Annotated in this window: 208 protein-coding genes, 2 tRNA genes and 2 pseudogenes (2 of these 212 only partly in view); 61 read left to right on the top strand and 151 right to left on the bottom strand. The window is 42.2% G+C overall.

The annotated features are described in order from the left end of the window. From NST85_RS10210 to NST85_RS10085, 26 genes are all read right to left on the bottom strand, one after another. Positions 1-1160 carry the beginning of a hypothetical protein gene (locus NST85_RS10210; protein WP_341189219.1) on the bottom strand. 2074 nt of this gene lie to the left of the window's left edge, so 1160 of the gene's 3234 nt are visible here — the first part of the coding sequence; the start codon lies at positions 1158-1160; its stop codon lies off the left edge, out of view. A gap of 72 nt (positions 1161-1232) precedes the next feature. Beyond that, positions 1233-2567: a UDP-glucose dehydrogenase family protein gene (locus NST85_RS10205; RefSeq protein WP_341189218.1), complete on the bottom strand. Its 1335-nt coding sequence runs from the start codon at positions 2565-2567 to the stop codon at positions 1233-1235. A 31-nt stretch (positions 2568-2598) separates the two neighbouring features. Next, a complete protein-coding gene (locus NST85_RS10200; protein ID WP_341189217.1) occupies positions 2599-3969 on the bottom strand; it encodes a sugar phosphate nucleotidyltransferase in 1371 nt (456 codons plus the stop codon). A gap of 82 nt (positions 3970-4051) precedes the next feature. Next, entirely contained in the window at positions 4052-4996 is a 945-nt protein-coding gene (locus tag NST85_RS10195) for a polysaccharide pyruvyl transferase family protein (protein WP_341189216.1), read from the bottom strand. 7 nt (positions 4997-5003) lie between these two features. Continuing rightward, a complete protein-coding gene (locus NST85_RS10190) occupies positions 5004-6356 on the bottom strand; it encodes an oligosaccharide flippase family protein (protein ID WP_341189215.1) in 1353 nt (450 codons plus the stop codon). Positions 6357-6365: 9 nt separating this feature from the next. Further along, positions 6366-7271 (bottom strand): glycosyltransferase, encoded by a 906-nt coding sequence (locus NST85_RS10185; protein WP_341189214.1) that lies wholly within the window; start codon positions 7269-7271, stop codon positions 6366-6368. A gap of 3 nt (positions 7272-7274) precedes the next feature. Continuing rightward, positions 7275-8306, bottom strand: coding sequence for a glycosyltransferase family 4 protein (locus tag NST85_RS10180; RefSeq protein ID WP_341189213.1), 1032 nt, complete (start codon positions 8304-8306; stop codon positions 7275-7277). A 30-nt stretch (positions 8307-8336) separates the two neighbouring features. After that, positions 8337-8717: an acyltransferase gene (locus NST85_RS10175; RefSeq protein WP_127194757.1), complete on the bottom strand. Its 381-nt coding sequence runs from the start codon at positions 8715-8717 to the stop codon at positions 8337-8339. Positions 8718-8913: 196 nt separating this feature from the next. Further along, a complete protein-coding gene (locus NST85_RS10170) occupies positions 8914-9486 on the bottom strand; it encodes a DapH/DapD/GlmU-related protein (protein WP_127194727.1) in 573 nt (190 codons plus the stop codon). Further along, a complete protein-coding gene (locus NST85_RS10165; protein WP_341189212.1) occupies positions 9483-10613 on the bottom strand; it encodes a glycosyltransferase in 1131 nt (376 codons plus the stop codon). Before NST85_RS10165 ends, NST85_RS10170 begins: the two co-directional genes overlap by 4 nt. Beyond that, positions 10613-11782, bottom strand: a complete 1170-nt coding sequence (locus NST85_RS10160) for a glycosyltransferase family 4 protein (protein WP_127194729.1) — start codon at positions 11780-11782, stop codon at positions 10613-10615. Before NST85_RS10160 ends, NST85_RS10165 begins: the two co-directional genes overlap by 1 nt. Next, complete coding sequence (locus NST85_RS10155; protein WP_341189211.1) at positions 11779-13170, bottom strand: hypothetical protein; 1392 nt, start codon at positions 13168-13170, stop codon at positions 11779-11781. The genes NST85_RS10160 and NST85_RS10155 overlap by 4 nt, the downstream gene beginning before the upstream one ends. Positions 13171-13187: 17 nt before the next feature. After that, on the bottom strand, positions 13188-14303 hold the full coding sequence (locus tag NST85_RS10150) for a glycosyltransferase family 4 protein (protein WP_341189210.1): 1116 nt from the start codon (positions 14301-14303) through the stop codon (positions 13188-13190). Positions 14304-14324: 21 nt separating this feature from the next. Further along, positions 14325-15014: a sugar transferase gene (locus tag NST85_RS10145; RefSeq protein WP_127194732.1), complete on the bottom strand. Its 690-nt coding sequence runs from the start codon at positions 15012-15014 to the stop codon at positions 14325-14327. Between the two features lie 6 nt (positions 15015-15020). Next, the gene (gene galU / locus NST85_RS10140) at positions 15021-15920 is read right to left on the bottom strand and encodes a UTP--glucose-1-phosphate uridylyltransferase GalU (RefSeq protein ID WP_341189209.1); all 900 of its coding nucleotides are present in this window, start codon (positions 15918-15920) and stop codon (positions 15021-15023) included. Between the two features lie 224 nt (positions 15921-16144). Further along, a complete protein-coding gene (locus NST85_RS10135) occupies positions 16145-16837 on the bottom strand; it encodes a CpsD/CapB family tyrosine-protein kinase (RefSeq protein ID WP_341189208.1) in 693 nt (230 codons plus the stop codon). After that, positions 16818-17573 (bottom strand): YveK family protein, encoded by a 756-nt coding sequence (locus NST85_RS10130; RefSeq protein ID WP_127194735.1) that lies wholly within the window; start codon positions 17571-17573, stop codon positions 16818-16820. The genes NST85_RS10135 and NST85_RS10130 overlap by 20 nt, the downstream gene beginning before the upstream one ends. A gap of 225 nt (positions 17574-17798) precedes the next feature. After that, positions 17799-18116 carry a hypothetical protein gene (locus tag NST85_RS10125; protein WP_341189207.1) on the bottom strand — a complete coding sequence of 106 codons (318 nt, stop codon included), beginning with the start codon at positions 18114-18116 and terminating at the stop codon, positions 17799-17801. Positions 18117-18823: 707 nt separating this feature from the next. Continuing rightward, entirely contained in the window at positions 18824-19600 is a 777-nt protein-coding gene (locus NST85_RS10120; protein WP_341189206.1) for a tyrosine-protein phosphatase, read from the bottom strand. 196 nt (positions 19601-19796) lie between these two features. Beyond that, positions 19797-20345, bottom strand: a complete 549-nt coding sequence (locus NST85_RS10115) for an NAD(P)/FAD-dependent oxidoreductase (protein WP_341191095.1) — start codon at positions 20343-20345, stop codon at positions 19797-19799. 15 nt (positions 20346-20360) lie between these two features. Continuing rightward, a complete protein-coding gene (locus NST85_RS10110) occupies positions 20361-22130 on the bottom strand; it encodes a methyl-accepting chemotaxis protein (protein WP_341189205.1) in 1770 nt (589 codons plus the stop codon). A 181-nt stretch (positions 22131-22311) separates the two neighbouring features. Then, on the bottom strand, positions 22312-22752 hold the full coding sequence (locus tag NST85_RS10105; protein WP_341189204.1) for a hypothetical protein: 441 nt from the start codon (positions 22750-22752) through the stop codon (positions 22312-22314). 1 nt (position 22753) lies between these two features. Next, complete coding sequence (locus NST85_RS10100) at positions 22754-22960, bottom strand: helix-turn-helix transcriptional regulator (RefSeq protein WP_341189203.1); 207 nt, start codon at positions 22958-22960, stop codon at positions 22754-22756. Positions 22961-23126: 166 nt separating this feature from the next. Continuing rightward, complete coding sequence (locus NST85_RS10095; RefSeq protein ID WP_341189202.1) at positions 23127-23687, bottom strand: DUF1697 domain-containing protein; 561 nt, start codon at positions 23685-23687, stop codon at positions 23127-23129. Between the two features lie 557 nt (positions 23688-24244). Beyond that, positions 24245-25171, bottom strand: a complete 927-nt coding sequence (locus NST85_RS10090) for an IS3 family transposase (protein WP_127195315.1) — start codon at positions 25169-25171, stop codon at positions 24245-24247. Further along, entirely contained in the window at positions 25162-25485 is a 324-nt protein-coding gene (locus tag NST85_RS10085) for a transposase (protein WP_127195314.1), read from the bottom strand. The genes NST85_RS10090 and NST85_RS10085 overlap by 10 nt, the downstream gene beginning before the upstream one ends. Before the next feature lie 314 nt (positions 25486-25799). Between NST85_RS10085 and NST85_RS10080 the strand changes: the two genes are divergently transcribed. After that, entirely contained in the window at positions 25800-26705 is a 906-nt protein-coding gene (locus NST85_RS10080) for a diacylglycerol/lipid kinase family protein (protein WP_341189201.1), read from the top strand. A gap of 87 nt (positions 26706-26792) precedes the next feature. Here the strand turns inward: NST85_RS10080 and NST85_RS10075 are convergent, their stop codons facing one another. From NST85_RS10075 to thpR, 7 genes and pseudogenes are all read right to left on the bottom strand, one after another. After that, positions 26793-27386, bottom strand: coding sequence for a DUF421 domain-containing protein (locus NST85_RS10075; protein ID WP_341189200.1), 594 nt, complete (start codon positions 27384-27386; stop codon positions 26793-26795). Positions 27387-27410: 24 nt separating this feature from the next. Beyond that, positions 27411-29036, bottom strand: a pseudogene (locus NST85_RS29285) (Ger(x)C family spore germination protein). Then, the gene (locus NST85_RS10060) at positions 29003-29161 is read right to left on the bottom strand and encodes a hypothetical protein (protein WP_246054423.1); all 159 of its coding nucleotides are present in this window, start codon (positions 29159-29161) and stop codon (positions 29003-29005) included. The pseudogene NST85_RS29285 and the gene NST85_RS10060 overlap by 34 nt, the downstream one beginning before the upstream one ends. Positions 29162-29312: 151 nt before the next feature. Further along, entirely contained in the window at positions 29313-30446 is a 1134-nt protein-coding gene (locus NST85_RS10055) for a Ger(x)C family spore germination protein (protein WP_127194747.1), read from the bottom strand. Continuing rightward, positions 30443-31570, bottom strand: a complete 1128-nt coding sequence (locus NST85_RS10050) for a GerAB/ArcD/ProY family transporter (protein ID WP_341189199.1) — start codon at positions 31568-31570, stop codon at positions 30443-30445. Before NST85_RS10050 ends, NST85_RS10055 begins: the two co-directional genes overlap by 4 nt. A 15-nt stretch (positions 31571-31585) precedes the next feature. Continuing rightward, complete coding sequence (locus NST85_RS10045) at positions 31586-33043, bottom strand: spore germination protein (protein WP_341189198.1); 1458 nt, start codon at positions 33041-33043, stop codon at positions 31586-31588. A 149-nt stretch (positions 33044-33192) separates the two neighbouring features. Continuing rightward, positions 33193-33762, bottom strand: a complete 570-nt coding sequence (thpR, locus tag NST85_RS10040; RefSeq protein ID WP_341189197.1) for an RNA 2',3'-cyclic phosphodiesterase — start codon at positions 33760-33762, stop codon at positions 33193-33195. A gap of 162 nt (positions 33763-33924) precedes the next feature. Here thpR and NST85_RS10035 point away from each other — a divergent pair, with 162 nt between their 5' ends. Next, positions 33925-35097 carry an S-layer homology domain-containing protein gene (locus NST85_RS10035; protein ID WP_341189196.1) on the top strand — a complete coding sequence of 391 codons (1173 nt, stop codon included), beginning with the start codon at positions 33925-33927 and terminating at the stop codon, positions 35095-35097. Positions 35098-35165: 68 nt separating this feature from the next. On the opposite strand, the gene NST85_RS10030 is transcribed toward NST85_RS10035, so the two are convergent. From NST85_RS10030 to NST85_RS10000, 7 genes are all read right to left on the bottom strand, one after another. After that, positions 35166-35651, bottom strand: a complete 486-nt coding sequence (locus NST85_RS10030; protein WP_341189195.1) for a hypothetical protein — start codon at positions 35649-35651, stop codon at positions 35166-35168. 104 nt (positions 35652-35755) lie between these two features. Then, entirely contained in the window at positions 35756-36952 is a 1197-nt protein-coding gene (locus NST85_RS10025; protein ID WP_341189194.1) for a hypothetical protein, read from the bottom strand. A gap of 154 nt (positions 36953-37106) precedes the next feature. Next, positions 37107-37637, bottom strand: coding sequence for a GNAT family N-acetyltransferase (locus NST85_RS10020; RefSeq protein ID WP_341189193.1), 531 nt, complete (start codon positions 37635-37637; stop codon positions 37107-37109). Positions 37638-37787: 150 nt separating this feature from the next. Next, positions 37788-38690 (bottom strand): LysR family transcriptional regulator, encoded by a 903-nt coding sequence (locus NST85_RS10015; RefSeq protein WP_341189192.1) that lies wholly within the window; start codon positions 38688-38690, stop codon positions 37788-37790. A 273-nt stretch (positions 38691-38963) separates the two neighbouring features. Then, positions 38964-39776, bottom strand: a complete 813-nt coding sequence (locus tag NST85_RS10010) for a carbohydrate ABC transporter permease (RefSeq protein ID WP_341189191.1) — start codon at positions 39774-39776, stop codon at positions 38964-38966. A 21-nt stretch (positions 39777-39797) separates the two neighbouring features. Then, positions 39798-40643, bottom strand: a complete 846-nt coding sequence (locus NST85_RS10005; RefSeq protein ID WP_341191094.1) for a carbohydrate ABC transporter permease — start codon at positions 40641-40643, stop codon at positions 39798-39800. A 246-nt stretch (positions 40644-40889) separates the two neighbouring features. After that, complete coding sequence (locus tag NST85_RS10000; RefSeq protein ID WP_341189190.1) at positions 40890-42218, bottom strand: ABC transporter substrate-binding protein; 1329 nt, start codon at positions 42216-42218, stop codon at positions 40890-40892. Positions 42219-42427: 209 nt separating this feature from the next. On the opposite strand from NST85_RS10000, the gene NST85_RS09995 reads away from it, so the two are divergent. Next, positions 42428-42874, top strand: a complete 447-nt coding sequence (locus tag NST85_RS09995) for a MarR family winged helix-turn-helix transcriptional regulator (protein ID WP_341189189.1) — start codon at positions 42428-42430, stop codon at positions 42872-42874. A 58-nt stretch (positions 42875-42932) separates the two neighbouring features. Then, on the top strand, positions 42933-43748 hold the full coding sequence (locus NST85_RS09990) for an NAD(P)H-binding protein (RefSeq protein WP_341189188.1): 816 nt from the start codon (positions 42933-42935) through the stop codon (positions 43746-43748). Between the two features lie 3 nt (positions 43749-43751). On the opposite strand, the gene NST85_RS09985 is transcribed toward NST85_RS09990, so the two are convergent. From NST85_RS09985 to NST85_RS09970, 4 genes are read right to left on the bottom strand one after another with little or no spacing between them, the layout of a single operon-like run. Continuing rightward, on the bottom strand, positions 43752-44705 hold the full coding sequence (locus NST85_RS09985; protein ID WP_341189187.1) for a DUF1861 family protein: 954 nt from the start codon (positions 44703-44705) through the stop codon (positions 43752-43754). 20 nt (positions 44706-44725) lie between these two features. Then, positions 44726-45808 (bottom strand): mannose-1-phosphate guanylyltransferase, encoded by a 1083-nt coding sequence (locus NST85_RS09980; RefSeq protein ID WP_341189186.1) that lies wholly within the window; start codon positions 45806-45808, stop codon positions 44726-44728. Then, positions 45798-46898: a glycosyltransferase gene (locus NST85_RS09975; protein ID WP_341189185.1), complete on the bottom strand. Its 1101-nt coding sequence runs from the start codon at positions 46896-46898 to the stop codon at positions 45798-45800. The genes NST85_RS09980 and NST85_RS09975 overlap by 11 nt, the downstream gene beginning before the upstream one ends. Then, positions 46898-48067, bottom strand: a complete 1170-nt coding sequence (locus NST85_RS09970) for a glycosyltransferase family 4 protein (RefSeq protein ID WP_341189184.1) — start codon at positions 48065-48067, stop codon at positions 46898-46900. Before NST85_RS09970 ends, NST85_RS09975 begins: the two co-directional genes overlap by 1 nt. 401 nt (positions 48068-48468) lie before the next feature. Between NST85_RS09970 and NST85_RS09965 the strand changes: the two genes are divergently transcribed. Further along, the gene (locus NST85_RS09965) at positions 48469-49044 is read left to right on the top strand and encodes a 50S ribosomal protein L25 (RefSeq protein WP_127195203.1); all 576 of its coding nucleotides are present in this window, start codon (positions 48469-48471) and stop codon (positions 49042-49044) included. Positions 49045-49171: 127 nt separating this feature from the next. Here the strand turns inward: NST85_RS09965 and NST85_RS09960 are convergent, their stop codons facing one another. Beyond that, positions 49172-50218, bottom strand: a complete 1047-nt coding sequence (locus NST85_RS09960; RefSeq protein WP_341189183.1) for a YeiH family protein — start codon at positions 50216-50218, stop codon at positions 49172-49174. Positions 50219-50408: 190 nt separating this feature from the next. On the opposite strand from NST85_RS09960, the gene NST85_RS09955 reads away from it, so the two are divergent. Next, a complete protein-coding gene (locus tag NST85_RS09955; RefSeq protein WP_127195201.1) occupies positions 50409-51302 on the top strand; it encodes a LysR family transcriptional regulator in 894 nt (297 codons plus the stop codon). 150 nt (positions 51303-51452) lie between these two features. On the opposite strand, the gene NST85_RS09950 is transcribed toward NST85_RS09955, so the two are convergent. Next, positions 51453-52813 (bottom strand): IS1182 family transposase gene (locus NST85_RS09950; protein ID WP_341189182.1). Its coding sequence is split into 2 segments (ribosomal slippage): positions 51453-52243 and positions 52243-52813, totalling 1362 coding nucleotides; the frame shifts between segments, so codons are not numbered across the junction. Between the two features lie 260 nt (positions 52814-53073). On the opposite strand from NST85_RS09950, the gene NST85_RS09945 reads away from it, so the two are divergent. Further along, positions 53074-53643 (top strand): superoxide dismutase family protein, encoded by a 570-nt coding sequence (locus NST85_RS09945; protein WP_341189181.1) that lies wholly within the window; start codon positions 53074-53076, stop codon positions 53641-53643. 87 nt (positions 53644-53730) lie between these two features. Here the strand turns inward: NST85_RS09945 and NST85_RS09940 are convergent, their stop codons facing one another. Both NST85_RS09940 and NST85_RS09935 read right to left on the bottom strand, forming a co-directional pair. Further along, positions 53731-54810, bottom strand: a complete 1080-nt coding sequence (locus NST85_RS09940) for an AI-2E family transporter (RefSeq protein ID WP_341189180.1) — start codon at positions 54808-54810, stop codon at positions 53731-53733. 78 nt (positions 54811-54888) lie between these two features. After that, positions 54889-55542, bottom strand: coding sequence for a pentapeptide repeat-containing protein (locus NST85_RS09935; RefSeq protein WP_127195198.1), 654 nt, complete (start codon positions 55540-55542; stop codon positions 54889-54891). A 144-nt stretch (positions 55543-55686) separates the two neighbouring features. Between NST85_RS09935 and NST85_RS09930 the strand changes: the two genes are divergently transcribed. From NST85_RS09930 to NST85_RS09920, 3 genes are read left to right on the top strand one after another with little or no spacing between them, the layout of a single operon-like run. Further along, on the top strand, positions 55687-56178 hold the full coding sequence (locus tag NST85_RS09930) for a DUF4358 domain-containing protein (protein ID WP_341189179.1): 492 nt from the start codon (positions 55687-55689) through the stop codon (positions 56176-56178). Positions 56179-56183: 5 nt separating this feature from the next. Continuing rightward, a complete protein-coding gene (locus NST85_RS09925) occupies positions 56184-57566 on the top strand; it encodes an MBOAT family O-acyltransferase (RefSeq protein WP_127195196.1) in 1383 nt (460 codons plus the stop codon). Positions 57567-57589: 23 nt separating this feature from the next. After that, positions 57590-58753, top strand: a complete 1164-nt coding sequence (locus NST85_RS09920) for a DHHW family protein (protein WP_341189178.1) — start codon at positions 57590-57592, stop codon at positions 58751-58753. Between the two features lie 14 nt (positions 58754-58767). Here NST85_RS09920 and NST85_RS09915 read toward each other — a convergent pair whose 3' ends face one another. From NST85_RS09915 to NST85_RS09900, 4 genes are all read right to left on the bottom strand, one after another. Next, positions 58768-60084, bottom strand: a complete 1317-nt coding sequence (locus tag NST85_RS09915) for a DEAD/DEAH box helicase (RefSeq protein ID WP_127195258.1) — start codon at positions 60082-60084, stop codon at positions 58768-58770. A gap of 225 nt (positions 60085-60309) precedes the next feature. Further along, positions 60310-60876 (bottom strand): hypothetical protein, encoded by a 567-nt coding sequence (locus NST85_RS09910; protein WP_341189177.1) that lies wholly within the window; start codon positions 60874-60876, stop codon positions 60310-60312. A 139-nt stretch (positions 60877-61015) separates the two neighbouring features. After that, on the bottom strand, positions 61016-61405 hold the full coding sequence (locus tag NST85_RS09905; protein ID WP_127195260.1) for a VOC family protein: 390 nt from the start codon (positions 61403-61405) through the stop codon (positions 61016-61018). A gap of 193 nt (positions 61406-61598) precedes the next feature. Further along, positions 61599-63065: an MFS transporter gene (locus NST85_RS09900; protein ID WP_341189176.1), complete on the bottom strand. Its 1467-nt coding sequence runs from the start codon at positions 63063-63065 to the stop codon at positions 61599-61601. Between the two features lie 137 nt (positions 63066-63202). Here NST85_RS09900 and NST85_RS09895 point away from each other — a divergent pair, with 137 nt between their 5' ends. After that, entirely contained in the window at positions 63203-63628 is a 426-nt protein-coding gene (locus NST85_RS09895; RefSeq protein ID WP_341189175.1) for a MarR family winged helix-turn-helix transcriptional regulator, read from the top strand. A 75-nt stretch (positions 63629-63703) separates the two neighbouring features. Here the strand turns inward: NST85_RS09895 and NST85_RS09890 are convergent, their stop codons facing one another. Together NST85_RS09890 and NST85_RS09885 are read right to left on the bottom strand one after the other, a co-directional pair. After that, entirely contained in the window at positions 63704-64513 is an 810-nt protein-coding gene (locus NST85_RS09890; protein WP_341189174.1) for an ABC transporter permease subunit, read from the bottom strand. Next, on the bottom strand, positions 64510-65397 hold the full coding sequence (locus NST85_RS09885; protein WP_341189173.1) for an ABC transporter ATP-binding protein: 888 nt from the start codon (positions 65395-65397) through the stop codon (positions 64510-64512). Before NST85_RS09885 ends, NST85_RS09890 begins: the two co-directional genes overlap by 4 nt. Before the next feature lie 155 nt (positions 65398-65552). On the opposite strand from NST85_RS09885, the gene NST85_RS09880 reads away from it, so the two are divergent. From NST85_RS09880 to NST85_RS09855, 6 genes are all read left to right on the top strand, one after another. Beyond that, positions 65553-66149 (top strand): TetR/AcrR family transcriptional regulator, encoded by a 597-nt coding sequence (locus NST85_RS09880; RefSeq protein ID WP_246054459.1) that lies wholly within the window; start codon positions 65553-65555, stop codon positions 66147-66149. 220 nt (positions 66150-66369) lie between these two features. Next, a complete protein-coding gene (locus NST85_RS09875; RefSeq protein WP_341189172.1) occupies positions 66370-67017 on the top strand; it encodes a transcriptional regulator in 648 nt (215 codons plus the stop codon). Positions 67018-67196: 179 nt separating this feature from the next. Further along, a complete protein-coding gene (locus tag NST85_RS09870; RefSeq protein WP_341188904.1) occupies positions 67197-67514 on the top strand; it encodes a transposase in 318 nt (105 codons plus the stop codon). Continuing rightward, positions 67511-68383: an IS3 family transposase gene (locus tag NST85_RS09865; RefSeq protein ID WP_341191093.1), complete on the top strand. Its 873-nt coding sequence runs from the start codon at positions 67511-67513 to the stop codon at positions 68381-68383. The genes NST85_RS09870 and NST85_RS09865 overlap by 4 nt, the downstream gene beginning before the upstream one ends. A gap of 564 nt (positions 68384-68947) precedes the next feature. Further along, positions 68948-69271: a transposase gene (locus tag NST85_RS09860; RefSeq protein WP_127195314.1), complete on the top strand. Its 324-nt coding sequence runs from the start codon at positions 68948-68950 to the stop codon at positions 69269-69271. Continuing rightward, positions 69262-70188 carry an IS3 family transposase gene (locus NST85_RS09855; protein WP_127195315.1) on the top strand — a complete coding sequence of 309 codons (927 nt, stop codon included), beginning with the start codon at positions 69262-69264 and terminating at the stop codon, positions 70186-70188. Before NST85_RS09860 ends, NST85_RS09855 begins: the two co-directional genes overlap by 10 nt. A gap of 614 nt (positions 70189-70802) precedes the next feature. Here the strand turns inward: NST85_RS09855 and NST85_RS09850 are convergent. The 7 genes from NST85_RS09850 to NST85_RS09820 form a co-directional block, all read right to left on the bottom strand. After that, positions 70803-71924: a glycoside hydrolase family 88 protein gene (locus NST85_RS09850; RefSeq protein WP_341189171.1), complete on the bottom strand. Its 1122-nt coding sequence runs from the start codon at positions 71922-71924 to the stop codon at positions 70803-70805. Then, positions 71905-73830 (bottom strand): DUF2264 domain-containing protein, encoded by a 1926-nt coding sequence (locus NST85_RS09845; protein WP_341189170.1) that lies wholly within the window; start codon positions 73828-73830, stop codon positions 71905-71907. The genes NST85_RS09850 and NST85_RS09845 overlap by 20 nt, the downstream gene beginning before the upstream one ends. A 6-nt stretch (positions 73831-73836) precedes the next feature. Then, positions 73837-75438 carry a response regulator transcription factor gene (locus tag NST85_RS09840; RefSeq protein WP_341189169.1) on the bottom strand — a complete coding sequence of 534 codons (1602 nt, stop codon included), beginning with the start codon at positions 75436-75438 and terminating at the stop codon, positions 73837-73839. 9 nt (positions 75439-75447) lie between these two features. Next, entirely contained in the window at positions 75448-77232 is a 1785-nt protein-coding gene (locus NST85_RS09835; protein WP_341189168.1) for a sensor histidine kinase, read from the bottom strand. Positions 77233-77348: 116 nt separating this feature from the next. Continuing rightward, positions 77349-78707, bottom strand: coding sequence for an ABC transporter substrate-binding protein (locus NST85_RS09830; protein WP_307393665.1), 1359 nt, complete (start codon positions 78705-78707; stop codon positions 77349-77351). Positions 78708-78839: 132 nt separating this feature from the next. Next, complete coding sequence (locus NST85_RS09825; protein WP_307393670.1) at positions 78840-79664, bottom strand: carbohydrate ABC transporter permease; 825 nt, start codon at positions 79662-79664, stop codon at positions 78840-78842. A gap of 28 nt (positions 79665-79692) precedes the next feature. Further along, a complete protein-coding gene (locus NST85_RS09820) occupies positions 79693-80601 on the bottom strand; it encodes a carbohydrate ABC transporter permease (protein WP_307393673.1) in 909 nt (302 codons plus the stop codon). A gap of 330 nt (positions 80602-80931) precedes the next feature. Here NST85_RS09820 and NST85_RS09815 point away from each other — a divergent pair, with 330 nt between their 5' ends. Further along, positions 80932-82602 (top strand): histidine kinase N-terminal 7TM domain-containing diguanylate cyclase, encoded by a 1671-nt coding sequence (locus NST85_RS09815; protein WP_341189167.1) that lies wholly within the window; start codon positions 80932-80934, stop codon positions 82600-82602. Positions 82603-82609: 7 nt separating this feature from the next. On the opposite strand, the gene NST85_RS09810 is transcribed toward NST85_RS09815, so the two are convergent. After that, positions 82610-82936, bottom strand: coding sequence for a FlxA-like family protein (locus NST85_RS09810; protein ID WP_127192674.1), 327 nt, complete (start codon positions 82934-82936; stop codon positions 82610-82612). A 188-nt stretch (positions 82937-83124) separates the two neighbouring features. Between NST85_RS09810 and NST85_RS09805 the strand changes: the two genes are divergently transcribed. Both NST85_RS09805 and shc read left to right on the top strand, forming a co-directional pair. Further along, positions 83125-83325 (top strand): hypothetical protein, encoded by a 201-nt coding sequence (locus NST85_RS09805; protein ID WP_341189166.1) that lies wholly within the window; start codon positions 83125-83127, stop codon positions 83323-83325. Positions 83326-83502: 177 nt separating this feature from the next. After that, a complete protein-coding gene (gene shc / locus NST85_RS09800) occupies positions 83503-85392 on the top strand; it encodes a squalene--hopene cyclase (RefSeq protein ID WP_341189165.1) in 1890 nt (629 codons plus the stop codon). 66 nt (positions 85393-85458) lie between these two features. On the opposite strand, the gene NST85_RS09795 is transcribed toward shc, so the two are convergent. The 22 genes from NST85_RS09795 to NST85_RS09690 all read right to left on the bottom strand — a co-directional run bounded on the left by NST85_RS09795 (position 85459) and on the right by NST85_RS09690 (position 108170). Further along, complete coding sequence (locus tag NST85_RS09795; RefSeq protein WP_341189164.1) at positions 85459-85893, bottom strand: MarR family winged helix-turn-helix transcriptional regulator; 435 nt, start codon at positions 85891-85893, stop codon at positions 85459-85461. Between the two features lie 194 nt (positions 85894-86087). Continuing rightward, positions 86088-87125, bottom strand: a complete 1038-nt coding sequence (locus NST85_RS09790) for an NADH:flavin oxidoreductase/NADH oxidase (protein WP_341189163.1) — start codon at positions 87123-87125, stop codon at positions 86088-86090. Between the two features lie 247 nt (positions 87126-87372). Continuing rightward, positions 87373-88167: an alpha/beta hydrolase gene (locus tag NST85_RS09785; protein WP_341189162.1), complete on the bottom strand. Its 795-nt coding sequence runs from the start codon at positions 88165-88167 to the stop codon at positions 87373-87375. Continuing rightward, positions 88133-88972, bottom strand: coding sequence for an ABC transporter ATP-binding protein (locus NST85_RS09780; protein ID WP_127192668.1), 840 nt, complete (start codon positions 88970-88972; stop codon positions 88133-88135). The genes NST85_RS09785 and NST85_RS09780 overlap by 35 nt, the downstream gene beginning before the upstream one ends. Before the next feature lie 16 nt (positions 88973-88988). Continuing rightward, positions 88989-90014, bottom strand: a complete 1026-nt coding sequence (locus NST85_RS09775) for a FecCD family ABC transporter permease (protein ID WP_127192667.1) — start codon at positions 90012-90014, stop codon at positions 88989-88991. Then, positions 90007-91020, bottom strand: a complete 1014-nt coding sequence (locus NST85_RS09770) for a FecCD family ABC transporter permease (protein WP_127192666.1) — start codon at positions 91018-91020, stop codon at positions 90007-90009. The genes NST85_RS09775 and NST85_RS09770 overlap by 8 nt, the downstream gene beginning before the upstream one ends. Before the next feature lie 10 nt (positions 91021-91030). Further along, positions 91031-92017, bottom strand: coding sequence for an ABC transporter substrate-binding protein (locus tag NST85_RS09765; protein WP_127192665.1), 987 nt, complete (start codon positions 92015-92017; stop codon positions 91031-91033). Positions 92018-92103: 86 nt separating this feature from the next. Further along, positions 92104-92871, bottom strand: a complete 768-nt coding sequence (locus NST85_RS09760; protein ID WP_341189161.1) for an alpha/beta hydrolase — start codon at positions 92869-92871, stop codon at positions 92104-92106. A 37-nt stretch (positions 92872-92908) separates the two neighbouring features. Then, complete coding sequence (locus NST85_RS09755; protein WP_341189160.1) at positions 92909-93562, bottom strand: suppressor of fused domain protein; 654 nt, start codon at positions 93560-93562, stop codon at positions 92909-92911. A gap of 89 nt (positions 93563-93651) precedes the next feature. Next, positions 93652-94296: an ABC transporter permease gene (locus NST85_RS09750; protein ID WP_127192662.1), complete on the bottom strand. Its 645-nt coding sequence runs from the start codon at positions 94294-94296 to the stop codon at positions 93652-93654. Continuing rightward, positions 94238-95527 carry a hypothetical protein gene (locus NST85_RS09745; RefSeq protein ID WP_341189159.1) on the bottom strand — a complete coding sequence of 430 codons (1290 nt, stop codon included), beginning with the start codon at positions 95525-95527 and terminating at the stop codon, positions 94238-94240. Before NST85_RS09745 ends, NST85_RS09750 begins: the two co-directional genes overlap by 59 nt. Further along, a complete protein-coding gene (locus NST85_RS09740) occupies positions 95524-96426 on the bottom strand; it encodes an ABC transporter ATP-binding protein (protein WP_341189158.1) in 903 nt (300 codons plus the stop codon). The genes NST85_RS09745 and NST85_RS09740 overlap by 4 nt, the downstream gene beginning before the upstream one ends. 51 nt (positions 96427-96477) lie before the next feature. Further along, positions 96478-97683 (bottom strand): HAMP domain-containing sensor histidine kinase, encoded by a 1206-nt coding sequence (locus NST85_RS09735; RefSeq protein WP_341189157.1) that lies wholly within the window; start codon positions 97681-97683, stop codon positions 96478-96480. Continuing rightward, the gene (locus tag NST85_RS09730; RefSeq protein WP_127192658.1) at positions 97671-98345 is read right to left on the bottom strand and encodes a response regulator transcription factor; all 675 of its coding nucleotides are present in this window, start codon (positions 98343-98345) and stop codon (positions 97671-97673) included. Before NST85_RS09730 ends, NST85_RS09735 begins: the two co-directional genes overlap by 13 nt. 181 nt (positions 98346-98526) lie before the next feature. Further along, positions 98527-99888 carry a glycoside hydrolase family 28 protein gene (locus tag NST85_RS09725; protein ID WP_127192657.1) on the bottom strand — a complete coding sequence of 454 codons (1362 nt, stop codon included), beginning with the start codon at positions 99886-99888 and terminating at the stop codon, positions 98527-98529. Positions 99889-99922: 34 nt separating this feature from the next. Further along, positions 99923-101038 (bottom strand): glycoside hydrolase family 88/105 protein, encoded by a 1116-nt coding sequence (locus tag NST85_RS09720; RefSeq protein WP_341189156.1) that lies wholly within the window; start codon positions 101036-101038, stop codon positions 99923-99925. 107 nt (positions 101039-101145) lie between these two features. After that, positions 101146-102243 carry a glycoside hydrolase family 88/105 protein gene (locus NST85_RS09715; protein ID WP_341189155.1) on the bottom strand — a complete coding sequence of 366 codons (1098 nt, stop codon included), beginning with the start codon at positions 102241-102243 and terminating at the stop codon, positions 101146-101148. 46 nt (positions 102244-102289) lie between these two features. Then, positions 102290-103165 carry a carbohydrate ABC transporter permease gene (locus NST85_RS09710; RefSeq protein WP_127192654.1) on the bottom strand — a complete coding sequence of 292 codons (876 nt, stop codon included), beginning with the start codon at positions 103163-103165 and terminating at the stop codon, positions 102290-102292. Positions 103166-103186: 21 nt separating this feature from the next. After that, positions 103187-104155, bottom strand: a complete 969-nt coding sequence (locus NST85_RS09705) for an ABC transporter permease (protein ID WP_341189154.1) — start codon at positions 104153-104155, stop codon at positions 103187-103189. A 132-nt stretch (positions 104156-104287) separates the two neighbouring features. Beyond that, on the bottom strand, positions 104288-105835 hold the full coding sequence (locus tag NST85_RS09700) for an extracellular solute-binding protein (RefSeq protein WP_341189153.1): 1548 nt from the start codon (positions 105833-105835) through the stop codon (positions 104288-104290). A 552-nt stretch (positions 105836-106387) separates the two neighbouring features. Further along, positions 106388-107905: an extracellular solute-binding protein gene (locus NST85_RS09695; protein ID WP_341189152.1), complete on the bottom strand. Its 1518-nt coding sequence runs from the start codon at positions 107903-107905 to the stop codon at positions 106388-106390. A gap of 121 nt (positions 107906-108026) precedes the next feature. Then, positions 108027-108170 (bottom strand): hypothetical protein, encoded by a 144-nt coding sequence (locus tag NST85_RS09690; protein WP_341191189.1) that lies wholly within the window; start codon positions 108168-108170, stop codon positions 108027-108029. Here NST85_RS09690 and NST85_RS09685 point away from each other — a divergent pair. After that, positions 108109-110466 (top strand): AraC family transcriptional regulator, encoded by a 2358-nt coding sequence (locus tag NST85_RS09685; RefSeq protein ID WP_341189151.1) that lies wholly within the window; start codon positions 108109-108111, stop codon positions 110464-110466. The two genes, NST85_RS09690 and NST85_RS09685, sit on opposite strands and share 62 nt — an antisense overlap. Positions 110467-110593: 127 nt before the next feature. After that, positions 110594-111771, top strand: a protein-coding gene (locus tag NST85_RS09680) for an IS3 family transposase (RefSeq protein ID WP_445671152.1) whose coding sequence is annotated in 2 segments (ribosomal slippage) — positions 110594-110882 and positions 110882-111771 — 1179 coding nt in all. Because the reading frame shifts where the segments join, the coding sequence is not laid out codon by codon here. A gap of 67 nt (positions 111772-111838) precedes the next feature. Here NST85_RS09680 and NST85_RS09675 read toward each other — a convergent pair. The 8 genes from NST85_RS09675 to NST85_RS09640 all read right to left on the bottom strand — a co-directional run bounded on the left by NST85_RS09675 (position 111839) and on the right by NST85_RS09640 (position 121320). Continuing rightward, entirely contained in the window at positions 111839-113407 is a 1569-nt protein-coding gene (locus tag NST85_RS09675) for a glycoside hydrolase family 43 protein (protein ID WP_341189150.1), read from the bottom strand. Further along, positions 113407-114372, bottom strand: coding sequence for a pectinesterase family protein (locus NST85_RS09670; protein ID WP_341189149.1), 966 nt, complete (start codon positions 114370-114372; stop codon positions 113407-113409). The genes NST85_RS09675 and NST85_RS09670 overlap by 1 nt, the downstream gene beginning before the upstream one ends. Before the next feature lie 75 nt (positions 114373-114447). Continuing rightward, on the bottom strand, positions 114448-115341 hold the full coding sequence (locus tag NST85_RS09665; RefSeq protein WP_341189148.1) for a dienelactone hydrolase family protein: 894 nt from the start codon (positions 115339-115341) through the stop codon (positions 114448-114450). Positions 115342-115353: 12 nt separating this feature from the next. Next, on the bottom strand, positions 115354-116715 hold the full coding sequence (locus NST85_RS09660; protein WP_341189147.1) for a glycoside hydrolase family 28 protein: 1362 nt from the start codon (positions 116713-116715) through the stop codon (positions 115354-115356). 23 nt (positions 116716-116738) lie between these two features. Continuing rightward, positions 116739-117851: a glycoside hydrolase family 88/105 protein gene (locus NST85_RS09655; protein WP_341189146.1), complete on the bottom strand. Its 1113-nt coding sequence runs from the start codon at positions 117849-117851 to the stop codon at positions 116739-116741. Positions 117852-117869: 18 nt separating this feature from the next. Beyond that, entirely contained in the window at positions 117870-118808 is a 939-nt protein-coding gene (locus tag NST85_RS09650) for a pectinesterase family protein (protein ID WP_211350108.1), read from the bottom strand. Positions 118809-118891: 83 nt separating this feature from the next. Continuing rightward, positions 118892-120424, bottom strand: coding sequence for an extracellular solute-binding protein (locus NST85_RS09645; RefSeq protein WP_127192644.1), 1533 nt, complete (start codon positions 120422-120424; stop codon positions 118892-118894). Positions 120425-120462: 38 nt separating this feature from the next. Beyond that, on the bottom strand, positions 120463-121320 hold the full coding sequence (locus NST85_RS09640; protein WP_425464344.1) for an ABC transporter permease: 858 nt from the start codon (positions 121318-121320) through the stop codon (positions 120463-120465). Positions 121321-121697: 377 nt separating this feature from the next. Here NST85_RS09640 and NST85_RS09635 point away from each other — a divergent pair, with 377 nt between their 5' ends. Next, positions 121698-122594 carry a carbohydrate ABC transporter permease gene (locus NST85_RS09635; protein ID WP_127192642.1) on the top strand — a complete coding sequence of 299 codons (897 nt, stop codon included), beginning with the start codon at positions 121698-121700 and terminating at the stop codon, positions 122592-122594. Between the two features lie 114 nt (positions 122595-122708). Here NST85_RS09635 and NST85_RS09630 read toward each other — a convergent pair whose 3' ends face one another. Further along, the gene (locus NST85_RS09630) at positions 122709-124949 is read right to left on the bottom strand and encodes a helix-turn-helix domain-containing protein (protein ID WP_341189145.1); all 2241 of its coding nucleotides are present in this window, start codon (positions 124947-124949) and stop codon (positions 122709-122711) included. Between the two features lie 160 nt (positions 124950-125109). Here NST85_RS09630 and NST85_RS09625 point away from each other — a divergent pair, with 160 nt between their 5' ends. From NST85_RS09625 to NST85_RS09585, 9 genes and pseudogenes are all read left to right on the top strand, one after another. Next, positions 125110-126117, top strand: a complete 1008-nt coding sequence (locus NST85_RS09625) for a LacI family DNA-binding transcriptional regulator (protein ID WP_341189144.1) — start codon at positions 125110-125112, stop codon at positions 126115-126117. Positions 126118-126251: 134 nt separating this feature from the next. Then, the gene (locus NST85_RS09620) at positions 126252-127661 is read left to right on the top strand and encodes a tagaturonate reductase (RefSeq protein ID WP_341189143.1); all 1410 of its coding nucleotides are present in this window, start codon (positions 126252-126254) and stop codon (positions 127659-127661) included. Positions 127662-127674: 13 nt separating this feature from the next. Continuing rightward, complete coding sequence (locus tag NST85_RS09615) at positions 127675-129162, top strand: UxaA family hydrolase (protein ID WP_127192638.1); 1488 nt, start codon at positions 127675-127677, stop codon at positions 129160-129162. A gap of 44 nt (positions 129163-129206) precedes the next feature. Continuing rightward, positions 129207-130604, top strand: coding sequence for a glucuronate isomerase (uxaC, locus tag NST85_RS09610; RefSeq protein WP_341189142.1), 1398 nt, complete (start codon positions 129207-129209; stop codon positions 130602-130604). Next, positions 130598-132076 (top strand): prolyl oligopeptidase family serine peptidase, encoded by a 1479-nt coding sequence (locus NST85_RS09605; RefSeq protein ID WP_341189141.1) that lies wholly within the window; start codon positions 130598-130600, stop codon positions 132074-132076. The genes uxaC and NST85_RS09605 overlap by 7 nt, the downstream gene beginning before the upstream one ends. Next, complete coding sequence (locus NST85_RS09600; protein ID WP_127192635.1) at positions 132063-133163, top strand: mandelate racemase/muconate lactonizing enzyme family protein; 1101 nt, start codon at positions 132063-132065, stop codon at positions 133161-133163. The genes NST85_RS09605 and NST85_RS09600 overlap by 14 nt, the downstream gene beginning before the upstream one ends. Positions 133164-133179: 16 nt before the next feature. Further along, positions 133180-134022, top strand: coding sequence for a sugar phosphate isomerase/epimerase family protein (locus NST85_RS09595; protein WP_127192634.1), 843 nt, complete (start codon positions 133180-133182; stop codon positions 134020-134022). Positions 134023-134547: 525 nt separating this feature from the next. Continuing rightward, positions 134548-135750 (top strand): annotated as a pseudogene (locus NST85_RS09590) (glycosyl hydrolase family 8); the annotation flags it as partial. Positions 135751-135807: 57 nt separating this feature from the next. Then, entirely contained in the window at positions 135808-136455 is a 648-nt protein-coding gene (locus NST85_RS09585) for a galactose-binding domain-containing protein (protein WP_425464343.1), read from the top strand. A 105-nt stretch (positions 136456-136560) separates the two neighbouring features. On the opposite strand, the gene NST85_RS09580 is transcribed toward NST85_RS09585, so the two are convergent. Next, a complete protein-coding gene (locus NST85_RS09580) occupies positions 136561-137376 on the bottom strand; it encodes an ABC transporter permease (protein WP_127192632.1) in 816 nt (271 codons plus the stop codon). Then, positions 137373-138404, bottom strand: a complete 1032-nt coding sequence (locus tag NST85_RS09575; RefSeq protein ID WP_127192631.1) for an ATP-binding cassette domain-containing protein — start codon at positions 138402-138404, stop codon at positions 137373-137375. Before NST85_RS09575 ends, NST85_RS09580 begins: the two co-directional genes overlap by 4 nt. A 225-nt stretch (positions 138405-138629) precedes the next feature. Between NST85_RS09575 and NST85_RS09570 the strand changes: the two genes are divergently transcribed. The 3 genes from NST85_RS09570 to NST85_RS09560 all read left to right on the top strand — a co-directional run bounded on the left by NST85_RS09570 (position 138630) and on the right by NST85_RS09560 (position 141589). After that, positions 138630-139274 (top strand): transcriptional regulator, encoded by a 645-nt coding sequence (locus NST85_RS09570; protein ID WP_127192630.1) that lies wholly within the window; start codon positions 138630-138632, stop codon positions 139272-139274. A gap of 506 nt (positions 139275-139780) precedes the next feature. Further along, on the top strand, positions 139781-140362 hold the full coding sequence (locus NST85_RS09565) for a TetR/AcrR family transcriptional regulator (protein ID WP_341189140.1): 582 nt from the start codon (positions 139781-139783) through the stop codon (positions 140360-140362). A gap of 24 nt (positions 140363-140386) precedes the next feature. Further along, positions 140387-141589: an MFS transporter gene (locus NST85_RS09560; RefSeq protein WP_341189139.1), complete on the top strand. Its 1203-nt coding sequence runs from the start codon at positions 140387-140389 to the stop codon at positions 141587-141589. Positions 141590-141697: 108 nt separating this feature from the next. Here the strand turns inward: NST85_RS09560 and NST85_RS09555 are convergent. Together NST85_RS09555 and NST85_RS09550 are read right to left on the bottom strand one after the other, a co-directional pair. After that, positions 141698-141770: transfer RNA gene (locus NST85_RS09555), tRNA-Lys, on the bottom strand. Between the two features lie 15 nt (positions 141771-141785). Beyond that, positions 141786-141861, bottom strand: a tRNA-Ala gene (locus NST85_RS09550). A gap of 167 nt (positions 141862-142028) precedes the next feature. Between NST85_RS09550 and NST85_RS09545 the strand changes: the two genes are divergently transcribed. Together NST85_RS09545 and NST85_RS09540 are read left to right on the top strand one after the other, a co-directional pair. Then, the gene (locus NST85_RS09545) at positions 142029-142985 is read left to right on the top strand and encodes a radical SAM protein (RefSeq protein WP_341189138.1); all 957 of its coding nucleotides are present in this window, start codon (positions 142029-142031) and stop codon (positions 142983-142985) included. 96 nt (positions 142986-143081) lie between these two features. Next, positions 143082-143237 (top strand): DUF1540 domain-containing protein, encoded by a 156-nt coding sequence (locus NST85_RS09540; RefSeq protein WP_127192626.1) that lies wholly within the window; start codon positions 143082-143084, stop codon positions 143235-143237. A gap of 305 nt (positions 143238-143542) precedes the next feature. On the opposite strand, the gene NST85_RS09535 is transcribed toward NST85_RS09540, so the two are convergent. Then, on the bottom strand, positions 143543-143659 hold the full coding sequence (locus NST85_RS09535) for a YjcZ family sporulation protein (RefSeq protein ID WP_211350107.1): 117 nt from the start codon (positions 143657-143659) through the stop codon (positions 143543-143545). A gap of 193 nt (positions 143660-143852) precedes the next feature. Here NST85_RS09535 and NST85_RS09530 point away from each other — a divergent pair, with 193 nt between their 5' ends. Next, complete coding sequence (locus NST85_RS09530; RefSeq protein WP_170220182.1) at positions 143853-144029, top strand: hypothetical protein; 177 nt, start codon at positions 143853-143855, stop codon at positions 144027-144029. Between the two features lie 170 nt (positions 144030-144199). Further along, entirely contained in the window at positions 144200-144736 is a 537-nt protein-coding gene (locus tag NST85_RS09525; RefSeq protein WP_341189137.1) for a hypothetical protein, read from the top strand. A gap of 67 nt (positions 144737-144803) precedes the next feature. Here the strand turns inward: NST85_RS09525 and pstB (NST85_RS09520) are convergent, their stop codons facing one another. The 5 genes from pstB (NST85_RS09520) to nrdR all read right to left on the bottom strand — a co-directional run bounded on the left by pstB (NST85_RS09520) (position 144804) and on the right by nrdR (position 148974). Beyond that, the gene (gene pstB, locus NST85_RS09520; protein WP_127192624.1) at positions 144804-145562 is read right to left on the bottom strand and encodes a phosphate ABC transporter ATP-binding protein PstB; all 759 of its coding nucleotides are present in this window, start codon (positions 145560-145562) and stop codon (positions 144804-144806) included. Between the two features lie 12 nt (positions 145563-145574). Then, complete coding sequence (pstA, locus tag NST85_RS09515) at positions 145575-146462, bottom strand: phosphate ABC transporter permease PstA (protein ID WP_127192623.1); 888 nt, start codon at positions 146460-146462, stop codon at positions 145575-145577. Continuing rightward, positions 146459-147361, bottom strand: a complete 903-nt coding sequence (pstC, locus tag NST85_RS09510) for a phosphate ABC transporter permease subunit PstC (protein ID WP_127192622.1) — start codon at positions 147359-147361, stop codon at positions 146459-146461. Before pstC ends, pstA begins: the two co-directional genes overlap by 4 nt. Positions 147362-147440: 79 nt before the next feature. Beyond that, positions 147441-148364 (bottom strand): phosphate ABC transporter substrate-binding protein, encoded by a 924-nt coding sequence (locus tag NST85_RS09505; protein ID WP_341189136.1) that lies wholly within the window; start codon positions 148362-148364, stop codon positions 147441-147443. 139 nt (positions 148365-148503) lie between these two features. Then, positions 148504-148974: a transcriptional regulator NrdR gene (gene nrdR / locus NST85_RS09500; protein WP_127192620.1), complete on the bottom strand. Its 471-nt coding sequence runs from the start codon at positions 148972-148974 to the stop codon at positions 148504-148506. A 129-nt stretch (positions 148975-149103) separates the two neighbouring features. Here nrdR and NST85_RS09495 point away from each other — a divergent pair, with 129 nt between their 5' ends. Then, entirely contained in the window at positions 149104-149322 is a 219-nt protein-coding gene (locus NST85_RS09495; protein ID WP_127192619.1) for an alpha/beta-type small acid-soluble spore protein, read from the top strand. 96 nt (positions 149323-149418) lie between these two features. On the opposite strand, the gene NST85_RS09490 is transcribed toward NST85_RS09495, so the two are convergent. The 14 genes from NST85_RS09490 to NST85_RS09425 form a co-directional block, all read right to left on the bottom strand. Then, positions 149419-149982, bottom strand: coding sequence for a lytic transglycosylase domain-containing protein (locus NST85_RS09490; protein WP_341189135.1), 564 nt, complete (start codon positions 149980-149982; stop codon positions 149419-149421). Beyond that, positions 149979-150575 carry a dephospho-CoA kinase gene (gene coaE, locus NST85_RS09485; RefSeq protein ID WP_127192617.1) on the bottom strand — a complete coding sequence of 199 codons (597 nt, stop codon included), beginning with the start codon at positions 150573-150575 and terminating at the stop codon, positions 149979-149981. The genes NST85_RS09490 and coaE overlap by 4 nt, the downstream gene beginning before the upstream one ends. Continuing rightward, on the bottom strand, positions 150572-151474 hold the full coding sequence (gene mutM, locus NST85_RS09480; RefSeq protein WP_127192616.1) for a DNA-formamidopyrimidine glycosylase: 903 nt from the start codon (positions 151472-151474) through the stop codon (positions 150572-150574). Before mutM ends, coaE begins: the two co-directional genes overlap by 4 nt. A gap of 33 nt (positions 151475-151507) precedes the next feature. Then, a complete protein-coding gene (gene polA, locus NST85_RS09475; RefSeq protein WP_341189134.1) occupies positions 151508-154168 on the bottom strand; it encodes a DNA polymerase I in 2661 nt (886 codons plus the stop codon). Positions 154169-154303: 135 nt separating this feature from the next. Then, positions 154304-154963 (bottom strand): phosphate signaling complex protein PhoU, encoded by a 660-nt coding sequence (gene phoU, locus NST85_RS09470; RefSeq protein WP_127192614.1) that lies wholly within the window; start codon positions 154961-154963, stop codon positions 154304-154306. A gap of 20 nt (positions 154964-154983) precedes the next feature. Beyond that, complete coding sequence (pstB, locus tag NST85_RS09465) at positions 154984-155739, bottom strand: phosphate ABC transporter ATP-binding protein PstB (RefSeq protein ID WP_127192613.1); 756 nt, start codon at positions 155737-155739, stop codon at positions 154984-154986. Positions 155740-156033: 294 nt separating this feature from the next. After that, positions 156034-156759: a GntR family transcriptional regulator gene (locus tag NST85_RS09460; protein ID WP_341189133.1), complete on the bottom strand. Its 726-nt coding sequence runs from the start codon at positions 156757-156759 to the stop codon at positions 156034-156036. Further along, positions 156759-157775: a sugar kinase gene (locus tag NST85_RS09455; RefSeq protein ID WP_127192612.1), complete on the bottom strand. Its 1017-nt coding sequence runs from the start codon at positions 157773-157775 to the stop codon at positions 156759-156761. Before NST85_RS09455 ends, NST85_RS09460 begins: the two co-directional genes overlap by 1 nt. After that, positions 157768-158523, bottom strand: coding sequence for a 2-dehydro-3-deoxy-phosphogluconate aldolase (gene dagF / locus NST85_RS09450; protein ID WP_341189132.1), 756 nt, complete (start codon positions 158521-158523; stop codon positions 157768-157770). Before dagF ends, NST85_RS09455 begins: the two co-directional genes overlap by 8 nt. Position 158524: 1 nt before the next feature. Next, positions 158525-159628 (bottom strand): DgaE family pyridoxal phosphate-dependent ammonia lyase, encoded by a 1104-nt coding sequence (locus NST85_RS09445; protein WP_341189131.1) that lies wholly within the window; start codon positions 159626-159628, stop codon positions 158525-158527. Continuing rightward, positions 159606-160706 (bottom strand): amidohydrolase/deacetylase family metallohydrolase, encoded by a 1101-nt coding sequence (locus NST85_RS09440; protein WP_341189130.1) that lies wholly within the window; start codon positions 160704-160706, stop codon positions 159606-159608. Before NST85_RS09440 ends, NST85_RS09445 begins: the two co-directional genes overlap by 23 nt. Before the next feature lie 108 nt (positions 160707-160814). Then, positions 160815-161543, bottom strand: coding sequence for a response regulator transcription factor (locus NST85_RS09435; protein WP_127192608.1), 729 nt, complete (start codon positions 161541-161543; stop codon positions 160815-160817). A gap of 130 nt (positions 161544-161673) precedes the next feature. Further along, the gene (gene pnpS / locus NST85_RS09430; RefSeq protein WP_127192607.1) at positions 161674-163470 is read right to left on the bottom strand and encodes a two-component system histidine kinase PnpS; all 1797 of its coding nucleotides are present in this window, start codon (positions 163468-163470) and stop codon (positions 161674-161676) included. Positions 163471-163473: 3 nt separating this feature from the next. Further along, positions 163474-165027 (bottom strand): fumarate hydratase, encoded by a 1554-nt coding sequence (locus NST85_RS09425; RefSeq protein ID WP_425464342.1) that lies wholly within the window; start codon positions 165025-165027, stop codon positions 163474-163476. Positions 165028-165144: 117 nt separating this feature from the next. On the opposite strand from NST85_RS09425, the gene yfbR reads away from it, so the two are divergent. Further along, the gene (gene yfbR, locus NST85_RS09420) at positions 165145-165741 is read left to right on the top strand and encodes a 5'-deoxynucleotidase (RefSeq protein WP_127192606.1); all 597 of its coding nucleotides are present in this window, start codon (positions 165145-165147) and stop codon (positions 165739-165741) included. A 108-nt stretch (positions 165742-165849) separates the two neighbouring features. Here the strand turns inward: yfbR and NST85_RS09415 are convergent, their stop codons facing one another. The 5 genes from NST85_RS09415 to NST85_RS09395 form a co-directional block, all read right to left on the bottom strand. Then, a complete protein-coding gene (locus tag NST85_RS09415) occupies positions 165850-166722 on the bottom strand; it encodes an SDR family oxidoreductase (RefSeq protein ID WP_127192605.1) in 873 nt (290 codons plus the stop codon). Positions 166723-166966: 244 nt separating this feature from the next. After that, positions 166967-167392 (bottom strand): hypothetical protein, encoded by a 426-nt coding sequence (locus tag NST85_RS09410; RefSeq protein WP_127192604.1) that lies wholly within the window; start codon positions 167390-167392, stop codon positions 166967-166969. A 147-nt stretch (positions 167393-167539) separates the two neighbouring features. Then, complete coding sequence (mdh, locus tag NST85_RS09405; protein WP_127192603.1) at positions 167540-168481, bottom strand: malate dehydrogenase; 942 nt, start codon at positions 168479-168481, stop codon at positions 167540-167542. A gap of 15 nt (positions 168482-168496) precedes the next feature. Further along, on the bottom strand, positions 168497-169792 hold the full coding sequence (icd, locus tag NST85_RS09400; RefSeq protein ID WP_127192602.1) for an NADP-dependent isocitrate dehydrogenase: 1296 nt from the start codon (positions 169790-169792) through the stop codon (positions 168497-168499). Between the two features lie 88 nt (positions 169793-169880). Continuing rightward, positions 169881-170993, bottom strand: coding sequence for a citrate/2-methylcitrate synthase (locus NST85_RS09395; protein WP_341189129.1), 1113 nt, complete (start codon positions 170991-170993; stop codon positions 169881-169883). A gap of 405 nt (positions 170994-171398) precedes the next feature. Between NST85_RS09395 and ytvI the strand changes: the two genes are divergently transcribed. Further along, positions 171399-172517: a sporulation integral membrane protein YtvI gene (gene ytvI, locus NST85_RS09390; protein WP_127192600.1), complete on the top strand. Its 1119-nt coding sequence runs from the start codon at positions 171399-171401 to the stop codon at positions 172515-172517. 10 nt (positions 172518-172527) lie between these two features. Here ytvI and NST85_RS09385 read toward each other — a convergent pair whose 3' ends face one another. From NST85_RS09385 to NST85_RS09350, 8 genes are all read right to left on the bottom strand, one after another. After that, positions 172528-172920: an FxsA family protein gene (locus tag NST85_RS09385; RefSeq protein WP_127192599.1), complete on the bottom strand. Its 393-nt coding sequence runs from the start codon at positions 172918-172920 to the stop codon at positions 172528-172530. A gap of 67 nt (positions 172921-172987) precedes the next feature. Continuing rightward, positions 172988-173407 carry an acyl-CoA thioesterase gene (locus NST85_RS09380; RefSeq protein WP_127192598.1) on the bottom strand — a complete coding sequence of 140 codons (420 nt, stop codon included), beginning with the start codon at positions 173405-173407 and terminating at the stop codon, positions 172988-172990. A gap of 144 nt (positions 173408-173551) precedes the next feature. Beyond that, positions 173552-174973: a pyruvate kinase gene (pyk, locus tag NST85_RS09375; RefSeq protein WP_127192597.1), complete on the bottom strand. Its 1422-nt coding sequence runs from the start codon at positions 174971-174973 to the stop codon at positions 173552-173554. Between the two features lie 121 nt (positions 174974-175094). Continuing rightward, a complete protein-coding gene (locus NST85_RS09370) occupies positions 175095-176126 on the bottom strand; it encodes an acetyl-CoA carboxylase carboxyltransferase subunit alpha (RefSeq protein ID WP_307393868.1) in 1032 nt (343 codons plus the stop codon). Beyond that, positions 176127-177020 (bottom strand): acetyl-CoA carboxylase, carboxyltransferase subunit beta, encoded by an 894-nt coding sequence (gene accD, locus NST85_RS09365; RefSeq protein WP_127192595.1) that lies wholly within the window; start codon positions 177018-177020, stop codon positions 176127-176129. 81 nt (positions 177021-177101) lie between these two features. Continuing rightward, the gene (locus NST85_RS09360; protein ID WP_127192594.1) at positions 177102-177290 is read right to left on the bottom strand and encodes a glutamate decarboxylase; all 189 of its coding nucleotides are present in this window, start codon (positions 177288-177290) and stop codon (positions 177102-177104) included. 141 nt (positions 177291-177431) lie between these two features. Then, entirely contained in the window at positions 177432-177929 is a 498-nt protein-coding gene (locus tag NST85_RS09355; RefSeq protein ID WP_127192593.1) for a phosphatidylglycerophosphatase A family protein, read from the bottom strand. A 177-nt stretch (positions 177930-178106) separates the two neighbouring features. Beyond that, the gene (locus NST85_RS09350) at positions 178107-181883 is read right to left on the bottom strand and encodes a DNA polymerase III subunit alpha (protein ID WP_341189128.1); all 3777 of its coding nucleotides are present in this window, start codon (positions 181881-181883) and stop codon (positions 178107-178109) included. Positions 181884-182034: 151 nt separating this feature from the next. Here NST85_RS09350 and NST85_RS09345 point away from each other — a divergent pair, with 151 nt between their 5' ends. The 3 genes from NST85_RS09345 (at position 182035) to NST85_RS09335 (ending at position 183309) form a co-directional block, all read left to right on the top strand. Then, positions 182035-182364, top strand: coding sequence for a YtrH family sporulation protein (locus tag NST85_RS09345; RefSeq protein ID WP_127192591.1), 330 nt, complete (start codon positions 182035-182037; stop codon positions 182362-182364). Then, on the top strand, positions 182361-182858 hold the full coding sequence (locus NST85_RS09340) for a hypothetical protein (protein WP_127192590.1): 498 nt from the start codon (positions 182361-182363) through the stop codon (positions 182856-182858). The genes NST85_RS09345 and NST85_RS09340 overlap by 4 nt, the downstream gene beginning before the upstream one ends. 151 nt (positions 182859-183009) lie before the next feature. Then, the gene (locus NST85_RS09335; protein ID WP_127192589.1) at positions 183010-183309 is read left to right on the top strand and encodes a YtpI family protein; all 300 of its coding nucleotides are present in this window, start codon (positions 183010-183012) and stop codon (positions 183307-183309) included. 35 nt (positions 183310-183344) lie between these two features. Here the strand turns inward: NST85_RS09335 and NST85_RS09330 are convergent, their stop codons facing one another. Further along, complete coding sequence (locus NST85_RS09330) at positions 183345-184679, bottom strand: DRTGG domain-containing protein (RefSeq protein WP_127192588.1); 1335 nt, start codon at positions 184677-184679, stop codon at positions 183345-183347. Positions 184680-184837: 158 nt separating this feature from the next. Next, positions 184838-185554, bottom strand: coding sequence for a YwiC-like family protein (locus tag NST85_RS09325; RefSeq protein ID WP_246054122.1), 717 nt, complete (start codon positions 185552-185554; stop codon positions 184838-184840). A 226-nt stretch (positions 185555-185780) separates the two neighbouring features. Here NST85_RS09325 and NST85_RS09320 point away from each other — a divergent pair, with 226 nt between their 5' ends. Together NST85_RS09320 and ilvB are read left to right on the top strand one after the other, a co-directional pair. Beyond that, on the top strand, positions 185781-186014 hold the full coding sequence (locus tag NST85_RS09320) for a DUF2249 domain-containing protein (protein ID WP_127192587.1): 234 nt from the start codon (positions 185781-185783) through the stop codon (positions 186012-186014). A 126-nt stretch (positions 186015-186140) separates the two neighbouring features. Then, complete coding sequence (ilvB, locus tag NST85_RS09315) at positions 186141-187889, top strand: biosynthetic-type acetolactate synthase large subunit (protein WP_127192586.1); 1749 nt, start codon at positions 186141-186143, stop codon at positions 187887-187889. 237 nt (positions 187890-188126) lie between these two features. Here ilvB and NST85_RS09310 read toward each other — a convergent pair whose 3' ends face one another. Further along, on the bottom strand, positions 188127-188420 hold the full coding sequence (locus NST85_RS09310; RefSeq protein ID WP_127192585.1) for a hypothetical protein: 294 nt from the start codon (positions 188418-188420) through the stop codon (positions 188127-188129). Positions 188421-188523: 103 nt separating this feature from the next. Next, complete coding sequence (locus tag NST85_RS09305) at positions 188524-188880, bottom strand: YlbF family regulator (RefSeq protein WP_127192584.1); 357 nt, start codon at positions 188878-188880, stop codon at positions 188524-188526. 146 nt (positions 188881-189026) lie between these two features. Here NST85_RS09305 and NST85_RS09300 point away from each other — a divergent pair, with 146 nt between their 5' ends. Genes NST85_RS09300 through NST85_RS09270 form a run of 7 tightly spaced genes read left to right on the top strand, consistent with a single transcriptional unit; the run spans position 189027 to position 196459 of the window. Further along, positions 189027-190412 carry a YheC/YheD family endospore coat-associated protein gene (locus NST85_RS09300; RefSeq protein ID WP_127192583.1) on the top strand — a complete coding sequence of 462 codons (1386 nt, stop codon included), beginning with the start codon at positions 189027-189029 and terminating at the stop codon, positions 190410-190412. Then, positions 190409-191524: a YheC/YheD family endospore coat-associated protein gene (locus tag NST85_RS09295; RefSeq protein WP_127192582.1), complete on the top strand. Its 1116-nt coding sequence runs from the start codon at positions 190409-190411 to the stop codon at positions 191522-191524. Before NST85_RS09300 ends, NST85_RS09295 begins: the two co-directional genes overlap by 4 nt. Positions 191525-191547: 23 nt before the next feature. After that, complete coding sequence (locus NST85_RS09290; protein WP_127192581.1) at positions 191548-192921, top strand: YheC/YheD family endospore coat-associated protein; 1374 nt, start codon at positions 191548-191550, stop codon at positions 192919-192921. Continuing rightward, positions 192918-194033 (top strand): YheC/YheD family endospore coat-associated protein, encoded by a 1116-nt coding sequence (locus NST85_RS09285; RefSeq protein ID WP_127192580.1) that lies wholly within the window; start codon positions 192918-192920, stop codon positions 194031-194033. Before NST85_RS09290 ends, NST85_RS09285 begins: the two co-directional genes overlap by 4 nt. 23 nt (positions 194034-194056) lie before the next feature. Next, positions 194057-194614, top strand: coding sequence for a GNAT family N-acetyltransferase (locus tag NST85_RS09280; protein WP_127192579.1), 558 nt, complete (start codon positions 194057-194059; stop codon positions 194612-194614). Continuing rightward, positions 194571-195671: a YheC/YheD family endospore coat-associated protein gene (locus NST85_RS09275; protein ID WP_127192578.1), complete on the top strand. Its 1101-nt coding sequence runs from the start codon at positions 194571-194573 to the stop codon at positions 195669-195671. Before NST85_RS09280 ends, NST85_RS09275 begins: the two co-directional genes overlap by 44 nt. A gap of 44 nt (positions 195672-195715) precedes the next feature. Beyond that, positions 195716-196459, top strand: a complete 744-nt coding sequence (locus tag NST85_RS09270) for a sugar phosphate nucleotidyltransferase (protein ID WP_127192577.1) — start codon at positions 195716-195718, stop codon at positions 196457-196459. 24 nt (positions 196460-196483) lie between these two features. Here NST85_RS09270 and NST85_RS09265 read toward each other — a convergent pair whose 3' ends face one another. The 4 genes from NST85_RS09265 to NST85_RS09250 all read right to left on the bottom strand — a co-directional run bounded on the left by NST85_RS09265 (position 196484) and on the right by NST85_RS09250 (position 199853). Then, positions 196484-196894 (bottom strand): hypothetical protein, encoded by a 411-nt coding sequence (locus tag NST85_RS09265; protein WP_127192576.1) that lies wholly within the window; start codon positions 196892-196894, stop codon positions 196484-196486. After that, positions 196881-197363 carry a hypothetical protein gene (locus tag NST85_RS09260; protein WP_127192575.1) on the bottom strand — a complete coding sequence of 161 codons (483 nt, stop codon included), beginning with the start codon at positions 197361-197363 and terminating at the stop codon, positions 196881-196883. The genes NST85_RS09265 and NST85_RS09260 overlap by 14 nt, the downstream gene beginning before the upstream one ends. Positions 197364-197379: 16 nt before the next feature. Then, entirely contained in the window at positions 197380-198624 is a 1245-nt protein-coding gene (locus NST85_RS09255) for a glycosyltransferase (RefSeq protein WP_341189127.1), read from the bottom strand. A 236-nt stretch (positions 198625-198860) separates the two neighbouring features. Beyond that, positions 198861-199853: a collagen-like protein gene (locus NST85_RS09250; RefSeq protein WP_281278195.1), complete on the bottom strand. Its 993-nt coding sequence runs from the start codon at positions 199851-199853 to the stop codon at positions 198861-198863. A 351-nt stretch (positions 199854-200204) separates the two neighbouring features. On the opposite strand from NST85_RS09250, the gene NST85_RS09245 reads away from it, so the two are divergent. Together NST85_RS09245 and NST85_RS09240 are read left to right on the top strand one after the other, a co-directional pair. After that, a complete protein-coding gene (locus NST85_RS09245) occupies positions 200205-200471 on the top strand; it encodes a hypothetical protein (protein WP_211350105.1) in 267 nt (88 codons plus the stop codon). 148 nt (positions 200472-200619) lie between these two features. Continuing rightward, the gene (locus NST85_RS09240) at positions 200620-200982 is read left to right on the top strand and encodes a hypothetical protein (protein WP_211350104.1); all 363 of its coding nucleotides are present in this window, start codon (positions 200620-200622) and stop codon (positions 200980-200982) included. 154 nt (positions 200983-201136) lie between these two features. Here the strand turns inward: NST85_RS09240 and NST85_RS09235 are convergent, their stop codons facing one another. From NST85_RS09235 to rfbH, 6 genes are all read right to left on the bottom strand, one after another. Next, complete coding sequence (locus tag NST85_RS09235; protein ID WP_127192573.1) at positions 201137-202279, bottom strand: glycosyltransferase family 2 protein; 1143 nt, start codon at positions 202277-202279, stop codon at positions 201137-201139. 195 nt (positions 202280-202474) lie between these two features. Next, positions 202475-203599 (bottom strand): glycosyltransferase, encoded by a 1125-nt coding sequence (locus NST85_RS09230; protein WP_127192572.1) that lies wholly within the window; start codon positions 203597-203599, stop codon positions 202475-202477. 11 nt (positions 203600-203610) lie between these two features. Next, complete coding sequence (locus tag NST85_RS09225; RefSeq protein ID WP_281278197.1) at positions 203611-204780, bottom strand: glycosyltransferase family 2 protein; 1170 nt, start codon at positions 204778-204780, stop codon at positions 203611-203613. 54 nt (positions 204781-204834) lie between these two features. Continuing rightward, on the bottom strand, positions 204835-205917 hold the full coding sequence (rfbG, locus tag NST85_RS09220; protein WP_211350110.1) for a CDP-glucose 4,6-dehydratase: 1083 nt from the start codon (positions 205915-205917) through the stop codon (positions 204835-204837). Further along, the gene (gene rfbF, locus NST85_RS09215; RefSeq protein ID WP_127192570.1) at positions 205917-206702 is read right to left on the bottom strand and encodes a glucose-1-phosphate cytidylyltransferase; all 786 of its coding nucleotides are present in this window, start codon (positions 206700-206702) and stop codon (positions 205917-205919) included. Before rfbF ends, rfbG begins: the two co-directional genes overlap by 1 nt. Then, positions 206699-208024: a lipopolysaccharide biosynthesis protein RfbH gene (rfbH, locus tag NST85_RS09210; RefSeq protein ID WP_127192569.1), complete on the bottom strand. Its 1326-nt coding sequence runs from the start codon at positions 208022-208024 to the stop codon at positions 206699-206701. The genes rfbF and rfbH overlap by 4 nt, the downstream gene beginning before the upstream one ends. A gap of 190 nt (positions 208025-208214) precedes the next feature. Here rfbH and NST85_RS09205 point away from each other — a divergent pair, with 190 nt between their 5' ends. Both NST85_RS09205 and NST85_RS09200 read left to right on the top strand, forming a co-directional pair. Continuing rightward, complete coding sequence (locus tag NST85_RS09205) at positions 208215-209702, top strand: glycosyltransferase (protein WP_341189126.1); 1488 nt, start codon at positions 208215-208217, stop codon at positions 209700-209702. Positions 209703-209727: 25 nt separating this feature from the next. Then, positions 209728-210249 carry an acyltransferase gene (locus NST85_RS09200; protein WP_127192567.1) on the top strand — a complete coding sequence of 174 codons (522 nt, stop codon included), beginning with the start codon at positions 209728-209730 and terminating at the stop codon, positions 210247-210249. Between the two features lie 94 nt (positions 210250-210343). Here NST85_RS09200 and NST85_RS09195 read toward each other — a convergent pair whose 3' ends face one another. Beyond that, a complete protein-coding gene (locus NST85_RS09195) occupies positions 210344-212482 on the bottom strand; it encodes a glycosyltransferase (protein WP_127192566.1) in 2139 nt (712 codons plus the stop codon). 115 nt (positions 212483-212597) lie between these two features. Here NST85_RS09195 and NST85_RS09190 point away from each other — a divergent pair, with 115 nt between their 5' ends. Beyond that, entirely contained in the window at positions 212598-218453 is a 5856-nt protein-coding gene (locus NST85_RS09190) for a beta strand repeat-containing protein (RefSeq protein WP_341189125.1), read from the top strand. Between the two features lie 337 nt (positions 218454-218790). Continuing rightward, positions 218791-219093, top strand: a complete 303-nt coding sequence (locus NST85_RS09185) for a hypothetical protein (protein ID WP_127192565.1) — start codon at positions 218791-218793, stop codon at positions 219091-219093. A gap of 97 nt (positions 219094-219190) precedes the next feature. Here the strand turns inward: NST85_RS09185 and NST85_RS09180 are convergent, their stop codons facing one another. Then, the gene (locus NST85_RS09180; RefSeq protein ID WP_127192564.1) at positions 219191-219877 is read right to left on the bottom strand and encodes an HAD family hydrolase; all 687 of its coding nucleotides are present in this window, start codon (positions 219875-219877) and stop codon (positions 219191-219193) included. Between the two features lie 202 nt (positions 219878-220079). Between NST85_RS09180 and NST85_RS09175 the strand changes: the two genes are divergently transcribed. Further along, a complete protein-coding gene (locus NST85_RS09175; RefSeq protein ID WP_341189124.1) occupies positions 220080-223430 on the top strand; it encodes an exosporium glycoprotein BclB-related protein in 3351 nt (1116 codons plus the stop codon). Between the two features lie 78 nt (positions 223431-223508). On the opposite strand, the gene pdxK is transcribed toward NST85_RS09175, so the two are convergent. The 5 genes from pdxK to NST85_RS09150 all read right to left on the bottom strand — a co-directional run. Beyond that, positions 223509-224330 carry a pyridoxine/pyridoxal/pyridoxamine kinase gene (gene pdxK / locus NST85_RS09170; RefSeq protein ID WP_211350103.1) on the bottom strand — a complete coding sequence of 274 codons (822 nt, stop codon included), beginning with the start codon at positions 224328-224330 and terminating at the stop codon, positions 223509-223511. Positions 224331-224577: 247 nt separating this feature from the next. Next, positions 224578-226128, bottom strand: coding sequence for a response regulator (locus NST85_RS09165; RefSeq protein WP_341189123.1), 1551 nt, complete (start codon positions 226126-226128; stop codon positions 224578-224580). Then, positions 226125-228023, bottom strand: a complete 1899-nt coding sequence (locus tag NST85_RS09160; RefSeq protein ID WP_341189122.1) for a cache domain-containing sensor histidine kinase — start codon at positions 228021-228023, stop codon at positions 226125-226127. Before NST85_RS09160 ends, NST85_RS09165 begins: the two co-directional genes overlap by 4 nt. A gap of 79 nt (positions 228024-228102) precedes the next feature. After that, positions 228103-229788 carry an extracellular solute-binding protein gene (locus NST85_RS09155; protein ID WP_127192559.1) on the bottom strand — a complete coding sequence of 562 codons (1686 nt, stop codon included), beginning with the start codon at positions 229786-229788 and terminating at the stop codon, positions 228103-228105. Positions 229789-229898: 110 nt separating this feature from the next. Next, on the bottom strand, positions 229899-230686 hold the 3' portion of the coding sequence (locus tag NST85_RS09150) for a carbohydrate ABC transporter permease (protein ID WP_341189121.1). 103 nt of this gene lie beyond the right edge of the window; the window shows 788 of its 891 coding nt (coding positions 104-891); its start codon lies off the right edge, out of view — the gene reads right to left on this strand; the stop codon is at positions 229899-229901.

Here is a 230686-nt window from a genome sequence, read left to right as displayed (position 1 = left end):
TCCGCCTGATCTCCTGCTGCAAGCGCTGCATGCAGCTTATTCATCCGCTCTAGGAATTGCTCCGCCGGAAACACGGTTTCTTCCCCAGGAGTAGTGGCATCACCCAATGTCACTGCCTTCTCAAAAATGACGATGCCCTTTCCTCCATACGGATTTATTAGCTGCGCTTGAACAACAGCCGTACCACTTTCTATACCCTCGGGAATAGTAATAACTCCGTTTGATGCCACTGTAACACTTTCGTCTCCAGATATTTTGCTCCATTTCAGCACGAAGGAGGGTATATCTACTCCAAGTGCCTGCAAACTATAGATGTGTTTACGACCATCCTCACTTATCAGTACTGAGTCCTTAACCGATGCGCGAACATAAGCCATGGTCAACGCATTAATAGCTCGATCACTATTCTGGAGCCGACCTTGAAAATAATTCACTAGCATCCTGACATCAGCAGGAGAAATATCCAACTCATTCATAATCAAACTGAACTTATATGCATCTGGATCACTAAGAACCTTATCTGTTGCTTGTAACAATACCTCCGTAGTAGCTTGGCTATTCCCAATTAAACCAATTAATTGGACTAACTGCATGTTCTCCAATAAGCTACTTACCGTTCCTTCCAATCCCTTGAGGCTTCCCCCGTCACCCAACAGAAACACGAGAAAATCATCTACACCAATATCTTCATGCCCACTGGCTGATGCGACAGCCTTCAGCGCACTGATAAATTCAGGATCTGTTCGTAAATTTTCCAAATCCGATACGGTTTGAAGTGAACTCGCCGTCTTGATGAGACGTATTAAATTCTCCTTTAGCTCCGCCCGATCAACAGATTCAGGAAGACGTGCGCTGACTTTAGCCCAGAGCGGAGAAATCACGTTATAATCTTCGGGGGTCAAACTGTACGCACTTATTTCATCACGTAGATTAAAAACATCCTGTAACCCTCCCGGATCACTTGCAAGAGCCGCGTATAATTCGTTTAATCGATCAAAGAAAGGAGTACGCGATTGTTCGAATTCAGCAGCGTTCGCCGTTTGTGTCAAATTGAGCTTCGAAATCAAGCCTTGTTGGCTTAGTGGTAATGATCCAACTGAAGCTGCAAACAAGGAGAGTACAAGTGTGGATACGATTACCTTTTTTCTAAAAACCTTCATCTCGTTCACCTCAGGTCATAAATTTGAAATACATTTAGTTCGTGTTCAAAAGAAAACTTATTAGGCTACCGCTTATAGGACAGGTACTTTTTGTTTGACTCCTTGATTTAGGTTAGGACGACCAACCGAATAATAAATAAAATCAGTGTCAATTAAATCCTCTTCTTTAAACACATTACGTCCATCAATTAGAATGGGTTGTTTCAATACCTTTTGCAGTTCTAAGAGATCAACTGATGCAAACTCTTCCCATTCCGTCAATAAACAAAGGGCGTCAGCATCTTGCGCCGTTTCCAGTGCTTCATTGCACCAAATAACATCACCTTTTCCGAATAGGGATTGAAAACTATGCAGGGCAACCGGATCATACGCTTTTACAATGACCCCGTGATCAACCAAATACTGAATGATTTCTAAGGCTGGCGAATCGCGAACGTCATCTGTATTCGGTTTGAATGCCAACCCCCATATTGCAACAACCTTTCCTTGCAGTTCGCCATCAAAAACAGTCTTAAGCTTCCGTATAACATTGAATCGTTGATCCTGATTCACTTCCACAACCGAGCGAAGCAGTTTAAATTCGTAATCTACATTTCCAGCAATTTGAATAAGTGCACTCGTATCCTTTGGAAAACAAGACCCACCATAACCAATTCCAGCTTTCAAAAAGGACGGACCTATTCTTTTGTCATAGCCCATACCATCTGCCACCTGGGTAACGTCCGCTCCAACCTTTTCACAAATGTTAGCTATTTCATTAATGAACGAAATCTTCGTTGCCAAAAACGCATTGGATGCGTATTTAATCATTTCCGCACTACGGATATCTGTTACGACAATATTCTCTGTAAGAGGTTTATGAAGCTCTACCATGATGGCTGCCGCACGTTGGCATTCCGCTCCGATGATAATTCTATCGGGTTTCAGCGTATCCTGAATCGCCGAACCTTCTCGCAAAAATTCAGGTAGTGAAATGCTATCGAAGGGCTTATTGGTGTGTAAACGTATTAATTGTGCTAGTCGCTCGTTTGTTCCAACGGGTACTGTGCTTTTCACGGTAATGATCTTATAGCTATTCATTGCTTCTGCGACTTCAATTGCCGCTTGATTGATATAGTCCAGATTTGCCTCACCGTTGGGCAACGGAGGTGTTCCAACGGCTAGTATAATAATGTCTGAATGGATTACCGCACTGGATAAATCAGCAGTAAACGCAAGTCTACCCTCTTCACGATTAGTCGCAGCCAATTCCTTCAATCCCGGCTCATAAATAGGAATTTCACCGTCATTTAACATGTCAATCTTGCGAGGATCATTATCTACGCAGATCACATGATTGCCTAACTCCGCATAACAAACACCCGATACAAGTCCGACATATCCCGTTCCGATCACCGCAATGTTCACTCTCAATCACTCCTTTTTTGAAATCCGCTCTTTAAACCGTGCACAGTTGCATAATCTCGTTCCAATCAAAAGCAAGCCTCACGATATCCTCTTCTATTAGTTCACTCCCGGTCTGCACTTCGATAATGTCCATTTCCGTCATAGCCCGAAGGCTATGTCTGCTATCTCTCGAAATGACTAAGACATCTCCAGATTTCACTGGAAAATGTCTGCCGTTTAACACCATCTCTCCGTCACCAGCAACGACTGTCCATACTTCATCCCTTAGCAGATGATATTGATAGCTTAAGTTCTGTCCCGGTGTAACACAGATTCGCTTGGTTAGAACCTCGTTACCGTTTGGATATTTTAAATAATCGAGAACCCGGTAACGGCCCCATCGCCGTTCCTCGTACATCGGTCGCTGATCTGAATATTTCATAACCTCTTTGATCATCGGGCTTGATGCCTTGTCCGATACTAGAATGCCATCTGGACTAGCTGCCACGATTACGTTTGGTAAATTAAGCAATGTAATCGGGATATCAAGTTCATTGATTACATGCGTATTGTGACAATCTCCACTCATGATTCCTTTTCCAATCAGCGAGGTTTCGATTTGCTCGGTCAACGTATTCCACGTTCCGAGATCCTTCCAATCACCATCAAAGGGAAGCGCAACAATATGACTCGCCTTCTCCACAACCTCGTAATCAAAACTGTTCTTTGGCAATCTGCCGTATTGCTTCGACATCTCATCGAACTGGATGGGAAAATCATTTGCAATCAAAATATCAATCAAAAAATTCAGCTTAAAAGCAAAAACACCGCAGTTCCAAAGCGCAGCCTGACTTATCATGGCTACCGCTTCTTCCTCGCGGGGTTTCTCTTTAAAACTATGAACGGTTACAAAAGGCTCATTCCCCTTAGTACCGCGACTCGGAACAATATATCCATATTTCTCCGATGGATACGTTGGCTTCACTCCCATGAGTGCCAAATCTGCACCCGATTCGTTAAGAACCAATTCAAGCTCCCTCGTTTTGTGGAAGAATGCTTCATCCACGTATGGATCTACTGGCATGACAACGATGGTCTCATTCAGGCTTACGTCTTGCACCGAATATAAATAGGTAGCTGCCAGTGCTATAGCCGGGAAAGTATCCCTTCTCTCAGGCTCTACGATAACTTCAATCTCGCTTCCCAGTTGGCTATGAATCATTTCAACCTGCGCTTTGCTTGTCCCAATGTAAGCATGTTCGCGAAGGCCTGCGTTATCAATTTGCCTCCAAACCCTCTGCACCATTGATTCCCGCTCACCCTTTTCATTTTCCAGCACCTTCAAAAACTGTTTGGAGCGCGATTCATTTGAGAGCGGCCACAGACGTTTGCCTGATCCTCCCGACAAAAGTACAATTTTCATGATATCCTCTCCTCAAAAGTTTTGTGAAACAAAACTTACTTCGTAAGCATGACCTAGTGTATTTCAAAAGCTCAGCTTAGTTTTATGAGTTCCCCACAACTAACTGAGCGGATTCGATTCCACTGGTCCATGTATAATAGTAGTTGGAATTTTTACCGTATGAATTATCGAGCAAGGTGTTAGGCTTGTCCATCAGGCAGGATAAGATATGTCCATGTAACCTAGAGGTCTGCACATTGTGGTAGCCGCTAAAACGTTTAACAGCTTTGCCTACAAGATAATCCGTATACTTACCCCAAATTGCTTGCATTGGCAGCGGGTTACTACCTTTTCTCATCGCACTTACAATCATATTGATCGACTTTTTCTCGACTCGATTGTACAATGAGGTCCAATCTAAATAGTCACCCCGGCCAGACAACTCAAGCTGCTCTTGCTGTCTTGTCTTTTCAATATCTGTGCGGAAGAAATACAGTAAATCCTTACCTGGACTGCTTTTTGGCAAAATCGGCCATAATTGGTGAGCCATATCTGGTGATAAATAAACACTAATTTCATAAAATTTGTTCGATGCTATTTCATGGGACAAGGTGTCTCGGACATAAAGGTGGAGATCCTTATGCTTATTGAATATGTGAGCCGTTCGATCGAATTCTGATTCTTCTTTATAGAAGATCGTTTGTGGCAGAATAACAATCCGATGGTCAGGATAGTCCGCAACAATCTTCTCACGAAGCTTCTGGTGTGCGGGATACAGATCTCCGAAATTACCTCCACCATGAAGGACAATAATGTGATCCCTCGGTATGACCAGCTTATCGGGAAAATCTAGAACGCTATAACGGGCTTGAACCCTTATATCATAGTCCTTGAAGAATGCCTCCGTGCCTTTCATAATCAACAGATCACCTCCATTGCTATGAACAGGATAATCAATATAATAAATACTTGACCCTGGTGAAATCACGTTCAAAATGATGCGAAGTTGATCTTTCAAAACATCCATTGGATGAATGTTCGATTTCATGTGCATATCAGTGAGCTCCTTTTCTTTTTCTTAAGTCTTTAATACGCTCGAGCAAAAAGTGGAAATCTTCCTTATTAAATAGGATACTGCTCATCTTCATCTGAAAGACGATCCTCATCGATGCCATCGTCACCAACAATCGGATTATCGCGCCAATGAATAAAGCTAGTGCGATCCCGTTCAGTCCATATAGTGGGGTAAACACGAAAAATAACCCAATCGTTACTGCCAGCGCAATAAGCTGCCGAACTAGTACTAAACCGGGTCTTCCCATCGCATTAAAAGAAGAGGCCAAAATCCAAGACCCCCCACCAAGAATACATTCTATGGACAAGAGATAAAAAGCTCCACTCGCTTCTAGGAAAGGTGCGCCAAACAGTATTCCCATCAGATAGCGGCCGATGAACATACTCGGAACAACAATAATCATCATCAAGATCATAGATAGCCTGAACGCTCGACCAACCGTAACCATGATTGTATCCTTATCCATACCGGTTACCTTTGGGAAAATAACGTTTGTAATCGCTGTTTGCACAACATTAAACACACGGGATAGTGCGTAAACAACGGTATAGAGGCCCAAGTCTCGAGCGGTTAGCATCGACAAAATGATGAGTTTATCGAATTGGGCGTACAATGTCCCGAGTAACTCAACTCCAAATACTTTACTCCCATATCCGAATAGTGCCTTTGCCGCTGTTCGATTCCCCGAACCCTTGAACCAATCAATTTTCAACGCCTCTCTCATGCTATACAAGGCCCAAGATATAACAAATACACTGGTCAAAAGAAATACCAGTGAAGCATGGTGAATACTTAAGTTACCAACGGCCCAAAGCACCAACAATCCAATTAGATTGATCAAAGGAAAGTATAAACGTACACCGTTGTAGACGTTAAATTTACCTGTGCTTTGCGCAAGTGCTGAGATTAAATTTACTGCCAGTAATATAGGCAACATCAACACCGTATACCATCTTGCAATTTGAATAATTGCTTCAGGGTAATTTCCTAGCCATACCGGCAGCCAAATCCAAGCGATAACGCCAACGACCACACTAACAGGGAGTTGAAACAGAAAACCTGCCCTTACGAAATCTGCTTCATTACCTCTGTTTTGTTTGATGTTATATATTAATGAAGTAGGAAGACCAAACCCAACCAGACCGGCCAGCAAAGTTGGCCAAAATAGAATAGCTGAGAACTCACCTTTTCCAACGACTCCAAACATACGAGCTGTTACGATCGAGGTTAACGTGCTTACAACCATGACCAAGAAATTGGTTGCACTCGTACGAAGAATCGTTTGAAACAAACCGTTGCCACTCCACACTTTTTGAAAGGTGAGCTGTGTCATAATGTTGCCTCACCCCCTACTGTTATAGCGTAGGATGCCAACAAGAGATCCATTGCGGTAACAAATTTTAATGACCTGGCGGATAAATGTTTTAAAATGAAAGATAGACAGTAGCGCAGACGCAATGGCCTGCATCATACGTATCGAATGCTTCGTAATCGCTATAAGGCTAGTATCTTGACGTTTGACCGCATCACTTACTCCCTGCCAAAATATCCGTTTCAGGAACCATGACTTCGTCGTGCGCTCTTTTGCGATTTTGTGCTCTACCTGTGCGAACGGCGTATAGTACACCTTGTATCTTTCACGCAGTCTTGCAATCAATTCACTTTCTTCGCTCGATAGTAAATTAGTCCCTACCCGACCCAAATCTTCGCGAAAGGGCTTGATATCATTGAATACATCCCGCCTGAAGGCAACGTTAGCACCATAAGGAATGAATGGAGTCGGCATTTCCTGTACTTCATTTGAATAATTGAGAATTGTGAACACAGAACGATGTTCTTCTGGAATCCAATCCGGTTCCTGGGCTTCCCAGATCGGATCGATCCTACCACCGACACACCCGATCTCTGGATTACTTTCAAAAACGTCCACGATTTCATGAACCCAGTCTTGGGAGGCAATTGCATCGTCATCCAGAAATAAAATGTACTTGCCGTTCGCCTCTTTTATCGCCCGATTCCGGGCAACCGATAATCCAAGCTTATGCTCATAAATATAGCGTATCCTTGATCCAAAGCGTCGCCTTAAATCGTTCACCACTTCCGTGGTTTGATCAGTTGATCGATTATCTACAACAACTATTTCGATTGCTTCTTTTGCATAACTCTGTAACATGACACTCTCAATGGCTTCGCCCGTATCCTTCGCCCGATTATGGGTACATATGGCTACCGTTACTACTATATCCATCGTTCATCCCCATCCTTGATAAACGTTTTTAACCTGCTGCGCAATGGCGCTCCACTCCAACTCTTTCAACACTTCTTCATATTTGGGTGTATTTTCTTCTCTCTTTACATTCAAAGCTGCTTTCATCGCATTTTGCAGTCCATTTCCATCCGCTGGTTCGTAGCTCACAACCATATCTTCCTTGAAATATTCATGAATGAAGTCATTGTCTGGCATGACGATCAACTTCTTAAAGGACAGTCCAAGTATAGCTGTACCGGAAGTCGTAATTTCTTTGTAAGGCATCACCATGACATCCACTGCACTAATTAGATCAGCTACTTCTTCATTCGGTATGAAGCGTAGATCCATCACTATATTCTGGTTATCCTTAACGCTCTTCAGGTATTCAAGCATCTCTTGATCTGCCTTACCCGCAATGATCAGATACGTTTGTCTAGTTTTCACTGCATTAAAAGCTTCGATTAAATCTTCAACACCTTTATATGCTTTAATAGCTCCCAGAAATAAATAGACATCGGCATCATCATTAATGTTATATAGTTCTCTGATATTCATGCCCTTCGGCTTGTACACACCTAAATAATGACCATGCTTCACCACGAACAATTTGCTTGCTGGAACACCAAATTCGCTCATAACTTTTGACTTGATAGAATCAGAGGCTACGATCAGTTTGCTGCAAAAGCGACAAATTAGCGACCGCATGAAGCGCTCCATGCCTATAAACTTCATGTGATGTGGGTACAAATTATGAATGGTCCATATCAACTGAACACGTCTCAATTTTAAATACACCATACTGCAAATGAAGAAGAACGATTTCACGATAAACAATAGCAGATTCTCATTTTGATAGGCATGATGCATCCAATGAATGTGGACAACGTCTCCCGTTTTTACTCCGCCTAACTTAAGCATTAGTTTGCCATGTCTCAAATCCACAATATCCATACCTGCTCCACTTAGCGAATCGGATAGTAAATCATTATAGAAGTTCAATTGACTTGATTTCGGCCACATCCATACTTTCATGACATTACTCTCCCTAACTTTTCTCTCGAATCAATTCCACCGGACATCCCTTTTTATCACCTTTGCCGGTGTCCCCCCTACAAGCGTATATGGCTCCACATCTTTCGTCACAACAGAACCCGCAGCAACTATAGCTCCATTACCAATGCGAACTCCTTTTAAAATTATAGATTTACATCCGATCCAGACTTCATCACCAATCACAATAGGTTTAGTAGATGACATTGTTCCTTCCATCTGATGATAATCCGTGTCTGTGATGACTACGTCCCATGAGATCGCACAATCATTGCCGATCTTAACGGATGCCATAGACATGATCTCTGTCCGGCGGTTAATATACGTTCGATCACCAATTACAATCTCAGCTCCAGGTTTATCTAAATAGAAATTTACTTGGTCATAGAGCATCACCCTATCTCCAAAAATTAATTTCGAATGTGGACTCCTTGAAATGACATGTGAACCTGATACTTGTAGTCTCGAACCACTTTGAGTGGCTCTGAGTCTAAACAATCTACCTCGTAGCAAGCGATAGGCTTTTTTTAGAACATGCTTTATACGACTTATGTTCAAGCGAGGCCCCCTCTCTGTCACTTGCGAACCTTCAATTATGTCTACGTATCCAGTTCGGTGGGACTTGAATTTCGCGGATGACCTTGGCAGGAGAACCTCCGGCGAGCACATTGTCAGGAATATCGCGCGTTACAACACTTCCTGCAGCTATGACGGAATTCTGTCCAATAGTCACGCCCGGTAAGATCAGCACTCCACGCCCAATCCAGACATTATCCGAAATAACGATTTCTTTGCTATAGGATAGATCATTTACATCTACAGGGTGAAAGTTCGTATCCATCATATTGACCATGGGACCTATAATCGTATAACTGCCGATCCGAATCGATTTCGTACAGCCGATATCTAATCCATAATTAAAGAACACATGATCACCCACCCAGAGCTTAGCCTCCTTACTGACAGTAATTGAAGAAGGAAAAGGCTTGGCATGAAAGGAAACATTACCTCCAATGACGATTTTCCCTTTATTACTTACCCGCAGCTTCCCTGAAATCCGCCCTAGAAAGCCAACGGAATTGGCTTTGAATGGTAAGATACATGCTCCCTTAAGCACAGCCAATACCTTACCTAGACTAATTTGATTGAATGAAATACTCATGATATCAACCAACCATTTGTTGGATTCATCGGTTCTGCTAGTAACGATTGGTAGGTGTCTTCTACCTTGCGAGCAATCGTGACCATATTAAAGTCCTTCATGACATTCATATAGCCTTGGATAGATAGTTCCTGATAGTCAATGGTCTTGTCATATACACTATCAATTGTCTGATATAGCGCGTCGACATCCCCATCCTTCACGATAAAGCCTCCCTTAGTTTGATGAATGATTTCCGGGGCTCCACCAGAATCAGCAACAATAACAGGGGTTTGTACAAGTAGAGATTCAATAATCACTCTTCCAAACGGCTCATTTAGTGAGAAGTTAATTGTCAGATCGCATTCCTTCATAAGATCAAGGGGCTTCTTGCTGTATCCATAAAAGATAACGTGATGCTCCAGCCCATATTGCTTGACCTTCAGGACCATATCATTATAATAATCCTCCGAACCATCCACCGATGTATCTCCTACGATCAGCAATTTCCAGTTGTTCTTCTTATGATCAGCCAACTTCTTGACTGCTTCAATCACCAGATGATATCTCTTCCACTCTACGATCCGACCAAAGGTACCAATAACAAGAATATCATCCTCCATAAAGCTACGACTCCTCATCGTCAAAGCTAGTTCTGGATCGACTCCGTTATAAATAATTGTTTTATTCTTTCCTTCAATTGAGTTCGCAACAAAGTGCGAAATACAGATGATCTGATCAAAAAACCGAGGCAGTACACGATTGAACATCTTCAAATGCGTATAGTCCCGATGATGCCAAACTATTTTGCAATTCGTTAGAAATTTGAGTGGTGCGGTATACCACGGTGCCCTCCAACCATTGGCATGAATAATATCAATGTGATTTTTCTTCGCGAATCTCCTGATTTGGAATACGGTTTCGAGGTAACCGAGCCCTAATCTCTTCTTAATACTGTTCAAGCGAAGTGGAAAATGAGTATAGTTCGTTCTAATCTCACTTAAGAAGTCAGCATCCCTCGGACTTAATAAGAAAATCCGATGTTTTGACGTATCCAAGTAATTGATTAGATGGATCAGACTTTGTTCGGCGCCACCCTTTTTATCTGCATGGGTAATAAATAGGACGTTAATTTTATCCTTATTCATCACAGCACCTGCTCCAATTGAACATGGGTATTCAATGAATTTATGTAGCTTTTCAGTACCTCTTTATGGTTGTAATGTGTACGAATATAATGTTGTGACGACTCTAGCAAGTCTTTGGCTAATATAGGATTATCAAACATCTGCTTCACTCTGAAATAAAACTCCTCTGGGCTATCCGCAACCATAATGTGTTCATTATGAACAAGTCCAGTGCCCTCATAACCAATAGATGTTGAAATGACGGGCAAGCCGTTTTGAATCGCCTCGATCGTTTTTAATTTTACACCAGCACCATTTTGCATCGGATTCACGAACAGATACCCACTTTTATAAATATCGTCGAGACTCTCGGGCGTATCATGTACAACCACATTCGTCATATCAAAAGACTGTAGCCAATTTAAGCTTTGTTTCCTACTGTTTCCGGCCACAATAAATTTGTAATCCGGCTCCTGTAGCATCAATGGATGAACATGCTCAAGATACCACTCAATCGCTTCCCGGTTATTTGGCATGAACAGGGATCCGATAAATACAACATGCTTAGTTTGGAACGTACTTGCAAGGAAGGTTTCCTTCGTCACCGGTGGTGGTAAGAACAGGCTTTTGGCAGAAGGATGTCGTCTCTGAAATTCTTCAAACTCCTTATTAGAGATAAACAAATATTTATCTACTTTCTGCAGCATTTTTTTCTGCAATGTGCTGAACTTATAACTCTCCATGAGATAATACAGCTTATGAATTATATTCTTAGTGCTTCGAGCAAGCGCCTTGAAGTATATTGCCTCATCATTGTGAACCCGTAAAATGACGTTAGCATGTTTGATCAGTGGATTCTTTAGGATGGGATACACATAATCGCCTTCCAACAGCACATAATCATAATCCTCATCGATGTTCACGTGTTTCAGCTCTTTGCGCGACTGGGCTTGCATTGGGATGGAATGGAGCAGATCCGTAAGCTTGCTCCTCCTGTCACACAGCTTAATCTTCTCAACATAATGATATACTACCTCGATGTCTCCATGAGAGGGCAGTTGTTTACCGCAAACAACAAGATGTATCTTCCAGCCAAGCTCGGCTAACACCTTAATTCTTCCCCACGTATCAACCCGACCCCCATGATCAGCGGGATATGGGAAGTCACTACACACAACAAGTATCTTCATCTCGTAACCCCCCAGGTGTTGTTATAATTTAATTCTTTTTTTCCTAGAAAAAGACTAATAAATGCGAAAAGCAGCCATATCTCATATTTAATTTCAAGTGCCACAAAGAGCAACGAGAATAAGACGAATATAAGCGCTATGAATAAAATAATATTTCCCTTTACTTTAATAATCAGATCTTTAGCTAATAGATAGAAAAATACGACCGAGAAAATTCCGCCGAACATCACCCATTGGAAAAATCCCGATTTAACGCCCAAATTTTTATCCGAACCCGAATACTGCAACAATTCCCCTGTATTGATCTGGCTCATACCGAAAACATTGTAATAAAAACGGGACATCAGGTTGATCGCATCATCCATATATTGATCAAAGTACATTAAATATGCTCCTGTACCAACCCCTAATGGATGGTGAAAAACGGTAGTGATAGCAACAATAATCGTGCCCATCCGTGTATAAGATGACGTGTAATTCTCGATATCATTGCTAAATGAACTGATTAGTCCTGCTGAGAAATAAGTGATAAACAAATACATCGCCAAGATAACCCCAAGTAGAAGAAAAAAGTTTCTTTTCTTCCTGAAATCGAGGAATTTGATCATGGTCACCACTAGAGTTAATAGACTCACAATTAAAAATCCCTTTGATCCCGTAACGAATAAATAAAACAGAAAGAAACTAGCTACATAGAGACAAGACAACGTCTTTGCGAAGCCATTTAAATATCGGGATAAATAAATCATAATCGCAGAGTACACGACGACTATCGAACCCGTTGTACTACTTTCCGAAGTAAGTAGCCTCACCCTCCAATAAGGATTACTCTTGGAGTGCATAAAGGGAAGTGCATTCGGCATACTTACCAATTCAATAATCATAATGCCTAACAAGAGGGTGAATACGGCACAAAAACAACCATAAAGCAGCTTAAAACTGTTTATTTTTGAGAAGACGAGCTGCATATGCCGAATATAGAGCAGGATGACCAGAAAGTAGATTAATACCTTTATTGCCTTACCAAGAAGGTTCTCTGTTCCGAAGCTGTAGCTACCCTGCATGAATTGAACCAGAATATAGATCATGCTGATAAAGCTTAGATAGATAATGAAAGCTAATATATACTTCTGTAGCTTGGACACCGTCATAATCTTCTTATATTTCGAGAGCATCGCAATCTCGCAAAATATAAAGAGCGGAAACAGAACAATAATAGGTGATCGGCCTATTTCACCGATACTATTCACCAGTGGGAAATCCTGATAGAGTGTCAGTATCAGCAAGAAACTGAGATAAAGTCCCAAAAACATCTGCCCTTTGCCCGGTTGCCTCTGAACTACTTCTTCATTTGTCGTAGGATTGTTCTGTAAGCTCATATTCATCATCTTTCATCCCCGTGAATCTAGACATATTTGCCCACGGCCCCAGAGTACTGGTTTCTGCGGTTGCTCAAGGCAGTTTCGTACAATAACTCGATTTGTTGATTCATCTTATCCGCATGGAATTTCTCATTAAAAATTCTTTCTCCCGCTTCACCCATCACTTCTAGCTTGTCTTTGCTTAATTCCTCAATAATTCGAACTAACTCTTCCTTATGATCAAAATCGAAGATATAACCATTGACTCCATGCTGAATGATCTCGGGAAGTGCACCTCGGTTGCTTGCTATAACAGGCTTTTTATTCCGCAGCGCCTCAATTGCAACGATACCGAATCCTTCCCAACGAGACGGAACGATAACGGCGTCGCACGCTCTCATATAGCGGTCAATCTGCGAATTATCTACCCATCCAATCTTCACCGCATTGCTCGGAAATTTATAATCAAATTGTTTCAATACGGTATCACCTACTAAGTAGAGATTGATGTCTCCGAAATCATGCTCGTTAAACACCTCAAGCAGCAGATCAAACCCTTTTTGCCGGTCGAAACGCCCTACATATAGCAGGTTAATTTTGTCCTTCTGAACTTCAAACGGTAAAAAATCCGTAGAAGGAGCATCCGATACCCCGTTATATACGACTACTGATTTTTTGAAAGACAAGCCGTAATTCATCGACATCTGATACTCATGATTGGAGATATTGATGATGACGTCTGTACGGAACGACAACAGCTTCTCCACTGAAGCGAACACCCGCTTCTTCCAGGCCTTCGTGTCCATTAGAAAAGCCCAACCATGCGCACAATAAATCACAACGGGACGTTTCCTCTTAAAAAGAAACAACGTCCGCAGAAAGAAACCTGCGAACGTTCCATGGACATGCACGATATCGGGATTCACTTCGTTAATCATCTTATGAATCGACTTCATGGCTTCGAGAAAATATTTAGGATTTCTCTTATAAGGGTACAGATACAATCGATCTGGACTAATACGAAGGGTCTCCTGACTGGAGTTCTGCTGAGACGCTACGAGATAAATATCATGGTTGCTGGATTGATAGTTCAAGACCTCATTAAGATGAGTTTCAATTCCGCCTTTTGTAAACTCCGAAATATGAAGGATTCTTGCCATTCCCTTCCCTCCATTTCTAAGTTAAAATGCATCCTGAGATCCAAGCATGGCCTTCATCGTTCGAAATATAATTTTGATGTCGAACCAGATGCATCTCTTCGAAATATAAGTAATATCGAGCTCGACCATTTCTTTAAAGCTAAGATTATTTCTACCACTAACTTGCCAAAGTCCTGTGCAACCTGGTGTGACAGACAAACGTTTCTTCTCATAATTGGTATATTCAGCAACCTCTCTTGTTAGAGGGGGTCTCGGTCCTACCAAGGACATTTCGCCTCTTAGTACATTAATTAATTGTGGAAGCTCATCGATACTTGTCTTTCGAATAAGCCTGCCTACTTTCGTCACACGAGGGTCATCTCGCATCTTGAACATGGCCCCACTAATCTCATTTTTATCAAGTAGATCCTTCAGTTTGTCTTCAGCATTGGTATACATCGAACGAAGCTTGTACATTCGAAACAGCCGCTCATTCTTACCAACTCGAGTCTGATAGAAAAAGATAGGTCCTGATGGATCCTCAATTTTAATGAGAATTCCAATAAAAATGAACAATGGACTTAATAGAATGAGTCCTGCTAGTGAACCAATGATATCAATCGCTCGCTTGAGCACGGAATATATAGTGAGACTTTCTTGCTTAAAGCTTGTCATCAAATAATAATCTGAGAATCCTATTACTGCCTCATCCCGGTATGGTGAAGGTGTCATCTTAGATCACTCCTTAACTGCAAATAATTGTTTGCGAAGCTCAAGCTCCATAATTTCCTCAAGTCCTGCCATTAGTAAATGCTTAAGATCGTTATTTCGAAGAGCAAATTGAATATTCGTCATAATAAAGCCGATTTTCTCACCAACATCATAACGAGTACCTTGAAAGTCATAGGCGTAGACACCTTGATGTTCATTAAGCTTTTGAATAGCATCGGTAAGCTGAATCTCCCCACCAGCACCAAGCTCATGTCTTTCCAAATAATCAAAAATATCAGGTGTCAACACATAACGACCCATGATGGCTAGATTGGAAGGAGCTTGTCCTTTAGGCGGTTTCTCCACAAATCGATTCACTTTGTATAGATTATCTATTCGCTCACCTGGATCTACTATTCCGTATCGATCCGTTTGATCTACATCTACCGTTTGGACACCGATTACAGAACGTCCGGTAAGCTCATACTGCTGAATCAACTGCTTCGTACATGGAACTTCGGCTTCCACGATATCGTCTCCAAGGAGAACAGCGAACGGTTCGTTTCCAATAAAATTTCTGGCGCACCAGACGGCATGTCCAAGCCCTTTGGCCTCTTTCTGCCGAATATAATGGAGATTAACATGAGATGATTTCCTAACCTTCTCAAGGATGTCGAACTTACCTTTTTCCTCTAAAATGTGTTCGAGCTCAAATGCAATATCAAAATGATCTTCGATCGCACGTTTTCCTTTACCCGTTACCACGATGATGTCTTCCACACCTGATTCAATAGCTTCCTCCACGATATACTGGATGGTTGGCTTATCAACAATAGGAAGCATCTCTTTAGGCATCGCTTTTGTTGCCGGTAAAAATCGAGTGCCGAGTCCTGCGGCGGGGATAATGGCTTTGGTCACTTTTTTCATGTTTGATCCACCCTATCCTATTTTTTTATTCGCTTTGCACCCAGCTACTACTCCGAGTTAATAAACAAAAATACAAGGGCATTGAACCCTTCCTCACATTACACTCTTGACGACAAACGTCTAAGGTCTGGCTGACCCACAGCATAATCGAGTGCCTCCGGTGATAAAGGTGCAAGAGACATTACCTTCCCATTCCTAAATTCAGAACCTTGGGAGAATTACACTTAAGCTTCGTTTACATCTTCGTAATAGTAGGAATATGCATCCGAATTTTTGCGATTAATATTATTGAGTACTACTCCAATTAACTTGGCGTTCACATGCCCTAAAGAAGCTTTAGCTTTGAGTGCCTCGTCTTTCTTCACTCTTCCCGAGTCAATAACGAGTACAACACCATCGCTTTGCGTGGCTACAATTTGGGCATCTGTGACAGACAAGATCGGAGGTGTATCGATGATGATCACATCGAACATTTCCCTGGTTGTTGCAAGTAATGTTGCCATTTGCTTAGATGAAAGCAGTTCGGACGGGTTAGGCGGCGTAGGACCTGCATGAATGACTGACAGATTCTCCGTATTGGTATGCTGTATCACTTCGTGAAGATCTTTCTGTTTAAACAAAGCGCTTGTTAAGCCACTGCGGTTGGACTGCCCAAAGATGTGATGCTGCGATGGCTTTCTTAGATCGGCATCAATCAGCAGTACACGTTTATTGGCTTGAGCAAAAGCGACAGCCATATTGGCACTGGTGGTACTTTTTCCTTCATTTGGCTTGGATGAAGTCACCATGATGACTTGCAGGCTTTGATCTATGGTTGAGAACTCGATATTTGTCCGCAGTATCCGATAGCCTTCGGAGATCGGTGACTTTGGATTACTTTCCGTAATGAGGTTCCATTCAGGAATCAAACGAGACATGACTATCCCTCCCAGTTGCTGGCTTAAGTGGAGCTGTATTATCGCGCTTCAACTTATCCATTTCTTTGAATCTCGGTATGGAGGCCAGTACTGGAACTCCTAATAACATCTCGATATCCTCTTCGGTCTTGACCGTGTCATCCAAGTAATCCAGCAGGAATGATATACCTACCCCAAGCATTAAAGACAACATGAACGCCACAGCAATATTCAGTTTGGCATTAGGCGCAATCGGACCATGTATCTCTTTAGGATCGGCTTTGTCCAAAACAGAGACGTTGTCCACTTTCATGAGCTCAGGAATTGTTTTTTGAAAAACAACGGCAACGGCGTTTGCAATATTTGCAGCCTTTTCATAAGAAATATCGCGAACAGAAATGGACATAACCTGCGTTTCATTAACTGAGCTAACACTTACCTTCCCAATAAGCTCGCTGTAGGTCACTTCAAGATCTGGATAATCTTTAACTACAATTTTCATCATTCTTGGTGTCTTGATAATCTCTTTATAGGTTTTAATTAGCCCAATCGTAGAGTTAATGGACCCAACATCTATACTCGGAATCAGTGAACTGCTGTCCTTGTACTGGTTGACGATAAGCTTAGCGGATGCTTCATATTGCGGCGTGATGAAATATGAAGAGTAAATGCCAATAGATAAACAACTTACGGCCATAATTAGCACGATCAATAACAACCTTCGTTTGACGATTAACCAATATTGTTTGAGTTCCAAATTGTTTCCTCCATTACTAGTTACTTATGTCTTCCTTCCTCCATAACTCCAACGAAGTTCCCGTAATGAATATTTTATTAATATAGTTATTCAAAACGAGAACTATAGGGTAGGATTTATCCGCAGAAGTATAGAACTCTGCGGAAAATCATTCTTTATGAATCTACTATGATCTAAATTATTCAATTCGAGAACTCGAGGGTATGGTTGCTCCAATAATCATAATTAGAACCTATCCTGATGCTCGCTATGTAACCTGTGACACCTTGAATTCATAAACTCGTCAATCGTACCGCCATTCACGACATGCTCCATCATATCCACTGAACAAGCTTCAAATCCTAACTTCCTGAGTAATTGCGACAATACTTCCGACATGTCCACCGGTTCATCCCATGATCTATACCCGGAGAATACAAGCAGTTCAGATAAAGATTTAGTTTCTTCTAACCCATCTTGATTCGATAGAGAAGGATCTTCGGATAATACTTTCAAAAATTGCTTCAGCCTTCTTCGCCTCTGCTCGTCATTCGAAACATTCATCTTTCATATCCTCCATTCATCAAGTCTTACTTTCTTTTGAATAATGGAGCTTAACCTTCTCTGATGACTATTATGACATAATTGTAAACATTTCTTGAGAGAATAAAGACATGGTTAAGAGCTCCTAATTTATGTAGAACAGTAACATCACTTGTCTTGTTTAGGATAGTTAAATGGATTATTTTGTATTATGTAAACGCTTTATATGTTATTTTATACATTGTTATTATAAAACTGTCCCTATATCACTTTAGCAAGCTAAATTCCCTTGTAAAATAAAGGTTTTTGGACTGTTTCATGAACTGATGTAATTTGCGAATCGAGCTAAACTCCTGCTCAAACTAGGGACTATTGACCACGGTCCTATAAATACAGGACTATTAGTGAGGTATTTAGATGTTCAGAATGGGAAAATCCACTCACATTTTACATAAATAAACGTTTTGCTGGCCTAAATAATCAAAAAAAACCAAGTTTTTCCGCGAAAATCCGGTTCACTTGGTTCAAAACATATATCAATCCCGATGAAAGTAAGCCATTTCAGCAGGATCTATTTTTTATGGGCATAGTACTAATCAGGAATTCCCATAATTTTCGGGATAAATTTATAACTTCAGTAGCACAAATAATGGAACGAAAAATCCAATATCCTATTACTAATTAACCGTGTATACATATGGAGATGGTCCTATCCAAGGTTCTATGCATTACGAAAAATAGGACAATATACGTCGCAGTACGCTCTTTGACGAAACTGATGTAGGTGCACTGTTAAACGGTTTGTCCTCAACAATACACTGGGCATTATTTATGAAGTAATTATACCATTGCTCTCCCATACGTTCATTGATCACATCATACACCTCACGCAACCGAAAACCTCTGCGCTGTACATGATGGGCATCCGATGAAACAATATGAATGAGTCCACTACTACAAAGCAACCACGACATTTTCTCGATTTTTCTGCCAAATCCACCAAGCAAAGAATGGCTTGTAACCTGCGCAAACGCACCTCTTTGTATCAGTGCAGCCAATCTTTGAGGATTCTCTATCACTTCCGCATTACGTTCAGGATGGGCAATAATCGGTTTTAATTTCATGATTTTGAGTTCATGAATCAGCTCATCCATCTCCTTCGGTATATGGGAAGATGGCATCTCAATCAGCACATAATTAGAGTTAGCCAATGGAAGTAACTCCGCTCTTGACCAAGCTTCTAACAAATCGATATGTACACGAATTTCTTGTCCAGGTAATATCGTAACTGGCACACCTAAGGCAAGTAATTGTTCGTTAATGTAGCGTGTATGTTCTACAACTTCAACCGCCGAATTGAAATATCTCCCATTCGCATGGTGTGGTGTTGCGATAATGGTTGTAATCCCTTCCGAGACGGCAGCCCTCGCCATATCCAGGGTATCCTTCCAATGCTCCGCTCCATCATCGACACCAGGCAGTATATGCGTATGGATATCTATCATGTTGTTCTTCACTTCCTATTCATATATTGACTTGATATGTTTTTATTAAACTATCATACTCATTTATAAAAGTGCAATTTATACATAACATGAAAACAGAAAAACAAACCAAACCCAGAGCATACTCATCTGGGTTTGGTTTGCTTGTACATAGGAGCTAGATTCGCACTCTTTCGTGCTTGTTAAATACAAGTTTTCAGATACTTAAGATGGAAGTATAAGCCTCATGCACCGCGTCATATACTTTACGCGCCCGGACACTATCACCCACATTAACAATGTCTACTTTACCCTCAAGCGCCGAATATACCTCATTGTTAGGTCTAAATCCCATAGCAAGGACAACGTTATCACAAGGTATCTCTTGTTGGCCATTTTCATTCTCTACAGTCGCAAAACCTGTACCGATCTTCACCAATTTAGTACTTGGCATGGAAGTGATATTAGGGTGCTGCAACATTACTTGAAGCATCATCATATTTTGGATAAATAGCGGTTCCGGTAGTAGCTTATCCGACATCTCTACGATAGTTACTTTTTTACCTTTACGTGCATAATTAATCGCTGTTTCGCAGCCCACCAAACCACCGCCAATAACAACAATGGTATCACCAACAAGGCATAACTCGCGCAGTGCATCCGTAGCTACACATACGTTTTTGCCCATAATACCTTCAATAGAAGCCGGTCTTACAGGGATTCCTCCTGCAGCCCAGATCACCTTATCGGCTCCGTAGGCTAGAATCGATTCTTCCGTAGCTTAATGGACTGAATCAGCTACTCGGGTTGCGACAGTTCCAAAATCTTCAGTAGCCACCTCTACTTCTAATTCTACTTCATCAACATTAATCTTAAATATATTGATTCCTTGAAACAGTTTTTGTGAAATTTCATTAATTTCAATAGCTTCCTGGGCAATATCACGAACAGCGATGTCCTGCTGAGTACTAGAGGCGTTAACTTCCTGCACCCCTGCTGCAGTTTCTTCCGCAATGGCCGCAACACAATGAACGGATTCTGCAAGTCTAGTATTTTTCTTCCGAGTTATATTCACCTTGTCATGTATTTGTTCGATTTGTCTGCTGATCTCCCCAATAGATTGATCAATGGCTTCAAAAGATGAAAGAGTCTCCACTACTTTGTCGTCCTGCTCCTCCATATTCTCTTTCGTCTCTAGCATATATTTCTGTAAGTCCGCTATACTTGCTTGTAGTTCATTAACCATGGTATCGATATGAAGAGACGATTCTTTTGTCTGTAGTGATAATTTCCTGACTTCAGTAGCAATCACGGAGAATCCCTTGCCATAAGTACCCGCGAGTGCAGCTTCAATCGCAGCATTCAAGGACAGAACATTCGTTTGATTGGAGATATCCGTAATGGAATTGGTAATTTTGGAGATCTGTTTCGATTGCTCCGAAAGGCCCATTAAAGCTTCATAGACCTTCTCAATGGAATGCCTTGACTGTTCAGACACTTTCTGCAGAGAGGATACCGCCGCAGACCCCTTTTGAGTGTTGTGATTAGCCGTTTCACTAGTCAATACCATGATTTCAGTGTACTCCGTAATTTCATTGACACCTTGTTCCAATTCTTGAATCAGGACTGCACTTTGCTCAGATTGCTCAGCCTGTTGTTCCGCACCTGCTGAAATTTCCTGAATCGTCTTTACAATATCATGATTCGTGTTAGCGGTAATGGATGAGGATTGTTGAAAAGAATGCGAATAAACCGATAACGACGATGCAACGGAGTGTGTTTGCCGCAGCATATCTCGAACTCGCTCCACCATATGGTCGAAATGATGACTAAGAACCCCTAACTCATCATTATACGGTGAATTAATTCGATGCCGTAAGTCTCCTTCGGAAATTTTACGTAAAGCCGCTTGCAATTTATTAACAGGAGATAGGAAAGAGCGAATTAGCATAATGGCGATCGTAATCGTGAAAAGAAGCACAAGAATTGCCGCGTAAGTAACAATAGAGGTTGTTTCATTTAACAGATCAAAGGAATAAGCTTGCGCTTGTTGTGCATTCTTTGCTGCTGCTGTATACAATTGCTCATTGGTCTTCAACATATCTTGATTTAGCGCAAGTGCTTTTGTATGTATTTCATCAATGGTTTCCAAGACGACCAAAGGATCCAAATTGGGGTCTTCCATTGTAGAGATCAATTCATCAAAATACCCTATGTATTCCTCAACTTGATGTTTTAAAAGTTGTAAATTCTTATTGGCTTCTGTATTTGCAGCAAAAGTTACCGCCGCTATTTCATCAACAAACTGCTTTTGCTTCTCCTTAAATGGATCGACTAACTCCAGATCACTTGATTCGGCAAAAGAGGTTTCTTCTCTATTCAACTCTTGTAACAGTTGAGTCATTTTAGCGACGCTTATTCTCTTCTCCATCTCCACTTTTTGCGTTTCCATTGATAATTGTACTAGATTAATCTTATGACTTTGATATAGAGCCACTCCCAAAAAGATGATAGTGACAACAGAAAAGCTTATGATCAATTTCCACTTCATTGAATAGTGCAAGACGCTCTTCTTCAACTTGTATCATCCCCTCTTTTACAATACCAAGATACTAGGTCTTTCTTACTAATATCTTGATTGTAAAAGTCGGATATTAATTACTTCGCACGATCGTGTAAACGAAGTGTAAATTATATCGCAACAAAGTGTGAACTCTGCACTCAGAATCTCATTATAGTGTTTTTTTGAAATAAACCATGAAGGTACAAAACAATATCAAGAACACTCCTAAAACCCCCAACAATGTAAAGAAAATAATTTCATTAAAGAACCCTGCTATAACAGTGGACAAAGCCAATAAAATCAACATCCCCACAGTCGTAAATACAGATCCTTTATACACTATTAACTGCCCACGCTCATCATTTTCTTCGATGTATAGCTTTTTCAGCGCTTCATCACTTTTCATGCTCGCTAGGAATTTCACTATACAAAATATAAATACTAAAATTAGACCAATAAATACTCCTGATTGAAATCCGAGAATAAAATCGGAAATCTCAGGTAATCTGCTTCTGTTAGAAAGTAGTACAATATTGATTCCACAAGTTAGAAACATGCCCAATGTTAGATAAATAATTCTTAAACGTACTTTTTCTTTATACTTCTCCATCTTATATTCCCTCCATTTCACTAAAATCAAAAACATCCTCAATGGTCAATTCAAAATATTTAGCGATCTTATACGCCAAGACTAGTGATGCAGTATATTTCTCAACCTCCAGTGAAGTAATGGTCTGGCGGGTCACCCCTACTGCGAGTGCAAGTTCTTCCTGAGAAAGCTTATGTTGTTTGCGTAATTCCTGAATTCTAGTTTTCAAAATCACCCCTCCTAAATGCAATGTTTACTTTGCATATTTAGAATAGTCTACTTTGCATTAATTGTAAAGCAGACTTTGCAAAAATACTTTTGAGTCCCCTTTAAAGCATAAAAAATAGCATTACCTTTGCGTTGGTAATGCCGTCCTTATAAATTGACTATTTTTCTTATACGCCTATTTCTCTCGCCATAACCACGAGCTTGTTGATTGTATTCCAGTTACGAACTGTCGCCGGTACATTCAATTTATGTAGATTGCTGGTTAACTTAGAATTGCGCACACTATTTGCAAACAATAGGTATACTTCTCGGCCGGAGATACGATATTTTTCGTTATCGTTAGCGTACACATCCAACCGCTGGGCTGCTTCTTTTACCGGTTCTTCCGTTAGTAGTGCAACATAGAGACTCTCCCCCACAGCAGATGATTCTGCTTCCGCCACCTCTTCATCCGAAAATGGACAATTCTCGATAATCCGTTCCAACTGCTCTACTGTTCTCAAAGTAACAATGACTGGGAAACCAAACACAGCTTCGATCTCATGCTCAATTCGTTGACGAAGTTGTGACTCCTCCTCGTTCGATTGGAACAGGACATTGCCGCTTTGTATGTACGTCTTTACTTGATTCAAGCCCATCGTTTCAAACATCTCTTTCAATCGGGCCATTTTAATCATATTCTTACCGCCTACGTTAATACCTCGCAAGAGAGCGACATATGTAGCCATCTTAAATCCCCCACTTTTCAAATTTTGTTCTTGCTGTCTTGATCCAGCTTTCTAATTGTTCCTTTGTGACTTCTCTAGGATTGTCGATGAGACCCGCCAGGTACATTACGTCGCTGTTTCCCGTCTCATATAATTCTAATGCTAATCCATGATTTTTCTCAACTTTTTGTTATTCCTGTATTTCTTTGCACATTGCCGAATGTACTTGGATACATAACTATTTGGACAGTCAAAAGCTTTGCATACCTAAGAGGCTAGAAAGTCCTTGCCAAAACCAGGAATCTCCTGTTTACGCAGTGCGAATGCGTACCGCGATGAGAACTTGTGTGAGCGGACACTGAGTCCGTTATTTGCTGAAAATACCCTTGTTTTGTGATCTGTGCGGACACTGGTTCCTCTATTCGCTCAAATATCTCTGATTATGATGTATTTGGGACGAATAACGGATCTCAGGTCCGCAAAACTTACAAAAAGGCCTGAAAAGGACAAAATAGCGGATCCTATCGGTTCAACCCCCTAAATTTGGACACTTTCCACATCATTCTTAAGAAATCTCATCATAGCGCAATTTTTTGTGGGGGAATCAACCCCATGGTCATCAAACGTAAGTATTCCTTGGGTGGCCAATCCTTGAGACTGCCATGGATCCGTTCCGTATTGTAGTACCGAATGAATCGATCTACTTCTGCAAAGGCTTCTTCGTAATTTTCAAAACAATTGCGTTGGTAACATTCTCGCTCTATGATGCTGTGATACGACTCAATAAACGCGTTTTTGTTTGGTGTTTGGTTGGGGATCCGTTCGTGCTCTATGCCAGTTTGTTCGCAAAAAGTATAGAAAGCTTTACTAATAAACTGTGGCCCATTATCGGTCCGTATGACCAACTTGTGTTCTTGTTCGTGTATTCGCCGCTTTAGAAGCGCCTTCTGTACCGTACGTAAGATGTCCTGCGTGCTGCAAACCTTTCCGCGATGATGGGCGACAATGTTCCGATCAAACACGTCAATAATGCTTGCCAGGTAGAAATGCTGACGTTTACCGGCTACGTAACCGTACTTAATGTCCATCTGCCATAACTGGTTAGGTCCATCCACAACTCGGTTATTTGCAAGCCTTTTGGGTACAGGATTTGTCAGTTCACGCTGCGGATGAAGGATGCCCATTTCTTTGCATAAACGGTATACTTTCTTTTTGTTAATGATTAATTTATATTTTCGCCGCAACAACGTAGTTAGCTTTCGGTAGCCGAACGCTGAATTTGGCCCTTGGATAAGGCGTCTGAGGTACCCTCTAATACGAGCATCTACCACCTGTTTTCCATCCTTGTCAAATGAGTAACCCGGAATAGGCCGGCCGCTACTGACAGGTTGTTGGTGTTCAGGATGTTGCAGACGATAGTAGTAGGTTGAACGAGGGATTCCACACAGACGTAGTACTCTTTGAATAGGATATCCCTGTTCAATCCAGTGTGTTGCTACTTCCAATCGGGATACTTTTTTTTTACCAAGTCACGAAGGATGTTGTTTTCGAGTTCTTTTTCTCCCAACAGCTTCATGGCACTGTCATATTTCTTCTGCAAATCTTCGTAACTGGCTGCATTCTGTTTCAGTTTCTCGGCATCGATTTGCTTCTTTTTCATAAGGTCGTCCACCTCATCCTGATATTGGCGGACCCAGTTGCTTAACGTTTTAGGAGACATTCCGTGCTTCCGGGCTACCATCTCTACTCGGTAACCGGCAAGCACTTCAACCACTAGCTCCTTCTTCGTTTCAACAGGGCACCTGAATCGTCTTTTCATCGATTTACTCCTTACTCATTTTAGTGTATATGAGGTGGATTGGAGTGTCCAATTGGATTAGGGGGCTATATAGCTATGTCCTCTCACCTTGAATCTTTGCTTACGGATTCGACTTAACGGCACATTTCAGTCTCACATCTCTTAGTATCTTGGTTTCTAGTTCGGTACGGTTCCCCATCTACTCAATTCTTTGTTCCCACATTCCAGTAAGTTAAAATTTATATCATTCAAAAATTTAATGATGTTCATTTCTCTGTTTTTTAATTACACTTAATTTATAGAAAAGTTGTCTGCTAAACAGATGGAGGTATATCATGTATTTGTTTGTCGTCAATAAGAACTCTGGGAACGGAAGAGGTCTCCGTGTCTGGACAAAAATAAGTAAGATACTTGATAAGCGTAACATTCTTTATCAGCATATATTCACTGAATCTGCCGATCAAGCTCATACTCTTCTAATAGAGAAACTGTCTGATCCTATTACCTGGAAAGCAGTGGGTGTTGTTGGGGGCGATGGAACGATCAATAGTCTGTTACCGGCATTACGTGATTCTGGCGTTCCCTTAGCTGTTTTCCCTTCTGGTTCTGGAAACGATACAGCTCGGGGGTTTCATATTCCGATGAAGACCAGCGCCGCACTAGAAGTTATGCTGGGCGGCCTGCCTAAAGCCGCCGATTTAATCTCTATTTCTGGGCAAAGCGCCCTCACCGCGCTTGCGGTTGGATTTGATGCGGAAGTCGCCCACAACGTGAACAATAGCTTATATAAGAAAATTTGCAATGCTTTTGGCTTAGGAAGACTGGCTTATGTGATCGGAGTTTTCCATACCCTTATAACTTTTCGCCCTGCCCCATTAACTGTGGAATGCGACGGTGTGACACATACCTACTCGTCTGCCTGGCTGACCGCAGTCAACAACGTTATTAGTTACGGAGGAGGTCTTGCAATCTGTCCCCAAGCAATTACAGACGATGGTTTTCTGGATATCTGTATCGTTCACGATTGCTCAAGAATTCAACTTCTGATGCTATTTCCGACCTTACTCTATGGTGGGCATACCAGGCTTCCGTTCGTCACGATGCTACGTGGAAAGAATATTTCCGTGCACAGCAGTCTACCCCGCATGGCTCTTGGAGACGGCGAACACCTCACCTCTACACCATTAACTGCCGCTGCTGACCCAGGTGTTATGCAGGTCATGTGCCCACATCCCGGATAAATGCAATTATAACTTATTACACACAAAGAACTCTGGAGAAAGACTCATTCTCCAGAGTTCCTTTTTGTTATAACTAGCACATTGATCTTATTGAAGCTGTCCCGGTGCTTCTTCGGACTGAGAAAGTGCTCCAACATCCGGGAAGATACTAGTCTCATGAGGCCGCTCGGGGAGAGTAACTTGTGGAAAGTAAGCCTTAAGAAGTTCCTCCAAGTCCCCTCTAGTTATGTGCTTAGCATAAGGTTGAAGCTCAATGCCAAGTTCTCCATTATTCTCGATGGTTCCTGACTTTACTTCCTCTAAACTGTGTATTCCTACCATACGCATTCTCTTCTCTATATCGTTTGTTGTCATTCGCAGGCGTTTCATGTTCTCCGGTAGATATTTCCCATCAGCGATGACGGGTATAGCCCTTCCTTTCAGAATCCGCTCAGCACGATTCCAATTCAACGAGACCCATTCGATAGCCCCTAAGAATGCGAGAAAGATACCTGTCGCCAGAATAGAGTGTCCTACTCCGTTTCCAGCAAGGTCTGAACCTAATACAGAACCTATGATCAGCACCATAGCGATCTGAGGCGTTGTCATTTGCGAAATAGATTTACGACCGCCAATTCTTAACAAAAGGGTGCCTGCACTTGCGATTAGAATGGCATCCCAAATCAATGTCGACCACTTCATAAATCCTCCTAATAAGCTGTCTTTTTAAGGATGTTTTCGGGCTCCCCATAATCTAAGATCGATATCCACTTGAATATCACGCTCATTAAGCGATTCTGCGGTTACCGACTTTCCTTCTTTCTGTAGCTTGTTCCAAAGCTTGGGATTCTTCTGATATAAACCAAGTGATAGTTGATAGGGGTCACCGTGTTGTGGTGTAGTTTTACGAAAAGTTCTTATCAGCTCTTTTTTAAAGACATCCCTTGTCACTTTTTTGAATTCCTCGATGGGTACTTCCTTATATAAATTAACTACTTTGCCTATGACTTTTATTTTCAACCGATATTTCACTCCATCATTTGTAGGCTCAAACCCAATAACAGAACGAGGTGATACCAGTCTTACAAGCCCTACGGGATCATCCATAGGTCCCACAAGAATGGTAGCCCGAGTAGCGGGACCCTTTAACCAACGAATTCCTAGTACATCTTCAAGCTTCAACCACCCTTTGTTCTCATTATCTTTCAACATAAAGGCACCATTAATCTCAAGAATCGGATGTTCCTTCATCCCTTCCGTCCAGTTAGAAGTAGTTATGGCGAGGGAGGGAAGGACAACCGTGGCTGCCTTTTCTCGGTAATGGACAAGAAAATCAACATACTGCAACGGATGTATGAAGGAATTCTGAGAGTAGTTTAGCATTGGTGCGTGCAGTAAGGTGCGAAGTGGAGACATCCCAACGAAAGGAGTACTTGTAAAAAGTTCTTCAATATTTTCCTTAGTGCCGTATACCCACTTCGTATAACTAATATCCTCAGTTCGGTTTGATTTATCAATCACATCTCTTATTCGTTCATGCGCCAACATGGATTCCGATAACACAAGTGCCGTTACCTGACTTCAGGATAATTTCTGCTGACTGGTCGTATAGAGTTCCCTAGTTGCTTCAGCCAAAGTTTTCCCTCTTCCCTTACCCACCCAAATGGGTGGCTGAGATGATGGGATACTACCTTCTGGACCTGAGAGACTTTCATAATCAAGCATTTGAGCATAGATGTAATATTCGCCATCTTGAAAGTCAATACCAAATGCCGACAGATAGTTGATCTCCTGAACCTCACCATTATCCCAACAACCCGATAGAAAAAAGGTTAACGAGGACATAAGGATAACTACATATTTGACCCTTGTCATAATTCCCCACCCTTCTTCCGCAATCCTGGAATGCGCATGAAGTTTCGAAGCAACCTCTGAGGAGCGAAGGGGGAAAACGGAGCCAGAAAAGGTTCTTGGCATTCGGCTCCCAGCTTCACGGAGTAAGGAGAGGATAAAAAGGATAACAAACATTTCAACAGATAGAGAAAACGGAAGACTACTCCGTGTACTACCTATTGTAGCAAGCAGTGGAAACGGGATTTGATCCTGATGATAGGAGATTAAGGAGGTATAGAATCCTGGGAGAAGGATGGAGAGCATAATAGCAACCAACCGCAGCATTCTCCATGGAAAAACGAAATAAAATGGCAAATGTGGATCCTCTGCCGCAAACAACAGCTGCATTAAGTTAGAGGGTGCGATTAACACGACAGGGCTACCGTCGAGGATCATAATCAGCCGTCCCCTTAATAAAGCATCATTTACGAAATCAGGTCTACCACTGTAATCGAATATGGGAATAAAGAGAATCTATAAGGTGAAATATGCTCCGTCAATTCCCCAATACCTACCGGTGCATCTCCAGTATAGCTCTTCAGTCTAAATCCTTGAGATACTGGTAGTTTCCCCCCACTTGCCAATTGAATCCCTCCGCCCTATATCACTAAGCTTTAACTTGTACCGACGGATTCCAAATTATGCATATTCTGAATTATTAACTTCAAATTTGAGTATGCAAAAGATCCGTTAAACACTTATAACTAGTGTTTAACGGATCTATAGGACCTAGTACTATTCGATAATACCTGTTCGAATAACTTTTATGGTAACTTGGCCATTGATCGTGGACTGAGGAAACATTTCCTCCCACTTTTCTTCAACGACCTCTGAATTTCCCACACGACTACGATATATTTCACCAAATCCTACACAATCCGAATTCACTTTACGAAGTTTATCGAGGAACTGCTGTAATTGTTTGCTTAATTCAATCATTAATTGATGCTCTAGCGCATTAATGGCACCGGATTCAGTAAAATTATAACGCTGAGATACTTCTTGAATGTCAATATCGATATCAACAACCGTATTAAACTTAATATCCTTTTTATCAACAAGCTTAATCTTACCTTTACTCTTTGTAACATTAAATACAACCTTCACTGTATCCGTATCTTGTAGCAAATATCGATCCATGCCACTCTCCTGCATATCTTTTTTCTTGATATTAAGTTCGTATAGATAGGGTGTGTCGGTGCCTTTAAGCGTCTTAAGGAAAAAACCCTCATTCGGTGTAGCTTCACCTACTATTTGATCTCTATGTATTAAAGCGAGACTCGACAGAATGACCTCTTCTTCCTCCTTTTTTATTAAAGGTATGGCTAGATCTATTCGATTAATCCCCCTTGAACGTGTAAAGTCATGCAGAGTCATGGACGGAACCCAATTCATCTTGGTATTGTGCTCCAATAAACTGTTAAGAGAGGTCGCTATATTGGAGTACTCCTCATATTTGTGTTTAAGCAATTCTCCAGGAGAACCATCTACAATCGCGATATTAATCATATCCCCAAAGAAAGGGTCCCGGCTTAAGACTTCGATTTCATTTAACATCTTAAAGCGAAACATGTCACGATCTAACAAAATTACCCGTGTTTGCCCGGCAGCGACTGTATAAGGAAGCATTTGATTCATCTTTCTACGTGCACCTTTACTTGTCTCTGCTTCTACAGATATCGTATGGCTTGATTCTTGTGCTTCAGGTTCAGCTTCTATAAATGTACCCGTCACTTGAAACGTTCTATCTTCTTTCGCATCATACGCGAGTGCCACTAAGATGGATTGACGCTCAAGGATACTCGTACTCTGACAGGCACTAAGAACACCTAAGAGAACTAGAACAGCACACAACCGCAATCCTCTCATGATGTCCCTCCTTTGCTGTCAGGTCGCTTTCGTCCTCGAAATTTGAATACAATCGTAACGATCCCACTTAAGAAAATGGGGTAAATTAAAGAAAATACAACATTTCCGGACCCTAACCATTTATTGATTTGTTCGATGGCCGTATGACCATGAATAGCTATTGTTATCCCACTTGCCAAAGCGATCACGATGAGTAGCATCACCTTCTGATTCAAATTCCACATGCGCTTAAAGCCTCTAGTAACAGCCCAGGTGTTTATCAAAATACCTGTGAGTACCATTAACATCCATACCGAAATCACAACGAACTCCAATCTTTCCAAAAACGGATATTTCACAATTTTTAACATGTTAATGGATGGCCAGATCGAGCGAAGCATCTGATCGGACGAGAAATACACAATAGAGAGTGTCATTATTATAAGATACACCATATTTGCAAATAAAAGGGCTAGTTGCGAATACCTCATGGTACGTTCCTTATTGACGATATAAGGATAGATAAATAGGATGATTTCAAATCCGGCTAAGGTGAAACTCATCCTAATTGCACCGTCGATAATATCCATGACGCCACTTTCCATGATCGGAAGCAACTGTGTCCATATCGCATACTTCAAGGAAGAATAAAACAAGAACACTGTAAATAAGATCACAACAAATCCGAGCATACACATCCCAATAATGACACGAATACCACCAAATCCTGCATAAATAGTTAGAATTGATAGTAGTGACACAATCAACCAAGTAGGAATATCAGGAAATATCCACGCTTGAATGACATCAATGTAGTTTCTCATGATAACAATGGTAATGCATAGATAATACAACATATAGATACAGTTAAATAAGGTTCCTATTACCTTGCCAAACAGGTCATAATGGATTCCATATAAATCTGCTGATTCATACCTACTAAGCGCACGAACAATCAGCCACATAACAAAGTGTGTAAACAGAGCAGCCAATATGACCGATATCCATGCATCGTGTTTGGAAACTTGATAAATATATCGTTCAAAACTAAATATCCCTACTCCAATTTGCACATTACAAATTACAAAGAAAAGGAGATAGGCATGAATCTGAGTATTTTCAGGGGGATTGCTGAGAACTTTCATCGCTCCACCTCGCGTTCATTCTTCATCATTAGATTTGAACCATTTAGTCATTCGTGACTTTCCGCCTTTAGTATTACTTCTTGTTAAATCAGTTTTATACTGAAACGGAGAAGATTCTGTGATAAGCATCATATTGATAAGCTCTTTCCTGTTAGGCGGATAAAAGGGATATATGTACGGCTTTCCATAGCTAGTCATTCGAAGCAAGTGAATGAATAGAAACGCGGAGAAGAAGGTGATCCCAAGAAGTCCCAAGAAGCCTGCCACAATAAGCATAGGAAAACGTATAAATCGAATGGACGAGCTCATCATATAATTAGGCGTCGTAAACGAACCAAGGGCTGCAAGTGCAACCAGCATAATTAATATGTTACTTGTGAAACCAGCTTGTACAGCCGCCTGTCCTATAACAATACCTCCTACGATGCCCATCGTTTGTCCAACTTTCGTAGGAAGGCGAGCCCCAGCCTCTCTCAGTAGTTCAATAGAGACTTCCATGACTAGAGCTTCCATTAACGGAGGAAATGGAATTCGTGAACGAGACGTAATGAGCGGCTCAAGTAGTGGCATCGGAATCATTTCATAATGGAAGGTTAATGCAGCCACGTATAATGGTGTCAAGAATATCGATATGATAAGCGCTAAAGCCCGTAAGGAACGGTTAAACATACCGAGTCCCCACGAAGAGTATCGATCTTCTACGGATTGGAAGAAATCAACGAATGTATTCGGTCCAATGATTACCTGTGAGTTACCTTCCACCATGACGACAACCTTGCCTTCTAATATTGCCTGAGCTGCACGGTCAGGACGTTCCGATAAACTCATCTCAGGAAACAATGAATATTTATTATCAGTGAGAATCTTCAGGAACAAGGGACTTCCGATTAAACCTTTGTATTTTTGTTTATTTATTCGTTTACGGATTAGTTCAACAAATGGATTCTTCTCCTTCTCATCTAGATAAAGTAAACTGGCTAATGTATGGGGTTCTGCAGCAAGCTGTACTTCCTCTTGAATGAGTTTTTCGCTTGTAATATACGAACGGAGTAGCGCAATGTTCTTCTCCATCGATTCAGTAAAAGCAATCATCGGTCCATAAATAGTCGATTCTGTATCTGCATTTGAGGGCGCTCGCGAAGGAATATTCGCTAAATTGACTAATAGCCCCCCGTCTTTACCCTTGAGCAGCACAAGGGCAAATCCACTTAACAACTTTTCAATAGCGTCCGAAAGCTGATCAAATGGCTTACAGTCACCAATCGGAATCATTTCCGATAGTTTCTCTAACGAATCGCATTGATCATTCCCTACTAACGGAGCTAACAGATTTAAGTTTAACTGAGCATTATCAACCATACCGGTCATATAAGCAACAACGATATTTCCACCTAGAGACTTAATGACTAAGCCTTCACTTCCATGTATTATGGTTTTGAGTTGATTCTCTATCTGCTCACTAAAAGCTGACATGAATATCCCACTTTCATTTTTAATCGGATATATCTCAAGGTTGTACTAATGTTCCCCAATTTTGGTATATGGATAATATGTCCTCGAAATTGGGATTCAATGCAATACTTCGTGACCTATGCATGCGTAATAAAAAAGAAAAAGGACCCTTACACTAGTGTAAAGGTCTCTACATTCTCATACATCGGTGAAACATTCAAATGGGTGCGCATAAGGGAAAAATGATCTACTACCCATTCTAATCCGACAGGAGCGGGAGTAATAGCTTCGAGTAATAATTCTTCGCCCTCTTTAAATCGCCGGGCAAGTGTAATATGTGGAGAATAGGGGCGGTCTTCAGGAATGAATCCTAGGGTGCCCGTTTCTTGTATTACTGACAAGTGTAAAGACTGTAAACCGTTAAGATCTCCAGAGACTCCAGCCCATAAAACGCGGGGAGTCTTCGATGAGCCAAAGAAGCCGATTCCATTTAAAGCTAATGGAAATGGTGTTCCTTTAATATTCTTCAAAGCAGCCATTAAAGCATCTAACTTGATCACCGAAATTTCACCAAGAAACTGTAATGTAATATGGTAATCTTGAGGGTGCGTCCACTTGCGAAAGAGAAGTTTATCTATATTTATAATCCTCCAACGCTTTAATTCCTCTGTAATATGATCTGGAACAGGTATGGCTACGAATACTCGTGCCGACTGATTGTTACTACCACTTGGTCCCATCCCTATCACCTCTCCTTGTTAATTATTAGTTTCCTTACTATCCGCTAAACATTCAACCAAATCATCTGGGAAATTGTTACATGACATTTTCTTTGTTTTAGGTTAGGATTATGTCGATTAACCACAACCGTGATCTTATACTAAATTAAGGGGTGCCTATCTTTGAAATCATTCAAGTACATATTACTACTATTCACTACCATCATCACTTTATCTTCTACCTTAATCCCTTCACCAGCATCTGCTTCCGGATTTCGCGATGTTGATGCAAGTAAGTATGAGTGGGCAATGGAATCCATCGACTTTATGATCGATCATCAAATTGTGAACGGATTTCCAGATGGCTCCTTCAAACCTAAGCAAGCTTTGACCAAAGCCGAATTTACAGTGATGATTCACCGGCTTTTTCCACAATTGCGAGCAACGGAACCACAAAGCATTCAAGGTGTTTCTCCTAATCACTGGGCCCACCAAGAGTTCTCGGATTTGTACAGTGATATTGGAATCTACGCCGCGGATCAGCAAAACTTCAATAATGAGACCTACACATATTCCCCCGACAAGAAAATGACGCGGTGGGATGTGCTGATCGTGCTTAACGCATTGTTTGAAGATCTTGGAGGGCGAACAGAACCCACTCAAGGGCAACTTCTGTCTAACTTGAATTACATAAAAGACGTACAAATGAAAAAGTTCGCATCCTATGATCAATATGACGCCTGGAAAAATGCCTACTCCCCTCTAACTCCAATCATTGGAACGGTTGGGACGGATAACGTTATTTCTCAAGATCTAGAATGGCTTAAGGCAAATGCCTTATATACTTTTCAGACTCAAGGGATCATGACAGCCGATAATCAGGGTAACTTCCACCCGTTACAACAAGTCACTCGTGCCGAAATCGTCACCATATTGCACCGTTTGTACCTGATCGCCGGAGAGAACTATGCACCTACACCACCTGTAACTGATCCTATCCCCGGTGGAACCAAACATTTCATTTATGGTTCTGGAGAATCAACAGGATCGGGTCATAATCTGTTTTATAATGACGAGAGCATCGATTTTACCATTGTACTCAATAATTCCTTAGTCGAAGGAGAGCCTATCAAGAAGGTGGTTGTTCGCGTTGAATCACAGCAAATACTCGATGTGTATGTCACGGTCAACAACGAGAAGACACTTTATACTTATGAACAGCTCACTGACCCAATAAATCCGGTTCGTATATCGGTAGAAGGCCTTCCGTACATCATGGTTGAATCAAAAACTCGGTTCCCGGAACAACTCACCGAAAACGGTGACAATGATGCTATGGTATTTGTAGAGTCTTAAGAATTAAGGCTAACAGCACAATTCAAGATCAAAAACCCGCTCTAGCTGAGCGGGTTTTCTTGTGTAACTCAATTCATGCTGATATCCAATTTATCGTTTACCACATCAACAAGGATCTTAGCTTTCTCGTCATTAGCAGCTAGCTTAGTTAAAGCTTTTATATTGTTATCAAGTCTTAGTCTCAAGTCTATCATTTCTTCAAGCTCATCTTCTGTCAAATCTACGGAATAATCATCTGATTTGAATCCCTTATCTTTTATAACAGTTTGTATTTCAGCGCGTAATTCACTCCAATTCGTTGATAGATCACTAATCGAAGAACCTAGGTAACCTTGATCATTCAATGTAGTTCCTTTTACGTATTTATTTACGGCAAACTTTGCATCTAACACGGCATAAGAACTTATAAATGACCAAATTGTTCCTCCACCCGATTCTATATAGTTATAACTAATAACGTCTCCTATGATATCAACCAATAATGAATCAAATTTCTCCGATTTTACTTTTAATGCTTTATCACCAGATACTGTACGTACGGTATCTTCTGCCAAATAATCTCCTACAAGACTAGTGATATAAACCTCCGAATACGTTGAAGAATTGAAGAATACGACAAGCGACGCAGATAAATCAGCATAACCTAGATCGTCAGCGTCTAATAGTTTCCATTACAAATTAAGGAAGCCAATCTATCAACTTCAGTCTCATCCTCTTTGCTGTCTGCGTTAGGTGATTGAATCTGATGAAAGATTTTATCTCCTTCTTTTACTATGGCTGCAATCGAAGTATTATTTCCCGAATCATTAAGTAAATCGTTGTACCATGGCAGTTGAATAAAAGACTCCCATGAATAAAAATACACCGAAGCCTTAGTTGTAACACTTGCAACTGTATTCGTTGCATCCCATGTATTATAGTTTCCTGTGATAATGATGTCCTTTTCTCCATCGCCATTCATGTCTTTGAAACTTACAGCTTGAACACTTTCTAGCTCGTGTGTGTTAGGATAGCTGTCCGGCAAGGTAGCTAAAACGACCAAATTAGAGCTTACTATATAAAAATGAAGTTCAGGTGTTTTATTGTTCATAAAGTAACCCGAAACAAATCTCACTTTCCCCCAACTGTTCATATCTACCCAAAATGACTGTTCCTCTATAATAGTAAATCCATCATCTAGTAACCCCTCTAGGGTCTGTTCTTCATCTTGTCCCAGTTGGTTTGAGTTTTCTTCTGCATTCTCTGAATCAGAGACATCTGTTACGACTTCCCCAAATTCTGTTACTTCCTGCATAAAAGGTTCCACTTGGATCACATAAGGAACATCATTCTTATAGACTTGATATTCAATATTTCCATCCCCAATAAAACCAAGAAATGCATCAAATAAACCATTAATCGTATATCCTTTATCAATAATTAAAGGGCTAACTATCTTTTCAACACTAGCCTTGTAGCTATCTATGTCCAGATTATTTAGATTTGGAGATACCACCAGGATATTGCATAGAGGCATTCCACTAGTACCGTCAGTCACCGTTCCAGTCCGAACATTCAGCTTGTATGTCAGGGAATCAAGACCCTCCACTGAATCTGCGTAAAATAGTAAAAATTCATCCGAGGAACCCTTTACCGAATCCTTCCCACGATATTCTATATTTTCCCCAAAAATGTCTTGAATGCTTTTGGTATATTTATCGAGATCGAGATCAGACGTTGAAATATCCTCATTCGTTGTAATATTCTCTTTCGCTGGGGATTCTTCCTTACTTGCATTATTTGTCGAACAGCCCATTAAGGAGAAGGTTATACAAAATATAAAAATAAAAATACCGATTCTAATCCTCCTATTCATGACACCCTCCCAATCAGTTATAATTTTCCATTCCGATATTATATAAAGTATATATTATATTCATCAAAAGACACACAGTGATTTCTCTCGAATCTTGAGCCAAAAAAAAGAACACCCCCGCAGTGGAGAGCGTTCCATTTTGATATCCGTTATGTCATTCGGCAGTAATCGCAAACAATTCGTGGTCTTCCCACGATCCGTTAATCTTCAAATATTTTTTGGACAAACCCTCATGTCTAAACCCTGCCTTTTCTAATACTCGGATAGATGGCACGTTCTTAGGCATAACTCCAGCTTGAACACGATGCAAGCCGATTTCGTTAAAAGCATACTCCACACATAATGAGACTGCCACTGTTGCATAACCTTTGCCGTTATGCTTCTCGTCCACAAAATAACCTAAATATGCATTTTGGAAAGGACCTCGAGCAATACCAGTTAGTGCTATTCTTCCTACAAGTTCATCCGTCTCTTTAAGAAAGATTCCGAAAGTATAAGATTGGTCGTTAGCAACCCCTTGAATACCATTGACAATTTCACTTTCCTGTCCTTCTTGCGTGAAATGTGAATCGTCCCTGATTGGTTCAAACGGTTGGAAAAAATCGCGATTTCTCATCCTTAATTCAAACAGAGAGCCTACATCCTTCATATCAAGATACCTTAAATAGATGTGGTTGTTACTCAAATGATTTCCGTCCTTTCTACAGCAAGTAATGGAAAGAAATAATACCAGCATTATTATAAGAGGTCAATATCATTGTGGGGAGGGCCACACTCATTTTCAACTCCATTATATTATATCCAGATATAGCTAAAGGCTATAATAGATAATTAATTACTCGTCTATCGCCTGTTGTAGTGCTTCAACATACGCGAGGGCAAGTTTGGAGAGCGTTATATTCTTACGACTTATCCAGCCAACATTGATGACTTCATCACATTCTAGAGGGATAGGAATGATCTCATTACCATTCAAATCAGCGCTAAGTACGCCTGTAGATATCGTATATCCGTTCAAACCAATCAATAAATTGAAGAGGGTTGCCCTGTCGTTTACACGAATACTTTTCTTATGCGATAAGGTGCTGAGAATTTCCTCTGAGAAATGAAAAGAATTGTATTCTCCCTGTTCAAACGACAGATAGGGGTATTGCTGAAGATCGTCTAGGGTAACGATGGATTGCCTGGCCAGGGGATTGTTAGTGCTTATAAATACATGTGGTTTTGCCGTAAATAAGCTCTGGAATCGTAGCTGAGCAGATTGTAAGAGTTTGTTGATTACTTTGGCATTGAACTCGTTGAGATACAATATCCCAATCTCACTGCGCATCGTCTTAACATCCTCGATGATGTCGTAGGTTTTTGTCTCGTGAAGCGCTAATTCATACTCATCTTGGCCATATTCACGTACTAGATTCACAAATGCGTTAACCGCAAAGGCGTAATGATGAGTAGAAACCGAAAAGTGCTGTGGAGAAGGTTTGGCATTCATATAACGCCCCTCCAGCAGTTCTGCTTGTTCGACCACCTGCCGAGCATAGCTAAGAAATTCTGCCCCTTCCACTGACAATGAGATCCCTTTATTCGTACGCTCAAAAATAGTAATATGTAGATCTTCTTCTAGGTCTCTTATTGCATTTGAGAGGCTGGGCTGAGAAATAAATAATCGCTTTGCAGCTTCGTTGATCGAACCACGGCTCGCCACCTCAATCACATATTTCAATTGTTGAAGAGTCATTTGATTCAATCCTCTCTGTGTCGATTATTAGTCTCATTATATAATATATTTTAATATAGTTATCATTCCAATGCCTAATAGTCGTATCAGCGACCTTCTCTTCATGCTAGACACACGTAGAAAGGACCCTTCTGAGTATCTCACAAATTTCTTCTGTCGTACGCAATCTCCGATAAATAGTAAATATCCCTCGGAACAGCATTCCGAAGGTTATTATTCTAATCCTTATTTGATGAATCAAATCTAACTTCAGGTCACTCACGAAACAGAATCCTACTTTATGCCAGCATGCATGAAACTGTCTACGAACTGGCGTTGAAATATGAGGAATGCGGCAAGCAGTGGTGTAATTACAAGAATGGTAGCCGCTGTGACTGTTCCCCATTGCGCACCTGTCTCAAATGATTGAGCAAATATCGCAATACCAACGGTTAATGGTCGTGATTCAACCGAGTTAGTCACCACTAGTGGCCACATGAAATTACTCCAATGAGTACTAACGGATATTAATGCAAATGCAACATAGGTAGGCTTGGATAAGGGAAAATACACATACCATAATGTCTGGTACCACCTACATCCATCTACTTTGGTTGCATCATCTAACTCCAGTGGAATTTGCTTAAATGTTTGGCGCATTAAGAACACACCAAAAGCAGAGGCCCAATAGGGCAGCATAATCGCTAGTTTAGAATCTACTAATCCCAATTCTTTCATAATGGCATAGTTCGGAAATATTAGAATGTCCGGTGGAATCATAATTTGGATCAGAAATAAGATAAACACGAAACCTTGTCCAATAAAATTCAATCGAGCAAATGCGTAAGCTGCCAAGGTAACCGTGACTAATTGTACTGCTAGAATACCTACAACAATAATGATGGTATTCAAGTAATATTGCATAAAAGGGATGGTTTCCCATGCTGAAGTATAGTTGAAGAACGTCGGGTTTTTGATCGAAAATGGGTTAACTCTTGTGATCACTTCAGCAGAAGGAGTGAAGGATGTGAAGATGGTCCATACAAGCGGGATCAGAAAAATAATTCCTATTACCGAAATAATGATGCGATTTATGATTTTGTACATCCCTTGATGACCCCCTCTTTCCTAGTAATGGATCCTCTTATCTAAGAAAACGTAATTAAAGATGGATATCGATAGTAAAATGACTAGTAGAACAACGGTTAACACAGAGGCTTTACCCATATCCCAGAAACTAAACGCTGTCTCATAAATGTGGAACAAAAGTAAGTTACTCGCGTTATCCGGACCACCCTTTGTCATAATATAGAGATGATCCACCATCTTAAATGCATTTGTAATCGCAATAACCATAACGAATAAGGTCGTTGGCATTAGTAGAGGGAATGTAATCTTGCGAAATACATGAAAAGGGCGTGCTCCCTCCAACTTAGCTGCTTCATAGACCTCGCCTGGTAAGTTTTGAAGTCCAGCCAAATAGAAGAGCATAAAATAACCCGCTTCCTTCCATATGAGCATGATCATCATGGACAACATAACCCAATTGGGACTCCCCAACCAATTTGCCCCTTCAACCCCAAAAAAGCCAAGAAATTTATCGAGTAATCCGAAATCAGGCGTATAGATAAACAACCATATGTTCGCAATCGTAATCATCGGTATTAGCGTGGGATAAAAGAAGGCTACTCTTAGAATACTCGTCCCTTTGAGTTTGTTATTTACCCATACCGCGAAATAAATGGCTAGAAATATACTCACTGGAACCGTACCAACCGCAAGCAAGACATTATTTGTGAGTACTTTGTAAAATACTTCATCTTGAAACACTTGCCTATATTGATCGATCCCTACAAATGTCTGTTCTCCAAATGTAGAGCTTAGAAAACTTAAATAAACGGATTTAATAATTGGATAAAACGTAAATAACGCAAGAAACGCAAGCGAGGGAAAAAGTAGAGCGTAAGCAAACATATTTTCTTTCCAATTGATTCTTCCCTTAATGCTTAAACTCTGTTTCGTCAATGCAATTCCCCATTTCTAAGATTGTCACACGAAAAAACCACGTTCGCATACTAACTCCACATTGAGTAGAAGAGTTAAGTATGCGATGCAATCGTGGCTCCCGAGTGTGATTGGGCTTCGATAGCGAAATGTTCATAAGACCGCTTCACTTCTTCAGAATCATTTCTCTCTCCGCTAGATCACTTTTCTATCTGACTATTTAACACTTTTCAAAATTTGATCTGCTTGTGTTTGTGATTTCTCCAGCGTTTCCTTAGCTGTCATATTGCCAAGTAATGCTGCTTGAATGTTGTCATTAAATAGTTTGGTGATTTGCCCATTCTGATAGGTCGACAATTCACTTTTCGCATATTCAAGTTGGTCTCTAGCCACTTGTGCTTGCGGGAATTCTTCAATATATTTCTTCAATAAATCTGTTTCGTAAGCTGCTTTTGTTGTTCCTACATACCCTGTATCGATGGACCATTGTGCCACCCGTTCAGGTTGAGTTAAGAATTCAATAAATTTAACTGCTGCTTGTTTGTTTTCTTCTGGAATATCTTTGAACACGTAAAGGTTACCACCACCCGTTGGTGAACCATACTGCTTGTTAGCAGGCAGAAAGGATACGCCGAAATCAAAGGCAGCTTCAGTCTTCACTTTCGTGAGGTTACCTGTTGTATGGAACATCATCGCGGTTTTTCCACTAATAAAGTCTGAAGGAACCGTTGCCCATTCCAAAATACCCTCTGGCATAACTTTATCTTGTTGACCTAGGTCCATATACATTTGCAATGCCTCTTGAACATGTGGTTGATCAAAGAAAACTTGTTTGCCATCATTGGACATGATGTTATCTCCACCTTGGAGGGCCATTGCTTGCAGCATCCAATATTGATAGCCTGTGCTCGGGATTTCAATTCCCCATTGCGACACTTTTCCTTGAGCATCTTTAGCCGTTAATTTACTCGCAAACTCTCTCATTTCACTCCAATTAGCTGGTGCTTTTTCAGGATCTAGTCCGGCTTCCTTAAAAGCATCTTTGTTGTAGTAAAGTACAATTGTGCTACGTTGGAATGGGACACTCCATACATTATCTCCCGATTTGGTGTTCCCCATAAAGGCATCATAGAAACCATCAAAGTACTCTTGAGAGAATCTTGGTGTCAAATCCTCCAAAGCATTCATTGAAATAAGGGAATACAGGTCTGTGGATAAAAGAACCGCAATGTCAGGTGCATTGTTTCCTTGCACTGCCGTCATGACCTTTGTCACCGTATCTTGATAACTTCCACCATAGATTGGTTTGATTTTGATCTTAGGGTTTTCCTGTTCAAAGTCAGTAGCCAATTTGTCAATAATTTGGGTAATGGGTCCACCTACAGCAACTGGGAAGTAGAATTGAAGCTCCACCTCTTTATCGCTCGCATTTGATTCGACAGAAGTATTAGGCTCTTGACTAGACGAAGAATTGCTAGACTCTCCCTTGCTACATGCAGAAATAATAAATACACAGATTGATAATAATACGATTAATTTTTTCAAAATATAATTCCCCTCAATGTCGTTTTTTGTTGAAAAACTTATATCACAAGTTTAACTATGAGGGTTTACTGTAAAATGCAATCACAATGAATGCTAAAGTTTTGTAAAACTAAAAATGTTCAAAACTCTATATATTTATAATTAGACGAATGTTAGAATATGTAATAAAATAGTTAAGCGATTAACTATTATTTGGGTGAGGTGAATTTATGAAGGACTTACAAAAATACGTGACTGATTTGCCATTACACACACAGACCTTTTTTTCCTTGGTTGATACAACCGCAACATTAGTCGAGACCTCAGAAAGGTATTGGCAATCTAAAGGTCTGAATGGTGCTAGAATTCGCATTTTAGTTGAAATCATGAAGGAAGGTGGTTCTATACTCCCTTCGATGCTCGCTAAGAAAATTGGGGTTACGAAATCGAATATTAGTCTTTTGCTTACCCCTCTTGAGAATGAGGGATTAATTATTCGTACTAGTCATCCGAAGGACGGCAGAAAATCAGTGATCTCCATTACAAGTGAAGGTCAAAGTATCCTGTTAAGGTACTTACCCGAAAATCGTCAAGGTATTTCCGAAAAAATGAAGGTCTTGGATGAACAGGAACTGAAACAACTGCTGTTCTTACTCAATAAATTAAAAAAGGTATAAATTCAATTTGGGCATTTAGTTAAGGGCTTAATCAATATGAAGGGGATGGTGGTTCCATATGTCGATCGTCATTAGTGGGGCAAATGGTAAATTAGGGAGTTTGATTATTGAACAACTTTTGCAGAAAGTCTCTGCGGATCAAATCATTGCCTGTGTTCGTCATCCTGAGCGTGCAACATCATTTCTTAATCAAGGGATCGAGGTGCGTCATTGTGATTATGATCAACCGGAATCTCTTGATCAAGCATTTGCTGGAGCTTCTAAGCTATTATTAATTTCAAGTTCTAACCCTGATGATACAGTAAGGTTGCGTCAACATGCCCATATCATAGAATCGGAAAAAATAGCACAAGTTGAGCATCTCCTATATACAAGCTTTGCTTTCCTCGGAGACGGCTTAATTTCACCCTCTCATTTACATTTGGCTACGGAGCATGCCATTCTTACAACTGGAATTCCGTATACTTTTCTACGTAATGCTTTGTATAGCGATTTTATTGAGGTCATTGGTCTCAAGACTGCCATCGCTAATGGTGAACTAATCATTTACCCTGGGGATTGGAAATTCAATACCGTAACACGTCATGACCTCGCTTTAGGAATAGCGGCTGTTCTTTCTGAACCAGATGGACATAGAAATAAGACCTATGAGCTTACAGCACCTCACCCATGGTCTTTTGATGAACTAGCTATTATTATGTCTGAGTTCGCAGGCAAGCCCATATCCATCCGTCAAGATCCACAGATCCAAAATTGGATATACGGATACTTAAACAAGATTGATACTTCTTCAACCTCAGATGACTTGGAGCGTTTAATTGGCGGCCCCATAACTACACTGAAAGATAGCGTCCTACCATTTATCAAGATGTAGTTATCATTTTGAGAAAGCCATATTTTCATATTTCGTAAATGGATCCTCAATATCAATGTAGTGAGCTTCAGTATCGCTAGCTCCCACATAAAGTATCACTCGGTTATTATCCTTGCGAACTAATCCACCGCTGAAGATCACATCAGATAGATCAGGACGCTTGGCTGGCCCTTCTGGGAAGTCGCTTCTTGTTGCAATTATTTTGATAGGCGACTTCTCTCTAGTCCAGGGATTGAGCACAAATGACATGGCATGATAATGCAACTGATCCTCTTCATCTGTATAGGAAATGTGCCCTAATACGCCAAGGAACCCATTTTTGAGTAAATGAATTTCATTGGCCCCTCCCCATTCATCCTTCAGAAATTGATCACGAAATAAGGGAGCTTTAATAATCGCCGTTTCGGATAAATCCTCAAACGACTCTAGAATGCTGAAGCCGATTACGGCTCTTGTGCCTTCAATTCCGAAGGGTCTGGAGAAAACACCAAGCGTTCCGTCAGATAATTGAGTTAATCGAATGTCTTTCATATTCCAAGGTCCCGTTGCTGCAAGCACAAGATCATGCAGGTTATTGCCGCGGTACAACACAGTCTTCCAACCCATGATTTTCTCAGGTGATTCAGAATCAAAGTAGAGTTTAACTCCCCCAAAGATCCATTCGCCATTTATTTTCGTAATAAAGGGATCTTGGAGTTGAAACGTTGGTAAGTCGAGTCTGGGTGTCCACACATCATCCGTACAAGTAAAGAAGATAATTTCGGATTCCTCCGAATTACGTGCTTCAACCCGACCAGCTATGCATAATTCACCCTCATTTAAGAAAGGCGCTGTGATATTATAAACGTCTCGATCTCCAACTCCGGCAAAATGTAGCTTCCTGCCTTTGTGTTGAGCAGGTTGATATTCACGGAGGAGTTCCTTGCAAGTCTTTGTATCCCATTCTAATTTCATCATGAGGTAAGATTCAGCCTTTCCTAGGTGTATGCCTGCATTCCCTTTTCATTCAACATTTTGACGATTTCCTTTACCTCTTGTGCTTTATCCTTTGCACAGATCAGCAACGCATCCTTGGTATCGGCAATAATCAGGCCATCTATACCGATTGTAGTTATTAATCGTTTTTCGCCATAGATAATGGAATTCCGTGTTTCGATACCAAGATAACTCGCCTTGACAATATTTCCATGTTCATCAGGAGGAAATATTGCTCCGAGCGCATCCCAACTACCGATATCATTCCAGCCAAAATCGCCAGAAATGACCACAACCTCGTCACAACGTTCTAGAATACCGTAATCGATTGAAATGTTTTGTAGCAAAGGATAGATTTCATTCATCATCTCTTCTTCGCGATCCGTGCCCAAATATTCAATTAAGGAGAGCATCGTTTTATAAAGCCGCGGGAGAAACCTTTTAAAATTATCAATAATAATTGAAGTTTTCCAAATAAACATCCCACTGTTCCATAGATAATGACCGGACTCAAGATAGGACTTCGCCTTAATAAAATTAGGCTTCTCCACAAACTCAGCTACCTCGAATACGTTGCAGGGCTTCGATATTATCGGTTCACTTCCGCAGGAAATATACCCATAACCAGTTGAAGCAAATGTAGGCTTGATGCCAATCGTCACGATTTTTCCTGTCTCCATGGCAATATTACAAGCCTCATCTAATGTCTTCCTAAATTTATCTTCTTCGGTAATATGATGATCAGAAGGAAATACAATCATCAGAGAATCCCCATGTGTTTTCTCGATAAATAAAGCAGCGAGTAAAATACTTGCTGCCGTATTTTTGGCTACAGGTTCCACCAAAATATTGCCGGGTTGAACACTTGTATGCATAATACTTTCAAGTAACACAGCTTGAGAGCGATTGGTCACAACAATAGTATTCTCCATGGGGATAACCCCATTAAAGCGCTCAATGGTATCATTGAGCATGATATCGTTGCCGCTTATATTTATCAGCTGTTTCGGTAGTTCCTGCCGAGATAAGGGCCAGAAACGAGTTCCTCCACCACCAGCAAGAATCGTTGCAAATTTATTCATCATGTAACACCATATGAGCCATACAATAGGAAACAATATTCTCAGAGCCTTGATTTAAATTTAACCCCAAAGCATGTATACCATCGTAACAGCCGCCCGTTCTCTCATCGATTAAAGATTCTTTGCGTGAATTATATCCGTGAAACCAATCGTAACATAGAGATGCTTGGACGAAATATGTGTTAATCCCTAGTGTTTTGTATGCTTCGAAACAGGCAAGCAGCATCTCACAAGCCTCGATCGGCTGCTCGTCATATAAAGCCGCAACTCCACCCCGCTCAAGCCAACCATGACTTCCAACAGGTTTGAAATAACCTTCTTTCGAAAAAGTAATCGATGCTAGAAAGTCCAGACTTTCCTTAGCCGTCTTCTGAAATTCTACCGTATGAGATAATTTTGCTGCCTTGAAAAGTGCCCAGGGCAGCATAGCGTTGCCGTAAGTAATACTATCCTCAAACCAATGCCAATTTTCTCCCTTATTGCCTTGATACTGCGTATGCAGTTCCATGGCTAATCCCTCAATTATTGAGGATATCCGGTTTCCTGCAAGGAAAGCTGGGTCCTCTTGTTCCTCGTTAGGAAAAGGGAACTTATATGTTAAGGCCTGTGGCGTCTCCATCATATAAGTCAATCCAATAATACTATAGGCCTTTGCTCGCGGAGATTTCAAATTCTGCACATGTGGCAGAGCCTGATTGATCATATATCTACATGTATTGTGTAAATTATCAGGTACCGAAGGTTCCGATAGTGTGTATCCAAGCGCCCACAAACAGCGGCCTAGACAATCTTCAGACCCTGTCTTTTCTACGAACACACGGTTATAATCCATGAAATTTTTAAAGCTACCATCCTCACTTTGAGCATGATAGATAAAAGATAAATAAGTATGAATGAGATCTAGTGATTTAATATCCCTTTTACTCTTATACAGCATCACAGCAGCAATCAGAGCCCTTGCATTATCATCCGAAGTATAACCTTTTGATCGGTCAGGAATACCAAACTTAGTATGTTGAAAGATCCCAGTATCATCACTCAATCTGTGTAAATAATCCGCTATCAGCGGTTTGGCCGCAGTCAATTCCCCCATTATACTGCGCTCCCTTTTATTACATAACTAGCTGTGATAGTTTCATGAAAAAGCGCCGCATAGGACTTGGCTACTTCGTTCCACATCATAGTGCTTCCAAGGGCAAGTGTCTTATTTTCCATCTCATTCTTTAATTCCGGATGGTCCAGAATATTCAGAATATGAGTTTCTAAAGAAGCTGAATCATGGAAATCTGCTAGCAGCCCTCTCCCTTCAGCTAACATTTCTACAGCGTATCGATACGGGGTCGAGATGATCACTCTTCCATAACCAATTCCGTAAGCGAGAGTACCACTTACAGCCTGGTCCTTACCCAAATAAGGTGTCATATAAATATCCGATAATACTAGAGATTGAACAACTTCCTCTTGGGTTAGATGCTTGTCGACAAAAACAACATTTTGTTCAAGGTTTAGTTCCGCTACCAAATCCATCAACTTTTGTCGGTAGACTTCCCCAACCTCTTGCTTGACAACCGGATGTGTCTTACCCCATATCATGTAAAGCGCTTCAGGATGTTTGGCCACAACTCCGCTCATGGCCTGAATGGCATATTCAATTCCTTTACCCGGACTTAAGAAACCAAACGTCGAAAGAATTTGTCGATGGGAATAACCATAACGCTCCTTAAGTTTCATTCTTGATTCCGTATCCACAAAGGGAACTCCATGATGAATCATTTGAATTTTGTCGCAGTCAATATTGTAGACTTCAAGTAAATCCTTCACTTTATTTTGAACCATTGTGATAACCTTAAAACTCAGATCAGCAAGTCTCTTCATGATAAAACATTGTTTAGGGCTAGGTTCGGACAACACAGTGTGAAAAATAACAATGAACGGAATTTTTAGCTTTTCGGCCAACTCTAGAACATATTCCCCGCTTTCGCCTCCGTAAATCCCAAACTCATGTTGAATCACCAGCAAGTCGATGTTAGAATGATTCAATTCCTTCGCTATTTTGCTATAATCCGCACGATTATGTTGGTCAATTACCCCCATAACCTGATTGCCGTATACATATGACTTATCATTATTAACCGCGATTATTCGGGGTAAATTAAAATCATTCATCTCTTTGATCTCATCCATCAGATCTTGAGAAAATGTAGCTAAGCCGCACTCTCTTGGCAGACTGGTTCCCAAAAACGCCACATTACGTTTGATCACTGTATTTTTAATAGTATTTCCTCCTATTTTTTATAAATTATTACATTTAGATATAAAAAAAAGAAATAAAGATAACTTTATTCCTAACCTTGATTTATATGCTTTTGGATATAAAAGGTATATAGCTTCATCCTTTTAGTTGCCATTCATTTCTTGCATTCCGCTCCTATCTGCTCCTTAAACCTTAACACTACCCTATTTTCTTGTCAATGAAGTCAGGTACCATAAATTTACATGATTGGTTTGACAAGTAAGGAACTTGTGATAGTATTAACACATAACGAGAAAACATGTTCGTGTAGCGGGCCGATTAGACATTACATTTCTAATCGGTCTTTTTCTTGTAAGTTCGATCGCATTACATTTGACTCTTTCCCCATTCGATTAGGAGGCAACAAACGATGAGCAATTCTATCCAGTTAAATGAACGGGTCAATCTAAGTAAATCTTTAATCAATCTAATGAGAAAACAAGGACAGGTTCCGGCAATTGTATATGGTAAAGACATTGGCAGTATCGCTGTACTTGTAAACGAAAAGGAACTTCTTTCAACTATAAAGCAGAACCCTCGTGCAATTTTGAATGCCGATATCCCTGGAAAAGGAATCAATCCTGTGTTGATTCAGAATATTCAAAGAGACCCATTCACCCATAAGATTGTCCATGTTGATTTTCATCAATTGAATATGAACGAAAGTATGGATTCAAATGTAACGATTCACTTTTCCGGAGATCCCGTTGGTGTCAAAGAAGGAGGAATCCTTCAGATAGAATTGCACGAAGTAACGGTTCGCTGTATGCCAGATAATTTACTTAGTGCATTTGAGGTTGATATTAGCAAGCTTGGGATTGGTGATCAATTACTCGTAACTGATCTTTCCTTCCACAAAGGAATAGAGGTTTTATCTGACCCAAATGAACTGCTTGTTAAAATTACACAAGCCCATGCCCAGGAAGAAGCCGTAGTTCCAGCATAGATCACACACAGCTATATAAGGGACCCTATACCAAATGTACAGGGTTCCTTTTTATATACCTTGAATGGTGAAAGCCATCGCTGCCTGTAGGCAGCAGACAATTAGCAAACCAAATACATACGCAAAGTCAGGCAAATCCAAATAGATGCACTAACATAAATCCTAGAACGGAAAGTAATACCGATCCGATCAATCCTGCGGCAAATGACTTCATTCCGAGCCGTTTGAAATCGACTAAATCTACGTTCAATCCAAGACCTGCCATAGCCATCGCTATCAGCATGTATGCAATAAACACAATATCACTTGCTAACTCTGCAGAGACAATACCAAGTGAATTAACTCCACTGACGAGCAGAAAACCAAGGATAAACCAAGGTATCGGTATGGATTTCCACGAAGCTTTCGATTGCCCGCCTTGCTCTTTACGCAATGCACGGTTGGACCAGATGCCAATGAGAATGGCGACCGGAACTAATAAGGCAACTCTCGTCAATTTAATGATAACCGCCATATCCACCGCATCACTTCCTCCAGCATCCGCAGCCGCAATGACGTGAGCAATCTCGTGCAATGTTGCACCCGAGAATAAACCATAACTGAGTGGCGATAAGCCTAGAATAGGGTACAAAAAGGTGTAAACTAATGTAAATATCGTTCCCAAGATAGCTACAATCGCCGCTCCGATTGCAGTTTCATCATCTTTGGCCTTGATTTGTGGCGCTATTGCCACAACGGCTGCAGCACCACAGATCGCTGTACCACATGCAGTCAAAATACCTAATCGTTGATCTACTTTGAACAAACGCGTGAGCCCGTAAACGACTGTAAGCGTAAATATGATAACGATGACTGCGATTATAAATACTCTCGGTCCTGCATTCACAATATCCATTAAATTAAGCCTCATCCCGAGTAAGATAATACCGAGACGAAGTAGTTTTTTACTAGAAAAATTGGCTCCGGCAATGATGGTAGTGGGTACTCCAACCGTTGCTCGCCAAGCAATCCCAATTATTATCGCGATGACTAGCTGGCCCATGATGCTGAGGAACGGGAAGAAAGATAAATATTTAGCAATGAATGCAATAATTAATGTTAATCCAATCCCAAGTGCAAAGTTTAGATATGTTTTCAGCTTGTTCGGATTATAATACCCTTGTGACTGATCCATGTTCTTAATCACTCCTTGTATGCGCATCTTAGATGAAGGAATTATGTAATGCGCACTATGCTTCAACAGTAATATCCATTGGCTCGAAAGTGAAATACCGATATGCTATTCGAAGTATTAACAAAACTTATGCTTCCCTTTACAATAGGAGTTATAAGCAGTTATAGCGTATCCGATAATGGAGGAAATAATGATTGTAGATACATTAAAGGTATTTGTAACGGTGGTTGAACAGAGTAATTTTTCGCGGGCGGCAGAGATCCTCAATCTTTCTCAGCCAGGGGTTAGTCTTCATATAAGAAATCTGGAGAACGAATTTGGAGTCAAGCTCCTCCACCGTTCTTCCAAGCAGGTGAAAACGACTGAGGCAGGTCATATTTTATACGCACGTGCCAAACAAATTCTATCTCAGTATGAAGCAGCTTCAGAGGAAATTTCGCTTTTACGGAACGAGGTTACAGGATCTTTAAAAATAGGAGCAAGCTTCACGATTGGTGAGTATATTCTCCCCCGTCTACTCTCGCAATTTGTTAATCAATATCCACAAGTTGATGTCCATGTGAATATAGCTAATACAGAAGAAATCGCTCACGGGATTCATACTCATGAGCTTGATATCGGTTTGGTCGAGGGTGAAACGGAGTATCCTGAAATTCAATTGAATCCACCCTTTATGGAGGATGAGATGGTTTTGATTACTCCTTCTGGTCATCCCTTAACCTCCCTTAGAAACATTAACTCCAGTATGTTACATGATCTAGTCTGGGTATTTAGAGAAAGCGGATCTGGTACCCGGGCATTCAGCGATCAATTTATCGAGAATTTAGGACTTCGCGTCAAGCGTTCCTTCGTATTCAACAGTAGTCAAGGCGTCAAAGAAGCCGTTATTGCTGGGCTTGGGGTTGCTATGTTATCCAGATTAGTCATACATAAAGAACTCGAATCGGGAAATCTACAGAGCATTCAAATAAATGAGCAACGTTTATCCCGCAATTTCTACGTTCTACAGGACCCTAAATCCTCACTTGATACTATGGCTGTTAAGATGTTCATACAGAAGCTGAGACAGTTTGAGAATGAATAAGAACTCTAATCCCCTATTTACTTACGCTAAAAAAGCACCGGATACTTGTATTTAGTATCCGGTGCTCAGCTTGTCGAGAAACCCAGTCATTTTCATGACATCGGGTTTCTCTTTTTATTTTGGCAGATATAAAATCGGGAAACTAGGAGTTTAAACCCGGTACTCTAGGCGATCCAGGTGGATCGCCATCTTCTTCATATTCTGTACGGCTGCCGTCATCAGTGCTTGTTCTCTGACGTTTGGTAGCCCTCGCAAACGGCAATAGCGAAACCCATGGAGCTCTTTAGCATCCGCGAAGCTTCGCTCTATCGTTTCTTTTCGTTTACGGTATAACTGTTTGCCGGACTTGCTGAGCCGGTTATTCCGTACCCAGTCCTTGCTGTCTTCCCAAACATGTCGGGTTACCACCTTCCGGTGGTTTCGGGATTGCGTACATTGGTCCAGCAAGGGACAGTTCTTGCAATGCTCTGGATCGGACGCGTACTGCCGATAACCCTTGCGATCTGTGGTTCGGTAACCCAATTCATGGCTTGCAGGGCAGACGTAAATATTTCGCTCTGCATCAAACGTGAATTTCCATTTCGGAAACAAACCTTGCTTCGGATGAAATCTTCGGTGAGCAATTACCGCGAAAATATTTCTGCTTTGTAAACCTCGACAAATTGGCGTAGTTAAATAACCTGAATCTAATGCAACAGCTTCGACCTCAAATTTAAAACGTTCTCGCTGACGGTCCAAACGCGACAAATAGGGAACAGAATCATGGACATTTCCCGGTGTGACATGCACGTCCGTAATAAAATTGTACTTTGTATCCACCGTGCGGTGGTCCAGATAAAAGAAGCCCTCTGGTTTGCCATCCCGAATCATATATCCGCTGTCCGGATCCGTCTTGCTTACTTTAATTTCTTTGTCCTCAGTCACTTCCTCTCTAGGTTTTAGGGCTTTTTTCCGTGCTCTTTCCGGTCTTCTGCAACGGCGGCGTTTAGCTCGTCCACGTAATCTTTGGTATTTTGCAGCACTTGCTGTTTTGTGTACTGGTGTTTATTCGCATTTGCTTTCACGTGGGTAGAGTCACTCACCAGAACACGTCCGCCAACCATCCGGTGGGAAATGCCCTGCAAGACAATCTCATCGAAAATATCCTGAAAAATGTTCGTACCTTTAAACCGAGTTCGCCGATTCCAGCTAATAGTTGTATGGTCGGGCACTTTATCTGTTAATCCGAGGCCTAGAAACCATCGGTAAGCTAAATTGGTCTGAATTTCACGTTCTAATTGGCGTTCGGAACGAATGCCATAAAAGTATCCGAGAAATATCATCTTAAACAAAACAACAGGGTCAATCGCGGGTCGTCCATTATCCGCACAGTACAAGGGCCGAACTTTTTCATTAATAAAGGAAAAGTCGATATGTTTATCTACTTTGCGCAGCAAATGATCTTGCAGGACCAAATCTTCTATGGAAACAAACTCGTAGACTTGTTGTTTTTCTCGGTTGGAACGTAGCATACAGAACACCATCTGTTCTATAATAGTTACCTATATTATACAACATTAACGCGGTGTCGTCTTAAATAATTAATTCATAAAGAAGGCTGTCGAGACTTTCTCGACAGCCTGAGCACCGGATACTTGTATTTAGTATCCGGTGCTTTGTCATATCTTAGTAGCTATTGCAAGCTCCCCCTATCCTTCTAGATGTTTGCTAATTCTTATATTGGGAATAAATAAATGTAATGCACCTAAATAATCAAATTTGGAGGGTACCCATGAAGCTTAGAAAAAGCTCTTTGCTGACTGTGATTGTCTTGCTATTCATAGCGACGACAGGCTGTGAGGCCCAAGAAACATTCGGCAAAGTAACTGCTGCGAAAGATTCACCTGTATCACAACAACCCATAACAACTGACATCATCAATGGAAAGGGTGAAAAGATCGGAACCGCTAAGTTTACACAATTAGCTAAAGGTGTCCAAATCGATGTTTCTGCATCAGGATTAAAGCCGGGACTACATGGCATTCATATTCACGAAACAGGCAAATGTGAGATACCAGATTTCAAATCGGCTGGGTCACATTTTAATCCATCTGAGAAAGAACACGGTTATGACAACCCTAAAGGTGAACATGCGGGAGATTTAGCTAACCTTGTAGCAGATGCCAACGGAAATGCTCAAGCCCAATTCGTCTTAACCACCGTAACATTGCAAAAGGGTCAATCGGACTCACTGATTAGAACGGGTGGAACCGCATTGGTCATCCATGAAGATCCCGATGACATGCATACAGATCCTTCAGGAAATTCTGGTAATCGCATCGGATGCGCTGTCATCCAATAAGACCAAATAAAAAACTGGCAACACGCCGAATTGGGCGTAGTGCCAGTTTTTTTGGTGTATTGGTGTATAAATTGAATTCTCTTATCCTTAGATATTTTCCCAACTTCGCTTAAAGAATATTTCATATACCCTAACAACGATAATTTTGATAATCATATATATCGGAATGATTAGCAACACGCCTAGAATGCCAGCTAAATCGCCACCGACCATGACAAGGACAATTGTGGTGATCGGATGGATAGCGAGCTGCTTACCAAAAATATAGGGTGCAATCAAGTTATCCTGGATTTGCTGTGCGACTAGAATAACAATCAGTGACCAAATCGCTACCGAAGGAGACTCTATCAATCCAATAATAACAATCGGTATGGATGATAAAATCGCCCCAATAAAAGGAATAAAGTTCATTATAAATGCTATTACGGTAAGTAATAACGCATAAGGTAACCCAATAATAAGGAACCCGAAATACATAAGTACTCCCAGTGCTAAATTAATAAGTACGCGTCCCACAATAAAGTTACTCAATGAACGATCGATTTCAGCAATTACTTTAGCCATTTCCTCATGGAATCTTTTTGGTGTAATTCTGACGACTGCACGACCAAAATCCCCACTTTCTTTTAGCATATAGAAAAGGATGATCGGGAAGATAAACATAATAACGGTAATATCCGATATGACAGAAAACAACCCTGTTACGTAATTGGTTAAAAATGAAAATCCTTGAGTCAAAAAGTTAGTAACTTGAGTTGAAGGACTCACATCTTTCGGGAAAAAGTTAGAAAGAAATTCACTTCGTTCGAGCTCCTGCAACTGATTATTCAAAGAGGCGAATAAACTTGGTGCATTGTTCACCAGGTTGAGTAATTGACTGCGTAAGGAAGGCCAAACTCCAAGAATGAAACCTACTAATACAATTCCAAACACTAAATAAATCAACAAGATGGCGAGTGATCGGTTTATTTTTTTACGTTCCATCATGTTTACAAGTGGACGAAGTAAGTAATAGAAAAACGCCGACAACATAAGTGGAATAGTTATGATCGTAATTAGTGATAGGATAGGTTTAAATAAGAAATCTACAAGCGAACCCAAATATATGATTGCCATCACTAAAACTATGGCGACACATATTCTAATAAAATTATTTAGCTTAAACACATAATCTCCCCTTATATTAGCATTCTATTATTAATCCCCAGTTTAGAGGGGTTTAATTCCAATTCGATGTAATTCTGCTTAATCTCGATTAACTACCAAACCGAATAATGAAGCAAACACAGCCGCTTGCATCGGTGATATGATACAGCCTTGCAAATCTTCCAGTGAAGCGCCGAGGCTCTCAAAATCACAGCTACTTAAGTCGATTCCCCCAAGCTTTGTTTGTGAGAACTGGGTCTGATCAAGATTTGTCTCTTCGAAGATTATACTTGATATATTCATACTAAAAAAATCAGCTTTCGCGAATGAGCTATTCATAAGCTTGACCAGCTTAGCATTTGCAAACCTTAACACAGCATAATCAGCATAACAAGTATCGAATACCACATTACGTAATGTAGAACCTGACAAATCCACGCCTAGTAACTTACATTTATGAAAAATAACCCGATGAAAGATCGATTCGTTCAAATTGATATTCGAAAGATCACAATTTTCAAATACCACATCCGTAAACTCCGCTTTATTTAGGTTTATGCCCCGAAACGTCGTATTCGTAAATCGCAATCTATCAAAACAAACCTTATACCCGGTTTGATTCGTAATCTCACAATCTTGAAAGATACCATCCGTTAAGATTTGCTCATCCTCTAATTCATAATCGGATAATGTGATCGGTTCTAGGTAAGCTGGAATCTTCGGCGCTTCTATTTTTTCTTTTTTACTAGACATGTTGTTTGATGGCCTCCTATGTATTAATAATCATGACAATAGTGAAGCATACTATATATTCCCTTTAAATATTTTGCAACATTAAGGACGTTACCACCGTCTTTACTGTCTGAACACACTACACAACAAGGAGAATGAACAAACATGAAGCACAAAAATATTTTAATGATCATGGTAGTCGTACTTGGGATCATGCTAACCGCCTGCTCTAGCTCGAACAACAAAGAAGAAGCATTCGAACCAACTCAAACAACGAAAGAAATGATGGATAGCGTATTAGCGCAATTCGAGCAACCTTCCTTAATGGAGTTACCTGCCGAAATGGTCAACGAACTCTATCATTTAAATCCGACATTGCTCGATCAATATACAATCATGACACCGATGATGAATATAAAAACGAATGAAATTGCCATCCTTAAAGTTAAAGATGCGAAAGACATTCCTACAGTGGAAGAAGCAGTCAAACAACGTGCAACAGATATTCAAAAGCAATTCGAGACTTACCTACCAGACCAATATGAGAACGCTAAGAACTATAAGCTTGTAACTAAAGGTAACTACGTTATCTTTATTATCTCAGAGAACGCTGACGATATCGAGAAAGCATTCGAAACCTTCTTCGTTAAGCAATAATCACCATGGTATTCAGCAGCCTACTTTTCTTATTCTTGTTCTTGCCTGCTGTACTAGCGATATATTATTGCTCACCATGGCGAATGAAAAATCTTATTCTATTTGCCGCCAGCCTCGTATTCTATGCATGGGGTGAGCCTGTATATATCGTCATCATGCTACTCTCCACCGTCACTGATTACTGCTTTGGTCTGCTTCTAGAGAGACCGAAGCTCAGTGACAGCAAGCGAAAAGGGATTGTCGTGCTTTCTATTATCGTGAATTTAAGCTTATTGTCCTACTTCAAGTATGCGGATTTCCTTATCCAGAATATCAATACACTATTGGGAACTGATATCCCGTTAACCGAACTTCCCTTACCCATCGGCATATCCTTTTATACCTTTCAGTCCATGTCCTACATCATCGATGTATATAGAAGAACCGCCAAAGCACAACGTAACTGGCTTGATTTCGGTACATTCGTGGCGCTATTCCCGCAATTAGTAGCAGGACCTATCGTACAATATTCCACTGTTGCGGAGCAATTACGACACCGCACTGTGGACAGAGCGAAGTTCGCTGAGGGAGTACGTCGCTTCACGATTGGTTTAGCGAAGAAGGTATTACTAGCCAACAATATTGGACTGCTATGGAACACGATTTCAAATTCAAGTCCCGATACATTAACCGTACTGACTGCTTGGCTCGGTATTATCGCCTTTGCGTTCCAGATTTATTTTGATTTCAGTGGTTATTCCGACATGGCCATTGGACTCGGGCTGATGTTTGGATTTCGGTTTAATGAGAATTTCAATAAGCCTTACATGGCACAAAGCATCACCGATTTCTGGCGTCGCTGGCATATTTCTTTAAGCACATGGTTTCGCGACTATGTCTATATACCGTTAGGTGGTAATCGCCGTGGATTCAGAATACAACTACGAAATATTCTGATCGTATGGATGCTAACGGGCATATGGCATGGAGCAAGTTGGAACTTTCTCTTTTGGGGCCTGTACTTCGGTATTATTCTTATATTCGAGAAATGGCTTGGACTGAAACTGCTTGAACGCATGCCAAGATGGTTACGACATAGCTACGCCTTACTGCTTATTTTAATCGGCTGGGTGCTCTTTGCATTCGATGAACTTCCCGCAATGGGAGGTTATTTTAGCGCGATGTTAGGGCTGAATGGGCAATCATTATGGGATACCGAATCCTGGTATCTTCTATATACGAACGGTATATTGCTTGTCGTATTAGTGTTTGCCTCTATTTCAAATCGGACGAGATCACGAGTTAATACACCCTATCTGCAGCTTGTATGGCATGCAGTATTATTTCTATTATCCATAGCCTACTTGGTTGATGCAACTTTCAACCCTTTTCTATACTTTCGATTCTAACATTCAGAAGGAGAATGAGCTTGATGAAGAAACGCGTAGATCAATTTTATATCGCTGGATTTGTCGCTGTTCTATTCATCATGTCCTTCCTATTCTTCTTTCTTCCTAAGTCTTATTTCTCTGACACTGAAAATCGACCATTACAAAAGGTTCCACAGTTCACGTGGGATAACCTTTGGTCCAAGAAATTTTCAGAGGAAACGGAAAGCTTTGTTACCGATCATTTTCCTTTTCGGGACAAATGGGTTGCGGTGAAATCAACCATGGAGCAGTTACGCCTACAACAAGAGAACAATGGGATATATAAAGGTCATGATGGCTATCTCTTCGAGAAGTTTGGAAAGCCAGATTATGAAGTCGTGTCAAAATATACGGAGGCTGTAAAAACATTTGCTATCAACCATCCTGATTCCAAAATGACATTCATGCTCGCTCCAACTTCGATTGGCGTATATCCAGAACGGCTTCCATGGCTTGCTTCGGCTTATCCGCAAGCAGAGGTGAATGGATTCATTGGTGAGCAGTTGAAAGACAGCTTATCCTTCATGGATGGATTTGATTTTCTAGTTCCTGCCGCGCATGATCCAACCCAAATTTATTTCCGTACAGATCACCACTGGACGACTTACGGTGCTTACTTAGCTTATCAAGCCTATGCTGAGAAAATGGGTTGGAAGGCAAAGCAGGAATCAGAGTTTACGATTGAATCCGTCACCGATTCCTTTCTAGGTAGCTATCATACACGGGGCCAGTTCTCTAGACTGGAGGGGGATACCATCCAGGTTTACCTTCCAAAACAGCCTACCCCTTCGGAGATGTATATTGCCGATACCGATGAGACAATATCAGGTCTGTATGACTCAAGTTACCTGGAGAAAAAAGATAAATACTCGTATTTCCTCGGCGGAGTACACGCACTCATGACTATAACAAGTCAGTTAGAACCAGCAGATATAGAACAGCAAAAGCTATTGGTCATCAAGGATTCCTATGCACATAGTGTGCTTCCTTTTCTAGCCCTTCATGTTCCGGAAATTCACGTCATCGATCTCCGTTATTATAACGGAAACATAAGCGAATACATGACAGCAAACGAGATTAGTGATGTATTGATGTTATTCAACACAACAACATTTGTGGACAATAACGGAGTGTTAAAATTGAAACAAAAAAGCCACGTCCAATGACGTGGCTTTTTGATCTATAGTGATCTGCTTGTTTTACTATAACCTTGACTTTTACTCTTATTTCCCTTTGTAAACCACTCGGACTTGGGTTTGCGCGCAGGGTTTGCCTTCGACTTGGCCGGTTTGGCAACTGGAACCGACGACTTCGAAGATCGCTGTTCGACCTTTACAGCTTGAGTTGCTCGAGCTGATCTAGACATCGGATAGGGATGACCCTTCACTTCTGGAATTGATTTTCCGATTAACTTCTCAATATCCTTAAGGAAAGGAAGCTCATCCACTTCGCAGAAGGAGATCGCAGTCCCGCTCAGTCCTGCTCTACCGGTACGCCCAATTCGATGAACATAGGTTTCTGGAATATTAGGGAGGTTAAAGTTGATGACATGAGATAGCTCATCAATATCAATTCCTCTTGCTGCGATATCCGTCGCAACTAACACTCGTGTGGTTCCACTCTTAAAGCTACTTAATGCTTTCTGACGATCAATTTGCGACTTATTACCATGAATGGCCTGAGCTGAGATGTTCTCTTTGATTAAATCACGTACAACTCGGTCAGCACCACGTTTGGTACGGGTAAATACCAATGCGGAAACAATCGATTTATCTTGTAACAAAAGGTTTAATTGTTTCTGTTTGTTGCCCGTTGCAAGTAAGTAAACAGATTGCGTAATCCGATCGACCGTAGAAGATACCGGAGTAATCTCAACTTTTACTGGGTTAACTAAAATCGATTTGACCATTTTAGATATTTCAGGAGGCATCGTTGCGGAGAAGAAAAGAGTTTGCTTCTTGCTAGGCATTTTCGAAACGATCTTCTTCACATCATTAATAAAGCCCATATCTAGCATCCGATCAGCTTCATCAAGCACTAATATTTGGACATATTGCAAATCAATACGCTTCTGACTCAAAAGATCGATCAGACGGCCCGGTGTTGCAATAATAATGTCCGCACCATGGTTTAGTGCCCGCTCCTGTACCTTCTGTGAAACCCCGCCAACAATCGCCGAACAACGTATGTCGGTATATTGACTATATGCTTTTATGTTATCAGAAATTTGCAAGGCAAGTTCTCTTGTTGGTGTTAATATCAATGAACGTATACGGCGCACAGCATTGGTTTTGCTTTGCTGTTCACTGAGCAGTTGGATGATCGGTACAGCAAATGCCGCCGTCTTTCCTGTTCCCGTTTGTGCGCAACCTAGCAAATCTCTGCCTTCTAACACAGCAGGAATCGCTTGTTCCTGTATAGGTGTTGGTTCAGTATAGTTCTCTTTACTTAAAGCTTTTAGAATTTCCGGTATAATATTCAATTCATTAAATGTCATGTTGTCTCCTTAATTATAAATACACTTTTAACATTTCTTGTAGCGTCTCCACAAGGCACTACTTTACGTCATAACATATAAGGATAACATATATAGATGCAAAAAAGCCACGTCCCACTAAAATGTACCACTTAGAATAGACCATTTAAGGTACCTACTCTATGAGGTGCATTTTAATTTGGACGCAGCCTATTATAGATGATTAATTATTAAAACGTTCTTTAATTAATCCTCCAATTCAACGCTTTCGATTTGTCCATCGTTATTTAGGGTCCATTCAATTTCGACACCTTTGTTTAATCCAAGATTGTCTTCATCCTCAATGACGACTTGACTTGGAATGGTCAAGGTTTGCTGCCCTCCGTTTTTCACCTGAACGGTTACTTGATTGCCTGTAGCTTCTGTAATAATTCCTTCATATTCAAGATTCCGAAGAACGATCTTATCACTCGCATCTGTAATTGTTATTCGTTTTCCGCCGTCTGTAAGTAATTCGACCTTTTTGCGATAGTTATTTTTTATTGCTTCATCTTTGATTACTTTTTTTACTGTCACTCCGCTCGGAAGTCCCTCTGCATCTGAGGTAGTGGATTCTGGTTGGTTTGCTTGGGGATTCGCTTGTTCTACATTGTTAGTCGTATTCGATTCTGTTTGTGAAGGTGTTTCTGCTGGTGGAGTAGTTCCTTGTGTTTCAGTTGGAGTCTTAGTACAACCGCTTAGTAAAATCAATAAACAGGTTAGAAGAAGTGTCGCATGAAACCGTCGCTGAATGGTGCGTTTTTTGAATATCATTATGTTACTACCTCCATTAATTTTACTTGTAAACCTGAGTTGTACTTGGAAATAGTTTTCACTTCTTATTATGCTATTATGCACAATCTACTCTTCAACGTTCTTATCATCCATTTTTCGTTTGCGCGTGATTTATTTATTAACTTGATGTGATAAGCATTAATTGCCACGAGACACCGAATTTATCATTCACCCAGGCATACTTCTCACTTACAGGGGTAGAACATATTGGCATTAATACCGTTCCCTCTTCAGATAACTTCTGATAAAGTGCATCAATCTCTTCAGCTGTCTCACAGGTTATAAATAATGAAATGCTCGGTGTAAAGTTGAAGTTATGTTCTTCTTTACTATCAATACACATATAAGTTTGTCCATTTAAAGTAAAGATAGCATGTAATACGGTCCCATCTTCATGATACAACACCTTATTTATTTCTGAATTATCAAACAAAGTGGTATAAAAATTCATAGCCTCCATAGCTCGTCCAGAAAACATAAAAAAAGTAGCAATTTTTTGATGGTCCACTAAAGAACACTCCTTTTATAGGCTATAAGTCCCATGCAGATTATCCGATTTTATTTTATTTCCGTCAAGCATCAGTTTCATAAATATATAAGCCCTTGAAAAATTTCAAGGGCTTCAGCATGACCGATTCATAATCTTAGAAAGAATATCCATTATAAATAGTGTTAATTAAAATGGATTATCATATTCGCAATTATTCTTCTTTAGCTACAATACGACGTTTAACTACTTGAGACTGATACATTCTCCATCCCGTTAACAGGGCAGCAGCTAGACATATACATGCTGAGGTTACGAAGACTGTATGCATCCCCGTTAAGAAGACATCTGGCCGATCAGGAACCAATCCAGTTACCCGATATCCAACCTCTCTGCTCATCACATTGAACAAAATCGTTGTTGCTACTGTAATCCCCACAACCATCCCTATATTCCGAACTAGTGAGTTCACACTACCTGCCGAACCAAGCTGGGTTCGCGGAACTTGTGACATAACAAGTGAATTGTTAGGTGATTGGAATAGTCCACTACCAATACCCAGCATAGCAATCCAAGTACCTACGACGATTAAAGAGCTTCCAGCATGAAGATTAGCCAAACCAAATTGGGCAATGACCATAACAATAAGCCCCGCAAAGGTCAGTAGTTCAGACCCGATTTTGTCAGATAAAGCACCACTAAGAGGTGATACGATGACCATACAGATAGGTAAGAGCATCAGCAGAAGACCTGCATAGTGTGGAGACAAATCCAACATATTCTGAGCATAAAATGGAGCGATAATATTAAAACAGAAATTCGCCGTAAACACGAGAAATCCGCATAGAATACTGAGCGAAAACGATACATTCTTGAACAATGACAACTGGAGTAGCGGCTCTGACCGAATTAACTCAACACGTAGAAATAGAACCAAAATAACGGCAGCAGTGATAAGAGAACTAATGATCCAGATATTATTGTAGCCATATTGCTGACCAAGAAGCAGCCCCGCAAATAATGTAACGATAAATAATGCAAATAACGAGCTACCTGGTACATCAATTTTCGCCTTTACCCGTACAAGGTCCTTCGGAAGCACTTTCCATCCCATAATAATAGCGAATAGGCCGATCGGAATATTTACCAAAAAGATATATTCCCAACCCATTGAGGAAATAATGATACCACCCAAACTAGGCCCAGCAATACTTCCCAAAGAGACAAACGTACCAATCAAACCCAGTGCTTTTCCTCGTTCATTTGCTGGGAAGATGTCTGTAATAATTCCTTGGCTGTTCGCCATGGTCATAGAAGCACCTAAGGCCTGAACAATCCGTGAAACAATCAAAAATGGCAGTGAACTGCTCAGTCCACATAACAATGAACCTATGATAAAAATAACAGTGCCGATTTTAAAAATTCGGATCTTCCCTACAATATCGCCGAGTTTGCCAAAAAATAAAATGGCCGCACAGATAGCCATCAAATAACCCGTTGTCACCCATTCAATCTGAGCTATTGGTAGACCCATTTGTTTGGACAAAACAGGTAGCGCAATATTGACAATACTTCCATCCAAAGTGGACATAAAAGTAAATAAGTTAAGAACAATAAGGATAAGCCAACGTTTCTTCTGAATTTCGGCATCCTCCTGGTAATTCCCAAGAATTGAATTCATAAGCAACCTCCAAATCACGAATGTACATTGGTTGCGTGCGCAACTATGTTGTACTATCAGTTTACTCCATATTAGTTGCGCATGCAACAACTTTGAGATAGTATGAGTATGACGTCTTATACGGATGAGGTGCAACTTTGAAGAAAGAACCAATTGGTAAACTTATCTCTTATATTCATCGACAGAATCAAAAAAATCTCGCAAAATATTTATCTCCCTATGGACTTGGTAGCGGAGGACAACATACCTTTCTTAAGTCTGTGCTACAGAAGCCAGGGATTACGCAGGATCAACTAACACAGCTACTGAAATTCGATAAAGCAACGACAGCAAGATCAATCAAACTATTGGAACAGTCCGGGTACATCGAGCGTAAACCGGATCCGAGTGACCGCCGTTCTCACCTTCTATATCCGACGACAAAAGCAATTGAATTTGCCCCTGAACTTCAATTGATGTTAGATAATTACAATAAGAAGCTTGTTCATCATTTAAATCCTGGAGAAGAAGACTTACTTATCTCCCTCTTGCAGAAGATTAACTTTGAGCTGCAGGATGAATAGTGGTGAGAACACAATAAAACTCCAAGCCACTTGTGGACTTGGAGTTTGTTTTATTACATGAAATGGACAAGGATGCTATAAAGGCAGGTCTCTTTTTCTAAACAGAACAATGGCTAAACCAAATGAAACCAATCCGATGGCGGAAAGAATGAATGAGATTACAACCATATTCACATTTCCGCTTATAATTTCGCTGGGTTTATATAAGGAGAAGATGGAGATGTTCCTCATCCATTGAATCTTGTCGCTAAGTTTACCCAATAGATCCAAGCTGAAGAATCCAAAAGTAATCATCCCGGAAATACCACGTGCCTTCTTCTCATCATTGGAAAGTGAGGACACTAGGAAGGTGATACCCCCGATTGCGAAGAAGAGTAGGGACGCTGATACATTCATCTCAATGAACTTGGTTGTATCAAATTCATAACCTTTTCCCAGAAACCACGCATTTCCGACAAATCCGGCAATCGTCGTGACGGCCATGATCAGAAATAACCCCGTCGCCAGCACACTTGCTTGCGTGAAAGCGACTTTCCCCCGTGTCGTCGGGGTGGTTAATAAATAGGACATGGAACCTTGGTCTACCAATTTAGCCATAAGCTGAGTTGATAGCTGCACGCATACGATAGCAAGGATAAGAACTAGAATTAATCCGTAATATTCTCCTGAGATAAATGCCTCTGCACTCCCAAAGCCATTGAGACCAAAAGCTTTCCCTACACCTTCCGGCATGGACTCCACCAACTGATCGATAGCGCTCGAATTGCTGGCGATACTAGGATACAACCAGAACATGAGAATGATATAAAAGGCAGATCCGAATGCATAGTTCATAAAGCTCTTCATGTTCACTTTCATCATCTGCTTATATAAGGTAGCATTCATTTCATCGTCCCTTTCCGATCATAGTAATTCATAAATATGTCCTCTAGGTTCTGACTAAATATATCGATATTACGCACCTTGTACTTTACCGTCTCTTCTAGGAATTTATCGTAATTACCCTGAATGGCCACCCTCACTCGATCCCCTTGGTGTGATTCAATAAGCAAGCCAGAGTTTAGAAATGATGTCACATCAGCATGGTCTTCGAAGATAACTTCAAACACCTTCCGCTGCATGGATTGTAGTTCGTGAATATCTTTGACAGCAATGATGACACCATCCTTGATAATCGCAGCACGATCGCAAGTCCGCTCGATTTCGGCGAAACTGTGCGACGACATCAGGAATGTTTTCCCCAAGGCCTTCTCCTCCAGCACAATCTCAATAAATACCTTCTGCATAAGAGGATCCAGGCCTGATGTCGGTTCATCCAAAATTATAACTTGCGGATCATGCATGAGTGCTGCAACGATTCCAACCTTCTGCTTCATCCCTTTGGACATTTTACGAATGGGCGTATGAACATCAAACTGCAAACGGTCGATCAGATTAGCACGCTTAGACAAGTCTTTCATTCCTTGCATTTTAGCTATGAAATCCAGGAACGTCTTACCCGTCATTCCTTCGATAAAAGATATTTCCCCCGGCAGATATCCTGTGTAAGCTTGAACTTTCCCCTGTTCCTTCCAGGTATCTAGCCCATTCACCTTCACAGATCCTTTGTCCGGTTTCATGAAGCCCATGATATGCCGAATCGTCGTAGACTTCCCTGCCCCATTCGGGCCTAAAAAGCCAAAGACCTCACCTTTCTCCACCGAAAACGATACATCAAAAATTCCTTTCCCGTTTGAAAAGGTCTTCGTCAAATGCTCAACGGTTAACATTACGGCACCTCCAATAATGAAGAAATGAAATATTATCATTAAGATATTTCATATGTTACAATATACCTGAAAAGTTACTTCGTCAATAATTTTATGAAATATATTTGTGTTTTCATTTCATAAGTATGTAACAATCTATGAAGTTAGGGTGAACGATGATGAATGGTTTTGAGAAAAGGGCCAACTTGATCAAAGAAAAGATCATGAAAACTACTTTAGATATGCTACAAACGTCGGAGCCTAAGCGAATTCGCATCGCTGATATTTCCAAGACAGCTAAAGTATCGCAGGTCACGATATATAATTATTTCGGGAGTAAAGAGGCTCTGCTCCGGGAAGTATTCATTAACTTCGCTGACAAAGCTATCCTTGATTTCGAAGAATACATGAACGAAGGCCATTCTTTAAAGGAAAAAATCGAGCACATTATCTTTTTGGAGAAAGAATCCTATAGAGGTTTCCCCCCCGGTCTTATCAAAGAGCTCTTGATCGAAGATCATGAACTAGCCAGTTATATCGAAAAGCAATACAAAGAGAAAACAATCCCATTGACGGTTCGCCTCATTGAGGAAGGTAAACACAGCGGCGAAATTTCGAATGACATTTCCATTGAGAGCGTTCTGGGCTTTATTCAACTCTATATGAACCAATATGAAAACTTATTGGAAATGGCCCAGCAAAGCGGGAATATGGATAAATTTTTAGATGAAATGGTCCATATGTTTTTTCACGGCATTTGTGGGAAGTCATAAATAAAACAACAGCTCCTCGACTAGGTCGGACAGGCTATTGTTGAATGAAATAGTACGAGATATAATAACGGCATAGAGGTCGTGAGGAACACGCCGCTTTAATACAATTCACACGCTGAATGGAAATTCGGGATGAATTGTATTAGAGCGGCTTTTGTTTTCTTAATGGAATCTTTAAGAGAAGTTAGGTTGCTTTTGATGCAGAAGGAGGAGGAGTACAATGTCACGGTTTGAGCAGCAATATGAAGAATGGTTAGCGTCAAATATAGCTACAGAAAGGAATCCCAGACGAAGGGAGTTACTTGATAAGGGGCTAGGCCATGGGACTGTCGAGTTCCTTCGATCCGTATGGTTTCCCGCTATTGGTAATTTGAATCACCTATTTCCTGAATGGGAGGTGCGTGACTTTAGTAACGGCTATCGGTACTTAGATCTTGCCTATATGCCTGGAGGAGCAAAGGGCGGTATAGAGATTCAGGGTTATGGGCCTCATGCAAGGGATCTTGATGTAAAGCGATTCAAGGATTTATGCAGACGACATTGCTTGTTAGCTTTGGATGGGTGGACATTCCTTCCGATTGCTTATCTTTCTATCACTGATGAGCCCGAACAATGTCGGCAGCTAGCCCTCTCATTTGTTGGGAAGTTCATCGCGTCAGACGTACCTTCCACATTATCATGTCTTGAAGCCGAAACCGTCCGTCTTGCACGACGCCTTTTGCGCCCATTTACTCCTACTGAGCTTGCCGAACATCTCAAAGTGAGCGATCGACATACTAGGCGTATTTTGCACACACTCATTGAACTACAACTACTAGACATTGCCAGCGGCCAGCAGCGTGTTCGAACCTACAAGCTTCGGTTGTAAATGTGCATGACGGTAGCATGGGCGTAGTAAAACATACTATGTTGCGAGAACGGTGTGTTTGGCGGTAAACCTTACTCTGATGCGAAAACTTGTGTGTTTGGTGGTAAAACTAGAACTAGAATAAAAAGTGGACACCTCGATAAGAGAATTCGATAATGAATTTATCAGGAGGTGCTCACATGGGTGAACAACGGAAACGGTATAACGAAGAATTTAGGAAAGAAACGGTCAAGTACCTTCAGGAGCAGACGAAGTCGATGGAGGATATGGCTCTTGAATTAGATATCCCAGCGAAGACCTTACATGCCTGGAAGGCTAAGTATCGTGAATTTAAAAATGAACCTATTGCAAACATGGAGCGAGTTCGGGAGCTTGAACAGTTACTGAAAGAAAAGGAACAAGTGTTACAGGAACGAGAACGTCGGATTGCGGATGTAGAAGAAGAGCTAGCGATTGTAAAAAAAGCAGTGCACATCTTCAGCAAACCAAAGAACTGAGATTTCAGTTCATCGAGAATAGTCGCTCCGAGTTTCGATTGGAGAAGATGTGCGATGTACTTAGCGTTTCCCGGAGCGGTTATTACAAATTGAGAAACCATGAGACTAGCCAACAAGAGCTGCGGAAAAACCAAGTGTTAGAGCGGATCCGTTACCACTTCAGTGACTCAGAAGAGCGCTATGGTGCACCAAAGATCACATTTTTACTGAACAAAGAAGGGTGTAACGTGACGGAACGAACGGTAGGCCTATATATGAAAGAACTCGGTTTACGTTCTTGTGTTTCAAGAAAGTACAAAGTACAAACTACCGATTCTAATCATGATATGGCCATTGCACCCAACATCCTGAACCAACAGTTTCAAAGTACGGAGCCTAGCAAGGTGTGGGTCACAGATATTACCTACATTCCGTGCAGAGAGGGCCGATTATACCTTGCAAGCGTTCTGGACTTGTGCACACGTGAGATTGTGGGGTGGCGACTGGCTGATCGTATGACAACTGAATTAGTCCTTGAGGCGTTAAAGGACGCCTACGCAGCCAAGAAGCCTAAGGAAGGTCTCATTCACCATTCTGATCGTGGAGCACAGTACGCATCCACAGAATACCGTGAACTGCTTAAGAGCTACAACATGATCTCTAGCATGAGTCGCAAGGGAAATTGCTACGACAATGCTTGTATTGAATCATTTCATAGCATCCTAAAGAAGGAACTCGTTTATTGCAGAAGGTTTAGAACCAAACAACAAGCCAAAGACGAGTTGTTTCGATATATCGAGTTTTTTTACAATCGCAAGCGAATTCATGGTGCGCTCGGATACTTGTCACCGATTCGCTTTGCTGCACAGTTTCAGAAGAAATCTGCTTAATTCCCTTAAGGTAGTGTCCACTTTTTTGACAGAGGTCCAAACATACTCTAATGCGTGAACTTGTGTGTGCCGGTATCACATACTCTAATGCGAGAACTTGTGTGTTTGGCGGTAAACCTTACTCTGATGCGAGAACTTGTGTGTGGCGGTAAACCATACTCTATTGCGAGAACTTGTATGTGGCGGTAAACCATACTCTAATGCGAGAACTTGTGTTTGGCGGTAAACCATACTCTGATGCGTGGACTTGTATGTGTTGGCGGTAAACCATACTCTAATGCGAGAACTTGTGTGTGGCGGTAAACCATACTCTAATGCGAGGACTTGTGTGTGGCGGTAAACCATACTCTAATGCGAGGACTTGTGTGTAGCGGTAAACCATACTCTAATGCGAGGACTTGTGTGTGTTGGCGGTAAACCATACTCTGATGCGTGGACTTGTGTGTGGCGGTATCACATACTCTGATGCGTGAACTGGTGAGCGGACATTGCTATATAGCCCCCTAATCCAATTGGACACTCCAATCCACCTCATATACACTAAAATGAGTAAGGAGTAAATCGATGAAAAGACGATTCAGGTGCCCTGTTGAAACGAAGAAGGAGCTAGTGGTTGAAGTGCTTGCCGGTTACCGAGTAGAGATGGTAGCCCGGAAGCACGGAATGTCTCCTAAAACGTTAAGCAACTGGGTCCGCCAATATCAGGATGAGGTGGACGACCTTATGAAAAAGAAGCAAATCGATGCCGAGAAACTGAAACAGAATGCAGCCAGTTACGAAGATTTGCAGAAGAAATATGACAGTGCCATGAAGCTGTTGGGAGAAAAAGAACTCGAAAACAACATCCTTCGTGACTTGGTAAAAAAAAAGTATCCCGATTGGAAGTAGCAACACACTGGATTGAACAGGGATATCCTATTCAAAGAGTACTACGTCTGTGTGGAATCCCTCGTTCAACCTACTACTATCGTCTGCAACATCCTGAACACCAACAACCTGTCAGTAGCGGCCGGCCTATTCCGGGTTACTCATTTGACAAGGATGGAAAACAGGTGGTAGATGCTCGTATTAGAGGGTACCTCAGACGCCTTATCCAAGGGCCAAATTCAGCGTTCGGCTACCGAAAGCTAACTACGTTGTTGCGGCGAAAATATAAATTAATCATTAACAAAAAGAAAGTATACCGTTTATGCAAAGAAATGGGCATCCTTCATCCGCAGCGTGAACTGACAAATCCTGTACCCAAAAGGCTTGCAAATAACCGAGTTGTGGATGGACCTAACCAGTTATGGCAGATGGACATTAAGTACGGTTACGTAGCCGGTAAACGTCAGCATTTCTACCTGGCAAGCATTATTGACGTGTTTGATCGGAACATTGTCGCCCATCATCGCGGAAAGGTTTGCAGCACGCAGGACATCTTACGTACGGTACAGAAGGCGCTTCTAAAGCGGCGAATACACGAACAAGAACACAAGTTGGTCATACGGACCGATAATGGGCCACAGTTTATTAGTAAAGCTTTCTATACTTTTTGCGAACAAACTGGCATAGAGCACGAACGGATCCCCAACCAAACACCAAACAAAAACGCGTTTATTGAGTCGTATCACAGCATCATAGAGCGAGAATGTTACCAACGCAATTGTTTTGAAAATTACGAAGAAGCCTTTGCAGAAGTAGATCGATTCATTCGGTACTACAATACGGAACGGATCCATGGCAGTCTCAAGGATTGGCCACCCAAGGAATACTTACGTTTGATGACCATGGGGTTGATTCCCCCACAAAAAATTGCGCTATGATGAGATTTCTTAAGAATGATGTGGAAAGTGTCCAAATTTAGGGGGTTGAACCGATTGAGTACGTTATTCCCTGGAAATACCCCTGTTTTGTGATCTATGCGGACACTGGTTCCGCTATTTGCCCAATTATCCCTGATTATGATGTCTATGAGGCGAATAACGGATCTCATGTCCGCATAACTCAAAAATAGGCCTAAAAAAGGTGAATAGGGGATCCTATGTCCGCTCACCTTGAAACTTACCTTTGCGGAGTCCACTTAACGGCATATTTCAGTCTCAAACCTCTAAGTTCTTGGTTACTTGGCTTCTTTGTTAGTTGGGCTCTTGGGCTCTTGGTCCTTGGTTCATCAGTTCATCGGTTTCTTGGTTACCCTTTTTCTCGACCTCTAGTTCCTCCGTTTCTTGGTCTTTCAAATTTTTGGTTCACGTCCTATCGCTTTCTCAGTACGGTTCCTCATCTGTTCATCTGTTCATCTTCTAATCTGTCATCCGTTCATCTTCTCATCTCTTTGTACTCCCCTGTGCCGAGCCCCCACAAGAAACCTTCAAGAATTACAAATAAAGAAACACGCCACATTTGGCGTGTTTCTCTATTTGTGTACAGCAAAACCCTACTATTCGTACCAATATCCTTTAATGCCTTTTTCCATCCGCACCAAAGCTTCAAGGTAATAATAATCGCCCCAGATCATGTAATCATCTGGCGCCCGATCTCCTCTGACATGGTAGGAACCATGCTTCAACAAGCCTTCTGCCTCTGGGAGGTCAGTGGTCGCGTAATTTTTCACTAAAGATTCCATACTGTTCTGAAGGGCAGCTTCGAATACATTACGATCTGGATCGTTCTCACCTATCAATTCTAATAATTCTAGAAGGCCACAAGCGGTTATTGCAGAAGCCGAGCTATCCCGTGGTGTCGCACTATCAACGGGTACATCGAAATCCCAATAGGCAACGTGATCTTCCGGTAAATGCTCTATAAAGTAGTGGGCCAGTCTTCTAGATGTATCTAAGAAACTAGCATTCTTAGTATAACGATAAGCCAGTGCAAATCCATAGATTCCCCAAGCTTGTCCACGTGTCCATGTCGACCCATCTTGGTATCCTTGATGCGTACCTCCACGTAAAGCATGTCCGTTTTCTGGATCAAAATAAAATGTATGATAGGACGAAGCATCTCCACGTACCAAGAACTTTTGACTTTTCAACGCATGCTCATATGCGATCTCGTAGTAACGCTTTTCCCCAGTTTGCTCATAAGCCCAGAACAACAATGGCAAATTCAATAAACAGTCAATGATGATGCGTCCACCGTTTTCGGGATCCCCCTCTTTCCCCCATGCCTGTATGATCCCTGCTTTAGGACGCCAACGTGCAACTAGCGTATCAGCTGCCGACAGGGCGACAGCACGAGCTTCTTCACTCCCTGTTATCTTCCACTGCGCAACAGCAGACAATGAGTATAAGAACCCAATATCATGATGATCCAATGCTACATGTCGATCCAAGCGATCTTTAAAGTTTGTAAGATAAGACTCAGCGGCTTCTTTGTAGAATGGGTCCTGACCATATTCATTAGCAAGCCACATCATCCCAATGTGGAAGCCTTCGATCCAATCGCCATTGTCTCCCCACTCATAGCACTGCCCTTCCGTAATATGCGGTAGTTTACCAGGGTGCTTGATAATATTATTTTTCAACTTAAGGATTGCATCTTCAATTGCTGCTTGCCACATACGTTTCCAACTCCTTTGTAATATCTGCAGAATAATATATGATGCTAGACTTCGAATCACGTACCGTGATTCTACCTTCTGGATCACGTTCTACTATGGGTGGGCTCGTCCACTGAACCACATTCTGTTCACAATAAGTCGCACCGAACACGGCAGAACTCAGCCAATGTTCTCCTGCTAACAAGCGATTACTTAAAGTTGGAATCACTGTACGCGGTTTAAGTAAATTCGTATTAGGATCAGGATAGATCATTTGCGCTTCACCGAAACCTTCGAGGTTTACGATTCCACTGATGCCCCAAGGCAAATGCGCCGATACACCGTTCTCTACGGAGACGATCATGTCTTCGTCGCTAATCCCAAAATCCTTCGGCGGTTGAATTGCAAACCCGCCTTCTGCTACATCCAAATTGCGTCCATTTCGAATCTGATGGATTCGAACATGCCACATGCCAGCAGGTATAATCCAAGTCCGCACCTCTACATCTTGCCAAGGTAACCAACGAGAGTAAACTACTTGCTCTTCAATGCGAAATTCTTCACAGTAACGCCGCACTCGATAATGTTCATCACACTCACTGAGGGCAAGAGTAGAATCGTAAGCGCCTTGTACGAGACCGTAATATCCTTTCGGAACACTGAACCCAAATAATGTCGAGTAAGCGAATTTAGAATATTTGGCTGCGGTATGCGCCATTTCAAAGTTAGCCATTTGACCTGATCCATATGCGATAACATGCTTATTCCCTTCGGGGCGACAAATCGTCATCCGTGCATGCGGTTGAGCATGAACAGAATTCAACTCCGGCAATGCTTCCTCCTCCACTTGCCAGAATGGATGCTCATCTGGTAAGGCAAGAATAAGGAACGCCTTAAAAGACCAGTATGGAGAACCTGGTGCATTATAGCTCTCTCCCATAATTAGGTTCGGATAAGCATATCCCACACTAAGTATGCCATCTGACGTAAAAATAGGTTGTTCAAACCACCAACGCAAATGACGCATGATAATTCCCTTCATAACCCCAAGTGGGAATGGTTGAACATCTGCATATACAAGTGCACTCCAGAACGATACTTGTGCAAAACGATAAGTCATACTACGACCAAAGGGGATACTGCTTCCATCCTCGGCGAACCAGTACATAAATTCCTGTGCAAATAGCACGGCACGTTCCTTATAACGTGTCGCACGTTCAGGGTCGTCTTCTCCCATTAATTGTGCATAAATGAGCGAGTAGAAATGCATAGCGAAAGGAATATAGTAATCTCTTTGATCTGTATTACCATCCGAATACCATCCATCACTTAAATAATAGGTATCAATCGTATCGAGATACTTATCCATAATTTCTTGATTATAAGGTAACCCGACTTTTTTGAAGCCGATATTCACGAGTACAGTAAACATCAGCCAATTGTTTGGATTCGAACGATCTACTAGATTAATCTGGTTAAGCCACCGGTATAAGCGATCTTTCTGCTGATCATCTAGTGGATCCCAAATTTGATGCGGAGTTAGCGCTAACCCTAATCCAAGCACGGACTGTTCTACCATCCGTTGGTCTTTCGTGCCGAAATCTCCCCAATATTCTGCATGGTCAGGATCGGTACCATGAATGATCCCTTGTATGTACATCGGCCACAGATCAGATTCACCGCCACCACTTGCATGGGGAATCAATCCCCAGAGCGGACGAGCAAACGCTTCCATAAGTGCGATTGCTTCATTGTAAACCGCGCCCGTTGCTCCAAGTTTCAGGCCAGCAAATCCTGGTGTAAATCGACCTTTCAACGGTTTCAAAGTCTCTGTAACGGCTTGCTGCAAGTCGGCTTTTGTCATGAACTGTTTCCATGATAACTCATTCTGTAATGGCTCCATCTGCTCATCCCTATCCTGCCCCATGGCATTTTAATTCCAAGCCGAATATTCGCTCGGTCTCATCCCAATTTCTCGTTTGAATAACTTAATGAAATAACTTTTATTGGCATAACCCAAATAATCAGATATGTCTTCAACCGTTTTGTTGGATTGCTGGAGTAATTCCTTAGCTTTTTGCAACTTCATCATATTCACATATTCAATAAAATTATAATTGGTCTCTCGTTTGAACAAGCGACTAAAATAGCTTGAGTTCAAATTCAGATAGCTTGCCATCTCTTCTAACGTGATTTTCTCTGTCACATGTTGAATTACATATTGTTGTGCTTTGATGATTTCCGCCCGCTTAGAGTGAACAGCGACCAAACTCATTTTCCGGAAAATTTGTTTGAAGTATTGACTGATCCATTGCTGTAGATGATCTATTCTTTCGATCGAATTGACCACATCGTATAATTTCTCTTCCGATATATCGGGTTGATACTGCAATGTTAACTTGGTTTTCATCTGTAGTTCCATCAGCAATTGTAATATCCATTCTTTCACATCACTCGGACGAAACCGTTCTGTTCTTACCCATTCATCCCAACTAGATAATGTAGCTTGTAGCTCCTCGGGTTGATTTAAAGCTAACATATCATTTATAGCAGAATAGTAACGTGAATATTCGGTATACATATCCACTTCAGCAAATGTTGCCTTTTCAAAACGGTGGACCGTTGATTCTTTTAAATAGAAGCGGTGCCCTGGTTCTTTAAGCATCGGCAGCAGAATCTTCCGTAGATCCTCTGGATTACGTGTCTCACGTCCTACGAAACAGGAAACTGATATTTTTAAATACTGTTGTATAGCGGAAATACTTTGTTTAGCTGAATATTTAAGTAATTGCTGCTCCTTATCGGGTTCATCACAGCAGAATAGCACAACCAATTCTTTATTGCTATGCTGAAAAATCTCACAACGGTGATTCGAAGTTAATATTTCTTGAAGTATGTTCTCAACCGCAAAAACAATCGTATAATCGTTCATTTTCCGAGATAGAGTTACATCTGACAGCCGATCTACGGATACGACCATCGGGATATAATACAATGCATCTACAGTAATCCCATGAATCCGGGCTTGTTCAATCCACAACTCCTTCTTACAAGACGTTTGATAAAGTGTGTCCTTCAAGAACTTTTCCTTGAGCGCTGATTTATTTAGTGATTCCTTCCGTTTATAGAGCAGCATTTCGGCTGATGCCTTCTTCTCCAAATTTAAGTCAACTGAAATCTTATGTAATACTTGCTGCAGATGTACTACGTCCATACTTTCTTTTAGAATATAGTCATTCACCTGTAATTTTAGCGCTTGCTGTGCAAAGTGGAATTCATTATGACATGACAATACGACAGCCCTGAGATTTGGATTGACCGAGCGAAGCTTTTCTAGCATCTCCAGGCCATTCATCTTCGGCATCCCAATATCCGTAATCACAATATCCGGTGGAGATACCTGCGTTGCTTCCCAAGCTTCAAGTCCGTTGGAATAACAACCTATAAGCTCAATATCTAAAGCGTCCCAAGTAACCGTCTGCGAAAGATATCGTAAAACTGGATAATCATCATCAACGAGAATTGCTGTCAACATGATATTCGCCTACTCCCTAATCTCTAATGGAAACTCTATTGTGATTTCCGTACCTACGTTATGTTCACTTTGAATATCCACATGTAACTGGTCACCGTAAATTAAGCGTAATCGTTGAACGACATTTTTTACACCAATACCTGAGAAACCCTTTTTCTCTAAATCCCGCGATTCCTCATGATCGTCTAGCTTGGCTTGAAGACCATTAAGTTTGTCCTCTGTCATACCAATACCGTTATCGCGAACGAAAATCTGTAAAAACTCGGATCCATTATCTTCTCGAATATTAGCATCTATAAAGATTTCTCCATCAAATTGTTCAAACCCATGAATGATTGCGTTCTCAATTAGAGGTTGAATCATAAACCTTGGAACCCTTGCATTCCCGCATTGTTCAGACGCGAAATTAACCTCAAATCTTACCTGGTTAGCATGGCGGAAATTCATTAATCTTACATAATGAGAGACAGTGTCGACTTCTTCTTGCAGCGGAATAAACTCATTATCTCGATTAAAAGTCATTCGTAATAGAGAAGATAGAGAGCCTATGAGTTCCGCACTTTCCTTATCTCCTTGAATCAAAATATTAAGCCGAATCGAGTTCAGTAGATTGAACATAAAGTGCGGATTAATTTGAGCCTGTAGCATTTCCAATTCAGCTTTCCGTTTTTTCGTTTGTTCCACCGTAATTTGCTCAATCATCGATTGAATTTGGTCTAGCATATAATCTATCGTCCCCGCAAGATGCGCGACTTCATTTTGTCCGCTTATTCCAGAACGAAGATCTAACTGCCCTCGTCCAATCTTCTTCACAAAGCGAATCAAGTTCGCTATAGGTTTTGTAAACCTAGAAATAAGTAGTGTCAACAATACAAAGAAGACAAAAGAAAATAGAACTTGCACTGCGAAACTAACGAATAATATATGCTTGTTCTTGGCAACGGCCGACGAAAGTGAGATAAGACTGACCATCCGCCAATTGTTACTGTCCAGGTCTTGTGCCACATATATATACTTTTCACCATCAATTTCGATTGTCTTGGATGACTCATCTTCCTTCCACCAAGACATCTTTTCTCCAATTTTAGTTGTATCAACATGTGATACGACCACACCATCATCATCTAATAAAAAGGTTTCTCGATCTGAACTCTGCGTTAAATAAGGATGAATTTTCCGTTCATTCACAGTAACTACTACATACCCAATCGGGCTAGCTGCAGTTGTTTTGATAGGTCGTCCGATCGTCACCCAATTGGATGAGTTCAAATCTGATTTATTATAATAAATGTTTTGTTGTCCAAGCCAATACGTAGAAAAGTTTGGTACATTATCTAGCTCGGAGAACCAATTCTGCTCATATAATTGCACGGGATTGTAATCGCTGTAAGAATAACTCGTATATATATAATTATTTTTCCCTAGGATAGTCACATAAAAGTCTTTATTAGGAAGAACAAGATCGTCTAGAAACCGTGATAAACGACTACTACTGATAATGGTATCTGCTCTATTCTCTGCGGACCCCAGTTTGCTCGGATCCACTAATAGCATTTGCCTGATTTCATTGTTCATTAACACAAAGTTCGATAATTCTAGCATTTGATCAAAAACACGGTTTACATCGGATTTAGAAACTTTTAGTGTATCCTCAGCGGTAGAGATCGCTTTATCCAAGATAAGGTCCCGTGTCAAATAGTTTGTAACAAGATAAATAACAATCAACGGTATTAACAAACAAATGACTGCCGACCCTACTAACTTATTGCGTAATGAAAGCTGTCTGATTTTCACTGGATGCTGGCCTCAAGTCTGAATTAAAATTAGGGCAGGATTACCAAAACTTTCCCCTGCCCCTAAATTGTAAATCCTTTTGCCTAATGCATCAACATGAATAACTTAAATGGTTACTATTGATTATTCTTCACAACATCTGAAATTTTCTTATCAATATTAGTGATTGTTGTATCGATATCTTGTTTATTAAGAATGTACAACTCTGCTTCAGGAATAACGCTGTTCTTCGCTTCGTCAGCGTATTTCTCTGGTACTGGAGCATCGCCCGGAACCGTATTAGTCATCGTATATTTCAAAGAATCTACATCAATTTTAGAAGGATCTTTTGAACCGCTTACGATTGTATCAACAAGCTTGTTCGTATCTGATTTTGCCCATCCGGAGAATACACGTCCACCAATTTCCAAGCCCTCTGAAGTATACCATCTAACAAATTCATACGCTGCTTGTTTGTTCTTAGACTTTGATGATACACCCATGTAAGTCGGTTGAACTGGTGAGTAGTGGTTGCTCTCCCCTTCCAATTTAGGAAGCGGTGCAAATGCAGTTACGAATGTAGCTGGAATGGTATCTGTACCACCGGATTCTGCTACCATCCAGTCACCCATCGGCAGCATTGCAGCTAATTTATTGAAGTATTGATTCCGATAAGCAAGCTTCTGCGAAATGATATCTTCATACATACTCGCGCTCTTATCTTCATACATCATCTTTTTCATCATTTCTAAGTTTGCCTTAAGAATTGGATCCGTTGCATTGGAAGTTCCATCTGTTTTCAAGTAGGTATTATCAGTTGGTTTACTCATTAATTGCAATTGGAAGTAATCAGGCCAGTTGTGCAAATATGCACCATAACGTTTGGTTGCACCTTCACCTTGAGTTAATTTCTGAGCATATTGGGTGAACTCATCCCAAGTCCAATTCGTTGGAACAGGTAAACCAGCCTCATCTAGCATTTCTTTATTCAGGAGAACGAACCAACGCTGCATGGAAGAAGGTAGGGCATAGATTTTGCCATTCACTTTGGTATCTACTAGATATTCATCTTCATACTTATAGCCATCTTTCTCAATATAGCTTTCTAGTGGTTCTAGTAGACCAATATCCGCACGTTGCGAATAGTTCGTATATGGTAATTCAATGATATCAAGTTGATCATTGGACGCTGCCATCAAGTCTAATTTTTGCATGGAAGCAATCGAATCACCTTTTTCATTCAATAGATCAAGTTCCACTTTAATATTCGGGTGGTTCTTCTCAAACTCTGGAATAATACTACTCCATTTCGCTTTCGCATCGGTTTGCCAAGTACTTATTTTTATTGTCACTTGCTCTGTAGTAGCCTCTGTCCCTTTATTCGCTGGGCTAGATTCTGGAGCTGCCGAATTCGAACCCCCATTGTTGCTCCCGCAAGCAGACACGAGCAATGCTAACGACAAGCATACAATCGTTGAAGATAATCTCTTTTTCATGTGGACCCTCCTAAATAGTATCGATCTTTTTTGTTTAAAGCCTAACTGTAAGTGCTTACAAACACATCCTACCACGATGACTTTTTATGCGAAGTTCTCAAATTTTACTGAAGACAAACTATTTTGACTTGTTTATCCTTTAACTCCACCAAGTGAAATTCCTTCAATAACTTGCTTCTGACCTATCGCAAAAATAATGAGCAACGGCAAGATTGCCGATACCGCACCCGCCATCATTAATGAGTAGACATCACCATATTGGTCGCCGAACAACCGGATTCCAAGCTGAATGGTAAATAGCTCTTTCGATTTCAAGAAAATAAGCGGATATTGATAGTCGTTCCAAGTCCAGATAAAACGAAGGATTGCATAGGTAGCTATCCCGGGACGAATGAGTGGGAGGGCAATTTGAAAGAAGGAGCGAAAATGTCCTGCCCCGTCCATTCTGCCTGACTCTAGAAACTCGTTGTTTACGCCCATAAAAAACTGACGAAGCATGAATGCTCCTATAATACTGAAACTATTAATCAAAATCAGACCCGCATGGGTGTCTATTAAATTCAACCAATTAAACAATAAGAATTGAGGAACTAGCGAAGCTTGCGGCGGAACCATGTACAAAGCAAGCACAAGTACGAACATTGCGTCTCTGCCACGGAAACGTAATTTAGAAAATCCATATGCTGCTAATGCACAGACAAATACATTGATAACGGTTGTAGAAATTGTTATGTAGATGGAGTTTAGATAATATTGTACAAAATCCCCTGTCCATACTTCCTTATAGTTCTCGAGCGCATTCCATTTACTCGGAATCCATTCGATCGGGAATTTAAATACATCCGTTTCAAACTTAAACGATGTCGAAATCATCCAGAAGAACGGTAGAATAAATAATATTCCGAGCAGTGCCATGACGATTGTCCACAATAACTTTGAGAAATTCAAGGTTTTCATTCTTTGATTCTCCCCTTTCCGAAGGAACTTAGTAGTTCACCCATTTTTTTTGTGCTAACATTTGCAGGCCGGTGATGAGCAGACAGATGAGGAACAGAATGAGCGCCATACTAGATGCATATCCCGTTTTCAGTTGATTAAATGCCGTATCATATAACTCATATACAATGACGGTCGTTGAATTCGCTGGTCCACCTTGTGTTAAGACCTGAATCAAATCAAAGATTTTGAACGTACCAATAATTCCCGTAACAAGTAAGAAGAAAGTAGTTGGAGAAATACATGGAACCGTAATACTTCGGAATTTCACCCACGTGTTTGCGCCGTCAATATCAGCAGCTTCATATAGATCTTTCGGAATGCTTTGCAAACCCGCTATAAAAATAATGATGTTGTACCCTAACATAATCCAAACCTGAATCATCATTAATGAAGGTAAGGCATAATCAATATCTGCTAGCCATTTCGGTGGATTATCAAAACCGATCGACATCAAGAAATTATTTACGGGCCCAAGTGAAGGGTGAAAGAGAACTTGCCACACCATGGCTAACGCTACGACACTTGAAATATAAGGTAAGAAATAGATGACTTTAAAGGCACCCTTAAAATAGACATGTTTGTCTATTAGAATCGCTAATATAAGCGAAACGACCAGAGTAATGGGTACGGTAATAATGAAGATTAAATTATTCAGCAAACTCTTCATAAATACATCATCATGAAATAATCTAACAAAGTTATTTAGCCCTGCAAATTCAATGGCACCAATTCCAGCTACGAAGTTCCAATTCGTGAAACTAAGTAGTAGAGATGCTACAACAGGAATTAACGTAAGAACAATAAGTCCGATCATTAAAGGAGCAACGAACAAATAGCCTGCAAATTGCTCCCTTGCCCCCATACTTAGATGGGCGAGTTTTTTTCCCCGTTTCATGTTTTTCCTCCTCAAAGGTGTGATTATATTCCCATTGTAGAAAAAACCAACTCAACTCATAAGCAATAGAAATGTGTGATTTGAAACTATTTTTACTTTTCCACTTATCTGTACACGAAAAAAAGCTACCCCAGTATTTAGAAATTTTAGGGAAGCTTCATTTAATAGATTCAATTTTCAAATCTCGTAAAAGGGAACCCGAAAATATGGATTCTCTGGGATAACTTAATTATGTTGTGTTATTTTCTCTCAGCTTATATATTAGTATATGGATGGTGACTTTTTCCAAATTCAAATTTAAAATGACTAATGTCACTTTAGGAGGGTAATATGTTGGGCCCCATGGTTTGGATTGACTTAATCGTATTCTTTCTATTGTTTGCTCTTTTTATCTATGTATTTGCTTCAGTTACAATCACTAACTTACATAAAGTTTATTTAGCATTCCACTTCTCTATGATGTTATGGCCTTTCTGTCAGTTTGTTATCAAAACTACGGATAACGCCCAGTTGCAATTATTCTATGTACAGTTTGCTTTTATTAATATGACTCTGCTCGCCGTTGGATGGCTACTTTTCACCCTTTTTCTAACCGGTCACTCCAAGTTTCTTACGAGAAAAATATCCTTAATGATTTATGTTCCTGTTATATTAGTAACGCTCGTCGCGATATTTAATCCAAAATCAATGTTTGTCCAACCTGTAGATGGGGGATATGTTCAGAGAGCTTATGGACCGCTTTTTTGGTGTATTGCTTCTATTTTCATAGGTTATCTAATAGTTTCGCTCTACTTCATGTATCTAGCATTAAAATCAGAAAAAAGTTCTCGGATCAAAAAACCAGTTATTCAAATGCGCAAAGGGATCCTAGTGATGACTGCATTCATATTTTTGGACATATTCCTTAATGTCGTTCCCCCGTTGCCCCTACCAGTTATTCCAGGATTGACATCTCTCGGTATACTTCTGTCTGCTTGCTTTTTCGTCATTGCAATCCGCCGCTATAAAGTATTTGATATCGTCACCATAGCTCATCAAGATATTATTGACACACTCATACTAGGGATTCTGGTACTTGATGATAACGAAACCGTCGTAGAGACTAATCAGTCGATGTCTCCCTATATCAATTTACAATTAGGTGATCGTTTCGAAATTGGAACCATCCTCACACAAGAGGATGCTGATAGCGAGGTTCGATTATTCCTCCAATCTTACCGAGAACGACCTCGAGAGAGAGCAGAAATCGAAGTGAAGTTTAATATAATTGATCATCGCCATATCAAAATTCATGCTGCACCGATTATGGTTAGCAATATCATGGTTGGACGAATTCTTACTTTTCAGGATACGAGTGAGCTTCATCGTCTCATTGAAGAGACAAATTTCCAGAATGAGATCCTCCAAGTTCGCAATCAATCGTTAATTGGAATTCAGCATGAACTTTTTCAGACCAATCAGAAACTTGAGCAAATGGCTATCACCGATAGTCTGACAGGTTGTTACAATCGCCATTATCTGACACAACGATTAGAGCACGAAGTGATGATGAATATGAAATATCAGCTTCCATTTGCATTATTTTTATTGGATATCGACTTTTTCAAATCAGTTAATGACAATTACGGACATTTGGTCGGTGATGACGTGTTATGTAATACTGTCGAAGCAATTAATCAAACACTGAGGAAAAGTGACATTCTAGCTCGTTATGGTGGAGAAGAATTTATAATCTACTTACCCAATACGGATCAAGCTCAGGCTAATATCATAGCTGAACGGGTTAAATTTGCTGTTGAATCGAATAAAGTTACCATTAAAAACGTAGCCTTTCCACTATCGATTACAGTAAGTATGGGCTTTCTCTCTATTCATGAGTTTTTGAAAGAACCTTCAAACAATCCCAAGACAATCCTAAATGAATTGTTTGAATCCGTAGACAAAGCCTTATATCAAGCGAAAAGTGAAGGTCGAAATCGGATTGTTAGTATAGTTGGGTAAGATAGAGCTAAATTTTTATATCAATCTTATTCAGCACACTTGTCTCTTCTTTATGCTGCAATGCATTGGCATCGTTTTTTTGTTTCTCGATCTCGATTTGGGTTTTCTTGGTCATCAATGCTGTGATCTGCATATCAATCAAAGCTATTTGCTGACTCAAAGCATCCAGCTTATCTTGTGCAGCTTTATCCAGTTTCCCACTGCTCACAACCTCAGAAACTTCCTTAACTAATGCAGTTTTACGTTTCTGCAATTGTTTAATTTGACTGTCGATATCTCTAGTGCCAGCCGCTGAATTAGAAACTTGACCCGATGTTGACGATGAAATATTCATTCCGATTCCTCCTCAATAATTATTATATATAGAATAAGCACTACCTTTAATATCGGTTATTACAAAAAAAATTAAAGTGTGCTGTCTTGTATATCGCTTATACCTAGAGAAAGCCCAAGCAAATTTCTGCTTGGGCTTTCTCTACCTTATCCCTCTAATACATCTCAAAGAACCGTACGAATGACTTCTTGAATCAACTCGTCTACTTGAACGACCAGGATATGTACACGGTGGCATTTGGGTTATCAACACTACGTAGTAGCCTTACATCTCCGAAGCACCTCATTATGGCTGGTACAATGATTATGATTATTCCCGCTACAATTATCTTTTGGGTTGGACAAAGATACTTCACCGAAGGCATTGCGACGACGGGAATCAAAGGTTAACCAGATCTATTAATCGATGCTCTACTTAATCCACCAACATAAACAGAAACCACGTCAAGCGGACGTGGTTAGCTTGTTTTTATTGATGAAGCGTGATTGCATCTTTAGCCTCCCTCATTTCCCTCCCCCCATCATCATACAATGGTACAAATCACTTATTTCGGAGGTATCAAAGAAATGGGTAATGTTATAAGTCAGGTAGATAAGGAAATTCAACGACTGACGGAAGCGCTTATTGAGCAACAGCAGCAAGATGGATCCTGGCGTTTTTGTTTTGAGAATGGAACGACCATAGATGCATATGTAATCATTCTCTTTCGCACTTTGAACATAGAGAACGAAGTCCTTATTCAGCAGTTACATGCTCGAATTCTCGCCGAACAACAACCTGATGGATGTTGGAAATTGTTCTCCGATGAAGAAGATGGAAACTTATCAGCTACAGTTGAAGCCTATTATGCCCTTCTCTATTCCGGTTACAGCCAAATAACCGACGAGACGATGCAACGGGCCAAACGTTATATACAATCTAAGGGCGGTCTCGGAAAAGTCAACAGTCTTTTGACCAAGTCGATCCTTGCTGCTACTGGACAAAGTAAATGGCCAACATCTATCTCCTCCATCCCACTAGAACTTCTACTTTTCCCCTCTTCTTTTCCAATCAACTTTTTTGAGTTTTCAGGATACTCAAGAGTCCATCTAACCCCCATGCTAATCATGGCTGATCGAGACTTTTCTATACAAACAACCCAAACACCTGATCTAAGCGAACTTATCAGTCAAAGTAATGACGTCGAGGAGCAGAATTCCCGTGAATTTCAGGAGATGCAGGACAGCATCCAACAAGGCCTAAGCAGACTCTTTGGAACTCCTCATAAAACTCATAAAGCTGCCACAACAAAAGCTGAACAGTTCATTTTGCAGCGCATTGAATCGGACGGTACCCTCTACAGCTATGCCAGCAGCACAATTCTCATGATTTTCGCTTTACTTGCCCTAGGTTACGATAAACAGCATCAACTAATCACTCATGCCGTGCAAGGCATAACAGCTATGCAATTCCGCTCTAACGGCACAACGACGATTCAAAACTCCCCCTCTACCATATGGGATACCGCTTTACTCTCCTACGCTATGCAGGAATCAGGAATTCCTGCTGACCATGTCGTGATTCGTCGCGCTACTGCGTATCTGCTCTCCAACCAGCAGAACAAATTGGCAGATTGGAGTATTCATAATCCTAATCCCATACCCGGAGGATGGGGATTTTCAGAAACCAACACCCTCAACCCAGATGTGGATGATACTTCGGCTGCTTTACGAGCAATCAAAAGTTTATCCCATACGGATTCAACATATTTAGATTCGTGGAATCGTGGACTTCATTGGATTATATCCATGCAAAATAAAGACGGCGGCTGGCCAGCATTTGAAAAAAATACAAACAAAGAAATACTCACATGGCTCGCAATAGACGGTGCCAAGTCTGCTGCCATTGATCCCTCGGAAGCTGACCTTACTGGACGCACCTTGGAGTATCTTGGGAACTCTGCGGGACTAAGGACTAAGCATGACTTCATCAAAAGGGGAACTAACTGGCTCATTCATCATCAGGAGAAGGATGGATCTTGGTATGGAAGATGGGGGATTTGTTACATTTATGGTACTTGGGCTGCGCTGACTGGCTTAAAGGCAACAGGCATATCCTCTGACCATGAAACTATACAAAAAGGAGTGAAATGGCTATTAGGTATACAAAACCAAGATGGTGGATGGGGAGAATCCTGCAGAAGTGATCGCCGCAAGTTCTACATTCCTTTAGGAGAAAGTACACCTTCTCAAACCGCATGGGCGTTAGACGCACTCATCTCTGTTCATTCGCAGCCAACAGCTGCAATAAATAAAGGCATCAATAGACTTATCGCTTCCCTGCAAGAGGATAATTGGACTACCCCTTATCCGACAGGTGCTGGTCTTCCGGGTTATATTTATATTCATTATCACAGCTACCGATACATATGGCCGCTCCTTACACTGAGTCACTATAGAAGGAAGTATGGGACTTAAGGATTGTTGCGAACGCACAAATAATAGGACATCATTTACCTTATTTTTCGTAAATGATGTCCTATCTTATTGTTGTTTCAATTGAAGTAACTGTTGCAGTAGATCCTCTAATTCTTTTCCTGGTAAAGCTCTTAATAAAACTTCGTTAAAAGTCCCTCGTGCCCTATTGAGTTTGTCCTGACCCAGTTGTGTCAATGAAGTATAGACATTTCTGCGGTCATTTTCGCAAATATGTTTTTGTAATGCTCCGCAGCCTTTTGCTTCAAAACGACTAACTAGTCTGGATACCGCACTCTGGCTTAAGGAAACCATAGACTCCAATTGATGCAATTTAAGCTTTTTCTCAGGTGCTTGAGATAAAAATAAAAGCAAGTAAAATTCTTTTAAAGACAATTGATGTTGTTCTAGCAGATTAGATTCTAGCTCATTGGCCACGTTCATTTGTATATGTGTTAGCGACAACCACGTGCCTATATAGTCATTATTAATTTCATTTCCCATGTCATATATCCTTTCCAGAGCGTAAAGCTAATGTTGAATGAGTTATATATTACTTTTTTCATATTATAACATTAGGTTCATCATATAACGAGCATATGAGCGCCATGGTACTCCATTCATCTTCTCTTATAAAAGACAGAGACCCACTTCACCATCAAGTGGGTCTCCAAGACATCAAACTTAGTTTTAGTTTTTTATTTCGTTATTCTTGGAAAACCAAACTGATATTGTCTAGGGAAGTCTGTCTCTTGGTTAAGTTGAACCGCAGCTTCCAGCGTCCAATGTGGATTTCTTAGCATTCCCCGTCCTACCGCAACAAGGTCAGCTTCTTCATTACCAATTACAGCATTGGCCAGTGCAGGTTCATCCAATTTCCCAACCGCAATAACAGGAACATCTAAGCGCTGCTTGATTTCTCTCGCCAGAGGAACTTGATAACCTGCATGCGTACCCGGTCTACCAGCAGCGGCAATTTCACCTTCCCCACCTGAACTAATGTGGAACATATCCACACCAGCTTCTTTATATGCCTTACTGAATTCCGCACTCTCGTTAATTCCATATCCACCTTCTACATATTCCATAGCAGAGATACGCATAATCAATGGCATATCGTCCGGCATCACACTTTTTGCAGCACGTATAACTTCTGTACCGAATAGAGTTAGATCCTGTCCATACTCATCTGATCTACGGTTAGTTAACGGTGAATGGAATTGGTGGATTAAATATCCATGTGCACCGTGAAGCTCGATCACATCAAATCCTGCTTTAACTGCCCGTTGTACACCCAGACGGAACTTCTCAACCATTTCTTTTACTTCTAATGTCGTGAGTTCTCTTGGCGTTTTATATTTTTCGTTAAAAGCAATAGCCGATGGTGCTACAGGAACGGCTGCATCTTCCGCCTTACGTCCTGTATGACCAATTTGAATCCCCACTTTAGCACCATAGGAATGGCATGCCTCAACGATTCTTGCCAACGCAGGAATGTGTTCATCGGACCAAATTCCGAGGTCATAATCAGAAATCCGACCATCTGGCTCCACATCGGTCATTTCAACAATAATTAAACCCGTTCCACCAATTGCCCGGCTTACATAATGCACGTAATGCCAGTCCGTTGCTATTCCATCTTTCGCTGGTACAGAATACTGACACATAGGTGGCATAACCACCCGATTTTTTAATTTCAGACCTTTTAACTCATAAGGTGTAAATAAATGATTCATAATATCTTTCTCTCCTTTTCGCTAATCCCTTAGTTTGGGATATTCTAAGTATGGCAGGAACAGCGCTCTTTAATTTAATGTATGCTCATGCATTGATTATATGGATAAAGTAACTTACTGTCAAGCCAGCTCTCACTGTACTCCACTATTATAAAAAATCCCGAAGTGCCACGCTGGCAGCGTTGCACTTCGGGGTTATCAGGATTAGTATTTCTGGCTGCCGATCCGGCTACCTTCTACTAGATGATTATTCTTTCACCGAGGCACAGCCAAATCGAAACATTCTGCTCATCGTGGTAGGAACAACGGAGGCATGGTTTTCTTCGGGCGCTACATAGGTTCCAACCGTAAGGTGATACTTTTGCAGAATCTCCCTCAGTTTGTCAGCATCCTCAATCATAAAACCCTCATCTTCTCCAACGGTGATCATTATATTATTGTGCTCAGACGGCATCATATTCGCTGCAAACTGCTCTGCATAACGAATTAGTTCATGATTGTTCCACCAGACCGACGGACTGACAGCAAGATAGGTTTGGAACAACTCCGGTCTTGTAAATTTAACCCATAATGAAAAGTAACCACCCAAGGAGTGACCATACAAAGACTGCTTTGAACTATGAATAGGGTAATGCTGTTGGACATACGGCATCAATTCTTGTTCTATAAAAGCAAGAAAGTCCACTGCGCCCCCATGTGGTCCTAGTTCGCTATCTTGTAGGCGGGGAGGGTAGATATAGTCATCAGCAGGTGCTGTAAAGTCATAAAATCTTCTCTTTGTTGTATCCGATTCCTGATGACCTATTCCAATAACAATAGCTTTATCAACATGTGTTCTGGGTGCGTTTCGAGATTGAAGATGCACAACATCACGTGCAATTTGAAAATAGGAGCAACCATCGAGCACATAAAATACGGGATACCCCCCTGTTGGGACTTCTCCCTCAGGAACGTAAACCCGTATATCATAGGTATAACTAGCTTTCTGAGACGGGAACTGAAAATGATCACAATGCGAGAGCACGAGTTTTGTTACTTCCATTGCTTTCTTCCTTCCTTTCTGCAATTACATCGTAGCTGTAGCATATAGGTGTCCCTGTTTCTGGATCTTGCATAATTTTCGCATCAATTTGAAAGACCGCTCTCATAACTTCATTTGTCAAAATGCTTGAAGGACTTCCTTGATTGACAATCGTCCCATCTTTCATGGCAATAAGTTCATGAGAGAAGCGGGCAGCATGATTGATATCATGAAGTACCATAACAATAGTACATTGATGCTCTTCATTTAGCGCTTGGACAATTTGTAATACTTCAAGCTGGTGAGCCATATCTAAATAGGTTGTTGGTTCATCTAGCAAGAGGATACTAGTCTCCTGCGCTAATGCCATGGCTAGCCATACTTTTTGCCGCTGTCCACCTGAGAGCTGCTCAATATCTCGTGCCCTAAAAGCAGTCGTATGTGTAATATCCATCGCCCACTGAATAACTTCTTGATCCTTTGCAGCGAGCCTTCCGACATTTTTACGATGTGGATACCGACCATATGAGATTAGTTCTTCGACTTTTAACCCCGATGGGGCGATTGGATTCTGAGAGAGAATCGCTATTTTTTTGGCAATTTCCTTCGTTGAGAGTAATTGCATATCTTGCTCTTGCAAATAAACCTTACCGCTTTTTTGCTGCAAAATCCGTCCAATTGTTTTCAGCAAGGTAGATTTACCGCAGCCGTTAGGTCCGATAATCGTGGTTATTTTACCAGCTTGAATCGAAGTATTGAGATTTTCAAAGATCGTATTTTTCTCATAACCTGAGCTCAAGTCTTCCATACGTATGACATTCTGCATCTATTGTCTAGCCTCCTTATGCCTTTGATTTGACTAGTAAGTATAAGAAATAGGGAATGCCTATAATAGACACGACAATACCAACTGGCAATTCCGATGGTTCAAACACCGTTTTACTAATATAGTCCGAGATTATTAATAGAAACATTCCCACTCCTGCACTAACGGGCATGATCAATCGATGACGAAGCCCTACAAGACTTCTGGCGATATGTGGCGCCATTAATCCGATAAAACCAATGCTTCCAGAAACAGAAACGCAGGCGCTGATGAGCCCTACACTGCATAAAATCAAAATAATTTTTTCCTTCTCAACGGAAATTCCCAGACTAGTAACAGTTCCTTCTTCAAGCTGAAAATAATCAAGTAAATGTGACTTTCGATATATAATCACGCTTAATATTACGATCCAAGGAAGCATGGACAACACGAATATCCAGTTCGCATTGTATATACTACCTACCATCCAGACCGCAGCCATCTCGAAATCCTGAGGATTCATTTTTAAGGAAATATACATCGATAGCGCCCCAAAGCCACTATTAATGGAAATTCCCGTTAAAATCAAACGTTGCATATCCATTCGACCATTTTTACGTGAAAAAATCAGGATGAGTGCTGCTGCAAGTGCTCCTCCTACAAAACCAAAAAGGGGCATCATCATAGTAGATGTCCAACTACCATCTGTAATGTGCTTAGCTTTCATTTGGAAGAGAAGTAAGAATAGAACAATGGAGGCTCCAGCCCCAGCGTTAATACCTAAAATGCCCGGATCAGCTAGACCGTTTCGTGTTACTCCCTGCATCACTGTCCCGGCAATACCAAGCCCAATTCCGACGAGCATAGCAATAACAATACGTGGAAGTCTAAATTCAAAAATAACGAGATCATGTTTAGGGTTAGGGTCAATGCGCAACAAGGTTTTGATGACATCCCAAATGCTCATATCAAACGAACCATTCGTTATATGGAGATAAAATGCCCCAAATGTTAAAAGAAAGATCACAAATAAGGTCAGTAAAAAGCGATTTGTTCTAAGCACTCTTCTCCCCTCCTTTAGTGCGAATTAGATAGAGAAAGAAGGGTACACCAATGACTGCGGTGACAATTCCAATTGGCGTTTCGAACGGGTAATTGATGAAGCGACTTATAATATCACAGAAGGCAAGAAATATAGATCCGACTACCGCCGAACACGGAATAACATAACGATAATCTACTCCCACTATAAATCTGACAATATGCGGGATCACAAGTCCAACAAAAGCGATTTTCCCTACTAGAGCCACGGACGTTCCCGTCAAGAATACGACAGCTAACATGCTTAGCGCCTTAACCCATTTGGTTCTTTGTCCTAGTCCAACCGCTATATCTTCCCCAAGTGAAGCGACGGTTACCGATTTGGAAGTGAACAATGCCAGCAATAGCCCGATGATACCAAAAGGAATGGCAATCCTTAACATATCAACATCAACAGCATGAATTTTGGCATTGTACCAAATGCTAACCGTTTGCGAAACTTGATTGAACAATGCGATTGCCGAAGCGATACTGCTTAGGAAAGTACCAATAACAGTTCCGATAATCGCCAGCCTAACTGGAGATAGTCCATTTCGAATAACTGATCCAAAGCCAAATACTAAGCCTGCTCCAAGTGCCGAACCGATCATAGATAAAATGATCATTTGGTAATTGGACAAGCCTGGGAAAAAGACTATCGCCAATGTAATGACAAATGCAGATCCGTCATTAACACCCATAATGGAAGGAGAAGCTAAGTAATTTCTTGTAATCCCTTGCATGATCGCCCCTGCCACCGCTAAAAAAGCACCCACCAGTAGAGCAGCGACTACGCGAGGAATGCGAGAACCTACAATAATATTGTGATCAACATTATTGGAATCGAACTCCGTAATCGCTTGCCATGCAGTGAGTGCAGATATATCCTTTGTTCCGTATAGAACTGATATTACGATGGCGAGGAGTATGAAGAATGGGGAGATAGCCAATATCATAATTGGTATCCAATTCGTTTTCTTCGTACTCATATATCGCACCTTATTTCAATAAGTTTTCAATCGCTGCATCGAGGAACTTAACTTTAGACCAAGCTGTTCCACCTTGTGCAAGTGGATCAATAGCGTTTACGAAAACATGATTATTTTTAGCTGCTTCCGTACTTTTGAAGATTGCATTGTCTAACAACTTTTCAAGAGCCTTTGGTGCATCCGTATTCTCAGACGTTTCGAATTGAAGGAAGATATAATCCGGATTCAAGTCGGCCAGTCCTTCTAGCGAAAGCTCAGCTTGCGCCTCTGTTTTTGCTATGACATCTGGAATGGTTACGCCCAAATCATCATATAGAATAGGGTTCAAATACACGCCTGCAGGATATACACAAATGGAACCTTCACGAATTCGAAGTATAACTACTTTCTTATCTTTTAAGGATTCACTAATTTTAAGTTTTGCTTCAGCAGCTTTTGTATCGTAATCTGCAATAATGGTAGATGCTTGAGCTTCTTTACCGGTTAATTGGGCAAGAAGGTTAAGATTATCTTTCCAATTCGTTGAAATATGAGAGTACGGAATCATGGTTTGTATTTTGTTCAGCGCCCCTGCTACCTCGTCGCCAAATTTAGAACTTCCTAATATAACATCCGGATTTAATCCCAAAATAGCTTCATTATTTGGAGCGAATTTATCACCTATAAGAGCCGCGCCCGCAAGTTCTTTTTCTAGATATGTAGGGATAGCATTAGCAATAGACAATACACCCACCGGTTTAACTCCCAAAATCGCAGCATCTTCCATAGATTCCAGACTTGCTGCAACAATATTATTCACTTGTGCTGGCAAAGTATAGTCTTTACCAAGATAAGTTATAGTTTGTTCAGAAGATGTTGTCTCAACAGCTGGTTTATCTACGGCAACTGTTGCTGGTTCCGTCGGGGCAACATTTGCTTCATTCTTATTATCACTACCACATGCTGCAAGGCTCATTGCTAGTAATACAGTTGTTCCTGCGATAAATAGTCTCTTCATTATAAAATTCTCTCCCTAAAATAGTTGATGTTAATCATTATAAGGATAATGATAATCATTATCAACCATTTTTTTTGGAGATTTTGTCACTTTGTTAATCCAGGAAACAAAATAGCTAATCCGCGGATAAAGTACTTAATAAAATAAGGATCATCGTGAACCCCTTCAGGATCAGTCTCGAAGCAGAGTTGCTTGGTCGGTGAATGTAGCTTATCACAAAGAATCTGATAACCTATTTTGTTATTGGCCACCATCTGTCTTTGTATATTTTGTTTGGTTATGCCTTCCTTTTCACCGATGTACATATAAGCCTGCAAAGCAGGATCTAACGGCTCTGACGACATAAATTCTATAAAACCTTCATACCAAAGTGAACTAGATAAAAGCATATATTTCTTAAATAGATGATTCTTCTTATACATCGCATATAACGAGATAAGTCCGCCTAATGAAGCTCCTCCTATTGCTCGGTCCAAAGGATCCATCGATATTCGGTACTGACTTTGAATACAAGGAATAATTTCATTTTCTATAGCATCCAAATACGCAACACCCTCCCCGGCGAAAGCGGGGAATTTATCTGCTAAAGCCGGGTGCGGCCACGGTGTATATTCATCATTACGTTCGGTTGAGGATACCCCTGCTAAGACAACAGGGGCTGCAACTCCTTTTCTTACATTCTCTTCGATTTCCATTAGTACATCCTGAAATAATTCAGCACCATCGTGTACCAATAGGATAGGAAACAGTCGATCCGATTGATCATGATATTCCTTAGGGAAGTAGAGGGTTATAGACCGTTCGTTACAGTATATTTCCGTAATTGTTCCTTCTATTTGCGGGTAAATTGACATAGGAATGCCCCTCCTTAATGTGATCTAGCAATTAGGTTTAGAAAAGCCCCCATTTTTTCTTGCAGCTATTCTTTCGGGAAATATCCACAACTTCACTAACCCCCGCTTTAATAAATTTATTGAGTAGGGCTTCCTCACTATTCTTCAGCTTATAATCCATTTCCTCAGCATATAGCGGAAATAGATTATAGAAGTGCACCACTTTTTCGTCGGAAATATTTAAGTTAAAGAAACCTACTTTATCTTCTACCTCTGGAAGCCAGAGCAACATCCCCTGAAAAAATGCATCATCACTATATGCCTGTACTGGATTACCATTCGCAACTGTATGTCCTAAATAGAGCCAAGTATTATACTCATGTGGAAACTTTGCTATTACTTTTAGCGCCCGAATTGGCCAATAATTTCTTTCATCCTTAAAAGCCTCATCTGACAATTTCCAGGTAGGAGGAAGGCATATCATAACTTCAGCATGTCTATATTCCTCCGCTCCTTCTGGAACCGTCATAGGTGATGCACTCATACCAGATGTAATTAAAGTATAATAATTGCGTTTAGGTGTAGGATCAACTACTAGTATATCTACTGTGATATGATCAGGTATGATTTCTTTATATACATTATTAATTGTACCAACATGCTTTTCAACATGATTGTAGATCTGCTCAGAATATCCAGTCGAATTATCCAAAATATGTACCTCCTAAAATGTAGGTTTTACGATAATTGGAAATTCGACGAATTTGTATAAAATACCTTCTCTTTAATGGTTTTTCTTCCTTATCTCACTCTTCTAATCACAGTTTGAATTAACAAAGTGACAACAACCAGTAATATCGCAGTACCCATAAGCCAATACTTTTCCTCAAAACTACCCTTTGACATAGAAAATAGAAATAGCTTTCCAAGATACTTACTCCCTGCTGCCATGTTAAAGACGTAATAAAAGAGCGACACCATGTAACCGACCGCAATATTATCACTGATTCCACTGAAAAACACCCCAACAGCACCTAAGAAAAAGGCACCGAAAAAAGTGCCTATAGTATACTTTAATACAGGAAAGTTGCTACCATTTAAGCTCATAAAAAGAGCAAAACACAGAATCATTATAAATATAGTAGTAACAGAAGTGATCATTCGAATGAGATAAATTCCACTTTGCGAGGTACATTTCGTTTCAATAAGCTCGCGTATATCCTTTTGCTGTTCTGGCATAAAGATAGGAGTCAGCAGAACGATTCCTAACAATACAACAATCATCTCAAGCGGAACCGCAGATGCTGCAGCGTCCAGATTGCCTATTCCGAAGAGTAAGGGCGTGAGACAAAGAAGTAACAAGGCAGTTAATATGTGAATTAGAAAATTATGCTTTAGATTCGACTTTGCGATGAATGAATATTTTCTTAATACTACCGAGAACATCGAGCTTCCCCCTTCTTTTCAGTTCATAGATCCACACGGATAAGACAACAAGGGCAATAGCCAGAAGTGTATAACTAATTCGATTGATCACAAGCGTGTTGAAGTTGTCCAAGTAGACATCTGTATTTCCGACCTTATTATGCCGTATGACAAGATCACTTCCGTAACCGCCGTCTATGTGCTGTAACCCCATATTGATCCCAATAAACCACCAAATCCCTTGTGCTGCTATTGCAATCGGAGTATCTGTTAATACCGTCAAGCAGACACCCACTGCTGCCGATACCATAATGGAAGGTAGCAGAGATCCACAGGAGTATTTGATAAAAGCAAAGAGATCTATATCAACACCTCTATACTGATTTGCAGTTTGAACAGTCACATAGAGTGCCATCAGCAGAACCGGCAAGAACAAGGCCGCCACCATGGCAAAATAACGAGTAAACATGAATCGGAAGGAAGATATTCTTCTCGTGTACAGAAGTTCCTGTATTTTAGCTCGGCGATCTTTCAACCCTAACGCGACCGCTACAAAAACCGGAAATATAGAAAGAACAATACCTAAATAATCACAGAATACCCGCGCTAAGGCCCCTGTTATTTTATCCTTTTCTACGATAGCCTTGTATTCTACTAGTGCATCTTCATAAGTCATAGGAACACTACCAAAATCCGTAAGGTTGCTATACTTAGAACCCCCGCCAATGAGCTTATCTGCATCCTTCATTAGTTCTCGGAAACGTTCGTAAGTCAGCTTTTGATCAATGGAAATTCTCGAAGGTAGAACCTCTTCCCCTTCCCCCGGAACAGTAACTGTTATTTCACCGCTTTCATTTGTTACCATATCACCTTCACCAAATGTAATCCCTGCTCCATCTGTACCTGCGTCCGCCATCAAATCGTCCTTGGAGATCCCCGTCATTTCGGACAAAATGGCGACCATTTCACCTTGTTTCTTGTCTCCTAACTTCACATTTTTATAAAATCCTATGGGATACGCGATATATGAATTAGCCGAGAATTCGCCATACAAAGATTCAACAGCATTCGGAATGATGATCTCCTTATTCTCTTCATACTTCACGCCATAGCTTTGTAATCCCTTCTGTGGCGCTTCTATTTTTGCAACACTAGTCTCATATTGTGTAACATACATTAACAGTAAAATACCGACAAAGATTAGATAAGTGAGACTCATGATTGTTTTCTTGAATTCTTTCAAGAACATCATAGATTCCCCCCTAGCTGGTGTGCTGCAACGCCACTTTCATGCATACGTAGCATATAAGCGTCCTCGATGTTAGGCTCACAAAGGATTGCGTTTGTGGTTGGTTGTTCATTTGCGAGCAATCGGACATTAACCCGTTCCCCCATGGTTAACATACCTGTCACGATATACTTTTCTTTTAATGCATTTAGTTCTATTCTCGCTATTTCTGCGGTATAGACCTTATTCGTAGCCGTTCTAGTGAGTTCTTTGACCGTACCTTTGTATAACAATTTTCCGTTATCCATAATCGCAATATCTTCGCAGGTCGCTTCAATGTCACCAACAATATGCGTGGAAAGAATTACGATTCGTTCCTCGGCAAGTTCACATAGTAGATTGCGAAAACGAATCCGTTCCTCAGGATCCAGACCTGCTGTCGGTTCATCTACGATCAGCACCTTTGGATCATGTAATATAGCTTGAGCGATACCCAGTCTTCTTTTCATCCCGCCCGATAGAGCCTTTACCTTGGTTCGATGATGATCACCTAAATTCACCTTTTCAAGAAGCCCCGGTATTCTACCTTTCCGTGTTTTGCGGTCAAGTCCTGACAGAACCCCAAGGTAATCCATAGCCTCATACACTTTCATACTAGGATACATGGAGAACTCCTGCGGTAGATAGCCCGTAATACGACAGATTTCCTTCGCATTCTGAATCGGAATTCCACAAACCGTAATATCACCGCTTTTTTTGTTCAGTAAAGTAGCGAGAGTTTTCATCAGCGTCGTTTTCCCTGCACCATTTCTACCAAGAAGTCCAAACATACCTTGACCAATCGATAGATTAATATTTTGTAAGGCGTGTTTCTTTCCATAAAACTTGTTTAGATTTGAAATCTCGATTTGCATGTTGTCCATAAAAAAAATACCCTCCTTGTTTGCTCTCAAGGAAAGTATAGTGGTCACTTTTCAATTATTTATCAACTTTTGCAGATCGAATTTCGCCGTCCCCTTGGCTCCCCCAATTTCATTGTTGGATAACAGAAATTCGCCACCATGCTTCTCACAAAGCGTCTTGCATATATATAGTCCCAAACCAAAATGAACACTTTCCTCACTATGAGTCCTGTAAAATGCCTTTGTTCCTTGCTTAAGATCCTCATGTGAAAAACCACATCCATCATCAGACACCTCAATAATCAGCTCTTTCCCCATAACTTGTAAAGTAATCTCTATATACCCTTTGGCAAATCTAAGGGCGTTTGACAGCAGATTATCTATAACTCGTAGAACAATTTTAGAATCCACATTAATGAATTCATCTTTAATATGATTAACAACGTTTATATTAATGGCGAATTGGTTCCCCAACATCTGCGCAGTAGAAGTAATCTGTTCGACTAGCTCGCGGGCGTTTGTCTCTCTAGCAGATATCGAAATGTCTTCTAATTTCTGCACATCATTCATTGTCGCAACATAATTTTCAATTCGTTCTGTATGTTTCGATATGGCGAATACAGTTGACAGTAATTTCTCCTCACTTACCTTGTGATGTGGAATATAGTTGCTGAGAAAGTCCGAATAACCCCTTAGAACGGTCAGAGGTGTTCTCAAATCATGAGCAAACACAGCATTCAAACGTTTCCGTTCCTCCATCATGCGCCACATTTCACGGTAATTGTTCTCAAGCGAACTACGCATCGTTTCAAGTGAGGCACACAGTCGCCCCATTTCATCCTTCGACTCATAACGTAGCGAAAAATCTAAATTATGCTCAGCAATTTTAGCTGCGGATTGATTAATAAGTTCAATCGGCTTCTTCAGCTTATTTCGATAAAATAAAAAGGCGGCAAGAATAATGCAGCCACCAAAAAAAACAGGAATCGTCAATGTTGAAGAGAGATCAATAAATTTCAGTAACACTTCATCTTTTTGAGAAATCGTTACTTCACTATTTTCTGTCCCCAATGAAAGTCTTACCGATCTTCCAGCAGCATCTGTAAAGTCGCTATATTCAAATGTTACATATTTCTTATTGATAGCGTTCTTCCATTCATCAAGTCCATTAAACGAAAGACTACTTAACACGGTAGCCAGCAACATAAACCCAACGGTATAGACAATGAGTGTCTTTTGAATCGACAGGTTAAACCAAATACGCTTTATCCTATCCATTTATATCCCACTCCCCAAACCGTCTCAATATAACTCATACCGCCCACCATAGAGAGCTTAGCACGAATTCTACGGATATGTTCGGCGACGACAGAGCTATCACCCTTGCCGTCAAAACTCCATATGCACTCGTAGATCCGTTCCTTATCAAACACCTGTCCACTGTTCATTGACAGAAATTCAATAATATCAAATTCTTTTTTGGCAAAAGATAACGGCTCATGTTTATAAGATACCGTACGCTCCCCGTAATCAATGACTAAATCACCGGCAAAGTTTACTTTGGATTTAGTTTGATTTCTCGTCTCACGACGTAAATGGGCGGCGACTCTTGCACCAAGCTCGTCAATTGAAAACGGCTTAACGATATAGTCATCTCCGCCCACACGAAATCCATTGATCTTATCAGCGTCCTCAATCTTTGCAGTCAAGAAAAGAATTGGACATGAAACATGATTTCTGATAATTTTGCAGACCTCAAGTCCGTCCATAGCGGGCATGTTGATATCGAGCAGAATAATATCAGGCTCTTTCCCTGCTTGGTCTAGTGCTTCTGTTCCATTCTTTGCGGTTAGAACGAAATAACCGATAATCTCAAAATAATCTCGAAGTAAGTTAACAATATCGATTTCATCGTCAACAATTAGTATTTTAGTCTGCAATTTTTCACACCTCTACCAAAGAGAGTAAAGCTTAATTATCAACTTTCTATCAACTTTTAGTGCATCTACTAGTTTATATAGTTTAACCTGCACCATGAAATTTATTCCATGCCATTATGAACGTTATCCGGTCTTTCTGCAATTACATTTGAGTTGTTCACATGTTATTTGATGAACCACCTCATTCACTTAGACTATTATTTGAAGGTGTCATCGTCACCTGCTCCACTAGTTTTTCGGGTTTAATAGTATTTTTCGAACGGCAATTCATGATTTCAACCTCTTCACCATTTTCAATGTAGAAGGCAGGTCCTTCATGGTTCTCAATCGTCACATGACTAAATTGAATATCCCTTACATTGCCCAGATAAAAGCCACGATTGTGCATTTTTTCGATGCCCGTTAACATATCTGGATGACCTGGAACTGCATTTTTCGCCATCGATATATCGATATTGGTAAATGTAATCTCCGAAACATATTGCTCCGCAAGCCCATATAAGAAACCCGCAGCAGCATGGACATTACGTGCGGTAATATTGGCAAAATGGATACGTCTAAAACATGGAGTTTCATCCGTAATCGGATAGGGGTTTTTATCCCACACATATTTTTCTTTACCACGAGGTCCGCAGAAATAATACAGATTTAAAGTGAACGGACATATCACGTCTTCCATCACAATATTACTAATCCGAATATCTTCTATCGTCCCCCCACGTCCCCGTCTTGATTTCATCCGAATCCCACGATCAGTTTGTTTAAAGACACAATTGCTAATGGTTACATTACGAATATCGCCGCTCATTTCACTTCCAAGTACAACGCCCCCATGTCCATGAACCATCGTACAGTTGGTGATCGTGATATTCTCACAAGGAATCCGCTCTTTGGTGTCTTCGGTTCCCGCTTTTATCGCAATACAATCATCACCTACATCAATATTACAGTTACTAATATGAACATTAGAGCATGATTCAGGATTAATGCCGTCTGTATTCGGCGAATCGGCTGGATTAAGAATAGATAAGTTATCGATCGTGACATTGTAGCAAGCGATAGGATTGACGGTCCAGCTGGGAGAGTTCACAAGTGTCACATCTTTCAGCGTTACCCGCTGACAGCCCTCAAGGCCGATTAAAGTTGGTCTAGGGTATTGTAACTCCTCGGGATGATTCCGAAATTTATCCCACCAAGGTCCTCCATTCCCATTTAAAGTTCCACTACCTGTGATCGAGATATTGACTAAATCCTTTCCATAGATACAAGGAGCATAAACCAGTCGATTTACGCCTTCCCATCTACATTCCACCACAGGATAATCCGCTGGATTCGTACTAAAAGAAAGGATTGCACCCGGGCTTAAATTCAATTCAATGTTACTTTTCAAAGAGATCGCACCCGTCAGGTATGTACCGGATGGAACATACACCGTTCCTCCCCCTACTTCACTTGCCGCTTCGATGGCACGCGAAATTGCATCTGTCGCTAACGCTTCACTATCCTTGAAGGCCCCAAAATCCACAATGTTATACACTTGCATGATATTATTCTCCTCCCCTATTCTATTGCCTGATCTAACCTCTTAATTGTTCGTACTCAGCGCAGGCCTGCAAGAAAGCTCCGATGCCTTTTTGGTCATTCGTAACTATAGGTTCGCTAATATAATAGGCATAAGTACCATCTCGCCCATCCGCTCCGCCTAAACCAGCTACTTGGCAATTTTTATTTAAATTGACCCATCCTTCTTTGGTTTCAAGTACAAACTCTATGATAAGTCCTAGATATGCTGAGTCTAATGATTCATACCAGGTATCATTTAATACGCCCAACCGAATCCCCTTAGCCATGGTATATACGATCATGCTAGAAGCGGAAGCCTCTAGGTAATTCCCTTTTCTCCCACCCAGATTCACCACTTGGTACCAGACTCCAGTTTCTCTATCCTGGTATTTCTTCAGAGCAGATAAAGTCTCATTCAAAATACGCACCAATTCATCGTAATCTGCATGCTCAGTTGGTAATAATTCCAGTACGTCCACTAATGCCATGACATACCATCCTAGAGAACGTCCCCAAAAGTTAGAGGATAATCCGGTCTCTGAATCACACCAAGGTTGTAGATGTTGCTCATCCCATGCATGATACAGCAGTCCCGTTTCGCTATCTCTCGTATGTTTATCACACAGAATAAATTGTTTCGTCACATCATCAATGCCCTGTCCTTCTTCAAATGTCAGCAAGTATTCCAAATAGAAGGGTGCTCCCATATAGAGACCATCCAACCAAATTTGATAAGGATATATTTTTTTATGCCAAAAAGCACCTTCCGAGGTTCGTGGATGTGACTTTAACTGCTCTCTTAATAAATCTGCTGCCTTTTTGTATTTCTCCTGCTTGGTTTCCTTGTATAGGCAAAATAATAACTTCCCGTTGTTAATGTGATCAATATTGTATTCATCAAGTTGATATCCTCGAATACTGCCATCCTCTTGAATAAAGTAGTCCATATTATCTTGGATAAATTGAAAATACTTGCGCTCCCCGGTCTGCTTCCAAAGGTATTCAAATCCTTTTAACACCACACCATTGTCATATGCCCATTTACCTTGCTGATCCTTGTCTTCATACAATTTTGGACATCGTTCCATGATAGAATTTGCTGTTTTAATACTCCACCGTGACGTTTTCATCCCCTACCTCCAAAATAAATATAATTATAAAAGGACCCAATCCCCTGATTACCTTCAATCCCAGAGAATCAAGTCCTTTTCTAGTGAAAATATAAGACTTCTAACTATTAAAGATTGAGTAAAGTTTGCATTTCAACACATGCCATAACCAACGCCCCAACTCCATGTAAGTCATTACTTACCTTTGGTCGTGTTACATAACTCTCATAATCTCCTGCTGAAGTACCGATACAGATATCCGGTAAAATCAGCCTCCCCTGTTCATCCCATTGAAGCACGTTGATTAAGCCCTCGTATCCTTTTTTAGCAGCAACCAAAGCATCTTCCCCGGTGATTCCTTGCTTCACTGCTTTGGCAATCGTATAAACGAATAAACATGATCCCGAAGTCTCCAGCCAATTATCTCGTTGATCTCCTTTATCGACTACCTGATACCAGAGTCCACTCTCCTTATCCTGATAACGAATAAGTGCGGATACAAAATCACGCAAATTAGAAGCAATCTCCACTCGCCCAGGATCATGAGCAGGCAACAGATCTAGAAATTGCGATAATGCGAGACCATACCAGCCAAGCGATCTGCTCCAGAATTCTGGAGAACATCCACTTTGCGGATTGGCCCAAGGCATACGCCGACTTTCATCCCAAGCATGATACAATAAGCCAGTTGCATCATCCTTCATATACTTACGCATTAACTTCTCCTGATGTAGTACGGTTTCACGTAAGCCTTCATCTCCATAGACATTGGCATACTTCAAAGAGAATACTCCTGCCATATAGAGCCCATCTAACCACATTTGATGCGGATACTTATCCTTGTGCCAGTACCCACCCTCAGAGGTTTTATTTAACGTAAGTAACAAGTTTCGTAACTTATCTGCAGCAATTTTGTACTTAAGCTTGCCTGTCCGTTCATGAAGTTTAAAGAGTAAAAGGCCTGCCTGCACAGCATCCAGTTCATCTCGGGCAAAGTATAAGTTACCGTTATCATCTACCAGATCGTCTACATATTGTTGAATATAATCAATGTAGCGATCTTCATGAACCGATTCCCACAGGGATTCCATTCCACAGAGAAATACCCCTTGATGATAGTGCCAACGGTGTGCAGGAGGAAGCTCACCTGCTGCGTAATTGTCCATTAACGAATCACAGGCCTTCCTAGCCCATTCCATAGGTGTCTGCGGCCGACTCACAGTCATTTCAAAGCTCCTTCCAAAATGAAATTTTCTCTCTTCTACCTCTTGTCTAGCCTTTCATAGATCCTAACATTGCACCCTTAGCAAAGTGTTTCTGCATAAACGGATACACCGATAGAATTGGTATAGTTGCGACAACAATAACAGCCATTTTAATCGTTTGGTCCGGCGGTGGATTCGTGGCATCCAGTGTAGCGCTGTGATCCATACCACTAGCAAGGACTACAATTTGTCTCAGTAGAACCTGAATCGGCCATTTAGCACTATCATCCAGATACAGAATGGCATTCATGTAGTTATTCCAATATGTAACCGCATAGAATAAGGAAATCGTTGCAATCGCCGGCATGGATAGCGGTAATACAATCTTGAACAATATTCCAAAATCAGTACAACCATCAATTTTAGCTGATTCCTCAAGACCTTCAGGTATATTTTGAAAAAAGTTCTTGAGAATGATCATATTAAATGCACTTATCGCAGATGGAAGAATGAGAGCCCAATAAGAATCGATCAGCCCTAATTCCTTCACTACTAGAAATGTAGGAATCATTCCACCATGAAACAACATGGTGAATACAACCAAGAAGTTCACAACATTACGCCCATCCAAATCCCTTCTCGCAAGACCGTATGCCATAAGCGCAGTTAATAGCATGCTTACCATTGTACCTATTAGCGTAACACCGATGGAAACACCCATTGCCTTAAATATCGTATTTGTTGAGAAGATAAACTTGTATGCATCTAGACTCCATACCTTTGGAATCAGCACAAATTTATTAGCCGCTAATTCCGCACTCGTTGTGAATGAGCCAGCTACGACATGGATAAAGGGAAGTACAGTAATCAAAGCGATGATGGCTAACAACGTAAAGTTAAATGCAGCAAAAAGTCTACCGCCTATAGATCTGTCTTCTACCATTTTGATTCCTCCTTCAAAATACTAATAAACACCGTCTTCACCCATTTTTTTGGATAGCTTATTTACGGACATAACCATAATCAAGCCAATAATGGATTTGAAGAATCCGATAGCCGTACTATAACTGAATTTGCCTTGCCTCATTCCCGCGGTATATACATACGTATCAATAATTTCCGCAACTTCTCGATTCATGGAGTTGAGCAACAGATATACATGTTCAAATCCAAGATCCAGAACGGAACCGATTTTCAAAATAAACAAGGTAATAATGACACCTCGAATTGCCGGAAGCGTTATATGCCAAATTTGTCTCATTCGTCCGGCTCCATCCATACGTGCAGCTTCATAAAGTCCAGGATCAATGGCCGCAATGGATGCCAAATAAATAATTGTCCCCCAGCCCGCTTCTCTCCAGATGACCTGAATGATATACATAGGCCTGAACCAACCAGGACTTAGTAAGAAATTTACTTTTTGAAATCCAAAATAGGAGAGCAACTCGTTAATAATTCCTCCGTCCATCGTGACCATAACAAAGGAAATCGAGACAATAATAACCCATGACAAAAAATGTGGTATATAAACTAGGGTTTGAAAAAATCTTTTGAAGAATGTACCTCTGAGTTCATTTAACATCAGCGCAAGTATAATAGGGATCGGGAAATATATAAGAATATTCAGTCCGAATAGAATAAGCGTATTCCCTAAAATATTTAAAAAATCAGGCTCTGTGAACAGTCTTTGGAAATGCTTCAACCCTACCCAATCACTACCTAGTATTCCTTGGTAAGGTTTGTACTCTTGAAACGAGATAATCAATCCATACATGGGGAAATATTTAAATATGATGAAATAAAGTACGCCCGGTGTTAACATGACATACAGCCATTTGTTTCTCCACACACGCTTTTTGAGCTCGCTGTTACTTTTGTATTTCTTGAGCTTCAGTTTTGGAGCTGAACTGGGCTGAGCGGTGACTTCCTGCATGATACTCTCCCTCTCTCCTTCAAAATTCGAATATGTTGCTACCTATGTCGTAATTAAAGGAAAAGGCTATTGAAATCTATCAATAGCCTTTTCACTTTTAGCCATCAGTGTTACTTCAAGCTAAAATCACGATCACTTCGCAGCATTGTATTCCTCTATAATTTGGGCGCCGCCCCGACTCATCCAACTTTCAACCTCTTTGTCGAAACCAGCCTTGTCGATCTGTCCATAGATATATTTGTAAGTTGCATCCGTAATAATCTGTTGGAGCTCAACACCCTTTTCCACATAGGTTGCCGAATCCAGAGCAGCCGTTGGATCTTCAACACCTACCTTAACATTTTCCAAAACCAATTCCTCGGCATGAATTCTACCTGGTAGTATGTTATAAGGTTGGTACATTCCATTCGTTTCAGCTTCTCCGATAACACTGTCCTTATAACCTTTTACTTCACGTTCGATTAGTTCCTTGTCATCTCCTGGTTTCGCTTTTCCGTCTACAACCGTATAGTGTGTACCTTCGATTCCCCAGAACATCAAGTTGGCTACTTCAGGAGTCATCATTTTGTCAAAGAAACCAAGGATCTTTTTGAGCTCTGCCTCATCCTTCACTGCAGATTTCGGGAATAAAACGACATTGTTATAACCCGGAATCATCCATTGAGCGAACTTTCCATCAGAACCCGCAACCATACTATGTGTGTCCAGAACTGCATCAGGATAATTCTTAATTAAATCCTTATTCAATGTATCAATATCCTGCATAGATCCACCGATATAGAGACCTGCTTTTCCACTCGTGAACATATTTACAGCATCCGTTTTACTGGTTGCCGCGAAATCCTGGTTCATGTAACCGCCATCACGTAATTTTTTGAAGAAATCCATCGTGTCAACATACTGCGAGAATGCAAACTCTGGCGCCAATTGACCGTCTTTTTCACCCCATGTATTCGGTGTACCGAACCATGCTGAGATCGTTTTGAAAGCACCATAGTAAAGTTCATTCCGGTCAACCACGCCTATTGTATCTTTCTGACCATTACCGTCAGGATCTTGTTCCGTGAAAGCCTTTGCCATTTCGTACAGTTCATCTAAATTAGCCGGTGCACTAAGGCCTAATTTGTCTGCCCAGTCTTTACGATAGATGATCCCTTGACGGGCAAGCGGTCTACCGATATAAAGCGAGTACAGCTTACCATCAACTTTGGTGTTATTCAGAATTTCTGGTTTTAATTTGCTCAAATTCGGGAATTCGCTTAAGTACGGTCCTATTTCCCAAAATTGTCCGTCCTTAATCGACTCCTTCATCTGAACGAATGTCGCCTGATTCTTTAAGTAGGTCACTTGTGGTAACGATCCGGTAGCAAATGATGTATTTAATTTTTCTTCATACGAATCTGCAGGGAAAAATTGGTAGGTAAGTTTTGTGTTAGTCAATTTCTCAAGTTCAGTTTTAATCGTGTCTGGTGGCGTGTCTGTCGTATTTAATGGAAGCATGATCTTGATTTCTGTCGGTGCTTCTGGCTCTACAACCGCTGCTGTAGTGTCCCCCCCGTTAGTAGTAGGAGCTGGATCATTTTTTTCTTTACTACTGTTGTTACCTCCTGAGCAAGCAGATAGCATTACACTGAAAGTTAATAATGCAGTTAACAAGATGGAGAAAGATTTTTTCTTCATACCGTTTTGACCTCCATTGGACTTGTATTGGTTACAAGTTCCACAGTACATTCACTGCACGATTACGAAAATAATCATTTACTCATAAACGCCTATTCTTAAAGGCATCTGGGCAAATGATTATCGTGATAACTGAACAGCATATACTTTCCAATAGTCATAAAAAAACACCTAGCCGTGTGGCCAGGTGCTTATACACAATGTATAAAGAATTAACTTGAAATTGGTTGGAGTTATATAACAGGAATTTCTCCTTCTAATATAATATTTGCTTCCGCCAGTAGGTAACGAACTGGAATTTCTCCAGCTAATTTGACGCTTGAGAAGTATAGTGACGGTGAATCGTTGATTTAACTGGAGTTATTCCAGTTAGATGAGGAATTATGGGTTCTCCCATCAAATTAGCTGGAGTATTTCCCGGTAAATGAAATCGGTAGCAGGTCCTTTGCAACATCCATGCATATAGCGAACCATCCATCGTCATGCACTAATTATGTGTTAGAGACCAATAAAACCACTGCGCTAATTACGCAGTGGTTCCAAAGAAAGATTTTATTTCATATCGCGTGCGATTGCCTCATTATACTCTTGGATAATCTGGAGCCCACCATTACGCTTCCAGCGCTCTATCTCTTGTTGAAATTCACCTACATTTAAATTGCCGAGAATGTAATTGTACGTAGCATCTACAATAATCGTAGACAATTCCACATTCTTCTCATCATAGGTTGGGGAGCTTAGGTGAACTGTTGGATCATTAACAAGAAACAGTTCATTGTCTTTAATCAACTGATCCGCAAGGGCGGTCAGTTGCTCCTTCTTGCCTACCTCCATAATATTCTTATTACTAACATCAGCAATCATCAAAGAATATAGAGGATTCACTTCATTTACACGTAGCTGCGAGGTTTCCTCTGGAAGAATGACCTTCCCGTCTTGAAGTTCATAATGTCGCCCCTCAAACCCATACATCATTAGATTTGCTACGTCTTTATCCATCATCCGATCAAAAAAGGTAAGCACCTGTTTCAACTCATCCTCTGTCGTAATGGCCTTTTTCGAGAAGAGATACAATCCGTTGTAATTTGGGATAGACCATACCTTATATCCATCAGGCCCCTCGATCCGATTGATCAGTGTCAATTCTACCTTTGGATTCAGAGCCTGAGCTTCAACAGACAATCTCTGCACGTCTGTCATACTTCCAATATATACACCAGCTTGCCCGCGGATAAAGTCATCCCGTTGAACTTCTTTACTAGTAAGAGCAAAGTCCTGATTAATAATTTTCTCATTATACAATTTCTTCATAAAGTTCATAGTGTTCATATACTCCGCTGTCGCGAATTCAGGAATAATTTGATTGTCCTCTATCTTCCAATTATTTGGGGTACCAAAATAAGAACTCAGCGTCTTGAATACACCATAGACAAGATCGTTACGGTCAACTAATCCAATCGTATCCCGTTTACCATTCTGGTCAGGATCATTATAAGTAAACTGCTTCATGACCTCATATAGCTCATCTATTGTTTGGGGATTACTTAATTGAAGATTGTCGAGCCAATCTTTTCGGATAATGATTCCCTGTCTAGACGAGGGGCGTTCGGTATATAAGCCATATATTTTACCATCGATGGCGGCTTGGTTAAGAATAGCTTTATCTAGGTTTTTAAGATTAGAGAATTCCTGAAGGTAAGGTCCAATCTCCCAAAAGGCTTCAGAACGAATCGCATTTTTCACTAGATTATAGTCCGAAAATTTCACAAAGGTAACTTTATCTAGGGAATTCGTTGTCAGTGCCGTGTTCATTTTATCCGTATAGACACCCTCAGGAACCCATCTTATATCGAGGTGTACCTCTGTCAATTTTTCAATTTCATCCATTATTTCCTTTGAAGGCTGCTGGGGAAAGTGAAGAGGTGCCAGTAAAGAAATCCTCGGGAGAGTCTCACTAGACTTTGTCCCTGCAGACTCATCATTACCACATGCGCTTAACAAAGAAATAGCGAGTATAAAAAACAAACAGCCATAATAGGTTACTCTTCTCCTAACAGATTCTCTAGACATTCTTTGTTTCCCCCTAAAAGTTATGTATGTTGCTTAGCCTGCTATATTCGTCCTATAAATATCACAATACACCAAATCACTTGAAATATTTACCGTTCATACTCATAATTAGGGTAAATGATTATCGGGACACGAGATGATTATTGTTATTATTGACCAGATTACATACACTTAGATCAGTGACTACTTCTACATAAGCAAAGGTGTTGAGTCCAGTGAGACCATTAAGCTTTTTAAGCAAACTAACTATTTTTACCTTTGTCATTAGCACGCTCCCTGTGCTGTTCATCGGTTCATTTTCATATCTGACATCCTCTAAAGAAATCCAGAAAAATGTAAACAAAAGTAAAATGGAACTCATTTTACAAATCAGTTCAAATGTTGAGCATAAGCTCACTACTGTCAATCAAACTTTAAACCAAGTCGTTAGCTCAAGTGTATTAAAAAAAGCACTCGACAACCAATTAAATGAAAACGATTTCATTTTATACAATGATTTAAGAAGTGAAATCCGTAACATGCAATCCTTTGATACAAAATTAGAAGATGTTATCCTTTTGAACCAACGGCAAAATTGGATGATCAAAAATTCCGGGCTCTATCGATTAGATCAATATAAGGACCATGAGCAACTTTCAAATCTACTAAGTACTCCTGATAATACTTCATGGATCCTAACCCCCTCTTCATGGTTCTATAGTGAGGAAAGCATTAATCCTACAGGCTGTAATTATAGTATTAGTCTTATAAAGAAGCTTCCGAACTCAAAGCTACAAAAATACGGACTAGCTCTTGCAAATATTCCAGCCTGCAGTCTTCAAGATGATATCAACACAGACGTGCAACCTTTGGATAGTATTATGATATTAAACGAAGATAACAGAATCCTACTCCACCCTGATTCCTCATTAATCGGCAAACCTGTTGATGAGAGTGGATTTCAAGAACTCTCTTTGATTTCAGATCCGGAGAAGACATCCGGACAGTTTAAAACTCTGATAAACAATAAAAAATATTCAGTTACTTATTTGAGGTCTCAGTTAAATGGGTGGGTATACCTATCCGTTACGTCAATGGAAAGTCTGACGAAGGAATCTAATAAGATTGGTACTATTACTATATATTTATGTATTGTTATGTTGCTATTGTCGATTATATTAGCTTGGATAGGTTCCCGCCAGATGTATACACCAATTGAAAGACTACTCAATCAAATAGGACAGCGCAAGACGGATCTCAGATTAAAACATACCAATGAGTTTCAGGTAATTGGGGAGCAAGTACATAATTTATTCCAAACCAAATCCCAGCTTGAAAAAGAACTGGGGCAGCATATCCAGCAGGTTCGCACATTTTTCCTAATCAACGCCTTCCACGGTAACATTAAGAAGCGTAAACTGTTCGAAGAACTGGAACAATTCGACTATCATACTCAGGTTGAGGAATGGAAGACGATGGCTGTCATTACCTTATCCATCGACTTCTCCGAAGATACTAGCTATGAGAAGAAGGATCTCAACTTATTATTATTTGCCGTACACAATATCATCGAAGAGTTGGTCCCTTCAGAGCAAAGACTTGCTCCTGTAATTATGGACCATGCGGTAGTCGTATTATTTGGCAGTCCAGATTGTAATATCGAATCCTATCACCAAACACTTTATTCTTTAACAGAGAAGCTACAGCAGGAAATAAATACTTGTTTAAAACTGCAGGTTAGTATTGGCCTGAGCTTGCCATTCAACTGTATCGACAAACTATCTATTGCCTACAGAGAAGGGCTTGAAGCATTAAAGCACCGTATTAAGCTTGGTAAGGGTGTCATTATCCAGTATGAGAATATTAACTCGGGTAAGCACTACCTGAATTTAAATTATCCTACACATAAAGAAAATGATCTAATGGATGCTATCAAATTGGCTGAAACCGATAAAGCAAAGGAACTGGTTCATGGGCTTTTTAAAACCATCTTTGCTGTAGAGCTCTCACCGCAGGAATATCAAATTCCACTAACCCGTCTGCTTAATAATTTACTCATTATGATGCAGGAATCAGGGATTAGCCTCAATCAAATTTATCATGCAAATGGCTCCATTTTTGAAGAATTGCTTGACCTTCACACCGTAGCGGAAATTGAGGATTGGTTCTGGAGCATGGTCATTCATCCTATGATCAAAATTTTTAACAGCAGACAAAATGCCCAGTACCACAACATCTCAGAGAAGATCATCGATTTGATACAGCATGATTATGATACGGATCTTACATTAGAAGAATGCGCTTCGCGGCTTCATTACAATGCCAACTATATTAGCAGCGTCTTTCGTAAGGAGACTCATTATTATTTCAGCGAATACCTGACGATGTATCGATTCAAGATGGCTAAGAAATGGCTGGGAGAGACCGATATGCCGATCAAGGATATTGCAGCCAAATTAAGATATAACAACTCACAGAACTTCATCAGATCCTTCCGCAAACAGGAAGGGATGACACCAGGACAATATCGTGACACTAATTCAGGTGCCAAATCAAAATCTAAGCTTGATGAATCGATGTAGAGCATTCGCAGCATATTATCGGGCAAGAAAAAACCTCCACTCGTGGTATTATCCCCTTCAAGTAGACACTCAAAAAAAACCTTATGTTATCATGAGGAACGAGTGAAACTTGGAGGGGATATTTTTTATGGCTAAGAAAGGTCAAGTGTTTCAAACGTACACGGAAGATTTCAAGATAGTAGCTGTACGAGAGTATCTGGAGGGGACGAATAGTTATAAGATAGTAGCGGAAATGTTAGGGATCAGGAACTGCACCCAACTTAAAGTATGGGTTAAAAAATACCGAGATGGAGAAGTATTCGATTCTCGCAAGGGCTCACCTAATCCCATAAAAGGGCGTTCACGTACATCGTTTGCCAGCATTGAAGAAGAACGGGATTACTTAAAAGCGCAGGTAGACTATTTAAAAAAGCGGTATCCAAATCTAATAAAGGAGAGAATTTGAGAACACAGGACAAATACCAAGCTATTGAGGAACTGCGTGTCCTACACGGGGTTACTCTTCTATTAGCCATTGCTGGGCTACCTAGGGCCAGTTATTATAAGTGGCGATCTACACGTTCACGACGGGTTGAAATACGCGCACGGGATCATGAAATGAAAGAGCATATGTTAGCCATTCACTTGGCGCATCCCTATTTCGGGTACCCCCGAATGCGGACAGCTCTGTGGGAAGCAGGCTATCTCGTCAATCATAAAAAAGTATGGCGACTCATGAAAGAATTGTCGATCCAATCGGTAATCCGAAAGAAACGAAACCGATCTAACTACACACCTTCTGTGATATATCCTAACCGACTCAAGCGTCAGTTTCATGCTACCTCGCCTCAACAGAAACTCGTCACCGATATTACGTATATCTCAGATGGCACGCGTTTTTATTATTTGTCTGCAATTCAGGATCTCTTCAATAATGAGATTGTCGCTTGGCATATTTCGGACCGTAACGATGTAAATCTGGTCCTGGACACGGTTACGCAGTGGACACGAAAAAGAGACGTTTCAGAAGCCGTACTCCATTCGGATCAAGGCTTCCAATATACGTCTCAGGCATACAACACACGATTAGAGGCATTCGGCGTTAAAGGCAGCCACTCTCGCAAAGCAACCTGCCTAGATAACGCATGCATCGAATCCTTTTTTTCGCATCTCAAGACTGAGAAGTTGTACCTTCACCAGTGTAAATCAGAAGCAGAGATCCATCAAGCCGTCGAAGAGTATATCTACTTTTATAATTACCAGAGGTTTCAGCGTAAACTCAAACAGCGCGCGCCGATTGAGTATCGGCACGCACTGGCTGCTTAGTTTTTTTCATCTGTCTACTTGACAGGGGTATGACCACTCGGAGGTTTTTTCTTTGACTTTAAGAGACTCAAACATCTTTTCCATGATAACGGAAATGAGTGAAATCAGCGTAGCTACCTTGATATCGTTGCATGTCATGGGCGGCGATCCCAACAAAATTCCCTGTGAATCCACCCGATAGGAAGCTGATATCTTCCACATCAAATAATGATTCCCAACCCGATTCATTCCCCATGTGATAGTAGAATTGAGCTTTTGTATTTTCCACTTCTACTGCTAAATGAATGGAACAAGCCTCATGAAGTGCAATCGTTTCAGGAACTACTGTGAAGGTATCTGCTACACATCTCATTATCCGCAATACCTTGCCTTGCCCCTCTTCGAGACTGACATATGCATATAGGTAGTTTTCATCATTTAGATAAAGCAACAAGCCAGCCATTTGCAAATAGCTGTTAGGATAATATTCTAGTGCTGTTTCAGCTCGAAATTGCATATCACTTTGCCGAATCGCTAGAACATGGTGTTGAAAAAGACTTTGAATTGACTCTCCAGCCATCAGCCGAAGATAGCCGGGGCGCTCTGTAAGCGAACACCAACTCTCATCTACCATTATTCGTAGTGAATTCCACGTTTTCTCTATCCGCCGACCATCGAAGGTATCCTCAAATATAGCATTCTGCTTCCAAATTTCTAACGAGCTCCCTTTAGGTGCCGGCACTTCTAATTGTGGAGTATTACCACCCGCTGTTAATCGTAACCATCCTTCTTCATTCCAGTACACTTGCTGTAAAGCCGTCTCTCGTCCTAGAATTTCATATTTACCATTAATAGGACGAGTACATAGGTGCGCCATATACCATTCGCCGTTGGGTGTTACTACGAGACTGCCATGTCCTGCACATTGCAATGGCAACTCTGGATTGTCCCGCGAAGTAAGCATAGGATTTTGTGGATCCACTTCATAAGGGCCTAATAATTGTTCAGAACGAGCCACCGTTACCGCATGTCCTGAACCCGTGCCACCTTCTGCAGTAATCAAATAATAGTATCCGTTCTGCTTATAGATATGAGGTGCTTCTGTTTTCTTTAATGGTGTACAATCAAATAGTTTAATTGGTTGGCCTACTAACCGTTGTTGCTTACTATCGTATTCTTGTATAACAATGCCGCTAGATTTATTCCCCTCTACAATACGATAATCCCACAGTGCATTCAGTAACCACTTGCGACCATCATCGTCATGAAATAAAGAAGGATCAAATCCACTACTATTAAGATAGACTGGTTCCGACCAAGGTCCTTCAATCGAAGGAGCCGTGATGAGAAAATTATGAGCGTCCTTAAATGGGCGTTTGGTACTTTTCACATCCGTATATAAGAGATAAAAAAGGTTATCGTGATAACTTAATTGCGGTGCCCAAATGCTACAGTTTTTCGGATTTCCTCTTAAATCAACTTGATTCGTTAAAATATCGGTGCAATGTTCCCAATGTGCCAAGTCCTTGGATTGATACACTCGTACCCCGGGCAACCACTCAAACGAAGACACTACAATATAATAAGTATCCTCAACTCTTAAGATACAGGGATCTGGATTGAAACCCTTTAATATCGGATTTTGTATCACGCTCATTACTTTCCTTCCCGCTTCCAAAAGTCACTTCCGGCAAAAACATGTTCCTTACCCAGAGTTACTTCCTCTTTCTCAAAACACCCCGCCCAAGGTACGCGATGCTTCCGTAATTCATCTGCATTCTGTACACCTTGTTCCTGATAACAAACGGTTTGTTCATTAGCAGCGTCACTCCAATTATCCCAGCCAAGCGGATGAATATGCCCACCTATCTTGCAATCTACGAATACGGTTTTAGCATACTCTCGCCAAGGCCGTCCCAGAAATACCGCAGGAACATTAGAAGCCGCTGTCAGATAGCAATTCCTAAATACGTAACCATGCTTCTGCCCTTTGGGTGTAGAAGCTGCAGTAATATACCCTATAGTATCTGCTCCAGGGTACAAACTACGAATTTCACAACCTTCAAAGTAGGCAGTTGCTCCACCAAATATAAAATCCACAGTGCCCTCAATATAACAATTCTGATACAGCTGGCGATATTGGTGATGATGTTCTCTTAAATGGACCCCACCAAACACTAATCTCTCTTTGGGTGCGGGTGGTAGTGGACCTGTAAACAACGTATCTTGATGACCTCTAAGAGTGCAATTTCTAAAAACCGTTTCATCACAATGGGCATATACAGCTACTGCCTGTCCAACGTCTTTACCTTGTCCTGCCGAATTGACAATGACGAGATTCTCTAGGATAAGATGACTCCCCCCCAAGAATATAGTTGGAGTCGCGAAAGTTCCAATCTCTTCTCCTGTCTCACCTAATTCCTTGGCATACCGATTCATGATAATCTCAACATAACCAATACCTATGATGGTAAGATGCGAACGATAAATTCGCACCTCTTCTTCATAGACCCCCGACAAAATATAAAGCGTTTCATGTTTTGTTGAAGATTGCTGCTCTAGTGAATCAATCGCATCTTGAATGGTATGAAAATCACAAAAGGATTCTTTTCCTACAAGCATGGTCTTGTCCCCGTTCCTTCAGTAGATTAGAAACCTTGATGAAATGCCCCTGCCTCGGTAAATTAATGCCCGCTGTTATAAATGCTGGGCTAAAAACCGTTGCCACTCCATCCGCATTTCCGTTGTCTCCATATGACCGCCACTAGTAATAATGGACTGCCAATGTTCTGGTTTTCCTGCATCCTTGTAAGCTTCAAATAGACCGTTAGCCAAATGTTCGACCCCTTCAATAGGACACAACCGGTCGTTTCTACCTACTAAACTCATTCGTGGACGAGGGACAATCAGCTTTTGGATTTCTAGCGTCGTGAAATGTTTTAACAAACCGGGAACATAGGAATAGAAACCATGATGATCCAGTCCTCTTTTGGCCAATAATGTATGCGCATCTACTTGTCCGCTAATATCGATAGTGACCCCAATCCGCTCATCTAGTGCAGCCATCCACCATGCCATCATTGCGCCCATTGACATACCCAGTGTGGCAATTCGGGTAGCGTCAATGTCCTCACGATTGCACATGTAATCTAATAGCCGCATATTGTCGTAGAGCATCATGCCCCACATCACTTGGCCATTCCACAGCATTTCCTTCACCAGTTCACTCTCTGTTTTGCCACCGCGTTCATTAAAGCCCCACATATCAATGCAACAAGCGACATAGCCCATATCTGTTAGGACTTTAGCGAATGATGGCTGCTGCAAGTAGGGACTGCTCTTAATAAATTCATTACGCCCATGAGCATAATTTCCCCCATGAGAATGATTTACGATGACAAGTGGGAACGGCCCCTCTCCTGTTAGGGGTTTTGCTACATAAGCAGGTACTTGTTCGATTCCATTTAACTCGAGTAGGATTGACTCTAGATGATACCCATCAAATTCGTCTTGAGTCATCATTGTAGCCTTGATAGGCCTATTATTATCAGGGAGATCACCTAATAATTTCTTGAGTTGATCACGAACCATTGCTAGCCCACCTCATTCACTAATATTATGATTAGAAGGTGTAACTGTAACCTGCTCTACTAGTTGTTCGGGTTTGTTAGTATTTTTGGATCGACAATCCATAACTTCAACATCTTCTCCATTTTCGATGTAGAAGGCAGGTCCTTCATGATTCTCAATCGTCACATGTCTAAATTGAACATCTCTTACATTGCCCAAATAGAAACCACGATTGTTCATATCTTCGATACCTGTCATCATAGCTGGACGGCCCGGAATAGCATTTTCCGCCATCGAAATATCAATGTTAGCAAATGTGATTTCTGAAACATATTGTTCTGCAAGCCCATATAAGAATCCTGCTGCAGCGTGAACATTCCTTGCGGTAATATCAGCAAAATGAATGCGTCTAAAACACGGAGTCTCATCTGTAATAGGATACGGATTTTTGTCCCACACATATTTTTCTTTACCACGTGGTCCACAGAAGTAATACAGGTTAAGAATAAATGGACAAATCACATCATCCATTACAATGTTGCTGATGCGTATGTCTTCGATCGTTCCCCCGCGTCCTCGTCTTGATTTCATACGAATGCCTCGATCTGTTTGTTTAAACACACAGTTACTGATCGTTACATTACGGATATCACCACTCATTTCACTTCCTAGCACAACCGCGCCATGTCCATGAATCATGGTACAGTTGGTAATCGTGATATTCTCACAAGGAATTCGTTCCTCCGTGTCTTCAGTTCCTGATTTAATGGCAATGCAATCATCACCAACGTCAATATTACAGTTACTAATCCGAACATTAGAGCATGACTCAGGATTAATACCATCTGTATTTGGTGAATCAGCTGGATTGAGAATGGACACATTGTCAACCGTGATATTTGAACAACAAATTGGATTCACGGTCCAACTAGGAGAATTGGTTAAAGTCAGATCCTTTAAAGTTACACGATGGCAGCGATCAAAACTAATTAACTTTGGTCTAGGATAGATCAATTCCTCTGGCCGCTTAAGTCTCTTCTCCCACCATGGTTGCCCATTACCGTTCAATGTACCGCTTCCTGTAATCGAGATATTCTCCAAGTCATTACCATAGATACATGAAGCATGAACCTGTTGTTTGACTCCTTCCCATCTGGATTCCACAACGGGATAATCCTCAGGATTCGTGCTAAATGATAGGACAGCACCAGGACTTAAATGCAATTCTATGTTGCTTTTCATAAAGATGGCCCCGGTTAGAAACGTACCCGCTGGAACATAAACCGTCCCCCCACCTGCTATACTTGCCGCTTCAATCGCGCTGGCAATAGCCTCTGTAGCTAATTCCTGACTATCCCTTGTTGCTCCGAAATCTATAATATTATAATGTCGCATCTTTTAATCTCTCCCCGTCTATTCTATGATCTTAATGCCTCGTATTCAGTACAAGCCTGCAAGAATGCACCCAAGCCTTTGAAGTCATTTGTAATAATAGGTTCGCTAATATAATACGCATAAGATCCATCACGTCCTTGAGGTCCACCTAACCCAGCAACTTGACAGTTTTTATTCAAATTAACTTGGCCTTCCTTTGTTTCAAGCACAAATTCTGTAATGAGTCCATTAAATGCTCGATCCAACACCTCAGACCAGTTCATGTCTAACACACCTATACGAATTCCTTTAGCAATAGCATATACGATCATGCTCGAAGCAGAAGCCTCTAAGTAATTCCCCTTACTCCCTCCCAGATTCACCACCTGGTACCAGACTCCCGTTTCCGAATCCTGATAATTCTTCATGGCAGTTAAGGCGTCATTCAACATACGCACCAGTTCATGATAATCTGCATGCTCAGTTGGGATTATTTCCAACACATCTACTAATGCCATAACAAACCAACCCATGGAACGTGCCCAAAAGTTAGCAGATAATCCCGTCTCGGAATCACACCATGGTTGAACTCGTTTCTCATCCCAAGCGTGATACAGTAGACTTGTTTGGGAGTCTTTCGTATGCTTCTCACAAATCACAAATTGCTTCGTTACATCATCTATACCTTGTCCATCTTCAAACGTCAGCAAGTATTCTAAATAGAAAGGAGCTCCCATGTAGAGACCATCTAACCATATTTGATAGGGATAAATCTTTTTATGCCAAAAGGCACCTTCCGATGTCCGAGGATGTGTTGTTAATTGCTCTCTTAAAAGGGTTGCCGCCTTTTTGTATTTTTCCCGCTTGGTTTCGTTGTATAGAGAGAAAAGTAATTTTCCATTGTTAACATGATCGATATTATATTCGTCAAGTTGATATCCCCGTATGTTACCTTCTTCATGAATAAAGTAGTCCATATTTTCCTCAATGAATTGAAAATACTTATACTCACCCGTCTGCTTCCACAGCAATTCAAATCCCTTTAACACAACCCCATTTTCATAAGACCATTTACCATGACTACCTTTGTTCTCATGTAGTTTTGGTGTGCGTTCCATAATGGAATCTGCTATTTTAATAGCCCATTGTAAGGTCAATTAGTTCCCCTCCAGTTACTATTCCCACTCATAAATCCATGATATATCTCCTCTAAAACACTCATTTAGGGAGAATTTTTTTAAATCCTCTTCGTTTAACTGTGCAGACCAAACCGTTCGTTTGCTTACGTTTGCTCCCGGTCCGGCTGAGCCGAACTCTCCATAATACACCGTTGTTTCAACAGATGTTTTATCCCAATCGTTCCAACCTTCTTGATGTATATGCTGGTCCATCCAGCAATCTATAAATACCGTTCTAGCATAATCCCGCCATGGTCTGCCCAAGTAAACGCTGTTCTTAGCCGCATCACTCAACAATTTACACTGATGAAAGACAAACCCTACTTCCTTATCTACCGGAGTTGCAGCAGCGGTAATATATCCGTTGATCTCTTTCCCTTGATCCTTACTAACGATTTGGCACTCTTGAAAATAAGCTGTTGCTGAACCAAAGATAAAATCAATATCACCAACAATTCTGCAATTTTCAAAATAGTTTCGTCCGCTTTTATTATTCAGTTCTTCTTTAGGTCTTCCTAGATACAACGTATCTTGTGCACCTAAAAAAGAACAATTTTTAAAAGCGACTTTGTCAGCATCTACGTATAACGCAACTGCTTGGCCTACCTGATCACTTTCACCTGCCGTATTCTCAAAAGTGATGTTCTCAATTTTGATATTGGCACATGAAATATAGGTACTACTTGAAGCGAAAGTTCCCATAGGCATACCCACTGCATTCTCTCTCTTCGCATAGTCATCATAAACAATTCGTACATGTCCATCTCCGAGTAGGTAGAGATTAGGTTTATTAATCTCAAGTTTCTCTTTGTATACACCCGATTCAATTGTCATCAGGATTGTCTGTGAAGAGTCCTGCGGAATACTGTTTATTGCTGACTGAATCGTTTCAAAATCACCATTTCCCTGTTGGCTTACCCTTATAACACTTTTCATAAGATCACCTTTTGATGGTATTCATTTATTTCCCTCTATTAAAAAGGACCCCACCCGAAGGTGGGATCGAATCAAACTCAATTTTATTTTTTAGTTAACTTATACGCTTCTTCATATTCAGTGATAATAGCTGATCCACCGGATTTCTTCCAAGTTTCCACAGCCTTCTTAAATTCAGCCTCATCACTTTGACCCATGATGTATTTGAAAGTAGCATCGGTAATGATTTTTGCTAATTCAGTACCTTGTTCATTATTTGTAGCTGAATCTAAAGGTACAGTTGGATCAAAAACAGCAAATGCATCATTTTCATTGATCAATTTAGTAGTTAATTCTTTTTCTGGATTTTCACTTTTCAAAGGAAAAAGAGTCGGCATCGGTCTACTGCTTGAGAAAGGCGTTACTTCAGCAGTATATAAATCTTTATTAATAATGTGGGTAACACCTTCAGCGTCATATTCATAGTGAACGCCTTCAATACCACGAGTCATATACATGGATACTTCTTCATCGCAAATATCATTCACAAATTTAAGTATTCTTTTTAATTGGGCTTCTGTCTTAACAACGGTTTTAGGGAATGCCATTAAACCATTTACTCCGCTTCCCTCGGACCAGATGTGATACTCACCATCTCCATTAGAAATCTTGTTAACAGGTAATAATTTAAAATCCATATTCAATCCTTCAGCTAGGGTTCTCAAACCAGTTATACCAATTATACCGGTAAAAATGCCGGCTTTACCTTGTGCAAATTGTTGCTCTTGGTCTGATTTTGCTGTTACCGCAAAGTCTTGAGCTAAATAACCATTTTCATATAGTTTTCTTGAATAATTCAGCGTATCCATATATTCTTGCGTATCAAATTCTGGTGTAAACTTACCATTCTCATCTACTGCCCATCCATTAGGTGTACCAAAATAAGAACTTAGTGTTTTGAAACTTCCATATCTTAAATCCGATCTATCTCCAAAACCTATCGTATCATCTTTGCCATTACCATCAGGATCATCCTCTGTAAACGCTCTGGCAATTTCATAAACCTCATCTAATGTTGTTGGTTCTGCAATCCCTAAATTCTCAAGCCAATCTTGGCGGAAAATCAAACCTCCACGTGCTAAGTTATTAAGGAAAGGAACACCATACAACTTGCCCTCAATTGAAGCAGCTTCCCTTGCTGCTTGAGGAATTAACTTCAAGTTTTCATAATCATCTAAGTAGTCAGATACTTCCCAGAACATTCCTGATTTCAACGAATTTCTAACCGATGAATTTGTCAACATAGTTAGTGTAACGATATCCGCTAAGTCACCCGAAGCAAGGGCGGTTGTGATCCGTTCCTCTTTGGAAGCATCTGGCACCCAATTGAAAGTAATTTTAGAATTTGTATATTCCTCAATCTTTTTCACCATCGTATCCGTTGGTGGAGAAGCAGTATGCAATATATTTAACCAGGTCACATCAAGTTTTGAATTCGGATCATAATTTTCACTTGCACTACCCGCCTCTTTCCCCTTGTTATCCTCGCTTCCCTTACTCTCATTCGCACCACACGCTACTAGTAGACTACTAAGTAAAGTAAGTACCAGAGCCATACTGACAAATCTCTTTTTCATTTTTATTCTCCCTTTTAATAGATTTATATTGTACTTATTTAGTACACGCCATCTTCTCCTAATTTCTTCGCTAGCTTATTAGAAGCCATTACTAGAACTAAACCAACTACACCTTTGAACATACCAACTGTGGTACTGTAACTTAATTGACCATTTTTCATTCCTGCTGTGTATATATAGGTATCAAATATTTCAGCGACATCGCGGTTTAATGAATTCAGTAACAAGTACATATGTTCAAAACCAAGATCCAACGTACTACCGATTTTCAAAATCAACAATGTAATAATTACCGGACGAATCGCTGGTAATGTAACATGCCATGTTTTTCTTAACCTTGCTGCACCATCCATCTCTGCCGCTTCATAAAGTTGCGGATCAACTACCGTAATCGCAGCCAGATAAATGATTGTTGACCATCCCAATTCTTTCCATATGATTTGTCCAATATAGATCGTCCGTAGCCACTCCGATGAAGTCAAGAAGCTAATCTTCTTGCCTCCTAAACTCACAATCATCTCATTTATGACTCCACCATCTAAAGTTAAGAACACATAGGTAATAGAAACAATAATTACCCATGACATGAAATGTGGAATATAGATAATGGTTTGAACGAAGTTTTTTAGATACCTATTTCTTACCTCATTAAGCATTAACGCTAAAATAATAGGTAATGGAAAAAAGAATATAATGTTCATCGCAAACAGAATCAATGTGTTACGAAGGAGCATAAAGAAGGTTGGTTCTGTAAATAAACGAATAAAGTGCTTGAATCCGACCCATTGGCTACCTAGTATCCCCTGAAATGGTTGATAATCTTGAAAGGCAATCACCAATCCACCCATAGGCAAATACTTAAAGATAATGAAGTAAAGCAGACCGGGTAAAATCATAAGGTAGAGCAACTTATTTCTTTTTACACTTAGGAGATTCGTTGAAATTCTCTCCCTTTTTATTGTTCTGTTTGTCGCAGTGATGTTTGAAACTTTCACTTCGTATCCTCCTCTTGTCATTGCTGATTACGCTTTCATATTAAATAGTTTGCTATATTCCGTATATAATCATTACATGATAGCGTTAACAAAACCGTGTAGACATCAGCTTTATTCCCCTTTTCATCTCATCTGATGATTATCACCTAAGATTATGATTATACTTTTCCTAGGCTCATCCTCTATCAATTACATGAACATCACATGCCCGGATTATATACGTAATTCTGCTATCTTGATAAAGTTAAAATGTAATCGATTATAAGGAGGATAATTCATTGACACACAAATCAGTCAAACCAGCCAAGAAAAAAGAATCTATTGGGAGTCGCATTTTCACCATAGTAAACAGCACTATATTAATCCTGATTGCCCTGATCTGTCTCTTGCCTTTTGTTAATATCATCGCCAGTTCTTTTGCTTCAACTCAAGAAGTGGTGTCCAAGCGATTTATCTTGTTTCCGACCACCTTTTCATTGGATGCTTATCGTTATATTCTATCGACTCCAACTATTTTTAAAGGACTCGGAGTTTCCGTTGGAATTACTGTCGTTGGAACGATAACAAGCATGTTCCTAACAGCCTTAATGGCTTATGGATTATCCAGAAGATATCTTCTCGGTCGAAATGTGATTAACTTTGTAGTTGTATTCTCGATGTTATTTAGCGGTGGAATGATTCCCTCATTCTTAGTAGTAAAAAGTCTCGGGATTATAAATTCTTATTGGTCCTTGATTTTGCCAGTAGCGGTTAATGCCTTCAACTTGATCATCATGCGGAACTTCTTTCAAGCTTTACCGGATAGTTTAGAAGAATCAGCGAAGATAGATGGTAGTAACGATTTAGGTATCTTCTTTAAAATTATGTTACCGCTCGCGTTGCCATCGATTGCAACCATATCTCTTTTCTACGCAGTAACTTACTGGAATACGTATATGAGTGCTATTCTCTATATCAATGACTCCGTGAAGTGGCCGATCCAAGTCTTGCTTCGTCAAATCGTCATCGTCTCTAGTGGTATGCAGGCTGACGGGGCCGTAGTGGACATACAACCTCCGGCTATAACCATTAAAATGGCAGTTATCGTCGTTGCCACCGTTCCAATACTAGCTGTCTATCCTTTTGTGCAAAAACACTTTACCAAAGGTGCCTTGCTTGGAGCTGTAAAGGGATAATCTCAGGTACTATTAACCGTTCTGATAAAATCGCTTTATGAGAATTATGTAACAACAAAAGGGCTGCCCCTAAACCATTAAATAATGGTCTTGGGGACAGCCCTTCTCTGTACTTTAATCGGCTAAATTCATCTTTCTATAAGCCCCAGGTGTTACATGTTCTTTCTTACGAAACGAACGAATAAAGTTTTGCGAATTATGGTATTCCAAGCGTTCGGCTATCTCCTTAATGGTCATATCTGTCTCAATCAACCACTTTTTCGCCACTTCCAGTCGATAGTTCATCAGATACTCACTAAAAGTAGTTCCAAATTCCTTCTTAAAGATACTACTTAAATAACTAGGATTGTAATGGAGACGGTCTCCAATTAATTCTAACGACAGCTCTTGATCATACTCGGAACGAACAATGGCGGCAATTTTCTCTGAGAGACACCGAAATTGTTTATTCGTCTTCTCCTTCATCTTTCTCACCATAGGAAGAATCACTTCTTCTAACAACATTCGTTCAATCTCTTCTGGATTCCGAATATCTAACAGTCGGTGATACAATGCATGATTATCTTGCGTCAGTAACACTTCTACCCCTAAGAGCTGCTCTAATTGAATCAAGTTATTCACGAAGCGAACCAATGTAACTTCAAAATTCGCTGAATGGTTATTCTTCTTCATCATATCCGCTAATAAAGGATGTAAAGTACTGGATACTTGTTCTTCATCCCCTAGTCGAATGGCGTCAAATAGTCGTGATTCTAATTCAACAGGATAATAAAGCAACACCGGACCAGAAACTACCATTGAAATATCTTCATAGAATATAATCGATTCTTTGCCCAAATTTAATCGTTGGTGTAAGGCTTGCTTACTCATTTCACAAGCTTCCTTACTTTCTAATAAATTCTCATATGTTTTACTAATACCAATGCTGATCGATAGATTCAAATATTCATTAACATTCTTAATAAGTGCTGCTGCATCATCTAAGACTTTCCTTCTAATTTCTTGTTCACTGAATTCTGTAAATCTCAAAATCGTGGCTTGGGTATCATCATTTAAAATAATTGGAAGCAAACGTTGCTGCTCTGGGATAAATTCTTCTACAATTTTATTAATCGCTAATAATAAAACATCCTTGTCTGAAGCTTCCCTTCCTCCCAAGTTATCTAATTGGATCAACATAGTAACATACATGGGATCCCAAACCTCTTGATAACCAAACCGTGGCATTTTTCTTGATAGTTCCTCCGGTGAGACACGATTTCGGAACAGATTAAGAATGAATTGAGTTTCAAGTTGCGGCATTTCGGCTTTAATTAAACTTTCAAGACTTTCTTTCTCAATTAAAATCGTATCTATCGAATCCATAATAGATTCGAATTCATTCTTGGAAGAAAAGTGCGTATTTTTTGGCAAGCTCTGTTGAATTCGCCGAATCGGTTTTGTGAAGATAATGGAGATCACATAAGCAACCACGACGATTAACAATATTAATACAAGCCCCATCGTGATCAAACCAAATTTAGTAGTCTTCAAAGAATCAGAAATCTCTTGTTGTTCTAATACAGTACAATATATCCAATTGTTATAGCTGGATTTCGCAAAAATGAGTTGTACCGATTTATTATTGATTGTATCCACTGTTACAATTCCGGAGTCATTGAAGGTACTAAGCACCTGTGATATTCCCTCAAGTTGATTTGGAAACAATTGTTCACTACTATCATTTTCATACATCAATTTACCTTGGCCATTCAAAATAAAAACAGGATTGTGCTCGTCCGTATCAATGGCCCGATTCAATGTTTGCAGCGAAATATCCGATAACGCAATGGCTATTTTCTTTTTCGAAAAAACGGGAAGCGTATTTACAAAACGAATACCATGGTCCGTCTTGATCCAAAATAATCCTTTATCATGATCATCAATATAGTTAGTATGCAAATTATTAAGATCATCTTCAGTCAGAGTAGATAACTTTCCATTTGAGATCTGCCAATTCTTATCTAGACTAATAAGTGTATATTCAGTTCCTTCCAAGCCCATTGTAGCAATGTAATTGAGTTGTGTGTTAACCGTTCGGTATGCTTGGAAATCCTTTTCCGTAATTGGATTCTTCACTACCTCGTTAAAGGAGCTAGTGGTGCTATACGTATTGAAAGCATACTCAATCGTCCGAATTTTTTGTTCAAGGTTGTTTTTAATTTGTGTTATGTAACTTTGTTTGCTATTAGAGACCCTTTCAATTACAGAACTTGTAGTACTCAAATAAATATAACTCCCAAAACTAATCACAAGCCCTATTCCCAAAATTAGAATGGGAAAAAATATTTTGTTAAACATTCTGCCTTTGTTCATTACGCTACCCCTTTTAGTTCCATCATCTTTTCTAATTATAGCGCTTTCAAAACGCGAATGACAATGACATTTTTAACGTGTGCATTTAATTTAATGCTTGATTTTGCTGGGAATAAGACTTAAAATGAAATCGTTAACAACATTTTTTTGAGGAGAATTTATGGTTACAATCAAAGACATTGCGCGTGTCGCTGGTGTTTCCCACACTACAGTTTCCAGAGCGCTGAATGGAAACCCACTCATCAAGAAAAATACACGTGATAAGATTGAGAAAATCGCTGCAGAGTTAAATTATGTTCCGAATTACAGCGCAAAAAGCCTGGTAATGAAAAAATCTTATACCATTGGATTGTTCTTATCCAGTATTGATCAAGGAACATCGGCAAGTTTTCTCGTAGATGTGATTAAAGGAATTAACCATGTACTGAATGAGAACTACAACCTTACTGTAACCGGGATTGATAGCATTCAGAACCTGGATTCCATTCTACCACAACGTTTCGATGGTATTCTTGTTATGAGTCAAAGCGACGCGGATAATTCATTTATCTACCATGTTAAAAAAGTAGGTATTCCGTTAGTGGTTCTGAATCGTCAATTGGAAGATCCAAGTATTATGAATGTAGTCGCAAATGATCGTCAGGGTGTAAAAGAAGCTATGCATTATGCCATTTCTCAAGGACATCAAACATGTGCAATCATTGAAGGCAAGTCTGGTTTCAAGTCGTCCATGGAACGTAAACAAGGTTTCCTTGATAGTTTGCTTGCCCATAGCCTTTCACTAAACTCTAATTATTTCGTATCCGGTGATTACAGTATTGAAAGTGGCTATACAGGAATGTGTACCTTATTGGCTCTATCTGAACCACCAACTCTAGTGTTCTGTAGTAATGACGATATGGCGATTGGCGCTATGAATGCTTGCTTCGCCAAGCAAGTAGCTGTACCGACTGGGCTCTCCCTCATTGGATTTGATGATATTATGTTTGCCAAGTATACGAATCCCGCCCTTACAACAGTACATAGACCGATTGCCGACATTAGCGAGCTTGGTACTACAAAACTAATCGAACTAATGAACCAACCACAAACCAAGCCTGAGCAACTGTTTGTCCAAACTTCATTAATGGTTCGTCAAACCGTAGCAAAACTAACTAAAGAAATATGATTTATAGGTCTAGGAAGCTACCTATCAACAAAAGATTTATGATTCCTGATAAAAAAGAGCTTCTCTTTTTTATATAGTAAATTGTTCACGTGTGCATAAAAAAATAAACCCATAAAAGGAGATTAAAATTCATTATGACAACACAACTTTCTAGAGCCACCCACCCCGATTTGCCTAGCTTCCCTGAGCGTATGATCCAATTTGGAGAAGGAAACTTCATGCGTGCTTTCGTAGACTGGCAATTACAGCAAATGAACAACCAAGGACTTTTTAATGGGAGTGCGGTCTTAGTTCAACCAATCGAACAGGGTTTGAGTCATCTTTTAGCACAACAAGATAACCTTTATACCGTTTTTTTAAATGGCATTCTAAATCAGCAAACGGTTAATGACTCAGAGATTATTACCAGCGTTAGTCGGGTCATTAATCCATACTCCCAATATGAAGATTATTTAGCCTTAGCTGAAAATGACGAGTTAGAATTTATTACATCCAATACGACTGAAGCTGGGATTGCTTATAACCCGGATGACCGATTATCAGACGCGCCGCCGAAAAGTTTTCCCGCTAAATTAACAGCCCTTCTACATAAACGTTTCCAATTAGGGAAAAAAGGTTTCGTTATTATCCCTTGTGAATTAATCGACCGGAACGGCGAGAAATTACATCAAATTGTGAAGCAATACGCACAAGAATGGCAGTTGGGCGATGACTTCCTCCAATGGTTGGAAGCAGAGAATACCTTCTGTTGCAGCTTGGTAGACCGCATTGTTCCAGGTTACCCACGTGATAAAGCCAAAGAATTAGAAACAGAAATAGGATATAAAGACAATGTGATGGTTACGGCAGAACCTTTCCTCTTATGGGTCATTGAAGGTCCTGAATGGATTTCCGAACGGTTGCCTTTTACTAAAGCTGGGCTAAACGTTGTAGTAACAAATGATATGACACCTTACCGCGAACAAAAAGTTCATATTTTGAACGGTCCTCATACAGCTATGGTACCTCTTGCCCTATTGGCAGGTCTTGAAACGGTAGAAGATGTGATGAATGATGACTGTTTCTCCTCTTTCGTTAAGCAGTTAATGGAAGATGAATTGATCCCCATGCTAAATCTACCAAAGGAAGCATTACATACTTACGCTGAGGCAGTACAAGAACGATTCAAAAATCCTTTTATCCGTCATGAGTTAACATCAATCTCACTGAACAGCATATCCAAATTTAAAACTCGCCTGTTGCCGGTTTTACTTCGATATCAACAAGAAAACGCAGAACTTCCAAAACTTATGACCCTCTCATTTGCGGCTTTGTTGCTTAGCTATCGGGGAGATCGTCTGGAGCGTCAAGATAGTCCTGAAGTTCTAGCCATTTTCGATCAAGCATGGAGTAACCCGGCTTCGTTTATCAGCTCTATTCTTAAAGAAGAAAGCTTATGGGGCCAGGATTTATCGAAGGTTCCTCATTTAAGCGAGACCCTAGAGTCCAATCTAGCACAGCTAGAAGAATTAGGTAGCCGTGTAGCTTTACAAAAACTGGTTTAGGAAAGGAGACATTATGCAACAATTAATGAAAATGAACCCTCGCGACACTGTAGCGGTTGCCCTTCGTCCGATTCAAGCAGGTGAAGAACTTCATTTCGATGACCAAATGCTTCTTATACAACAAGACATTCCTCAAGGCCATAAAATTGCCTTAGTAGACTTTGCACCTGAAGCCATTATCACAAAATACGGTTATCCTATTGGGCATGCGACAGAGGCAATCCAAAGGGGCCAATGGGTTCACACTCATAACATAAAAACCAATTTAGCGGGTGAGGAAGAATACGAATATCTACCAGATATTCATCCTGTTATCTACCCCAAACGTGAGCTTACTTTTGACGGGTATCGTCGTGAAAATGGCAAAGTCGGCATTCGTAATGACCTGTATATTGTCCCAACGGTTGGTTGTGTAAATGGTATTGCAGAGCAAATGTTATCGACATTCAAAAGCCTTCATCCAGATCTAGGAGCCTTTGATAATATCACCGTTCTCAAACATCCCTACGGCTGCTCTCAATTGGGTGACGATCACCGTATGACCCGCAGTATCTTATTAGATGCTGTAAAGCATCCCAATGCTGGTGGTGTATTGGTCTTTGGCCTTGGTTGTGAGAACAATATCGTAACCGAGTTCCGTAACATGATGGGAGATTATGACGACAGCCGTGTGAAATTCCTAGTGGCACAAGAAGTTGGCGATGAAGTCGAAGCAGGTATGGCCTTATTAGAAGAGCTTTATGTTGCTGCACAAGATGATCATCGTGAGCCTATTCCTGTTAGTGAACTAAATGTAGGTTTGAAATGTGGCGGTTCGGATGGCTTTTCAGGCATTACAGCTAACCCACTCTTAGGTGCCTTCTCTGATTTTCTTATCTCGCAAGGCGGAACTTCGGTATTAACTGAAGTCCCTGAAATGTTTGGTGCGGAGAAAATGCTCATGGCACGTGCAGAAAATCGCGAAGTTTTTGAACAAACGGTCTCTTTAATCAATAATTTCAAACAATATTTCCTTTCTTACGGAGAACCCGTATACGAGAATCCTTCTCCCGGAAACAAGGCGGGCGGTATTAGTACGTTAGAAGACAAATCATTAGGCTGTACCCAAAAAGCCGGAACATCTCCTGTTGTTGACGTATTGCAATATGGTGAGAAGCTCCGCAAAAAAGGGCTTAGCCTATTGCAGGCACCAGGTAATGATCTTGTTGCCTCCTCTGCATTAGCTGCGTCAGATTGCCATCTCGTCTTATTTACTACAGGCCGTGGCACACCATTTGGTAGTTTCGTACCAACAGTAAAAATCGCTACGAATAATGATATTTTCGCCAACAAAAAGCATTGGATGGATTTTAACGCAGGTTCCCTCCTGGAGTCATCCATGGCTGAAGTGTTGGAACAATTTATTACTTACGTGGTTTCAGTTGCAAGTGGCCAGAAAACACGGAATGAACAAAATGATGTGCGCGAACTAGCTATTTTTAAAACAGGAGTTACTTTATAGCCTAACCTCATACCTTCATACCACAAACCAAAGGAGCAAAAGAAATGTTTTTAAATGATAATTTCTTGTTAACCACAGATATGGCCCAACAACTATTCCATGAACACGCCAAACATATGCCGATCATCGACTACCATTGTCACCTAGATCCTAAAGAAATCTATGAAAATAAGCCGTTCCAGAATTTAACCGCAGCATGGCTGTATGGTGATCACTACAAATGGCGGTTGATGCGGGCCAATGGCATTCCAGAATCCCACATTACAGGTGACGCTTCTGACTACGACAAATTTGTATCCTGGGCGAAAACCGTCCCGAAAATCATCGGTAACCCTTTATACAGTTGGACCCATCTGGAGCTTCGTCGTTTCTTTGGGATCAATGAACTGTTAAATGAAGAATCTGCACCAAGAATTTGGGAAGAAGTAAATCAGAAGTTAGCTACTGATCCATTTAAACGCCGCAATATTATCAAAAGTGCCAACGTTAAAATCATATGCACCACGGATGACCCTGCGGATGATTTGAGCTATCATCAAGCATTAAAGAAAGAAGAACAAGATTTCAAAGTACTGCCGACATTCCGTCCCGATAAAGCATTGAACATTGATGCCACAGGTTTCAAGGAATGGATTCAGAAACTAGAACAAGTTGTTGGCACTACTATCACTTCTTATAGTGAATTGGTGATGGCATTGAAGGCGCGGGTAGACTTCTTCCACGACAATGGTTGTCGCTTGTCTGACCATGCCCTAGATGTCTTGCGTTACCAAGCAAGTAATCTTCAATTGGTTGAGCGGGTTTTTGCTAAGAGGCTTGCTGGAGAGGACTTATCACAAGATGAAATTACGATGTATCGGACTGAACTTCTGTCTTCATTGATTGGGTTCTATTATGAGAAAGATTGGACCATGCAATTGCACTTGCATGCCTATCGAAACAACAATACGCCGATGTTCGAGAAATTAGGGCCTGATACGGGTTACGATGGTATCAATGATTTGTCGATCACAGAAGCGCTCTCCAAATTGTTAGACCAAGCTGAATGTCGGCAAGGCTTACCTAAGACCATCTTATATTCTTTGAATCCAAAGGATTATCCAGCGCTATTAGCGTTAATGGGCTGCTACCAGAAAGACACCCCCGGTAAAATTCAATTGGGATCCGGTTGGTGGTATAACGACACCCGTAGTGGAATGCGTCAGCAATTAACCATGTTTGCCGATAATAGCGTACTGAGTAATTTTGTCGGCATGTTAACGGACTCTCGCAGTTTTCTATCCTATACACGCCATGAGTATTTCCGCCGGGTTCTATGTGAATTGGTTGGTGAATGGGTAGAGCGTGGCGAAGCTCCGAATGACATCACCCTACTTGGGCAAATGGTGGATGACATTTCATATAATAACGCTTCAGAATACTTCGGGTTTAATTTATGTTAGAGATTTGTCCTAACAATGAGCGGATCGCACAGGAGGTTTCCCCCAAGGGAACCTCTTCCCTCTTTCTATATCCAGTTGCAACGCATGAAGCTCGCCCATTTATACTCGTATTACCTGGTGGTGGCTACCATCACCTAGCTTATCATGAAGGTGAACCTGTTGCTAAGTGGTTGAATAGTCTAGGAATTCATGCCGGTGTACTTAAATACCAAGTTGGAGATTTCGATGCCTCCTCCCAATTAACAGATGTAGAAGATGCCTTGAAATGGATTCGTCAAGCGCCCAAAGATTGGTGCGTAATCTCGCAACAAGTAGGTTTGGTGGGTTTTTCCGCAGGGGGACACTTGGCAGCCACTGTTGCCACTAAGGGAAATGAGAAACCGGACCTCCTCCTATTAAGTTATCCTGTGATTTCATTTCAAGATCCTTATGCCCATGAAGGAAGTCGGTGGCATTTTCTCGGAGAAGCTCCATCAGCAGAAGCGACACACGCATTCTCGGCACATGAGCAAGTGACATCTCAGACACCTCCTACCCTTATGTGGACAACGGCAGATGACGCTAGTGTTCCCGTAGAAAATAGTCTACTGTTCGCTTCTGCACTATCAGCGAAGAAAATCCCCTTCGAACTTCATGTCTTTGAAGCGGGACGTCATGGTCTAGGACTCGCTGATGAAAACCCTCATTGCCAGCAATGGGTTAGACTCGCGACAAATTGGCTTAAGAAACATCACTATGTTAAAGAGGAATGCAAAATGACACCTACACTGTTTATCGCTGGGGATTCCACTGCGGCTATAAAAGGTGCTGCCGAAAAACCTATGTCAGGTTGGGGAGAATACTTCCAAGCTTTTTTCGGGTCTTCCGTTCACGTGGATAATCGTGCTATCAACGGACGAAGTACCAAATCCTTTCTCGCGGAAGGTCGCTTAGCTAACATTGAGCAAGATTTCCAAGCTGGTGACTACCTGTTTATTCAATTTGGACACAATGACGAAAAGATAGAAGATCCCACTCGATATACCGATCCTGATCAAGACTATCGTCATAACTTAATTCGATTTATAGAATCCGCACGCATACGTGGTGGGATTCCAGTGTTATTAACATCCGTAAGTCGTCGCCGCTTTACTGCAGATGGGAATCTCGATCCTCTTGCTGTGGGGCCCTACCCTGCAGCTATGAGACAAGTCGCCGCCGAGACGGAAACACCGTTAATCGATATATTCGAAGCTTCACAACAGCTCTACCATACTTTAGGGGAACAAGAGTCTATGAAACTATTCATGCATTTACCTGAAAAAGTACATCCGAATTTTCCAAATGGCGTTGCCGATGACACACATTTTTCTGATATAGGAGCTCGGCAAATTGCTGGCCTAGTGGCTGAATCCATTAATCAATCTACTGCTTCTACTTTGTCGACTTTAAAACAACTTTTAAAAGGAGTTCGTGAACATGGCGCTAATTAAAGAGGTAATTATAGAATATTACCGCATCCCATTACCTGAAATTATGGAAGATGCAAAACATGGACTACATACTCATTTTGAAGTTCCCATTGTAAAAATCAAAACGGATGACGGCCGTGAAGGCGTAGGTTACACATATACAGGCGGATTCGGTGGCAAAGCCATCTGCTCACTGATCGCTAATGAGTTAACAGATATATTAATCGGTAAAGATGCCAGTTGTGTTGAAAGCATTTGGGATAAAATGAATTGGGGAATTCATTATGTGGCGCGTGGGGGTTTGGCAAGCTTTGCAATTGCAGCTTGTGATATCGCTCTCTGGGATTTACGGGCCAAGAAAGCTGGAGAACCACTCTATAAATTGCTTGGTGGCGCAAGCAATCGGGTCAAATGTTACGGCGGAGCGATTGATTTGAATTTCTCACTAGAGAAGTTGTTGAACAACAATCAAAAGTACCTAGACATGGGCCTAAAAGCCGTCAAAATTAAGCTAGGACAAAAAACATTAGCCGAAGATGTGAAACGAGTCGCTGCAGTACGCCAATTAATTGGTCCAGATGTGACGTTTATGGTCGACGCCAATATGAGTTGGAGTGTAGAAAAAGCAATTAAAGCAGGTCGTGAATTCCTGAAATACGATATTCTTTTCTTAGAAGAACCTACAATTCCAGAAGATTATGCTGGCTATGCTCGAATTGCAGAAGAATCTGGCATGGCTGTCGCAGGCGGAGAAAACTTACGGACATTGACTGAATTTCAACACATGTTGCAATACGGTCATGTAGATTTCCCACAACCAGATGCATCTAACGTGGGCGGAATCACGGGGTGGTTAAAAGTCGCTCACCTAACCCAGGCTTATAACGTTTCTGTATCCACTCATGGTATGCAAGAATTGCACGTTAGCTTACTTGCTGCTATGCCAAATGCAGGTTATCTGGAAATGCACAGCTTCCCCATTGATCAATACACCACACGACCGTTGGTTATAGACAAGGAAACAGGAATGGCTATTGCACCAGAAGTACCAGGCATTGGGGTTACTTTTGATTGGGATAAGCTAGCGCCTCACAAACAAGATTTTTAAAGAGGAGACATCGAACATGGCCCCCCCCTTTAATTTAGGAATCCGAGCCCATGATTTTGGGCAAATTCCATTGAACGATCTCATTGGGAAGTTACAACATTACAAACTTGCGAATATTCAATTTGCGGTAAAGAAATCTTTTCCCGAAAATGTACCCAGCCTGTCGGCATTAAGTCCGGGGACTGCTAGTTATTTCGGTAATGCATTTCGACAAGCAGGTATCCAAATTGCGGTTTTGGGTTGTTACGTCAACATTGTGGATCCCGATCCTATTAAACGAGCGCAAGCATTATCTGATTTCGGTACCCATCTTCGCTTAGCTAGAGACTTTGGCGCTAGTCTGGTTGGAACGGAGACAGGTACCAAGGGGCAAGGCTACACGCTGGACAACTTTACCGAAGACGCCTTTAAAGATGTCGTCACATCGCTCAAAGGTATGGTAGCTGAAGCCGAGCGATTTGGCGTGACAGTAGGGATTGAAGCAGGAAAGAATCATCCCCTTCACACGGTTTCATTGACACGTCGATTACTGGATGCCATTCCATCCAACAATCTTCAAGTCATCTTAGATTGCGCGAATCTCATGTCACCTGCAAATTATTTGCAGCAAGAGGATATCATTACGGAAGCGTTCGAACTCTTAGGGGACCGAATTGCCGTAATTCACTTAAAAGACTTTAAGGTTACGGATGGGAAAATTAAATTTGTCCCAGTTGGCCAAGGATATCTTCATTTTGAGCCAATTCTACGTTATATGAAATATCAGCGCCCTCATCTACAAGGGCTTCTGGAAAGTACAACTGAAGAGCATCTAGAAGCGAGTATCGCTTATTTAGAGTCAATCTACGATAACTTATAATTAATCAATGTTCAGCTTAATCCCCAGAAAAACTGCTAAGCACTTAGCAATCTATATGTTTAGCAGTTTTTTCGTTATAAAACCCCTTCTCTCATCTCTGGTAATTCTCATGAACCGCATGATTATTTCATTTTCAAATAGAGAAAAAACAGCATTTTAAAATTGAAATGAATTTATTGTGGACATATACAAATTTTGTATGTTAAATTAGTGGTGAGAGAATAACAATCTCTCATCTACATTTGAGGGTATAAGTAACTTGGTTGATTCAGTGGGCGACATGCACCTCTTGCATCTTCTAAATTACTTTTTATATTACCTGAAAGTTTAAGCGCTTACACTTTAGTTTAAGTGTGTCTCTTAGTTAAAGCGCTTTAACCCAAATGTAGTTATAAAACACTGAAAGGAGGCAGTGATAGCGTCTAAGGTTGTTAGAAAAAAATAAAAGGAGGAGTTATAATGTACATTTTAAAATCAAACAAACGTATGTTGAAATTGATTGGCCATGTTCTTCTCTGTCTAACAATGCTTGTGACACTACTGGGTGCTCTTACTCCATTTCAATCGAAAGCTCACGCTGCCGGCGAACTTAAACCATTTCCTCAACAAGTTACCTATCCAGGTATAATTAAACCTAATCACGTAACCCAGGCATCTATGAATAGCGCAGTTTCAAGTTATTATGACTATTGGAAAGGGAAATACTTGAAAAACGACTTAGTTTCCTTGCCTGGCGGATATTATGTAAAAGGTGAAATTACTGGTGATCCTGAAGATTACCCTCCTCTCGGAACTTCAGAAGGCCAAGGTTATGGAATGGTCATCACCGCCCTTATGGCAGGCTACGATTCGAATGCAAAAACAATCTATGACGGCCTATTCAAAACAGCAAGAGCCTTCAAAAGTTCGATTAATCCCAATCTAATGGGCTGGATTGTTGCGGATAACAGTGGTGCCCAAGGGCATTACGACTCAGCTACCGACGGTGATATAGACATCGCTTATTCCTTGATTCTCGCAGATCGTCAATGGGGATCGACAGGTACAATTAATTATTTACAAGAAGCCAAAAAAATGATCACCAACGGAATCAAAGTTAGCAATGTAACAACGAATAACAGGCTAAACCTGGGAGATTGGGATGGGAAAAGCACATACGATACTCGTCCTTCCGATTGGATGCTCTCCCATTTTAGAGCTTTCCACGAAGTTACAGGAGATCAAGTATGGTTAGATGTCATCAATAACTTGTACACCGTTTATGGTCAATTCTCAACCTCTTACTCATCTAGCACAGGTCTAATCTCTGACTTTGTTATTAACAATCCCCCTCAACCTGCTCCATCCGGTTTTTTGGAGGGTGATTATGATAACGAATATAACTACAATGCAAGCCGGGTTCCATTAAGAATTGTAATGGACTACGCTTTTTACGGAGACACTAGAGGCCGGGATATTGCTAACAAAATGGCAGTATGGATTAAAGGTAAGACAAGTGGCGTTCCAGGAAATATTAAAGACGGATATAAATTAAATGGTACGGCAAGAGGGTCATATGCTACAGCCGTTTTCGTATCACCGTTTATTTCAGCAGCAACAACAAACAGCGCACATCAAGCATGGGTGAATGCTGGTTGGGACTGGATGAAGAATAAGAAAGAGGGATATTTCAGCGATTCCTACAACTTGCTTAACATGCTCTTCATTTCAGGAAATTGGTGGATACCTACTGCTGGCGGCGGAACACCAACACCAGATACACAAGCCCCTACAGCTCCCACAAACTTGACTACAGCTGTAGTATCAAACAGCTCAATCAATTTAAGCTGGATAGCTTCAACAGATAATGTCGGGGTAACTGGATATCAAATTTCTCGCAATGGTGCTCCAGTTGGTACATCAACGGGTACTACTTTCAGTGACAATGGATTGACGGCATCCACCGCTTATAGTTATACAGTTAAAGCAGTTGATGCGGCTGGTAACTTTTCAGCAAATAGTAATACAGCGACCGCAACAACAAATGCAAACCCACCAACAAGCGTTAATCTTGCTCTTGGCAAAACGGCTGTAGCAAGCTCCATAGAAGGAACTGGATTTGAAGCTTCCAAAGCGACTGACGGCGTGTTGACGACGAGATGGGCTAGTAATGAAGGTAGCAATAACGAGTGGATTTATGTAGACCTGAGTGCCACCCAAAGCGTCTATCGCGTAAAATTAAACTGGGAAGATGCTTACGCTAAGGGCTATAAAATCCAAGTTTCCAATGATAAAACCACTTGGACAGATGCTTATACCACAACAACTGGCGATGGCGGAATTGACGATATTACGTTTACAGCCAAGAGCGGTAGATATGTAAGAGTACTTGGTATAACAAGAGGGACAACATATGGATATTCACTCTATGAATTTGAAGTATATGGTTCTTAATTGATAGCAAAAGAACGGAGAAGCGTGATTCACGCCTCTCCGTTCTTTTTGTGACGTCTGTAATGAAAGAGTCCCCTCTCTACTCTACCATCGAAGTTCGTTGCACTAAGTCCGACGCATATATGCACGTACAGTGATTGGAGCAAAGATTGCAACAATCACAGCCGCACCGATAAGGGAGATGACGAGATCCCAGCCCACGGTTCCATTGTTGGCCAGTTCCCGGACAGCAGTGACTAAGTGCGAGATCGGATTGATTTTAACGAACCATTGAAGCCAGTTGGGCATAGTATCGACCGGGACAAATGCGTTGGAAAGAAACGTGAGCGGAAACAGCACTATCATCGATATCCCCTGTACGCTTGACGCCGTGCGAGCAATAACCCCAAAGAAGGCAAAGATCCAACTAATAGCCCATGAGCAGAAAATTACTAGAATCGCGGCAATGGCGACGTTAGCTAGGCCACCCTCGGGACGATACCCCATAATATATCCCATGCTAAAAGTGAGAACTGTCGCTATCGTATACCGAACGGTATCTGCTAGCAAAGCCCCAGCGAGCGGTGCTATACGAGCGATAGGTAGCGACTTGAATCGATCAAACACACCTTTATCCATATCTTCGCGCAGTTGGATACCTGTAACGATTGAGGTCGTAATCACGGTCTGTACCAGAATGCCTGGAATGATGACGGGTAAGTAACTCGCGATGTCACCGGAGATGGCTCCACCAAAGATGTAGGTAAACATAAGGGTAAAGATGATGGGTTGAAGTGTAACATCGAACAATTGCTCAGGGGTACGCCGAATCTTCAATAGACCTCGATAGGCCATCGTCAAAGAGTGGCGGATCGCCTGACCGAAGCTCGTGTGATTTTTCAGTTGGCGATTAGCGCTCTGCTTCAAAGAACTGCTATTCATACTCTTGCCACCTCCACTTTACTTGATGGGTCGGATGTGAGTGGTGCATCTGCTTTCACCCCATGGCCCGTGATAGTTAGAAACACCTCATCCAGGGTCGGCTTCTGCACACTCATCTCAGACAAATGAATTCCTTCCGTTCGGAGGGCGATCAATAGGTCTGTGACCAAATCAGCGTTCGCCATCGGTGCCGTAATCTTTCCAGCTTCCAACGACACATTAGACTGTACCTTCAGCACCTGTTCAACGGTCCGACGGGCATCCTCGATTTGCTGCGGATTTTGAACACTCAAATGTAACGATGAGGTGCCTACGGATGATTTCAGTTCATCCGCTGTACCCTCGGCGACGACTCGACCGTAATCGATGACTGCAATCCGATCTGCTAGTTGATCTGCTTCTTCAAGGTATTGCGTTGTGAGCAGGACGGTTGATCCCGTATTCACCAGCCTGCGAATCGTATCCCACATCTGTGAACGCGTACGCGGATCTAGCCCCGTAGTCGGCTCATCCAGGAAAATAAGCGGTGGTTGAGCAATAAGGCTTGCCGCCAAATCCAATCTGCGGCGCATACCACCAGAGAAATTTTTAAGTGGACGTTTTGCGGCCTCCGTCAGTCCAAATTCCTCGAGTAAATCCGCTGCCTTTTTCCGTGCCTCCGCGCGCCCCAACCCGAGTAATCGAGAGAAGATGATCAGATTCTCAGTAGCACTAAGTGACTCGTCTACCGAAGCATACTGGCCGGTCACCCCGATCAATTGACGGACGATTTGCGACTCCTTCAGCACATCATGCCCGAATATTCGCGCCGAGCCTGCATCTGGTCGAAGCAAGGTCGCCAGCATTCGAATGGTGGTGGTCTTGCCTGCCCCATTCGGTCCAAGCACACCATAGATCGTTCCCGCACGCACATTCAAATTAACACCATCCACCGCACGGTTGTCACCAAATGTTTTGACGAGTCCGTATGCTTCCACAGCCAAATCACCATAGTTTGGCTCCATTCCTTTTCTGTTTATATAAGCCATTTCAATCCCTCCAATCAACCTTATTGATTATATTGAGATCGTAACAGGCATTTTTAAACTGAATGTAAATGGGACTGGGAGTTGATACAACACAACATTAATGTTGTAGACGGGAACCTCGCGCGTTATAATAAAAATAATCAGGTCGTGAAGTACACGCCGCTTCGATACTTTTGTATCGGGCGGCTTTTTTCTGTTTCCATACTATTAGAGGAGTGAGAGCTCGTGTCAAGCTTTGAGCAAAAATATGAGGAATGGATGCAAAACAATATAACAACAGCTAATTTTCGTAGGCGTGAATTGCTTGAGAAGGGTTTAGGTCATGGAAGTGTGGAATTTCTGCGGACCATTTGGTTTCCCACTGTTAAAAATTTCGATAATCTCTATCCTGAATGGGAGGTGCGTGATTTTCACAATGGATTTCGTTATGTAGACCTGGCCTATATGCCTGGAGGTATGAAAGGCGGAATAGAAATCCAAGGCTTTGGTCCCCATGCAAGAGATCTTGATGTAAAGCGCTTTAAGGATTTATGCTGGCGGCAGTGTTTACTGGCACTGGACGATTGGCTTCTCCTACCGATCGCCTATCTTTCCATCAAAGATGAACCTCAGCAATGTCAGCAGCTGATTCTTTCGTTTATCGGTAGATTCATCTCATCCGATTTACCTTGCCAAATGACCGCTCTTGAAGCTGAAACCCTTCGTTTTTCCAGGCGACTACTGCACCCCTTTACGCCACTGGAACTAGCAGAACATCTAAGAATCACAGAACGTTATGCCCGGCAACTTCTGCATAAGCTGGTTGATTTGGACCTTATAGAAGTAACTAACGGTAAAATCAGATATCGTGTCTATCGCTTACGGAACTAGCAGACCTTATTTCTTGAAAACTTGCCATAATTATTATGTAACGGAACTGAGCGATGCTATTTGCCGAAAACAAGCAGATTAATGCACCTAAGTTCCTCAATAACGTCGTACAGTTCCGTTAGAATAATAACATGCCTATTTACAGCCTATTAACGGCGCTCAGTTCCGTTAGAAGCAGCGTTATTTCTCAGAGTGTGCAGAGTGTGCAGAGTTCTCAGCATGAGCCTCAAATTCGTTATCATAATTATTCACACAAATCGCTGGTCCTCCACGAAACGGCATCCCTACCGTTTCTTATGGATGAATTGTCATAGTTCGAACCCCTGACCGATTTCCGCAAGCCATCCCCCCCCTTGAAAATGCGTTCCTTCATTAATAACTTTGAAAAGTTCATTCAGAATAGAACTTCTCATGACCTTAATCACATACTTAAAATTTCATTTGCATTAAAAAATTAGATTTGGTAGTATAACTGACGAACGTTCGTCAATATCGAGGTGAGTTTATTGAAAAGTAAAGAAATTAAAGACATCGCTTTGACGTGTTTTACAACTCATGGGTATGAGGGGGCATCTCTATCTCAAATTGCCGAGAAGGTCGGTATGAGAAAGCAGTCTCTTTATGCTCATTTCAAAGGAAAAGATGATCTTTTTCTGCAAGTTTTACAAGATGCCAAAGAGACGGAAATCACATCGAAACTAAAGTATTTAAGTAAAGTGGATACCCAAAATCCCAAAGCAGATTTATTAGGATATCTGCAATTGGTAATTGATTTGTTCCAAAAGAACGAGCAGTTAAAGTTTTGGTTGCGTATTTCTTTTTTTCCACCACCCCATCTAGCTGCAGCGATTGATGAGGAAGTAATCGATACGGAGAATAAGATTCAAACCGTGCTAGAACGCAAATTTCAAGATTGGATCGATGCCAAAGTCATCAAGGAAGATGTAGCCTCCATCCCTACTCTTGCCTTCTCAGGTGTAGTTGATTCGATCATGCTAGAGCTTGTTTATGGGAATAATGAAATACGTCTAAATGAGAAACTAAATGCCTCATGGACCGTATTTTGGAGAGGTATTTCACAGCTATGACTATACAAAGAGAGGTATTCATTCATGAAGAAACCAATAAAAGAACAAAAAACAGTCTTACTCATTTTATTAAGTAATATCTTCATCGTTTTTCTAGGAGTCGGACTTATCGTCCCTGTAATGCCATCCTTTATGAATATGATGCATTTATCGGGCCAATCAATGGGCTATCTTATGGCTGCTTTTGCCTTCGCACAATTTCTCATGTCTCCCCTAGCAGGACGATGGATTGACACTTATGGCAGAAAGAAAATGATTATCATCGGCTTATTCATCTTCAGTGTATCAGAAGTGATCTTTGGTTTAGGTACACATGTATCCGTTCTTTATTTATCCAGAATATTAGGAGGCATTAGTGGTGCATTTATTATGCCAGCCGTTACTGCCTATGTTGCAGATATTACCTCAGTAGAGGAAAGGCCAAAAGCCATGGGCTATATTTCTGCCGCCATTAGTATCGGTTTTATCATTGGCCCAGGTATCGGAGGTTTTATTGCTGAGCTAGGTGTGCGTGCCCCCTTCTACTTTGCTGGTGGTTTCGCATTAATAACATGTATTTCATCCCTATTTATTTTAAAAGAGCCACTATCCAAACAGCAGCTTTTGGAAATTAGTAAGCTAAAAAAAGATACCAACTTTATAAGTGATCTTAAGCGATCGCTTCATCCACTATATATTATTGCCTTTATTATAGTGTTTGTTCTGGCCTTTGGTTTATCAGCTTATGAAACTGTATTTAGTCTGTTCTCTGATCATAAATTTGGCTTCACTCCAAGAGATATTGCAACCATTATTACAATAAGTTCCATCTTCGGGGTTGTTGTTCAGGTCTTTTTGTTTGGTAAAATGGTCGGTAAGCTTGGTGAAAAGAAACTCATCCAGATATGCTTAATTACTGGCATCGTGTTAGCAGTAGCATCCACCATGATCTCCAACTATTTAGCCGTTTTGCTAGTAACAAGCTTCATCTTTCTCGCATTTGACTTGCTACGACCAGCATTAACGACTTTTTTATCAAAAACTGCAGAAAAAGAACAAGGATTTGTCGCTGGAATGAACTCAACATATACAAGCTTAGGTAATATCGCTGGGCCCGCATTAGCTGGTATATTATTTGATGTCAACATCAACTATCCGTATCTCTTTGCTGCAGTCATTATGTTTATTGGTCTTGTAATTACAATGATGTGGAAAGAAAAACAAGCAGTTAGTGGCTTGGTCAAATAATTTGAGGAAATGCTTAGGCTGTCGAGAAGATCTCGGCAGCTTTTTTTATGCCTTAAGGATAAATATTTACATAGCAAAAAAACGGCATCTCTGCCGTTTTCTTAAGGATGGATTGTCAGGGGCTCGAACCCTGGACCACATGATTAAGAGTCAAGTGCTCTACCAACTGAGCTAACAATCCATAAATATAAAGTTTTGGTGGAGCCTAGGGGGATCGAACCCCTGACCTCATCGCTGCCAGCGATGCGCTCTCCCAGCTGAGCTAAGGCCCCGCGAGCGACTATTACATCTTATAAAAAATCGCGGCACATGTCAATCATTATTTCAAAAAGTTAAATAGATCACAAAATCAAAATGGATATACCTATATAATCACTAAGGTTGGATGTTTGATTTTAACACAACACATTATATTATCTTCAGGAGGTACTTTGAAACGATGAACAATATAAAATATAAATTCCTTGAGCTTGAGAAACCCGTTACCTATGAATTGGAGGCACTAGAAGTTGGGGTAACCTCCAATTGTAATTTCCGTTGTGACTATTGCTGTGCTTATAACAGAAACGATGGGGAATCTATAGATGGCAAAGAAGTTATTCGTATCCTCGAAGAGATTCCAACCATCAAAAGAGTTCGACTTTCCGGTGGCGAGGTCACTTTGAAATTTCAAGATTGTGTCGAGATTGTAGCCTACTGTAGATCCAGAGGTATTGAAACCCAGTTGAATTCCAACGGTAGCTTGTTAAATCCTGAACGAATTCAGCAATTGGCTGATGCCGGATTAACTACCATCCACTTCTCATTTAATTTTACAACTGCTGAGAGTCATTCTAACTACTACAACGTACATCCAAGTATCTTCGATAAAATATGTAGTAACATTTCCATGTGCGCAACCACTAGCATTGATACAGTTCTCGAGACTCTTCTATTCGCTGAGACTGAGCATAATATGCAGGAAATAAGCAATAAAGTTTACCAATTAGGTGTAAGAACTCACGAAATTCAGAACAGCATCATCATGGACCATACGGGTTGGAAGTCAATCGCTGCACGGGATGCGTTGAAACAGGCTGTAAATGATCTAATTCAACACAAGAAGGATGATACTGTTCTCTACTTTACTTGTATGGATCGATTTGCTGAAGCACTTGGATTTGAAGAACAACCTGGAGTGTACTTCCCACATTGCATTGAAGGAATGAAACAACTTCACTTGCATGGCAATGGCGATATACTTATCTCTGAGCTGTGCCATCCCGTAATCATCGGTAATATTTATAAGGGCACTTCATTAAAAGACATATATTCTAATATGCCTGCCCCACTTGAACAATATTTAGAGAAGCGCCCTTGCCCTGCTCTTGATGCACTTTTCCCGCAAGGAGTTTAATTCATCACATATTTCTCACATCATGGTGATTTCCTCATGTATATCCCCCATTTATCCTGATCATCCTATTTAATATAGGAGGGGGGTGAAATAACTATGGCAAAGGATGTACTATGTGAAGTAAACAATTGTAATTATTGGGCTCCCGGGAATAAATGCGCCGCATCCTCTATCTATGTAGTAAGTCATCAGGGAAAGCAAGCCAGAAATTCAGCAGAAACCGACTGTCGTACTTTCGAACCCAAAATTTAATCTACACTTGAAAGAGCTCCGCTTGAATCCAAACTAGCGGGGCTTTTTCCTTTCGTTATATACTGGTAATATTGAATAAATATCAGCCAATACAGTTATTATGTATTACCAATATTGTGGGGTGATCAGTTCATTGCCCGCTTTGAACCGGAGGAAGAGCATCATAACGATACATCTGTTGTTAAGAACTTCTCAACTTACTTAAATAAGGGATATCGAAATTAAAAGCTACTAATATAAACAGAAATACCTACAGGCCCAGCAAATCAATATACTGGACCTGTAGTTCACTCAGGATTGTTACATTAGAATAAGCATGCTCTTGATACGATTACAAGAAGAATGAACAAAACCAATATAACCCCTGTAGAAGTCCCTAATCCAGCTCCACCAACAATTCCATCATTACAACATCCCGACATTTGTTTTCCCTCCCTTTTCAGAAGTATAGATCATCATATTAGGATTTGGTCTCTTCAGACACGGCACTTGCCTTGTATTGAATAAATAAAATCTTGCACATCGATAATCCTATGTAATATGAAAATCGCCTGCTCCAGTTAGTAATTCATTGCATATGATGAAACTAATACAATTCAGGTGTAGGTGATATCCTTGCCAAAAAGAAACATTATTTTAGAGGAAGAAGAAGAAGCTAATAATGAACTTTCAGCCGACGACCTTGCTATCATCGCAGCTGGGCTTACGGTACTTGGGGATTTATTCTCATTTTACTCATTAATTAAAGAACGCGAAGAAACTGAGAAGAAACTGAATAAGAACAAATCCTAAATAAGGCGCTTAGAGCTAAAATGCTCGTGCATCTTGTTTATTTTTGATTACTGAAGACAGAGATCAGAATCCCTCGTCATTATTGGCACAACAGTACTAGGCACCTCCCTATAGACTACCGCATACGATACGGCAGAAGGAAAAAAAGACTTAGTGGAGGTAATAAATTTATGTCTTTACAAGGGCAGAGTCAAAATCAAGTTATTTATAGAGCCGATGAAAACTCGATTCGAGCCATGAGAGGAATCAAGAATCAGGTTCACCAGCTCGGGAATCAATATGCTAATCATCCTATACGCGTACAGACAGTAGATGGAATAACATATGAAGGCCGATTGTCTCATATGGATGGTGACCACATGTTCCTAATCATTCCTGGGACTCCTATGCATGGACACAATGGATGGAATGGAGGACATCAAGGTTGGAACCCAGGAGGGCATCAAGGATGGCACCAGGGATGGCATCAAGGTGGTCACCACGATGGACATCACGACGGACATCATGACGGACATCATAACGGACATCATGACGGACATCATGGCGGTCATCATGGCGGTCATCAGGGCGGTCATCAGTATCCCGGTCTAGGACAGCAAGGTCATCATCCACAATCTCGTGCTTTCTTCGGTGGACCTGGAGCTGGTTTTAATGACGTTATTCTGCCTCTAGTTCTCTATAATTTGCTCGTTATCTCCTTACTGTAGACCCAGGGAATCAAATAAACCCGGTCCGCTTAACAAGCGTCCGGGTTTATTATTCTGTAGCCATGAATTAACCAAATCTTCCGGAAATATAATCAGAAGTTCGTTTCTCCGATGGATTTGTGAAAATCTTACTTGTATCATCATATTCCACAAGATCGCCCATCAAGAAGAAAGCCGTTTTATCGGATACTCGGGCAGCCTGTTGCATGTTATGTGTCACGATAATGATACAATACTCCTGCTTCAAATCGGCAATAAGCTCCTCAATTTTGGCACTAGAGATAGGGTCGAGCGCCGAAGCAGGTTCATCCATTAAGATGATGTTAGGACTGACGGCAATAGATCTGGCAATACATAGACGTTGTTGCTGTCCTCCAGATAACGAAAGTGCTGACTTATTTAAACGATCTTTCGTCTCGTTCCAAATCGCTGCTTTTGTTAACGATTCCTCAACGATTTGATCCAGTTTCCGTTTGTCTCTTATCCCGTGGTAACGAGGCCCAAAGGCTATATTCTCGTAAATAGATTTATGAAAAGGATTCGGACGCTGCCACACCATTCCGATCTTCTGCCTAACTAGCACAACATCCGTTTTAGGGTCGTTAATATTCTCGTCCCCTAACCAGATTTCCCCCGTAATCTTTGCTCCATCAATCAAATCATTCATCCGATTTAGACTCCGCAAGAATGTAGATTTCCCACATCCTGAAGGACCAATCAAGGCTGTTACTTGTTTAGCAGCAAAGTCGAGTGAAATATCCTTGACCGCATGCTTCTCTCCATAGAATACGTTCAAATCTTTAGTCGATAATTCGATATTATGCATATAAAAGCCCTCCTATTTCGTGGCCGTGAATTTCTTGTGCATTAAACGCCCGATATAGCGAGCAAGGAGATTGAAAATCAACACAGTAAGAATCAGCACAGCTGAAGCTCCTGCAGCAATTTCTGGTGCGTCCGGAGCTAAGCCCTCGGAGTTGATCTTCCAAATGTGAACAGCAAGCGTTTCTGCAGGACGAAAAGGATTTAACGGCGACGTTGGACTTAGTGGATTCCAGTTACCGAAGTCAAGTCTTGGACTACTCATACCTGCAGTGAACAGCAGTGCCGCAGCCTCTCCGAACACGCGGCCAGCAGACAATATCGTACCTGTTAGAATGACCGGGAACGCAATAGGTAGCATGATCGATTTGATCGTTTTCCATTTAGACAAGCCCAAAGCTAGACTGGCTTCCTTCTGCGCCTGAGGTACACTAGCCATAGCCTGCTCAGTGATCCGCACCATCAGCGGTAGATTAAATACCGTCAGAGCTAACGCACCTGAGAACAAGGAGAACCCAAAGCCAAACATATTAACGATAACAAGCAAGCCGAACAAACCAACTACGATGGAAGGGAACGAAGACAATACTTCCACAATCAATCGAATAAAATCAGTAATCTTCCCCGGTTTAGCGTATTGGCTCATATAGATGCCCGCACCTAGACCTAAAGGGATCGTAATAATCATAGTTAAAATCAGCAGGTATAAAGAGTTAAATAACTGCGGCCCAATTCCTCCCCCAGCTTTAATCGTCTGAGGAGCAGAAGTCAGAAAGTCAAAACTAATATGTCCGACCCCACGATAAAGAATGAATCCCAGTAGCCCCGCCATAATAAGAACGATAAAACCCGCAAGTGTAATGATTACCGCTGTTGCTATTTTATCTGCAGTTTTTGCACTCATCGTTTCGCTCTCCTCTCAAGCCATCGAACTGTAAATACGAAGATGAACGTCATCGCCATAAGAATAAATGCTAAAGTCCACAGTACATTGTTCTGAACTGAACCCATGACCGTGTTCCCCATACTTAATGTAATGACACTTGTTAATGTCGATGTTGATTCAAAGAGGGAAGTCGGAATATGCGGTGCATTACCAATAACCATTTGAACTGCAAGAGCTTCACCGAAAGCACGGGCCATACCGAGTACAACCCCCGTCATTAATGCAGGCATCGTTGTAGGAATAACTGTCCGATACAACGTCTGCCATCTTGTTGCACCCAATGCGTAAGAACCTTCCTTAAGTCCGGAAGGAAGAGCAGAAAGCGCATCTGTAGCAATTGAAGTAATCGTTGGCAAGATCATGATAGATAGAACCGTAGCTCCTGCCACAATCCCTAGTCCTTGCCCTGGAAACAGATCTCTATAAAATGGTACAACAACACTCAAACCCACAAAACCGTAGACTACGGAAGGAATACCAGCCAAGAGTTCAATTACAGGCTGCAAATACTTTTTTCCGTACTTTGGCATAATCTCAACCATAAACAATGCTGCACAAATACCAAGAGGAGCTGCAATGAGTGCGGCTAATATCGAAGTACTAAAGGAACCTATAATAAATGGTAACGCTCCGAACAATGGCGGTTCTCCGTCAGGTTTCCAGACTGTACTACCAAAAATCTCTTTAAAACTAACCCCGTTTACAAAAAACGAACTTAATCCTTTAGCTGCAACAAAGTAAACCATTGAAAATATAGTTACAATCAAAAAAGTAATACATAATGAAGTGTATATCTTACCGGTCCATTCCTCTATGATATGCGGTTGTACCCTTTTTTTCCCGCCGGACTGAGCCATGAAACCTCTCCCTTTACACAGCACAGAAAGAGGCAGATAGTTCCGCCTCTTTTCTTGCTGATATGATGTTGTGATATGTTTATTTCGTGATATTTCCTTCTACATCGCGTGTAACTTGCATTTTGCTAACTGGAATGTAACCCAGTTCAACTACATCCGCATTTTGTACTTCATCAGATTTGATGAAATCTAGGAATGCTGTTACAACTTCATTAGCCTCACCTTTAGTGTACATATGTTCATATGCCCATACAGGATAAGAACCATTTGCTACATTGTCTACATTCGCTTCCACACCATCGTATTTCACTGTTTTTATGGAATCATCAAGGTATGAAAGAGCAAGATAACCAATAGCTCCAGGTGTTTCTTTAACAAGTTTCTTTACTGTACCGGAGGAGTCTTCTTGAATCGCTCCTTTAAGGTCTTCTGTTTTTGTTCCAAGAGCATATTTCTCAAACGTAGCCCGCGTACCGGAACTGGATGGTCTATTAATGATTTGAATCGCTTGATCAGGACCCCCAACTTCATTCCAGTTAGTCACTGCACCAGTGAAAATTTGGACCAGTTGATCTTTAGTTAGATTATCGATATTCAGGTCTGGGTTTACAACAGCCGCCATAGCTACAACAGCAACTTGATGGTCAACCAATTCTGCAGCTGGAGTTGCCTCTAACTTCTCTTCAGCGAACACATCTGAGTTACCAATGTCCGCTTGTCCTCCAGAGACTTGAGTCAATCCAGTTCCACTGCCTCCGCCTTGTACTTGGATAGACACCTTCGGGTTTAAATCCATGAATTTTTGAGAAGCTTGATCAACCAAAGGTTGAAGTGCAGAAGATCCAACAGCTAGAATCGATCCGGAAAGTTCTCCTCCATTTGTATTCCCAGAGGCCGTCCCACCATTTGATTCTGTGGTGTTCTTTGCATCGTTGTTTTGACCGCACGCGGCCAATGTGAAAGTAAGGATTAGTGTCAAAACCAACATCAAACTCTTTTTCATCTCTTAGGTATCCCCCTTGTTTGTTTGTACAATACCAATTATATAAACCGAGTATCAATTCTCTGTATTAGTTTTGTAAACTCTGTGTAAAAAAATACACCCGCGAAATTAATCGCAGATGTAAAAGGCTTGTCCTATTTTATTTATCGACTCCCGTATTCTTTGACAAAAGAATCTTGAGTTCCTTCATAAACATATTAATGTCTTTGAAACGGCGATATACAGATGCAAACCGGACAAAGGCAACTTCATCGACCGGATATAATTGTTCCATAACTAATTCACCGATTTCTCTGCTCTCAACCTCTGTATTAGCTGAATGCCGTAGTGAACGTTCTGCTTCAGAGACAATAGATTCAAGTTGTTCGACAGAAACGGGACGTTTCTCACAGGCACGAATCAATCCTCGTAACATCTTTTCCCGGCTGAATTCTTCACGGCTTCCATCCTTCTTAATGACGATGAGTGGCATTTCCTCAACCATTTCGAAAGTAGTAAACCTACGACTACATTTCTCACACTCGCGTCTGCGCCTTATGGACCGATTCTCATTCGCCGGCCTAGAGTCCAGCACTTTAGTACCTAAATAATCGCAATAGGGGCATTTCAAGTCTTTGGACCTCCCTTCTATAAATATCTTATTGATTTGCAATAATACCAAAAAATAACTTATTAAATACGTAATGAAGATCGCGATCCCTGTACATAATACTCTTACCAACCCAAGGAGGTGAACAGCATGAGCCAAAACAACTCTTCGAATAACCTAGTTGTAAAACAATCTTCCGGGGCTTTAGAACAAATGAAATACGAAGTTGCTCAAGAACTTGGCATTTCTTTCCCGAAAGATGGATACGCAGGTAACCTGACTTCTTACGAAAACGGTTCGATCGGTGGTTACATCACAAAACGATTAGTGACCTTAGCAGAACAACACCTTGCAGGCCAATTCAAATAACCGATCTAGAAAGCATTGGAAGCTAAACGCTTCCAGTGCTTTCTTTCCTTATTATATATACCCTAACCTGCCCTTTAGGGGAAGTTTTTTCGTAAATTAAAATTCATCGTAAATATCGGAGTACTGCTTGTAATAGTGAGATACCCGTTGTACATAATGTCTTGTCTCACCAAAAGGAATGTCTTTGGACGATTTTAGCTGACCATCCCATCTCCCACTTTTGATCCAGTTCTTCACATTCGTTGGACCCGCGTTATATGCAGCTATCATCGCAGTTTCGTTCCCCTCAAATTGATCAAACAAATACTTCAAATACCATGTTCCAATTTCGATATTCGTTTCCGGTTCCTCTTTGACCCTATCTAACGATACATTCTTAAACTTCGCTTTGGTTAAGACCCACTCCGCGGTATCTGGCATGATTTGCATGACACCCAGGGCACCCTTCTTAGATACGGCTCCGGTCTTATAATTGGTTTCAACCCGAATAATTGCAGCCACCATCAATGGATTTAACCCATTTTTCTCCGCATGATGACGAATTTCATCCTTATATTGAATCGGGTAAAATAACGAAATCCAACTGGAATTAAAAAATACAATAACCGTAAAACTGATAAATAACAGTAACAATACCCTTTTTTTTCGAAGCCACCTCATAACAATCCCTTGTCCCGCCAAAAAATGTCGATCTGGCGTTCCGTTTCGTCGATTCCGAGGCTGTTGTCAATCAGTATATCCGCCATCTCCCTCTTCACTTCAATATCCATTTGTGCATTCAATCTATCCTCTGCCTCTTGCTGGTTAAGATTGTCTCTTAACATGAGTCGATTCAGTTGAATTTGCCTAGGTACATATACGACCATAATTTCATCGTATAAATCCTCAAGCTTGGATTCATATAACAAGGGAATATCGGCGACGACCAAACGTTGTGGATCATCCGCTTCGAACTTAGCCATACGCCGCTGCATCTCTTCTCGAATCGCAGGGTGCGTAATAGCCTCCAAGACTTTACGCTCCTGCGGATTAGAGAATATAATGCCCCCCAATTTCTTGCGATTTAGTGTGCCATCTGGGTTCAGAATAGAGGGACCATAAGTATGCACAACGGCGGCGAGCACCGGATGACCAGGCATCATCATTTCTCTCGAAATGACATCTGCATCGATTAATACTGCACCACGTTTAACTAAATATTGAGAAACCGTGCTTTTTCCCGAGGCGATTCCACCGGTCAAACCAATATTCATTCCCTCACCTCTTTACTCTTGTTGGATCGATTCGAGAGGGTTCTCTTTATTGGTGCTTTGTTAATCAGCTCTTTCGGTCTTTGACAGTTCGGGCAGAAGTGAGTGCCACGTCCTCCTACGACTGTTTTCTCCACAGCATGTCCGCATTTAACGCAAGGCTCGTCCTTCCGACCGTAAATTTGAAATGAGTGTTGGAACATCCCCATCTCCCCTTGACCGTTCACAAAGGATTTAATGGAAGACCCTCCTGCCTCTACAGCTTCTCTTAGTGTCGTAAGAATTGCAGCATACAGTAAGTCAAGCTGATCCGTACTCAGCTCATTTGCCGGAACTTCCGGGTGGATTCCTGCTCTAAATAACGCTTCATCCACATAAATATTCCCGAGTCCGACTACATATTCCTGATTGAGCAAAGCAGGTTTGATCTTCGTCGATCGCTTAGAGATCGCTTCACGAAAAGCGTCGGCAGTAAAAGAGCTATCTAGTGGTTCCAATCCCAGTTTAGCCAATGGATTACTCTTAAATTCTTCACCTGCTGGGAACAAATGCATAGTTCCAAATTGGCGAACATCTTTATATCTTAATTCGGTACCATCGCTGAAATGGAAGATGACATGCGTATGCTTCTCAACAGGATCGCTTTTGTCATACAGTCCATATCTGCCTTCCATACGTAAATGGGATACCAACACGAGACCATCCATAACAATCCGTAGAAATTTCCCCCGGCGTCCGATCTCTAAAATACGGTGACCAATCAATTCCATTTCGAATCGTTTGATGTCATCCGGTCGCTGAATTATTCTGGGGAGTGACACGGTCGCGGATTCGATTGTCTTCCCGACGATTAATTCGGTCAATGTTCTTCTGACCGTCTCTACTTCCGGCAATTCCGGCATTTTGTCCCTCACCTCATCCAGTTATTATAGGATTTACTTCGCTTCGTACCAATTTAGGCCACTGCTAACTTCTGCTTTCAACGGAACTGATAATGGAAGGGCTCTTCCCATGGTCTCCGGCACGAGTTTACTCATGATATCCATCTCATCCGGTGGAACCTCGAATACCAATTCATCGTGTACTTGAAGTAACATCCGACTCTTTAGCCCATGATTCTTCAATGCTTCATCCATTAACACCATGGCAAGTTTGATGATGTCTGCTGCCGTTCCTTGAATCGGTGTATTCATAGCTGTACGTTCTGCAAAGGAACGAATATTGAAATTAGATGCGTTAATCTCCGGTAAATAACGTCGACGTTCTAATAGTGTCTTTACATAACCGTCGCGCTTTGCTTCAAGGACAATATCGTCCATATACCGACGAACACCACGGAAAGCTTGGAAATATCTCTCGATAAATTGCGAAGCTTCTTTACGCGTAATATTAAGGTTCTGAGATAATCCATAATCACTAATTCCATATACAATTCCGAAGTTGACCGCTTTAGCTGATCGACGCATATTTGAGTCAACTTCCTCCGCAGATACTCCAAATACATCCATCGCTGTTTTCGTATGAATGTCCAGATCATGTAGGAATGCTTCTTGCAACCCTTCATCTTCCGAAATATGAGCCAATACACGGAGTTCGATCTGAGAGTAGTCCGCAGCGAGAATAAACCAGCCTTCCTCCGACGGAACAAATACCTTACGTATCTTTCTACCCTCTTCCATCCGGATCGGAATGTTCTGTAAATTGGGGAATTGGCTACTTAATCTACCCGTTGCTGCAATGGTTTGGCGGTAATACGTATGAACCTTCCCGGTTACTGGAGAGATCTCCTTAAGTAATCCTTCAACATAGGTTGATTGTAGTTTGGCCAACTGACGATAGTCCAGAATGTACTGAACAATTTCATGATAAGGGGCCAACTTTTCCAAAACTTCTGCATCTGTTGAATAACCAGTCTTGGTCTTCTTCATCACAGGTAAACCCAATTTATCAAATAGAATCTCACCTAATTGTTTTGGTGAATTCAAATTAAATTCTGTACCCGCAATTTCGTATACCCGGGTAACCAGTTTCGTAATTTGCGACTCAAACTCTTTGCCAAGCTGGGTTAAGTCTGCTCGATTTACGGCTATCCCCTGCTTCTCCATGTCAGCTAGAATACGTGATAAAGGCATTTCCAATTCATAGAACAACCTATTCATCTCATTCTTCTCTAGCTCACTCCGTTGAAGCGCAATGATATGTAACAGCACTTCTGCCTTTCGAGCAAGATGCTTACTAAGTGTCTCCTGATCCGGCACTTTGAACTTCGCACCTTTACCATATACCTCTTCATCAGGAGTTAAATAGGCCAAGCCGTATTTAGCAGCTAAGTCGCTAGGTGTTTGGTTGTTATCCGTTGGATCAAGTATATAGGCAGCAAGTTGGACATCGTGCTCTTCCCCAGCCAAAGAAACGCCTTGCCAATGCAGCGCTAAATCTGCTCGGTGCAGATCATATCCACGTTTTGGAACAGATGCATCCCCTAGCCAAGAGACAATGACTTCTGTCTCCTTGCTCTTTAGAAATTCGAAGGGGACGAAGAAATGCCGCTCTGGAGTCGATAATACCATTCCCATTACGATAGCATGATGTGGGTTCTCTCCATACGATTCAACATACATCACTTCGATTTGTGGAAGAAGCGCTGTAAGTTCAGGCAATGTGCTCGAATTTACAATAGTCACATCAACTTCAGATACTGCCTGAGGGGCAACGGATGCCTCTCCAGCTGGACCAGCAGTAAATGCCATGCGCTCGATAAGCGACTTAAATTCCAGTTTGCGCAGCATTGGGGCTGCCTTATCCTCCTGGATTCCAGCAAAGATCATATCTTCCCACGAGCGTTCAATAGGTACCTCTTGGAAAATAGTAGCTAACTTCTTGCTCATGCGCGCATCCTCCGCATGATTTACTAAGTTTTCTTTCATTTTACCCTTCAATTCATCACTATGAGCCAATACTTCCTCAACCGATCCATATTGATGTAACAGCTTCATTGCCGTTTTCTCACCAATACCCGGAACGCCCGGAATATTATCAGAAGCGTCGCCCATTAACCCTTTTAGATCAATGATCTGATCAGGACGAAGACCATACTTCTCTTCTATTTCCTTCGGTCCATATGGCTCAACCTCACTGATACCTTTACGAGTGAGTGCTACTTTTACATTCTCAGAAACGACCTGAAGCATATCCTTGTCACCAGTGACGACAAGTACTTGAAGGCCGGCTTCTTCCCCTTGTTTACTGAGCGTGCCAATAATGTCATCTGCCTCATAACCAGCCAATTCAAACCAAGAGATTCCGAAGCTTTCTAGTAATTCACGCATCAGTGGGAATTGTTCCGAAAGCTCATGTGGTGTCTTTTCACGACCACCTTTATATTCTTTGTAACCTTCGTGACGGAATGTTTCTTTGCCCGCATCAAATGCCACTAGAATATGACTTGGTTTCTCTTCTTGAATCAGACGTAATAACATATTTGTGAATCCATACACAGCGTTTGTATGTAATCCTCTAGAATTAGTTAGTGGTGGCATAGCGAAGAATGCCCGGTAAATAATACTATTTCCATCAATCAGAATCAACTTTTCCATATAGCACCTACTCCTTCAGCTATCTCCTACCTTTATTCTAACACAAGCCTCGCCTTTATAAAAAAACAAAAGCGACCGAATTACAAGTAGATCAATCTACTTTGTAATTCGGTCGCTTATTTAATGAAAAAGTAACTATTGGTTCAAATCTGGGCGATGTCCCGTAACCAAGTAAACGGCACTCTCACCTATATTTGTGGCATGATCGGCAATTCTTTCTATGTAACGTCCGACCAAAGTTAACAGCATCGCCTGTTGCAAGGAGCTAGGGTTCTCAATCATGAACGAATACAATTCAGTAATCATTTGACTGTATAGATGATCTACTTCATCATCATCCTTGGCCATCTTGTACGCCAAATCGGTATTCTCATCCAAATAGGATTGTAAGGATTCACTTATCATGAGAATGACCAATTCAACCATCCGCGGAATGTCAATCAGTGGCTTGATTAAAGTTTGGCCTTCCAAACGCAAGGTTACCTTAGCGATATCAACCGCTAAATCCCCCATCCGCTCCAAATCACTGGAAATTTTAAATGCAACGATAATCCGACGAAGGTCCTTAGCTACGGGTTGTTGGGTCACAATTAATCGTGAGCCGATCTCCATGATCTGTTCTTCCATCGCATTAAGCTTAATATCCTGTTCAATTACTTCTTTAGCTTTGCTTGATTCAAAAGTTTGTAACGCTACAATAGACTCCTGCAATGCATGTTCCACATGCTTTCCCATTTGTCCCAGTAACTGGCGAAGCTCTTCTAGATTTCGATCAAATTCTCTTCTTTGAATCATAGATCATCTGCTCCCTTCTCTTAACCGAAACGTCCGGAAATGTAATCTTCAGTACGTGAATCCTGCGGGGTTGAAAACAGCTTCTGAGTATCACCGACCTCCACAATTTCACCATTCAGGAAGAAAACAGTCCTACCTGAAATTCTAGCTGCTTGATGCATGTTATGTGTAACCATAACAATTGTATACCTATCTTGTAGCTGCTGAACTAATTCTTCAATTTTTAATGTTGAAATAGGGTCCAGAGCTGAGGTAGCTTCATCCATAAGTAAGATGTCTGGCTTAACAGCTATCGCACGCGCGATACATAAACGTTGCTGTTGCCCACCTGACAAACTAAGTGCTGATCTCTTAAGGAAGTCCTTAACCTCGTCCCAAAGGACTGCTTGCCGCAAACTTTGCTCAACAATTTCATCGAGTTCAGCTTTCCCCTTTACTCCATGTAAACGAGGACCATAAGCGACATTATCATAAATTGACTTAGGAAATGGGTTAGGTTGTTGGAATACCATTCCCACCTGTTTGCGAAGTGATTCAACTTGCACATCATCGCCATATATTTCTGTACCCGCTATTTGTACTGAACCTTCTATACGGGTACCGACAACCATGTCATTCATCCGATTCAGGGTCCGAAGCAGCGTTGACTTACCACAGCCAGACGGGCCAATAAATGCGGTGATCGCTTTCTCAGGAATATCCATCGATACATCCTTTAGCGCATGAAATTGATCGTAATACAAATTCAAATCTTTAATGCGAATGATTGGTTCCATGTCACTACTCCTTCTCTAAATAAACATCTCTACCCAACATACAAAGCACGAGTTCACAACTTATCAAAATGCGTAACAGCGCTTCAGGTACAAGATGAGGATCAACACTTATGCCATCGTATCCAGTTTCTCTGATTCAGGCAATTTCTACTCAGACATACCACAATTTTACCTAATGTATGTAAACAATAATAGGCTTGATTGTAAACGCAGTGTAAAATTTAGCCCGCTTTTTATCCAAAAATTAAAAAGCTATCCTAGAAGCAAAAAATACTTCTAGAATAGCTCACTTAATTACACATCGTAGTTTACAACATAATTTTGTAGTTCTGTATTGTAATAACCCACACTGAATTCAATTACATTTCCCTGTACGTCGTAAGAATAACGCGACCTCTTCAGCACTGGGGTCCCCTTGCTAATCCGTAATATGTCTCCCACTTGCTCCGATGGGACTGCAACCGTAAATTCATCCCGAAGCTTATCCAAGGAAATCTCCTGTTCTTCTAACAATTCATAGAGGGATTGGGCATTCAAATCACTCAGATTCAAATCCTCCATAGCTATTGTTACGTAATGCGTGTAGTGAATATACGGCGCATCATTCAGGTTGTAAACTCGTTCCAAGCTTAGACAACGTTCCCCAAATAACCGGTAAGGTTCAGTCCCCACTTCGTTACGAATCACTTCCGCTCGCAACCATTGTTTTTGGATTTGATAACCCTCTTCTACCAAAATCTCTGTGAATCGTTTCCATTTGGATAACTTAGAAGCGGACGTATTCCGGATTACCTTCGTTCCTTTGCCACTGCCTTTTTCGAGATATCCTTCTTGAGCCAACTCCTGAATGGCATTGCGGACAGTAATCTTACTGACTGCAAACTCTTTTTCCAATTGTGGTTCTGATGGGATATTGGTTCCTATAGGATAGACACCATACAGTATCCGATCTTTGAGGATATTTTTGATCTGCAAATATAACGGTTTATCTTTGCGTGACAAGCTCACGGTTGTTTCCACTACCTTTCTACATCTCCTACGGATTGCGTCATAGTCCGAAGTATATCCTCTGCAGAAGCCATGGGAGTATCACCTACCACCGTATGTGCCAACATACCTGCTGTCGCTGCATATTGGGCGGTTTTCTCCACCGGGTATCCTTCTAGCTCGCCATGAATGACTCCGCTGGCAAAGGCATCTCCTGCCCCTATTCTATCATAGACGGCAAAAGTCAGCGTTTTTGAATAAGTGAAGGTTCGATCCTTAAAGATAAAACCACGCAAGGAATGTGAATTGTCACTGTGTATAGAGCGATGGGTCCCTGCAATGGTATGGATACCATATTGCTGCGCAACAGCTGGAATAAGTTCCTCAAGTTGCTCTTCACGTTCTACCTTATCCGTGCTCATACCCAAGGTTAACATGGCATCTTTTTCGTTCATCATCACGATATCCGCTAGTTGCAGCATTTCTTCGTAATGGGGTTTCGCCTTCTCATAACCATTCTCTCCCCAGTGGGATGGACGGTAATTACAATCAAAGATGACAGTACCTCCACGTTGCTTAACCGCTCTTGCGAGAGACTTCATATGCTGCCGGACAACTTCGTTCATCGCTAAAGTAATTCCGCAGAAATGAACCGCGTCTATCTGCTCTGCAATTGCTTCGTAATCATACGTTCCTTCAGGGGAAGTATTGAAACTGCTTTCCAAGCGATTCGAATAGGTTACGCGGCTAGACCGGACACCAAATCCGTTCTCTAAGAAATACATACCTATGTAACTTCCACCCCGACTCATTAGTGTAGATGTAATACCCAGCTTCCGCAGATACGCTGCAGCAGCATCACCAAGGGGATTAGCAGGCAATCTAGTAATGAGGTGGCCGTTATGTCCAAAACGAGCCAAGGCTGAGATCACATTCACTCCGGTTCCAGAGAACGAGTAGTTCAATGTATTTCCTTGCGAAAGCAACTCATAACCAGGCACTTGCAAGCGCATCATGACCTCTCCAAAGGCTGCAATGTTCTTAGGCATAAAGATCCGCCAACTTCTTCATGATTACTAGCAAATCGCGCACGTCTTGAACATTAGTTTTTCCTGTTTCTTTATCAATAATCGAAGAATATACATGAGGGATAACTTGCTGAACTCCAGCTTCTAGCGCTATACGTAAGATGGCTTCAAAATTATCCATGTCGATTCCACCCGTTGGCTCCAAAGCGAATCCAGTCTCGGCACAAGCCTCAGCAACAGCACGGAACTCATCTTCACGGCTTAACCCTTGCATTGGGAAATACTTAAGTGCATTTCCTCCCATATCCTTCACTAGTGCAATTGCAGATCTAATAGGAACAATCGCAGGCTCATCCTGCGTGGAACTTATCGCACCTGTTGAGATATTCACATATCCGACGCGTCCGGTAGGAGCTATCATGCTGTTAATCCAGCTATCCTTCTCCCCAAGATTGGCACGTGTCGCGCCAACAGCAGGAAATGCTTGGTTAATATGACTACCAGGATAATATTTTGCAATTTCCGCTACAACAGCCGCTTGACGGCTATCACCAGCTCCAAGTCCAATGGATACGGCTTCTTCAATTTCCTGACCATATTGTTTCATTGCTGTTACTGCTTCTTCTACCGACTTATAATCCTTGGACAAAACACCCACTACTACATAGCCTTCTGCCGCTTCAAAAATCTCTTTGGCATTCTCAATGTCCTTGGCTAGTACATTTAACGCGACCCGTCCTTTATAAAAACGCTTTGATATATTTGACATATTAAAGTCCCCCAACTAATTCACGTATTTTTGATTCAATAACCATCATATCATCCCCAAGAAGCGGGCGTGGGTCGATATCGAAGTATCCTTGACGCACACCATAATCTCTCGTATAGATTGCAATTTCGCCACTCTGAAGACCTTCAGCAACTTCTTTAGCGGTAACTCCAGCTTGTTTCGAATCAATATGAATACGACCACGGTATATTGCGCGACCTGCTTCATCCTGTACAATCGAAACACGGATTCCTGCAACCTCGTTTAGTGGCATAAGCACCTGTAGTGCTTCTTTTTCTTGCTCACTTTTATCTTGTTTGACGGTATATTCTTCTAACGCTTGAAGTAGTCCAAATGTCGTTTCTTTGCCTACTTTCATGCTTCGTCCAATTCCGTGCAATTGCACCTTTAACCACTCAATATAAGTCCGTTTCCCTGCAACGATGCCAGAGGTTGGCCCTTCAATAGCTTTAGAGCCACTATAAATAGCAAGATCAGAATACTTCACGTACTTTTGAATATCTTCTTCCGCAGCTGCATCCACAATTAACGGAATATTCTTACGACGAGCAACCTCCCATGCTTCTTCAACGGAAATCATATTCTTCTGAACGGCGTGATGTGATTTCACATAAAGTATGGCGGCTGTTTTTTCGGATATCGCATCCTCAATATGCTCTGCCTTACCTTCATTGGCATAACCAACTTCGATAAGCTTACCACCGCCCAAAAATACCATCGTTTCAACGGGAGCTCCATATTGCACGTTATGTCCCTTTAGGATGATAATCTCATTCTTAGGAATTTCCTCTTGATGCAGACGCTCACTACGGCGTCGATTGCCTTGTGTCACTATTGCTGCTACAGAGAGAGCAATACCGCTAGATGCCGAGTTCACAACAACAGCTGCCTCTGAGCCTACAATGTTGGCTACGAAGTCCCCAGCTTTGTCAACTAGATCAGCGATCTCAACATAGCTTTGTCCGCCTTGCTTCATTGCCTCCATAACCGTATCGGTCGGAGCCGAGACCCCTAGAATACTCATTCGGCCACTTGCATTAATTACACGTTTGAGTCCGTATTTAGCATTTAATGTACTCGCCACTAACAACCACTCCTTTAGCTTCGATTAATCTATTAGCTACTCTCTGCTCCCCTTCAGAATCCATAAGTTCCGTTGGTTCATTTCGGGTATTAAATAACGTCAAGTTTGCAACATCCCCTACTTGAATTCGCCCAAGTTCAGGTTTGCCGAGCCACGCTGCTGCATGATTGGTGACAGCCGCAACCGTCTCTTCAAGCGAATAACCTAGGTAGAGGAATTTGGAGAGAACACTCGCCATACTGTATACCGGACCGTTGAGGCGATTTCCGCGATAAATGTCGGTGCTAATGGTATGAAGTCCAATACCATGTTGCTTCGCCGATTCAGCCACTTTAAAGGAGAAGCTTGCTGTCCCATGACCTACATCCAGATGAACGCCTCGTTCAATCGCATCTAGTAATACTTGTAGAGGTTTGCCTTCTACATCAAAAAGATTGTTTTTCTTTCCGTTGAGATAGTGAGTAATAATATCTTTACGTTCCAGAAGTGAGATAACATCCTTAATTTCAGGCGGCCCTGAGCCAATATGTACCATTAACGGCAGCGCTGTTTCATTGGCTAGCTCCCTGGCAATGCGTAATGGCTCTATTCCACTGTCACCCACTACACTCTTACTAATTCGCGCCTTCAATCCGACAATAACATTCCGATAGGCTTCAACCGACTGTCTTACCTTTTCCCGATCGATCCATTCTAGATTTGTTAATTCATCGACTCTTTGTAATCCAATCTTTGAAATATTCAAAAAGGCGAACACTTTCGTCTTGGCCTGCTCGCTATTCGCAACCAAGTCAGCAATCCGATCTGCTCCACAACTACCAGCATCGACAATAGTTGTTACACCTTGCTTAACTCCGATCTCATCCATATCATCACCATAGGGATCAAAATCAGGAAAGGCATGTACATGCATATCAATCCAACCACTCGACACATAAGCGCCCGAGCCATCCCAAACTTGCGCACCGCATCCCTCTCCGGCTGCAGTGATCTCGACGATATTACCGGACTCCATTACGATATCGATCTCTTCTTCATTCACCCTTTTTACATTACGAAGTACGAATCTTTCACTCACAGTTCTCACCTCTTTTTATGTAAACATTATAATGTTTAAGGTAACATGAATTTACCATAAAGTAAATATAACGTTATAATGTTTATACATAAAAAAACATCCATCATTTTATATTAATGATGGACGTTTTTTCTTATTAACAACTAACTTGTAACCAACCCCGCGAATCGAATCAATATGTACTGATTCGGGGTCAAGTTCCAGTTTCTTACGTAGTGAACTGACATGCACATCTACAGTACGCTGGCCTCCAATGTAATCAAAGCCCCAAACCGCGTTCATTAGATCATCGCGCGTCATAACTACACCCGGCTTACGTGCCAAATACAATAGTACTTCAAATTCCTTTGGCCGTAACGTAATCGGTTCACCGCTAAGCGTCACTTCGTATTTCTCAGGATAGATAACAAGTGCGCCATGTGAAATATGTGCTTCATCCCGCTCCGGCAACTTCTCCCGTTCTTCAACACCTGTCGATCTCCTTAGCACAGCGGCAACCCTGGCCAATAGTTCAGCCACTCCAAAAGGCTTCGTTATATAGTCGTCTGCGCCAGACTTTAAGCCTTCAACCACTTCTTCTTCTGCATTCTTAGCCGTCAGAATGATCACCGGTGTCTTCACGCCTTCATTCCGAAGCTTGGTCATAATTTCGAATCCATTCATTCCAGGAAGCATCAAATCCAACAGAATTAAATCAAACTCATTCTTCAAAGCCGTATCATAACCAGTTTGTCCATGGTCTTCCACGGTTACCGCATATCCTTCGCTCGTAAGATTGTAAGATAAAAGTCTGGAAAGCGTCGGCTCATCTTCAATTACTAATAGTCGCTGCGTCATATAAACCCCCATATTTTCTACAACCAGGATGGATGTTGACGAATCTTGACTCATGTATACATGCTCAGCATATCACCACTTTGTTAACGCGGTGTAAAATCCAAAAAACAGCTTACACAAATAAATAAGATCATTCCAAATTATGCATAAATGGAAGCTCAAGAATAAAGGACGACCCTTCTCCAACTTTGCTCTCTACAGTAATCTTACCACGATGCAACTCCACAAGATGTTTGACAATGGAGAGGCCAAGTCCCGTTCCCCCTGAATTCCTTGATCTCGCTTTATCCACCCGATAGAAGCGTTCAAATATTCGCGGAAGGTCCTTCTTAGGAATCCCGATTCCAGTATCACTCACTACAATTCGGAGTTTCTCATCATCACTGCCCTCATTCTCAATTCGGATGTCTACCTTAACTTTACCCCCTTCAGGCGTATAATTGATTGCATTAGACAATAGATTCATAAAAATCTGTCTGAGCCTATCTTCATCCCCTTCAATAAACATATGCTCAGGAATGTCATGAAGCATTACGATAGACTTTTTGTCCGCTGCAGATTGCAATACTTCAAATATACTATCGAATAATTCCTTCAGTGGAATCGGAGCATATTCTAGCGGAGCTTGCTTCGATTCGATCTTTGATAATTCCAGGATGTCCCCAATTAGACGATTCAAACGATCTCCCTCATCGTAAATGATCTGCAGAAAAGATCTAACGGTTTCTTCGTCTTTTACTCCTCCAGCCAGGAGTGTTTCCGCAAAACCTTTTACAGCTGCAATTGGCGTCTTCAATTCATGGGACACATTCGCTACAAATTCACTACGCATCACTTCCAGGCGACGGATACTTGTAACATCATGAAGGAGGAAGAGCATACCACGGTAGCTACCATCGTTCTCGAACATCGGCACGCCGTCAAAATGTAAAATCTTACTCTCTGGATCATACACATTCCGTTCTTCGTGAATACGTTCTTTGAGCTCCATGCCTTCTTCCATAAACTTAGTAAATTCAAAGTTTCTCTTGAGTACATGGTAGGGTTTGCCTAGTAATAAATGCTCTTTCATGCGCAAAATACGTTCAGCTTCTCGATTGATGAGTGCGACTCGACCCTGCGCATCAACCATTACAATACCACCTGTAATATTGGATAATACGCTCTGCGTTAAACCTTCGTTATCACGGATTCGTTTCAATTGCTGCTGCAAGCTATCAGCCATTCCGTTAATGGCTTGCCCAAGCTGCCCGATTTCATCATTACGACTAAATTGCACTCTCGCATCGTAATCGAACTTGGAAATCTTATTTGCAACCTTAGTAATGTGCTCCAAGGGTCTAGTTAGCCCCTTAGCGATTCGATAACTAATGAATGTAGCAGCTAGAAATAAAATTAATAATCCCACGAACATGAGTAACCAACCTTTATTCAGCCCCTCACTAGCTATAGCAAGACTCATAGACAATCGAATATAACCGTCAAATCCCAAATCAGAAGTGACATGTCTCGCAACGTAGAGCATATCCTCATCCAAAGTATCACTATAACGTATAGCACTGCCTACTTTATCACCTGTAGCAGAAATAATTTCCTCTCGATCAGAGTGATTGTCCATCTCCAAGACAGAAATCTCGGAGTCACCAATAACCTCCCCGTCGTTACCAATAAAGGTAACCCGAGATCCAATCAAGTTCTCCAGTTCTTTCGCTTTGGCCGAATAATAGTCTGTGACGCCTGGATTTCCTTCGAGAGGTTCAAATGGAAAGGTGTTCTCAAGCAAGTTAATCTCACGCGCCATATTCTCCTCTAAGGCGTCAATATGTGAATCTTTGAACACCAACGCCATGGATATCCCTGCAGCAAGCATGGATACCCCCACCAACCCCATCATAATAACCGTAAGTCTATGTCGAAATGTCTTCATAAGTTATTGAAACACCTTTTCTTTTAAGGATGCTAGCTTCTCGGCTGAGGCTTTCTCCACACCTTCATGCAAACTATTCCCATGCGAGTCCATCGTTACGATCGCGGCAAAACCGTCAACCTCTAGATGCCACATCGCTTCAGGAATTCCAAACTCCATAAAATCAACACCATTCACTTGCTTGATGCACTCTGCATAATATTGTGCTGCTCCACCAATCGCATTTAAATAAACGCCACCATGTTCTTGTAGTGCAGCAAGGGTTTTGGAGCCCATACCACCTTTACCAATTACAGCGCGAATACCAAACTTTTTAATAATATCACCTTGGTAAGGTTCCTCTCGTATGCTAGTGGTCGGTCCCGCTGCCTTAACATGCCAGCCTGCTTCATCCTTAAGCATCACTGGGCCGCAGTGATATATTACAGCTCCATTCAGATCTACTGGAGAGTCATGATCCATCAAATACTTATGAAGAGCATCACGACCTGTATGCATTTCACCTTTGATTACAACGACATCACCTACACGAAGATTACGAATGTCTTCTTCACTCACTGGAGTTTGTAGTACGATTTCGCGACTAGTCGGTTCATCAGTTGTATCATTCGTGTTTCCAGCATCATTCTTGCCTTGCTGCTCCATCGCCACATCGGATCCACTTTCGTACAGCCATTTCATGATTTCTCCACTTGTTGCATTAATCTCGGCCCCTTGACGGCGGAACGCCCAGCAGTTATAGGCCACAGACACAAAGAAGCTTGCTGGAAGTCGATTTGCAGCACCGATCTTACAACCAAGCAACGTCACTTCTCCACCAAATCCCATAGTACCAATCCCAAGCTTGTTAGCATGCTCCATCGTATATTGCTCCAGCTGATTCAATTCAGCAATGGGATTCACATCGTCCACTGTACGAAACAGCTGTTGCTTAGCAAGTTCGTATCCTGTCGTACGATCTCCGCCTATACCAACTCCGATAAATCCAGCGCTACATCCCTGACCCTGTGCCTGATATACCGCATGCAAAATACATTTACGAATTCCATCCAAATCACGTCCTGCACGGCCTAACCCTTCTAGTTCAGTTGGAAGACTGTATTGGATATTCTTATTCTCGCAGCCTCCACCTTTCAGTATAAGTCGCACATCTATATAGTCGCTCTCCCACTGCTCAAAATGAATAACGGGTGTCCCAGGCCCCAAATTGTCGCCACTATTCTCCCCTGTAAGTGAATCCACTGAATTGGGACGTAGTTTTCCTTCCTTGGTTGCTCTCTGGATCGCTGAGTGGATATTTCGTTTCATTTTTATCTGATTCACACCAACTGGTGTATGTACAATAAAAGTTAGCATCCCTGTATCCTGACAAATCGGTGAAATTTGCTCCTCGGCCATACCTATATTGCGAGAGATCGTAGATAGTGCGAGACCCGCACGTGTGGCTTGATTCTCAATAACCATCCCCCGATTCAACGCCCGACGCACATCCCCTGGCAAATTTGTCGAAGTTTCCACAATCAATTGATATACACTCTCTTCAAACTTGTGCAACATCCTAGGATCCCCTCTCTTGTCGATACTGTTTATTAGATTTATAATAACATAATACAATTTAACAGGCTGACAATTTCTATACAAAATTTAACCAATATAAAGCGAGGTTTATCACTGATGAGCTATCACTTTTCCGCTTATATGTACCGGCTTCGCTCCATTAAACGTTGGAGCCTCATGCGTAACACAAAGACCGAGAATGTCGCTGAGCATTCCTATCACGTTGCTTTACTAACTCATCTACTCTGCGAAATTGGAAATAGTATATTCAGTCGCCAATTAAATTCAGAACGCGCAGCAACTCTTGCCCTATTCCATGATGCGACTGAAGTGTTTACTGGCGATATTCCTACACCCGTGAAGCATCATAATCCTCGTCTATTATCTAATTTCAGAGAAATGGAAGATATCGCTGCAGAACGATTACTTTCGATGGTTCCTTCAGAATTGAAGTCTACGTATGACCACTTATTGTCTCCTGGTAAAGACAACGGTGAAATCAGCGACAAAGAACTCATGATCTATGTCAAAGCTGCCGATAGCCTTGATGCTTACCTCAAATGTGCCTGGGAACTAACTGCCGGCAATCGAGAGTTTGCTGTGGCCAAGGATCAAATACAAGAGAAACTTAAGCAGCTTGCGTTGCCGGAAGTTCATTATTTCCTAGAGCATTTTGCACCCAGTTTCGAAATGACATTAGATGAGTTATCGTAACGAAAATAGATGCTTACTTATTCTTATGTAGCAAACACCCTATCTCCGATTTTACTGGGATAGGGTGTTTGTTATTGTATCCGACGCCAATGAAATTAGATTTAGCCGTTAGCCATTTACAATTTCACCACCATTAACGTGGATAACTTGCCCGCTAATATATGAAGAATCGTCAGAACCGAGGAATACATAGGCAGGTGCCACTTCCTCAGGCTGACCCGGGCGCTGCATCGGGGTATCTCCACCAAATGTCGCAACCTGCTGCTCATCGAATGTAGAAGGAATAAGCGGCGTCCAAATTGGTCCTGGAGCTACGGCATTCACACGGATGCCTTTTTTACCGACGATATTCATAGACAATGCGCGAGTAAAGCTAACAATCGCTCCTTTGGTAGATGAATAATCAATCAGCGTAGGATTTCCTTTATAAGCGGTAACTGAGGCCGTATTAATGATGGAACTTCCCTTTTTCAGATGCGGCATAGCTGCTTGGGTCAGATAGAACATTGAAAAAATGTTAGTTCGAAACGTTTTCTCTAATTGTTGGGCCGTGATATCTGTAATATCCTGCTGCGGATGTTGTTCTGCGGCATTGTTAATCAGAATATCCAAGCCTCCGAGCTTCTCAACCGTTTGACTCACGGCTTGTCCTGCGAAGGCTTCATCACCGATATCTCCAGGGATCAAAAGACACTTACGTCCCTCCTGTTCAACCTCTTGTTTCGTTATCTTCGCATCCTCATGTTCATTAAGATATACGATGGAAACATCTGCACCTTCCTTCGCATAAGCAACTGCCACTGCTCTCCCTATACCACTATCTCCACCCGTAATAAGCGCTACTTTGTTCTGCAACCTTCCCCCAGCGTGATGAGAACGCTCGTATTCTGGTTTAGGGCTCATCTCCTCCTCAATTCCTGGTTGTTGATTTTGATGCTGTGGTGGCATTGTTTGTTTATTACTTGGTTGATTTCCAGACATCCCACATGCTCCTTTCTCATCTTGAAGTAATTGTGTATTGGTTAGTTGATGCAACTTGCTTATCCAATATAGAATTACCCACTTAGCGGAGCTTATGCCACATGATTTGTCTACATTATGTTATAGCCGGTCAAAAAAAAGAAATCGCTCTCTGGGCAGCCTACTGAAAATACCAGTAACGGTCCCATTGAGCGATTTCTCGATGCTACAACTAGCTTTGAAGAATAACAATCCCCTAGCTGATTTAGATAATTGAGCTATAAACCATGAGGAAAACAATCAACAGAACACCAAGTGAAAGAGCAGTGCTTAACGTGGTAAGCTTACCAGCATATGCAGTAATGCTCTTCTTCTGACGAATTCCTTCAAGAGCAAGTCGAAGTGGTTTGCCCATAATTCCACCCAGTGCAGCAATCGCCAAAAATAGAACCACAACGACGATCATCCAAGCAACTGAATATTCCCCTTTACTGATCATATATCCACCCGTAAGAAGTTGGATCACCAATCCATATTGAGCATAACGATTCAGCGATTTAACCGCCGATACAGTTCCTTCTTGTGCCGCAAGAGATAACTTACTAACTGTGCCAAGCACAAAAGGTAGCACCAAATAAAATCCAAGTGCTAACGTTCCAACGATATGCAGAAACAACATAACCTTATACATAAATTCCCTCGCTCCTTAATGTCAATTAGATATATCATACTCTATTATAACTATTAACCGAAATAAAGAAAAGAAAACCTCCCAAAATGGGAGGTTTAAATTTAGCAATGCTCTTATAGCAAATAAGTGAAAGTACTATCTAACTTCTTAGCCCTTCACCACAGAGATAACCTGACGTACAGAATCCGCTGACTTATCAAGTGCACTCTTCTCCTCGACCGTCAGTTCCAACTCAAAGATCTTCTCGATTCCATCACCACCAAGAATGACTGGAACTCCAAGGAACAAACCATCAAAACCATACTCGCCTTCCAATAAGGCAATGACAGGAATGATTCGCTTCTTATCCTTGAGAATGGTTTCTGTCATTTGCACTAGTGAAGCCGCTGGAGCATAGTAGGCACTGCCATTACCAAGTAAGTTAACAATCTCACCGCCGCCAACGCGTGTGCGTTGAACAATCGCTTCAATTCGTTCTGCAGAGATAAGCGTATCAATCGGGATACCGCCAACACTTGAATACCGAACGAGCGGTACCATGTCATCTCCATGTCCACCAAGCACAAACCCACGTACATCTTCCACAGAAACATTAAGTTCCTGTGCGATAAATGTACAGTAACGAGCCGTGTCTAGCACACCGGATTGACCGATAACACGATTTTTCGGAAAACCCAAGCTCTTAAAGGCAGCAAACGTCATAGCGTCTACCGGGTTACTCAAAATGATAACTATAGAATTCGGACAATATTTCTTCACGTTCTCACAAACGGAAGTAATAATCCCCGCATTCGTATGGACGAGATCATCACGACTCATCCCTGGCTTCCGAGCAATTCCTGCTGTAATAATGACAATATCGGAATCCGCAGCATCCTCGTAAGAAGAAGAACCTACTATCTTACTGTCAAAGCCCTGAACTGGGCTCGCTTCCAGCATATCAAGCGCTTTACCCTTTGTAGGATTCTCCAATTGCGGAATATCAAGTAACACAATGTCACCGAGTTCTTTTTGTGCAAGCATCAGAGCCGTTGTTGCTCCCGTAAATCCTGCACCGACAACCGTTATTTTCTTACGAGAAATTGCCATTTTGGTCAGGACCCCTTACATATTATTGATGACTTGGTCTGCAAACTCAGAACATTTAACTTCAGTAGCACCATCCATCAGTCGGGCAAAATCATACGTAACCGTCTTGTTATTGATTGACGTTTCCAAACCTTTATAAATAAGGTCTGCAGCTTCCTGCCAACCGAGATGTTCAAACATCATTACGCCGGACAGAATGACAGACCCCGGATTTACCACATCGAGATCAGCATATTTCGGCGCCGTACCGTGAGTTGCTTCAAATATAGCATGACCAGTGACATAGTTAATGTTTGCTCCTGGAGCAATACCGATTCCACCAACCTGAGCTGCCAAAGCATCGGAGAGGTAATCTCCGTTCAAGTTCAACGTTGCAATCACGTCGAAGTCAGTCGGACGGGTTAATACTTGTTGCAATGCAATGTCAGCAATCGCATCCTTAATCAGAATTTTACCTTCATCAAGCGCCGCTTTTTGTGCCGCATTTGCAGCATCAACTCCGGATTCTTCCTTGATCAGATCATATTGCGCCCAAGTGAACACTTTATCGCCAAATTCCGCTTCAGCTACTTCATAACCCCAGTTCTTAAAGGCACCTTCCGTGAACTTCATGATGTTTCCTTTATGGACAAGCGTCACAGTCTTCCGTTCATGATCAATTGCATATTGTACCGCTGCCCGAACGAGGCGTTTGGAACCTTCTTCTGATACCGGTTTGATACCGATACCCGACGTTTCTGGGAAGCGGATATTTTTCACGCCCATTTCATTCTGTAAGAATGCGAGCACTTTTTTGACTTCATCGGAACCTTCTTTATATTCGATCCCCGCATAAATGTCTTCTGTATTTTCGCGGAAAATTACCATATCTACAAGTTCCGGACGTTTCACTGGAGAAGGTACCCCATCGAAATAACGCACAGGACGAAGACATACATACAAATCAAGTTCTTGACGCAATGCTACGTTCAGTGAACGAATTCCACCACCAATTGGTGTTGTAAGTGGTCCTTTAATGCCTACGATAAACTCACGGATTGCTGTCAGCGTATCGCCTGGTAGCCACTCTCCGTATGTATTGTAAGCTTTCTCTCCAGCAAAAACTTCATACCAAGCTATCTTTTTCTCGCCGTTATAAGCTTTCTCTACAGCAGCATCCAGCACACGCTTAGATGCTTTCCAAATATCGCGCCCTGTACCATCACCTTCGATAAAAGGGATAACCGGGTTATTTGGTACCAACAACTTGCCGTCCTGTATTTGAATCTTTTCACCCTCGGTAGGAAGGTTAAACTTTTCTAATTTCAACATTGATATATTTTCCTCCTTGTATAGTTAGTTAAAACACGTACGATCTTCATTCTAACATAGAATACGTTCCTGTTTCCGCTCGAACTCTCTATCTCAATTCAATTGGAATGTAATGTTGGTTGTTAAGTCCCGTATAGTCAGCGCGTGGACGAATAATCCGATTGTCATCTAGCTGCTCCAGAATATGTGCTGTCCACCCGGATAGACGGCTGATTGCAAAGATCGGCGTGAACAAATCCCGCGGAATCCCCAGTTGTGTATAGACAGATGCAGAATAGAAATCTACATTCGGCTTAAGTCCCTTTTGTCCGGTAACAATCTCTTCCACTTTGATCGAAATATCATACAAAGTCGAGTTGCCCTTTAACAAACTAAGCTCATAGGACATCTTCTGTAAATGTTTAGCACGTGGATCCCCATTCTTATAGATACGGTGACCAAAACCCATAATTTTTTCCTTATTATTAAGCTTAGCTTGAATATATGACTCCGTTTGGTCCAATGTGCCAATTTCACTCAACATTTGGCTGACAGCTTCGTTAGCTCCCCCATGTAATGGACCCTTCAATGTGCCAATAGCAGAAGTAACACCAGAATAAATATCCGAAAGAGTAGCGATCGTGACACGTGCCGAGAATGTAGAAGCATTAAGTTCATGGTCGGCATGTAGCACCAACGCCTGATCCAGAGCGCTAACCGCGACTTCATCAGGTTCTTCTCCCGATAACATGTAGAGGAAATTATGAGCAATAGATACACCTTTTAGTGGAGCTATTGGTTCTTTACCCTCCCTGATACGGGCATACGCTGCAATAAGCGTCGGAATTTGAGATTGTAACTTGATCGATTTCTTCTGGTTGCTTTCCCGTGAATTATCATTTACCGAATCATCATACAAAGCAAGAGCCGAAACAGTCGTCCGCAGTACAGACATCGTGTTTGCATCTTTAGGGTACAACTTCATTTGGTCTAAAAGTGGCTGAGGTACCGCAGCATATTCGCTGAGTTGATCCTGTAGGGTCAACAATTGAGATTTCGTAGGCAATTTGCCATACCAAAGCAAATAAGCGGTTTCCTCATAACTAGCATTCTCCGCCAATTCGTCGATATTAATTCCGCGGTAAGCAAGTACGCCATCGTTAATGGAACTAATCGAGGAAGTCGCTGCCACAATGCCTTCGAGGCCTTTAGTAGCTGTCATAGTACATCTCTCCTTTATAAAGCGAATTTGAGCAATAGGCTCATGTAAACATTTCCAATTTGAAAGTTTAAAATTTTCGTAGTTAGATAAAAACCATCTGAATAGCGCGAATCTAAGCCATTTACATCCTTCTAAATCATCATACTGGATTTCAAGAGGCAAGGGAACATCCTAGAGTCCCACTCCATATATCAAATTGTTTTATCGCAATCATAAATTAATTTTGTAAACGATTTCAGAAGCACAATGATTTTTGTCACAACGAGTCGTTAATTGTGTGATGAAACGCCGACAGTTGTATATTGTGTGTCGATCTATCAATTCTAGCGATTCTCGGAATACTAATCTAAGACGAATAATATGGTATTAGAGAAGAGAGGCATGTACCACGAAGGAGAATAACGTATGGATAACGTAATTGCCAAACGAGTGCTACGAGGTACTTGGGTATGCATAGTCCTAATAGCAATATTTTTTTCTATATATTGGTTAACCCCACTGGTGTACCCCTTCCTCATCGCCTGGTTAATCGCATATGCCATGAATCCGTTTGTCCACTGGTTGCGTACTGCATTCAAGCTACCCAAGTGGCTCTCTGTCCTTATTGGACTCATGATCTATTGGGGAGCTGCAGCAATCGTTCTCACGGCAGCAATCACTCGGCTTCTTCAAGAGTTGATTCACTTAGCGGAGACGTTGGATGTACATCTTGCGGAATGGAGAAAATGGTTTATAGATTGGAGCCAGAGTGACGGAATACAAAAGATCATTCGCGAAATCAACACCTTCGTGGCCAACAATCCCGGATACAGCACCACAATCACCAAAAATATCGATAATACCGCCGCCACGATAGGTTCTGCCGTATCACGAATAGTGACCGTTTTGTTAAGTGGCATCATAAATCTGATCGCTTCATTACCAGGTCTCGGGGTTATTGTTAGTGTGATTCTTCTTGCTACATTTTTTATTAGCAACAATTGGGATAAGAACATGACCATTTTGAGGGGCATTATTCCAGCACCCTTTCGTCAAACTTCCGGGGAAGTGTGGAGGGATTTACAAAAAGCCTTTTTTGGCTATCTCCGTGCACAATTTATATTGATTTCTATAACTGCCAGTATCGTATTCATCGGGCTGTTAATCCTACACGTCGACTCCCCCTTCACTTACGCCATACTTATCGGGGCGGTCGACTTACTACCTTACCTAGGTGTCGGTACAATTATGGCCCCCTGGCTACTTTATGCCTTTATGACAGGGGACATACAACTCGGAATAGGGTTGTCGATTCTGTATGGTATCATTTTGGTTGCAAGGCAATTAATTGAACCTAAAATCTTAGCAAGCAACGTCGGGATCGAGCCACTACCCACACTCATCTCGATGTTCGTTGGAATGAAATTATTTGGAGTCCTCGGTCTTATTATTGGCCCGGTATCCTTAGTCGTCTTTGGCGCGATTTCCCGCGCAGGAGTACTTCACGATCTAAGAAATTACATACTCAGCGGTAGACTGAGATGAACATTATTTTTTAGCGTCGGAAATACGTAATAGATCCATCCTTCATTTTCTTACTAATCCACTTCATCAATGGTAAGCGATATAACGGACGCGTCAACGGAAACACCATCGTGAATCCAATGATATCTGTAAAGAAACCTGGCAAGAGCAATAGTAGCCCTCCAGCAAAAACACAAATCCCATCCAGCATTGTTCTACCTGGAATTTGTCCACCATTCATTTGAGCCTTGGCATCAACTAACACTTTGCGCCCCTCGAATTGCATCATTAATCCCCCAATGACCGAGGTGGCCAAAGTAAGAAATATCGTCTTTCCAATACCCAACCTTTCTGCAACCTCTACATAAGCCCAGAATTCAACAGTGGGAACCAGAATAATTAATAAGATCATCCATTTACGCATAATTCAACTCCTTTATAAGTAATGCTTCCTACTCATAGAAGTATTTTAACGCTTCGCCCTGGTTTAATCAAAATTTACTCGCCTCTTCGAAGGCAGCATACCATTCTGGGAATACTTTTTTGAACTGTACGGGCTTGAAATCTTCTTTCCTCACGACATAGTGAGAAGAAGTTCCCTCCACACGCACTATACCGTTCCCATCCACAACTTCATACCCATAAACCGTCTTGACACCACCATTTTCCCTTATCCATGTCCTGAGAAGCACACGATCCCCATAGGTTATCCCACGCTTATATTCCACCTTCATCTCATGAACGGGTGAAATATACCCTGCTTGCTCCATATCAAAATATTCAAACCCAAGATCCTGGCACAATTTAGTCCGCCCCATTTCAAACCATCCGAGATAATTGGCATGATAAATGATCCCCATCATATCAAATTCAGAATATTTAGGTAGAATGGTTAGTTCGCTAACAAACATAATACTTGCAACTCCTCCCAATTGAGATCCCTATTTTATTTTGCAAAAAAAGCAATGGATTCCGTTGCCGGCTCCCCATTGCTCCTTCTGAATTGTCGTTTCCGACTATTATTTATTTCAACAATGAATTATTTGACTGAATTACTATTTGCGAACTTGACCAATTTTGATCAGGTTAGTCGAACCAGAACGTCCAAGTGGAATTCCTGCTGTGATTACAACAAGATCGCCTTCTTTAACGATACCGGAATCAAGACCGCCCTTCATCGCTTTATCGAACATTTCATCCGTAGAGGAAGCAACATTACCCTTAACAGGTGTAACGCCCCAGTTCAATGCAAGACGACGCATAGTTTGATCTTCTGTTGTTACAGCAATAATCGGAGCTTTAGGACGGTATTTAGATACCATACGAGCTGTATAACCTGTTTCTGTGGAAGTAATGATTGCCTTAGCATTCAACTCCAAAGCAGAATTGGCTACCGATTGGCTGATCGCTTCAGTAACAGTTGTTTGTTGTGCATTACTTTGTTTAATGAAGATTTCACGATATTCCAAAGCAGATTCTGCTTTCTCAGCGATACGAGACATAGTCAGAACTGATTCAACTGGATATTTACCTGCAGCTGTTTCCCCAGACAACATAATTGCGTCTGTACCGTCGAAAATGGCATTAGCCACGTCACTCGCTTCAGCGCGTGTAGGTCTAGGATTACGTTGCATGGAATCCAACATTTGTGTAGCTGTAATAACCGGTTTACCTACAAGATTACATTTAGCAATCATTTGTTTTTGCGCCAATGGCACATCTTCAGCAGGAATTTCTACACCAAGGTCACCACGAGCTACCATCAATCCATCGGATACTTCCAAAATTTCATCCAAATTGTCAACACCTTGTTGGTTTTCAATTTTGGAGATGATTTGGATATTTGCTGCATTGTGGCGCTCTAGCAATTGACGAATTTCAAGAACGTCACTAGCTTTGCGTACGAAGGATGCGGCAATGAAATCGACGCCTTGCTCGACCCCAAAGACGATATCGTTAGCATCTTTCTCTGTGATACCCGGAAGGGAGATATCCACACCTGGAACGTTAACGCCCTTCTTACTCTTGATCGTACCACCGTTGACAATACGGCATTTGATCTCCGTACCTTGAATATCAACAACAGTAAGACCAATTAATCCGTCGTCAATAAGAATAGTCGAGCCGACTTCTACATCTCCTGGAAGATCTGTGTACGTAATGGAGATGCGATCTTTGTCGCCGAGAATTTCCTCGGTCGTCAGAGTGATAAACTCATCCTGCACTAGCTCAATCGGCTCTTCTTTAAGTTTGCCTGTGCGGATTTCAGGACCTTTCGTGTCCAACAGTATGGCGATTGATTTCCCCAGTTCTGCACTCGCTTCACGGATTGTTTTGATACGAGCACCATGCTCCTCAAAGTCACCATGTGAGAAATTTAGACGAGCGACATTCATTCCGGCCATAATAAGCTTCTTGATGTTTTCTAACGACTCGCTAGAAGGACCGATTGTACATACGATTTTTGTTTTGCGCATTTGGGTTTCCTCCGTTTTATTAGTTCTCTCTATTATCACCTTTACCAACAACTAAATTTACTATAGTTCGTTCGATTTGTATAGGATATTCGTCATATTCTTCTCAAATAATGCAATCTTACTATTCATTACCCACTAAAGGCGATTCTATAATAGTTACTTCTTCTTTTTCTTCCTTTTTGTGGTGGTTTATTTTGCCGCCTTCGGAAAATTGTCCAATCTTACGGAATTTCCGATAACGATCTTCGACAAGCTCGTCCGGACCAAGAAGTGCTAGTTCTTCAAAATGATGAAGCAGAGCATTCTTGATTGCCGAAGCAGTAGCTTCATAATCTCGATGGGCTCCTCCACGTGGTTCAGGAATAATCCCTTCAATAACTTCCATTTCAAGAAGATCTTGAGCGGTAATCTTCATCGCTTCTGCAGCTTGATCTGCTTTGGAAGCATCCTTCCACAAAATGGAGGCAGCACCGTTAGGTGAAATTACAGAGTAAATGGCATTTTCTAGCATCAGAACGCGATTGCCCACGCCTAACGCAAGAGCTCCACCACTCCCCCCTTCACCAATGACAACACAAATGACAGGCACACGAAGCTTCGCCATACCAATTAAATTGCGGGCAATCGCTTCCGAGATCCCTCTCTCTTCAGCGGTAATACCCGGATAGGCTCCCTTTGTATCGATAAACGTCACAATCGGACGTCCAAACTTTTCAGCTTGCTGCATGAGTCGCATCGATTTGCGGAAACCCTCGGGATGTGCGCTTCCAAAGAAACGTGCAATATTATCTTTGGTGTCTTTGCCACGTTGCTGTCCCAATACCGTAACTGGTATATCGTTCAGTTTGGCTATTCCACCAACGATAGCCTTATCATCCCCGAACAAACGGTCACCATGCAATTCGACGAAATCATTAAATATTAGTTGAATCAGATCTAGCGAAGTAGGGCGTTGATGAAGTCTGGCCACATGCATCTTCTGTGAGGGCGAAATATTGGTGTATATCTCTTCCTCAAGTTGACGGTAACGTTCTTCCAACCGCGCAATTTCATCGCCGAAATCGATTTCCTTCTCGCTACCAAACTGCTCAAGTTCTTGAATCTTCTCACGCAGCTTAACTAGTGGGCTCTCAAAAGGTAATTCCCCAGCCACTTAGACTCCTCCCTTCCCACCGTGCAAATCAAGCAGTTTGGAAAGCATTGCTCTCATCTCTTTACGGTGGACGACCAGATCAAGCTGGCCATGCTCTAGATTGAATTCCGCTGTCTGGAAGTCGTCAGGAAGCTTCTGGCGAATGGTTTGCTCAATAACAATTCTTCCGGCAAAACCGAATACCGCTCCAGGCTCAGCTATAATAATGTCTCCAAGCATAGCAAAGCTGGCCGATACGCCTCCTGTTGTTGGATCCGTAATGACCGAAATATATAGCCCACCTGCTTCATGGAGTCGTGACAGTGCCGCACTAGTCTTAGCCATCTGCATTAGACTGAGAATACTCTCCTGCATCCGTGCACCACCAGAGGTGGAGAAGATAATTAACGGAAGAGACTTCTCAATTGCAGCTTCGATGGCTCGTGTAATTTTCTCACCCACAACTGAACCCATGCTACCTGTGAAGAAATCAAAGCTCATAATGGCAACAACTGCTTCAAATCCACCGATGCTTCCTTGCCCAGTAATGACGGCTTCACGTAGACCCGATTTCAGAGTCTGCTGTTCCAGCTTGCTGGCATATCCAGGAAATGTAAGCGGGTCCACCGAGACCAAATCTTCATCATATTCGACAAAGGTGCCCTCATCCACAGTGAACTTAATTCTGTCCATGGCGTTTAACCGCATATGATATCCACATGAAGGACAGACCTTTAAATTTTTCTCCAGTTCTTTACTATATTGAATGCTGCCGCAGTTGCCGCACTTATTCATCAAACCTTCTGGAACTTCACGCTTTGGACGATCTTGCGATTGCGAACTATCATTGCTTCCTAGGCGCTCTGAAGGAATGGTCGCGTATTTCCTCTTCTTCTGAAACAAATCTTTAAACACAACTACACCTCTTCAGCCGTAAATTTATTGGCTACATCTACAGTCAAGGATCTATTGTTCGATGATTTGCCTACTCCTTCCTCAGGGATGAAGGATTAAATTTAATACTTCTTGAACTTCCTCAAGTTCTCCTGAAGGAACTAAAATCTCAAACTGCTGTTTTGATAAATTGACGGGACGTGTTTGGACAAGAAAGCCTTCTTCTGTGAGTCTCATTTTAATCATATCTGTAATTTTCGCGGTAGGCGCAATATAAATGACTGTCCACATGTCCTTTCCTAAGCCCCCTTACCTTTACTTCTGAGCCCGTTTACCCGTTTAATAGAATAATGATAACATAATTTTCAAATTTCCCGCAACAAATACCAAAGGCCGGATTTCCCGGCCTTCATCCGATGACCAGCCCGTGCTTCAAACTTGCTTTGGGGATTGATAATCGTTAGCCTTCGGACTCTTGTGAGCGATCCGTGCCGAGGCTGCGGCGGCAAGCCCCGCCACCAAATCATCTAGAAACACATGGATCTGCTCTCCCATATCATTCAACCTACCAATAATTTCAGGCTTAACCTTGTCCAAGTAGCCGAAGCTAGTTAGCCCGATCATGCCGAATACACTTGTGATTCCGAGCGCCATCGTCTCATCTACTCCATAAAGTGGTTCGTCTGCCTCCATAATGGCCTGCAATGGCTCAGGAAGCAACTTCTTCTCTGCTAATTCATCTAGAGCAATTCCCGTAAATAAAGTGTACTGCACCTCACGCTTGTGCAACACGGCCTTAACACTGTCCAGACATTCTTCCAACGTTAGTTCCGAATTATATACAATTTGTAGTGAATGTACTATTTCCGCAATATCTCCAAGTTTAACACCTCTACGAAGCAACTGGGCTTCCGCAATTTCAAATGACATGATTATCCCTCCGCATTCTCGTCAGAATTCTGCAATAGTCCATTTTCAACTTCCACCAGAATAATGATTTCGGACTTTGTCCTATCGTGTTCCTAAGTGTATGCGCGAGGTTCCCAAAATGTTCATTAAAAAGTCCGAACTCCGATTAATTATCGAAGAACGGACCTAATTTTTTATCTATTTTACTTTTACGGTATCTGGACCCAGCATGTCCTCCATTTGACTGAACAATTCAGGTGACGGCTTAATGCTATAACGCTCATTCAAAGCGAGCAGCTTGCCGGTGCTTTCGTAGAAGAGCACGGTCCCCATAGGACCCTGATGGAGCGCAAGTAGCGCCTTCAGCTTCTCAAGCAGGGCCGCATTCTCCTTCGCGGCCGCAATCTTAATGAAGACGCGCTGTGCCTGCGTCTTCCGCTCGTGCCTGCCCTGCTGCTGCGTAGACGGCGGTACGCTCACCGCGTCTCCCCCACCGGTCCCTTCGGTCGCGGGGGACGGCTCATTGCCTGCTATTGCAGGGGGCAGCGCTGTGTCCTCGCCCTTGCGCGCCTTCGTTGCAGCAGACGTTGGCGGCTTGCCAGCACCGTTGCCCCCTCGCGCTGGCCCCCGCGCAGGGCCACGAGCAGCAGCAGCGCGCTGCAATTGCGTGAGATTCTGCGCGTCCAGTGCCACCACCTCATCAGCCAGCAGCTTGAAGCCCTCGTCTTGCTGCTGGACCGTGGCACGAAGTGCGAGCAACGCCCCTTTGCCAATCAACGCTGAGCAGCGCCGCCATACTTCAGGGAATAGCACGACTTCGCAGCGTTCAATCTGGTCTTCAAGCTCCATAAAGGCCATGGCTTTTCCTTGCTTGGTCATAATAGTCTTTACCGTAACGACCATACCAGCGACGATTTTACGGCTCTCATCCGGCGCTTCTGCAAGCTCCATTAATCGATCAATTCCTTCTTGATCAAGCAAATCATCATAATCATCGAGCGGGTGGCCCGACAGGTACAACCCCAAGAGCTCACGTTCCAGATCCAATTGCTGACCTACAGAGAAACTTGGAATATTCGGATATTGGATGTCCCAGTTAGGTGTTTCCACAAAATCAAATAATTGGATCTGTAAATCATCCCTTTCCTTACGCCATTTCAGAGCCGCATCAACACTTTCATCGAGCATTGCGAGCAATTGTGCACGGTGTCCTGGCAAAGAATCGAATGCACCAGCTTGAATGAGTGATTCAATCACTCGCTTATTACATGCGCGTAAATCGACACGGCGGCAGAAATCAAGCAGACTATCAAAAGGTCTTTCAAGACGCTCATGCAGAATACTTTCCATTGCCTGTGTCCCCACATTTTTGATTGCTGCAAGACCGAAGCGAATCACTCCGAGGGTAGTTCCAGTTGAAGAAACACCTACCGTAGCGGGCTCTTCATCCGGTTCTTCCATCCCATTCTTACCCTTAATTTCAACATCTGCGCTCGCTACGTTATCATTCATATGCTGCACCTGAGGTGTAAATAACACGCCACTTTCATTAACATCTGGTGGCATTACCGTTATCCCCATTCGACGGCATTCGAGAATATATTCTGCAACTTTGCGATGATTGCCCATTACAGCCGTAAGCATCGAGGCCATAAAATGTACGGGGTAATGTGCCTTTAAATAAGCAGTCTGAAACGCAAGAACACCATAAGCGGCGGCATGAGCACGTGGAAATCCATAATTGGCAAATTTGACAATCATATCGTACACTACATTCGCCTCGTCCTCGGTATAACCCTGAACCTTACTTCCGGCTACAAAATGACTACGTTGTTCGTCCAACACTTCCCGCTTCTTCTTCGATACCGCACGTCTTAGCAGGTCGGCTTCGCCGAGCGAGAAGCCAGCCATCCTAGATGCAATTTGCATGATTTGCTCTTGATACACGATAATACCGTGTGTGTCTTTGAGAATCGGTTGCAGATCCGGATGAGGATAATCCACAGTAATCTCTCCATGTTTACCCGCAATATATTTCGGAATAAATTCCATTGGACCCGGACGATATAATGCTAGAACAGAGATAATATCTTCGAACTCTGATGGTTTCAAATCACGCAATACACGCCGCATCCCCGCAGACTCCAATTGGAATACTCCGGTCGTCTCCCCGCGTCCTAGCATAGCGTAAGTTAGCTCATCATCATCTGGGATTAACTTAAAGTCAGGTACACTTCCTAGTTCCTCTCCGATCCAAGACATACACCGTTCTATGATAGATAGGGTACGTAGACCAAGAAAGTCCATCTTAAGTAGACCTATTGCTTCTAGGTTCTCCATGGAGTATTGCGTAAGCGCCGTTCCTTCGCTCCCCGTTTGTAGAGGTACGACATCAGTCAATGGATCACGTGAAATCACGACACCTGCAGCATGTGTAGACGCATGTCGTGGCATGCCCTCCACCTTCATAGCCATATCAAGTAATACTTTGATCCGTGCCTGACCATCATACAGAGCCTTCAGGTCTGTACTCTCTTTCAATGCACGTTGTATCGTCATCCCTAGATTACCCGGGATAAGCTTCGCTACCTTGTCCACTTCACCGAACGGAACATTAAGTGCTCGTCCAACATCACGAACCGCAGCCCGAGCTGCCATCGTACCAAACGTAATTATTTGTGCTACATGTTCTGATCCGTATTTTTCCGATACATAAGCGATGACTTCATCTCGTCGTTCATCACTAAAGTCGATATCAATATCGGGCATCGTAATCCGTTCTGGGTTCAAGAAACGTTCAAACAACAGCGCATACTTCATTGGATCAACATCCGTTATCTTCAGGACATAAGCGACTATGCTCCCCGCTGAAGACCCCCGCCCAGGTCCTGTAGCTATGCCACCACGATGCGCAAAGGCAATGAAATCCCACACGATTAGAAAATAATCAGAGAACCCCATATTGCGGATGACTTCCAATTCATAATTCAAACGCTGCCGAAGCTTGCTCTGTTCCTCATCATCCTTCCATGCTTCGAGATGACTATATCGATCTGAAAGTCCCTTCTCACAAAGTGCGGCCAAATAAGACTCCGCGTTCATCTCATCAGGGATCGGAGAATAAGCAGGGAGAATGTGACGACCAAATTCTAGCTCTAAATTACATTTATCTGCGATGAGTCCACTATTCACAATGGCTTCGGGAATATGAGGAAACAAAGCCGCCATCTCGGCTCCTGTTTTAAAATACAATTGGTTCGTCGTCATCTTGAACCGGTCCTCATCGTCCACCGTTTTGCCTGTTCCGATGCAAATAAGTACATCTTGAACCTCGGCATCTTCTCTGCCGAGATAATGAACATCATTTGTAGCAACAAGGGAAATTCCTGTTTCCAGGGACAATTTCACGAGTTCAGGGTTCACTCGTTTCTGTTCCGGGATACTGTGATCCTGTAACTCCAAATAGAAATCATCACCAAAAACTGCTTGATAGCGCAAGGCCGCTTTCTTTGCTTCCTCATATCGGCCATGCAACAAATGCTGCGGGACTTCTCCGCCAAGACAGGCGCTCAGACAAATAAGCCCTTCACTATGACGCTCCAGTGCATCCCAGTCAATCCGAGGTTTGTAATGGAATCCTTCCAAATGCCCAATCGAACAGAGTCTCATGAGATTACGGTAACCGGTTTCGTCCTTGGCAAGTAGAATCAAATGATGAATTGGCTGATCCTTACGGCTGCCTCGTTCCTTACGAGACCCCGAGGTAAAATACACTTCGCATCCAATAATCGGCTTAATGCCGTTGGCTTTACATAATTTATAAAAAGGAACCGCCCCGTACATCACCCCGTGATCCGTCAACGCTAGCGCCTTCATGCCAGAGTCAACAGCTTTCTTCACGAGATCTTCAAGCCGGGCGGCGCCATCCAGCAGGCTATATTCGCTGTGCACGTGCAGATGAACAAAGCCGTCCATAAGTTCCATTCCTTTCGGGAAAATAAATCTATATTATCTATAAAATATTTTATCATACATAGCTCAAATGCGCCCATAGAATAGGTAGTAGGACCGGACAAGCGAAACTTGGCCCGGCGACGATCATTCGCTGAAAGGGGAATTAGCAAAGATGAGTACGTTCTTAACCAAAGCAGTCATGGACTTTTTTATCGCTTTTGGCATCGTACTGGGAGGGGCAATGGTTGGTGGAATCGGAGCTGTAGTATCCCTACAACCACCAACTCAGACCATGTTAGATGTTGCCGATCGCATCAAAATATGGGCGCTAGCTGCCGCGGTTGGGGGAACCATTGACCCCATGCGAGTTATCGAAAGCAATTTCTTTGATGGAAACTTATCTCCAGCGATCAAGCAGATTCTGTATCTGCTTTTTGCCTTTATGGGTGCCCACATGGGCTCGGAACTTGTGAGATGGATGTGTGGAGGAAGTCGGGGATGAATGGAACCAACCGACCGACACTAAAAGGGTTCCGGAGGTTCATGCAGGTTGTTGCCATATTCGTATTAGGAATGGTTGTAGGAAGTGTTGCTTACAATGTTATTTATCAGACAAGCTACAACACTTTATGGATACAGAACAAGGATCTACAAATTCAGCTCCATCAGGCTGAAGAAGACAATAAAACACTGAAGAAATATAGCAAACGATCAACGGTGATCAAAGAAATCAAAGTGACCGTAGAAGAACGTGATCCTCCGCTTGATTCACTCGCCGTCAAAGAAGTCATGCAACAACTTCATGAGGAACTTGAAGTACTTCGTGGTAGAAGCATTTTTGAAATCGATTCCGATGCCAAAATGACCCGAACGTTATTAAACAAGAAAATTTACGCCGTTCGCGATAAGGAATACAGTATTCAAATCAAGACGATGCTGGTTAGTGAAGGCGTACTGCAAGTCTGGGTAGATATGAAGCCTTATGTCCGGAGCTGATTTTTCATGCTACAATAATTAATAATAGAAATACAGCTCAAAACTTAAACTATTTCTTGAAAAAACAGTAGAGTGAATAGCTGTTTTCACAAGCTCTAATTATGGTTTTGAGCTGGAAAGATAGATTATATAAAAAGGAGCCTCTAATCTCATGACACAGATCATTCAATACGTGTTGTACGCTGGACTAATCATTTCTTGTATCAGTTCACTAGTTTTCAGTTTCCGGTCCCGCAGATCGCTCGACGGAGCACTTCGTGGACTTTACGCCGCCAAAATGAACATTAGTATGGGATCCATGCTCATCGTCCTAGCTCTGATTCAAATGTTTGTGTTCAGCGGTTCATCACTTCGCGTTGTGATTGGAGCTCTGTTTATGGTGCTTGGTGCGTTTAACATCTTCGCAGGGATTCGCAATCATAGCATGTTCTCGCGTCGTAAGGCGGAATAGAGTAGAGTAACCTCTATAATATAAACTTCATCTTGTTATGCGTGGTCGATTGATTGCAGCGTCATTATGGTCTTCGAGACCAAATGATCTTGATGGGTCATGACAATCTCCAGCTTACACGCCCGGCGGCTCATTTCTAGTACAAACGGCGTAATCACAATCGGATTCTCGATTTGAACAGGTCGGACGAAGTAATTGGTTAGATTATCTACTACGTAATCCCCTCCACTCATATCCTTAGCAGCTCTGAGCCCTGCCTGTGTCATCAACGACGTTAATACCCCATGTGAAATGGTGCCCAGATCGCTTGACATTTGTGGTGTAACCATTCCGTGGAAAAATAGCTTACCTACTTCATCCCGTTCCTCAGCAAACCCATTCCACATCAGATGCTCAAACGTTTCTCCGAGCTGCGGTTGATTCCTAGCATCACGCATCGCCTGTAACACTTCCCTACGTGTCACTGATGAGACTAGCTTCCGATTGCGATCAACTACAGGTAAGAAGTCGATCCCTTCCCATACCATGATTTGTGCAGCTGAAGCTAGTGAAGTTTGCATACCTACCGTAATCGGATGCCGCGTCAAACACTTCTCAATACTATGATCTCCACTCAGTTCTTCCACGTCTTTACGGCTAATAATGCCGATCACTCGATTCCATTCATCCACCACAGGAAAATGCTGCTGTCCCGTTTCCAATGACAACTGGTCATAATCAGAAATGTTACTTGTAACTTTGAGCATATTCACACGTGGCTTCGTGGAAACAATGTCTTCAACTAACATGATTTTTTTCTTGATCAATCTATCAAACAGCGCTCGATTGATCATGGAGGCGACAGTAAATGTATCATGTCGCGTAGAAAAAATAGGCAGTGACAGCCGATCCGCTAATGCTTTTACTTCTCTACTTGTTCCGAAACCACCGGTTATTAATACGCCTGCACCTTGCTCTAAGGCAAGGGAGTGGGTATTCTCACGGTTTCCCACAATGAGCAAACTGCCTGCGTCAATATATCGAGCCATGGCATCGATCTTCATCGCGCCAATAACATATTTATGCAGTGTTTTGTTCAAACCTTCTCCGCCACCCAGCACATTCCCTTCAACGATTTCAACCACGTCATGGAATGATAACTGGTCGGATATATTTCGTGGCTTCTTCTCCACGCGCACCGTACCGATCCGCTCTTTCGTAATCACAAGGCCAAGGTTCTCAGCTTCCTTGACGGCACGATATGCCGTCCCTTCACTAACAGCCAAGCTTTTAGCCAATTTCCGCACTGATATCTTCGTCCCAACCTTAAGCCCTTCGATGTGCTGAAGCAACTGCTCGTGTTTGGTGACACTTTCTTCATGCCCTTCCAACTGTTATACCTCCCGTTCAAATCTGTACTATTCTGTATCTATTATACACATTATAGGACTCTAAAAAAAGGAGCTCGCTCTCACGTCATTTGAACTATTTTAGCAAACAAAAAAAGACCTCCGAGGTGAACCCCACAGGCCAAAAAACTCTTAGTTTATTATCCGTAAGTGACCCAAACACTCATTAATACAATAATGGAATAAACAATCTCCATGATTCCGGATTGTTTCACGCTAATCTTCGTTCGGGGTAACCAAACTGCTCGTATTAACAGTATAGAAGCTGGCACGACCATCAACCAAGGAAGGAGCCATGCAGATAGTAATACTGAGATAGCGTGATATCCTATCGAAAAATAATAGAATGATTTATTTTTCTTCTCGCGGATAATCGTCTTAACATAAAATGCAGTACCGACAAAATAAAGAACACTAATGAAGAATAATTCCATCGCAACGGAGTAATTATTGCCTCCTCCGATATTAAAAGAGATGAACACCATCAAACTAAACTGCACGATAGCAGCGATATCGTTGAATAATGCACGCTCATTTTTTGTCTTAGCATAATAGGCGTTAACGATAAATAAAGGAATAAACATGAGTGCTATAAGAATAAGATCAGGACGAAGAATTACGAGCCATATGGCTACTGGTATCAGTAGCACTCCATAGAATAGGATCGGATTTCGATACAAGTTCGTCTTTCTAGTACGGATCCACTGGAGCAGCGGGAACATCAACAAATAAATAAGCAACCAACATGCAAACAGCAAAATATGCAGAGGGCTTGGTGTTGAAGCAATCACCCCAAACATAAACGGTACGATTAACATCGCCCAAGCCCCATGCTGATTTGGAATATAATATTTCAACTTATTCCCCCCTCAATCCGAGTTAATGTCCATTATAAATATTATATTAATTGTAACTGGAATTAGTATAGTGACTGACATCACTTCATAATTGACAGCTTCTCGAAGTAACAGGATAAGATTTGGATGAGTTTATCAATAGGTGATTCATATCACTATTAAGCCTTGTTAGATTGATATAATGATCGCAAATACTTTGAATTTCTAATAACAGGAGGATTTATCCATGAGTCAATTTAAATCAATCGTCAATGCCCCTGAATTTCCACCACATTTGAAGCATCAAACTATTTTCGCGGCTTACAATGCTCTTCAACCTGGAGAAGCTATGCTTCTAGTGAATGATCATGATCCGTTACCTTTACGATTTCAATTTGAAGCGATGCACACAGGACAATTCACATGGGAGTATATCGAACAAGGGCCGATAAATTTCCAAGTTAAAATCGGCAAAGTTTAACGCCGGAATTTATAAACATCTCAGTGTCTGGCTGCTCCCAAATTTCCTCCTCTATGACTAGAGTCACTCTCACTTCATTTTTAATCAGTTTATAATAGTCAAAATAATGAGCAGGGGGACAAAAGTATGAGTACACTTCAAAGTAAAAGTCAGACAACAAACCTGAGTGTAAGCCGCAGTACAGACCTAACATCCGCGCAGACAACGATTACGGGTGCAGAGTTACTCATCCAATGTTTGCTGGCAGAGAAGGTGGATACCATATTTGGATATCCAGGTGGAGCGGTCATTCCGATTTATGATGCACTATATGATTGTAAAGAAATTCAACATATCTTGACCCGCCATGAGCAAGCTGCTGTTCATGCAGCAGACGGTTACGCTAGAGTAAGCGGACGACCAGGGGTTACATTAGTAACTTCTGGACCAGGGGCGACGAATGCAATTACCGGAATCGCCAATGCGTTCATGGATTCCGTACCACTTATCATTTTGACCGGCCAAGTATCCACCGACCTGATCGGACGGGACAGCTTCCAAGAAGTGAACATCTTTGGTATGACGATGGATATAACGAAGCATAACTATGTTGTTATGGATCTCAAAGACCTACCCAGGATTATTAAAGAGGCGTTTCATATTGCGTCTACAGGGAGACCCGGTCCCGTGTTGATCGATCTACCTAAGAACATCATGAACGCCAAGTCGAGTCTTGCTCCTGAAAGTGAAGTATCCATTAGAGGGTATTCTGAAGTTCTAAAGATTTCGGATGAAATCATTCAGAGTATCAAGGAATCAATAATCTCTGCTGAACGTCCAGTTATCATTGCCGGTGGTGGTATCGCCCTATCGGGTGCAGCAGAAGAACTACTTACTTTGGCAGAAAGCGCGCAAATTCCGGTCGTCAGCACTTTGATGGGTATCGGGGCATTTCCAACCAACCACCCCCTATATCTCGGAATGTTAGGCATGCATGGCACCTATGCAGCAAATCGTGCTGTTCATCACGCAGATCTTTTATTATGCCTTGGCGCAAGGTTTAATGATCGTCTATCTGGTAAGGTTAAATCCTTCTCACCTGGCTCCTGGAAGATTCATATCGATATCGACAATGCAGAGTTGAATAAAAATATCCCCGTTGATCTCGCCATCCAAGGAGATATCGGAGATATACTACATAGGCTGAATCCCCTATCAGTCCAGTCTTCCACAACTCCATGGTCCGTTGAAACTGCAAAATGGCAGAAGAAGGTCCCACATTACACCGCCGAGCCTGGAATCCTGAACCCTCAAGAGGTCATCCAATTGCTGAACAAATATACTGCGGGCGATGCTATCGTAGCGACAGATGTAGGTCAGCACCAGATCTGGACGGCCCATCATTATCGATTCTCCCGCCCACGTTCCTTTCTGACTTCAGGAGGACTCGGCACAATGGGATATGGCTTTCCGGCTGCAATTGGCGCGGCTGTGGCTGATGGCTCTAGGCCTATCATCTGTGTTACTGGTGACGGTAGTTTTCAGATGAATTTGCAGGAAATGATGACTGCGGTTGACTACGGTCTACCTATCAAAATTGCTATTCTGAATAACGGATATCTTGGGATGGTAAGGCAGTGGCAACAGTTGTTCTACGAACGTCGTTATTCTTCTGTTCAGATATCTTCTCCGGATTTTGTGACCTTTGCTAAGGCTTATGGAGTAGCTGGATTGCGAGCACAAACCTTGTCGGAAGCCGAATCTATCATAAAGAAAGCCTTGGAAATTCCAGGTCCGGTCCTGATGGAATTTATAGTGAAGGAAGAACAAAATGTTTATCCTATAGTCCCTCCTGGTGAGAGCAACGATAAGATGATCATCGACGAACAGAAGTAGTCAGCCCGAAAGATATCTTGCTCTTCGAGTGGACGCTCCGCGAACGGACCGTTGAAGAGAAATTATGGAAGACGGCCGGGGAATGTAATCTACCCATTAAACGCAATAGACCGTAAACACCAAAGAGCAGGTCAAGGATACCTTGACCTGCTCTTTGGTGTAGCGTTCTCTTTTTTTACAATAGTGAGTGTCTTCTTCAATAGTTTGAACTATTCTTTCGACAACTCCATTCCGTTCTCATAAACTTTGACCCCGTTTGCCTTCCTTCAGCCACTTCTCTTGCCACTCTTTATACTTCTCAAGGCGAATCGCGTCTAGCGCCCGTTGTTTATCCTCATTCACTCCCAATATGAAATGCAGATGAGCACCGATCACCAGAAAGGCAAAACCAGCCCAAACCGCGCCAAATAGAGATATCCAACCCGCTCCGGGCTGGAATGAGATAAGAGGTAGCGCATACACCAGCATAGCCAAAGCCAGAATCAAGTACAATGCATGTTTAAATTTACTTTTCTTCTTCAACGTGTTCATAAGTCGCAGCTCCTTTGTTTCTTGAATCTATATCTCTATTCTATGAAGACAATCAGAAGAATATGAGACAAGTTACAAGAAATCGAGCTACGGCATATACAAACTACTGTTCCAACTGGGAATCCGAACCGTACAGGTGTACTAGACTATCCGTAATAATCTTATTCACGTCCTGAATAATTACGCTTAAGCGACGTTCAGCATCAAACAGACGGCGAATACTTAAGTTCTGACTTAAAACTTCAAACAATTTTTCCATCTTCTCCATCTCTTCAGGAGAAGGCATCTCACCCGTCATCATCCGCTGTTGTACCTCGTTCTGCTTAATGCGGAAGTCATCGAGCATCTTTCTGCTCTCAGGCTCCATATCGATTAATTTCATAGCTGCATTAATTTCAGCTACCTCTGGGCTGTCTTTCAAAGATTGTGCTAGTTCATGCGCTTTATCATAAATGTTCATCTTTTCTTCCTCCTTAATATTTAAATACAAAAATAGGTTAATCACCAAGGATTATACGTCCTCATATGATGCATTACATGCACTTACGCAGAGTATCCAGTTGGCCGCCAAAACATCAAGCCTAAGCTTGGAAGGAGATCCGCTTCATGTCCTCCAAAAAAATAACGGTACAGATCATGAGTCCGGGATTGCTGGAAGACGACTGTCTCGTGCTCGGGGAGAATCTCATCAAACAGTGGAAAATCCCCATTCATCATCCACTGCAAATATCATTTGGCTCATTTCGGCACAAAATCAAAGTGATTCCAATATCAAAAGTTGATGCAGTTCGTATCAGCCAAGGAATTGCACGAAAAATGGGCATCCTGCCGCGATCGTCGCTAAGGCTAATTTACCGTCCACATTCATCCACAATCCAATTTGGGCCACTGATTGGTGTACTCATTAGCAAGGATTATCCGGACACACCGGAAAGACCATTTGGTCAAATCACCATGTTCTGCAAGGAGCTTGTAAATGCATGTCAGCGGCAAGGCGCTTTTGTTTACTTCTTCACTACTGGGCAAATCAATACAAACTCCAGTATCGTGTCAGGCTGGGTTTATGGCGACGGCTGGAAGCAGACTACAATGCCGGCTGCAGATGTATTCTACAATCGTCTTACTTCTCGCAAGTTAGAGAACAAACCTAGCGTACAGCATTTTATTAAAGAAGTAAAATCTCGCTATGGGAGCCATATTTTCAACGAAAAATTTCTAGACAAGACAGAAGTATTTGACGCGCTTGATCATGATCCTTCACTAGCAAGGTACATGCCCGAATCCCATTTATTCCGTAATTATGCCATGTTGAAAGCGATGTGCGCCAAGCACCCCATCATCTTCCTTAAGCCGATTAGAGGTAGTCTCGGAAAAGGAATCATTCGAATTTCTAGACTGGAAGGCGGAGGCTACCAGACATTAACTGCACAAGTAGGAGGGACACGGCGTCAAACCTATCCTAGTCTCACCAAGCTCTTCTCCTCCTTAGCTGAGAAAATGAAAACAACCCGTTATCAGATTCAACAAGGCCTCCTTCTGATCGATACAGAACGTCGTCCCGTCGACTTCCGCGCACTCGTCCAGAAGAACCTAGCTGGGAAATGGGACATCACCTCCATTGTCGCCCGAACTGCTGGAAGTCAGCACTTTGTGTCCAATTTGGCTAGGGGTGGATCGCTAAGTACCGTTAAGGATGCGATCGCTCACAGTTCTCTACCGGGGGGCATTAAGACTAAGATCGGCACGCGCCTGCGAAAAGCTGCGCTCGATATTGCAATCGGCGTTGATGCACAGATTCCAGCCCATTTTGGTGAACTCGGAATCGATTTGGCTGTAGATACGACAGGAAGAATCTGGCTACTAGAGGTCAATTCCAAGCCATCCAAGAACGATAACACCCCCATGGGTGGGAGTAAAATTCGTCCTTCGGTTAAACAAGTAATTGATTACTCTCGTTATTTGTCCGGCTTTTATGGAGGAACCAAGCGATGAACAGTCTAATCCAAGGCACGATCGGTATTTTGGTCGCTGAGAGTCATGGTTCTCTCCCCTTCACTGAACCAGATTTTTGTCGCAAGCTTTGTATTATCGGCAGAAGACAAAACATGACTATCTATGTCTTCTGTCCAACGTGGGTCCATGCAGGAAGAATAGGGTTACCAGGTTATACCTACGAAAAAGGGGAATGGACCAAAAAGTGGTTCCCTTCTCCAGATATTATTTATGACCGCTTCTTCTCACGAGACAGTAGACAACAACGACGCAAGCAACGATGTTTATTCCTATTATCTGAGAAACGACCATTTGTCTATTTAACTCGGGGACTGGCTGGAAAGTGGGCTGTACATCAGGCACTATCCAAATCAAATGATATCGCCCCCTATTTACCTGAAACTGCAAAGTATGAAGGGGCAACCCAATTGTCTGATTGGCTTTCTTCCCATGGAGGAGAAGCATTCCTAAAGCCTCAAAATGGAACACACGGCAAACGGACACTGCATGTCAAAGTCTCAAGTGCGGGGGAAGGACTCTTAATTAGAGGGCGAAGCGGTACTAACACTGTATTCCGTAGAATTTTCCCCTGTAGAGCAGATGGTTATGAATGGATTGATAAGTTCACCCAGAATAAAAATTTTCTACTCCAGCAGTATCTGAAACTGAATAGTTCACAGGAAGAACCCTTTGATATCAGAGTATTAATGCAAAAAAATCAAAAGGGAGTATGGAGTTTAACAGGAATGGCAGTTCGGGCAGGACGGAGGAATTCTTTGACTTCCAATCTCCATGGTGGAGGTACTGCCCATGAAGCACTACCTTTTCTTATACGAGAGCAAGGGAAATCCGTAAGTAATGAACTAATTATACTACTCACTAAGTTGTCACAATGGATCCCTGGTTACCTTGAATCCCACTTCGGTCGCCTTGCAGAACTCGGTATTGATTTCGGTGTCGACAGAGAAGGAAAAGTCTGGATTTTGGAAGTTAACTCCAAACCCGGACGGTCCTCTTTCTTACAGATTGGTGATATGAAAAGTGCAAGAAAGTCGATCGAGAATCCGATTCATTACGCCCGCTATTTGCTGCTAAGTAAACCTAGGGAGTAGCAAAATTATAGGAGGAAAAATTCATGAGTTTGACTTTTTGCAACGTCCATCTCACTGGGCAGCCCCAAAGGGTCGTCTACGTGTCTGGGGCCTTAATGAAAGACCTGAAACTGTCGGGGAAAAAGTCGGTTCGTCTCAGATTGGGCGGTGAACTCTTTCCCGCCACCCTCAAACCCATTAAGAAAACGGGAAATCATCTATATCTTACCTCCGGCGTGCATAAGAAAATGAAAATTCCTAATGCAGGCGGTATACATCTCCGTAGTCAAGATGGTGAAGTCCAAATTGGCCCACTCATTGGTATTTTATCGGACGGTCCAATTACTTCTGCGACGAATCCGTTTGGTTCAAGAACTGGATTTATCAAACAACTTCTGAGATACGGCAGTAAAAAGTCCTATATTTTCGCTTTCACTCCAAAAAATATCCATTGGGAAAATGAAACGGTTCATGGATATTTCTTGAATGAGGCTGGGCGTTTCATCCGGAAGACTGTACCACTTCCAGATGTTGTATACAATCGACTGCCCAGTCGTCGTGCGGAGACTACCACTCCTATCAATCAACTCCGTGAACGATTCATTCGTCGGAAAATACCATTTTTCAACTGGAGTTTCTTCAATAAAGCAGATATTTACCGTTTGCTTGACAGAGACCCGGTAGCAAGTCGGCATGTACCTGAATCCATAATGAACCCCACTCCAGAACAAATCAAAGAATTACTACACAGCCACTCTCTCATTTACTACAAGCCAAATAATGGTAGTCTTGGCCATGGTATATACCGTTTATCCTATATAGCCAAAAGCGGGTACTATGCTCGTTACCGTAAAGGCAGCAAAAATGCATTACTCAGATTCAGTTCCTTCGGTAGTCTGATGCGCACGCTGCAAGCACGACACGGAAGTGCTCTCCGAGGATATGTCGCTCAGCAAGGAATTAGACTTATTGAAATCGACGGCTGTCCGATTGACTTCCGATTCCATATGCATAAGAACGGTAAAAACCAGTGGGTTGTCGTCGGTATTGGAGCCAAAAAGTCAGGTAAAGGTAGTGTGACTACTCACCTTAAAAATGGGGGCTCGTTATTAACACCAGAACAAGCACTCAGTCGGGCATTTGGCGCACGTGGAGAAGAAGTTCTACGGCATGCCAAATCTGCTGCCATCTCATTGGCTGAGGCTATTGAATCTCAGCAACAGCATCTAATCGGGGAGCTTGGCTTCGATATCGGGATCGATAAGGAAGAGAAAATCTGGATGTTCGAAGCTAACGCTAAACCTGGGCGTTCCATCTTCAAGCACCCTTCCCTACGTTCGGAAGGAAAAGCGTCCGTAGAACATATTCTGGAACATTGCCTATATCTAAGTAAATTTCGGAGGAGGGAAGGTTCGTGAGCCATCCTTTAGACGATAGAAAGCCAGTCCTTGCCGTGCTGACAGTTGAAGATGAGTGGAAGCAGTTTAAAGGAAATCGCGCTAACTTCCGGGATATTATGAAAACAGGACGGGATCTTAATTTTCCCGTCTACGTTGTAACTACCAAGGATTTAAAGCTTTCTGCCTCACGAATTCAAGGATATTTGTTCAGCCCAGAGGAAAAAGCATGGCACAAAGAATGGTGCCCTCTCCCTGACGTTATATATAACCGGATACCACTTCGTGAAGACGAGCGAAAAAAGGCGGCACTACAAAAAATTGATGAATGTCTCCATCATAGCTCGATTCATATCTATAATCCTTTCTTCTTCAATAAATGGCGGCTGTTTGACTGGCTTAAAAAGGGAAACTCGACAAAAGCGTTAGTTCCCGACACCAAAAGAATGCTTGCTTCCAAGTCACTATCCACCATGCTAAGAACATATCAAAGTCTTTATCTGAAACCTGAAAGCGGTAAGGCGGGTAAAGGAATCATGCTACTTCAGTTCGACGCTAGCAGTCCTATGCCTTACCGACTAACTATTCAAGGGCAAAGAAAGAAAAATATCGTTTATAAGACTGCCGTGCTCTCCTCTCTATGGAAACGGATTAGAAAAGAAACCGGAAAGACACCCTACATCATGCAGGAAGGAATCTCGCTAGCAACGTTTCGCAACCGCCACTTCGATCTACGTGTACTAGTGCAAAAAACAGGTAAAGGTGTATGGATGGTAACTGGGGTAGGAGCACGTCTCGCAGGACTCAAGCGAATTACTACACATGTACCGCAAGGGGGAAGTGTAGAGGATCCGGAGAAGTTATTAATCCCTGTGTTTGGTCAGGAAATGACGACGATTCTACTAAATCGACTCAAGTCGAACTCCCTGCTCATAGCCAAACAGCTTGAAAAAGGAGCGGGTTACAATCTAGGCGAGATGTCCATGGATCTAGGCATAGACACCAACGGAAAAATGTGGTTCTTCGAGGCTAATGCCAAACCCATGAAATTTGATGAACCTCATATTCGCAAAAAATCGCTGGAACGCATTTTTCACTATAGCCATTATCTATCCCAGCAATCTAAAGATTAGGATAACAATGGAGGAGCAAAATCATGGAAATCAGATCCTTGATGGCCAATAAAGAAGGCTCTTGGGAGCGGCAGCATAGTGAGTTTTTAGCCTTCATCACCAGATTTGGTAATAAAGTCGTTAGTGAGGAGGCCTCTCGCTATCTCCGGAAATTATCACCCAAAGATTTGACAACACCGGGAACCTCACTTCTGCTGGCGGTTATCACATCCGAGGATGGCGAAAGAATTGCTGGAGCATCCTGTATGACTTCTTACGGTTGCGGGATTAACCTAGTTATCGTCCACCCCCTGTATCGCGGAACAGGAATAGGTTCGAAGCTTCTGATGAACCAAATTTCTGCCCTTGGACGACTGTCATGCCTGGTTTCCTTGAATAATATATCCAGTCTCCAAATGTGTTTTCGCGCAGGACTAAGTGCACGGGGGCTGATCAAGGGCCAGGGCGGCAGGCCCCTACTGCTATTAGAAGATATATCCGACCTTTCCCCTATACAAAAGGTCGTGTCGCCAACAACGTTCAAAGAAGGTGATCCTGTTGTCACAACCCGTCCTGGGCATATTGACTCTATATCTAAATGATAAGAAACAACTTGAAGAACGGCATATTTATTCACGAATGATTATAGAAGGTCAAAAAATAGGTTTAGACATTTTTGTATTCACACCAATGGATGTTAACGATAGCAAACGGTTGATTCACGCACTTATCTATGATCCAAAGTCTAAAACTTGGTCACGTAAGTGGCGAAGTTTCCCTGACCTCATCTTTGATCGCTGCCGAATCCAGCGGAGTAAGCGATTCGAACAATTGAAGAGATTCCGTGCCCGATATAGACACATGACCTTCCTCAATCGTCCTCTACGAGACAAGTGGACCGTTCATCAAACACTCCATCGGAAACCGAAATTCCGCACATATTTACCAGATACAACTCTATTTTCAAGTTTCAACAATGTGACCTCTACCCTGAAGAATCATTCCTCTGTCTACATCAAACCCATTAATGGAACTGGTGGAAGAGGTATTCTTCGAGTCGATAGACTTGGGAAAGACAGTTATTTAGTTCAAGGTAGGAAACAAACCCGGCAAATCATTACAGCTCAAAAGTTCAATACATCGCGTCTAAGTTCGTATTTACTTAGCTGGCGGGGAAGTAAAAATTTCCTTGTCCAGCAAGGTATTCAGATTAAACTTCCGGGTGGTAGGGTTCATGACTATCGTATGCTTGTGCAGAAGAACGGAAGCGGCAAATGGGAGGTTACTGGCTGTGCGGGCCGAGTAGGTCCCGCTCGCAGCGTCACTTCTAATTTACATGGTGGCGGTCATGCAGTAACAATGAATACGCTACTCAAACAGTGGACACCAAATGAGGAAAAACGCCTCGAAATTCGTCGGACAGCCGAAAGACTCAGCCTCGATATTGCGGCTTATCTTGAGGAATCATATGGAGCACTCTGTGAACTCGCTTTGGATCTAGCCATCGACAAAACCGGTCGAGTGTACTTGTTAGAGGTTAACCCCAAACCGGCACGCGAAGTATTTCTAAGGTCTGGCGATACGGAGGCATATCGACAAGCGATTATTAAACCACTTGAATATGCGATGTGGATGTATAAACAAACCGCCACCCCTTAAGGGTGGCGGTCACAATAATACCCTACATTAAAGGAGAACTATACATGAAAGGAATTATTCTAGCAGGTGGTACAGGTTCAAGACTTTATCCGTTAACGAAAGTGACCAATAAGCATCTTTTGCCAGTAGGTAAATATCCAATGATTCTGCACGCTGTTCATAAACTAAAACAAGCCAATATTATAGAAATACTTATTATTACGGGTAAGGATCATATGGGGGATGTAGTCAACCTTCTTGGTAGCGGTCTAGAAATGGGCGTTACCTTCACCTATAAAGTCCAAGATGATGCCGGGGGTATTGCACAGGCTCTTGGATTAGCTGAGCAATTTGTAGGGGATGACCAGATGGTCGTTATTTTAGGGGATAATGTATTTACCGATAGTATCGTTACTTATACTGCACATTTCAAAGCGCAACAAAAAGGAGCGAAAATTTTAATTCAAGCCGTACCCGATCCACAGAGATACGGTGTTCCAGAGCTTGAAGATACAAAAATCATCTCTATAGAAGAGAAACCCTTACAACCTAAATCTAATTACGCTGTAACAGGAATCTATATGTACGATAATAAAGTTTTTAATATCATTAAAACGTTAAATCCATCAAGAAGGGGAGAACTTGAGATTACAGATGTTAACAATGCGTACATTCAAAGAAATGAATTAACTTTTGATATCTTACAAGGATGGTGGACTGATGCAGGAACTCATTCTTCATTGTACAGAGCGAACGAATTAGCACAGCAACTCCAATATGGTGAAGAATTCGGAAAACTTAAATACTAAAATAAAAGTTAATTGCAATAGCCATTATTTATTTAGTCTAAGATTAGGTGAAGTTTGGATAAATGGCATGCTAGTTCTAATTTTTTCTTTACTAAGTTTTCTTGTTCTAAGTGGTTGAAGGACTGGGATAAAGTTTTCAGGCATGTGCGTACTAAACTCCATTAAATGATCATCTTTCTCTACCGAAATATTCTTAACTGGTTGCACAAACTCATCAACCCCAGTTACACGATGCTTATTGATACCTTGCCCTGTAGTGTTGAGCATTTCACTAGATTCCTGTAGCAACTGAGCTACTATCCGATGTATATACGAGGATAATCGCGTGCATGCCATTTCCAGTTCCTCAATACTCTGAATGGTCTCTACTACTGAATTTTGAAGCCCCAGACTCTTCGGTTTTTGGAATGGATTCCATTTCTCATAAGTCTCCATGTCCTTCCCCCTCATCAAGAATACGTTTGCTGACTTCAACCAATCTCATAAGAAGTTTTTGTTTCTCTACTAGTGCTTCCAAAACACGGGCAATCGAATTTTGAAAATCATTAATATTTTGGTTCGTAGGCATCGTCGGGAAATCTCCGGCAACCCCGGTAAACGCTTTGATCTTATATGCCTCAGCTTGAATCAGATAGGATATAGAAACTTGCTCCATAGCGACAGAAGCAAGAATATCATGAAAGACGTCTCTTCCTGTACGTTTGTTATCCGAAACTATCTTGTCAGCTAGAAATTCAAAATGAAACGGTTGTTCTTGATCGTTAGGCATATTCTCTCTTTTTTCCTCATTGGATATTTCCAGTTCTTCTTGTGCTATCGCTTTAAGAATATCTTCGTCGCTAGACTCAAATGAATCATCACTCTGTTTTGACGTAACAGAGAACCTTGGTCCCCGTTTAATCATGAATCTCAACTCCCTATCAAGTACTGTGTACTTGTTTTTTTATCTGGATGTGAACCTTCTGATCGACATCCAACATAGCCCTGAGATCGGTCAAGTTGATAACATGGTCCCCTTTCAAACGATTGGTCAATTTTTCAAAATTAAAATCAAATCCCATAAGTCTCTTTAGTGCTTCCAACGGGGGTTTAAAGGAATTATTCATAGCTAGCGACTCAATGTATGACTCCGTAGCTTCCTCGATATTTCCCATCTTCTCTAGAGATAAACCCTTGTAATAAGCCGCTTGGTAACTGCCCACTCCTTTACGCACTAGGTAGCTTCCTACGGCTTTCTCACCGAGTTCCATACACCGTTCGAAATAATGAAGTCCCTCTGCGTACAATTTTTTTCTGAAATGAATTACTCCAGAATAGAACTGGAAATCTACATAATCAGGATGCATTCTTAATGCTAACTGTAAGCCACGATCAACCTCTTCAGTGCTTACCTCATCCAAAACAACTGAATATTTCAATTTATAAATAATTGATGGAGGAAGCTCCTTCGCATCAAGATAATGCTTGATCACGTTATTTAGATATTTAAATCCGGGACGGTATACTTGAAGACGATAATACTCGCATGCCAAATGATAGGCATACCAATGATTATTCTCCTCCGTTTGCCCAATCTGCCGCCCCAACTGATCCAATTCACGGAGAGCATTTGATTTATTCTTTGTATGAACTGACTTTTGTCTATATTCATGAATTTTCAGAGGATAGATGCCTACTCGCTCTTCCTCCCCCGGTTCAGACGTAAGTTCCGAATAATTCAGCATCTCTTGGAATTTACTGAAGATTTGAAATTTGATTCCATTCCGAAATAACCTTGGGCAGGCTATATCAAAAATCCGTAAGCGCCCATGGTTAGTTGTTCCATATTGCAGTACATGTAAAAATATAAGATCATATTGTTCCATGTATAGGAGGTCCCGCAGCCTAGTTCGATCAGAATGATCTAGTTGCTCATCTCCATGCATCCACAGAATCCAATCCCCTGTAGCTTGCTCCAAAGCATAATTTCCAGCATCGGAATAACTTCCGCTTTTATAGAAATCAAACACTTTTGCGCCAAATGATGCACCTATTTTTCGAGCGCGTTCAGTAGGCTCCATGTTCACGATAATAATCTCGTCAACCAATGTATGTGCACTACTAAGACAGCGTTCGAGCTTCTTGTCTTCACCTGTAGTTACGATGCATAGCGATAATCGCTTCATCACGCTCACTCCTCAATGGGAACCCAAAGTACACAATACAATTTGTATCATGCATATGCTAAATTCATACTTGGCATTCCCATAACTCCGAAAGTACTCACAAATATCTAGTCATACATTAAACTTATTTCTCGATATAAAGGAAGGTAAATCTTCAAATTTATAAAAAATAGACTATCGAATACAATCTCAATAGTCTGTAATCTGCGAATCCCTCTTACCAAACCTCTATGTCGTTATACAACTCCACCATCGGCTATCCTTACTATCGATAAATGGCCTGCTGTATTAGCGGCGTAAGCACTTTGCAAACCCCGCTGCGAATCTGAACGGTTAGATAGGCTAATCGTATCTCCAACCAGCAGTAACCCAATTCGACTTGAGGTCATTACCCCGGAATTCTCATATAGCGCTATACCACTGTATGGGGAATTATTAATAAGCAGTGAGAATAAGGACGGAACCATTTGACATGGAGACAATGTGACGACCCAGTCGATATAATACAGTCCAGCCCTCGTAATAGTAACCATGTCAATTCCATTAAATGAAACACCCGATATATCGTTCGCTAGCGCTTGATGAAGCTTTACTATTCCTAGAGATGGGACACATTGTGTATCAATGACAAGATTACAATAGTTTTGTCCACCTCCACCCCCCGATCCAGTTGGACCTTGTGGACCGGTTGGTCCTTGTGCCCCAGTGGGACCCGGAGTTCCACCACTTGCTCCTGTCGGTCCTACTGGTCCTTGTGGCCCCATTGGTCCCGAGGGTCCAGTCGCTCCCGTTGCTCCGCCCCCTATTCCCGTTGGACCGGCTGGTCCTTGTGGACCCGTTGGTCCTGGAAGCCCGCCACTTGGTCCGGTTGGTCCAGCGGGTCCTGTTGCTCCAGCAGGTCCCGTGCCACCAGTAACTCCATTATAGGAATGCGTAAACGATTTTAACGAATCCATCTTATTCTGAAGAATAAACTCTGTCTTCATTACCTCACTAAGCGTTTCCCTCACATTACAGTTAAGTGCGGTAATTTCCTCAATCGTGGGTGGAGGTGTAAGTCCCCCCCCAGGTAACGTTCCTAGCGCATACTGAATTTTCTCCGCTTCCGCATTAATAATGTGACTTAATCCCAGCTCTTGCATAGCGATGGAAGATAATATTAAATTGACGACTTCATCACGTGTTAACGAAATAGCAGGAGTAATATTAGGTATATTGGCTTGCGACATACAACACTTCCCCTCACTTTTATTCACATTTTCTTGGATGTAAGTATGAAACTGATAAAAGTTTCTATTGTAGTGTATGTAAACTTTCGGGAAGTGCAATGGCTTACTGCACCCTTTCATCTTGCGCTACGCAAAAAAATAGATGAGAGTAATAAGACATGCCTTACCAACTATATACTTAGATATCGATAGGTAAAGCACGTGATGAATTATTTCTTCGGATAAAACGAACAGAAAGGCGGGATTGTCCTGTCGCAGCCATCTATTCCCAATATAACTCCACTCATTACAGTAACCAAAAAAGAAACTATATCTCTCCTTCTCAGTTCTATCGCCATGAATGAATTAGCTATGTCACATATCTTAAATGCAGAAGCGGAAAAAATGCAGGCTTTTGTGAAATACGCCGAACGGTCTCTTTGCGTCAAAACTAAAGAGTTCATTCAATTCAATAATGCAGTTTCTAAATTTATGGAAGAGGTAACTATGGAACAATGGTTAGGTCTGAACAAATTAGATCGGGTCATTCAGCTCATTGACGAGCATTACGATGATACTGAGTCAGAAGAGTGTATAAATGAGGATTACGACAATTTAGAAGAATATTGCGATGAATAGCCATTCGTTATTTGGGGGGTGATGCCTCTTGATTGTATAAGGATGATTAAAGATTCACTATCAAATTTGGTTAAATACACAAACGTTCACTTTAAATTAATACCCACAACACAAAAATATTACTTAGTAAAAAGGGAGCGAGTAGCTAATGTCATTACCCAATGTTCCAAACATAACACCCACGATCACAGTCACAACAGCTGATGCGATTAACTTACTTTTGATATCCATTGCGTTAGAAGAAATTGGCCTGAGTCATATCATTAATGCAGAAGCAGAGAAGATTCAATATGTAGTGGGGACGCTTCCAGGTCTGACACCACACAGCTCGATCGAAGATATACTGAGAGTTGATAAAGATGTACGTGCCACTTTGAGTGAAGTTATTCGTAAAGAGATGCTGCTACAAATGAAGCTAGAAACCATTCTAAATTCCAGAATTCCTCCAATTACAAATCATCCATGTCCTCCAGAGGGACCTACACCCACTACGTACGCCCCATACCGTTAATACTTAGAATATCTTAAAATACACGCCCCCCTTAAGCCCGGCTTCATTTTATTACATCAATAAACATAACAACAAGAACATAACCAGATGACATTGGAGGTCACTGGCAATGTTCTTGTTGCGTTGTGAGAATCATTCATTTTACATAAGTTAATTACTTATTCTCCTCTTGCACTCTTGTAGTAAATTCAGCAACTCCCATACCCCGTAATGCTTCCTGCGCGTCGAGATGATTAGGTGATAGCTCCAGTGTCATTCGATAAGCCTCCTCTGCCCGTACTAAATCTCCTAATTCTTGATAGCAGTATCCGATATAATACCAAGCATAGAAACTACCTGCACCAACCATTGTTAAGTGGGATATGTTAACTTCTTTTATCCTTAGACATTGATTAAGAGCCTCAAGAGCCTTATCATATTGTCTCAAACGCACCAAGATGATCCCCTTATATAAATGCAGATCCACATAATCGGGATATAACTGAATAGCCAAATCAATTCCCGGCCACGCTCCCTCGAAGCTACCGAGACCTATTAAAATCGTATATTTCAAATTATAAAGTAGAGATGGTGGTTTCTTACCTGTCTCAATAAACCGGCGAATCGATAGATTTACATTTTCGAACGAATCGGCAAGTTTACCCCCGCGATACAATTCGCTCGCAAGATGATAATCCACCCACGGATCATAGTCTTTGCGCCCCCTCTCCTTCTCCAGAAGACGCAAATTACGATCCATCTTCCCCTTATCCTGAACTGTTTCATCTAAATAACCGAAATGGTGTACGATAACTGGAAGCACCGTAACCGAATCTGCAGTTATTTTTAATCCCTCGATATTTAACTGCTCGTGAATAGCGCCTCGAAAACGGAGATGCTGATCATTGCGAAACACCCTATACTGTGCCATAAGATGAGATCGGTTGTAATCATGAGGAGTCGAGCCATAGTAATTGACAATTTGTACTCTGCCTAAGTAACACTCATTTGTTAGTAATACATTTCGAAGATAGTCCTTTCCTGCTTCATCCACTTCTTCATCCGCATCGAGCCACAACACCCAATCCCCCGAGACCCGCTCCAAACCATAATTTCGAGCGTCAGCGAAATGATCGTTCCATTCGTAATCATAGAGCATAGCTCCCATACTTAGGGCGATCTCCCTTGTTTGATCGCTTGAGCCTGTATCGACAATAATGATCTCGTCTACAACATCCTTAACACTTTCAAGGCACCGCGCGAGCCATTTTTCTTCATTCTTTACAATCATGCAAAGCGACAATTTTTGTGACTTCATGCGTATTCACTGTCCTTTCTTCATCAAAGGCTTAGTTAAACTAATCCTTTGATGTACCTTATTAAAATCATAGTCCTGTAACTCTTTAACTATGTTATAAATATAGAAAATACAGTGAAAGGCAAGCTGTATGGGAATTCCCGACGACAGCTTGCCTTTATTTTTTTTCTAATCATTCAATTTATTATCGCTAAATTAAGACCCTGATTCAGAAGTGATCGGAGGTGTACCTTCCCCTCTGACAAAACGGTCTCCCAGGACATCTCGGAAGTATCTACGATTATATATCATGCTAGGATGATCGTGATGAAAGGCCAGCGCCTTCTCGTTATGTTCATTGGCTAATTCGTGCATTTTAAGTTTATCGTAGCATAGACAAATTTGCAGATGTGGATACCATGTATTTAAGATAGGATTGACCATACCTAGGTTATTCGTTTCTTTATCACTAAGATACGCTTGCTTATACCAGTAAATAGCCTCAGCATAGCGTTCCTTCTCCATGAAGAAGCCCCCAATATCGCAGCTGGGTTGAGCGCGGGGAGTATCGTATAATAGTGTTCGACATAAAGCTGCAAATTGAGCGTTAGGATCGCCTAATTCCTTTAAACATTGGGCCATCTTTACACAGGCCTGTATATTGTCCTCTACCCACCCTTGCTCAGTCGCCAGAAAGCGGGTGTAATAATTTACTGCCTCTTTGTATCTAGCGTGATCCCGCAGTTCATTGCCGAAATAATAAAGATCACGGGGTGTAAACTCCTCCCCACTTTGTTCACGAGCAAGGTAAATCTTTAAATTACGATCCGTATACGGTTTATTCTTCATATGTTTGATGGCGACCTCACCATCCAATACCGGCCCCCACACTGCGAGGTATTCATGGACTGGTCCAATCCATTGGAAATTACAAGATCTACGCACAATTCGATTTCTACGTAAAGTGGATTTCACATTTCCTGCATCATCAAACACGAGGTGATAAGGTAATGTAACCCGATCAATCCCTGCGGGAAAATTATTCTTCAATTCGATAAACTGATTTCTGCTCTTCTCATCAATGATATCATCTGAGTCCAACCAGAGAATGAACTCCTTCGTTGCTTTACTAAATGAATAATTCCGGGCTGCAGCGAAATTGTCGATCCATGTAAAGTCAAAGATCTGGTCCGTAAATTTAGAGGCTATTTCCTTAGTACGGTCCGTGGATCCAGTATCCACAATAATGATCTCGTCTGCTATTCCCTCTATCGAAGATAAGCATCGCCCAATTACCTCTTCTTCATTGCGTACGATCATACACAAGCTAATCGTGATCATTACTGCTCCCCCTATTCCTCTGTTGTATTACTTTCTGTACTAGGGCTTAGAAACTGAAATCCAGCCTCCTTACTCATCAGGTAGCGTAAATCAGCCTCCTTCTTGCCCTGCCCATCGTTAAATTGCAGAGGAATAAGAGATGGGTAACCTTCAACAGATATCTTCACTCCACGTAATATTTTGATCTCTTCCGAAGTTAAGACTTCTCCTTGGTTTAACCAAAGTACATACTGGCTTGTGCAGTGTTGGAGTGCATATTGTGCAGCCTCTGCCATGTTATCATAGTTGCCCAAACTGTATATTTGTGAAGTGAATGACTTTGCAATATCAATAGTTCTGTCAGTAGAACCTAAATCTACTATGATCACTTCATTTAAATCGGCGGTAAGTGAATTTAATGACTGAAGAATTGTAGATTCCGCATTGTGGAGTAGCATGCAAAGAGCTACTGAAACCGGAGGATTATAGATCAACTGATGGATGTTCTTCCCCCACTTCACTGCCGCAATCTGCGAATTTCTCTGAAGTAACGTGGATAAAGTATCATCAGGAAGCTGATTAATCGTCGCGTGTCCTACGTGATGAATGAATGAATCATGGACTACTTTTAATACATATCCACGCCGTATCAAACGAAGAGACATATCATCATCCTCATAGTTTCCAAGACCAAAATGCTCGTCGAATCCTCCAACTTCATCTAGGATCGACCTTTTAGTCAGCATACAGAAACCTACTAAACGGCGAACTTCTACCGTAATTCCATCCTGACTAGCACAATGCTCTTTCGCATAAGCATCTAGTTCGCTAAGGTCCGAATAAAAAACAGGAATCTGTTGGTGTCCGCTGGAATAGTTCGTCACAGGGCCCACCATCCCGATTCTGTTATCCGCATTCAGAGCCCTTAACAAATTGGTTAACCAATTCTCAGTTACAACCGTATCGTTATTGAGAAACATAATATAGTCACCCGAAGCGTATTGGACTCCCTGATTACAACCTTTAGCAAAACCTGCATTACTCCCGTTCTCATGAACGATCAAATCCGGTTGACTTCGCAGGTAGGATATCGTTTCGTCCGTTGAGCCATTATCAATGATGATTAGCTCATAGTTCTCCCGGGTATGCTTCCGAATGCTCTCCAAGCACATCCTCGTCAGAGGTAACTGATTGCGAGTCAGAATTACAATACTGGTAAGAATAAGATCACCTCATATCTATCAAAATGTTCCAACTCATATTTCACTTTCGGAGTACATCTTTATTTGCCTATTACATTCATCAACAATTACTGCTCCCGCTTCATAAGCCCGAAACCACTCTACAGTCAGCTCCAACGCTTGATTTACGTTCCATCTGGGTTTCCAGCCTAATTGAGATTGTGCCTTAGAGCTATCCAATCTCAGAATTGCAGCTTCATGAGGATGAGGGCCTTCATCACTATCAAAATCCGCCTCTTGCCCCCACTTTTCAATAATAGATTCCACTAACCACTTCACATTTCGGGTACTGTCGTCACTTGGGCCAAAGTTCCACCCCCCAGCTACATCAACCCCACGCTCTACCATAGCCTGCGCTAGTAGCAGATACCCATGTAGAGGTTCAAGAACATGCTGCCATGGACGTATGGCTTCTGGATTGCGTATACGAAGTCGCTTCTTAGCGAGCAAAGTTCGCATAATATCGGGAACAATCCGATCTGGCGACCAATCGCCTCCTCCGATCACATTACCAGCTCTAGCTGTTGCCAAACTGAGCTGATGAGTATCGTATCTCTCCGGGGGATAATAACTACTGCGATATGCCGCCACAGCAAGTTCGGCACAGGCCTTGCTATTCGAATACGGATCATGACCACCCAATCGGTCAATCTCTCTATATCCCCATGCCCACTCACGATTCTCATAACATTTGTCTGTAGTGATGATTAGTAGCGCACGAACACTCGAACCCGCCAATCTAACGGCTTCCATCACATTAATCGTCCCAATAACGTTCACTTCATAGGTTAAAACTGGATGCTCATAACCGTACCTCACCAATGGTTGTGCGGCCATGTGAATAATGATTTCGGGATTATTCTCACGGACTGTACGTTCTAAAAGTACGTAGTCACGAATGTCACCTATGACAGAATTCATTTTCGTATCTAATCCACATAAACTAAATAAGTTCGAATCACCTACTGGGGGTAGTGCATACCCTGTTACCTCAGCTCCCAGAGACTGAAGCCATAGACAGAGCCAGCTCCCCTTAAATCCGGTGTGACCTGTGACTAACACTTTTTTTCCTTTCCAGAAATCAGGTGCGAACACCATCATTCCTCCCCTTTCTTCTTCCACGGAGCCCTCCCTGATTTCCATAAATCCTCCAGGTAATTCCGATCACGGAGTGTATCCATCGGATGCCAAAATCCATTATGATGATAAGCCATAAGCTGACCCGAGGCAGCCAAACGAGACATCGGTTCCTTCTCCCATAAGGTCATATCAGCATCAATCAGATCAAAAACTTCAGGTTGTAGGATGAAGAAGCCACCACTCACCCATCCTCCATCGCCATTCGGCTTCTCTTCGAATCCTTGTACCTCTCCTCTGGGTGTTAGTTGTAATACTCCAAATCTGCCCATCGGCTGCACTGCTGTCACTGTTGCTAGTTTCCCATGTGCTTTATGGAATTCCACTAGCTTTTCAATATTAATGTCAGAAAGTCCATCCCCATATGTGAGCATGAACGGTTCATCCCCCACATACTTGCGAATACGGCGGATTCTTCCCCCTGTCATTGTCTCTTTACCTGTATCCACCAGTGTCACTTTCCATGAATCGTGATAATGGTTGTGTACCGTAATTTCATTCTTGGAGTTTCCAAAATCAAACGTAACATCTGATCCAAACAAGTGATAATGTGCGAAGTATTCCTTAATCACATTTCCCTTGTATCCTAAACAAACAATAAATTCCCTATATCCATGTTGGGCATATACATTCATCACATGCCATAAGATGGGCTGGTCTCCAATCTCAATCATTGGTTTGGGTCTGAGTTGTGTTTCCTCGCTGATCCGAGTTCCGTATCCTCCTGCCAGAATAACAGCCTTCACACCGTTCCCTCCCTTCTCAATAAATGGTGAAGAACATCCACAGTGTAATTCAGCATTTCTTCGGTAATCCCTGGATAAATCCCGACCCAGAAAGTGTTATTCATGATTCGATCCGCATTGTCCAATGATCCAACAATCCGGCAGTTAATTCCCTTGTAGGCTGGCTGACGAAGTATGTTACCTGCAAATAAAAGCCGTGTACCTATCATATTCTCTTCCAATGCCTGCACTAACTCATTTCGCGTCAGTGCAGCCTCATCCCGCAAAGTAATCGGAAACCCAAACCAGCTTGGGTCACTACCTTCCGTAGCCTCCGGTAAAATCAGTACATCATCCAATGGCTTAAGTGCTTCATGTAGATATTTAAAATTGGATTTCCTGCGAGTAATAAAATCTGGTAACTTTTGTAGTTGAGCTACTCCAATTGCTGCCTGCATATCGGTTACCTTTAGGTTGTATCCGATATGGCTATATGTGTATTTATGATCGTACCCTTGTGGGAGATCCCCGTGTTTTACCCCAAAGCGTTTGCCACATGTATTGTCTTTGCCTGGACCACACCAGCAGTCCCGGCCCCAATCTCGAAATGACTCCACTATTTTCTTGAGTTTCGGTGAGGAAGTAAGAACTGCACCTCCTTCTCCCATCGTGATGTGATGCGCTGGATAGAAACTGACGGTGGCCAAATCGCCGAAGGTTCCTACCATTTGCCCACCCATGGTACTGCCTACGGCATCACAAGCATCCTCAATTAACCAAAGCTTATATTTATCTGCGATACGCTTAATCTCATCAACACGATATGGATTACCTAGGGTATGCGCGATAATGATAGCCTTTGTCTTATCACTAACTGCAGCTTCCACCATCGCTGGATCCACATTATAGGTAGGTATCTCAACATCCACAAATACCGGAATCAGTCCATTCTGGATAATGGGATTCACCGTCGTAGGAAATCCTGCGGCAACTGTAATGACTTCATCCCCTGGCATCAAACGCCGATCACCTAACTGTGGGGAAGTCAGTGCAGAAATCGCCAAAAGGTTTGCACTCGATCCTGAATTTGTTAGTATGCAACAACGTCTATCCATGAATTGAGCGAATTCCTTCTCAAATTGTTGAGCATATCGATCTGTAGTCAAACAGAAGTCTAGAGAGGCATTCAATAAGTGGATTAACTCTGAACTGTCGAATACCTTGCCACTAACCGGAACGTAATCAACACCGGGCGCAAAAGCTTTAAGTGGCCATTTCTCCGCATAAAAAAGTTCAGCCAGTTCTTGTATCTGTTTCCTTTTTTCCGCTTCGAATACTGTCATCAGCTAAGAAACCCCCTATTGTCAAACTACTGCTATATTATGCGGGTTTCAAATGATGGTTACTGCGTGTTCACTACAGACATCATAGAAATGAACACCCTACTCTGCTTATCTGCATACACTGCGTAATGATATAAATTGATTCCAACTTCTGCATGGTTGACAAACGAAAGAAGAAAGAGTGAAGTCTATGAGCACACACATTTCTCCGGATCTTATTGCAAAACTCCATCGATTCGGTAACAACAACTCTATCCATAACGGAGGAGAGTTCCATTTTCCTGAACGAATAGCCATTGATAATAGCATATACATGAGTGCTCCCTACACCTTGTACGCAGGTTCTCCATACCTAGATGAAGAGAAAAATCCGGTTATTGTTATTCGTGACGGCTGTCATATCAACATGGGCTTACAGATAATGGCCAAGCATTTGGTTCAATTGGAACGGAATGTTCTCATCGCTCCAAACGTCATTATCAGCGATTGGATCAATGTACCTGTGGCAGCTGCTCAAGAGAAATCCGTCCATTTTTCTTCGAAAGGAATCATCATTGGTGAGGGCTCCTGGATCGGAACTAATGCCAAAATCCTAGGACAAGTCAAGATCGGAACGGGGAGTGTCGTTAAACCTAATAGTATCGTTTATGATAATGTACCTGACTACTGCGTGGTTGCAGGATGCCCTGCATCAATCGTCCAGTTGTATGACTCGACTTCCAATCAATGGTTAGATATTGCGACCAAAGAGGAAGCAGATAAAATTCTCACATCCAGAAAGCTACAGCCCTTGTTATCTATCTGTATCCCTACCTACAATCGAGCTAATTGTCTGGATGCCTGCCTAAACTCCATTTTCTCTCAAGTACCTAACAATGATCTTATTGAAGTCATCGTATCCGATAACGCTTCTACAGACTCCACTGCTAAAGTAGCCAAACGTTATTGTGAGCTGTATCCGAATCTCAAATACGTCCGGAATACCGAGAACATCGGTGGTGACCGCAACATTCTTGCAGCGATGCAATTGGGATCCGGCAAGTTTATCAAGCTTCAAGGTGATGACGATTTCTTCGTGGATAACACGATCCAACCTTTATTGCATGTCTTATATCAGCAGCAGGACTGTGGCATTATTTTCGTGAATGTTCTAAGCGGAGACGGCGCCATCGTTATTGGTGAGGGCATGAATAGTTACCTAGCTGCAACGTCATTCTATGCGACCTTTATTACTTCTCTTGTCTTTCGGAGAGAGGAACTCCAGCAAATCGCAGATCCCCAGAAATTTATTTCTTCCTCTTATAATCAGCTATATCTGCAATATGGAATTCTTGAGCTTAATCCTCGGTTCTGTATTATGAACTGCTCGATGTTCACTTACGCAGGCATGGCTTCAGAGGTATACAATTACGGAGGGGCTATTATTAGGGGCTACCTTACCATTCTAGAGCATTATGTTGGAAAAGGATTAAGTGAAGATGCCTTCAATAGTGAGAAAAAGTTCAGCCTATTTAATTATGTACTACCCGGTTTTCGAGCGATTGTTGCTGGCACAACGTTATCAGATCTTACTTCGTTTGAAGAGACTTATGTAGAGTTTTATCAGAACGAATCCTACTTCGAAGAAGGACTATCTATAATTAACTCCATTCGACCTTGGTCGCCAAGACAGCAATAATAAAGCTATTGAGAGGAGTGAAGAAATGTCAGTTTCGCTAGAGCCGGAGCAATCTTGTTTATTCAACCACTTCGGTGCTGGAACATTTCTAGCTACGGACGGTAAGTATAACCATCCCGAGGAAATATCCATTGGCAGCAGTGTTTTCATTGATCATAAATATTGGATAAATATTATTGCCAAGGGTATAGGTCATACACCCAAAATCATTATCGGAGAGCTCTGTCGATGTGAAGAGGGTCTTATTATTTCCGTCATTAATAAGATTGAACTCGAACGAAATGTGAGAATAGGCAAGTATGTATGTATCTCTGACACTGATCATGCCTACAAAGACATCGGAAAACCCATTCTAACTCAGGGACTTACTGGAGTAGAAGGTCAGGTATGGATTGGGGAAGGTGCCGTTATTGAACAGGGTGTTGTGATCGCGGGAAATATTCGTATTGGCCGTGGTAGTATAATTCGCACTAATAGCTTAGTGGAACATGATATTCCTGCCCATTGTATCGCTGAAGGTGTTCCAGCTAGAATCGTCTCATCTTAATAATGTATTCGGCCTGTGATCTGCACTTCCCCCTAGGAAATGTACAGAATCACAGGCCGATTTCTATTTCAATATGCAACTACAATAATTGACGCTACATACAACTCGACTTTATTTCCAACATCTGTTTATAAATATCCGGGAAATAAGGCTCATTCTGATAAGCCTCAATAAAAATGGGTTCAAATTTGTCCGGTTGAAGTTGCTCTAATTTGTTAGATAACATATGTCCATACCACCAGAACAAGAAGGTATATACAATTTTGCTTTTTTCTGCCGCAATCGCTGAAGGATCAAGCCCTTTATCACCGAAATAATTTAAAACTTCTAGGTAATTTTTTATAAAAACCTCTGCAAAATTGTAGCCTCCGCTCATATTACCATTGCTGCCAAACAATTTTTGATGGTACACGCAAAAGTTCGGGTCCATTGCCAATATTGAGAATTGAAGGTAAACCTGATTGATGTAAAGTTTAATAAATCGTGTTGATGAATCAATTTTAACTAAACTTTCTCTTCGTAAAATCAGTCCGGATATAAATGTACTATAAATAGATACCTTATTTAAGTAATCGTTCATTCCGAAACCCCGTTCTACAACACCTGTTGAATGCAGCACATCGAGAAAGATAACTCCACAATCCTCATTTCCTTTGACCAGATCGAATAGTGAACGCAGCGTGCCTGGAAGAAAGAAGTCATCATCTCCATGCGGCATGACATACTTACCACTAGCCAACGTCATAACATGGTGAATGTTAGCATCAGCACCGATATTTTCAGAATTCTGAGAGAATCTAAAGTTAGTATACTTAGCATTGTATTTGCCCAAAACCAGCAGCGTACTATCTGTCGAGCAATTATCTGACACAATAATCTCAAACGACGAATCATTACCAATCTGATTAAAGATACTCTCTAGGCAATACTCCAAATCCTTCTCTCGATTATACGTAGGAATACAGATACTAATTAACGGAGTCTCAGTCAACTGCTTAGTCAACTCGTTCTGTTCATGCTGCTCCTTAATGTTCTTCACCCAAGTTCCGGTCTGCTTATTGTATTGTTTGACAATTTGAGCCGGAGCACCTGCCACGACACAATAGTCTGGAATTTGCGTACCCGAGACCACAACTGAATTTGCCGCAATTACACACCCTTTGCCGATCGAAACATTTCCCACGATGACAGCATTGATTCCGATCCAACTACCATCTCCGATACTAACCCTATCACTCCATGAGGTAATCCCTTGATGCATGATGGGAATATCGATGTTGTGGTACTCATGATTATGATCTGTGATGTGAACATTTGGCGCTGTAATCACATTACGTCCGATAGAGATAAAATTCACTGCTGATATATTGCATCTTCTCCCAATATCACATCCGTCTCCAATACGAATTCGAGGCTCACCGTCATAATTATTATAGGGTAGCATAACCCAGCAATCTTTCTGCAGTTTGACTCCATCTCCGATAGAAACCCCCTCTGTAGCGTAAAAGTCACAAGTGGGATCCATACGGCAAAATTTACCGAGCCTATGAAAAGTATGACCATTGAAGTTACCCCCAAGACCATATTCTTGCCTGAAAAGTTGCTGATTCTCGGCGAAACCATTAGATATGTTCACTAGCCCGCAATCGTGAGTGCACCAAGGTACAGCTTGTTTAGGTATACCTACTTCGTATCCTTTCTTGATAAATTCGAAGCACTGCGATGCATCATAGAAATGCCACCCTTCAAAAAGATCTTCTCGCCAGGGTACATCGTATTGCGTAACTAGCAGGAGTCCATCCAGTGCTTCCACTCTCTCGTACGCTCCAAGCGGTTCCTGAAAGTTTAAGAGATTCATCACACCGGTGTGACTCTCTAATACTTTTCCAAACTTGGATTTAGCCTCCCACCATATCCCGGATATAGGTAATTCTTTGGCACCGATGACACCAAGCATGCCAAGGTTTGGCGTCGAGGTAAACAGCTTAAGTATATCTACTATGAAATTATCATTCATAATATATAAATCTTGATGAAGATACACTTTATATTTGGCTTCAGACTGTTGCATGGCGGTATTGTAGCCTGAAGTAATACTGGTCGCTTTATGAATCTGCACAATTTCTACTTTCATCCCATCCGGCACATGGAGAGCACGGATTCTTTCCTCTACTTTGGAAAATTGCTCTTGATCGTTCACACAAGTAATAAAACATACCTCATGGTCATTCATTTAGATCCCTCCTTTTGAGTTTCCGAATAATATATGACAATGATTATTTGTCCGTGTCAAACCTGCTTGTATTTTAATAGATTGGAGAAATACGTTTGAAAGGGCGTGATTTCTGTTGTCACAATCGAATATTCCAAATATTACGCCAACCATTTCGGTGACAAGGGAAGATTCCATTAATTTGCTCCTTTCGTCCATAGCACTTGAGGAGATGGGCCTGAGCCATATTCTCAATGCCGAGGGTGAGAAAATCCAATATGCTCTTGGAACTTTGCCTGGTGTAATCTCTCCCAATACATCAATTAGTGAAATTTTAGAAGTTAATAAAAGCGTTAGGGCCACCCTTGGGGATATCACTAAGACTGAGTGGCTCCTGCAGAACAAGTTGGACTCCGTGCTGAAAACGCCAATAACTATCGGACCTACTGGGCCTACGGGTGTAACGGGGAATCCAGGAACCACTGGTGAAATTGGTGTTACCGGCAATACGGGTAATACAGGATCTACCGGTGTTACTGGCGCTACTGGCATTACGGGTTCTACTGGAGCCACTGGTGAATCTGGCACTCATGGGGATACAGGTGCTACAGGACCAACTGGCGCTACTGGGCCAACTGGTTCTTTTGCTACTGGAGATTTTTTATTCCAAGTCATAGGTGATTCTGGCTCAGCACCAATGGGTCAAGGAGATAATCTCATATTTACATCTAATACATTATCGATTGAGGTTACTCCTGGGTCTGCTATCGTAAGAATTGAATCTGATGTGACTACTGGGGCCACAGGGGCGACAGGTAGTACTGGTGCAAATGGGGTTACCGGCGCTACAGGGATCGCGGGTGACACGGGCACTCCAGGCGCTACAGGTTCTACCGGGGCTACTGGAGCTACAGGTGAATCTGGCGTTCCTGGCGATACAGGTTCCACGGGGGCGACAGGACTGTCTGCCTATGATGTGTATCTTGCTGATGGTGGTACAGGTACTACTTCCGACTTCATCGATAGCTTGAAGGGGGACACTGGCGCTACTGGAACTACTGGCGCCACAGGGGTTACTGGCGCTGTTGGACTTACCGGTTCTACTGGAGCGACTGGGCTTTCGGCTTACGATGTGTACATTGCTAATGGAGGAACGGGCACTACCTCAGATTTCATCGAAAGCTTGAAGGGCGACACCGGGGCAACTGGAACTGGAACTACTGGCGCCACGGGGGTTACTGGCGCTGCTGGACTTACCGGTTCCACTGGGGCCACTGGACTTTCGGCTTATGAGGTATACCTTGCTAATGGAGGTACAGGCACTACTTCAGATTTCATCGAGAGCTTGAAGGGCGATACTGGGGCTACAGGAGTTATGGGAGTCACTGGGACTACTGGAATTACAGGCGCCACGGGGGTTACTGGCGATGCTGGTCTTACCGGTTCTACTGGAGCGACTGGGCTTTCGGCTTATGATGTGTACCTTGCTAATGGAGGTACTGGTTCTACTTCCGATTTCATCGAGAGTTTGAAGGGCGATACTGGGGCTACAGGGGTTACTGGCGCAGTTGGACTTACCGGTTCCACCGGAGCGACTGGGCTTTCGGCTTATGATGTGTACCTTGCCAATGGAGGTACAGGCACTACTTCCGATTTCATCGAGAGTTTGAAGGGTGCTACTGGGGCTACAGGCGCCACGGGGGGTACTGGCGATGCTGGATTTACCGGTTCCACTGGAGCGACTGGGCTTTCGGCTTATGATGTGTACCTTGCTAATGGAGGTACGGGCTCTACTTCAGATTTCATCGAGAGTTTGAAGGGCGACACCGGGGCTACAGGAACTACAGGTGCCACGGGGGTTACTGGCGATGCTGGATTTAACGGTTCCACTGGAGCGACTGGGCTTTCGGCTTATGATGTGTACCTTGCTAATGGAGGTACGGGTTCTACTTCCGATTTCATCGAGAGTTTGAAGGGCGACACTGGGGCTACAGGAGTTATGGGAGTCACTGGGACTACTGGAATTACAGGCGCCACGGGGGTTACTGGCGATGCTGGTCATACCGGTTCTACTGGAGCGACTGGGCTTTCTGCCTACGAAGTATACCTGGCTAATGGAGGTACTGGGACCACTTCTGACTTCATTAACAGCTTGAAAGGTGACACTGGTGCTACAGGCGACATCGGAGCTACTGGTGACACTGGAACCACAGGCGTCACTGGAGCCACAGGCGTCACTGGAGCCACAGGCGTCACTGGAGCCACAGGCGTCACTGGAGCCACAGGCGTCACTGGAGCCACAGGCGTCACTGGAGCCACAGGCGTCACTGGAGCCACAGGCGTCACTGGAGCCACAGGCGTCACTGGAGCCACAGGCGTCACTGGAGCCACAGGCGTCACTGGAGCCACAGGCGTCACCGGACCTACGGGTGACACTGGCGCTACGGGCGACACTGGAGCCACAGGCGTCACTGGAGCCACAGGCGTCACTGGAGCCACAGGCGTCACTGGAGCCACAGGCGTCACCGGACCTACGGGTGACACTGGCGCTACGGGCGACACTGGAGCCACAGGCGTCACTGGAGCCACAGGCGTCACTGGAGCCACAGGCGTCACTGGAGCCACAGGCGTCACCGGACCTACGGGTGACACTGGCGCTACGGGCGACACTGGATCTACCGGAGACACTGGAGCCACGGGCGAAACCGGAGCTACTGGTGACACCGGAGCTACGGGCGACACTGGATCTACCGGAGACACTGGCGCTACGGGCGACACTGGCGCTACGGGCGACACTGGCGCTACGGGCGACACTGGCGCTACGGGCGCTACGGGCGAAACCGGAGCTACTGGTGACACCGGAGCTACGGGCGACACTGGCGCTACGGGCGACACTGGCGCTACGGGCGACACTGGCGCTACCGGAGACACTGGAGCCACGGGCGACACGGGCGACACGGGCGACACTGGCGCTACGGGCGACACTGGCGCTACGGGCGACACCGGAGCTACTGGCGACACCGGAGCTACTGGCGACACCGGAGCTACTGGCGACACTGGCGCTACGGGCAACATCGGCGCCACTGGCGACACCGGAGCTACTGGCAACACCGGACCTACTGGCGATACCGGAGTTATGGGTAATACTGGTGCGACTGGCAACACCGGACCTACGGGCGACACTGGCACTACTGGCGTCACTGGAGCTACAGGCGACACTGGTGCCACGGGCGACACTGGACCTACTGGCGTCACCGGAGCTACGGGCGACACTGGCGCTACGGGCAACATCGGCGACACTGGCGACACCGGAGCTACAGGCAACACCGGACCTACTGGCAACACCGGACCTACTGGCGAAACCGGACCTACTGGCGTCACTGGTGCTACGGGTGATACCGGACCTACTGGCGACACTGGTGCCACGGGCGATACTGGACCTGCAGGTGATACCGGAGCTACGGGTAATACTGGTGCGACTGGCAACAACGGATCTACGGGTGACACTGGTGCTACGGGCGACATCGGAGCTACTGGCGACATCGGAGCTACTGGCGACACCGGACCTACTGGCGACACTGGAGCTACAGGCGACACCGGAGCTACTGGCGACACCGGAGCTACTGGCGACACCGGAGCTACTGGCGACACTGGCGCTACGGGCAACATCGGCGCCACTGGCGACACCGGAGCTACTGGCAACACCGGAGCTACAGGCAACACCGGACCTACTGGCGACACTGGCGCTACGGGCGACACTGGCGCTACGGGCGACACTGGTGCCACGGGCGACACTGGACCTACTGGCGTCACTGGACCTACTGGCGTCACTGGACCTACTGGCGAAACCGGACCTACTGGCGACACCGGAGCTACGGGCGACACTGGTGCTACGGGTGATACCGGAGCTACAGGCGACACTGGTGCCACGGGCGATACTGGACCTACAGGTGATACTGGACCTACAGGTGATACTGGACCTACAGGTGATACTGGACCTACAGGTGATACCGGAGCTACGGGTAATACTGGAGCGACTGGCAACACCGGACCTACGGGTGACACTGGTGCTACGGGCAACATCGGCACCACGGGCGACACCGGAGCTACTGGCGACACCGGAGCTACTGGCAACACCGGAGCTACTGGCAACACCGGACCTACTGGCGACACCGGACCTACTGGCGTCACTGGTGCTACGGGTGATACCGGAGCTACTGGCGTCACTGGACCTACTGGCGACACCGGACCTACTGGCGTCACCGGAGCTGCAGGCAACACCGGAGCTACAGGCAACACCGGACCTACTGGCGACACCGGACCTACTGGCGACACTGGTGCCACGGGCGATACTGGACCTACAGGTGATACTGGACCTACAGGTGATACCGGAGCTACAGGCAACACCGGACCTACTGGCGTCACTGGTGCTACGGGTGATACCGGAGCTACGGGCGACACTGGTGCCACGGGCGACACTGGTGCCACGGGCGATACTGGACCTACAGGTGATACCGGAGCTACGGGCAACATCGGCGCCACTGGCGACACCGGAGCTACAGGCAACACCGGACCTACTGGCGATACCGGAGCTACGGGTGACGCTGGCGCTACGGGCGACACCGGACCTACTGGCGTCACTGGACCTACTGGCGACACTGGTGCCACGGGCGACACTGGACCTACTGGCGACACCGGACCTACTGGCGTCACCGGTGCTACGGGCGACACTGGAGCCACGGGCGACATCGGAGCAACAGGCGACACCGGACCTACTGGCGATACCGGAGCCACGGGCGTCACTGGTGCAATAGGCGTCACCGGTGCTACTGGAGCTACTGGAGCTACTGGCATCACTGGTCCTACTGGCATCACTGGACCTACTGGCATCACTGGACCTACTGGCATCACTGGACCTACCGGCGTCACTGGTGCCACGGGCATCACTGGACCTACTGGCGACACTGGTGCCACAGGCATCACTGGACCTACCGGCGTCACTGGTGCCACGGGCATCACTGGACCTACTGGCATCACTGGTGCCACGGGTATCACTGGACCTACTGGCATCACTGGTGCCACGGGCATCACTGGACCTACCGGCGTCACTGGTGCCACGGGCATCACTGGACCTACTGGCATCACTGGTGCCACAGGCATCACTGGACCTACTGGCATCACTGGTGCCACGGGCATCACTGGACCTACTGGCATCACTGGTGCCACGGGCATCACTGGACCTACTGGCATCACTGGACAAACGGGTGTCACTGGTTCGAAGGGCGAAATTGGAGCCACCGGTATTACTGGACCTACTGGCGCAACAGGTATTACTGGAGCCACCGGCATCACTGGTCCTATGGGCATCACTGGACATACGGGTGTCACTGGCGCAAAAGGTGAAATTGGAGTTACTGGCATCACTGGGGCTACGGGGGCTACGGGGGCTACGGGAGCCACGGGCGTCACCGGAGCCGCGGGCATTACTGGACCTACCGGACCTAACTTTGCAATAAACGGATTTTCAGCTCAACAAACTGCCTTTTCTACCAGCGTATCTACACAGCTGGGTAATTGGACAACTACAAGTCCTTATTACAACGGAACTGGTTTTAACGCCACAACAGGTAATTATACGGTCCCAGTTACTGGAAGATATTCTTTAAAAGCAGTAATTAGTTATTCAACGACTGCAGCAATCTCTGTTGCTCTAGGAGGAGGAATAAATCCTTCATTTGCCATTCAAAGAACTTCAGCACTCCCAACAGTTCTGGTATCAGGACTATTTCCTGTCTTAAATGTTAGTATTGCATTAATATTAACTTTAAGAACAATACTGGGAAATGGTACGGTCACATTGACCGCTGACGTATCATTAAACGCAGGAGATGTTATCGGCCTATTCTATGTTTCGGATGGATTAACTGTTGGTCTCCAGCTCGGAGGGCCATCAACAGCCGGAACCGTATGGTCAGTGTATGAACTAACCTAAAATCTAGATTTTTCTCTTATAACTTTGTGCCCTAAAGCGCAATTATACCTTAGCTTAAACAGTGTAGATCGAGTACATTCGATCATATACCTTACACTGTTTAGCTAAGGTTTTTTATAGCCAAACATATGTAAGATTTTATTCTCAAACTATCATTTCATCAAATTAAATGGTAATAGTTTGATAGGATTCAAAAGCTATTTCCATCATAAATTATTGTCCACCGGGCCAGGGAATAGGCATACTCTCCTTGTACTAAATATGTACTTCGATTCTGTCACTTTCCTACCACTTCCCTCATAAACTACTGTAATCCACATGATAAGGAGGGATTTTATTGTCACAAGCCAATATTCCTAATATTACTCCTACCATTACTTTAACTAGAGATGATGCAATTAATCTAATCTTGGCATCTATCGCAATGGAGGAATTGGGACTCAGTCATATAATTAATGCCGAAGGTGAAAAGCTTCAATATGTATTAGGTACTTTGCCAGGCGTCACCCCTCCTTCAGCTACACTCGACGATATCCTAAGGGTAAATTCAAGTGTTCGAGATACTCTGCGAACCGTTGCAAAGAAGGAGTTTATTCTTGTCGATAAATTAGATACTGTAGTTCGAGCTATTAAGAAGTAATTCTAGAAGTATGCATAATTAACATAACTATCAAAATAAAAAGCAGTAAGTAACCAATAATCTGGAAACTTGCTGCTTTTTATTTGTTGTGATTTTTTTAAGAGATAGCCTCATCATACAATTGAATCAACTCATCAAATGAAGAGATCAAAGCATCAGCTCCGACTAATTCCGTATCCGCACCGAAACCCGCATATGCACAACCAATAACGCTCTGACCATTCTGCTTCCCTGCCTCCACATCAGATGAGCGGTCTCCGACCATCCATGCGTTGTTCACTCCATGGTTATTTAGCAACAACTTGACCAAGTCAACTTTAGTACTTGTTTTATGTTCTCCTGCGCTATAGACACCTTCAAAAAAAGATATTATTTCATGAGTTTCGGCAACATCTTTCACATATAGCTCCAGCCCATTACTAGCAACAAATAAACGTACCCCCCGCTCTCTTAATTGAGCTAGCGTATCCTCTACCTTCGGATATAACTCCGTAACATACTCTTTCAATCCCTCGTGCTCAAGTTGAAGTAATAGTTCGTCCGCACGGCGGTGAACGATTTCATCATGATTTGGAAGTACCTTTTTCCAGATTTGATCCAGCAACATACCCAGACAGCTTAAAATGATCTCCTCTGGTGGCGTTTCCCCTGAATATAAACCTTCTGCTCGTAACTGATCAAAAACCCGATGATAGACGGGAATAAGCAGCGTTTCAGTCTTAAATAATGTGCCATCCATATCAAAAATGATAGCTTCAGGTTTCTTTAGTTTCCTTTTCTCCATCTCGGCATCCCTTCTAAAGCTGTATTTATAGCCCCATAATATGCTAAAAAATATAGCTTGTATACCCCTGTATATGGGATACAAAATCTATAAATATATTAACAAGAAATATATATGTACCAGCCAACGTACAATCAAACTCTCTTTTCTAGGAATAAGATATTCCTGTACCACAGTCTTATGCAAAGAAAGGAGCCGTTCAATGTCACAAGCTAATATCCCTAACATCACACCAGATATTACAATTACAAGAGAAGATGCCATCAATCTGATACTATCTTCAGTTGCTCTCGAGGAATTAGGTTTAAGTCATGTGATTAATGCAGAAGGAGAAAAATTGCAATATGTATTAGGAACGCTTCCTGGCTTAACTGGTCCTCCAGCAACGATTGACGATCTGTTGGCCGTTAATGAGAGTGTACGGTCTACCCTTGACTCTACAGCGAGAACTCAGTTCCTTCTTCAATCAAAAATGGAATCAGCACTTAACGCAACAGTGCTGTCTGGTCCGACTGGACCTACGGGCCCCACTGGAACATCAGGTGGAGTAACTGGGCCGACCGGGCCGACCGGGCCGACTGGGCCCACTGGAGCAACTGGACCAACAGGTACTTTGGCACCCGGGGAATTTTTATTTAATGTTATAGGTGATTCTGGATCAGCACCTATGAATCAAGGAGATAACCTCATCTTTACATCTGAAACTTTATCAATAGTGGTCACCCCCGGTTCTGCTATTGTACAAATTGAATCAGAAGTGACTACTGGACCTACGGGGGCTACTGGCGCGAACGGCGCTACCGGGGCGACTGGATCCAGTGGTGCTACGGGCGCGACTGGTCTCTCAGCTTATGAAGTTTACCTTGCCAATGGAGGCACTGGTACTACTTCTGATTTCCTCAATGGTTTGATTGGCGCTACGGGCGCGACTGGTAACACCGGGACGACTGGATCCAGTGGTGCTACGGGCGCGACTGGTCTCTCAGCTTATGAAGTTTACCTTGCTAACGGAGGTACTGGTACCACTTCTGATTTCCTCAATGGTTTGAAAGGTGCTACGGGCAACACTGGTGATACCGGGGTAACTGGACCTACTGGTGACACTGGCGCTATGGGCGACACTGGACCTACTGGTGATATTGGGGCAACTGGATCTACTGGTGCGACTGGTCTCTCAGCTTATGAAGTTTACCTTGCTAATGGAGGAACCGGTACCACTTCCGATTTCCTCGATGGTTTGATTGGAGCTACGGGTAACACTGGGGCGACTGGCGACACTGGTCCTACGGGCGACACTGGTCCTACGGGTGACACTGGCGCTACGGGCGACACTGGTGTTACTGGTGATACTGGTGCTACGGGTGACACTGGACCTACTGGCGACACTGGCGACACTGGTGCTACTGGCGACACTGGTGCTACTGGCGTCACTGGTGCTACTGGCGACACTGGTGCTACTGGCGTCACTGGTGCTACTGGCGACACTGGACCTACCGGCGACACTGGTGCTACTGGCGACACTGGACCTACTGGCGACACTGGACCTACGGGCGACACTGGTGCTACGGGTGACACTGGACCTACCGGTGACACTGGACCTACCGGTGACACTGGACCTACCGGTGACACTGGACCTACCGGTGACACTGGACCTACCGGTGACACTGGACCTACCGGTGACACTGGACCTACCGGTGACACTGGACCTACCGGTGACACTGGACCTACCGGTGACACTGGACCTACCGGTGACACTGGACCTACCGGTGACACTGGACCTACCGGTGACACTGGACCTACGGGCGACACTGGTGCTACTGGTGACACTGGACCTACCGGTGACACTGGACCTACCGGTGACACTGGACCTACCGGTGACACTGGACCTACGGGCGACACTGGTGCTACTGGTGATACTGGCGCTACGGGCGACACTGGCGCTACGGGTGACACTGGCGCTACGGGCGACACTGGTGCTACGGGCGACGCTGGACCTACTGGCGACACTGGCGCTACGGGCGACGCTGGACCTACTGGCGACACTGGCGCTACGGGCGACACTGGCGCTACGGGCGACTCTGGACCTACTGGCGACACTGGTGCTACTGGTGATACTGGCGCTACGGGCGACACTGGTGCTACAGGCGACACCGGCGCCACGGGTGACACTGGACCTACGGGTGACACTGGACCTACGGGTGACACTGGACCTACGGGCGTCACTGGAGCTACTGGTGACACTGGTGCCACGGGTATTACTGGTGTCACTGGGGCTACTGGCGACACTGGACCTACTGGTGATACTGGACCTACTGGTGATACTGGACCTACTGGTGATACTGGACCTACTGGCGACACTGGTGCTACAGGCGACACTGGACCTACTGGCGACACTGGTGCTACTGGCGACACTGGACCTACTGGCGACACTGGTGCTACTGGTGCTACTGGTGACACTGGCGACACTGGTGCTACGGGCGACACTGGACCTACTGGCGACACTGGACCTACTGGCGACACTGGACCTACGGGTGACACTGGCGCTACTGGCGACACTGGACCTACTGGCGACACTGGTGCTACAGGCGACACTGGGCCTACTGGTGATACTGGACCTACTGGCGACACTGGTGCTACAGGCGACACCGGCGCCACGGGTGACACTGGACCTACGGGTGACACTGGACCTACGGGTGACACTGGACCTACGGGTGACACTGGACCTACGGGCGTCACTGGAGCTACTGGTGACACTGGTGCCACGGGTATTACTGGTGTCACGGGTGTGACCGGTGCTACTGGTGACACTGGTACCACGGGTGTTACTGGTGCTATAGGTGATACTGGTGCCACGGGTGTTACTGGCGCTACGGGTGACACTGGTGCCACGGGTGTTACTGGCGCTACGGGTGACACTGGTGCCACGGGTGTTACTGGCGCTACGGGTGACACTGGAGCTACTGGAGCCACTGGAGCTACTGGAGCCACTGGAGCCACTGGAGCTACTGGAGTTACTGGAGTTACTGGAGTTACCGGGGTTACAGGATCCGGTGCAATTATTCCATTCGCATCTGGATTACCTGTCTCTGTAGTTTCCCTTGTTGGAAACGTCGCAAGTACCGGAGGTATCGTGGGATTCGGTAACTCAGCCACCGGTGTCTCACTTGCTGGAGGAACGATTGATTTGACAGGCGGCGCAACTGTGCTCCTGAATATGGCATTTACAGTTCCACGGGACGGAACGATCACATCGATTGCTGCATTTTTCAGTGTCGCTGCAGCAGTTACCCTACTAAGCCCAGGCATAGTATCAGCCGAGTTATATAGCTCCACAACACCTAATAATACGTTCACCGCAATTCCGGCGAGCAAACTAAACTTACCTGCACTTCCAGGAGCCCTCCTATCACTTGGAACTTCGGTTAATGCTATTGCAACCGGACTTTCAATACCTGTAACCGCACAAACTAGACTCATATTGGCATTCTCGATATCTTCTTCTTTAGTTGCTACTGTAGTCGGCTACGCAAGTGGTGGAATCACCATCAGCTAAACGGTAAAAAAACAAGCAGAGCCCCAATGGGACATTCTGCTTGTTTTTTCTTTGTCATTATCGTATAACCTTCTAATCCTAAGCTTTGTCAGCACCGTTCAAACGGTACCCACCATGGAAAACAGGTCCAACATATTCATTAAATTGATATCCTGCACGGATTGCTTCTGTTACAAAATCTTTGGCTTTAGCCACAGCTTCGCGCACGCTTAGTCCATTCGCTAAACCACCAGTTATAGCGGCAGCAAAGGTACAACCTGCACCATGGTTATGTGCTGGCTCAATTTTTGTAGTTTCATAAATAATAAACTCAGTACCATCATAAAACAGATCGATAGCCTTTTCTCCATCTAAGGCTTTTCCGCCTTTAATGACTACGTTCGCTGCGCCTAGTTCATGGATTTTCTTCGCAGCTTGTTTCATGTCTTCAATAGAAGAGAGCTTACCTAGACCTGATAATACACCCGCTTCAAAAAGATTAGGTGTCGTTACAGTAGCAAGAGGTAGTAATAAATCACGAAGCGCATCCGCACTATCGGGATTCAAAACTTCGTCTTCCCCTTTACAAACCATAACAGGGTCAATGACAACATTTTTTTGTTGATTAGCTAAAATCGTTGACTCCACCACTTTTATGATGTCTACGCTGCCTAACATCCCAGTTTTCATAGCGTCCACTGGACCGCCAGCTAAAATCGTCTTCAATTGTTCAGCTACAAGCGTTGCATCCATAGGATAGACCTTATGGTGCCAACCATTATCCGGATCCATAGTTACAATTGTTGTAAGGGCACTGAATCCATAAGTTCCATATTCCTGAAAGGTTTTCAAATCAGCTTGAATACCTGCTCCACCACTAGAATCACTACCCGCAACGGTTAACGTTTTTCGTACACTCATCAAAATAATTCTCCTTATATTTTGAATTCAATTCCTAAAAACACTTGCCTTATTATATCAGAAAGTTGAATTATATTGGCAATAAATAATAATTTATATTCCATTTGCCCGTAAATACAAGGATAATTTACCAGCCTATAGAGTATGTCAGGTGGAATTGATAACTTGTGGGGATTTAATAAGTTAGTTGATGACCCATGAAGTTTCATTATTCATTCTGAAGTTCCTTTGATCTCATTGGAAGAGTCTACTGCTGCGCCTTCGCCCTGAATTCACCAGGAGAGATGCCCTCTAGCTCTCTAAAAACACGAGCGAACTGCTTGCTGTTCTCGAATCCAACCGTCTCCGAAACCTCAGCAAGCTTGTAGTGGGTTGTAGTCAGTAACTCTTTGGCGTGACGAATTCGCACTTTTTTTAAATATAAGACAAAGCTTTCACCAATATTGGCCTTAAATGCCTCACTGAAATAGGAATAACTCAGTGACACATGATTGCTAACCATTGCCATATTAATAGGTCGTTGATAATTGGCTTCAATATAAGCTAGCGCTTCCTTCATATCTGCATGTTCGGTGTGAGCCGAACGTACCCCTATAATATAATCGTTCACAGAGATGAGCAAATGCTCCAGTGCACGGTAATAATCATGAAAATGGCGGAAATTATACATACTACCTACTTGACGGTACAGCTTCAACACTTCTACAGATGATTCTCCATGAACACGGAATACCTCATCTAATACCCTTTCGTTGATGCCTCGGCCCACTACTTCTAGATATGATAGATCCAGGAGTTTCAAATGCTCTATCTGAAAAATAACAGCTAGCAGGTTCTTCATTTCCTTTTCCCGTTCTGTACCCAACATATTTAGCAACTTGCGAATTTCCTCATCTGGAGATGGGAAGCAAAGACGTCCCTGTTTCAAATCATCATAATCTATAAGATTAGCACGAGAATACAGAATACTATACTGTAATGCCCTGCAGGCTTCCTTATAGCAGCCACGGATATCATTCATTGTGTTGCCTTCGCTACTGATCCCTATGAGTAAACCAGTTAATTCCTTAAATTCAGCACGATGTGCTAACTCAGTGAAACATTGCTTATTTCTACCAAACAACACCAACTTCCCATCCCAGTCCGTAATAACTTCTGTAAATTTCTTCTCTAGTGGTCCCACAAGTCGTTCGGCAATTACCCTTAACTCACCCGATTTCATTCGCTTTCCATCGTTGTAATGATAATTCAGCACACCTATAGTAAAAGGTACGACGAAACCCTTCAACTCATCCTCATGCTCGGACTCCAGTTGTACTTCTTCCTGTATTAACAGGCTCTGTATCCGGCTAGAGCGAAGTTTCTGGAGAAAAGCTTCCATTTCCTGCTCTGTCTTGCGGATACTAGAGTCTCGTTCCATCATTTCCTGATTAATTTGCTCCAAAATCTTGAACAGTTCGTCCCGGCGAATGGGCTTGAGTAGATACTCTTTAACACGGTAACGAATTGCGCTTTTTGCATATTGGAAATCATCATAGCCACTTAGTATCACAATTTCAGGTCTATTTTCAACACTCGTATCCAAAGATAACTGCTCTAAAAGCTCCATTCCATCCATTACTGGCATACGGATATCAGTAATAATAATATCAGCTGGTTCACTCCGGAATAGCTTCAGTGCTTCGGCTCCGTTGCCAGCGAGTAAGATGTTATATGTCGAAGGATAATTCCGCTCGATCATTACTTTGAGACCATTACGAATATTTTTCTCATCATCTACGATTAGCAGTTTCATCATGATTGTTTGTCTCCCGTTAATAGTACTTTCGGCAAAATCATGGACACTGTTGTCCCTATCCCAATCTCACTTTCTAGCTTGAGACCATATTCTTCTCCGTAAAATAACTGCAATCGCTGGCATACATTCCGCAATCCAATTCCCCCTGCTCGAACGACACCACCCCGCGGTCCATTTAATTCGGAGCTAAGCCGAATCTTGGAATAAATAGCTTCGCCTAGAGCAGACAATGTCTGTGGTTCAATGCCCATCCCATTGTCACAGATCGAAACGTAGATATCACCTTCGGTTTCCGAAATATCAATTTGGATGATTCGGTCCTCTAGTTCATCCTCCACCCCCTTCCAAGCATGCTTGACGCTATTCTCCACAATAGGTTGCAGTGACATCTTCAGCACCTCCAGTTCCAAGTAACACATCTCAACATGAATCACTAGTTTAATAGGATGCTCGAACCGAATATTCATCACTTCAATGTAGTTCTCTATATGGCGGATTTCATCGCGAAGCTTCACATACTCACTGGACCATTTGAAATTATATCGCATCATCCCTCCGAGCGAAGTCAATGCATCCGAAATCGCTTGCTGATTCTCGATTTCAGCGAGCATTTTAATATTTTCCAAAGTATTATATAGAAAATGAGTGTCGATTTGATTATGTAACGTACGAAGTTCGGCTTCTTTTGACAGAACTTGCTTCTGAACAGCTTGAGCTACGAGAGTATTTATCGTGTTCATCAATTTAGAGAAATGATGAGCTAGCTCACCGACTTCCCCTCCACCTCGTATCGTAATTCCGTTATATGCTTCACCCCTGCGTACCTTCTTCATAGCTTCTGTCAACCGACGTAAATTTTTTAGGATAAATGCATTTAATACATAGGCAATCACGGTAACTAGGAAAATAAACCCGACATTAGCCCCGATAATTAAGTTGCGTGTACGGGAGATTTCCTTTATTACACCGTCCATCGATACTACATTCACTAGAAAAGCATCAACTCGATCTATCGGTGTATTAATAAGAAGAAAGGACTTGCCATTCTCCGAATATTGAATATCCCATTCCCCGCTCTTGCGATATAACTGTAAACGTTCCGCAATAGCATGTGCCATGTCTCTATTATCCTGCAGAAATGAATCATTTGAACGCGTAAACAGCTGCATCTCCGCATCGACAAGAAACATTTGAGATTGACTATTCTGTAAATTAGAGTACGTCTTGGGTGTAAAACGTTCCAGCAGCATATCGACCTGAATCATCCCAATATGATTATTCGTCGGTCTACTCATTTCGAGCAGTAGAGAAACTTTCGGAGCAAGCTTCGGGGTCTGCTCAACATATCGCATCATAGGATCAGGGTCATTTCTCATAAAAGACCACGATTCTTCTCCTTTTATCTCCTTCGCCTTCTGGTACCATGGCTCTGAGGATACACGATTCTCACGGAAAAAAATCGGCCAAATCTCATGGATATTGCTTTTCGAATACAATCGTAAATGTTCAATGTTAGGATTGATGTACTGAATGCGCGTCATATTTATAAAGACCTCAGTATTAAACTTAACCAACTCCCCAAGGTCCGGCTCTGTAGTATTTGCGAGATAATCCCGTACTTCCGGGTCGTTATAAGCCACTTGAGCTGCCGCAGCCATTGATTCAACCTGAGTATTAATGTACAACTTTTCCATTTGCAACAAATTGTTATTCTTATCGACTGCGTTCCGAATGTACGTATTATTAATAGCCCTGTACGAAAAAACGGACACCATTAAGCAGGGCCCCAGAATAATGAAAATATAAGCGGCGATTAGACGGCTCTGAAGTGAGCGGCGCCCCCACCAATAAGTGAACGAATCCCATATAGCAGCTGTACGCTTACCCGGTTTCACGCTGTATTGTCCACCTCGCTGAACATCATTTTGACAATAGCCCAAAAGCCCGCGGGTAGCGGGCTTTTGGGAAATCTATTTATTCCATACCAAGCTTCTTCTTATTTTTCTCGTATTGAACTTGTTGGTACGAGAAGAACTTGTCGATACCCAATTCATTTTGTTTGTTGATATACTCAGTCCAAATTTTATCGAACTCCGCATCGGAAGAAGCCATTAGCAGCTTCGGAAAGCTTTTACCGCGTAACTCTTTAACTTTAGCGCCTATGATACCTTCAGGAGAGTTGCCTAAAGGGTCTATTTGGTCGAACTCCGAGTTACTGTACGCTTTTCCTTTCGTCCAATCTTCGAGTTGTTTGTATGGTTCTACCGCTTTAGGAGCCCATTGATTGGTGATATTTGTATTCTGTAGCATCCAGAAGGTAAAAGAGGAGCCGTATTGCTTATCGAATGCCGAGCGGTCTTTATTCATCAAATCAAATACTTCTGGCTTGAATTGGTCCTTGCCATCAATAGTATCATAGCTGACACCTTTTTCACCCAGGAATAGGTCTTTATTCCCCTCTTCGCTGTTCAGGTAACTAAGGAACTTGATAGCACGCGCTTTATCTTTCACCGCTTTGGAGATCAGGGTTACTGTCCAACCAGAAATACCAGGGCCGTTCAGGCGCGGTGCGTCTAAGTTCGTATTGGCTGGTCCATCTACAGCAATATAAACTTTATTCGGATCTTTCTGATGCAATGTGCCGAGCTGTGCTGCAAAGTCAGTCCGTTGATACAGCATAGCGAAATACCGGCCTTGTGTAATCTTTTCTTCCATTTGTGGACGTTTGTCAATAAAAATATCTTTGGCAAGCAGTCCATCCTGATTAGCCTGCCGGAGCGTCTTCATCCAGCGAATATATTCTGGATCTGTCTCACGGTTATACAGCTTGCCGTCTTTCTCACGTGGGATCGCTAGGTAGTTCTGAATATAACCTTCCAACGAATCGTTACCGGTTGCAGTAAATTCATGCAGACCCAGTGGAATGATCGGTTGACCATCGATCTCTGGGAATTTCTCCTTCGCTGCCTTCAGTGCGTTTAGGAATCCTTCTGGAGTACGCATATCCGGACTACCGATAGCTTCATAAATATCCTTACGAACAACGAAGGTTTGGTTCGATACATATTCATCTCCATATGTCTTGTAGTCAGCTGGAGAAGATGAGGAGTTAGGATAGCCATAAACATTACCATCATCTTGAGTATACCATCCCAGCTTGTCAGCATCGGATACTTTGAAGAAGTATGGATCATATTCTTCAGCTAACTTGTTTAGCGGAAGCACGAGGTCTCCCTCGATCATTTTCTTGACATTATCTTCCCAAAAGCCCAACGTGATGAAATCAGGCAACTTGCCGGAAGCGATCATGGTGTTCAATTTCTCATTCTCATTACCCGCAGGAACGATGAAGTTAATATCAACACCCGTTTTTTTAGTAATATATTGGGAAGTCGGGTCAACACCCCATTTATTAGGGAACCAGGCGAAATTTAGATACCAGTCAAATGTGATCGGCGAGATATCAGCTTTCCAGCCTGGCTCATCTGCCGATGGTGCAGCAGCCGTTGGTTCCGTCGTTGCGGTATTTGCTGTCTTTCCATCGTTCCCCTTTCCTTCGCTTGCCTTGTTATTACCACCCGCACATCCTACTATCGACAGTGTCATAATGACTGCCAATAGCATCAACAGCGTTTTCTTCGGTTTACGGCTTATACCCATACTTCATTACCCCTTTTCTAAGAATATTAAATTTATAAAGTCATAACTCCAGATCCGCTTTATACGGCTGGATGAGTTACCTTGGTCTTCAGAACAACATGTGTTCTAACTCAACCCTTGATTGAACCAATCATCATTCCTTTGACAAAATAACGCTGCAGGAACGGATATACAAATACGATTGGGAGCGTGGTGACCACCATCGTGGCCAGCTTAATCGACTGTGACGTTACCGTTTTGTTAATAGCGCTGCCCTGTACGGCAACCATCATCTGACTCGAACTGGACTGTGCCACAACACGGAACAGATAGGTCTGGATCGGCTGGAGACTCTCATTATTGAAGTAAATCATTCCTGTAAAATAATCATTCCATTGATACACACCATGGAACAGTGCAATGGTTGCTAATACAGGTAAGGATACAGGCAACACAACACGAAGAAAGATGGACCAGTCATGGGCACCGTCAATCCGAGCCGCCTCTTCAAGCCCTTCAGGAATCTCTCTGAAGAAGGTCATGAAGATAATCAGATCGAAAAAGCTGAACAATACTGGGATAATATAGACCATGAAATTCTCCAACAGATGAAGATCACGGATTAGCATGTAAAGTGGAATAAGTCCTCCCCCGAAGAAGAGCGTCACTGTACCTAACAGAATGTAAATTTTGCCGCCGATGAGGCCTTTTCGGGAAAGCGCATAAGCAACCATCGCTGTAAAAAATACATGCGCAACCACACCAATGAGCGTTTTGGCAACGGTAATCAACATCGCCCGCATAATACCGGGACTAGCAAAAACAGCTTCGAAGTTTTCCAAAGTGAACATCCGCGGCCACCAGTAAATATTGCCCAGAATGGCGTCTGTGCCATCATTAAATGCGTTTATCAATATGT

It is taken from the genome of Paenibacillus sp. FSL K6-2524, from assembly GCF_038005525.1.
GTDB classification, from domain to species: Bacteria; Bacillota; Bacilli; order Paenibacillales; family Paenibacillaceae; genus Fontibacillus; species Fontibacillus anaericanus.
The sequence above is the reverse complement of the archived record's forward strand: the minus strand, read 5'-3'. Positions and strand labels throughout refer to the sequence as shown.

Coding starts and splice junctions, on each gene's coding strand:
- ilvB (WP_127192586.1), top strand. CDS start 186,141: ATGAGTACACTTCAAAGTAAAAGTCAGACAACAAACCTGAGTGTAAGC.
- NST85_RS10080 (WP_341189201.1), top strand. CDS start 25,800: ATGTATTTGTTTGTCGTCAATAAGAACTCTGGGAACGGAAGAGGTCTC.
- NST85_RS09850 (WP_341189171.1), bottom strand. CDS start 71,924: ATGTGGCAAGCAGCAATTGAAGATGCAATCCTTAAGTTGAAAAATAAT.
- NST85_RS09410 (WP_127192604.1), bottom strand. CDS start 167,392: ATGTATAAGGTTATGTTGTTTCTGCATATCGTTGGAACGTTAGCACTT.
- rfbG (WP_211350110.1), bottom strand. CDS start 205,917: ATGGTGTTCGCACCTGATTTCTGGAAAGGAAAAAAAGTGTTAGTCACA.
- NST85_RS09625 (WP_341189144.1), top strand. CDS start 125,110: ATGGTTACAATCAAAGACATTGCGCGTGTCGCTGGTGTTTCCCACACT.
- NST85_RS10135 (WP_341189208.1), bottom strand. CDS start 16,837: ATGTCTCGTTTGATTCCTGAATGGAACCTCATTACGGAAAGTAATCCA.
- mutM (WP_127192616.1), bottom strand. CDS start 151,474: ATGCCGGAATTGCCGGAAGTAGAGACGGTCAGAAGAACATTGACCGAA.
- NST85_RS10175 (WP_127194757.1), bottom strand. CDS start 8,717: ATGCTCTATGACCAAGTAAATTTCTATTTAGATAAACCTGGAGCTGAG.
- NST85_RS09300 (WP_127192583.1), top strand. CDS start 189,027: ATGTCCTCCAAAAAAATAACGGTACAGATCATGAGTCCGGGATTGCTG.
- NST85_RS10110 (WP_341189205.1), bottom strand. CDS start 22,130: ATGAAGTGGAAATTGATCATAAGCTTTTCTGTTGTCACTATCATCTTT.
- pstB (WP_127192613.1), bottom strand. CDS start 155,739: ATGGAACCAATCATTCGCATTAAAGATTTGAATTTGTATTACGATCAA.
- NST85_RS09660 (WP_341189147.1), bottom strand. CDS start 116,715: ATGCGACATTATAATATTATAGATTTCGGAGCAACAAGGGATAGTCAG.
- mdh (WP_127192603.1), bottom strand. CDS start 168,481: ATGGCAATTTCTCGTAAGAAAATAACGGTTGTCGGTGCAGGATTTACG.
- NST85_RS09385 (WP_127192599.1), bottom strand. CDS start 172,920: ATGCGTAAATGGATGATCTTATTAATTATTCTGGTTCCCACTGTTGAA.
- NST85_RS09235 (WP_127192573.1), bottom strand. CDS start 202,279: ATGAAGTCACAAAAATTGTCGCTTTGCATGATTGTAAAGAATGAAGAA.
- NST85_RS09240 (WP_211350104.1), top strand. CDS start 200,620: ATGTCATTACCCAATGTTCCAAACATAACACCCACGATCACAGTCACA.
- coaE (WP_127192617.1), bottom strand. CDS start 150,575: ATGAATATTGGTTTGACCGGTGGAATCGCCTCGGGAAAAAGCACGGTT.
- NST85_RS09575 (WP_127192631.1), bottom strand. CDS start 138,404: ATGGCTTATATAAACAGAAAAGGAATGGAGCCAAACTATGGTGATTTG.
- NST85_RS10145 (WP_127194732.1), bottom strand. CDS start 15,014: ATGACACCTTCACCATACCGGGATGAGGCAGTAATAGGATTCTCAGAT.
- NST85_RS09230 (WP_127192572.1), bottom strand. CDS start 203,599: ATGATCACGATTAGCTTGTGTATGATCGTACGCAATGAAGAAGAGGTA.
- NST85_RS09945 (WP_341189181.1), top strand. CDS start 53,074: ATGAAGCTTAGAAAAAGCTCTTTGCTGACTGTGATTGTCTTGCTATTC.
- NST85_RS09490 (WP_341189135.1), bottom strand. CDS start 149,982: ATGAGGTGGCTTCGAAAAAAAAGGGTATTGTTACTGTTATTTATCAGT.
- NST85_RS09615 (WP_127192638.1), top strand. CDS start 127,675: ATGCAACAATTAATGAAAATGAACCCTCGCGACACTGTAGCGGTTGCC.
- NST85_RS09725 (WP_127192657.1), bottom strand. CDS start 99,888: ATGCAAGTGTATAACATTGTGGATTTTGGGGCCTTCAAGGATAGTGAA.
- NST85_RS10195 (WP_341189216.1), bottom strand. CDS start 4,996: ATGAAATCGAACATTCATCCAATGGATGTTTTGAAAGATCAACTTCGC.
- NST85_RS09700 (WP_341189153.1), bottom strand. CDS start 105,835: ATGAAGAAAAAATCTTTCTCCATCTTGTTAACTGCATTATTAACTTTC.
- pyk (WP_127192597.1), bottom strand. CDS start 174,973: ATGCGCAAAACAAAAATCGTATGTACAATCGGTCCTTCTAGCGAGTCG.
- phoU (WP_127192614.1), bottom strand. CDS start 154,963: ATGATTCAAAGAAGAGAATTTGATCGAAATCTAGAAGAGCTTCGCCAG.
- NST85_RS09860 (WP_127195314.1), top strand. CDS start 68,948: ATGAAAAGACGATTCAGGTGCCCTGTTGAAACGAAGAAGGAGCTAGTG.
- ytvI (WP_127192600.1), top strand. CDS start 171,399: ATGGATAACGTAATTGCCAAACGAGTGCTACGAGGTACTTGGGTATGC.
- NST85_RS09670 (WP_341189149.1), bottom strand. CDS start 114,372: ATGCTTGTAGGAAAAGAATCCTTTTGTGATTTTCATACCATTCAAGAT.
- NST85_RS10150 (WP_341189210.1), bottom strand. CDS start 14,303: ATGGCAAGAATCCTTCATATTTCGGAGTTTACAAAAGGCGGAATTGAA.
- dagF (WP_341189132.1), bottom strand. CDS start 158,523: ATGTCAAATATATCAAAGCGTTTTTATAAAGGACGGGTCGCGTTAAAT.
- NST85_RS09695 (WP_341189152.1), bottom strand. CDS start 107,905: ATGTCTAGAGAATCTGTTAGGAGAAGAGTAACCTATTATGGCTGTTTG.
- NST85_RS10005 (WP_341191094.1), bottom strand. CDS start 40,643: ATGTTTGCTTACGCTCTACTTTTTCCCTCGCTTGCGTTTCTTGCGTTA.
- NST85_RS09605 (WP_341189141.1), top strand. CDS start 130,598: ATGTTAGAGATTTGTCCTAACAATGAGCGGATCGCACAGGAGGTTTCC.
- NST85_RS10085 (WP_127195314.1), bottom strand. CDS start 25,485: ATGAAAAGACGATTCAGGTGCCCTGTTGAAACGAAGAAGGAGCTAGTG.
- NST85_RS09290 (WP_127192581.1), top strand. CDS start 191,548: ATGAGTTTGACTTTTTGCAACGTCCATCTCACTGGGCAGCCCCAAAGG.
- NST85_RS09495 (WP_127192619.1), top strand. CDS start 149,104: ATGAGCCAAAACAACTCTTCGAATAACCTAGTTGTAAAACAATCTTCC.
- NST85_RS09765 (WP_127192665.1), bottom strand. CDS start 92,017: ATGAAGAGACTATTTATCGCAGGAACAACTGTATTACTAGCAATGAGC.
- NST85_RS10190 (WP_341189215.1), bottom strand. CDS start 6,356: ATGACACAGCTCACCTTTCAAAAAGTGTGGAGTGGCAACGGTTTGTTT.
- pdxK (WP_211350103.1), bottom strand. CDS start 224,330: ATGAGTGTACGAAAAACGTTAACCGTTGCGGGTAGTGATTCTAGTGGT.
- NST85_RS09780 (WP_127192668.1), bottom strand. CDS start 88,972: ATGCAGAATGTCATACGTATGGAAGACTTGAGCTCAGGTTATGAGAAA.
- NST85_RS09870 (WP_341188904.1), top strand. CDS start 67,197: ATGGGTGAACAACGGAAACGGTATAACGAAGAATTTAGGAAAGAAACG.
- NST85_RS09640 (WP_425464344.1), bottom strand. CDS start 121,320: ATGATTTTACCCGGTCTGCTTTACTTCATTATCTTTAAGTATTTGCCT.
- NST85_RS09340 (WP_127192590.1), top strand. CDS start 182,361: ATGAATGGAACCAACCGACCGACACTAAAAGGGTTCCGGAGGTTCATG.
- NST85_RS09270 (WP_127192577.1), top strand. CDS start 195,716: ATGAAAGGAATTATTCTAGCAGGTGGTACAGGTTCAAGACTTTATCCG.
- NST85_RS09255 (WP_341189127.1), bottom strand. CDS start 198,624: ATGAAGCGATTATCGCTATGCATCGTAACTACAGGTGAAGACAAGAAG.
- NST85_RS09630 (WP_341189145.1), bottom strand. CDS start 124,949: ATGAACAAAGGCAGAATGTTTAACAAAATATTTTTTCCCATTCTAATT.
- NST85_RS09345 (WP_127192591.1), top strand. CDS start 182,035: ATGAGTACGTTCTTAACCAAAGCAGTCATGGACTTTTTTATCGCTTTT.
- NST85_RS09595 (WP_127192634.1), top strand. CDS start 133,180: ATGGCCCCCCCCTTTAATTTAGGAATCCGAGCCCATGATTTTGGGCAA.
- NST85_RS09265 (WP_127192576.1), bottom strand. CDS start 196,894: ATGGAGACTTATGAGAAATGGAATCCATTCCAAAAACCGAAGAGTCTG.
- NST85_RS09955 (WP_127195201.1), top strand. CDS start 50,409: ATGATTGTAGATACATTAAAGGTATTTGTAACGGTGGTTGAACAGAGT.
- polA (WP_341189134.1), bottom strand. CDS start 154,168: ATGGAAAAGTTGATTCTGATTGATGGAAATAGTATTATTTACCGGGCA.
- NST85_RS09985 (WP_341189187.1), bottom strand. CDS start 44,705: ATGATGAAATTAGAATGGGATACAAAGACTTGCAAGGAACTCCTCCGT.
- NST85_RS09720 (WP_341189156.1), bottom strand. CDS start 101,038: ATGAAAACGTCACGGTGGAGTATTAAAACAGCAAATTCTATCATGGAA.
- NST85_RS09350 (WP_341189128.1), bottom strand. CDS start 181,883: ATGGACGGCTTTGTTCATCTGCACGTGCACAGCGAATATAGCCTGCTG.
- NST85_RS09810 (WP_127192674.1), bottom strand. CDS start 82,936: ATGAATATTTCATCGTCAACATCGGGTCAAGTTTCTAATTCAGCGGCT.
- NST85_RS09580 (WP_127192632.1), bottom strand. CDS start 137,376: ATGAATAGCAGTTCTTTGAAGCAGAGCGCTAATCGCCAACTGAAAAAT.
- NST85_RS09900 (WP_341189176.1), bottom strand. CDS start 63,065: ATGAATTCAATTCTTGGGAATTACCAGGAGGATGCCGAAATTCAGAAG.
- NST85_RS09890 (WP_341189174.1), bottom strand. CDS start 64,513: ATGAATGCTACCTTATATAAGCAGATGATGAAAGTGAACATGAAGAGC.
- NST85_RS09830 (WP_307393665.1), bottom strand. CDS start 78,707: ATGAAAAAGAGATTATCTTCAACGATTGTATGCTTGTCGTTAGCATTG.
- icd (WP_127192602.1), bottom strand. CDS start 169,792: ATGTTGAAATTAGAAAAGTTTAACCTTCCTACCGAGGGTGAAAAGATT.
- NST85_RS09785 (WP_341189162.1), bottom strand. CDS start 88,167: ATGGAAGTAACAAAACTCGTGCTCTCGCATTGTGATCATTTTCAGTTC.
- NST85_RS09260 (WP_127192575.1), bottom strand. CDS start 197,363: ATGATTAAACGGGGACCAAGGTTCTCTGTTACGTCAAAACAGAGTGAT.
- NST85_RS09545 (WP_341189138.1), top strand. CDS start 142,029: ATGAACAATATAAAATATAAATTCCTTGAGCTTGAGAAACCCGTTACC.
- pstC (WP_127192622.1), bottom strand. CDS start 147,361: ATGGCTCAGTCCGGCGGGAAAAAAAGGGTACAACCGCATATCATAGAG.
- NST85_RS09975 (WP_341189185.1), bottom strand. CDS start 46,898: ATGGGGGAATTGACTGCGGCCAAACCGCTGATAGCGGATTATTTACAC.
- NST85_RS09560 (WP_341189139.1), top strand. CDS start 140,387: ATGAAGAAACCAATAAAAGAACAAAAAACAGTCTTACTCATTTTATTA.
- NST85_RS09355 (WP_127192593.1), bottom strand. CDS start 177,929: ATGTCATTTGAAATTGCGGAAGCCCAGTTGCTTCGTAGAGGTGTTAAA.
- NST85_RS09710 (WP_127192654.1), bottom strand. CDS start 103,165: ATGGTAGAAGACAGATCTATAGGCGGTAGACTTTTTGCTGCATTTAAC.
- NST85_RS09995 (WP_341189189.1), top strand. CDS start 42,428: ATGAAGGACTTACAAAAATACGTGACTGATTTGCCATTACACACACAG.
- NST85_RS09245 (WP_211350105.1), top strand. CDS start 200,205: ATGTCACATATCTTAAATGCAGAAGCGGAAAAAATGCAGGCTTTTGTG.
- NST85_RS09965 (WP_127195203.1), top strand. CDS start 48,469: ATGAGCAATTCTATCCAGTTAAATGAACGGGTCAATCTAAGTAAATCT.
- NST85_RS09925 (WP_127195196.1), top strand. CDS start 56,184: ATGGTATTCAGCAGCCTACTTTTCTTATTCTTGTTCTTGCCTGCTGTA.
- uxaC (WP_341189142.1), top strand. CDS start 129,207: ATGTTTTTAAATGATAATTTCTTGTTAACCACAGATATGGCCCAACAA.
- NST85_RS09705 (WP_341189154.1), bottom strand. CDS start 104,155: ATGCAGGAAGTCACCGCTCAGCCCAGTTCAGCTCCAAAACTGAAGCTC.
- NST85_RS09875 (WP_341189172.1), top strand. CDS start 66,370: ATGTCACGGTTTGAGCAGCAATATGAAGAATGGTTAGCGTCAAATATA.
- NST85_RS09295 (WP_127192582.1), top strand. CDS start 190,409: ATGAACAGTCTAATCCAAGGCACGATCGGTATTTTGGTCGCTGAGAGT.
- pstB (WP_127192624.1), bottom strand. CDS start 145,562: ATGCATAATATCGAATTATCGACTAAAGATTTGAACGTATTCTATGGA.
- NST85_RS09155 (WP_127192559.1), bottom strand. CDS start 229,788: ATGGGTATAAGCCGTAAACCGAAGAAAACGCTGTTGATGCTATTGGCA.
- NST85_RS09960 (WP_341189183.1), bottom strand. CDS start 50,218: ATGGATCAGTCACAAGGGTATTATAATCCGAACAAGCTGAAAACATAT.
- NST85_RS09435 (WP_127192608.1), bottom strand. CDS start 161,543: ATGACGCAGCGACTATTAGTAATTGAAGATGAGCCGACGCTTTCCAGA.
- NST85_RS10050 (WP_341189199.1), bottom strand. CDS start 31,570: ATGAAAGTTCTCAGCAATCCCCCTGAAAATACTCAGATTCATGCCTAT.
- NST85_RS09380 (WP_127192598.1), bottom strand. CDS start 173,407: ATGTTTGTTAGCGAACTAACCATTCTACCTAAATATTCTGAATTTGAT.
- NST85_RS09650 (WP_211350108.1), bottom strand. CDS start 118,808: ATGAAAAGTGTTATAAGGGTAAGCCAACAGGGAAATGGTGATTTTGAA.
- NST85_RS10055 (WP_127194747.1), bottom strand. CDS start 30,446: ATGAGAGGATTGCGGTTGTGTGCTGTTCTAGTTCTCTTAGGTGTTCTT.
- NST85_RS09395 (WP_341189129.1), bottom strand. CDS start 170,993: ATGACAGCTACTAAAGGCCTCGAAGGCATTGTGGCAGCGACTTCCTCG.
- NST85_RS09845 (WP_341189170.1), bottom strand. CDS start 73,830: ATGGGGCAGGATAGGGATGAGCAGATGGAGCCATTACAGAATGAGTTA.
- NST85_RS09195 (WP_127192566.1), bottom strand. CDS start 212,482: ATGAATGACCATGAGGTATGTTTTATTACTTGTGTGAACGATCAAGAG.
- NST85_RS10155 (WP_341189211.1), bottom strand. CDS start 13,170: ATGATGAATATGAGCTTACAGAACAATCCTACGACAAATGAAGAAGTA.
- NST85_RS09820 (WP_307393673.1), bottom strand. CDS start 80,601: ATGAAACGGGGAAAAAAACTCGCCCATCTAAGTATGGGGGCAAGGGAG.
- NST85_RS09880 (WP_246054459.1), top strand. CDS start 65,553: ATGATGAATGGTTTTGAGAAAAGGGCCAACTTGATCAAAGAAAAGATC.
- NST85_RS09320 (WP_127192587.1), top strand. CDS start 185,781: ATGAGTCAATTTAAATCAATCGTCAATGCCCCTGAATTTCCACCACAT.
- NST85_RS09750 (WP_127192662.1), bottom strand. CDS start 94,296: ATGTTCTCGGTAGTATTAAGAAAATATTCATTCATCGCAAAGTCGAAT.
- NST85_RS09920 (WP_341189178.1), top strand. CDS start 57,590: ATGAAGAAACGCGTAGATCAATTTTATATCGCTGGATTTGTCGCTGTT.
- NST85_RS09790 (WP_341189163.1), bottom strand. CDS start 87,125: ATGAATCATTTATTTACACCTTATGAGTTAAAAGGTCTGAAATTAAAA.
- NST85_RS09360 (WP_127192594.1), bottom strand. CDS start 177,290: ATGTGGACAGTCATTTATATTGCGCCTACCGCGAAAATTACAGATATG.
- NST85_RS10165 (WP_341189212.1), bottom strand. CDS start 10,613: ATGAATAAGGATAAAATTAACGTCCTATTTATTACCCATGCAGATAAA.
- NST85_RS09600 (WP_127192635.1), top strand. CDS start 132,063: ATGGCGCTAATTAAAGAGGTAATTATAGAATATTACCGCATCCCATTA.
- NST85_RS09930 (WP_341189179.1), top strand. CDS start 55,687: ATGAAGCACAAAAATATTTTAATGATCATGGTAGTCGTACTTGGGATC.
- NST85_RS09335 (WP_127192589.1), top strand. CDS start 183,010: ATGACACAGATCATTCAATACGTGTTGTACGCTGGACTAATCATTTCT.
- NST85_RS10010 (WP_341189191.1), bottom strand. CDS start 39,776: ATGTACAAAATCATAAATCGCATCATTATTTCGGTAATAGGAATTATT.
- NST85_RS10095 (WP_341189202.1), bottom strand. CDS start 23,687: ATGGCTACATATGTCGCTCTCTTGCGAGGTATTAACGTAGGCGGTAAG.
- pnpS (WP_127192607.1), bottom strand. CDS start 163,470: ATGAAGACATTTCGACATAGACTTACGGTTATTATGATGGGGTTGGTG.
- NST85_RS10200 (WP_341189217.1), bottom strand. CDS start 3,969: ATGAAAATTGTACTTTTGTCGGGAGGATCAGGCAAACGTCTGTGGCCG.
- NST85_RS09675 (WP_341189150.1), bottom strand. CDS start 113,407: ATGAGCGTGATACAAAATCCGATATTAAAGGGTTTCAATCCAGATCCC.
- NST85_RS09180 (WP_127192564.1), bottom strand. CDS start 219,877: ATGGAGAAAAGGAAACTAAAGAAACCTGAAGCTATCATTTTTGATATG.
- shc (WP_341189165.1), top strand. CDS start 83,503: ATGGGTAATGTTATAAGTCAGGTAGATAAGGAAATTCAACGACTGACG.
- NST85_RS09425 (WP_425464342.1), bottom strand. CDS start 165,027: ATGTTGCACAAGTTTGAAGAGAGTGTATATCAATTGATTGTGGAAACT.
- NST85_RS09760 (WP_341189161.1), bottom strand. CDS start 92,871: ATGTCAATTTACCCGCAAATAGAAGGAACAATTACGGAAATATACTGT.
- NST85_RS09535 (WP_211350107.1), bottom strand. CDS start 143,659: ATGTCGGGATGTTGTAATGATGGAATTGTTGGTGGAGCTGGATTAGGG.
- NST85_RS09250 (WP_281278195.1), bottom strand. CDS start 199,853: ATGTCGCAAGCCAATATACCTAATATTACTCCTGCTATTTCGTTAACA.
- NST85_RS09280 (WP_127192579.1), top strand. CDS start 194,057: ATGGAAATCAGATCCTTGATGGCCAATAAAGAAGGCTCTTGGGAGCGG.
- NST85_RS09910 (WP_341189177.1), bottom strand. CDS start 60,876: ATGATATTCAAAAAACGCACCATTCAGCGACGGTTTCATGCGACACTT.
- NST85_RS10160 (WP_127194729.1), bottom strand. CDS start 11,782: ATGAAGATACTTGTTGTGTGTAGTGACTTCCCATATCCCGCTGATCAT.
- NST85_RS09175 (WP_341189124.1), top strand. CDS start 220,080: ATGTCACAAGCTAATATCCCTAACATCACACCAGATATTACAATTACA.
- NST85_RS09980 (WP_341189186.1), bottom strand. CDS start 45,808: ATGATGAATAAATTTGCAACGATTCTTGCTGGTGGTGGAGGAACTCGT.
- NST85_RS09645 (WP_127192644.1), bottom strand. CDS start 120,424: ATGAAAAAGAGATTTGTCAGTATGGCTCTGGTACTTACTTTACTTAGT.
- NST85_RS09990 (WP_341189188.1), top strand. CDS start 42,933: ATGTCGATCGTCATTAGTGGGGCAAATGGTAAATTAGGGAGTTTGATT.
- NST85_RS09935 (WP_127195198.1), bottom strand. CDS start 55,542: ATGTCTAGTAAAAAAGAAAAAATAGAAGCGCCGAAGATTCCAGCTTAC.
- NST85_RS09815 (WP_341189167.1), top strand. CDS start 80,932: ATGTTGGGCCCCATGGTTTGGATTGACTTAATCGTATTCTTTCTATTG.
- NST85_RS10125 (WP_341189207.1), bottom strand. CDS start 18,116: ATGAATGTTTCGAATGACGAGCAGAGGCGAAGAAGGCTGAAGCAATTT.
- NST85_RS09455 (WP_127192612.1), bottom strand. CDS start 157,775: ATGCCTAAGAACATTGCAGCCTTTGGAGAGGTCATGATGCGCTTGCAA.
- NST85_RS09795 (WP_341189164.1), bottom strand. CDS start 85,893: ATGGGAAATGAAATTAATAATGACTATATAGGCACGTGGTTGTCGCTA.
- NST85_RS09825 (WP_307393670.1), bottom strand. CDS start 79,664: ATGAAAACCTTGAATTTCTCAAAGTTATTGTGGACAATCGTCATGGCA.
- NST85_RS10185 (WP_341189214.1), bottom strand. CDS start 7,271: ATGGATATAGTAGTAACGGTAGCCATATGTACCCATAATCGGGCGAAG.
- NST85_RS09540 (WP_127192626.1), top strand. CDS start 143,082: ATGGCAAAGGATGTACTATGTGAAGTAAACAATTGTAATTATTGGGCT.
- NST85_RS09415 (WP_127192605.1), bottom strand. CDS start 166,722: ATGTCTGGAAATCAACCAAGTAATAAACAAACAATGCCACCACAGCAT.
- NST85_RS09310 (WP_127192585.1), bottom strand. CDS start 188,420: ATGAACACGTTGAAGAAGAAAAGTAAATTTAAACATGCATTGTACTTG.
- NST85_RS09205 (WP_341189126.1), top strand. CDS start 208,215: ATGAGCACACACATTTCTCCGGATCTTATTGCAAAACTCCATCGATTC.
- NST85_RS09305 (WP_127192584.1), bottom strand. CDS start 188,880: ATGAACATTTATGATAAAGCGCATGAACTAGCACAATCTTTGAAAGAC.
- NST85_RS10120 (WP_341189206.1), bottom strand. CDS start 19,600: ATGATAGATATCCATACGCATATACTGCCTGGTGTCGATGATGGAGCG.
- NST85_RS10170 (WP_127194727.1), bottom strand. CDS start 9,486: ATGAGTATTTCATTCAATCAAATTAGTCTAGGTAAGGTATTGGCTGTG.
- NST85_RS10045 (WP_341189198.1), bottom strand. CDS start 33,043: ATGTCAGCTTTTAGTGAGCAGATAGAGAATCAACTCAAAACCATAATA.
- NST85_RS10180 (WP_341189213.1), bottom strand. CDS start 8,306: ATGAAAGTATGGATGTGGCCGAAATCAAGTCAATTGAACTTCTATAAT.
- galU (WP_341189209.1), bottom strand. CDS start 15,920: ATGAAAAAAGTGACCAAAGCCATTATCCCCGCCGCAGGACTCGGCACT.
- NST85_RS09505 (WP_341189136.1), bottom strand. CDS start 148,364: ATGAAAAAGAGTTTGATGTTGGTTTTGACACTAATCCTTACTTTCACA.
- NST85_RS09665 (WP_341189148.1), bottom strand. CDS start 115,341: ATGGTTCGTGATCAACTCAAGAAATTATTAGGTGATCTCCCTGATAAT.
- pstA (WP_127192623.1), bottom strand. CDS start 146,462: ATGAGTGCAAAAACTGCAGATAAAATAGCAACAGCGGTAATCATTACA.
- NST85_RS10015 (WP_341189192.1), bottom strand. CDS start 38,690: ATGACTCTTCAACAATTGAAATATGTGATTGAGGTGGCGAGCCGTGGT.
- NST85_RS09620 (WP_341189143.1), top strand. CDS start 126,252: ATGACAACACAACTTTCTAGAGCCACCCACCCCGATTTGCCTAGCTTC.
- yfbR (WP_127192606.1), top strand. CDS start 165,145: ATGAGCTATCACTTTTCCGCTTATATGTACCGGCTTCGCTCCATTAAA.
- NST85_RS09885 (WP_341189173.1), bottom strand. CDS start 65,397: ATGTTAACCGTTGAGCATTTGACGAAGACCTTTTCAAACGGGAAAGGA.
- NST85_RS09735 (WP_341189157.1), bottom strand. CDS start 97,683: ATGGATAGGATAAAGCGTATTTGGTTTAACCTGTCGATTCAAAAGACA.
- NST85_RS09690 (WP_341191189.1), bottom strand. CDS start 108,170: ATGACAAAGGTAAAAATAGTTAGTTTGCTTAAAAAGCTTAATGGTCTC.
- NST85_RS10075 (WP_341189200.1), bottom strand. CDS start 27,386: ATGAAGTGGTCGACATTGATTTGGGATGCCATTCTAATCGCAAGTGCA.
- NST85_RS09200 (WP_127192567.1), top strand. CDS start 209,728: ATGTCAGTTTCGCTAGAGCCGGAGCAATCTTGTTTATTCAACCACTTC.
- NST85_RS09740 (WP_341189158.1), bottom strand. CDS start 96,426: ATGGACAACATGCAAATCGAGATTTCAAATCTAAACAAGTTTTATGGA.
- NST85_RS10025 (WP_341189194.1), bottom strand. CDS start 36,952: ATGAATAGGAGGATTAGAATCGGTATTTTTATTTTTATATTTTGTATA.
- NST85_RS09770 (WP_127192666.1), bottom strand. CDS start 91,020: ATGAGTACGAAGAAAACGAATTGGATACCAATTATGATATTGGCTATC.
- NST85_RS09525 (WP_341189137.1), top strand. CDS start 144,200: ATGTCTTTACAAGGGCAGAGTCAAAATCAAGTTATTTATAGAGCCGAT.
- NST85_RS09840 (WP_341189169.1), bottom strand. CDS start 75,438: ATGTTGACAGCAATTCTCGTTGATGATGATTATCCAGTTTTACGATAT.
- NST85_RS09165 (WP_341189123.1), bottom strand. CDS start 226,128: ATGATGAAACTGCTAATCGTAGATGATGAGAAAAATATTCGTAATGGT.
- rfbH (WP_127192569.1), bottom strand. CDS start 208,024: ATGACAGTATTCGAAGCGGAAAAAAGGAAACAGATACAAGAACTGGCT.
- NST85_RS10105 (WP_341189204.1), bottom strand. CDS start 22,752: ATGGAGAAGTATAAAGAAAAAGTACGTTTAAGAATTATTTATCTAACA.
- NST85_RS09745 (WP_341189159.1), bottom strand. CDS start 95,527: ATGATGTTCTTGAAAGAATTCAAGAAAACAATCATGAGTCTCACTTAT.
- thpR (WP_341189197.1), bottom strand. CDS start 33,762: ATGGGACCAAGTGGTAGTAACAATCAGTCGGCACGAGTATTCGTAGCC.
- NST85_RS09915 (WP_127195258.1), bottom strand. CDS start 60,084: ATGACATTTAATGAATTGAATATTATACCGGAAATTCTAAAAGCTTTA.
- NST85_RS09715 (WP_341189155.1), bottom strand. CDS start 102,243: ATGACTGTGAGTCGGCCGCAGACACCTATGGAATGGGCTAGGAAGGCC.